This is a genomic window from Demequina sp. NBRC 110054 (assembly GCF_002090115.1).
Lineage (GTDB): Bacteria > Actinomycetota > Actinomycetes > Actinomycetales > Demequinaceae > Demequina.
On the sequence record NZ_BBRK01000004.1, the window covers coordinates 623,717 to 854,402 of the forward strand.

Below are 230,686 nucleotides of genomic sequence, written 5' to 3' on the forward strand. Positions count from 1 at the left end.
CGGCGCGCCCGTCCCGTGCGCTCGCCCCTTGCGCGTCGCTCACCCGTCCGCGCGCGCCTCCGCTACCGCCTTGATCTCGTCGAGATCGGTCTGCATCGCCTTGCGGGTCGCCGAGGCGCCGAGCGGCGCCGTGACCTTGGCCATGAATCGCGAGAAGCCAGACGCGTCGTCGCTCGGGCTGCCGGTGAACCGCATCGTCAGGCGGGTGCCGCCGGGCAGCTCCTCCACCGTGAAGCCGGAGACATAATCCGCACCGTGGCTGTGCGCCACCACCGTCGTCTCGCGAGGAGCCACGACCGACGCGACCTCCATGTCCTCGGTGGCCTCCTTGCCGAACATCTTGCGGGTCTCGCGCCAGCGCGTCCCCACCTCGTACCCGTCCGGACCGCCGAGCCGCTCGATCGCCAGGATCCCCGTCATGACGTCGGGCGCACCGTCGAGATCGGTGAGGATCTCCCACACGGTCGCGACCGGCGCCTTGATGTCGACCGAGACGTCGACGCTCCACTCGTCCTTGGCCATGATCCACTCCCCACGGGCCGCCCGGGGTGCGGCCCTCCTTCGGAACGTAGCAAAGTCGCCAGGCGGACGCGCGTCGGCGACGAGCGCACCGGGTGCCGCTAGGGTGTGCGCATGGCGAGGGGGGCTCGACTGAAGATCGCCGTGGCGGTGGCCGCGGGCGCCGTGGTGCTCGGCGTGGGCGCGAGCTGGGCGTACGGAGCCGTCGCCTCGGCCCTCGACGACGGCCCGCTTCCGCGCGCATGGGAGGACAACCGGGTGCTCGCGCTCGCCCCGGACGGGACGCTGCTCGTCGCCTTCTACGAGGTCACTCCAGACGAGGACGACTACTACGCGGGACAGGCCCCGGGGGTCGCGCTCCTCAGCACCTCCGGCAAGGTCACCGAGGTGCTCGCCCCCCAGGACGCTCCCTCGAGCTGCGTGGTCGAGGCGTCCGGCGCGCTCGACGGCGAGAGGATCGCGGTCGCGTTCACCTCGGGAAGCAAGGGGGACGACGAGTGCCGCACCTACGGCCTGTGGACCGGCACCGACGCCGGCCTAGCCAAGGTCGGCGAGATCGTTCGCGACGGGGAGGCGCTCGACGTCGGCTGGGGCTCCCTCTGGTTCGTCGACGGGGGGCTCACCGCCGTGGGCCGCATGCCCAACGCCTCGGGCCTCGAGGGCACCTCCCTGGGGATCGTCGACCCCGCCACCGGGGCCTTCACCACGTGGCGGTCCGACTCGCACCTCGGCTTCTTCCCCGATGCCTGCGGCGAGTACGGCGCCGACTTCTCGGTGGGCGTGCACGGCCTCGACGAAGACCAGGTCCTGCAACCGCTGTCGTTCACGGTCCGCGGAGGATCGCGCACCCGGACCGAGGTGCTCCCGACGCCCGCGGGCTACGACACCCTCGTTCCCGTGACCTCGTGCGGCGACGACGTGGCGGGGTCCCCGACGGGCTCCGGGAGCACTGACACGGTGGTGTGGCAGAACGACGGAGCGACCCAGACTGGCGTCGTGTCGGGGATCGTCGGCGACGTGTACCTGGGGACTGAGGTCGTCGCCGCACGAGTGCTCGAGGATCTCGACGCTGACGGGTCCGTCGTCATCTGGGACCGGGCCTCGGGACAGCAGCTGGTGTCCGTCACGTCGTGCAGCCGGCTGCTCTTCATCGGGGAGTGGCTTGCGCTTGGCACACGCGAGGATGGGCGGTGCGTGCCGACTGCCACCACGCTGGACGCGCTGCTCTCCGAGCAGGCCAACTGAGCGGTCCGCAATAGGCTGGCGGTATGACTCACGATCCGTATGTGGCCGACGCTGCCCGCTACGACACCATAAACTACCGCCGATGCGGACGCTGGGGCCTGCGGCTCCCTGGCGTGAGCCTCGGACTGTGGCAGAACTTCGGCGACACCAAGCCGTACGAGACGATGCGCGACATCGTCCTCGCCGCCTTCGACGCCGGCGTGACCCACATGGACCTCGCAAACAACTACGGACCTCCTCCCGGAAGCGCGGAGACCAACTTCGGGCGGATCCTCGCCGAGGACCTGCGCCCCTACAGGGACGAGCTCGTCATCAGCACCAAGGCCGGCTATCACATGTGGCCCGGCCCGTACGGCGAGTGGGGCTCGCGCAAGTACCTGCTGTCGAGCCTCGACCAGTCCCTGACCCGCATGGGCCTCGACTACGTCGACATCTTCTATCACCACCGACCCGACCCTGACACGCCCATCGAGGAGTCGATGATGGCGCTCGACCAGGCGGTGCGCTCGGGCAAGGCGCTGTACGCAGGCATCTCCAACTACGACGCGGCAGGCACCCGCGAGGCGGCGCGCATCCTGCGCGAGCTCGGCACGCCGCTGCTGATCCACCAGCCCCGCTACAACATGTTCGACCGCCGCGTGGAGCAGGGCGGCCTGCTCGATGCGCTCGGCGACGTCGGCGCGGGCGCGATCGTCTTCTCGCCGCTCGCGCAGGGGCTGCTGACCGACCGCTACCTGGGCGGGATCCCCGCGGGCTCGCGCGTCACCCACTCCGCGTTCCTGTCCGAGAAGAACATCACGGACCTCTACCTTGAGCGCGCGCAGGCGCTCAACGAGATCGCAGTCGCGCGCGGGCAGTCGCTCGCGCAGCTCGCGCTCACATGGGTGCTGCGCGACGACCGCGTCACCTCGGCACTGATCGGCGCGTCCTCGGTGGAGCAGCTCCACGCGAACCTCGCCGCCCTCGACGCGGACCCGCTGAGCGCAGAGGAGCTCGAGGCGATCGAGCCGCACGCGGTCCACGGGACCGAGTGGCTCTAGGCCGCGCCTGGACGATGCGGTAGCCACGGACGATGCGGTCGACCGGCGGATAGCGCAGGCCGCCCGGGCTTGGGCTCGGCTACAGCGAGTAGGTGCCGCGCGCCTCGTCGACCAGCCGGACCAGGCCGTCGTCGACGAGTGACTCGAGGCACGAGTCGAGCTGGCCCGGCTCGACGTCCTCGAGCAGCGCGTGCCCCGTCACGGTGAGGGGTGCATGGGTCGCGCGCAGCAGCGCCATGATCCGCCCTCGCACCTGACGATCCGTGCCGTGCCACGGCTGCACGCGACGGGGCGCGGCCTCGAGCCCCTGCGCACCGTCGGCGAGCCACGCGCAGTCGGACGCGAGCGGGCACTCGTCGCACCGGGGCACCCGAGCGGTGCACACGAGCGCGCCGAGCTCCATCGAGCCGGCAGCCCACGCGACAGCCCGCGCCGCTTCGTCCGGCACCAGGGACGAGGCACGCGCGCGCTCCCCCACCGTCTGGTGGAGGGTGGGAAGGGGGCGGCCCTCCCACGCCCTCCCGATGACTCGCCGCACGTTGGTGTCCAGGACGACCGACCGCTGACCGAAAGCGAACGCCGCGACGGCGGCCGCGGTGTACGCGCCGACACCGGGCAGCGCCAGGAGCTCCTCCTCGTCGGAGGGCACCTCGCCGCCATGCCGCTCGACGATCGCGACGGCGCACTCCCATAGCCGCTTGGCCCGGCGGGGGTAGCCGAGCCGGCCCCAGGCCCGCACGGCTTCGGATTGGGCCTCACCCGCGAGCTCACCCGGGGTCGGCCACCGGCGCATCCACTCGTGCCACACGGGCTCCACGCGCACCACCGGGGTCTGCTGGAGCATCACCTCGCTCACGAGCACACCCCACGGCGAGCAGTCCGACCTCCGCCACGGGAGATCGCGCGCCTCGCGCGAGAACCAGCCGATGACCTCCTCGACCATCCGGGCGTCGTGAACTGCTTGCGGGGTGGTCGGCATGGCTTCATTGTTCCAGCGCTCCGCGTGACTACCGTGAAGTGACGTACGGGAAGGAAGGAGCGGCCATGGACGGTCTGCGTCACCCGGTGGGCCAGCAGCCCGCACGGGTCTACTGGATGCGACGCCTGCTGCTCCTCGCGGTCGCTGCGCTCGTCGTCGTGGTCGTGTGGTTCCTCATCTTCTCTCCGGACGGAGACGGCACCGACGCCGGAACCGACGAGCCCGCCGCCACCACGAGCGTGAGCGCGGATGCCACGGACTCCACAGCCGCCGACGCGAGCCGCGCGTGCGGCGTCGACGACGTCGAGGTCACCGTGAACCCGGTCGACTTCACCAATGCGCTCGGCACCGCACCCGTCTTCAAGGTCAAGGTTGCGCACGTGGGCTCGTCCGCGTGCCTCCTCGCGACCGGCGGCGCGGACAGCACCCTCCTCATCACGACGGGAGACGTGGAGGTCTACTCGACAGCGGACTGCGTCGAGGAGTCCCCCATCAAGGAGCGCGCCCTCCTGCTCTCCGACGGTGCGACGGAGTCCTTCAAGGTCACCTGGAGCGGCAACTGGTCCGCGCCCGAGTGTGGAGAGCCGTCGCAGGAGACCAAGGCCGGCTTCTACTGGGCGACCCTCACGCTCCAGGGCATCGAGGCCGAGCCGACGCAGTTCGAGCTCGCCGCATAGGCGCGACATCCGGCTCCTCCGCCCAGCCCCGCCGCACGGCCACGACGCGCAGATCGGCTGCGCGCACCTCCGTGGGACCTGCCTAGAACGGCGCGGCCTCGCGGTCCTCTGCGGGAAGAGCGACGTGGACCGCCTCCGCGAGCGTCGAGACCGCGTGCAGCCTCACCCCGCTCGGAGCCTTGACATTCTTGGCCGCCGCAGGGACGACCACATCGCGGAAGCCGAGCCTTCCCGCCTCGGCGACCCGCTGCGACAGCGCGCTCACGGGACGGATCGCACCCGACAGCGCGACCTCACCGACCGCGGCGAAGCCCGCTCTCACCGGTCGGTCGAGTCGTGCGGATGCGAGCGCGAGCGCGAGCGCGACGTCGGCGGCGGGCTCGGTGACCCTCGCGCCTCCGATCGTCGAGACGTAGACGTCGTCGGCGGCCACGGCGAGCCCCGCGCGTCTGTGCAGGACGGCAAGGATCATCGACACGCGCGCGCCGTCGATGCCCGAGGTCGCGCGGCGCGGATTGCTCAGCGCGGACGGCGCGACGAGCGCCTGGATCTCGGACGGCAGCGGACGCTTGCCGTCGAGGGTGATGGTCGCGCACGTGCCGGGCACGTGCGCGCCGTCGTGGGACAGGAACAGGCCCGACGGGTCCGAGACCGACTCGATGCCGTCGTCCACGAGCTGGAAGCAGCCGACCTCATCCACCGAGCCGAAGCGGTTCTTGATCGCCCGCAGGAGGCGCAGCGCCGAGTGCTGCTCGCCCTCGAACTGGCACACCACGTCCACGAGGTGCTCGACGAGCCGAGGCCCGGCGACCGAGCCGTCCTTCGTCACGTGCCCCACGAGCACCGTGGGGATCCCTCGCGTCTTCGCCGCCTGGATCAGCGACTGCGCGACCTCGCGCACCTGGCCGACGCCGCCCGCGGTGCCCTCGATCTCCGCGGAGGCGAGAGTCTGGATCGAGTCGACCATCATGAGCGCCGGCTCAGCGGAATCGATGTGGGACAGCACCGCACCCAGGTCGGTCTCGGCGGCGAGCAGCACGCCGCGCTCGAGCGCGCCGATCCTCTCGGCGCGCAGCCGCACCTGGCCCGCGGACTCCTCACCCGTCACGTAGAGCACCCGCTCGCCGGACCTCGCGGCCCGGGCGGCGACATCGAGCAGCAGCGTGGACTTGCCGACCCCCGGCTCACCGGCCAGCAGGATCACCGCACCCGGCACCAGGCCGCCACCCAGCACGCGGTCGAACTCGCCTACCCCGGTGGGACGTCGCGTCGAGGACTCGGCCGAGACGTCCGGGATCGGGGTGGCCTTCTGCGTGGGCGCGGTCGCCTTGGTCGCCGGACCCGCGGCCGACGCCCCCGCCTCGACGACCGTCCCCCAGGCCTGGCACTCGCCGCATCGTCCCACCCACTTGACCGCGGTCCACCCGCAATCCGTGCAGCGGTACGCAGGGGCGCTTCGACGGTTCGTTGCCATGGAGGACACGGTAGCCGGGCGGTCCGACATGCCGCGCGCCTCGGCCCGCTGTCGGAACCACGCCCTAGGCTGGGGCCATGTCGGACACTCGCGGCGCGTCACAGCCGACGCCTGAGGAGGCGGCGGACGGCGAAGCACGTCGCGTGAGCCTCCCCGTCCCCGCCGGATCGATGGCTCCCGAGCCCATCGAGGGGGACGAGGGCGAGGTCATCCCCGCAGTCACTCCCCCTGGCGACGACGAGATCCTGCCGACGACGGGCAGCATCCCGTTCGCACCGGTGGCGGGCCGCCCGGTCTCGCCCTATGAGTCGCGTGGCAACGGCGACGATGCCACCACGGACGACGTGCAGCTGCTCGGCTCGACCGCGGTGACGAACGCCTCGCGCGAGGCCTCCGGGGCTCCCACGGCGAGCCTCCCCGCGGGATGGCTGCGGCCCGCAGGCTCCGGCCCCGCGCCCGCGTCGCCTCCGGCACCGGCCTTCGGCGACGACGAGATCCCGTTCACACCCCGCTTCGAGCCACGCACGATCTTCGCGCCGGTCGCGCTCTCGGATGCGCCCGACGAGGCGGACGACGACCGCGCGCCCGAGGCCGCTGAAGGACCCGCGGATGCCACGGCTGCCTCGGCGGGCCCGCGCACGGCGGATCTGCCCATGATGGCGGCCTTCGCTGGAGCGGATCCCCTCGAGGAGCCCGGAGAGCGAAGAGATGCGGACGGGCCCACCGTGACCGAGGTGCCCACGGACGACGCCTCCCCCACCGAGCCGAGCTCCGACGAGCACGGCCCCGCCTCGTCCGACGGCGACAGTCCCACCCGGCCCCGCGCCTCGATCGTCGTCATCATCCTGCTCGTGCTCGCGGGCCTCGTGGTCTGGGCGGGCGCCGCGTACGGCGCGGTCGCAGCCCTCTCCCCAGATCCGGTCGTCGTCGACGGCGAGATCCGCGTGGCGGGCCCGGACGGCCCGACGATCTCACCGATCGAGCTCACGGACACGACCGACTTCCTCGCGGCGATCCCGCTCACCGCAGGGGTCTTCGCACTCACCAACGCGGAGACGCTGGACCCCGAGGAGTCCGACCTCCCCCAGGAGGCGGCAGAGGCCTACGACCTCCAGTACAGCGACGGCACGGACATCATCGACGTCCTCGCGATCCAGCACTACAAGGCCGGCAAGGCGAAGAAGGCCTACAACACCTTGTCCAAGGGTGGCGAGGACCTCGGCGGCGTCGAGGACTCGACAGGAGAGGTCGTCGGCGCCGCGGCCGTGATCGACGACGGCGACGCTTCGACCGTGGTGTGGCGCAACGGGACCGCGGTGTTCGTGGCGACGGGCGACCACGACCAGCTGCTGGAGCTGTACCGCCTGTACGGGCTGTGACCCCCGCGCCGAGGGGCCCCCGGGGCGCGGGATCGGACACCCGCGCCGAGATCTTGTCCGCAGCGGCGAACGTCTTCGTGCGCGACGGCTACTCGGCCTCCATGCGCGCAGTGGCACGCGCGGCAGGCGTGGACCCCGCCATGGTCAGGCACTGGTTCGGCTCCAAGGTCGAGCTGTTCGTCACCGCGCTGCGCCCCGCCGAGCGCGACGACCCTCGCCTGGCCAGGCTCATCGAGGTGCCCGAGGAGGAGCTCGGCGCAGCGATGGTCGATCAGTTCCTGAAGCTCTGGGACGACCCGGTCGACGGGGTGAAGATGCGCACGATCCTGCGCACCGCGATCGCCTTCGACGAGGTCGCGGACTCGATGCGCGGAGTCATGCTGAACGACGTCATGCTCCAGGTGCTGCTCGCCCGCGGCTACGACGAGGACGAGGCACTTCTGCGCGCCTCGCTGGTCGGCTCGCAGATGATCGGGCTCGCCGTCGCGCGACATCTGCTCGGATTCTCCAGACTGGAGGAGGCGCCCAGGGCGCAGCTGGTGGAGATCTACGGGCCCACGCTCCAGAGATATCTCACCCAGGACCTTTGAGGGGGTTGCGCTCACGCGCAGAAGGAGGATAATTCCTCACATGGAGAATAATGCGATCGAGATCGAAGGTCTCAGGGTCGTCCGGGGAAGCAAGGAAGTCCTCCACGACCTCTCGTTGACCGTGCCGCGCGGCGCGGTCGTCGGACTGCTCGGCCCCTCGGGCGGCGGCAAGTCCACCCTCATGCGCTCGATCGTGGGCGCGCAGATCGTCGCGGGCGGAAGCGTCAAGGTGTTCGGCATCGATGCCGGGAGCCCGCCGCTGCGCCACCGCGTCGGCTATGTGACCCAGGCGCCGTCGGTCTACGGCGACCTCACGGTCCGCCAGAACCTCAGCTACTTCGGCACCCTCGTGGGGGCCGACGCCGACAATGTCACCCACACGATCGCGAGCGTCGGGCTCGAGGAGCAGACCGACCAGGTCGTCGGCACCCTCTCGGGCGGTCAGCTGTCGCGAGTCTCCCTCGCCGCGGCGATCCTCGGGCACCCGGACCTCCTCGTGCTCGACGAGCCCACCGTCGGCCTCGACCCCGCCCTGCGCGACGACCTGTGGAAGCTGTTCCGTCACTTCGCGGAGGGCGGCACCACGATCCTCGTGTCGAGCCACGTCATGGACGAGGCGACACGATGCGATCGGCTGCTGTTCCTGCGCGAGGGACGCATCCTCGCCGACGGCACGCTCGACGAGATCACGACCGAGACGGGCACGACGGACGCCGAGTCCGCGTTCCTGGCCCTCGCCCGCGGGAAGGAGGCGGCATGAACGCCAAGCTGACGGTCGCGACCGCGAAGCGCGTGCTGCTGCAGCTCCGCTCGGACAAGCGCACGATCGCGATGATGCTCGTCCTTCCGCTCGTCCTGCTCACGCTCCTGTGGTGGCTCTTCAAGGACACGGTCGACCCGACCACCCAGATGTCGACGTTCGACCCGCTCGGCGCACGCCTCATGGGCCTGTTCCCGATGCTGCTGATGTTCATCATCACGTCGGTCGCCACGCTCCGGGAGCGCACCTCGGGGACGATGGAGCGCCTCATGGCCTCCCCGATGCGCCGCGGCGACGTGGTGCTCGGCTACGCCATGGCGTTCGGCCTCGTCGCGATCGTCCAGGGCACGGTGCTCGTCCTGTACTCGGTGTACGTCCTGAGCCTCGACGTGGCGGGACCGGTGTGGGCGCTCGTCCTCATCATCGTGCTCGACGCCCTGCTCGGCACCGCGCTCGGCCTCGCCGCATCGTCCCTCGCGCGCACCGAGTTCCAGGCCGTGCAGATGATGCCCGTGGTGCTGCTGCCTCAGCTGCTGATCGCGGGCCTGTTCATGGACCGCGAGGACATGCCCGACGTCCTCTACTGGGTGTCCACGGTGCTGCCGCTCAGCTACGCGATCGACGCGATCAACGACATCCTCGCGGATGACGTCGCGGGGATCTGGCCCGAGGTCGCGATCCTGCTCGGCTTCATCGTCGGCTCGCTCGTGCTCGGAGTCACGACGCTGCGCCGCCGCACCGCCTGATCCCGAGCCGCGAAGCCCGCCCCGCGCCCGCGCGGGGCGGGCTTCGTCGTACCCGGGACGGCGATGTCGCACCCGGCCGATAGCCTGGACCGCATGACTGAGACGAACTTCCCGCGCGTCGCCGTCCTCGGCGGCGGAGGCACCATCGGCACGACAGTGATCGGAGCGATGCGGGGCGCGGGCTGGCCCGCGGACCGGATCGTCGCGGCCGGCCGCAGCGAGGAGCGGCTCGCGCCGCTCGCCGCGGAGTACGGCATCGGGACGACGACGGACGCGGCCTCGGCCGTCGAGGGCGCCGACGTCGTGGTCACCTCGGTCAAGCCGCAGGACATGCGCGCACTGCTCGCGCAGATCGCGCCGTCCGTCTCCCCCGACGCCCTCGTGCTGACCGTCGCGGCCGCGCTCCCGTCGTCCTTCTACGAGGAGCTGCTCGCCGACGGCACCGCGGTCGTGCGATCGATGCCGAACACACCTGCGCGCCTGGGCAAGGGCGCCACGTCCATCTCCGCCGGCGCGCACGCGACCGAGGAGCACATGGCGCTCGCGGAGCGGATCCTCGAGGGCACGGGACTCGTCGTGAGGGTCCCCGAGGACCTCATCGCAGGCGTGTCCGTGGTGTCGGGCTCAGGGCCCGCGTTCTTCTACGCGGTCGCGGAGGCGATGGCCGCCGCGGGCATCGCGAACGGGCTCGACCGCGAGATGGCGGAGGCGCTCGCCGCGCAGACGCTCATCGGCGCGGGCGCGCTGCTCGAGGAGTCCGGCGAGACCCCGGCCGAGCTGCGCGCCAAGGTCAGCTCGAAGGGCGGCACGACCCTGGCCGCGCTCGCGGCGATGGAGTCCGCGGGCCTCCAGGGCGTCTTCTCTGCGGGCGCCAACGCTGCGATCGCGCGCGCGAAGGAGCTCGGCGAGGAGCTTCAGCAGGGCTGACCGAGGCCCCGAGCGGGGCCTGGAGCCCGGGACGGATCACCAGGGCGAGGGGCGATCCTCGTCCCGGATCGCATCGTCCGGGAGGCGCGGGAGCGCGCCGCCGTCGCCGCGGATGCACAGCCAGCGCAGCTCCGTCGCACTGTCGGGCAGGCAGCGCCAGGTCCGCATCACACCCTGGCCCACGCGGATGCACGTGCCGGCCTGGACGTCGACCACCTCGTCGTCGAGACCCATCTGCCCCTGACCCGCGAGGAAGACGTACAGCTCCTCGTCCGAGTCGTGGCTGTGCCAGTAGCCCGCCTCCTCGCCCGGCACCAGGGCGTTCGCGGTCATCCCGATGAACTGCATGGGCAGCTCGTGGTCCACGACCCGGCGCCCCTCGCGAGAACGGTCGGGCACGAAGCCGCCGTAGTGTGTGCGCCACTCGTCGAGGGCTCCGAGCTCGGTCACCTGGTAGTCGCTCATGGCGACAGTCTGTCAGCGCCCGCGAACGTCCGACAGCATCAGGCGTCGAACTCCGCGAGGAAGTCGGTGAGGCGCTCGTACATGTCGTGCGAGGCTGCGTCGTCGTACTCGTGCCAGCCCTCGAACCCGAACAGGTGCGCGTCGCCGGGATAGAGGAACTCCTCGCATGCGTCGCCCGCGAGCGCGAGGAAGGCCGCGCGCTCGTCGGGGTCGACCCACGGGTCGTCCTCCGAGTGGTGAAGCTGCACGCGCAGGCCCTCGGGCCACGCCTCGACGCCGAAGCGCGAGGGGGCCACCGCATCGTGCATCGCGATCAGCCCCCTCGCTTCCGGGTCGGTCAGCGCGAGCGCCGTCGCGAGCGTGGCCCCGAGCGAGAAGCCCGCGTAGATGCGAGGCCCCTTGAGCCCGGAGGTCATCTCGCGGGCGCGCGGAATCCAGTGATCCGGGCCCCTCGCGTCGATGTGGGCGACGGCGGTCTCCACGTCATCGAAGGTGCGACCGTCGAACATGTCGAGCGCGAGGACGTCGTGGCCGTCCTGCTCGAGGATCTCGGCCCACTGTCGCACGTGGGACGTGAGCCCGAGCGCCGAGTGGACAAGGACCACAGTCGCCATGCTGACCTCCGGGGTGGGGTGTGATCCCACGCTACGTGGACGATGCGACCGGGGTGATTCGAGCATCGTCCCATGGTTCCAGTTGACACGACTTAACGGTGTTAAGCACACTGGAGGCATGACCGCCACACAGCCCGCGACACGCGACGTCCGCTCGGCGATCCTCGCCGCAGCGACCGCGCTGTTCGAGCAGCACGGCCCCGACGGGCTGTCCATGCGCCAGATCGCGCGCGAGATCGGCTACTCGGCGACCACCATCTACCTGCACTTCCGCGACAAGGACGACCTGATGCAGGCAGTGTGCACGTCTGGTTTCGCGGAGTTCGGGGCACAGATGGAGGCGGCCGGGCAGGGTCCTGAACCATTCGCCGAGCGGCTACGCGCCGTCGGCCTCGCCTACGTGGACTTCGCGTTCGCGCGCCCGATGCACTACGACGTCATGTTCGTCCGGCCCAAGGAGTGGACGCTTCCCGACGGCGGCGAGGATCCCAGCTTCCTCGGCATGGTCGCCATGATGGAGGCCGCCCAGGCGTCGGGAGAGATCCGCCCTGGCAGTGCGCGTGAGCAGGCGGCTGGTGTCTGGTCCGCCCTGCACGGCGTCGTCTCGCTTGCGCTCGCCATGCACGGCTCCGTCGACATCCTCGAACCCCAGGCGGTGCGCGCTCGCGCCGCCCACGCCGTCGAGCTGCACCTTGCGGATCTCACGGCACCACCCCTGACCTGACGCCCCGGCGAGGAGTGTTCCGACCGCTTCACATCCATCGATTAACACCGTTAACCAAGGAGAGATCATGACCACCCACGTCGTCCTCGGCACCGGCACGATCGGCGCCCCACTCATCCGCGAACTCACCGCACGCGGCCAGCGTGTCCTCGCGGTCAACCGCTCCGGCTCACGCGCCGGCATACCCGCCGGCACGGAACTGCTGGTCGGAGACCTCTCCGACCCCGACTTCGCCCGTCGCGCCTTGCGAGACGCGGACGTGGCATACCAGCTCACCATGCCGCCCTACCACCGGTGGCAGCAGGCGTTCCCGACCCTTGCCACGTCAGTGCTCGAGGCCGCGAGCGCCACCGCGACCCGCCTGGTCCTCGGCGACAATCTGTACTCCTACGGGCCCCCAGACGGTCCGCTGAGCAACGCCAACCCCGAGCGGCCCACGACGGTCAAGGGACGCGTCCGCCAGTCGATCGCGCACGAGGCCCTCGAGGCCCACCGTGCCGGGCGGGTCGTGGTCGCGCTCACCCGGCCCTCGAACTTCTTCGGCGCCGACTACGCGCTCACCCGTGACCTCCTGGTCGGCCCCGCGCTGCGCGGCGCCCGCATGTCGGTGCTCGGGCGGCTCGACCAGCCCCACGCGTTCGGCTACCCGCCGGACATCGCCCGCGCCATGGCGGACATCGGCGACTCGGACGATGCCTGGGGCCGCTCGTGGGTGGTCCCCGCGCTCGAGCCCCTCACGCAAGGGGACCTGTGCGCGCGGATCTGGCGCCGCGCAGGGCAGCATGGACGGCCCAAGGTCGCCGCGCTGCGAGGGCTGCCGCTGCGGATGGTGGGGCTCTTCTCCGCCCAGCTCCGCGCGAGCGCCGAGATGGTCTACGAGTTCGACCGCCCCTTCCTGGTGGACGCGCACGAGTTCGAGGCGCGCTTCGGCTGGTCGGCGACGCCCGTGGACGAGGCGATCGACGCGACCGTCACTGGCATCAAGAGGGGCCTCGCCTCAGCATCGTCCGTCTGACTCTGTGGCGGGATCGCTCCGACCCCGATAGCCTCGATACCCACTGGGGTACCCCGGTGAGCACGCCGATGTGCGAGGAGGCTGACATGACCGCGTGGCGGATCCGCGACGCCCATCCCGAGGACCTCGAGGAGGTCGTGCGCCTCTGGGAGCGTTCGCGCGCTGCCGGCGTCGAGCCGGTCTACGCGCTCGCCGAGGTGCTCCACTCGGCGCAGCAGGACGATGCGGTGGTCGCGACGGTCGGCGACGAGGTCGTGGGCGCCGCGGTCGGGCGACGCGCGCACAACCAGGCCTGGGTGGTCTTCCACGCGGTCGACGAGGAGTGGCACGGGCGCGGGATCGGCGCAGGACTTCTCGGCGCGCTCGAGTCCAGGGTCGCAGAGGACGGCGTCACCACCGTCTCCGCCCTGGTCCCCGCCGAGCAGGACTACCTCGACGCGTACCGCGACGCGGGCTTCGCGGAGAAGAAGGCCGTGCGCTACCTCGAGCGCCGGCTGCCCGTGCAGCGCGAGGAGCGCGGGCCGCTCGCGGAGCTGGGAGGCCGGGTGCTTCCGCGCGGGCTGTGGGACGCGGTCGGGGGCATGAGCCACGAGAAGGCGCTGCTCGAGAAGCGCCTCGTGCTGCCATTGGCCCAGCCGGACCTGGCCGACCGCTTCGGCGTCGCCCCGCCCCGCGCGGTCGTCCTGTTCGGGCCCCCCGGCACCGGCAAGACGACCTTCGCGAAGGCCGTCGCGTCGCGGCTCGAGTGGTCGTTCGTCGAGGTCTTCCCGTCACGCCTGGCGGCCGACCCCAAGGGACTCGCGGGGGCGCTCCGCGAGACGTTCACGCAGATCGACGAGCTCGAGCACGCCGTGGTCCTGATCGACGAGGTCGAGGAGATCGCGTCCCATCGCCGCGGGGACCCGCCCTCGCCGCTGCAGGGCGTGACGAACGAGCTGCTCAAGATCATCCCGGCCTTCCGCGAGCGCCCCGACCGACTGCTGGTGTGCGCCACCAACTTCATCCGATCGCTCGACTCGGCGTTCCTCAGGCATGGGCGCTTCGACTACGTCATCCCGATCGGGCTGCCCGACGCCGAGGCGCGCACCGCGATCTGGGAGCGGTTCATCCCGCCGGCCGCTGGCGAGGTCGACCTCGCACAGCTCGTCGCCGCGTCGGAGGGCTTCACCCCCGCGGACATCGAGTTCGCCGCGAGGCGCGCCTCCCAGTCGGCGCTCGAGAAGGCCGTGGTCGATGCCGCGGCGGCGGACGGTCCGACCACCTCCGACTACCTCGAGGCGATCGGAGCGACGCGCGCGACCGTCGCACCCGAGGTGGTCGCGGAGTTCGAGGAGGACATCGAGTCCGTCGCGCGACTGTAGCCACACCTCGCCGGAGCTCACGCTCGCCTTCCCCACCGGCACCGTTCTCCGCGTCCCGTGCGACCCAGACCCGGGACCTCACCTCAGGGACCACCCCGACTCAAGGTCCCTCCCAGGTGGGCCCGCGCACCCACGCGCGGGCGATGTGGACACCCCGACCCCGGACCTACGTTCGTGGAGGACGCCCTCGCGGCGCCCGCGCAGCCGGCAAGGCGCCGACGCTCGACGAGGGGGACCCATGACCACCACCACGACCACGCGGATACGCACACTCGACAGCCGCGACCTGCCCGACGACGAGCAGTACCCCCTGTGGAAGATCCTCGCGATCTGGGCAGCGACGGCGCTGCCCATGGGGGTCGGCCTGTGGTGGGTCATGCCCACCTTCATCGCTCCGCGGATGGACGTGCCAGCGCTCGGCTGGCTGCTGCTCGCGACTGTCGGACTCGTGTGGCAGGCCGTGCTCGCCTTCCTGATCCTGCGCCGCGAGGTGCGCCCCTTCACGTGGGAGAACCTCAAGCGCCGCCTGTGGCTCGGCAAGCCGCGCAGCCCGCGCACGGGACGCACGAGTTGGCGATTCCTGTGGTGGGCCGTCGGAGCGGCCGCGGTCTGGGCCGGCATCGGCGCGCTCGGCCTGGTCGACCCGCTCAACGACGCGCTCGTCCACTCCTTCCCCGCCATCGCACCTCCCGACTACGCACTGATCGAGAACCTCGCGGTGCCCGAGGTCGTGGGCCAGTGGTGGATCATGGGCGTGCTGCTCGTGCTGATCGCCGCCAACTACCTGGTCGGCGAGGAGCTGATCTTCCGGGGCATCCTGCTGCCGAAGATGCGCGGTGTGTTCGGCCGCTGGGACGTGCTCGCGAACGGGCTCCTGTTCTCCTGGTACCACCTCCACCTGATCTGGGAGGTGCCCGGCATGATGCTCACCGACTGGATCTACGCGTACCTCGCCAAGCGGTACCGCTCGTACTGGATGAGCGCGCTGTTCCATGGCATCGACGGGGTGTTCCTGCTGATCGTGTTCCCGCTCGCGATCGCGGGGGTCATCCAGTCCTAGCACCAGGGATCCTCCCCCACCCCGCGACCGGACAGTTGTGCACGCACTCGTGACCCGCGCGACTCGAGGTGCGGGAGGGAATCCCCTCCCGCACCTTCCGTCACAGCATCCACAGGTGCGTGCAGAACTGCACGGGGCCGTGGGCTGCGCGCGGGCAGCGCCGGGGCGTGTGCTGCGCGCACGACGGAGCGCGGGCGAGCCGGGATCGGCGCGGTGCGCAGGCTAGAGCTCGGCCAGGAACTCGATCACCCGGTCGTGCATCAGGGCACCCTGGTACTTGTCGTACACGGGCAGGCCCGCGAACGCGAACAGATGCGTCGAGCCGTCGTACTTGAACTCCTCGAGCGCACCCTCGGGGGCGAAGCGCACGAAGGCCTGCAGCTCCTGCGCCTCGCACCACGGATCGTCGATCGCGTAGTGCAGCTGGCCCGTGAGGCTGTCGCCCCACGAGGCGGCATCGATCCACTGCGGCGACATCGCGCCGTGCATGAGGATCACGCCGCGCGCATCCGGGTCGGTCAGCGCGAGCACCTCGGCGACCGCGGCTCCCAGGGAGAAGCCCGCGTAGACGGGGTTCTGGCCGAGACCGCCGTGATCCGCGATCGCGTCGCGCACCGCGGCGACGTGCTCGCTCAGCGGCACGGCATCAGCGCGCTCGACGCCCGCGTCGAGGTCCTCGTAGGTGTCGCCTCCGTAGAGGTCGGGGACGATCACGTCATGCCCTTCGGCACGAAGATCGTCGGCCCACGCGAGGACAGTGGGCGTGAGGCCGAGCGCGGAATGGATGAGGACGACGGTGGCCATGAGGACTCCCTTCCGCCCCTCACGCTACGCGGGTGAGGCGTCGCGCGCCGCCTCGACAGGCGCGACGAGCATCCATCGGATGCCGAACCTGTCCTGCACGGTCGCGAAGTGCTGCCCCCACGGCATCGGCGCCGGGTTGGAGGCCTCGAGCGCGGCCTCGGAGAGCCCGAAAAACAGGTGGTTGAGCTGCGCCAAGTCATCGCACTCGAGATTGATCGACATCGCGTTGCCGAGCCTCAGCATGTGGCCCATGCTCGGCGAGATGTCTGTACCCATGATCTCGTGGCCGCCGAGCAAAGGCAGCGCGACGTGGAGCACCCCGGCGGCCTCCTCCGGCGGGACGGCCGGCAGACCGTCGCCCGAGGGGAGGGATGACTTCCGCGTCAATGGAGCGGAGTACTGCGTCCCGAAGACCTCCTTGTAGAACGCGAAGGCCTCCTCGCAGGTGCCGTCGAAGTTGAGATACGTGCTGACCTTGGCCATGGAAGCCTCTCCATTCGCGGCGCGCGACGATGCGTGCCCTCCCTCAGGCTAGGACCAGCGCCTATGCCGACGCCAGAGGCACCCGCGGCCGCGTCGTCGAGGCGCGGCGGGTGCGTCGGCACACGCGAGGCCGCCGGGCCCGTGGGGGCGGGTCCGGCGGCCTCGCGTGCGGTCTATGCGGGTCAGGATGCGGTCAGAGTGCCGAGCTCCTCGCCGCCGGAGAGCGTGCCGCCGATCGTCAGCGGTCCGACCTCCTCGCCACCGGAGACCTCGCCGTCGGCGTACACGGTGTAGGTCTCCCCCGACTCGAGCTCGGCGGAGGACAGGATGAGCGAGGCGGACAGCTTCTCGGTCGTGAACGACATCACGAGCTCGCCGTCCGAGTCGACCACCGAGATCACGGTGCCCTCCGTGACGCTGGAGCCGAAGGTCATGCCGAGCACCGCCTGGTCGCCGCCGTCGGGCGCCTCGGCCATGCCGGACGAGCCCGACGCGGCGATCGTGCCGCCGTCGATGTCGAACGTGCCGTTGTAGTCGATCGCGCCGTTGCCGCTGTCCTCGGGTCCGGAGATGACGACGGTGCCGCCGGTCATCGTGATGGTCCCGTTCGAGTCGAGCCCATCGCCGTCGGCGTCGATGAGGTACGTGCCGCCTGAGATGTAGACCTCGACGCTGACCGTCGTCGAGTCATCGGCGACCGTCTCGGTCTCGGTGGTGTCGGTGGCGGTCGAGTAGTCGGCGGTCTCCGCGGTCGTCGAGTCGTCCGAGCCGGAGGTGTCGGAAGCGCCGTGGCTGCCGGGTCCGCCGCCCATGCCGCCCCCGCCGCCGCCCATGCCGCCCATCTCGGACGAGCCGGAGCCGTCGGAGCCGTTGATGCCGTCATCGCTCGAGACGATGCTGACGGCGCCCGAGTCGAGGTAGATCACGGCGGCCTCGAGGCCCTCATACGAGTTGAGGATGTCGATCTCGGCGTCGCCGATGCGCAGATAGACCTCGGAGTGGATGCCGTCGTCGCCGGCGTCGACCGTCATGTCGCCGCCCTCGATCGTGACCTGGTTGGCCGCGTCGATCCCGTCGGTGCCGGCGGTCAGGTCGATCGTGCCGCCAGCGATCCAGACGATGCCGACGTAGCGGTCGGGCTCGTCCTCGTCGGCCTCGTTGTCGGACTTCAGCGCGTCGCCGGTCGCGTCGACCGTGACGGTGCCGTCGAGGATGATCAGGTGGTCCTTGCCACGGATGCCGTCGTCGGCCGCGCTCACCTCGTACGTGCCGGAGGCGATGACGAGCGAGTCCTTGGACGTGATGCCGTCGTTGCGCCCGGCGTCGACCACGAGGGTGCCCTCGCCCGCGAGGAACAGGTCCGCGGTCGAGTAGATCGCGGCGCCGCCCGTGTCCTCGTCGGTGTCGTCGTACGTGCCGGTGTCGGAGACGTAGTTGGTGCTGCCCGACGCCGTGTAGAGGATGAGGTTGTCCGCGTCGTCGACCGTGATCGCCGGCGCGCCGTCGCTCGTGATGTCGACGCCGTCGAGGATCAGGGTGACGTCGCCGTCGGCGACGTCGACGACGATCTGGCCGTCGGAGAGCTCGCCGGACAGCACGTACGTGCCAGCCGCGGTGATCGTGATGGTGTCGCCGTCGACGGAGACGCCGTCCCCGCCCGAGGAGGCGCCGTCGGCGAGGGTGATCTCGGTCGCCGAGGACGCGTCGGGGGACAGGTCGACGTCGGGGAGGTCGATGTCGTCGTAGGTCGCCTCACCCTCGGCGACCGCGCTCGACACGGTCTCCGTCGACGAGTCCGAGGACTCGGAGGTCGTCGTGTCGGAGCCGCTCGCCGAGTCCGACGAGTCGGTCGTGTCCGAGGTGCAGCCGGCGAGCAGAAGCGCGCTCGTCGCGGCGAGGGAGGCGAAGGCCAGCGCGGGCCTGCGGGGGAACTTCATGGCGATGCCTTTCGGGGGTGTCAGCTCGCGAGCGCGGCCGCACCGTCGACGTGACGGCGCAGGGTTCGGGCCCAGCGGTTGGCGGGGAGGTCGGGCCGCAGCGCGGCCATGGACGTGCAGTACTTGCTCACGCGCTCGGGGCGGATGCCGCGCGCCCACAGGGCACGGTCCACCTCGCCCGCGTGACGGGTCACCTTGGTCTCGACGATGAGGCGCTCGTCGTACGCGACGGAGTTGCCAGCCGGGTCATGCGCGGCCACGTCGGTATCGACGGTGACGCGACCGTCGGGGGTGACGAGCGTCGTCCGCAGGTACGTGGTCGTGAGCGACGGCCGGAGGACTCCGGCGACGGACGCGAGGCGGGGGAACTCCTCGACGAAGTCGAGCGCCTCGGAGGTGAGCCCGCCCGAGAGGTCGGGCAGCTCGTCGAGCATGCGACGCGACTTCACGGTCGCACCGGAGGCCTCGCGCTGCTTGACCTCGATGGCGGAGATCCCAGTGTCGAGGTACCGGCGGGTGCGGACCTTCGTGCGGCGGGGACGACGGTGGGCGGCCTCGCGGTACATCCGCAGATCGTCGGTGTCGTAGTAGACGGACTCGTAGCGGAAGGCGCGGCGCCCGTCGATCTCGAGCACCCGGACCGAGTCGTGCAGCGAGCTCACGACCTCAGCCCACACGCCCGGCTCGATCAGGTACTTGCGGTCGACCCGGGTGAGCATCGCGGCCGTCTCCTCGAGCTCGTCGAGCCCGATGCTGTCCAGAGTCGCGATCTGCGACTCCCACGCGGCGGTCGTCATCGCAGCACCGTGGGGGTCGGCTCGGTGCGGACGTCACCCGTCGCGGCGACGCCGTCCAGCGCGTCGTCCGGGTCGATCAGCGTGTAGCGGACCTCGCAGGCCGTCGTCTCCGCCACGTAGTCGACCTTGCGGATCGAGATGCGGTGGACGTTCGCGCCGAGCATCGCGGACGCGAGAGCGGTCGCCTCCTTCTCGTCGGCGACAGCGCGGTCGAGCACGAGCTGCGTGAGGCGGGTCTTGGCGAACAGCTGCGGGTGGTCGCCGATGAAGATGACGCCCAGGAGCACGGCCATGAGCGTGAAGCTGATCGCCGCGTTGCCCGAGGGGAAGCCTCCGAGCAGACCGAGCGCGATCGCGGTGAAGTAGTACGCGATCTCGTTGTGCTCCATCTCGGTGGAGCGCAGGCGGATGATCGACAGCACGGCGAAGATGCCCATGCCGAAGCCGAGCGTCAGGTCGGCCGTCGCCATGGCGTAGGTGACGCCCATCACGCCGACGTTGATCGCGAGGAAGGACACGATGAGGTCCTTGCGGCGGTGACGCGGGAAGTAGAGCCCGAACACGAGCAGGGCGACCGCGACCAGGTCGGCCGCGATGTAGATGAAGACTGACATGGCGTGGCTCCTCACGAGGCGAATACGGTTCCTGAAGGCTGTTCACCTTTCGTTCATCTAGTACACCGAACGAACCTGGGAACGGGCTCAGAACCAGGACAGAAGGGTGCGGGAGCCTCCCACGTGCACGCATGTATAAGGCCAAGCCGCCCGTTTCCGCACGATTCGCCGGGAACCTCCCGGCCAGTCTGAGCGTTCTGAACACTTCCTCTTGGCGAACCTGGAGGCGACTTTGCGAGACTGGGGTCATGTCACAGCGCCGAATCCTGGTTGTCGACGACGAGGACAACCTCCGCACCATGCTCGTTGCCGCCCTCAAGTACGAGGGTTACGACGTCTCGTTCGCACCTGATGGGCAGACCGCCCTCAAGATGGTGCGCGAGTCCGCCCCCGATCTGATCGTCCTCGACGTGATGATGCCCGACCTCGACGGCTTCGCCGTGTGCAAGCGCCTGCGCGATGCCGGCAACCGCACGCCGGTCGTGTTCCTCACGGCGCGCGACTCGTCGTCCGACAAGGTTCAGGGGCTCCAGATCGGAGGCGACGACTATCTCTCGAAGCCGTTCGCGCTCGAGGAGCTCGTCGCGCGCGTCGAGGCCGTGCTGCGACGCGTCGACTCGTCGCCCGACTCGGCCGAGACCTGGACTCTCGCGGATCTCGTCATGGACGACGTCGCCCACCGCGTGACCCGCGCCGGTGAGGAGGTGCACCTGTCCCCCACCGAGTACAACCTCGTGAAGTTCCTGCTCCAGAACACCGGCCGCGTGCTCTCGCGCGGCCAGCTGCTGCAGAACGTGTGGGGCTACGCACCCGATGACGACCCGTCGGTCGTCGAGACCTACGTGGGCTACATCCGCCGCAAGGTGGACGCCTACGAGCCCAAGCTCATCCACACCGTCCGCGGCGTGGGCTACACGATGCGAGTGCAGCAGGCGTGACGAACGTACGGGCGGGGATGTCCCTGCGGGCACGCCTGCTCATCGGGTTGGCGATCGTCGCCGCGATCGCCATCGGCGTCGCCGTGACCGTCACCGTCACGACCCACAGCTATCTGGTGCAGCAGCTCGAGGAGCGGCTCGAGTCGTATTCGGACCCGATCGACTCCTTCCTCGGTCGCCGCGGCGGCGGCTCGCAGGACCTCGCGCCCGTGAGCCCTCCCGACGCCCTCACCGAGGACGAGGAGGAGATGGGTGAGCGCCCCTCGGACGCCTACACCGGCCTTCTCGATCAGGACGGCAACTGGGCCTTCCTCCTCGAGTCGAACACCGGCGACGGCGATTCAGTCCCGGACATCGACTCGATCGACACCTCGAAGCTGTCGACGACGGACGACGTCTACTTCACGGTGGGGGCGCAGGAAGGGGCGGACAGCGAGTATCTGGTCCTGGTCCGCTACTCGGACACTTTCGACGCGTGGTCCTTCACGGCGGTGTCGCTGGACAGCGTGCACGACGCGACGACCCAGCTCATCGTGATCGAGACCCTCGGCATCATCGCGCTGCTCGCAGGCCTGAGCCTCGTCGCGCTGTGGGTGATCCGGCTCGGCATCACGCCGATGCGACAGATGGTCGACGCGTCGAAGCAGATCGCGGAGGGAGACATGTCGGTGCGCCTCGAGGGCGCCTCCGCCGGCTCCGAGAGCCACGACCTCGCGATCGCGCTGAACTCGATGATCGGCCGCCTGACCGCCTCCCTTACTGAGCGCGAGCGCTCCGAGAAGAAGCTCAGGGAGTTCGTCGCCGACGCCTCGCACGAGCTGCGCACCCCGCTCACGACCGTGCTCGGCTACGCCCAGCTCTACCGCAAGGGGGCGCTCGCCGAGAAGTCCGACGTGGACGACGCGTGGAACCGCACCGAGGCCGAGGCCAGCCGCATGAAGCGTCTGGTCGAGGAGATGCTCGAGCTCGCGAAGTTCGACGCCCTCCCCGAGCTGCAGCGCGTGGACATCGACATCACGGCGCTCGCCGCCGAGATCGTCGGCGACTCCGCCGCGGCGCACGCCGAGACCGAGTTCGCGCTCGACGCGGACGGGCCCGCCGTCGCCGCGATCGACCCCGACAAGGTGCGCCAGGCGGTGTTGAACCTCGTCCGCAACGCCGCGATCCACGGCGGCGATCACGTCAACGTCCGCGTGACCGCTACCGACGGCGCTGTGCGCATCGCGGTCGAGGACGACGGACCCGGCATGACGCCCGAGATCGCCGCCCGAGCGACCGAACGCTTCGTGCGCGGCGACTCGTCGCGCTCGCGCGCCAAGGGCGGGGGCTCGGGGCTGGGGCTCGCCATCACCGCGGCGATCGTCGACGCCCATGGAGGCACGCTGTCGGTCGCGAGCACCGTCGGTCACGGCACCACGGTGACGCTCACGATCCCGCGCGCGCCGCTCACCACGGGCGCGGTGCCCGTGCTGACGCAGGACTGATCGGACCCGGCCCGGGCGGGCCACCGCCCGGGCCACCCCCGCATCGTCCTGGCCCGCATGACCCCCGAGCCTCGCTCTGTCAGTCGTCCTGAAGCATCCGCTCCAGTCGCGCGTAGCTGGTCTCCATGCCACCGACCATCCCGGTGCCGAGGATCATGTCCTTGGTGGCCGCGTCGGGGTACTGGATCACGAGCGTGATCAGGGTGCCGCCGTCGTCCTCGATCATCATGAGGTCGTTGGTGTTCTGAGGCTCCGGCACCCCGATCATGCGCTCGGTGGTGACGGCGCGACGGGGAGCGTCGACGAGCAGCACCTCGCCCTCGAAGCCGAAGGGCTCCCCCTCGGTGCCCGGCTCGGGCGCCCATGCCGTCCGATGCGTGCCGCCCGGCTCAAGGTTCAGCTCGCACTCCGTCATGCGCCAGCCGTCGGGGCCGAGCAGCCACTGCCTCTGCAGCTCCGGGGTGACGTAGGCATGCCAGACGGTGTCGCGATCCGCCTCGATCCACCGGCTGATGCGCACGTGGACCTCAGAGAGCTCCTCGAGCAGCGTGCCCTTGCCCGCGGCGAACTCCCGCAGCCCCTCGAGCACCCGGTCCATCTGCCCCATCGCCATGACCATGCCCTGCTCCATGCCCATCTCGAGCAGCTGCTGGAGCTCCTCGAGGGAGGTGAACCACGTCGTCGAGCGCAGGCGGCAGCCGTCGTCGGTCGACTCGAAGGCCATGGAGAGCCTCATGGTGGGCATCGCCGCGTTGGGGGCCCCTGAATCGTCGGCGAAACCGTCGATGACCTCGATCAGCTCTCCGGGGACGATGCGCGTGAACTCCCAGTAGCCGGCGGACGTGGTGCCGTCGGGCCCGGTCATGGAGTACAGGGAGGTGCCGCCGACCGTCATGTCGTGGCGGGTGAAGCGTGCCGGCCATCCTGGCGGACCCCAGAACAGCTCGAGCTGGCGCGGATCGGCGTACGCCTCCCACAGTCGTGCGACCGGCACCGGGAAGTCCGCGATGACGGTCAGCGTGAGTGCGTCGAGATTCTTCGTGACGTCGGTGATGGGCATGGTGTTCCTTCCGGGGCGGAACGTTCAGGGGGTTGCGGTGGGGGTGGACAGCACAGAGTCGAGCGCGTCGATGCGGTGACGCCAGACCCGCTCGAAGGCGTCGAGCAGGCGCTGCGCCTGTGCGAGCCGCTCGGGGTCGGCGCGGACGAGGCGCCGGCGGCCGTCGGGTCGTCTGGTCACAAGACCCGCCTCCTCGAGCACCGCGACGTGCTTGCTGACCGCCGCGAAGGACATGGAGTACTCGGCGGCGAGCGCGGTCACGGACTCGTCGCCGACCAGGGTGCGCCGCACGATGTCGCGTCGCGTCGCATCGGCCAAGGCGTGGAAGAGTCGGTCCACCTCGGCGTCGGAGAGATCAGCTTGTACAACCATATGGTTGAACGATAAGCCCGGCGCGGCAAGGTCGCCACTCGAATGCCCCCGCGTCAGCTCCCAAGGAGGAGGCGGCGCCACCTACCGGTAGACGGCCTCGACGATCGCGCGGTGCGTCGGCGACTCCGCACCGGGGTGCGCGGTGTTGGTCATGATGACGCACGTGATCCCAGCAGACGGGTCCACGAACCAGTGATGGCCGTACGCGCCGCCCCACATGTAGGTGCCCTCGGAGTGCGGCACGCCCGCGGCGACCGGATCGGCGAGCACTGCCCCACCGAGCCCGAAGCCCCAGCCCGCGCCGCCAGCCTCTGCCTCGGGACCGACCTGGAGCGACATCATCTCGCGCACCGACTCGGGCGACAGGATCCCCTCGCCGTGGAGACGCAGCGCCTCGAGCAGGCGCATCACCTCGTCGGCGGTGGCCACCATGCCGGACCCTCCCGACGGGTACACGTGGGGGTCGAGCGCGCGCCCGGGCGAGAACACCGTCGAGGTGCCGTCCCCGTTGTCGAGCGAGAACGGATCGGACATGAGCACCGGCGACGACGCGCTCGCCGCGTAGGCCGCAGCAAGCCTGGAGGGGTCCTTGGCGAGGAATCCCGCATCGTGCATGCCGAGCGGCTCGAACACCGCGTGGCGCAGGATCTCCGCGAGGGGCACTCCCGCGGAGGCCTCGAGCAGGTGGCCGGCGACGTCGAGCCCGAGACCGTACTCCCAGCGCTCGCCGGGCGCGAAGTGGAGCGGCGCCTTCGCGAGACGGTCAAGGTTGTCGTGCATGCTCGGCACGGAGGCATCGAGCCCATCGGAGATGCCGAGCGCGTGGTACGGATGCCCCGGCTTCTGCGCGAAGCCGTAGCCCAGCCCGGACGTATGCGCGAGCAGGTGGCGCAGCGTCATGTCGGGCTCGGTGCCGTCCGCGAGCAGCGGGTGGAAGCGGGTCAGCCACAGCGAGGTCGGCTCGTCGAGCCCGACCACGCCCTCCTCCACGAGCCGCATCGCCCCGACCGTCACGAAGGTCTTGGTGACGGAGGCGAGGCGGAAGACCGCATCGCGCTGCATCGAGGCGCCGGCCTCGCGGTCGCGCATCCCGAAGGCCCTGGAGTACGCGAGCTCTCCATCCACGGAGACCAGCACGACTCCGCCGACGACCCTGTCCGCCGCACGCGCGGTGTCGAGGGTGGCATCGAGGCGGGAGGAGAGAGTCGTCACGTGCTCATCGTGGCACGGAAAGGTTCACTGTGGAGACATCGAGTGGCGGAAATAAGAAGGCAAAGGCTTCTTCAGGGAAACCCCAAAGGATGACCTTGGGACGTTCTGCCCGGATTCTGGTCGACGAGCTGACGTGTCCGCGCGCGGCGCCAGACGCTCTCGGCGAGGTTCGGACAGGCCACGCCGCGCCACGACAGGGAAGCAGTCACGCCAGCTCGCGCCGCATGACCCTTCTGCGCAGTGTGGGGGTCGACACCATGCGCAGGCCGGCAGCCTCGAATGCCCCCACCGTGCCGACGAAGAGGGCGCCCTCAGGAGTGTCCCCGGCGGGGTCGACAACGCGAGGGTAGCCCTCGACGGCGGCGGCACCTCTCGCGCGCGCATGGTCGACCGCCGCCACCGCGAGCGCGGCCATGAGCCCGCGTCCGCGGAAGTCGCGCCTGACCACGAAGCACGTGACGGCCCAGACGCGGTCGTCGTCCTTGTCCTCGTCGCGCCCGAGCCATGGGTAACGCGCGGCGCGCAGACGCAGGTAGGCCGCACGCGGCTCGACGGCCACCCAGCCGGCCGGCACGCCGTCGACGAAGGCGAGCAGCCCCGAGGTCTGCTCGCGGTGCGTCCCGCAGCCCGCCTGCTCGCGCAGCGCCTCCGCACGGGCGTCGCGCGACATGGCGCTGAAGTCGGCCCGAGGCAGCCTGACCCACTGGCAGCGGCACGCGCGCTGGTCTCCCGGCGCATCGAACACCGCCTCCAGATCCGCCGGATCGGCCTGAGACGCCGGGACGATGCGCACGTCGGTCGGGCGTGACGGATCAGACGAAGTCGCGGGACTGGAGGACGATGCTGGCTGAGATGGCGGCGCTGGGCGAGACGACGATGCGGCCATGGCGACAGTGTCGCGCCTAGGTCCGACATCCGCACCAGGTGCCAGCATCGTCCGCGTGGCCCGCCCCTCCTTCCCTAGGCTGGCCCCGAAAGAACGGAGCCACATGCACGCCCGCCTTACGCCTCGCGACACGCTGCTGGCCGTGCTCGTGACGATCGCATGGGGCGCGAACTTCGCGGTGATCCGCCTCGGCGTCGCGGACATGCCTCCGCTCCTACTCGCCTCCCTGCGCTTCGTCGTCGTGTTCGCGCTCGCCGCGCCGTTCGTCCCGCGCCGAGGGATCCCCTGGCGACGGCTGATCCCGATCGGCCTCGCGATGGGCGTGGGCCAGTTCGGCTTCCTGTTCGTCGCGATCGCGCTGGGGATGCCCTCTGGCCTCGCCGCCACGGTGCTGCAGGTCCAGGTGGTGTTCACGACGCTGTTCGCCGTCGCGTTCCTCGGGGAGAGGCTCACCGGCCGTCGCATCGCCGGCCTCGTCATCGCGGTCGCCGGGATCGTCCTCATCGGGCTTGACGCGGGCGCGTCGGCGACCGTCGTCGGCTTCGCGCTCACGGTGGCGGCCGCCGCCTGCTGGGCGACCTCCAACGTCCTCACGCGCCGCCTCGGCGCGGTCGGCGGGCTGTCCGTCGTCGTATGGTCGGCCGCGGTGCCGCCGATCCCCCTGTTCGCGCTCTCGCTGATGTTCGAGGGCCCGACCGAGATCGCCACGGCGCTCACGCATCCCACCTGGGGCGCGGCGTTCTCGCTGGGCTACCTCGCGCTGCTCGCCACGCTGTTCGGCTACGGAGTCTGGAACACCCTGCTGGGGAGGTACCCCGCCTCGACCGTCGCCCCCTTCTCGCTCCTCGTCCCGCCCGTCGGCCTGCTGACCGGCTGGCTCGCGTTCGACGAGGTGCCCGACGTCCCGTCCCTCCTCGGCGCGGGGCTCGTCATCGCCGGCATCGCCGTCGCGAACATCGTGGTCGCGCGCCGCAGGCCGCGGAGCGTCTCACGCACGCCGGCGGCTGAGGACCCGGAGCCCGAGGAGCCCGTCAGGGTGCTCTCGTGATCCGCAGCGCGCCGACACCTCGACTCCCCCAGCGGGTCGCTCACGCCGTCGCGCGCACCTCGGCCCGTACGTTCGCGTCGGGATCGCCGACGATCCCGCGGTAGACCTCGAGCTTGAAGTCCAGGAAGTCGAGCCGCTCGCGGTCGGCCGCCATCCGCTCGAGCAGCTCCTCGCGATAGCGCACCAGCACCTCGATCCGCTCGGGCACCGTGTGGTCGCCCGACCGGCTGAGCTCGACGAAGTCCTTGATCTCGCGGATCGGCATGCCCGTGCCGCGCAGCAGCTGGATCGTGCGCACCCACCCCAGGTCCTCGTCGGAGTAGCGGCGGTGCCCGTTGGGCGCCTTGCCGACCGGCGCGAGCAGACCCTCGCGCTCGTAGTAGCGCAGGGTGTGCTTGGAGATCCCCATGCGCGCGGCGGCCTCGTCGATCGTGCACCCGTCCATGTCCCCACCGTAGGCCGGGCGCGCCCGCCCGTCACGGGGAAGGGACGATGCGGCGGGCGCCCCAGATCGAGGTGTTGACTTCGAGCGCGCTCGAACTTCTAGCGTCGCAGACATGGACACACAGGGAACCCGCACCGCCCGGGAGATCGGCGGCACCTGGATCGCACCGCTCGGCGTCGGCGCCATGCTCATGGGGACCAGCACCCCGGAGAGCGAGGCCCGGCGCATCCTCGACCACTTCGTCGGCGAGGTCGCCCCTCGCTTCACCGCGCCGGACGGCTCACCCGCACGAGCGATGGTCGACACCGCCGACTGCTACTGCTGGTGGGAGGCGCCCGGCACCGACGGAGGCCAGTCGGAGGCGCTGCTCGGACGCTGGCTCGCCGACACCGGCGCCCGCGAACGGGTCATGCTCGCCACGAAGGGCACCGCGCGCGTCGTCGACCCCGCGGCGGCGTTCTCACCCGACGGCTCGGTGGACTGGGAGGCCGCCTATGACCACTTCGTGGGCGCGTCGCGCGAGGTGGTGCGGGAGTCCATCGCTGCCTCCCTCGACCGGCTCGGCGCGGAGAGTGTCGACCTCTACTACGTGCACGTCGACGACCGCCGAGCACCGCTCGAGGAGACTGTCGGGGCTCTCGCCGGACTCGCGGAGGAGGGGAGGATCGGCGCATATGCGTGGTCCAACGCCCCCGCATGGAGGATCGCGCTCGTGCAGGAGATCGCGCGTGCGCACGGCTGGCCCTCGCCCGCGACCGTGCAGCTCCAGCACAGCTACCTGCGACCGCGCGCAGGGCTGAGCGACTTCCGCGTCGTCGGCCACGAGCATCTGGACCTCGCACGCACGACGGGCATGCCGCTCGTCGCGTACTCGCCCGTCCTGAAGGGCCTCTACTCCGCGAAGGAGCGTCGCGATCCATCGTTCTGGGCGATGCCCAACTACGTGGGACCCGACGCTGATGCTCGCTTCGCCGCGCTCGACGCGGTCGCGGCGGAGACGGGCGCTACCGGGAACCAGGTGGCGCTCGCGTGGCTCATGGCGCAGGAGCAGCCAACCGTGGTGCCGCTGATCGGCGCCCGCACCTGGGATCAGTACCTCGAGTGCGCGGAGGCGGTCGACGTGGAGCTCACGCCCGCGCAGGTCGCGATGCTCGACACCGCGAGCGCGTGACGCGCCGCGCCTCGGGGCGGCGCCGATCGCGTGCCCTTGGCGCCGACGGATCCGCGTGCCGGCTCACAGCCCCTTCGCGTACCAGCGGTCGGCGTGGGGCTCGCCGTTGAAGTCCGGCACCTGGGCGTAGCCGCGCGCCTCGTACATCCTGCAGGCCGGGCCGAGCGCGGAGTTCGTGTCGAGGCGCACCACATCGGCGCCGGAGAGGCGGGCACGCTCCTCGAGCGCGTCGAGCAGCGTCGCGCCGACAGCCAGCCCACGCGCCGAGGGGGCGACCCACATCCTCTTGAGGAACGCGGGCTCGCCCGCGGGCAGGGTGACGCCACCGCATCCCACGGGCTGCCCGTGGAGCATGACGAGCAGGAACGCGCCACGGGGCTCGGTGAGCTCCGCTGCGCCGACCGCGACCGCCTTGGTCGGGTCGTAGCCGGCATCGAAGGACGCCTGCAGCTCGGCGTAGTACTGCGCCACGCACCATCGCGCGGTGGGCGAGGCGGGATCGACCACCTCGACGGTGAGGTGCGGGCGCGTGAGCAGCCGGGTCACGGTGCGGGCGGCCGAGTCGAGCGCGCGCTGCTCGTCCTCGTCGAGCTCCGACAGCAGCGCGCTGGTGACGTCGTCGCTCAGGGAGTCGAGCGTGCGTGCCTCCTCCGCACCGGCGGCGGTGCGCCGGACCACCCGGGCGCGCGCATCGTCCCGGCTGGGCGCGACCTCGACCAGACCCTCGGTCTCGAGCGAGCGCAGCAGCCGCGACACGTAGCCGGAATCGAGCCCGAGCCGCGAGCGCAGTGCCGCGATCTCGACGCCGGTCTCCCCGATCTCCCACAGGAGGCGCGACGCGGCGAACGGCCGGCCGCGCACGAGGAAGTCGGCCTGGAGCGCACCGACGTCGCGCGTCACGACGCGCTGGAACTGCCTGAAGGACTGGATGAGCCGGGGATCCACATGCCTGACTTTAGTCAGACATCGCCGGGCGCCACAAGCGGTACCGGACGCGGGGCGGGTCAGGCGAGCTGCGCGATGAGGTCGAGCTCGGCCTCGCGGGACAGCCCCGCCTTCCGCGGGCGGTCGAGACCTAGACCCCTCTCCCACGCAAGGACGTCGCGCATCGTCTCCTCGAGAGGACGCCAGGAGCCGCCCGTCGCCAGGTAGCGATCCGACGAGTGGGCGCCGATCGGCGGGAACTTGCCCGCCGGCACCCACATCGGCAGCGAGGAGGGCCCAGCCCAGCTGCCGACTCGCCGCATGGCCAGCCACGGCGTCGTCGCATTGTGCTCTTCGCCCGAGTGGCCCGCGACGGTACGCGCGGTCTCGATCATCTGCGCGAAAGGCACCTGCTCGCCGACCGCGTTGACCGGACCCACCACGCCGGACTGGCCGGCGTCGAGCATCCATGCGACGAGGTCTCGCACGTCGATGGCCTGGGTGGGCGCACCCGCCGCCGGCACCAGGATCGGCCCGTCGGCCGCGAGCGCGGCGCGCGCGGGCCAGTAGCCGAACCTGTCCGTCGGGTCGCCAGGACCGGCGACGAGGCCCGGCCGGGCGAGCAGGGCATCGTCCTCTCGAGCCTTCGTGGTCAGGTCCTCGCACGCGACCTTCGCCTGCGCGTAGTGCTCGTGGGTGGCGTCGACCTCATGGTGCAGCGCCTCCATGCGGGGTGACGCCTCGCAGTTCGGCGCGCGATCGGCACTGTAGACGGACACGGACGACACATAGGTCCAGTGGTCCACGGCGTCGCCGAGGGCCGCGAGCGCCTCCTGCACGAACCGAGGCTGCCAGCTCACCTCGATCGCCGCGTCGAACCTCCTGCCGACGAGGGCGTCGTACGCGCCCGCGTGGGCGCGGTCACCCTCGACGAGCGAGGCCCCAGCCGGGACCACTCCGGACCGACCTCGTGCGAGGCATGTCACCTCCCAGCCACGCGCCACGGCCTGGCGGGCCACCTCGCTCCCCAGCCACGCGGTTCCACCCAGGATCAGCAGCGATCGAGTCATGTCACCAGCCTAACGAGGGCAGGCCGCCGGCAGGCCCGCCATGCGCCCGAGCGATACGCTGGACGGCGGCCCAGGAATGGCCCGCGGCCGCTTCGCGTTGAGAACCTAGGAATGAATCGCACCTTCAGCTCTCTCGGCATCTACAACTACCGCCTGTGGTTCGCAGGCGCGATCGTGTCGAACATCGGCACCTGGATGCAGCGCATCGCGCAGGACTGGGTGGTGCTGACCGACCTCACCGACGACTCCGGATTCGCCGTCGGCATCACCACGGCGCTGCAGTTCCTGCCGTTCCTCCTGATAGGCCCGTGGACCGGCGTGGTCGCCGACCGGGTCGATCACCGCAAGCTCCTCCTCGTGACCCAATCGGCGGGCGCCGCGCTCGGTGTGGGCCTGGGCGTCATCGTGCTCACCGGCAACGCCCAGCTGTGGCAGGTGTACGCGTTCGCGCTCGGCCTCGGAGTCGTGACCGCCTTCGACAACCCCGCGCGCATGGCCTTCGTGTCGGACCTGGTCCCACAGTCAGGACTGCCGAACGCGATCGCGCTCAACTCGGCGTCCTTCAACGCCGCACGCCTCATCGGCCCCGGCCTCGCGGGCCTGTTGATCGCATGGGTCGGCTCCGGCTGGGTATTCGTCCTCAACGGGCTCACCTTCCTCGCGACGATCATCGCGCTGCTGCTGATGCGCGGCTCGGAGCTCGAGCATCAGCGCCGCGCCCCGCGGCAGCCTGGCCAGGTGCTCGAGGGCGTCAGGTACGTGCGGAGCAGGCCTGACATCGTCGCGATCCTCGTGGTCGTGGGCGTGGTCGGAGCGTTCGGCCTCAACTTCCAGATGACCTCGGCGATGATGGCGCGGGTCGCGTTCGACAGAGGACCGGAGGACTACGGCATCCTCGGCTCGATCCTCGCAATCGGCTCGCTCGGCGGGGCGCTGCTCGCCGCGAGGCGCAAGCGCCCCACACTCAAGCTCGTGGTGCTCGCCGCCTTCGGCTTCGGCGTCTCGAACGCGCTGCTCGCGGTCATGCCGACCTACTGGGCGTTCGCGATCGCCGGCATCCCCGTGGGCTTCGCCGCCCTCACGATGATCACGGCCGCCAACACGACGGTCCAGCTCACGACCGATCAGTCGATGCGCGGACGGGTGATGGCGCTGTACATGATGATCTTCATCGGGACCACGCCGATCGGCTCCCCGATCGTCGGGTGGATCGGCGAGGCGTACGGACCCCGCTGGGCGATCGGCATCGGAGCCATCGCGGCGCTCGCGGTGTCCGCGGCCGTGGGGCTGTGGGCCGCGCGGCACTGGAACGTCGTGCTCGAGTTCCAGGCGCGCAGGCCGTTCGTCAGGCTCGGACGCGGTGCCCCGAGGGAGATCGAGCCGATCCAGGACGTCGAGACGACGAACGCCTAGCCGAGGAAGCACCGAGGCCCGACCGCTCGTCCGCGTGCTCGTCCCGGCACGGCGATCGCACCTTCCGAGCTGCGGCGCCCGCGTCCCGGCGCAAGCGCCGCATCGTCCGAAGTGCGTCGCCCCAAGCCCGACGCCAGCGCCGCATCGTCCCACTCGCGAAGTCCCGCCCCCCGGACACGACAACGGGGTCCGCGTGTCTCTCGACAGGCGAACCCCGTGACGAGGGTGGGGAGGGTCAGCGCTCCACGGTGCTGTGGCGCACCTCGCGGTTGTCGTCGCGGACCGCGTGCTCGTCGCGGATCTCGCGGTGCGTGGTGTTCGAACGCTGCGCGTTGACGATCAGCGAGATCGCGATCGACGCGACTCCCGCGATCATGCAGATCCAGCCGACGGCGCCCAGGTTCACCGCGTCGACGGAGGCGTTCAGAGCGAAGGTGAAGATCGCGCCGAGGACGATGAGGAAGATTCCGGTACCGATGGCCATGATGTGCTCCTTGCTCCCCGTGATCTGGGGTTCCAGGACGGCCTCAGGACCTCGTGAGCCGAGTGCCGCCAACCGCCCGTGCGGTCACCAATGCCAACCCGGGAGGAGTTCCCAAACATTCCGAGATTCGTCCCGAAAGGCGGTCTAGCAGGCACTTCACAGGCAATGATCGCCGGTCAGTCGATCAGCACCGAGCCCGTGACCGGCGCATCCGCGTCGACGACGGCGCATGCCCACGCGCGGTCTCCCTGATCCCAGCTGGCCGCGCTCGGGAAGTAGACCTGGACGTCCATCTCGTAGGCTGCCTCGTCGAGGGCGTCGAGGTGCTGCGAAGCGGTGCACTTGTCGATGACAGCGTCGCGAGCGGACTGCGCGCCCGGGTAGTCACCCAGGGAGCTGCCCTCGTCGCCGAACGCGCCGACGGCGTAGTACTGCCCGTCGTGCGCGACCGCGCAGTCGACGGGAACCACTCCGGCCAGCTCCGCATATCCACCGGGATCCGCGGCGTCGTCAGGGAGATCGAAGCAGGCTCCGCTCGTCGCGTCGACCGTCGCGGCCGGCGCCTCCTGCGCGTTCACGACCCACGCGGACACCAGCGGCCAGGCGACCAGGCCCCAGACGACGACCGCGACGACACCCAGGCCTGCGACAGCGGCGCGGCGCTGCGGCACCGGAGGCGCGGCAGTGTCGAGGTCGTCCACGGCGGCTCCCTTCAAGACATGCGTGCACGCACCTTAGCGCCACTGGGGCCCTCCCCCCGCATCCGGGTCTACCTGGTGTGATGAACCCGGCGCGCGAAGTGGGGCACTCGGGAGGAATCGGACTCGCCGTGGGTACCAGGTCGCGGGGAGACCCGCCGATCCTCCCCCACAATGGGGGCATGACCGCGATGCTCATCCTCGACAACGGCACCTGGCGAGTCGGGCTGCTGCCCGACCTCGGCGGCTCGATCGCGTACGGTCAGGTGCGGCTTGGCGAGACGTGGGTGGACGCGATGAGACCCACGCCGGACAACCCCGGCCGGGCGGGGGACGCGGCCTCGTTCCCCCTCGTGCCCTGGTCCAATCGCATCAGCGGGCCGTCCCTGATCTGGGACGGCATCGAGCACCCGCTTCAGGTGACGAGCGCCGGCAGCACCGCGAGCCACGGCGTCGGCCGCTACGTGCCGTGGGAGGTCGTCGAGGCCGACGCCGCTCACGTGACGCTCGCGCTGGACTCGCGGACCATCCCCGACGCGAACTTCCCGTGGGACTTCACGTCGCGCTTCACCTACACGCTCGAGGGCGACCGCTTCCGAGTGACGATGGCAATGACGAACGTCTCCGACGAGACCTTCCCGGCCGGTCTGGGCCACCACCCCTACTTCGTGCGCAGCCTGGGCACGTCCGAGCAGCCGCGGGGAGGCGAGGTCGAGCTCCAGGTCCGCTGCGACGCGGCCTACGAGCTCGTCGACTCGCTGCCGACGGGCCCCGCGGGCGACCTGCCCGCGCGCGCGGACTTCCGCGCCCGGCACGCGCTCGGCTCGACCGTCGTGGACGACTGCCTCACAGACCGCACCGACCCGACGGTCGCGACGATCACGTGGCCTCGCGCGCTCCAGCTCGACATGGAGGCCGACGAGTCGCTCAGCCACCTCATCTTCTTCGCGCCCGAGGGAAAGCCGTTCTTCGCCGTCGAGCCGGTGAGCCACGTGAACGACTCGCTGCGGCTCGCTGCCCAGGGCAAGGGCGAGCCGGAGGCGCTCGGGGTGCATCCGCTCGCGCCCGGCGAGACGTTCACGAGCGAGTGGTCGCTCGTCGCAACGGTGCTCTGACCCTGCGAGAAACGTGCGGGCCGGACTGCCACGCGGCCCGGTTCCGCATCGTCGAAACCTCCAACGCGAGGCGTGCGGACCGGCGCGGGTGGTGCGCTCCGACTGTCGAACCCACTAATATGGGGTGACCTACACGGCGCTGCGGGTGTAGTTCAATGGTAGAACTTCAGCTTCCCAAGCTGATAGCGCGGGTTCGATTCCCGTCACCCGCTCCAATCATCATCGCAGGTAGATAGCGAGATTCACACTCTCAGTACACCTCCTGCTTCTCCCTTGTTCGGGCCTTCGTGGAACAACGTGGAAGAAGGCCCGCGATGGACGCCCGACCCCCCTCTCCTTTTCTCTCGACCGCCTCTCCCGTTCGGATTGTGCGATGAGCCGCGCCAAGAGCGTGACTCGGCGCGGCTTCGGCGCAGTCGAGCAGCTGCCCTCGAAGCGGTGGCGCGCCCGCTACACCGGCCCGGACGGCAGGTCGCGATCCGGCCCGTCGACGTTCGCCACCAAGGGCGAGGCAGACCGGTGGCTGACATTGATGCATGCCGAGCTGCTGCGCGGGACCTGGACGGCTCCCGAGGCCGCAGACATCACGCTTGCTGACTACACCGCCGCGTGGCTGCGCCAACGTGCCCCGCACCTGCGTCCGCGAACGCTCGATCTGTACCGGCGTCTGGCCGAGCGGTGGATCCTCGCTCCCGTCGGTCAGGGTCGGGACGCAGTCGATCTGTCGGCGCTGTCGCTCAGGGCGATCAGCCCGATCATCGTGCGCGAATGGTTCGCCGCCGTGACCGCCAGTGCGCACGCGTCCGCGGCGGCGCGTGGAACGCTGGGCACGAGGGGTGGGCATCCCGCGCGAGCGTGGGCTCGCGGCGCGGGGCTGACGGTCGCACCTACGGGGCGGCTGTCCCCTGCAGTCGTCGCGGCCTGGCAGCAGGCCGGCTCTCCTCAGCCGCGCCCTGTCCGTCCGGCTCGACCGGATGCGGGGCGCACCGTCACCGCACAGGCCTATCGGCTCCTTCATGCGATCCTCACCACCGCCGTTGACGATGAGCTGCTCACCAGCAATCCCGCCCGCATCCCTGGAGCCGGGCACGTCTTTCACGCGGAGCGCATGCCGCTGACGGCCTCAGAGGTCGCCGATCTCGCTGACGCGATGCCCGAGCACCTGCGGGTAGCCGTGCTCGTGGCCGCATGGTCGGGGCTGAGGCCCGGCGAGGTCTTCGCTCTCACCCGAGACGACATCGACATCGATGCCGGTCAGCTCACTGTGCGACGAACGATGATCGAGATCCCCGACCAGCCTGTCACCTTCGGGCCACCCAAGACCGCTGCCGGCCGACGGAAGGTCGCCCTGCCGGGCCTCGTGACAGAGGCCCTCGCCGAACACCTCACCACGCACCCTTCCCGACCTGACGCGCTTGTGTTCACCACCTCGACCGGAAACCCGGTGAGGTCGGGAGCCCGTTCGGTAGCGATGCGAACCGCCCGCAATGCGATCGGCCGGCCCGACATCACGTGGCACCACCTGCGCCACACAGGCGCGACCCTGGCAGCGCAAGCAGGCGCTACCCAAGCCGAGTTGATGCACCGCATCGGCCACACCAGCACCCGCGCAGCGAGTCTCTATCAGCACGCGAGCCAAGCCCGAGACGCGTATCTCGCAGCCGCGCTCGACACCATCGCCCGAGGCTGAGAAGTAGCGATACGACATCCGTGTCGTATCGCATGCATTTCTGAGCACGGTTTGAACGCACGGTACGACACATGTGTCGTACCGTGCGGATCTATAGGATGCGAGCGTGGACATCTCTCAGATGCAGGAACGCATTGCGCGGTTCGCTGACGAGCGCGACTGGGACCAGTTCCATACGCCTCGCAACCTCCTGCTGGCGCTCATGGGCGAGCTCGGCGAGCTGGCAGAACTGCTCCAGTGGAAGACAGACGAGCAGGTGCGCGAGGCACTGCAGGAATCCGCTGGCCGGGAGGCGATCGAGGAGGAGGTCGCCGACGTCGCGATCTATCTGCTTCGCCTTGCCCAGGTGATGGACATCGACATCCCCACGGCGGTCGAGGCCAAGATCGCTCTCAATGAGAGCAAGTACCCCGCCGACCGGGTCCGTGGGTCGGCGAAGAAGTACGACGAGTACTAGGCGACCATGACCAACCTTGTGATCCAGCCAGCCAGCAGCGAGACGTCCAAGGCGCACTTCGTGCACACGGTCGATCCACGGCACAGAGACCTGTACCCCAAGAACACACCCTTCCCACCGGGCGCAGCGACGATGACGCCCGGAATGCGGCTGAGCGATCCGCATGTCAGGAACGAGTTGACGATCCAGGATCTTCAGGTCCTGCGGGCGGTGCATGGCATGGACGGCAACGTGGCCTTCTGGGGCGTCACCGACAAGGTCGGCGGCGACAACCTCCGCAACTGGACCAAGATCAACGCCGGAGACCGCGTAATCTTCACCGGCAAGGTCACAGACCTGCGGACAGGCAAGCCGTCCAAGACGGGATACGCATACGCCACGGGAGTCGTCACCCACAAGTTCCGCAACCACGCCCTCGCCGAACGCCTCTGGGGCGTCGATGACAACGGGCATGCGTGGGAGCTCATGTACGCGATCGCGGACGTCACGCGAATCAGCATCGACTACGCGACGCTCAACGCCGCGACCCTCAAGAAGGACGGGACTCCGTACAACCCGAGAAATGTTCCCCAAGGCTTCGACGTCCTGCCGCCCGAGCAGGTAGAAGCAGTATTCAAGCTCCCGAGTCTCGCCGATCTTGAACCACGCCGTGCAGACCTCGAAGCACAAACCATCGAGGAGGAGCTGCGGCCCTTCGTCGGCGAGACCGACGCGGAGCAGACAGCGCAGCGCCGCCTAGAGCAAGGCGCGCTCCGCAAGCACCTCCTGCCAGGGTCGACGGGGGTGTGCGATCTGTGCGGAAGGACGTTCTCCGAGCGATTCCTGGTTGCGGCTCACATCAAGCCACGGTCGCAGTGCACCGGCGCCGAGCGAGTGGACTTCGACAACGTCGCCATGCTCAACTGCGTGTTCGGATGTGACGCACTGTTCGACAAGGGCTACATCGCCGTTCAACCCGATGGAAGGATCAAGGCAAGTCGCCTGCTCTCCCGCACGGAGATGTCCTACGTCACCGCGAACCTGGTCACGCGCCCGGTGTCAGCAAGGAGCTCCGGACGTGCGCTCTATTTCGATTGGCACGAGCGAAACAAGTTCAAGCCCTAGAGCACGATTCCCCTCAAACCTAAAGTGCAGAAGGAAGGCAGGGATCTCTGGCCCGCTAGTGTGCATCCGTGACTGAGAAAGCACCGAAGCGGAAAAGCAGATTCGCCTCCCTGGACGAACTCGACAAAATGCTCCAAGAGAGCACATTTCTTGACCTCTCTCCCGATAGGGATTTCGAGAACATCGCACCTGGCGATCTCCGCCCACAGCGAGCGCTGCACTCGGCCGACCTCCTTGCGGCACTCGCAAGGCTCCAGGGCAACACACAGGACGTGGTCATCCGAGGCGCTTGGATCGTCGGCCTAGTGGACCTTCGGGCCGCCAAACTTGATTTCGGGATAAGCCTCCTACATTGCCGTCTTGACACGCTGGATATACGCGACTCAACTATCCCGGTACTCCGTTCCATCGAATGCGAGATGGCCGCTCTCTACTGCCAAGGTGCACATCTCGGTGGGCTCGTAGTCACCGGCACCGACATCGGCCACTGCGACCAGTCCAACTGTGCATGCCAGGGCTCCCACACGAACTTCCTTGACCTAAGCAGCACCCAGATCGACGGTGACCTGAAAGTCGACGGTCGAGTCGCAGGCGAACTTGTTGCACGACACCTCCAGGTGGGCGGCGAAATCTGGATCAGACTCACATACGCGCTCGCCGTGAACGACCACTGCGAGCGATTTGGAAAAGGAAGCGGTTGGCCCTGCGGGTGGGATCGATGGATTGATCTTCAACATGTACGTGCGGGAGGCGATGTCACGATTCACGCCGGCGCCACATCGCTCAAGATGAACCAATCACAGATTGGAGGCGAACTATGGGTCACGAACGGAGGAGGTGTGCGTCCGCGCGCGTCGCACGTCGTTCTTGCTCGAGCACAGGTTGGCACCAAACTCACTGTGCGACATTGCCGAACCGGCCAACTCGATCTCACAGGAGCAACTGTCGGATCCGACCTGTCAATCGACGACTGCAACTTTGACCTCGGGATTCATGCCAAGGGAGCCGAAATCGGCGGGAATCTCTACTTCTACTACACAACGTCTCCCGCATTCAGACTCAATGGTCTCTCGCTCAAGGGATCGATTCTTACCGAGAACCCCGACCTCAATCGGCAGCTCTCGTTCGGCCCAAGACTCGCGCCATACGCCATCAGCCTGCTGGACCTCAAGGATGCCCACATTCACGGCGATGTCGACTTCGGCCCTCACACGCTATTGGCGCCGGGTCCCGATGCAGAAGCGGAATGGTGGGGCATAGACACTGGTTCCGAGACCACGCTCGGTGGCATCTGGATGGACGGACTCACCGTAGACCGGTCCTTCAACTTCGGGAGATTTGCCGCAGCCGGCGGCGACGTGCTTGCGTCAGCCCAAGATGCACAGATCGGCGAACTCGTTCTCGTCGACACCGCGCCGGAGCCAGAGCCGGAGCCAGAACCTGCGCAACCAGCGGAGCCAGAGGTCCCGTTGTGGAAACGCCTCGTTCGACGCCGGCCGACAGTACAGCGAGCGGCCGCACCGATGATCAAGCTCGACCTCACGGGCGCTGAGATCGACCTGCTGAGGATTGATGCGAGGTTGCATGCGCCTGACGTGCAGAAGGTGACGATCGCCCCCACCACGGACATGACGCTCGCCAAGATCTCTGGGTACCTCGTCGACGATGTCAAACTGCTCATCTCGTGGCTTGAGCACGGTGGGCCCCTTCCCGAACCCTTCCCTGTGACGACATGGGTCGCGGTCGCCAACGCGCTCGAACGGAGCGGAAGAGAGGAACAGGCCCGCCGTCTCCGCTATCGCGCCACTGACCACTTCCTCTGGAACACCGGATCCGTTTGGCTCAAGATTTGGGCCGGCATCAAGAAGGTGACGATCGGACACGGGTACTACCCGTCACGTGCGTTGACAGGAATCCTCGTGCTCTTGGCTCTTGCCTTCGCGACAGTCTGGACAAACGCGGAGTACTTCGTTCCTACGGCGCTGGCGGTTGCGGACGACGGGACGGTCACCGTCGCATCTGGCGTCTCCTCGAACGGCTATCCAGGCTTCTGGTCTTTCCTCTACGCGTTCGACGTCGTGCTGTCGCCTGTCGCTTCAGGGCAGACGGAAGCGTGGCGGGTCGCGGGGAATCAAGCGCTCGCGCTCTGGATCGCCGGCCTCAAGCTGGGAGCATATGCACTCCTTGGCCTCTTCGTCACGGGAATCACCGGCGTGGTCTCACGACGGTAGATCAGCGGTCGCCGCTGGTGGTCCTCTTGTGAGACCACCAGCGGCGACATGCTGCCCTACCTGCAAGCCAGGACACGGTCACGACCTCTCTGAGCGTGCTACCGCCTCAGGCGTTCGGCATCCCACTCCAAACGGCTTCGTTCGAGGATCTCCCGAGCCCGACTGTGACGCGGACGCTACGCTGCGGCCCGACCGTCGTATACGCCTGCACTTAGAACAACATCGATGACGTCCTTCTCGTCTGAGGAAACGTCGCTGAGCGACAATGCGAACCTCAGACGGTCGATCACAAGCCCAGTCTTGTTCGATACGAGACGCGTAAGGTGTTCTGCGCTCACCTGATGGGGCACTGCGAGGAATACTTGCGGCTCGAAGGGCTGCAGCAGTCGTTGCGCCCAGTGGTCTGTGTCAGGTTCGCGTATCTTTCTCTCCCACGTTTGGCTCTGGCCGACGGTCGCTTGTCCCACGAAGACCCACTGCCCTGCTCTTCGGCGGTCGCTGGGCCAACCGACGAGTGCGAGCGTGTCGACGCCTTCGTCCTTGGCTCTGAGGCTGTGGGTCACGGCGTTCACGTTGCTCGGGAGTCCAAGGTGCTTGGCTGCGCCTTCCACCGCGTTCTCGAAGTCGCCTCGCTCATCGACGGCGGTTCCCACCTGTGCCGCAACAATCCCCATAGCTCTGAGCGCTCGTACGACGGTCGACTCGAGGATGACTTCAGGGTCCACCTTCGTTGAGAGTCCCCAGGCATGTGCGACGGTGAGGCACAGTAGCGCGACGTAAGGGACGTCCAAGGACGCACCCTCGCGCTTGACTACCTGCCACGAGTCTTGAATCTCGAACGGCCACAAATGGTCCAGGGTCTCGTTTCGCCGGTCAAGGACCTTCTTCACTGCATCGACGTGGTTCTCTGGAGTCATCTCCGACTCGAGGCCTTCTGGGACTCTGAACTGCCTCGGCTGCTTTCTGGACCAGGAGTTGTCCGATATGAGATCGCCAAGCTGTGCACTGTTGATTGGCCGATCGGCGATTGCTGCCAGTTCCAGCCAGTCAGCCAGCGCCTCGGCGCGATTGCGATGGCCGTAGGCATCAATGTCCGGGGTGATCGGCGCGGGGCGAGGCACGGTAGGGCGTTCAGTCATCGGACTCGACTCGGTCCTTCACCACGGCTCGAATCGAACGCGCCGTTTCGAAGACATCTTGCGCTGCGTCAAGCGTGCTCTCGTCAACGTCGAGTCGGCGAGCATCTGTCGCGAGGGCTTCAAGTTCGCGAGCCTGTGTTTGGAGCCGCTCAGTGAGCGCTCCTCGCTCAAGGGTTGACGCTGCCAGTTCAAGATCTCCGTACTTGCGGAGTAGTTGCGATGCGCGCTCGTCGGAGATGACGTCGACGTAGGTGCCAACGTCGCGGCTATCGGACAGTACCGGCCGCCGGCCGTCTACTGGGCTGAGATCGCGGACGATCTCAACTACCTTGTCCATGTCGATGGACTCGAAGGCGGCCTCTACGTCAGCGAACTCGCTCACGCGGCGATCAATCCCGATATATCCCTTCAGGCGATCGCTTCCCGCCAATAGGCCCCAAACACTGAACCGCTCTCCCTCAACGTACGAAGTTTCCGCGCCGCCCTCAGTCCGCGCTTCACGGAGTAGACGCCAAGCCAAGTAGCGGTTTCGCACCCCCAGGGAGTTGCTGCCGAGCATCCTGCCGACGTCATAGAAAGGGCGCTGCGACCCTGCCGCTGCCTGCTCATTCACATTCTGGTAGATCCACCTTGCCTTCGCCTCGGCAGACCACGGCAGGATTCCACCAATGTGCCTGTACCCGAGATAGCTCTTGAGTTCGTCTCGGTCTTCCACCTCGACAGCGGGGATCACGCTGAAACTGGAGAGTTGCTCTTCTGTTGGCGTGGGAGCCAGGTCGAATTCAAGCCCCGCCGCCGAAGCGGTTGGTGCGCCCGCAAGAATCATCAAGGTCGCCGCCCGGCGATTGCCCTCTACAACGATCCTCATGCCTTCGTCGTTCGGCGGCAAGACAAGAACGGGCTCGTTGGGGAAGTAATCATTCGCAACGAATGACGCGGCAAGTTCATCCAAGACGTCGTTCTTGTACAAGTACGTGAGCAGGTCAGCTTGGCTCGTGTTCTGCACCGCGTCAGGTAGGCGCGGGTTCTCGGGATCGAGCGCAAGCGAGGCTAGTTCGACACCGTCAGGGAGGGCTTTCACACTGGCATCCAATCGATCTTGGAACGCACGAAGTCAATTCGGCAGAACTGCATCCACGCTCACCCACGTCATGGTATCGATCAAGAGGCCTGATAAGCCCAGTGAATTGCCTCGACCGTCAGGCCGGACCGGCGGCGGACGTCAGCCGGCAAGTTCCTGATCACTCCTCCGTCAACCCCATCCTGAAACGGTGCCCTACAGCCTTACACGGAAGCTCTGGACGGCCTTCTCGGCTCCAACGATGCGCTCTCGCCCGAGCACGTGGAGCTTGCGCGTCCGCGCAGACAAAACGCCCGTGGCGGCGACGAGCAACCAGTCCGGGTCGGTCTCTGCACGCCAGAGTTCCTTCGGTGTGAGGTTGAAGACCAACTGGCTACCCTGGATCCCCTTCACTTCCACCTTGAGCACGCGGCCTCCTCGCTCGAACTCGAGGTCGTACCCGATACCGTCGCGCTGGCGGTCTGCGGACATCACCCACCCTTGCCTTTCGAAGGCCCGCGTGACCAAGTCCACAGCGAGCAGTTCCGCTTCCTTGTCACGGGCGCGGTTCTGCGTGCGCTTGGGAGCGAGAACCTTGTCTTCTGGGTCAGCACTCGTCTCAGTTTCTCGATAGGAGATGACCTTGGCAGGGCCAGAAAGCAGCACTCCCTGAGTCAAGTGCTCTGGAACTTCGATATCGAGATCGCTCTCGTCCTCTCGGAGTGCCTGTCTGACACGCGCGATGAAGTCGCTTCCGTCTTCATCTCCCACAGCCGACTGAGACTCGATCGCGCCCAACTCCACATCACCGGCGACGATTCCTCCAGCTCGCATGAGCGCCGAGTAGGTATCGAACGAAATCTCGGTGATCGCGTGTTGCCAGTTCGCGCCGGGAAGATCAAGGTCAGCCCACGGCACCCCTACTGGGAACTCGGTGTACCCGTTGAGCCGTGCTGTCCACGGTCCGTCCCAATCGCCCTCGATGCCGTGCACGTGGGCGGCTGCGATGAACTGCTGCTTATTGGCCCGAGACCGACCGGTCGAGTAGTAGATAACGCGGCTTCCGGGGCCAGCCGATAGCAGTGGGACTCTCCCCGTAACGTGGTCGTCGAATCTGTAGGTTGACTCGTGGTCGGTCTCCCACGCTGCTCCGCGCTCGGAGTCTGTGACGTTCAGGATGAAGCAGCGGGGTGTGCCAGAAATCGCGGTGAGCAAGCGCGAAAGCGCTCGAGCCTCAAGCCGAGGCCGCCGTTCACGTTCCCTCCCCTCATTCGTATCCCACCCTGGTTGGTAGGTGAGATCCGCCGACTCGAGAGCAGCCGCTGCGATGGTGAAGAGGTCATCGTCGTCAGCGCGCTCGTCTGTGAGAGCCAGGTATACGTCGCGAAGATACGCGGTCGCGATCCTCTGCCCCCGCGACACTTCCCGCGGTTGGATTCCAAGCACAGATGCCAGTTCGTAGGCAAGACGATTCGAGTCCCGCCCCGCAAGCTTCACACCCTGGATCTTCGCCATCTACGCAACCCCCAAACCCCGCGTTCCAAAACCTCTGCCGGGGCACCATATACGTGGGGCAGTCACCGTGGACAGGGACTGACGACCGGAGCCGGCTTCCCCGGTCCGCGTCCACGCTGCAATGTCAGTCGACCCAACGCGTCTTTGCCGTCAACTGGACCTCAATTCGGCCAGCAGCGTACCCGTCTGCGAGCGTTGCGAAGACTCGCGTGTGCGGCATACCGCGGTCTTTCGCCTTCGCCTTGAAGGCGTCCCACAAATCCTGGCGCACCCGTGCCGAGTGCGAGGGTGCGTCCGGGCTGTCGATCACGAAATCCACTTCGAGTTCACCGTTCGCATATCCGGCGGCAAGGAGAGCCATCACGTACGAGGACGATAGTTCTTCGACCGCTGCCCGCTCCTTGAACTGCCTCCAGCGGTCGGCTTCCAGCCGAAAGGACCTGGCCTCGTTACCTTGGCGCGCTACTCCACGACTGGCGTCTCGCGGCCCCTCAGGACGCCGGTTCACCTCTGAGCCTCCCGCACCGCTCGCCACCTCTTCGCTTGCTCACCATTGATCGCCCAGTGGATCTCTTGAGATCCGGGCTTACTCTTCGCAAGCAGCGGCCAAACCTTGTGTCCGTCCTTGTCAACGGGCACGTTGGGATAATTGGCCCGAAGGTGCCGCGTGATCTTTCTGGGCGCGTCACGCCACTCGTTGATTGTCATCCCGGTTCGTTCTGCCACTTCAGAGGTTGAAAGCCAGTGGTGACCACTGTTGACCGCTTCCGTGCACGCGTCCATTGCTCTTGCCCACCGCTCAGCGGTCTTGCTCGCACCTTCAGCCAGCGTCGCGAGGTCGCCCACGGACCACGGAACCCAGTGCTCCAACAGCACATCATCCGGGTCTCGCGGCGCACCATCAACCTCAACGGCAACGTCGCGGACCTCAACCGGCCGCTCACCTCGATGAGCTTCGCGCGCAGCCACTAGGTCGGCCAACTCGGCGTAATCCTCCAGCGGGACCAAGAGTGGCACCCAAGTCGTCATGTCCAGTTCACCTCACAACCGTAGATACAGTCCGAAATCCCTTGGGACAACCTTACTCACTGCAGCCCCACTGTCAATGGGAAAGTGACAACCGCCTCGGGACTGACCCACTCCGCGGGGCACTCCGGCCAGGCCCCGCTCCGTAGGCCCAAGCAGACTCAACCGAAAACGCCCGCGCGCTAGCAGCTTTTCAACGGGCCCCGAGCGGGAGCGCCTGGCGCCTGTCAGCGTTCGGGTGTATGAATGACAATCATGAAGTTCGAGGCGGTAGCAGGGACCGGTACGCTGACGGCGCACGATCCTGTCCGTTTCCCGAGCATGGCGCGCATAGCCGCCAACCTCGGCACGCTAAACGCCTTGATGAAGCCCCTCGCGACCAAGGTGAACTTGATCGGCGCCGAAATCAGGAAGCAGTTGAGCGAACCGGGGGTCCGGGAACGAACCATCGCCCTGTCGGCAATGAACCGCCCGAAGCGCCTCGCCGACCAGCGCCTGCGCGGCCTCGTAATGGCCGGGGTCGCCGATTCGTCGGTGCGCAGCGGCGCGACATCGAGCGACCACTTCTGGACCTCACAGGGCGTTGAGGCTCGCGTTCACCGCCCCGTGCGCTCCCTTCTCGATACTCGAATCGAAAGCCTGCACCGTAGCGCGATCTCACGCGTCTGGCGTGGACAAGAGACTCGCCGCGAGCAAACACCTCCTCGACTCGTGGTCCGCATAGCCACGACCGTCATCCGCGCCACCGCACCCCCGTCGCTCACCTTTGGGCAGGGACGCGTGGGCACGGCTTCGTAAGCAACCGCAGAGAGGGCCGCCCGTACCAATACGCGGCCCTCTAGTGTTCCCGCATCTGTTGGCGCCTACGCGCGCCCCTGCGCGCATCAGCCGCGCGTTCGCGGCTCTCTCGACATTGCTTTCGAGAGGAACACCACCATGCCTAGCAAGGCACTTTCGAACCTGTCCGCGCCTGACCTGCTCACCCGCGCCGAGGCCGCCGCATACGTCCGCGTGCACGTCGCCACCCTCGACAAGTGGATCGTCGCCGGCACACTTCCAGCGACCAAAATTGGCCGCCGCGTCCTGATCCGCCGCCACACGCTCGACGCCCTGATTGAGCGAGCGACCGGCACCGCCACCAGCGGCCCTCTGGCCGGGTTCAAGGCGTAGAGGTCAGCCATGACCACGGCAAGAGCCCTCGCAACCGCCGAGCCTTCGCGCCACTCGCACACCTTCGCCAATGGCATGACCGTCCCGTTCGGCGTTGTGCCCGTGAGCACCCCGCACCCGCTCACTCCGGTTCGCCACGTCGATCGGCGCGACTGGGTGATCGCGTCGTGCCCGCTCGGCAAGGAGCACATCCGTGGCAAAGATGGGAGGTGGCTCTTTCACGTCCACTGGCTCGACTGCATCCATTGGCAGCCTGCCAAGTGGCAAGAGTGCGAGGACGGCAGCCTGCTGCTTTCATGCGCCGAATGCCGCAGACAGGGTTGCATCACGCTCGCGGAGCTCGACCTCGCGGAGCCCGCGAAGGAACAGGCAGTGCGAGCCGAGTGGCTCGCAAATCATCCCGCATGGTCGCTCTGATGGGGCATCGACTCGTGGGCGCAGCGTTCGACAACTGGGCTCCGTACCTTACGAACGCCCAGGCCCGCGTGCAGGTCTTCATGGCGCATCGGGCGCTCGACACCACGGGAGACCGTGGCGAGCCCGCGCGCATCTACTTCGGAGGGCACGCCGCCATCGCGAAGGCCTGCGGCTACACCAAGCCAAACGTGGAGCCCACACCTCAGAGCCTGAGGAGTGTGGGCAAGGTGATCGGCGAGCTCATCGCCCGGGGCGCCATCGAGCGCATTCGGGATTCGCGGTACGGCAACAACGCGGTCTACCGATTGCGCGCCGACCCGTGGGATTCGGGCTGATGGCGCCCTGGTGCAGGGGCTACGTGGCGTAGCACCTGGGCCATCGCCGTAGGGCGGCCACAGGGTCTACGTGGCGTAGCACCTCTGCACGCCCGCCACGTAGACCCTCTGCCCACCACTGACGTAGCCCCATATGAGAAAGACATGACTATTGATGAAAGAACCACTTACTGTCACCTATCGCGCGAGGCAGGTTCCGCGCCAGTACGGCAGCCCGTCCTACGCCAACGGAGCGCAGCGTGCCCGGTGGTCACCGAACTACGGGCCGAGACGACAGTCCGCGCGACCCGAGTGCGCGCACCCGTCGCCGAAGCGCAATTCACAGAAAGACAGGAACCACGGGTGAGCGACAACGAGCGCGACCCCACGCGCATCACTCCCGAGTACCTCACGGAGCTACTGCGAAGCATCGACCCCTCAGCCCCGAAGATCACGGACCCCGTGACGGACAGGAACAAACTATGACCTCCGACGACCTCACCGAGCTCGTCCACCTGATCGACCTCACCGCCGACGGCTGGACAAGCCTGGACAACGTAACCGCTGTTGCCACGGTGTACACAGACCCGCTGCGTATGGCGGTGGGCTCGATGCTCGACCGCCTCGACGGCCTCACGTTCGGCAGCGCGTGGGCTGAGTGGGCAGCCGCCAACCCTGCCCAAGCCGTGGCCATGCTCGACGCCCTGGTGCGGCTGGCCTCGACCCTGGGCGAGTCCAGCCTGCTGGCGCGTGCGTCATGAGCAGACGCGAGACTCACACCGGTTTTCTGACGCACCCCTGGCGGCCCCGCCCCCTCCTGCCTTCCGTACGAAAGGGTGTGAAATATCCAACAACTGTTGGATTACTCGAGGTCGCAGCGGGAACGAGCGCAGGGCGGCGCGACGAGCGCCGCCCTGCGGCGGCATCCGCGAGGTTCGCATCGTGAGCGCGACACAGCGGCGCGCGCGCCGCCGGTCATTCGGGTCTGTCGAGCGCCTGGCCTCTGGCCGATTCCGTGCTCGCTATACGGGTCCGGACGGGCGGTCGCGTTCGGCCCCGAGCACCTTCGCAACCAAGAGTGAGGCCGACCGATGGCTGACGCTGATCCGCGCCGAGCTGCTGCGGGGCTCGTGGACCGCACCCGAGGCCGCGAACATCACACTGGCCGACTACACGACCGCGTGGCTGCGCCAACGTACCCCGCAACTGCGCCCGCGGACCCTCGACCTCTACCGACGCCTAGTCGACCGATGGCTACTCGCGCCGGTCGGCGAGGGCCGCCATGCAGTCAGCCTCGGCCCTCTGCCGCTGCGCGCCCTCACCCCGGCCCTGGTGCGCGAGTGGCACGCGGCCGTGAGCGAAGCCGCTCACGCCTCCGCATCAGCTCGAGGCGTCACCGAGACCCGACGCACTCACCCGGCACGAGCGTGGGCACACGCCGCAGGCCTGACCGTCGCCCGAACCGGACGCCTCTCGCCCGCGATCGTCGACGCCTGGCACCAGGCGGGCGCACCCCGCCCCGCCAAGCCGACTCGCGAGCGCCCCAACGCGGGCTGCACCATTGCCGCGCAGGCCTACCGCCTCCTGCACGCGATCCTGACCACGGCCACCGACGACGAGCTGCTGACCGCCAACCCCGCCCGCATCGCCGGAGCCGGTCACGTCGCCCACCCCGAACGCCTGCCACTGACACCCCAAGAGGTCACTCGCCTGGCCGCAGCGATGCCCGAGCACTACCACGCCGCCGTGCTCGTCGCCGCCTGGTCAGGGCTTCGCCCGGGCGAAGTGTTCGCCCTCAGACGCCGAGACCTCGACCTCGCCAGGGGCCGCCTGAGCGTGCGTCAAACCCTAGTGGAGGTCGCAGGCCACCCGGTCGCGTACGGACCGCCCAAGACCGCCGCAGGACGACGCACCGTGGCCTTGCCCGTCATCGTCACCAACGCCCTCACCGAGCACCTGGAACGCCATACCAACCCCGGCACCGACGCGCTCGTGTTCACCACCACCACAGGCCTGCCCGTGACCTCCGCGACCCGCTCCCACGCCATGCGAACCGCCCGAACCGCCATCGGACGTCCCGACATCACCTGGCACCACCTACGCCACACCGGAGCCACCCTTGCCGCCCAAGCCGGGGCCACGCCTGCCGAACTCATGGCCCGCATCGGCCACACCAGCACTCGCGCCGCCCACATTTACCAACACGCCACCCTCGACCGCGATGCTCACATCGCGGTAGCGCTCGATGCGCTCGCGCGTAGATAGTTCGGCAACTACGAAAGCCAAGTGAGTGCGCAGCACCGCGCCTTTGTCTCACCAGAGCCGCAGGGGCAAGGCTGATCGGCTGGCACTGCGGCCCAAAGCGCGGGAAGTTCGAGATCGATCGCAGGCTGTGCGCCGAGGTATCCGCCCACGAGCGGGTCGTCCCAGAAGTGCCCTGCCAGGAGCTTCCAACCTCTCTTCGTGAAGAACCCATCGGGCCCGTCACGGAAGTGGATCGAGTTCGGAATGTGCCAGGCGATTCCGCCGAGGATCAACTCGGAGAGTTGGCGGCTCACGCCCGTCGGCGGAATTGCCTTGGGGTTGGGTGGGGTTGTGTGGCCGGTAGGCGCGATGAACGAGTAGAGCCGCACACCGAACGGCGGCAGAATGCGCGAGTAGTCGTCCCGGTTCACGCGGTCAGCAAGGTCGAGTTCGTTCTTCTGGGTCAAGCGGCCCCTCATGGACGGCGCGTGATGAATCCGGACGAGAGTTCCGAGGAGCGCGCGCTGAATTGGCACCAGCGCATCTCCTGACAGGTGCCAACCGAAGGCGTCGAAGCGTTGAATCTCGATGCCGGCCTGTCGCACCTGATCTGGGCCGCTATTGGCGAGCATCTCCAGAAGTCGCTCACCTTGCGACATGCGTTTCTCGCAGTCCTCGCAGAGCAGGTAGTGCTTTGGCAAGTCCTGGTCTGCGCCCGTGACCGCGTCACCTGGCTTGCCGCGGTAGAAGGCGCCCTTTGGCTTCATCCCTAGGTTCTGCATGCTTCTCTGCTCGGCCTTGGCGTGCTTTCCCGCGAACCGAGGCACGACGTGTGAGTGGAGAAGCAGGACGTGGTGTCTCCGACAGATACAGCATCGTCCCTCGACTTCTTGCGTTCGACGGTCCGAGCCCAACATTGGCGCGCTGCCGGTCCCGGGAATTGGGGGCAACTTGTTGCGTTTCGGCTTCTCGTAGGGGCCAACCGCGGCGTCACGGCGACTCGCTTTGGCTTTGCTCCCGCTCACGGTGTCCCCTGACGCCTAGCGCTCAGATTGAGCTGTCGCACCACAACGTGACCATGAATTCGAAGATCCGCTGCGTTTGGCGTCAAGAACATAGCTCCGGCTACTCGCAGGCAATGCCGTCGCCGTCGCGATCCAACTTGCTTGAGTAGCCAGGATCACCGCGGTGAATCGGCGCTGCGCCTGCTTCCCGTACAGCGGTGCAGTTGGCGTAACTCACTTCTGCGTCAAACTGATCTTCCTCTTGTGGCGCGTCGGCACCCGAAGCGCCCTCGACGGCTTCTCGATACCCCTCCGCAAACGGATGATCTGGGCACAGCGCAAGCATTCCATTGACCTCGGCAGTCTGTCCGGCAGACAGTTCCGCGCCAGAAAGGTAGTAGTCGCTAGCGTCGACCGTCGCACAAATTTGATACAGCACGTCGATGTCGTTGTCGTCGTACCCAGAAAGGGCATACGCGGCGAGCTCAACATCGGACGTCGGGACCACGTCGTCCTCGGTGGTCGCGTCGCAGTACTCGAACTCATGAGCCCACGCCGCAGAGAAGTCCACGTCGTCGCGTCGCTCAATCACGACCTTCACGGACGGCCCGCTCGATTCGTCGCACGCAAGACCGACGGTGCCGTAGAAGGGCCCCTCCGGCGTCTCAACTGCGACGGCTTCAACGCTCGGCGTCTCGCTCGGTGTCTCGCTCGGCGACACCGAGGCGATCTCAGTCGGTTCCTCTGTTGTCGACACCTCGCCCGATTCACTTTGGGCCACTTCGGTGGCGTCGCCAGAGCCCGCAGAGCAGCCAGCAGCAAGGACCGCGACAGCCGCTGCTCCCACGATGAACCTACGCATCATCTTTCCCCCAGCAATCAAGGACGAGGCATCGTTGTTTCGTCCGATGCGAACCTATCGCAGAGCGCCTCCCTCACAGCAAACACGATGGCGTGGCGGCCGAAGGAGGCGCGCGCCAAAGACGGAGCGAATGCGCCGGTGGGCGTATCGACTTCGTGGAACAACATGGAATAGCGGACGCCGATTCATGCGGATTCGCGCGGACTCACACGGACAACGCTGCTACCATTACCGCAGGTAATCAGTGGATGGCCCCTGGTAGCCGGGATGTGCGGATAGGGCCCAAGGATGATTCCCAAGCTGATAGCGCGGGTTCGATTCCCGTCACCCGCTCCAATGGAAAGGCCCCTCATACGAGGGGCCTTTCGCGTCTGTCGCAGGCGCGTCGGCTCAGGCGCTCGCGTCCTGCTCGGGGGCGAGGGTGCCGACAGCGTCGAACACGAACCTCGCAGCGACCAAGGGATCGATCCTCCCGGTCGGCTCAACCTTCGCAGCGGAGGCAGCGTCGCTCGAGTACGCCACACCCCTCTCGGCGAGCGCGGCAACGAAGGCACGGTCGATCGCGCTCATCCTGGTCGCCACCTCCTCGGGGACAGCCATCGCGCCGCCCTCCTCGGCGTCAGGAGTCGCGTTCGCGACCGTCGCGAGAAGCGACTGCGTCACGCCTCCAGCAAGGCACTCGTCGACCATGGCCGCGCGCAGCGCCCAGTGAGGCGCGTCGGCACAGGACGGCGCGCTGGCCGCGTCGCCTTCCTGGCCCACCGCTCGTCCGACGACGAGAGATGCCGGCGAGCGGCTGCCGAGCCACTTGTCGACCGCGACAAGCCGCGGATCTGCCTCATGGCCACCGCTCACCGAGTCCACCCACTCACCGACGAAGTCTGCCCACGAGCGACCGCGCCCCGCACACACCTGCGCCCACCACTCCGCGGCCGCCGTAGCGGCCGCCGGGCCCACATCGAGCACGGCCGTCAGCCGTGTCCCGCGACCTGCGTCCACGGCGAGGTCGAACGGCTTGGGTGCACCGCCCAGGAGGCCTCGACGCGCTCGAGCCGGCAGCGTGGGCGCGCCGCGCGCCACCAGATGGACGGCCTTGCCGTGCCGCGTGCCAGTGACGGGCGCAGGAACCTCGGCGACGGTGGAGCGCTCGAGAGCGCTCCACGACGCGAGACCGACCAGGGGCGCGACAGCGAGCGCGATCGGCACCTCCGCGGGACGCTCGGGCGGGCGCGCGACCGAGCGGCGCGGCGGCTCGGCCAGCTGAGAGAGGTCGCCGCACACGCGCACTCCGGAGCGCTCGACGGAGGCCACGAGGGCGTCCGCGAACTCACCCACGGGCTCGATCGCCCACGTCGGCAGCCCGATCTTCTCCTCGCCCCAGGTTCCCGCGCGGCGTGCGACTCCCATCGAGAGAGCGTCCCGTGCGAGCGCACTCGCCTCGAGGTCGTCGCGGCGCGCAGTGCCGACCTCATAGAGCGCCCGCAGGTACTCGGTCTCGAGCACCGTGAGGCTCAGATTCTGGTCAGGCGCGGACAGGAAGGCCGGGTCCACCCCGAGCAGAGTGCCGAACGCCCTCGACAGGTGCTGCCTGTCGGTGCGATCGAGCACGATCACGGTCACGTTCTCGGGGCCCACGATGCGCGCCCACCTCTCGGGCAGCGGGAGCCCGTCCTTCCACGACCGGTACGCGTGCAGCGCGCCGAGTGTCGCGCTTGAGGGATCCGCGAGGCACTCGCGCAGGAAATCGTCGAGCGAGGCGGGCCGCGCGCCCTTGACGCGCTGCTGCCAGTACGACGGAAGCATGTCGGCGAAGTTCCGCAGAGTCAGCACGACGTGCACGGGTCCGTTCGCCACACGGTCGAGCATCACGCGCACGCGGGCGGGGGAGGTCCCGGAGAGGTTCTCATCCGAGAGGAAGGTGAGCCGCCTCTCACCGCGAAGGCGGCCGACGAAATCGGCGATCTCGGCCTCCTGAGCCGCGGTCGGCTCCGCACGGTTGAGTGTGAGGCTCAGCGCGTGGTCGTCCGCCCGCAGATGCGGGTAGAGGACTCCCGCGGCGCGCAGCTCGGCGGAGTGCGCGACGCAGCCTGCCTGCAGGGACGTGGTGCCGGTCTTGGGAGCCCCGACGTGCAGCAGCGTGGTGCCGTCGGCGAGGGTGCTGAGATCCCCCACGGAGAGGCTCATCGCGTGCGATCCCAGTCGATGGCATCCATCACCCGGCGCAGGTCCCCGTCGACGACGAGGCCGGCTGACTCGCGGGCGTTCCGCTCATACTTCCAATGCGTCGAGATCCCCCTGAAGTGCCGCATGAGCACCGCGTCCGTGTTCGGCTGGTTGGCCATGGGATGCACGCCGTGCGTGCCCCACACCGCCTCGTCGGACAGACGTCGCGGGTCCAGGCACCACTTCGGGTAGGCGTCGGCTCCCTCGGGGTCGAAGCGTCCGAAGTCGCGGAATGCAGGCGCATCGGCGGAGTACCCGCCTTCCGGCACGTCGTTCTCGATCCATCGCCCGCCGAACAGCACCACGGCCTCGGGGGACCTCTCGGCGTGGGAGAACACCGAGTCCCCGTCCGAGGTGAGGACGAGCTCGTCGATGTCGGAGTTGAGCACGCCCTGCGCGCGAGCGAGGAACCGCCCTCGTGCGTGCACCATCGTGTTGCGCTGCAGGTAGAAGGACTCCCAGAGCCCGTTGTCGAATCCCTGCGGTCCGTACGGGTGGTCCCAGTCGACGACGACGACTGTGTCGAGGCCGGGCACGCTGCCGAGGGTCAGCCGGAGGTCCTCGGTCGTGTACTCGGTCGAGCCGTTGTCGTACAGCAGCACGGCATCGGCTCCGTGCTGCTGCACGTAGAAGTTCGCCCACTGCCTGATCCAGGCCAGATCGTTGTTCTTGGACAGGGTGAAGACCACGCGTCGGTTTGCGAACAGGTCCAGGTGGGACGGCTGGATCGTGAGCTCGACATCGCCCAGCCCGCCCTCGATGCGCAGCGTCGAGGGGGCCGACACCTGCGGCGGGACGGGCGCGTACGACTCCATCGCCTTGCGACGCGCGAAGATCGTCGGGTCGACCTCGACGCCGTCGATCGTCCAGCGCGAGTCACGGAGGTGACGCTTGAGGTTGCGCGGCGGGGGGCCTACGAGGACGACGCGGTCGTCGTCGAGGAACGCGTCGTACAGAACCGTCCGCGAGTCGAAACGGTCCATGTAGCCGGGCTCGCGGAGCTCGATCGGACGCGGCGGGTTGCGCACGACGGGTGCGTCCTCCGGCAGCGCCCACAGCGATGTGCGCACGTGGGCCACAGGATCTTTCTCCACCAGCGAGACTCCTCGGGATTGCGGCGAGAGACCGGTGCCGCCCGCTCGAGACTACAGAGGAATCTACCCCCGAAGGACCTCGCGCACAGGCGCGCGTCGGAGGAAGAGACGGACGGTACCGAGGGGCCTCGGCTATCGCGCCTCGAGCACGTCGACAGCGAACACGAGCGTCGAGCCGGCGGGGATCGGGCCCATGGGCTCGAAGCCGTAGCCGGACTCCGGCGGCACGACGAGCAGCAGCTGCGAACCCACGGGCTGGCCGACGATGCCATCGACCCAGCCGTCGATGAGCGCGCCGTAGGCGATGGGGAACGAGATGGACTCGCCGCGGTCCCACGAGGAGTCGAACTTCGCGCCGTCCCACAGCCAGCCGCTGTAGTGCACGGTGATGTACTGGCGCTCGGCCACGGCGGGACCGTCGCCCTTCTTCAGCACGTCGACCACGAGCTCCTGGGGCATCTCGGCGCCGGCGAAGTCGACGGACGGCGCACCGCTCGCGTCACGGGTGATGGTGGGAAGGCTCATGAGGGTCTCCTTGGGATTGCGCGTACCGCTTCAGCCTAGGTGGATCGCGCCCTCGGCGCGCACGCCGGACATCCGACATGATGAGGGCATGTCGGCCGCTGCTCGCCCCGAGAGGAACCGTCGTCCCTGGACCGTGACGGTTCTCACCGTGCTGGTCGGCCTGAGCGCGATGCTGGATCTCCTGCTCGGCGTCGCGGTGGCCGTCGCTCTCACCGAGGGCAGCGATGCGATCGACCTCGCGACCACGATCGCGCTGCTCGGCGTGGGGCTCGGGATGCTCGGCGTCGCGATCGCGTTCTGGCGCGGGTCCAACGGCGCGCGGGTGATCCTCACGGTGCTGCTCGCGATCCGGCTGGTCACGGCGCTCCACGAGGCCACGACGGGCGGGGAGGTCGGCACCGCCACGCTGTCCGGCGTCGGCTCGGTCGCGATGCTCGCGCTGTCGTGGGCTCCCGCATCGTCCCGCTGGTTCCAGAGCGACCGCGAGCGCGAGCTGGCGCGGGCGCTCGGCTCCGAGCGGCGGACCGTCCGCCGCCGCATCCTGCGCGGGATCGAGCTCGCGGTCAGCGTCCTGGTGGTCTCGTGGACCATCACGCTCACGCCGGGCGTCACGTCCGACTCGTGGATCGCGACGATCGCTGCGGCACTGCTGATCGCGGTCGTGTCGTGGGCGCTGCAGCCCGCGTGGCTGTCGATCGCGAGCCGCTTCGGCTGGGCGGGCGCGCTCGCCGCGGCGCTGTTCGGCAATGCGTCGATGGTCGGGCTCGCACTGTTCATCGCCCCTGGCGTGGACGTCTCGGGCCCGGGCTGGGCGCTGCTCGCGTCCTGGGTCTTCTCCTTCCTCATGACCGCGGTGTCGTGGCTCTTCACCGCGAGCTCCTACGACTACCTGCTCGTGCACGCGACCCGCATGAGCCTCAAGGGCGTCTCGCCAGCGGACGACGGCCAGGAGGGCGTGCTCTTCATCCAGCTGGACGGTGTCTCCGCCCCGCTGCTCGAGCAGGAGATCCGCGCGGGCAACCTCCCCACGATCTCCCGCTGGATACGCGGCGGCACCCACACCTGGACCGAATGGACCACGGGGATCCCGTCCACGACCCCGGCAAGCCAGTCGGGCATCCTGCACGGCACGAACGAGGGGATCCCCACCTTCCGCTGGTGGGATCGCGAGCTCGGACGGCTCCTCACGGCCAACAAGCCGGACGACGCGGGACTCATCGAGGAACGCATGAGCGACGGTCGGGGTCTTCTCGCGGACGACGGGGTCTCGCTGTCCAACCTGTTCTCGGGTGACGCTCCTCGCTCGTACCTCACCATGAGCGGGCTGCGGGCGGGCGACCGCGACCTCGGTGCCTCGCACTCGTATGCGGCCTTCTTCACGCACCCCGCGGGGCTCGCCCGAGCACTCCCCCGCACGGTCGGCGAGATGGCCAAGGAGGTGTGGCAGGGCCGTCGCCAGGTGTGGCGCGACATCGAGCCGCGCGTCCCACGCACCGCCGAGTACGTCGCGCTGCGCGGCATCACGAATGCACTGCTGCGCGACCTCAACGTCGCGCTCGCAATCGAGTCGATGATGGCCGGCGCCAAGTCGATCTACATGGACTTCGTCGACTACGACGAGATCGCGCACCACGCCGGCGTGACCCGCCCAGAGTCGCTCGCCTCGCTGTACGGCCTCGACCAGGTGCTCCACACCTTCGAGCGATTCGTGGGACTGGGCATCGCTCCCCGCGACTACCGCATCGTCCTCGTGTCCGACCACGGCCAGAGCCAGGGGCCCACGTTCGCGCAGCGGTACGGCTGCTCGCTCGAGGACCTGGTCCGCGAGCACACGGGCGGCCGCGCCGTCGCCGTGCCCAGTCACGATGCGGAGGACGGCGGCCCCGCGCGCCTCCTGGCCCATCAGCTCGCGCAGCAGGAGTCCCTCTCCGGTCGGGTGGCGAAGGCGGCGCTCAAGCGCCGCGACGCCGGTCCCTTGGACGATGCGCCGGTCGCCTCCGGTGAGGGCCCCGCGCTCGCGGTGGTCGGGTCGGGCAACCTGGGCGGCGTGTGGTTCACGGGCTCTTCGGAGCGCCTCACGCTCGCCGACCTGGAGTCGCAGCATCCCGGGTTGATCGAGGCGCTCGCGACGCATCCTGGCGTGGGCTTCCTCGTGGTCCAGGCGGGCACCGGTCCTGTGGCGATCGGAGCGACGGGACTGCACCGGCTCGCCTCGGGCGAGGTCGAGGGGGACGACCCGCTCGCGGGATTCGGTCCCGACGCGCGCGCGGACCTGCTGCGCGCAGCGACGTTCGCCACGGCCCCCGATATCTACCTGAACTCAGCCCACGATCCGACGCTCGACGAGGTGTACGCCTTCGAGGGCCTGGTGGGCTGCCACGGAGGGCTCGGCGGATGGCAGACCCGCGCGATGCTGCTCTACCCCTCGAACTGGGAGATCGACGCCGACCTCACCGACGACCGAGGCCTGCTGCACGGCGCGGAGACGCTCCACCGGCAGCTCGTGCGGTGGCTCGAGGACCTTGGGCATCGGCGGGGGCTGCCGGCGCGCGCCGCCGGGCCAGGGAATGCGGCGGGCCTCTAGGGCACGATGCCCCGCTAGGTCTCGATGCTCGGCGCGGCCACAGGCGCAACCGCCCGCACGAAGGACGAGTTCATGAGCCTGCCGTCGATCTCCCGCCCGACCATGTCCTCGAAGCCCGCCTCAGAGACCAGTCGCTCGAGCGTCGTCTGCGAGATGTCGTGCTGCCCCTTGCGCCAGGTCTTGAGCCCCTCGGGTCGGCGCAGGGTCCGCCCCACGCTCTCGAGCACGCGCGCGAACGACAGCCCGGTCACGGTCGCATCGGCGATCACCACCGCACCGCCCGGGCGAACGAGGCGACGCATTTCCCTCAGCACGCCCTCGGGGTCCGGCACGATGTGCAGCAGGTTCACCGCGACGACGCCGTCCGCGAACCCGTCGGGCAGGCCGGTCGCGTAGGCGTCCGACTGGCGGATCTCGACGTGCTCGAGGTGCGCGAGCTCGGCGCGCGCCTTCTCGACCATCGCGGCCGACGCGTCGAGCGCGAGCACGCGCTCGCACCTGCGCGCGATCCCTCGGGTGTAGATCCCGGTGCCACAGCCGAGCTCGACCACCAGGCCGGGCGGGACCGCGTCGGCGACGGCTGCGGACACCGCTCCGACAAGGTCGGCTCCGGCCATGTAGCTGTGCCACTCGTCGTAGTGATCGGCGAGCGGGTCCCATACGTCCTTCGGCATCTCAGCGCTCCGTTCACGCCGGCCGTCGGACAGCGCGAATGCTGCTCGACTCCGTCTACCTTCGACCCTACGCCCGTTCCGATGCGGGGATGTCATCGCTGCTCCGGGCAGACCATGGGCCCGGACGATGCGTCAGGCAGGACTGCCGGACGTGTCGCCGGGGGCCTCGGCAGAGTCGGCCTCGGCCGACTCCTCGGGCGCGCCCGCCGATCGGCCGATACGGCGGGAGCCGCTCCATGCGACGACGGCAACCCCGACGACGAGCAGCACGTCGCCCACCGAGAACGTGTTGGCGAGAGGCAGCGGCTCGGGCCAAGCGAACACGTCGCCGAGCCACGGCAGCACCGGGTCGTCGAGCACACCCGAGTTCACAGCGCCGTCGGCGGGGACGAGGCCGGCCGCTTCCTGCGCCGCCGCGCTCGCGGGCAGCACTCCCCCGTTGAGCGCGATGGTGACGCCGTTGGACAGCGCGCCGAGAGCGACGATCACGGCGCCTCGCAGGGCCCGGTTCATCCACAGGAACACGATCGCAGCCGCGTAGGTGAGGATGTGCAGCACTGGAGCGATGGACTCGGCGAAGCCGAAGGAGAACAGCGCGATCTGCAGGACCAGCGAGCCCCAGACCAGCCACGCGCCGCGCCAGCGGTGCAGGACCACCTCCGCGGGCCACCTGCCGGCCACGAGCGGGGACGCCACAGCCAGGATCGAGAAGACGAGAACGACCACGTCAGCCTTCGCGGGAGGTCCAGGTCGAGCGCTCGGACTCGCGCGCGAGGTGCCGCGCGATCTCGTGCGGGGGAAGCGGTCGGCCCAGGTGGTGTCCTTGACCGATGACGTCGCCCATCTCGCGCAGGAGCTCAGCGGTCCGCTCGTCCTCGATGCCCTCGGCCACCACGCGGAGCCCCAGGTCCAGCGCGAGCTCGACGGTGTAGGCGACGATCGCATGGTCGTGACGGTCGGAGTGGATGTTGCCGACGAACGAGCGGTCGACCTTGAGCTCGTCGACCTCGAGGGTCTTGAGGTAGTTGAGCGAGGCGTTGCCCGTGCCGTAGTCGTCGATCGCGACCTCGACGCCGATCGCGCGGATCGCGCTGATCACGACGTCGGCGCGCACGGCGTCGGAGAGGATCCCGGTCTCGGTGATCTCGAGCACAAGCGCCGAGGCGGGAAGGCCGTGCTTGTCGAGGGCGTTGTGGATCTGCTGCGGAAGCGACAGGTCCGACAGGTGCCGCGCGGACAGGTTGACGGAGATCCTCAGGTCGGGCCGCATCTTGCGCCACTGGGCGATCTGCGCGAGCGCGGTGTCGAGCACGAAGGCCGTGATCGGGAAGATCAGGCCGGAGTTCTCGGCGAGCGGGATGAACTTGTCGGGTCCGACCTTGGCGCGGGCGGGGTGGTCCCAGCGCACGAGCGCCTCGACGGCGACGGTCCTGCCCGTCCGGAGATTGACCTGGGGCTGGTAGACGAGCCGGAGCTGGTTCTGATCGAGCGCGGTGCGCAGCTCCGCCAGGAGCTGAAGGGTCTCGACCGAGTTCACGTCGTAGCGGTAGTCGAAGACGCTGATGCCGTCGCGCTCGCGCTTCGCGCGGTACAAGGCGATGTCGGCGTGCTTCATGAGCAGCTCGGAGGTCAGCCCGTGCTCGGGCGCGACCGCGATGCCGGCGCTCGCGCGCACGAGGATCTCGAGCCCCTCGACCAGGACCGGCTCGTCGAGGGAGGCGAGCAGCCCGTTGGCCGCGCGCTGCGCGGCACGCAGATCGCCCTCGACGACGATCGCGAACTCGTCGCCGCCGAGCCGGTGCACCTGGGACTCGGGCGCCGCGTCGACCAGTCGGCTCGCGACCTCCTGCAGGATCGTGTCGCCGACGTTGTGCCCGAGAGTGTCGTTGACGTCCTTGAAGTGGTCCAGGTCGATGAGCACGAGTCCCGGGCCGGGATTCTCCTGCTCACGCGAAGCCCTGAGGGTCTGTCTGACAAGGCTTTCCATGGCACCGCGGTTGCCCAAGCCCGTGAGGACGTCGTGGGTCGCGGCATGCGCATGCTTCGCAGAAGCGGCGGCGAACAGGTGTGCCGCCACGACCGGCGCGGCGACAAGGGTGAGCGCGAGCACGCCATCGTCCGCGACAAGGGCCGCGATTCCGCCAAGGGGAAGAAGCACGGCGTTCGTCGTCATGATGTTCTGCGCATCCGCGCGCATGACCGCGCTGAGCGGCTGATGGAGCGCGATCGACATGACCATGCCCACGAGAAGCCAATTGACGGTGACCATGGCGATGCCTGCGCCGAGCAGAGGCACGATCTGCTCCGTGCCGATGAACTCCGGAACGCCGAACAACGGGACGTCTGCAAGCGCACCGTAGACGATGCTCGCGACTGTCACGCTGATCGCGTACTGCGCCGAATTGAAGACCGCCTTCTTGAAGTCGCGGCGGTTGACCACATCGTCGGTCATGCTCGCCGCGACCTGCGCGAGCACCGCAAGGCTCCCGCCCCCCACCGCGATCAGAGCAACGACGAACGGGGTCGACATCGACAGTGTCTGCGCCTCACCGCTCGCCACAGGGGTATGGATCGGCTTGACCTCGCCGAAGATTGCCGCGGCGAAGAGCAGGACCGTGGGCCACAGGATGGCCTCGTCCACGCCGATCGTCCACGGGACATGCGAGAGCGCGAAAACTAGAGCGGCAAGCCCGGCGGCCCCCACCACCGCCAGGTAGACGCCAAGCAGCGAGGGTGACGGCGAAGCTGAGATTTCGCCGTCACCCTCTCTGCGTGAAGAGATCAGGCCCACTTGAGACCGGCGCCGGCAATGACGGCGACGGCGACAAGGGTGGTGGTGCTCGCTGCCACGCGCGCCACCGTGCTGTTCTGGAGGATGCTCCACTTGTTCATCGAACTCTCCTTTGTCTGGAGTCGACGACAAGACCCCCGGAATCCCGGCGTGAGGGTCACGCCCTTGCTCCGAAGCTCCGGAGCAGTTGCCATCGACCCCGGTTGGTGCGGTCACCGGACTGCGACCGCGCTCACATACTCGCGCATTCCCGTCACTGAGACCAGCACAAGAGGGGACAAATTTACCTGGAGGTCACACAAAGTGGCACATCCCACACGAGAAGTGGCCAATCACACACGATTCAGGCGCACGCGGCGTCGCGAAAGCCTGCCGTGCCGACGTACGAGACGGTTGAAAGATCGCCGCTCTCGTATCCCAGCTCGACGCACCAGTCGGTGCGCGAGGTGCCCGTGAGCTCAAGCGTCCGCTCACCGTCGAGCAGCGCCTCGAGCTCGGTGTCGCCGACGGTGTACGAGCCGTCCGCGACCGCGACCTCGGGAAGCGTCGCGTCGGACTCGAGCGCGACGGCGACCGCGTTGCCGACAGCGGTCACATCCGCCTGCGCGTGCGCATCCGCGCTCGCTCGATCCAGCTCGGGGCCGAGCGTGGTCGTGTAGGCGACGACGGCGCCGACGGTCACGAGAAGCCCCAGGTAGCCGAGGATCGTGCCGGCGATCGCGAGGGTCCGTGACTGAGCCGGGCGGCGCTTCGCACGGCGCAGCGCGAGGTGCCCGAGCACGATCGCCACGGGGGACAGCAACAGGATCCCGGTGACGACCGCGCCTAGTCCCAGGCCGTCGACGCTCGAGCGCTCGCCCGAGCCCGGCCCCTCACCCGGGGTCGGGACCTCAGCGGACTGGGCCTCCTCCGGGCGCGGCTCAGCCTCGGCGAGCGGCCATCCGCTCGTGGGCTGCTCGCCGCTCGTCGACTTCCCGGTCTCCATCGGTCCTCCCGCGCCTTGAATGCCCTCAGGCTAGTGCCCTGCGCGCGCCAAGGACCGGGGGTCCGCGGCGTGTCTGCGAGGGGTGGGCGGAGGCGCACCGTAGCGTGTTCGCAGGTCGCCTTTCGGGACGGCCGACGCAAGGCGAAGGCCCCCCGAAATTGGCGTTCGGGGGGCCTTGCCATGGCGTCGAGTTCTCGACGGCCCGGACTCGCCGGACAGCCGACGGCCGTGATTGACGATGCGGCTTCACCCCCCTTTCCCGAGGGTGACCTCTCAGCCGATGCCAGGGGGTCCGCGTCTCCCTACGCCGTCACCCGCAGTACTCGGCAGACCTGCACGTCCGCAGGCCCTTCCTCATGGTGGCGACACGTTGTCCCAAGGCATCCGATCCAGGGCCCACCCGCCGATCCCGCGTGCTGTGCGTCCGTCCCGGCCGCGCAGCATCCTCCGGCCATCGCGATGCGCCGCGGCGCCCCGGGAGAACCGGTGACCCGACCATCGCGCACGATTCCTCGCACCGCGCCGACCAGGTCTCGGCGGACCCGCAGAAGCGGATCCCTGACCGGGAAGGAGCCGGGTCGGCGCCGGACGAAACCGACTGCCGTGGCCCCCTCGCCGACCAGATCGAGCGGGTGGAACCCCTTCTCGATGGGATCAGTCGTACTCCGGTCCGAGGACCCACGCAAGGTGAATCGTGCGTCGTTTTTCATCCACCGCGATCCCACAGAGTTATCCACACGTGGGTGTGGGAGTTCGCCGTCTGTTCACAGTCCTGTGGAGGAAATCTGTGGATGACGCTCTCGGCATCACGCGTCTCTGTCGGACCTCGCGATCCTCTCCAGCATCGCGTTGTACGCCTTGAGCTCTGCGTCGTCCGTGCGCTCCTCCTGACGGTCGCGCCGGCGCCCCTCCTTGACGTCCGACCGTCGCCAGGCGACCGCGACGCCGATCGCGAGCGCGAGCACGGGGAGCTCGCCGATCCCCCACGCGATCTCGCCGCCCCACTGCTGGTCCGTGATCGCGTCGGGGCCCCACGTGCGGCCCATGAGCCCGAACCACTCAGGCACGAGCAGCACCTCGGACGTCGCGATGGCGACCCCGAAGAAGGCGTGGAACGCCATGGTCGCGAACAGCAGCACAAGCCTCATCGGATAGCCGGGACGCTTGGGGCCGGGATCGATCCCGACCAGGGCGTTCGCGAAGAAGTAGCCCGCGAGCGTGAAGTGGAGCACCATCCACAGGTGACCCACGTGGTTGGACAGGGCGAACTCGAACAGCGGTGAGTAGTAGAAGACGACGAGCGATCCCGCGAAGTTGACGGCCGCGACGACCGGGTTCGCGAAGAAGCCCACCCACCGCGACTCGACGATCGCGCGGATCCACTCGCGCGGCCCGCGCGAGCCGTCCGAGCGGGAGGGCAGAGCGCGCAGCGCGAGCGTCACGGGGGCCGCGAGCGTCAGCGGGATCGGTGCCACCATGACGAGCAGCATGTGCTGGACCATGTGGCCCGAGAACGTGACCATGCCGTAGATCGCGGGACCGCTCTGGGTGATCCACAGCATCGTGATGATCCCCACGATCCACGCGGCGTCGCGATACCAGGGCCACGCGTCGCCGCGGCGACGCAACCGCATCGTCCACCTGAGATAGACGAAGCCCATGGCCACGAGCACCGCCGCAGACAGCACCTCGAGCCTCCAGGTGCCGAACCAGGTCGCGAAGGACGGCGCGGGCGGGAGCTCGTAGCCGGTCAGGAGGAACGCGGGGGTGGGATCCGAGACGACGACGCTCGGCACGGGCGGCGCTGAGGCGGCCAGGACGGCCGCGAGCCCGGTGACGACGAGCAGCGCGGCGGCGTCGACGATCATCACCCGCGCGAACAGACGACGGGTCCGGGCCTCCTTGAGGCGGGGCAGCGTCGTCCTGCGGTGCCACGCGGCGAGCCCCATGGCGACCCCCATGACGGCGAGCTTCGCGAGCAGCACCCGGCCGTAGGTCGTCGTCACGAGGTCGCCGACGCCGGTCATCCGCAGCGCCGCGTTCACGACTCCGGACAGGACCACCGCCGCGGCGGCCCACGCGGCGATCCGCGACATGCGCCGAGCGACGTCGGCAGCCTCGGGCCCGAGCACGGGACCCAGCCACGCGACCGCGATGACCACGCCGAGCCACAGAGAGGCACCCACGAGGTGCAGCGCGAGCGCGGACACAGCCAGGTGATGGTCGGTCGCGCCGGCCGCGTGCCCGGTGACCGCCTGCCAACCGATCCCCCAGGCCACCGGCGCCATCGCCCACGCCGCATGCGTGGGGATGCGCACGATCGCCGCAGCCATCGAGGCGAGCACCGCCGCGATCGCCATCTGCAGATACGCCTGACCCAGATCGATGCGGGTGATGAACTGGCCGAGCGTGGCGCCGTAGGCCTCATCGGTGAGAGGCACGAGCGTGATCACTGACGCCTGCACGAGCAGGTAGCCCACCGCAAGCACAGCCCACGCGATCGAGGCGTAGCGAGCGAGCGCCGCGGCGCGCTCCATCGCCTTCGACCCAGGGACCGCGACAGCCATGACGACGACGAGCGACCCGACGGTGACCGACAGAGCGACATCTCGAGATGCCGCGAGCACGGTCACGAGAGAGTCTGGGGGCATGGAGAAAGGGTACGCGCGGGCGAGACGCGCACATCCCAGCAATTCGCTATTTTCCTACTAACCAGGTAGACAGGAACCATGACCTCACACACCGATGAGTACGCCGCGCTCGCGGCGAGCATCGCCAAGCGCGCAGGCCAGGTCCTCCTGGACGTGCGCGCCAAGGCCGTCGCCGACGGCATCACCGGTCGCGACCTGAAGGACCTCGGCGACGCGAAGGCCCAGGAGGCCATCGCCGGCTGGCTCGCCGAGGAGGCCCCAGGCGACGCGGTGCTGAGCGAGGAGGCCAAGGACTCGGCCGCCCGCCTCGACGCCGACCGCGTCTGGATCATCGACCCGCTCGACGGCACCCGCGAGTACTCCGAGGGACGCGACGACTGGGCGGTCCACGTCGCGGTGTGGGAGAAGGGCGACCTCATCGCAGGCGCCGTCGCGATCCCGGGAGAGGACCTTGTCCTCGACTCGGCCACGATCGCCCCCGCCGCCGAGGGCAGCGAGGAGCGCCTGCGCCTCGCCGTGAGCCGCTCGCGTCCGCCGGCCATCACCGAGCCGGTCCGCGAGGCTCTCGACGCCGAGCTGCTGCCCATGGGCTCCGCGGGCGTCAAGATCGCCGCGGTGATCCGCGGACAGGTCGACGCCTACGTCCACGCGGGCGGTCAGTACGAATGGGACTCCGCGGCGCCGATCGCGGTCGCACGCGCCGCCGGACTCCACACCAGCAGGGTGGATGGCACCCCGCTCGCGTACAATCGACCCGATCCTTACCTACCGGATCTCGTGGTGTGCCGTCCGGCACTCGCCACCCAGATCCTCGAGACCATCGCCACAGCATCTTCGTCTGGAGACGATTCGTGACCAATCCCACCTACCACCTCAGTGAGCTGGACGCTCTTGAGGCGGAGGCGATCCACATCACGCGCGAGGTCGTCGCGCAGATGGAGCGCCCCGCTCTCCTGTTCTCTGGAGGCAAGGACTCGATCGTGCTGCTGCACATCGCGATCCGTGCCTTCGCTCCTGGCCCGGTGCCCTTCCCCGTCGTGCACATCGACACGGGACACAACTTCCCCGAGGTGATCGAGTTCCGCGACCGCATGGTCGAGGAGTACGGCCTCCAGCTCGTGGTGGGCTCCGTGCAGGAGGCCATCGACAAGGGCACGGTCCGCGAGGAGCCCAACGGCTCGCGCAACCGCATCCAGACCCCGGTGCTGCTCGACACGATCGAGAAGAACCGTTTCGACGCGTGCATGGGCGGCGCCCGCCGCGACGAGGAGAAGGCCCGCGCCAAGGAGCGCGTCTTCTCCTTCCGCGACGAGTTCGGGCAGTGGGACCCCCGCAACCAGCGTCCCGAGCTGTGGGCGCTGTACAACGGCAAGGTCCACGCCGGCGAGTCGATCCGCGTCTTCCCGCTGTCCAACTGGACCGAGCTGGACATCTGGAGCTACATCGAGTCGCGCGGCGTCGACGTGCCCTCGATCTACTTCGCGCATGAGCGCGAGGTCTTCGACCGCAATGGCATGTGGATGGCGGCGAACGAGTTCGCCGTACCGCGTGAGGGCGACGAGGTCGTCACCAAGATGGTGCGCTACCGCACCGTCGGCGACGCGACGCTGACCGCCGCGGTCGAGTCGGACGCCGACACCCTTGAAAAGATCATCGAGGAGACCGCGGCCACGCGACTCACCGAGCGAGGCGCGACGCGCGGCGACGACCGCGTGTCCGAGGCGGCCATGGAAGACCGCAAGAAGGAGGGCTACTTCTAATGGATCTGCTCCGTTTCGCCACCGCCGGATCGGTCGACGACGGCAAGTCCACCCTCATCGGACGCCTGCTGTTCGACTCCAAGTCGATCTTCGAGGACCAGCTCGACGCGGTCGAGTCCGCCTCGCAGGCCCGCGGCAACGAGTACACCGACCTCGCTCTCCTGACCGACGGCCTGCGCGCCGAGCGCGAGCAGGGCATCACGATCGACGTCGCGTACCGCTACTTCGCCACCCCGAAGCGCAAGTTCATCATCGCTGACACCCCCGGCCACGCCCAGTACACCCGCAACATGGTGACCGGCGCCTCGACCGCGGACCTCGCGATCATCCTGGTCGACGCCCGCAAGGGCCTGACCGAGCAGTCGCGTCGCCACGCGACCATCGCGACGCTGCTGCGCGTGCCGCACCTGGTGCTCGCGGTCAACAAGATGGACCTGGTCGACTACTCCGAAGAGGTGTTCAACAACATCTACAAGGAGTTCTCGGACTTCGCGTCGAAGCTCGACGTGTCCGACCTGACCGCGATCCCGATCTCCGCGCTCGCGGGTGACAACGTGGTCGAGCGCTCGGACAAGACCCCGTGGTACCAGGGCACGTCCCTGCTGCACCACCTGGAGCACGTCCACATCGCGTCGGACCGCAACCTCCAGGACGTGCGCTTCCCCGTCCAGTACGTGATCCGCCCGCAGCACTCCAAGGCGCGCGACTACCGCGGCTTCGCGGGCACCGTCGCGTCGGGCGTGATCAAGGTCGGCGACGACATCCTCGCGCTGCCCTCGGGCCTGACGTCGAAGGTCAAGGCCATCGACGGGCCCAACGGCGAGGTCGACGCCGCGTACCCGCCGATGTCGGTCTCGATCCGCCTCGAGGACGAGCTCGACATCTCGCGCGGCGACGTGCTGTGCCGTCCGCAGAACCACGCGACTCCCACGCAGGACCTCGACCTCACGGTGTGCTGGATGGATGACCACCCGCTCACGGTGGGCCAGAAGATCGGCCTGCTGCACACCACCCGGTCGGCGCGTGCGATCGTCAAGGAGATCTCCTACGAGCTCGACGTCAACACGCTCCACCGCGAGCAGGGCGTCCACCAGCTCGGCCTCAACAGCATCGGCCGCGTCAAGCTGCGCGTCACGACTCCGCTGATGGTCGACGACTACGACGACAACCGCACGACCGGCGCGATGATCCTGATCGACGAGGCCACCAACGGCACCGTCGGCGCGGGAGTCGTACGGACGGCGGGCTGAGCGTGCGCGCCGGTCACACGGCGCGCCTCCTCACCTCTCCCCAGGGAGGACGCCGCTGATGGAGATGTTCTTCGCGGCCCTCGTGGTCGGCGTGGTCGTCGGACTCACCGGCATGGGCGGCGGGGCCCTGATGACCCCGATGCTCGTGCTGGGGTTCGGCGTCCCGCCGCTCACCGCCGTCTCGAGCGACATCGTCGCCTCCACCGTGATGAAGCCGGTCGGCTCGATCGTCCACATCCGCCGCGGCACCGTGAACTGGCAGCTCGTGAAGCTGCTGGTGATCGGCTCCGTGCCGTCCGCCTTCCTGGGCGTGCTGCTCGTGCAGATGTTCGGCGAGGACGAGCAGATCCAGCACTTCATCAAGCAGGCGCTCGGCGTCGCGCTGATCCTTGCCGCGGCGGGGCTCGGCGTGCGCGCCTACATGCGTCTGCGTGAGCGGGCCCAGGCGCGCGACGGCTCGGCAGAGCCGCTCCCCACGGAGCGTCCCGATCCCGAGCCGCGGGTGCTCGCGACGATCCTCGTCGGCGTCTTCGGCGGCCTCATCGTCGGACTGACCTCGGTGGGCTCCGGCTCGCTGATGATCATCGCGATGATGGCGCTGTACCCGACGCTGCGCGCGTCGCAGCTGGTCGGCACCGACCTGGTTCAGGCCGTACCGCTGGTCTTCGCGGCCGCCGCGGGACACCTGCTGTTCGGTGACGTGGACTGGGCCGTGGCTCTGCCGGTGATCGCCGGCTCCGTGCCGGGTGCCTTCATCGGCGCGCAGATCTCCTCGCGCGTCGGCGGTGCACCCGTGCGCCGCGCGCTGGCCTTCGTGCTGCTGTTCTCCGGCCTCGCGATGCTCGGCCTCGGCACCTACGCGTCCGTGGCCATCGTCGTCGCGGCCGCAGCGCTCACGCCCGTCGTGTGGATCCTGCTGCGCCGCCAGCAGGGCTTCACGCCGTACTGGTGGCACGAGCGACTCGTCGACCATGAGGCGGCGGCCGACAAGGCCGCTCAGGAACGGCGAGCGAAGGCCAAGGAGCTCGACGAGCTCGACAGGGAGGACTCGTGACCGAGCACCGGCTCACCGAACTCGAGCACCACGACCTCGAGCTCATGGTCGCCGGCGTCGCGCCGCTTCACTTCTCCCTCCCCGGGGACGATGCGACCGCGCCGACGCTGCATCTTCCCGAGGACCCCGGAGCCGAGGTCACGCTCCTCGACCGCGAGGCGACCCCGGTCGCCCGCGTGACCGTCGACGCGGCGAACCACGACTCCCGAGGGTGGTGGACGGCCGGCGCCGTCGAGCTCATGCGTCCGCTGCATGCCTTCGCCTTCGCCCACCTCCGTCCCGGCGACGGCAGCGCCCTGGACGAGCCGGCCACGCTGTACGCCGGCGACGTCACCCCCCTGCCCGCGCCCGACCGCGCCGTGATCGTCATCGACTCCGGTGACGCCCGTGCGCTCGCCAGGGCCGTCTCCGCCGCGGAGCAGGCTGGCCACACCGTGCGGGTGCTGCCCGAGCCCTCGGCTCCGCATCTCACCGGCGACGGACGCCTGAGTCTGCTCGCCGGGCTCGCGCGCGAGGCCTTCGGGATCGACGACCTCGAGGTGGTCGACTCGGAGCGCTCCGTCGGCGACGGCAAGGTCATCCTGCTCACCGGCCTGTCCGGCTCGGGCAAGTCCACGATCGCCAAGGAGCTCGCCGAGCGCCTCCGCGTCCGCTCGGAGCAGCACGTGACGCTGCTCGACGGCGACGAGGTCCGCGCGATGCTCTCCAAGGGCCTCGGCTTCAACCGCGAGGACCGCCTGCTCAACGTCCAGCGCATCGGCTGGGTCTGCGCCCTCGTCGCCGAGCACGGCGGCATCGCGATCGCCGCCCCGATCGCTCCCTACGCCGAGATGCGCACCGAGATGCGCGAGCGCGTCGAGAAGGTCGGACAGTTCATCCTGATCCACGTCGCGACGCCGCTCGAGGTCTGCGAGGCCCGCGATCGCAAGGGCCTCTACGCGAAGGCACGCGCGGGCGAGATCAAGGAGTTCACGGGCATCTCAGACCCGTACGACGAGCCCACCGACGCCGACCTCGTCCTCACGCACGACCTCTCCCCCGCCCAGGCCGCTGACGCGATCATCGCCGTCCTCACCCGCTGACCGGTGCCTTCCGCGCCGCGAATCGGACATGGCCCTCGCAACTAGAATCGCCCCATGACCGGCTACGACGACCTCCTCCTGGAACAGGGCACCACGCTGCTCCACATCGGAGCGCCCAAGACGGGAAGCACTGCCCTCCAGCATGCGGCCGCCGCCTTGCGCAGCGAGCTCCTCGACCGCGGCGTCCTGTACCCCGGGAACGAGCTCAACCACCAGAAGGGCACGAGCCACCTCATCGGTCGCCGCGCCGAGGCGTGGCAGGGCGAGCTCGCGAAGCCCGAATGGTGGGACGAGCTCGATGCCGAGCTGCGCGCCTCGGACGCCTCGCGCAAGCTCGTGAGCTTCGAGGTCGTGGCGCAGGCAGACCTCGACGGCGTGGAGCGGGTGCGCGAGGCCATGGAGGGCCCCGTGCACGTGGTGATGGTGCTGCGCAACTTCGGCCAGCTCCTTCCCTCGATGTGGCAGCAGAAGCTCAAGGCTGGCTTCCGCAAGCCGCTCGATCGCTGGCTCGGTGAGGCCCTTGAGGACGAGACGGCCCCGCACATCTACGGGTCGGACGCGTTCCACAGGAGGGACGGCCTCTCCCTCCCCGAGCGCTGGGCGAAGATCTTCGGCGCGGAGAACGTCACCGCCGTGATGCTCCAGAAGAGCCGTCCCGAGCAGCTGTTCGGCTCGTTCGAGGGAATGCTCGGGCTGCCCCACGGCATCCTCGACTCGGCGCCCCTCACCGGCTACAGCGCGAACCGGGGGATGTCCGCGCTCGAGGCGTCGTTCGCTCTGCACTTCAACCAGACCAGCCACGCTGCGGGCGTCACGCGCAGGGAGCACCGACACCACATCTGGATGGGCGCCTACGACCGCATGCTCGCGCAGCGCACCCCGGGTCCCGAGGAGGGTCGCGTCGGCCTTCCCTCGTGGGCCGTAGACAAGTGCGCGGCCGCCGGTGAGTTCCTCGCCTCCGAGATCGAGCGCAGTGGCATCCGTGTGGTCGGCGACCTCACCGAGCTCACCGCGCCGGTCAAGCCGATGCCGGAGGGGTCCCTGGTCCTTCCCGACGCGCTTCCCACGGACCTCACGCAAGAGCTCATGCTGGGCGCGGTCTCGGCCGGACTGGGTCGCGGACCCGACTTCGGCTCGCCCAGGGTGCTGCCGACGTGGCCGACCCCCGCGACTCCGGCCCCCTCCGCAGCGCCGACGGCGCCGACGACGGACGTAGCGAAGCAGGGCGATACGCCTGCGGGGCGCCCGCTCGCCAAGGTGCCGGCAGCGCAGCTCCGTGATGAGCTGCTGCGCCGCGTGCGCACAAGGCTGCTCGGGCGAGGCTAGCGGCAGACCTACGCCGGAGGCTCGTTCCGGACGCGATCGAGCGCTCTCGAGGTGACGGCGGCGGCAAGGTCCAGATACGGACGCGGATCCGCGATGATCTCCTCCTCGAGAGCGAGATCGGTCCCGATATCGACGGCGTCGGCAAGGTCTCCCACCACCTCGACGTCGAGGCCGTGCAGGCTCTCCGTGAGATCCCCGTCGATGCGATCGAGGATCGCGGTGAGCTCCTCCGGCAGACGCATGTCCGCGACCAGCCGGCGGGCGGCCCGCGCCGGGACCAGCGAGTCGAGACCGTCGTAGACGGCAGAGGACTCGAAGTCGGAGTCTCCGCGCGTGCGGCGCCAGGCGTTCGCACGGCGCACCGACTCGATGAGCACCGGATGCGGGGCGGCCGCCGCGGGCGCGAGCTGCGCCGCTCGGGCCCCGCGCCTGAGCATCCCGATGACTCCCTGTCCACGCCGTCCACGGCCCACGAGCGTGGCCGGTTCGAGCAGGACGGTGACCGGTCGCGGCGCGAACGCCGCGGTCCACGCCTCGAGCATGTCCGCCTCGCGGCCGAACGCGTGCCCGTAGGCCCCATCCTTCGCGACCGCCTCCACGAGGACCTCGTCCGCGAACTGCGACCAGGTGGCCGCGCCGCCGCGCAGCACGCGGGAGCACCATAGCCGGAACAGACGCGTGCGGGCGCTGTCGATCATGAGGGCGGCTCGCTCGACGCCTGGCTCCTCGTCGAGACGGGCGGTGATCCCGGCCGCGTCGAGCCGCCAGAGATCGCGTGCGAAGACGAAGCGCGGCGGCGCCGCGCCGAACCGTCGGCCGAGCACGCCTCGCGGCGGGACCTCCGTCGACTCCATGAGCGCTTCCCCGAGCTCGCGTCCATAGGTTCCCGGCTGCGCGACGATCATGACGACGGGCGTCTCCGGCGCGTCGTCCTCCTCGCCGGGACCGCCGGACCGCTGCTCGCCGGCGAATGCCGCATCCGACTCGTCCTCAGACTCGACGGCAAAGGCGTCGAACGGATGCGCAGCCGCGCGCGCGACGCAGCCACCGACCGCCGCGACGGCCGTGGCGACGGGTACGGTGCGCAGCTGCGGGGACTCATAGGGCGCCACCTTCGAGGGGGCCTTCGACAACGCGTCGAGGTCGCCGACCACGGCGATGCCCGCCGCGCGCACCGCTCCCGCGAGGCGCTCGCCTGCGCGGCAGGCGGCTTCGACATGGCTCTCGGGGAACTGCAGGCGGTCCTGCCAGCCGGGAGTGTCGGCCATGCCGTGGACGAAGCCTGACTTGACGACGTTCTGAAGCCGGTAGGGATCGACGTCGGGCCCGGAGAAGCGCTCACCGAGCATGCGGGTGAACTCCGCGGCCTGACGGCTGAGGCTCTCGTTGAGGCTGCCCGGATCCTCGAGCGTGCCGGGCTCGAGGCCCAGGAACGCATCGAAGAACTCGTAGACCAGCGTCGGACGCGCGCGATCCACGACGACGACCGTCATGTTCTCCGCGCCGACCAGGCTCACCCACCGGGTGATGAGGTCGAAGCCGTCGTCCATGCGGTACTCGCGGATGGGGCTGAAGTCGAGCGAGTCACCGTGGCCGAGCACCTCGTCGAGCCACCGGTCGATCGAGCGGCCGGTGCCGTGCTTGACCTCCTGCTGCCAACGCGACAGGAGCAGGTCAGGGAATGCCCGCAGCGTCAGCACGACGTGGATCGGGGAGGGCAGCGCCGCGATCAGGCGGGCCGCCTCGTCATGCTGCAGCGTCGACGCGTACTCGGAGCTCACGACCACGGTGCGCCCCTGGGCGTGCTCGAGCTCACCGAGGAGCTCGTGTGCCTCCTCGACACGCTCGGGAATCTGTCCGGGCGAGATGAGCGCGCGGAAGACATCGTTGTGGTCCGCGCGTATGCCCGGGTAGATCACGCCTCGGTCCTCAAGGGCAGGCTTCGCGCGGCTGAGGGCCTGCTGGACGCTCGTCGTACCAGTCTTCAGGGGACCGATGTGGAGGACCGTGGTGCCCGAGGGTACCGGGGTCATGGCCATCGTCTCCCCTTTCCGTGAATCGACGATTCGCTGGCGAGCAGTGCGTCACCCACCACGCGCTCCGCGCGTCGACCACGCGAGCACGAGGAACAGGCACCAAGAGTACGCGGTCGATCGCTGACCTCCGCACGACCCTCGGCACGGCGCCGCACAGGACCCACCCTCCGCCGAGACGCGAGGTGGCGGGCTCCGCCGACACCCCGACGCCGGGCACGCCTGTCCGTCACTCGTGCGAAGGCGGCCTGTCGTCCACGCGCGGCTCGCCTTGGTCCGGCAGGCAGGCCTCGATGATCCTGCGAGACATCGCGACGACCGGCTCGAGCGCCACCTCGGCTCCGAGCGCCGTCGGTCCGGCCAAGTCTCCACGCAGCACTGCAGGATCGCCGTCGAGACGCGCGCCGACGGCGTCGACCGCCTCGAGCAGCTCGCTGTCCCACCTCGCGCACGCTTCGGCCGCGGCGGCTGACAGGGGCGCGGGGAGAGCGTCCTCCGTCGGCGCGCCCGCTCCGCCCATGAGCGCGATGGCGGCGGAGGCCACGCGTGCGGACGCGACGTCATCCTTCTCGACGGCCTTGATCGCATGCTGCGCGGCGAGCGCCACGAGCGGCGGCACATCGTCCTCGGCGGCCGCAGCGACCTTCACCACCACTCCGGACGGCTCCACGAGCGCGCCCCAGCGGCGCACCGTCGCGGCGGCGTCTCCGAGACCCGCGCCGCCGGAGGCGACGACGCGATCGGCGAAAGCCTCCCAGGACTCCGTCGAGCCTCCGGAGACCTCGGCGCACCACAGCCTGTAGAGGCGCGTCGCGGCGGGAGCCGCGACGATCTCCATCCTGGCCACGGCGCCCAGCTTCTTGCGGATCCTGGCCGCGCGAGCGTCATCGAACCCCTCGAGCGAGGAATGGCCGAGGGTGCCGATCAGGGCGCCCAGGCCGAGGCCGCGGAGACCTCGACGATGGCCCTCGGGGTCCACCAGACGGGCGCCACGACGGGGCTGTCCCGGGCGGGCACCCGTGAGCCCTCCGACAAGCGCCGCGGAGCGGGGTCCGAGGACCTCGATCTCGAGCGCGGCGCCGGGTTCTCCCGTGACGACCCCGTCGGACTCGTCGGACGGCCCATCGAACGGCTTGCGGTACGAGCGCGCGAGCGTCTCCGCGAGACCCGCGGCTGCGCGTGACGTCGCGACCGACGTCGCCGGCTCGCTGTCGTGCGCCTTCACGCCCCGGGGCTCGCGCGCGAGGTCGTCGACGGAGCCCATGACCGTGACTCCCGCCTCCACGAGCGCGGCGCCGATCGCGCGCCCCGCCTCGCGCGCGGGCTCGACCAGCGCGGCAGGCAGCATCGGCTTGGTGCCCGGCTCAGGGTTGCGGATCAGCCCGCGGGAGAAGCCCTCGCGAACCAGGAGCTGGACCCGATAGCCGCTCGCGCGGTCCGTCCGCAGATCGCTCGAGCCCTCGCCCACGCGATAGACGATGTCGAGGTCCTCCTGCGTCATGCTGAGGTTGCGGTCCCCCGTCGCGGCCAGCGAGCCGTCGGGAAGGTCGAGATACTGCTCGAAGGAGCGGAAGACCGCGCCGCGGTCCTTCGGGTCGAGGATCACGGCCGTGACGTTGTCGGCTCCGGCGACCTCGCACCAGCGGCTGACCATCGTGTGGCCGTCCGCGGTGCTGTACTCCATGATCGGGCGGAAGTCGAGCTTCTCGGGATGCTTGAGCGCCTTCCCGAGCCAGTCCTCAGCCCGGTTCGGCAGCCCGCTCTTGACCGCCTGCTGCCATCGCGAGATGAGCAGATCGGGGAGGTTGCGCCATGTCATGAGCACGCGGACGGGCTGCGGAAGCTGCTCCACCAGAGCCCTCGCGAGCTCGATATCCAGGGTCGAGGCGTACTCGCAGCTGACGAGGACCGTCTTCCCGGCGGCGGACGCTGCCGCGGACTCGGCGAGGAAGCGTTCCGCGGTCGGCTGCGCGTCAGGCACGACGTGCGGACGCGTGAGGTAGCGCGCGATCTTGTTGTGATCGACCACCCCGCCCGGGTACACCAGTCCGTGCTCGCCGAGCAGCTCGCGGCTCGACGCCAGCGACTGCTGGATCGTGCTGGTCGCGGTCTTCAGCGGGCCCATGTGGAGGATGGTCCCCCCGTGCTGCGTGGAGGTCATGACGCCTTTCCTACGCGGTGCCGCCGAAGCGCGGGACGATGCGCTCGCTCACCATCGTGAGCGCGGAGGCGATCGCCATGTGCATATCGAGGTACTGGTAGGTGCCGAGACGGCCACCGAACCACACGTCCTTCTCGCCCGCCATGAGCTCGCGGTACGTGGCGAGCCGCTCGCGGTCCTCGGAGGTGTTGACCGGGTAGTACGGCTCGTCGTCGCCCTCGGCGAAGCGCGAGAACTCGCGCATGATGACGGTCTTGCCCGCCGGGTAGTCGCGCTCGGGGTGGAAGTGCTTGAACTCGTGGATGCGGGTGTACGGGAACTCCGCGTCCGGGTAGTTCATCACCGTCGTGCCCTGGAAGTCGTCGAGGTCCAGGTTCTCGCGCTCGAAGTCGAGCGTGCGCCACGACAGGTGGCCGGCCGAGTAGTCGAAGTAGCGGTCGACCGCGCCCGTGTAGACGATCGGGATCGAGCCCACGGCGGCCTTCGAGGCCTCCTGCGTCGTGTCGAAGAAGTCGGTCTCGAGCCGCACCTCGATGTTCGGGTGGTCGGCCATCCGCTCGAGCCACGCGGTGTAGCCGTCGACCGGCAGGCCCTCGTAGGTGTCGTTGAAGTAGCGGTTGTTGTACGTGTAGCGCACGGGCAGGCGCGAGATGATGCCAGGAGGCAGCTCGGTGAGCGGCGTCTGCCACTGCTTCGCCGTGTAGTCGCGGATGAAGGCCTCGTACAGCGGGCGACCGATCAGGGAGATCGCCTTCTCCTCGAGGTTCTCCGGCTCCTTGTCGCCGAGCTCGGCGGCATCGCTCGCGACGCGCTCGCGCGCCTCGCCAGGCGTCATCGCACTGCGGAAGAACTGGTTGATGGTCCCGAGGTTGATCGGCATCGGGAAGACCTCGCCGGCGTGCGTCGTGTAGACGCGGTGCTGGTAGTCCGTGAAGGAGGTGAACCTGTTGACGTACTCCCACACACGCTCGTTCGACGTGTGGAACAGGTGAGCGCCGTAGCGGTGGATCTCGATCCCGGTCTCGGGGTCGGCCTCGCTGTAGGCGTTGCCTCCCAGGTGATCCCTGCGGTCGATCATGAGCACGCGCAGGCCGAGCTCCTCGGCGGCGCGCTCCGCGACGGTGAGGCCGAACAGGCCGGTCCCGACGACAAGCAGATCTGCATCCATGGTGGCTCCTAGCCCTTCAGTCGACGCTTGGCGGCACGCGCGGCACGAGCCGCGAACCTGCGGCCCTTCGCGAAGTCGCGCCGGACGGTCCGGCGCACGCCGGCGAAGGAGCCCTTGCGGAGATCCACGATCTCCTCCTCCTTCTCGGCGACCTTGCGCGCGAGCTCGTCGGCCTCGTCGGTCATCGTGTAAATGCGAGTGGAGTCGTCGTCGGGCCGCTCGCGCAGGTCGAACGCCCGTCCCGAGCTGAGGCTCCACCAGTGGAGGTCCCAGATGCTGGCGATCGCCTTGTCCATCTCGGAGGGGTCGTCCACGTAGTGGGCGGCCCGGGCCGCTGCGGGCCCGAAGGTCACCGTGATCGGCGCCTCGACGCCGTGGCCGTCGACGGTGAAGTAGTGGCGCCCGATCGACGGCTGGTGGATCCGACCCATCATCGTCCGGACGGCGCGAGAGTCGAGCCCGACGGTGATGGGCACGTCCATGCGATACGGCGACGGGAAGAACGGCTGCTCCTCCTCGAGCATGCGGACCCGACCCTCGGCGCGGTACCACTCCTGGACCAGGTAGAGCTCGTTGTTCGGGTCCTTGAGCACGCTCCGGCGCGGGTTGGTCAGCTCGGACCAGGGACCGATGAGGTCGACCTGGAGGTCGGTCTCGGTCTGCGCGAGAAGCCGGTCGACGCACGCGCGCGCGTAGATCGCGGTGTCGTAGTCCACGTGGACGACCGCGCGGATGTAGGGCACATCCCACTGGCGGTTCGTCGCAGTGCGGCGACCGCGCGGGATCGGCATGCGGTTGGCGAAGTACGGCTTGTTCTGGTGGGCGACGGCCTTGCCGTGGCTCGTCACGGTCGCGCGCCCCAGGTGCCAAGCGTAGCCCTCGTGCACGGGGATGAACACCGCGCCCCCCTGCCACGCCTGGTACGCGATCTCGGTGTCCTCGCCTGCGCGCAGGCGGCCGTCGGTGCGGTTGGTGCGGTCGTACACGAGCCGGGTGACCGACGCGGTCGCACCCATGTGGGTCGAGTAGTTGTGGCCGGCCGAGTCGTTCAGGTCGTCGGTCTGGTCGTAGATGTCGAGCGACCAGTGGCGGTGGAGGCCCTCGCGCGAGAACAGCTCGCGCACGCTGTCGTCCTTGACCGCCTCGAAGACCTGCTCGGGGGTGAGGTCCCACTCCTCGATGAAGCCCTTGTCGCCGATCGTCGCGGCCTCGGGGATGAAGTGCGCCCACTTCGCGTGGCTCCGGATGTTGTCGGAGAACAGCACCATGTCGGAGTCGACCCAGTAGATGATGTCGCCCGTCGACTCGTCGATGGCCTTCATGGTGCCGTTGGCGCGGCCCCAGCCGTCGCCCTCGGCGATGCGCATCACGCGGGTGTTCTTGTGGACGTGCTCACCGAGCTCGACGGGCGGCTCGCTGCCGTCGTCGATGACGATGACCTCGACGAGGTCCTCGGGGTAGTCCTGCGCCGCGAGCGACGCGAGAGTGAGGTCGAGCGTGGGGCTGTTGAACGCGGGGACGATGACGGACACCGACATGGTCGGCTCCCAGTCGGCCGGCACGGTGCCGTCGAAGGTGTCCCGCCAGCGGTTCTTGTAGACGATGCCGTCGAAACGCGGATCGCTGCTTGATCGTGTAGTCGTCACTGCTCTTCTCAGTCTTCGGGGGAAAGGTCCTTGGCGGTCCCGTCAGGGACGCGTCGCTTGCCGACCAGGATAGATGTCCGTGGGCAGGCCCGCCCACTGCTCGAAGGCGTTCTGGATCAGGGATCCCATGTCCACGTGCCAGGTGTGACCGTCGTCGTGGCGGATGTAGACGTACCCGAGGCTCGACGTGCGGTAGCCGATCATCCCCTCGCGGAAGAAGCGCAGCTGCACGCTGCGGTCCGTCGAGTTGGTCGTCGGACGCCATCCGCCGGAGGCCTCGAGGTCGCCTCGCGACATGAGCATCGCGCCGCCAGCGACCTGCCGGCTGTAGCGCTCCGCCGCGAACTTGCGGTGGAAGGTCTGCCCGATGCCCTCCACGTGCATGTACTCGGTCGTCTTGCCGACGATGTTCGCCGAGGAGTAGAGGTAGGCGAGGACGATGTCCCACACGAACTCCGCCCCGTAGAGGTCGTCGTCGTCGACCTTCATCACGAGGTCGCCGCTCGACCTGCGCGCGCCGGTCGCGAGCGCGGTGCCGAAGGGGACGTCGGAAGGCACCTCGACGAAGTGCACGGGGTGGGAGAACTCCTGCGCGCGAAGCTCGGCGGGGATCGGCCTGCCGTGACCGACAAGCACGATCTCGAGGTTCGGATAGGTCTGCGCGTCGAGGTCGCGGAGGGTCTTCAGGACTCGGTCGGGCCGCATGCTCGACATCACGAGCGACACCGACGGGACAGCCAGCGCCCGATGCGCGCCGCCCTGTTCGGCTGCGAGCAGCAGCGGCGAGTGGCTGCGGAGAGCCTGCCTCCGCTGGGCGACGGACCTACGGTCGCGCGTGAGGCCGAGAGCGGGCGTGTACGGCTGCTGCCACATCTCCACGAGCGCGGAATCCGCGCCGACGACGCCATCGGCCACCTGGGCGGGCAGCGAGTGCAGGATGACTCCCGACGCCGACAGCTCCACGAGTCGCTCGCCGAGGTCGAAGGCCTCACGGGAGCCCTGCGGTGCAGGGACGCCGTCGAGCGAGATCTCCTCGAGCAGGTGGAGGCGGTCGATGTGTCGGGCCGTGAGGGGCTCGCCCATCGGGAGCTCGATCTCGAAGGGCTCGAGGTCGCCGCGGTCGACCGTGAGGGTGCTCACCTCGCCGAGGTTCCAGCGGATGTCATCGACCCGCTGCCTGGGCGCCTCGAAGTTCAGGAGCCAACCCGTCGGGCGGTGCACGTGGAGGTCGACCCGAGCGCGAGGCTCCGCGGTGGAGACCTCGATCAGCTCGACCTCGGCGGTCTTGATGCGCGTGGGGTCCGCGAGGGTCGCGGTGAGCGACGCCGCCACCGCGGGGTCGTCGGTCACGGCGACATCGGCGCGCGGGAGGCGCACCCCCTCGAGCAGGTGCGGCTCCTTCGTGTCCAGCAGGGACAGGGGGTTGGGGGACTCGAAGAGCCCGAGCGCACGCGGAGACAGGCCGTCGACGGTCACGATCTCCGGCATGCCCGCGCCGTGTCCCGACCGGCTCGGCGCGAGCGCGGCGTACGCGGCGCGCGCGAACACCGCGAGGCTGCGGCCGCCGCGCGTCTCGATCACCACGCGCGCCGTTCCCCGCCGGGCGGGCAGCGTCACCTCGGTGTGGCTGGTCCCTGCGATGAAGCCGACCTTGCCGTTCCAGTCGATGAGCGGCCTGGTCCAGCCGGGCACCTCGAAGGTGACGCGCTGGAACTTCGTTCCCTCAACCGTCGGGATGGCGAGCCGACGCAGGACGTCGACGTGCTCGCACTCGATCTCCGCCGCGCGCGCCTTGGTGGCCGCGAGCCGATGAAGCACCTCGGGCAGATCGGTGTAGGTCGCCTCAACCTTCAGCGTTCTCGCCATCTGCCTGTCAGGCCCCCTTCTCGGTCATGGCCGTTGCGGGGCTGCCCGCGCGGTATCCGCGAGGCGCCACCGGTGCGCGTCGAAGCCACGACGCGGCGTGTCGTCGCATCAAGTCTAGACGACCGATACGCACCGAACGTGTGCAATCCCACAGCGTGGGAGGGGCACAAAGGGGCATGAACGGGCGATACTGAGGACCCGACGGGATCCTGAGGAGAGGAGTCGCGCGTGCGCGCCTGGGTGCTTGGCGTCCTGATCGCCGTGGCCGGAATCGCGGCCGTGGCAGGCGTCTACCTCGTGCTGTCCGGCGACGACCCCGCGGTCTCGCCGAGCCCTTCCGCGACGGCTTCGGTCTCGGCCACGCCCTCGCCCTCGGCATCCGTCACCGACGCCGCGACCGCGAGCCCTGCGGCAGCCTCGCCCTCGCCGTCGGCGACGCCGTCCACCGAGGAGCCCGAGGACCCGACACGCACCGGCGTGGGGGTCTCCCTCACGCGCTACGGAGTGTCCGACGGCGTGCTCACCGCCGCGGCCATCGTCTCGGACGTCGTCGAGGAGGGAGGCACGTGCTCCCTCGTCCTGAGCGGCAGCACCGAGGAGCTGTCGGTTGACGGCCCCGGCACCCCGTCCGCGACCACGACGGACTGCGCCGAGGGTCTCTCTCTCGACGTCTCCGACCTCAGCGGCTCATGGATCCTGTGGATCACCTACGACTCACCCGACTCCTACGGGACGTCCGACAGCGCGGAGATCGATCTCTCTTGACCTTCCCAGGCCAGTGCAAGACCTACCCGGCGACCCGGCTCCTCGCCGCCCTCCTCGCCACCCTTCTCAGCGCCACCCTCGTCGTCGGCGTCGGGGCGCAGGAGGCCGAGGCCGCATCGTCCTTCGACGCGGGCAACATCATCGACGACTCGGTCTTCTTCGACTCGGACTCGATGACCGTGACGCAGATCCAGGCCTTCCTCGACAAGAAGGGCGGCGACCTCGCCGACTACGTGACGAGCACCCGCTACAAGGCCGACGACGACTACTGCGATGGCTACTCCGCGAAGTCCGGTCAGACCGCCGCCCAGATCATCAAGGGCGTGTCGAACAGCTGCGACATCAGCCCCCGCGTGCTGCTAGTGACGCTCCAGAAGGAGACCAGCCTCGTCACCCGCACCAACACGAGTGCCTGGTACTACAAGCGCGCGATGGGCTACGGCTGCCCCGACAGCAACCTCAGCACCTCCGTGGACGCGAACCAGGACGGCTGCTACGACTGGGCCGAGGGCTTCTTCCAGCAGGTCTATCACATGGCCAAGCAGTTCCAGCTGTACGCGAAGAAGCCGAACAGCTACTCCTACAAGGCCGGCGAGAGCAACAAGATCAAGTACAACCCGTACTGCAGCGGCTACTCGTGGGTGTACATCGAGAACCAGGCGACCGCCGGGCTGTACAACTACACCCCGTACCAGCCCAACGACGCCGTGCTCAACGGCACCTCGGGCAGCTGCAAGGCCTACGGCAACTACAACTTCTACACGCTCTTCACCAGCTGGTTCGGGTCGACCCACGGCAAGTCCATCGACGCCAACCTGCTGGACGAGTGGCGCGATCGCGGGGGCCTCGACGGTCCGGGCCTGCCGACCGCGAAGGCCGTCACCACATCGCTCGGGACCTACCAGAAGTTCCAGAAGATGTACCTCTTCGTCGACAACGACGGCAACGGCTTCCGCATGAACCGCAACGGCACGCTGACCGACGCCTACTTCGCGTCGGGCGGGCCCAAGGGCGACTGGGGCTTCCCCGCACGCGACCCGGTGAAGAACGACGGCAACTTCCGCATCGAGTTCACGAACCTCAACGCCTACTCCTACGACGGCATGGTGCTGACCAGCACGCGCGTCGTGAACTGGGACATCGTCCCGGCGTGGGCGGCCGTGGGCGGCACCGAGGCGACCGGCAGCTCGGTCGACGGAGCGGTCGGCAGCGGCACGACGCGCTACCAGCAGTTCGAGAACGGCACCGTGTACCGCAAGGGCGACGACTCGGCGCTGCTCAACGAGTCGGGACCGATCACGGTCGCGTTCCTCGCGGCGGGCGGCGTCGACGGCGACTGGGGATGGCCGCTCGAGAGCCCGCGGAACCGCAAGGGGATCTGGTCAGCCAAGTTCGACAACCTCATCGCGTACAACGATGACGGCACCGTCGACACCGCGTCGCGCTACATGAACGGCCGGATCGCGCCCGCCTGGTTCGCCCTGGGCGGCAGCGCGGTCGTCGGCAGCCCCGAGCGCAACCCCGTCACGCATGACGGCACGATGCAGCAGAAGTTCGACGAGGGCGACATCTACGTCTACGACGACGGCACCTACTCGTACCTCGCAGACGACTCCGCGCTCGGCGTGAAGTACGCCCAGAAGGGCGGGACCACTTCGTGGTGGGGCTGGCCCATTCGCGCGAGCATCACCAAGGACGACATGGCCCGCCAGGTGTTCGAAGACGCGAACGTGTACCTCTATGAGGACGCGGTGCTGTGGAGCAAGCGCGTCGTGACTTGGAAGATCGTGCCGGCCTGGGCGAGCGTGGGCGGCTACTCCGTCACGGGAGGCTCGGTCGACGCAGCCGTGACCACGTCGGAGGGCACGTACCAGGAGTTCAGAGAGGGCTATGTCTTCGTCGACGACGAGGGCGATGCCGCGTTCCTCCCCACGGGCGGGCCCCTCACGAAGGCCTACGAGAAGCAGGGCTGGGTGGATGGCGAATGGGGTTGGCCGATCAGCGGATCCACGAAGATCGATGGCGTGTTCACCGTCGAGTTCACGAACGCGACGGTCTACAACGACTCCGGCGTCATCACGGTGGAGTGGAAGTGACTGCTCCTCGCGCCTCAGGATCCCACGGTCGCCCCGGTGCCGCACGTGGCCGCTGACACGACCCAGATCCTGGCCCTCGCCACCTGGCGGCTGAGCGAGGATGCCTCCGTGCTCCGCGAGCCCCCTCGCCCACCGGAGGCTCGTGAGCCTGGATTCGAGGATCGCTTCGACTTCCGCACGGTGTTCTACGACGTGTTCGAGCTCGACGGCGAGATCGTCCTCCTCGGCCCGCCGCTGCTCAACCTGAGAGACGGGCTCGAGTCCGCGCGCTGGCGCCTCGACGGCGTCCCTGTGCGAGTCGATCTGGGCGTCGACAGGCTCGGGAAGATCTCCTTCAGCCGCATCGCGGAGGACCAGGTGCCCCGACGCGCGTGGCTGCGCCGCTCACGCCCCCGGCGCCTCGAGATCGAGTCGGTGCTCGGGAGCGCGACGGTCGAGGTCAGCCCGTCAGCCGCCGACCTGTTCGCGGGCCGTCGTGTCCTCTCCACCATGCAGAAGGAGAACTCTCTGGGCTGGATGCGCGACTGGGTCTCCTTCCACGTGCAGGAGCACGGCGTCGATGCGGTGCTGATCTACGACAACGGCTCCGCGTCGTACACGCCCTCCGAGGTGCTCGACGTCGTCGCATCCGTCCCTGGCGTCGCGTCGGCCGTCGTGGTCCCGTGGCGCTTCCCGTACGGTCCCGTGACGTCGGGCGACCCGGCCGCCCACGACTATGAGGAGCGCACCCGCGGCCACGACTCGGCCTTCTGTCAGCTGGGCGGTCTCAACCACGCGCGGCTGCGCGTGCTGGCGCGCGCGGAGGGAGTGATCAACGCCGACATCGACGAGCTCGTGATCGCGGGCGACCGCCGCTCGGTGTTCGCGCACGCGCACGAATCCGCGTCGGGCGTCGCGCGCTATCGGGGTCGTTGGATCGAGGGAGTGGCGGACGATCCGCGACCCGCGGGCGGGACCACCGACGACGATGCCCCCGTCCGGCACCGTGACTTCGTCCGCTTCGATCCCGATGCCACCCCGGCCCTTCCCAAATGGACGGTCGTGGACAAGGGCGAGGGCCTGGGCTCCTTCTGGCGCCCGCACGTGATCGCGGGCCGCTCCGAGTTCACGGAAGCGGTGAGCTACCGGCACTTCCGTGCGATCTCGACCCATTGGAAGTACGCGCGCGATCTCGCGCCTCAGCACGAGCTCGAGGTCGACGGCGCTCTGCGCGAGGTTCTCGACGAGCGGTTCCCGCCGGCCGGCGACTGACCACCTCCGCCGTCGTCGCTGTTAGCCTTGTCGCGTTCGACGGCGCGTGAGGAAGGGCGGACATCAGCCGAATGGCCTCGTACCTGCTCGACGTCCTGATCCCCGCGTACAACGCGGAGCGCTTCCTGCCCACGTGCCTCGCGTCCGTCCGGCGCGCGCATCGCGACGGCTACCGGTTCCTCTTCATCGACGACCACTCGACCGACGCGACCCCCGAGATCCTCGAGGCGGCGGCAGAGGAGTCGCCGTTCATCGAGTTCGTGCGCAACGAGCGGAACCTGGGCGTCGCCGCGAGCCGCAACGTCCTGCACGGTCAGGTCGACGCCCGGTACCTCACGTACCTCGACGTCGACGACTGGTACGGCGAGGACCATCTCGAGTCGATGGTCGGCGCGATCGGCGACCTCGAAGTCGACTTCGTGCGCACCGACCACGTGATCGTCGACGGGCCGCAGCGCACGATCGCGCGCACGCCCGAGACTCAGCGAGGCATCCGGCTCGATCCGGCGAACGCCTTCGGCGTGCCGGGACCGCGATCCCCGCTCAACTACCTCTACATCTGGGCAGGCATCTACGACCTCGAGCGCATGGACCTCGCGGACTACGCCTTCCACGAGCACCTCAGGACCGCGAGCGACAGGCCGTGGATCTGGAAGCTCTACCTGGACCAGCGATCGACCGCCGCGATCGACCTCAGCACCTACTTCTACCGCAAGAGCACGAACGCGACGGCGCTCACGCAGCGCGGCGACTCGGCGACGCTCGACTTCCTGGTCGCGAGCGAGATCATTCTTGGTATGGCCACGGAGGCCGGCAACGCCCGCGCGGTCGACAAGGCCGTGCACAGCCTCCTGTTCCTGATCGACTACCACCTCGAGAGGGCCGGGCGCCTGACCCCCGCGCTGCGCGACGAGCTCGTCGCCCGGTCGTCGGCGCTCCTCACGGCGTGCACCGACGACAGCATCGCGGCCTCACTGCCCGTGTTCTCCAAGAGGTCGCTCGCACGGCTGCGTCCCGTGCTCGACGCGCGGGGGGCGGTGGCATGAGGCTCGTCGTCGTCCGCAGCCTCACGGGCCTTGCGCTGTACACCGCGGCCATCGACTCCGGTGCGCTGCCGCGAGCGCGCACCGCGTTCGCGATCGCGAACCTCGCCGACATCCCCGAGGTCACCCCTGGCCCGCACCTCTCGCCCAGCGGGGCGGGCATGGTCGGCCGGGACGATGCGGTCGTGGACCTGGGAGCGGCGATGCACCCGTATCACCCGGCCGTCCATGAGCCCCCGCGCCGCGATCGCTACGCGCTCACCGCGCACCTGGTCCAGGGCGCCGGTGGCGAGGAGGTCGACGAGCTCGTCGTACCGGATGCGACGAGCCGTCCGATGCGCACCGTGCTCGACCTGTTCCCACACGTTCCGACGACGGTGATCCCCGACTCGCTCGAGCACTACGCGAGCACGTCGCGGCCCACCGCCGCGGACCTCGGACGGATCGCCGCCGTGCTGCACGGGCTCGCGGGCGCTCCCGTCGCGAAGGGCTTCGCTGACGTGCCGTCGGAGCCGCTCGACGCGGACGCGGTCCGGACGGTGCTCGCGACACACGCAGACGAGTTCGAGGCGCACCTCGACTCGACCGTGATCCTCGAGACGCCGCAGACGCGGGGACCAGGCGACGTCGCGGCGCGGATGCTCGAGGCGTGCGGAGAGGCGGCGCTGGACGCGATCGCCGCGTCCCCGAGCACCGACCCCCGCGTGGTCCTCGCGCTCGATCCCGACGCGGCGCCCCGGCATGTCCCCTCAGTCCTCGCGCCGCTCGCCGAGGTCGCGACGGGGGCGTCGCTGTCCGGCCACACTCTCCCCCGGGCGGCGCTCGCAGTCGCCGCGCGCGGCTGGGTCGTGGGCGGGCCCTCACTGGAGCTCGCTCTCGGCGCCTCGCTCGGCTCGGGGAAGTTCGGCGTCGTCGGTCCGGCCGGCGACCCCAGCGACCTGCGGGGGGATGCGGCTCACGACATGCCTCTGCTGGTCCGCACGTGGGACGAGACCCGCCGCGCCATGGCCCCGTCCTTGCCGGGACCCATGAGCCGCCGCGGGCTGCGTCGCCTCGCCACCGCCGCGATCCGGCGCGCGCGCAAGGCGCTGGGCTGACGCGCGCGGGGCGGCGCTGACCGTCCGGGCTGCGCTGACCGTCCGGGCAGCCGAGCTCGACCGCCCTCGCACCTGGCCCTCGCGGTCAGGGAACGTCGAGCCAGCGCCCATGCGCGTGCGCGGTCGCCCTCACTGTGGCGGTCGCCCGCGTGAGCCCCGTGCGGATCGCGGTGTGCGTCGGCGCCCCCGCGGGCTCCATCGCCACCCGCGCGACGCGACGGCTCTTGGCCAGGGCGGTCACCGCCGCGTCAAGGTCGAGCTGCTGCGAGTGCGTCAGCTGATACGCCATGACCGTGTGCATCACGACGACCGGCCCAGGAGGGAGCGTGTCGTGGAGCGTCGGCAGCAGCGCGATCGCGTCGCCCGCGATCAGGTCGACCGGAGTCTCGGCGCGGATCGCGAGCGCGGCGCGCAGGCGCTCGAGGCGGTCGACGTGCTCGGGCCACACGAGCGCCTCGAGCCACGCGGCCTGCGCAGGATCGGTCGCGTCGACGGGGTTGAGGTCCAGCCCGATCCGGCTCGCGATCGGCGGCGTGGCGGCGGGCAGGTCGAACCGTCCCCTGTTCTCGCAGTGCAGTGTGAGCGGGGTCGACGCGGGCAGGCCCGCGGGGACGATGCCGTCGCCGTAGTCGTGGTCGTACCGGTCCAGGCATAGGTTCAGTCCCGCCGAGGTGCCGACGTCGACCAGGTGGACCGGCTCGCCGAAGCGCTCCGCGGCCTCGACGATCCACGGCAGCACGGCAGCGCTCCGGCCCGCCTCGTTGGTCTGGGTGCGGTGCGAGGCCGCGATCTCGAGCAGCGCGTCCTCGCGGTCGAGGACGTGCGCGCGGAAGATGTCCCACAGCTCGTCGTCCGGGAGCCGCGCCCCCTGCCCCACGAGCACGGGATACCAGGCCGCGAGCGCATCGTCCGCGGTGAGGCCCATCCGGACGCCGCCGAACAGGAGGTTGAGGGGTGGCGTGCGCTCGATCTGCGCGACGATGCGAAGCATGCGCTCGTCGGCCGCGATCCGCGTGGCGAGGTACTCGTACATCGGCGAGTCGACGGCGGACTCCGACCATCGCAGGACGGCCGACGCGACGTCGACGAGATCGGTTCGCGACCGCGGTTCCCAGCGCCTGTTCTCCACGGCGCGAATTTACCATTCTTTGACCTTGGAACGCCTGAGATGTCCACAGAGCAGCCGACGCGACCGCTCCCCCAAGGCCCCAGGGCAGGTAAGGGGCGGGTGAACGTCCACCGAGCCTGTCGCGTCGTCCGTCGGAAGTCTCTAGGCTCGGAGCCATGAGCGATGCAGCAGGCCTCACGGCCGCCCAGACCAAGATGAAGGAGGCCGGCGTCAGCCAGGCCGCGATCGACGTGTTCACGCACTACTACGGGGAGCTCGAGGCCGGCGCGACCGGGCTCATCCTCGAGGACACGATCGAACCTCTGCTGGACCCGGCGAAGCTCGACGACGTCGACATCTCCGAGGAGGCGGCGAACGAGGCGCTCGCCAAGACCGCGATCATCAAGCTCAACGGCGGCCTCGGCACCTCGATGGGCATGGACCGCGCGAAGTCGCTCCTGCCCGTCCGCGACGGCAAGAGCTTCCTCGACCTGATCGCGGAGCAGATCACCAAGGCCCGCGGCGCCTCGGGCGCACGCCTGCCGCTGCTGCTCATGAACAGCTTCCGCACGACCGAGGACTCGCTCGCCGAGCTCGCGTCCCACGAGGATCTGGCCCTCGAGGGCCTGCCGCTCGACTTCCTCCAGAACAAGGAGCCGAAGCTGCTCGTGGACGGGCTCACCCCCGCCGAGTGGCCCCAGGACCCCGAGCTCGAGTGGTGCCCCCCTGGCCACGGTGACATCTACACCGCCATCCTTGCGTCCGGCGCGCTCGACGCCCTGCTCGACGCGGGCTTCCGCTACGCGTGCGTGTCCAACTCCGACAACCTGGGCGCGGTCCCGAGCGCGAAGCTCGCGGGCTGGTTCGCCGCCTCGGGCGCGCCGTACGCCGCAGAGCTGTGCCCCCGCACCGCGATGGACCGCAAGGGCGGCCACCTCGCGATCCGCAAGTCCGATGGCCAGCTGATCCTGCGCGACACCGCGCAGACGGCCGAGGACGAGATGCACTTCTTCACCGACGAGTTCCACCACCCGTTCTTCCACACGAACAACCTGTGGTGGGACCTCGAGAAGCTCAAGGCGGCGCTCACCGAGCGCGGCGCGGTTCTCGGTCTCCCCCTGATCCGTAACAAGAAGACGGTGGACCCGACCGACAAGGAGTCGCCCGAGGTCTTCCAGATCGAGACCGCGATGGGCGCCGCGATCGAGGTGTTCGAGGGCGCGACCGCGATCGTCGTGGGCCGCGACCGCTTCCTGCCGGTCAAGACGACGAACGAGCTGCTCCTCCTGCGCTCGGACGCCTACACGCTCGACGAGGACGGCGCGCTGCGCCTCGCAGTCCGCAAGGCGCCGATGATCGACCTCGACTCGGACTACTACAAGACCGTCGAGGACTTCGACCGGCACTTCCCCTACGGCGTGCCCTCACTCAAGGAGGCCTCGTCCCTGACGATCTACGGCGACTGGACGTTCGGCAAGAACGTGACCGTCGTCGGCACCGTGGTGCTCGAGGACGACAACGGCGAGCCGAACTTCGTGAACGACAACACGGTGCTCGAGGGCGGCATCATCGAGGGCTGAGCCCAGGACCCACGTCGCCGCGCGGACGGGCGGTGACTCGCCGCGCGGGCGGGCGGTGACTCGCCGCGCGGACGGCGTCGGTTCGCTCCGCCCACGCGGCGGGACTGCGGTCGGAGCGACCAGGACTGCGGCCGTTCAGGCCCGCTTCGTGATGTCTCCGCGCCAGCGCTGGAGTCGCCGCACGGTCGCGTCTCCGGCGGCCCTCACACGATCGTCGCGCGCCCTGAGGATCGCGGCCGTCACGATGTCGGCGGCCTCCTCGATCGGGACGGGCGGACGGTCGCTCTCGCTCGGGGCGGGGTGGCCCACCGCGCGCCGCCACCGCCCGCCGCCGGGCTTCGCCGTCTTGACGCAGCGGACCGCGTCGTCGACGAGGTTGGCGGGCACGTGCGTCACAGGCGGCACCGGGGCGGCATCGGGCTTGGGCATCACGGCGTAGCTGCTCAGGTCCCCGATCACGTTCACGCCCAGGTCGCGGATCTTCCTGATCTGGCGCTTGGCGACCGCCTCGATCCTCGTCGCCCTCTGGGGCGGCAGCCTCAGGCGACCCTCCTCGGGAGTCGGCACGCGCGTGTTCTGGAGGCCATCGACCAGCGCGAACCGCACGAGCGAGCGGTACTCCGTCGCGTCGAGCACGGGGTCCTTCACCCGCTGGTTCACGAGACGGACGAGCTCGACCTCCTCGTAGGACAGGCCGCGGTTGGCGCGGTCGTCCTTGAGGTTCGACGAGAGCAGTCCATCGGGCAGCCCGAGCAGCGACTCGAAGGACTCGAACGCGAGCTCGGGACGAGTCTTGTCGAGCATCACGACCGTGACCCGCTCGGGGCCGAGGCGGTCGACCCAGGGACGGGCGGCCTGGACCATGCCGTACTTGGCCCACACGCGCTTCGCGAGCTTGCCCTCACGCTCGACGACCACGCGCTTGAGCCACTTGCGATAGCCGACCTCGGTGCGCTGCTTGACGTACTGCTGCCACGCGGAGGGCAGGAGCTGGGCGAGCGGGCGCACGGTGAGCACGACGTGGAGCTCGGGCCCGAACTGCGCGATGAGACGGTCGACCGCCTCCTCGTTCGTGCCGGCGATGAGCTCGGAGCTGAGGAAGAGGCGATCCTTCGGGTTCTGGTCACGCTCGGCCACGAGCCGGTCCCACTTCACATCGTGGCGCTCCGAGTCGTAGCGCACGCCACCGGGGCCAAGGATGGACGACAGCGCCTCGCTGTGATTGAGCCCGATGCCCGGGTAGCGCACGCCATGCTTGAGAAGATCCGAGCGATGCTGCGAGGCGGCACCCTGGATCGACGTGGTCGCCGTCTTCATCATGCCGATATGGAGCACGCAGCCGCCCGGGCCGACCACCGCCTGCCTCGTCGCATCGCTCATGACATCACCTTCCTGGGTCCGCACACGATCCTCGTCCGTGCGTCGGTCGGTGGAATGTGCCTCACCAGCCTACGGCTCCGCGGTCGCGGGCGAGGACGCTCACGCATGGCAGGTCGCGGAGGGCAGGGTGCCCGGACTACGTGGCGGCGGTCTCAAGGATCTCGGCGACCGCCACGTACTGGAGGAACCATCCGACGACCGTCGCGAGCGCACCGGCGACGGCCAGCAGGATCCCGACGCGCCCGACCCACGGGTTGGTCGCGTAGCCCCGCACCGCGGCATTGTGCGAGCGCACCCCGTAGACGAACCCCCACCCCGCCATGAGGATCGCGACGCCGAGCGGCATGAGCATCGCGCCGAGGAAGAGCCCGACCGCGGTGACGACCGCAGCCGCGACCCCCAGACCAACGGAGTACCAGCCCAGATGGTTGAGCTCGTTCGAGACGGAGCGCACGGGCTCGAGCGCCGGCAGCACGCCGGGATAGCCGGGCGCCGAGGACGGATCCGGGATGCCCGCCGTCCCGGGATGACCGGCTGCCCCCGATGAGTCGGGAGCGCTGGACACGACGAAAGACGTGAGAGCCGCCCCTCCCTGGTCCCAGCCGTCGTCCCAGCCGGAACCGCCCGCGGGAGGCTTCGTGGGTCCCTCCCACGGCACGTACGGCTTCCCATCGAGGCCGATCTCCATGCGCGGAGACTTCTGGTCGTCAGGCTGCACGTTTCCCCCGTCCCTCACCGGCCCCCGCCGGTCGATGCCGGCGGCTGGCCGACCCGAGCCGGCCCCCGCCGGCGTCGTGGAGCCGACGTTACCGTTGCGGCGGCGGGACCGCTACGCCCAGACGAGTCCCTGCGACGGATCCTGCATGACCCGACCCACGTCGGCGAGGACGCGCGCGCCGAGCTCGCCGTCCACGAGGCGGTGGTCGACGCTCAGCGCGAGCTGCGTGACCCAGCGGATCTTGATCTCGCCCTCGTGCACCCACGGCTGCTCGCGGATCGCGCCGAACGCGAGGATCGCGGCCTCGCCGGGGTTGAGGATCGGCGTGCCGGTGTCGATGCCGAGCGGGCCGACGTTCGTGATCGTGATCGTGCCGTCCCTGAGCGCCGACGGCGGGGTCTTCGACTCGCGCGCGAGCCCGGTGAGCTCCTGGATCTCGTCCGCGAGGGCGTGCAGCGGGAGGCGGTGCGCGTCCTTGATGTTGGGCACGAGCAGGCCGCGCGGCGTGGAGGCCGCGATGCCGAGGTTCACGTAGTGCTTGTAGACGATCTCCTGGGCGGACTCGTCCCAGCTCGCGTTGATCTCGGGGTGGCGACGCGCGGCGAGCAGCAGTGCCTTCGCGACGATGAGCAGCGGCGTGACGCGCACGTCCGCGAACTCGCGGTCCTTCTTGAGGCGCGCGACGAGGTTCATGGTCTCGGTGACGTCGACCGTGAGGAACACCGTGACGTGGGGAGCGGTGAACGCCGACGACACCATCGCCTCGGCGGTGCGCTTGCGGACCGAGCGCACGGGGACCCGTGTCGCGCGCCCGTCCTTGGTCATCGTCCCGGACTCAAGCCACGGCTGGTCGTCGCCGGGGTAGGTCGCGAGCACCTGAGGGCTGAACGACTTGGCCGCGGACTCGACGTCCTCGCGCGTCACGAGGCCGCCGATCCCGGACGGGGTGATGGTCGTGAGGTCGATGCCGAGCTCCTTGGCGAGCTTGCGCACCGGGGGCTTCGCGAGCACGGGGTACTCGCTGTCGCCCTCGCCGCCGATCGGCTCGAGCGCGTCGTCGCGTCGGGGACGGCGCTTCGCCGACCCGGCGCGCACGCCGTAGCCCACGAGCACGGCGCCCGCAGGCTCGTCCACAATCTCCGCCGCGCCCGAGGGAGCGGGAGCCGTGGCCGGGGACGATGCGACGGCTGCGGGGGCAGCCTGGGACGCGGACGATGCGGCAGCCGCCTGGGGGGCAGCGATCGCCTCGGACGACGCAGCGGACACGGACGATGCGGCGGCACCCTGGGAGGCAGCGGTCGCCTCCGGCGCGGGCGCCGGGGCGGCCTCGCCGCCCGGGTCGACGTCGAACGTCGCGATCACGGCGCCGACGTCCACGGTGTCGCCGACCTCGGCGAGCAGCTCGGTGACGACCCCGTCGACGGGGCACGGGAGCTCGACCAGCGACTTCGCGGTCTCGACCTCGAGGAGAGGCTGGTTCACCTCGACGGTGTCGCCGACCTTGACGTGCCAGGTGACGACGTCGGCCTCGGTGAGGCCCTCACCCGCATCGGGCATGCGGAACGACTCGAACGTGGGCATCGCGGGTCTCCTAGTGAGCCATCAGGCGGTCGACGGCATCGAGGACGCGGTCGAGGTTGGGCAGGAACTCGTGCTCGAACTTCGACGGCGGGTACGGCATGTGGAAGCCTCCGACGCGCATCACGGGGGCCTTGAGGTGGAAGAAGGCCTCCTCGCCCACGCGGGCGGCGATCTCCGCGCCGACGCCGTGGGCGGTCGGGGCCTCATGGACCACGACGACGCGACCCGTGCGCTTCGCGGAGCGCACGACGGTGGGGATGTCGAGCGGCGAGATCGACCGCAGGTCGACGACCTCGACGCTCGTGCCCTCGTCGGCGGCGACGTCGGCGACCTGGAGCGCGGTGCGCACCGTCGGGCCGTAGGCGACGAGAGTGACGTCCGTGCCGGGACGCGCGATCCGGGCCCGCCCGATGTCGGCGGTGGCGGCCGCATCGTCCAGGCGCGTGCGCACGGCGTCCGTGTCGACGTCGCCCTTGTCCCAGTAGCGGGCCTTGGGCTCGAGGAAGAGGACGGGGTCGGGCGCGAAGATCGACTGCTGAACCATGTCGAAGGCGTCCTGCGGCGTGGCAGGCGAGCAGATCCTCAGACCCGCGGTGTGCGCGAAGAGCGCCTCGATCGACTCGCTGTGGTGCTCGATCGCGCCGATGTCGCCCGCGAAGGGCACACGGATGACGACGGGCAGCTGGATCGCGCCGTGCGAGCGGTAGTGCATCTTGGCGAGCTGCGTCGTGATCTGGTTGAAGGCCGGGAAGATGAAGCCGTCGAACTGGATCTCGATCACGGGGCGGTAGCCGCGCATCGCCATGCCGATGGAGGTGCCGACGATCCCGGACTCGGCGAGCGGGGTGTCGATCACGCGGTCGCCGCCGAAGTCCTTGTGGAGGCCGTCGGTGACGCGGAAGACGCCGCCGAGCTGGCCGATGTCCTCGCCGAGCAGGAGCACCTTGTCGTCGCGCTCCATGGCGGCGCGCAGGCCCGCGTTGATCGCGCCCGCCATGGTCATGGTCTTCACGGCGGACTCGCGCTCGACCGCGGTCGAGCCTGAGGTCGTGTCGGTCATGCGTGGCTCCCCTCGTCGATGAAGGACTGCTGATAGCGGTCGAACCAGGCGCGCTCGGCCTCGACCTGGGCGTGCGGCTCGGCGTACACGTGGTCGAACATCGTGAGCAGCGGCGGGCGCTCCCACGACTTCACGGTCTCACGGGTCCGCTTGCCGAGCGCCTTGGCCTCGGCCGCGACCTCGTCGCGGTACTCCTGGGAGAGCTCGCCGAGCGAGTCGAGGTGCTTCTCGAGGCGCGCGATCGGGTCGCGCTGGCGCCACTTCTCCTCGTCGGCGTGGCTGCGGTAGCGCGTCGGGTCGTCCGACGTGGTGTGCGCCGCCATGCGGTAGGTGAACGCCTCGATCAGCACGGGGCCCTGGCCGGCGCGCGCATGGCGCAGCGCCCACTGGGTGACCGCGTGGACGGCGATCACGTCGTTGCCGTCGACGCGCACGCGCGGGATGCCGAAGCCGTCGGCGCGCTGAGCGAGCGTGACGCGCGACTGCCGCGTGGTGGGCTCGGAGATCGCGAACTGGTTGTTCTGGATGAAGAAGACGATCGGCGCGTTGTTGACCGACGCGAAGACGAACGCCTCGTTGACGTCGCCCTGGCTGGTCGCTCCGTCGCCGAAGTAGCAGACGACGGCGCCGTCCTTGTCGGGCTGGCCGGACGCGACGAGGCCGTCGCGATCCATCGCCATCGCGTAGCCGGTCGCGTGCAGCGTGTGCGCGCCGATGACCAGCGTGTAGAGGTGGAACGAGTGCTGCGCGGGGTCCCACGACCCGTGCTCGAGGCCGCGGAACAGGGTGAGCATCTGCGGCAGGTCGACGCTGCGGGTGAGCGCCACGCCGTGCTCGCGGTAGCTGGGGAACACGTAGTCAGGCTCGCGGATCGCGGTGCCCGAGCCGATCTGGGCAGCCTCCTGGCCCAGGCACGACACCCACAGTCCGAGCTCGCCCTGGCGCTGGAGGCTCGTGGCCTCGGCGTCGAAGGCGCGGGTGAGCGTCATGAGGCGCCATGAGAGGCGGAGGGCCTCGGGCGTGAGGTGCGAGGCGTACGGCTCCCAGTCGGGGTCGCCGACGCGGGTGCCGTCGGCGTCCAGCAGCTGGACGAGCCCTTCGTCGCTGAGCGGTCCCATTGCTTCCACAGTGAACTCCCCTGCAGATCGAGGGCGCGCAGGGTCGCGCGCTAACCTACGCAAGCGTAGGCTACGGTTCCGTAGGTTGCAAACGTCACGCGGCGCTACCGCGTGTGATCAGGGACGATGCGGTCGCGCAGGCCTCACAGGACGGCTCGGGAGGTCCGGATCAGGCGGGCCTCACAGACGCCGTCACGCGTCTCCGGCGCAGTCCCACCGTTCCGGCTCAGTCGCGCCGCGAGGTCGGGCTCGCGGGCAGCGCGGGCCCGTACTGCTGCTCCTTGAGACGCTCGAGCGCCTGCTCGTGCAGGGTGCGGTTGGTCTTGAGCAGATCTGACAGCACCCCGAGAGCGAGCGACAGGAACGCTCCCATCACGAACACCGCGCCGAGCAGCAGTGACTGGAAGTGGTTGCCCTGGTCGCCCGTCGCCACGAGCACCAGGTAGCGGACGTACGGGAACACTCCGATGAGACCGAACAACGCTCCGAGCGACATGAAGATCGTCCACGGCCTGAACATGATGTAGGACCGCAGGATCGCCTGCGCCGACTTCATCATGTGCTCGAGGCTGCTGCTGAAGAGCCGCGACTCGCGGGTCTTCGGGTTGGTGTCGACCGCGACCGACGCGATGGCGAGCCGCTTGTTGCCGGCCTGGATGATCGTCTCCATGCAGTAGCTGAACTGCGTGATGACGTTGAGGCGATAGATCGCGAACTTCGAGTACGCGCGGAAGCCCGAGGCCGCATCGGGCAGGTCCGTGCCGGCGGCCTTGTTGACGACCCACGAGCCGAACCGCTGCATCGCCTTCTTGAAGGGCGAGAAATGGGCGATCTTGTGCGTCTGCCGATCGCCGATAACGATGTCGGCCTCACCCCGCAGGATGGGCGCCACGAGGTCGCCGATCCGGTCCTGCGGGTACTGGTTGTCGCCGTCCGTGTTCACGACGATGTCGGCGCCGTGCGCGAGAGCGTAGTCGAGCCCGTCGCGGAACGACGTCGCGAGCCCCATCGTCCGGTCGTGCCGAAGCACGTGCGCGCCGAACTCGCGAGCGATCTCCCCGGTGCGGTCGGTCGAGCCGTCATCGATGACGAGCAGCTCGACCTCGTCGACGCCGTCGATCTGGCGGGGCACCGACCCCAGCACGGTGGCGAGGGTCGCCTCCTCGTTGAGGCACGGTACCTGGACGAAGACCTTCACCCCGCGATCGTAGCCCCGCGAGGGACCCGCACGATCCGGCACGCTCGGCGACCCGCGCATCGTCCCTGAACAAGCGGCCCGAGGCGACTGGATCGGGCGCTCCACGGCCTCCGATCGCGGCACCCGTCGCGGTCGCCAGCGACGCCCGGACCCAGACACAACGAAGGCGCCCGTCCTCACGAGGAGGACGGGCGCCTTCGGAACGCGTCTGCGGGGATCAGGCTCCGACGCGGCGCAGCTTGCTCAGCGGAGCCAGCTCGCCCGGGAAGACCTTCTTCACGCCGTCACCGAGAGCGGTCTCGATGATGCGGATGTCGCGCACGAGGTGGTTGAGGCCACCCGGCTCGAGCGACGCGGCGTGGTCAGAGCCCCACATGGTGCGGTCAAGGGTGATGTGACGCTCGACCGTGACGGCGCCGAGGGCGACCGCGGCGAGCGAGATCTGCAGGCCAGGCTCGTGGCCCGAGTAGCCCGTGGGGACGCCGTAGCGCTCCTTCAGGGTGTCGATCATGCGCAGGTTCGCCTCCTCGGGGGGAAGCGGGTACGTCGAGGTCGCGTGCATGATGACCAGGTTGTCCTTGCCGAGGGTCTCGACAGCCTTGTCGATCTGCTCGATCGTCGACATGCCGGTCGACAGGATGACGGGCTTGCCGGTCTCCTTGATCTTGGCGAGCATGCCCAGGTCGGTGACCGAGGCGGACGCGATCTTGTACGCGCACACGTCCATCGACTCGAGGAAGTCGACCGAAGGCTCGTCCCACGGCGACGCGAACCAGTCGAGGCCCTTCTCGTCGCAGTACTTCGAGATCTCGGTGTACTCGTCCTTCTCGAACTCCACCTTGTAGCGGTACTCGAGGTACGTCATGGTGCCCCACGGCGTCTCGCGCGGGGTCTTCTTCATGTGCTCCGGAGTCGCGATCTCCGGGGTGCGCTTCTGGAACTTCACCGCCTGGCAGCCGGCCTCGGCGGCCACGTCGATCAGCTGCTTCGCGAGCTCGACCGAACCGTTGTGGTTGAGGCCGATCTCCGCGATCACGTAGACCGGGGCGTCGCCGCCGATCTCGTGCTTGCCAATACGTACCGAATTCGTCACGCGTATTCCTTTCGCCGAAGCTGCCGCTCCTGGCGCCTGCTGAAACTTGTCGTAGGCGTCACGCGTGGCCCAAGCCGCCGCGTCGCCATCGTTGGGCGTTCCCAGTCTACGTGCGCAGACGCATTTCGCCGCATCGAGGGTCAGGGACGGGACTGCCGCAGCCGGTTGATCCTCCAGCTCACGCCCCGCAGCACCTTGGTGGCCGCCGCGAGCGCCACGGCCTGGGGCGAGCCCGGCTCGAAGGCCCCGGCCGCGGAGCGCGCACGCAGGCGCCGCCGCCAGCCGAGCTCGTCGCGCACGATTGAACGCGGAGGACGCAGCCGGTCCTCGCGACGCGCGCGTACGAGCTCCGTGAGGCGCGGCACCACGTCGTCATCGGTGTCGGGGTGGAAGTAGTTATGCGCGAGCCAGTCCTGGGCGGGCATGCGGAAGGTGCCCGCGCGCAGGTCATCGAGCGTGCCGATCGTCTCGGAGCCGAGGAAGACCGTGTTGATCATGCGGTCGCTCACGCCGAAGTCACCGAGGATCAGGACGGGCACCTCGGCGGCGATCGCCTCGATCGCCGCCGTCGAGCTGACCGTCACCACGCCGACCGCCCGCTCGAGGTGCTCCCTCATCGAGGCCCCGGACACCTTGAGGTTGGGAGGCGCCTCGAGCCCCTGCGCCACGAGCCCGTCAAGCAGGTCGGGGAACGCGAACTCCTCGGCGTGTGTCTGGGCCTCACCCGCGATGGCGCGCACCTTGACGATCACGTCGAGCTCGGGCCGCGTCGTGGCGAGATCCACGAGAGCGCGCAGGATCGACTCGCGCTCCTCCTTCTCGTACGGGACCAGAGCCTGCGCGGCGAAGAGCACCTCGTTCGGCTGCTCCGCGCGCTCGCCCAGCCCCGCGAACGGCAGGGTTGCGAGCGCGAAGGTCCCGTGAAGAGGGTCATCGCCCACGAGATCCTCGTAGGCCTCGACCTCGCGCGAGCTGTGCAGGATGAAGAGATCGGCCCCCGAGCGGTACACGGTCCCGAGGCGCTGGGCAGGGATCGAGATGCCAGGCAGCCCCGTCACGACGACGGGACGATGCGCCATGGGCGTCACGACGTTCTCGATCACGAGCCACGCGGCGGGACCGCGGGTGGCGAGGAGCAGCACGTCGGCCTGCTCGCGCTCGAGAAGGCCGCCGAGCTCCTTCAGCCCGACCGGCAGGCATCGCTCGGGATCGAAGGAGCTGCCGTCGAGCAGCGCGACCGTCTGGGCGGGCGAGGGCGTCGCCGATCCGACGAGCGAGTGGATCGACACGTCCCACTCCTCCGGCAGCCGGTCGAGCGTGTAGGCCAGCCATTTGAGGTACGAGTCGGAGTCGGCGATGCCCACCACCCGGATGGGGCGGGAGGGCATGGCGCTGTCGTCCGTCACGAGGCGTCGTCCTCCCACGCGGCGAGGACGCGCTCCGCGATCTCGCGCACCGCGCCGCGGCCGCCGGGCTTCGCGCATGTGACGCGCGCGACCGCGATGGCCTCGGGGCGCGCGTCGGCCGGCGCCGTCGGCCAGCCGACGAGCCTCATCGACTCGACGTCGTTGATGTCGTTGCCCATGTACACGACGTCCGCGAGGTCGACGCCGACCTCGGCGCACCACGCGGCGAGCGCGGTCGGCTTGTCGTCGATCCCCTGACGCACATCGACGCGCAGCTTCTCGGCGCGCGCGGAGACGACGGGGTTGCGCTCCTTGGAAAGGATCAGGAACGGCACACCGGCGGCGCGCAGGCGCGCGACGCCCATGCCATCGGAGCGGCTCACGGTCACGGACTCGACGCCGTCCTGCGTCACCGTGGCGGTGTCGTCCGTGTGGACGCCGTCGAAGTCGGTCACGACGGCCTTCGCAGGGATCGGGGTGGAGCCGGCCTCGGACTCCGCGAGCCTCCGAGCGAGCTCGAGCTCGTGCAGGTCGTCGATCTCGATCGCGGTCGACGGGTCCACCTCGATGACCTCGACGCGGCCGAAGAAGCGGTGGTTCGCGGCCAGGAAGCCCTCGAGGTCCATCACGTAGAAGGCACCGGTCTCCTGGTAGTGCGGCTCGCGGTCCTGACGGCGCGGTCGGTACGACTTGTCGTGGTTGACGCCCTCGGCGCCGTCCTCGGTGCGCCGCCACAGGAACGCGTACGTCTCCACCGCGGAGAAGGCGGAGTCCGCGCGGCCCTCGGCCACGACCGCGACCGCGCGACCGAGCGCGGGGACGTCGATGAACGGCGAGGTCGCCTGCAGGAACGCGATCCGCTGAGGGTCGGCGCCCTGAGCGCGCAGCGTCTCGATCGCATGCACGAGCGCGGACTCGGAGGTCGCCTGGTCGCCGGCCAGCTCGGCCGGGCGGTCCACCACCGTCGCCCCGTGGCTGCGGGCCTCCGCCGCGATCGCCGCATCGTCCGTGGACACCGCCACCAGGTCGATGCCGTCCACCTGAGCCGCCGCCTGGATCGCGCGGCCCACGAGCGAGACCCCGCCGACCTCCTTGAGGTTCTTGCCGGGCACCCCCTTGGATCCCCCGCGCGCGGGGATGATCGCCACGGTGCCGGTCACACCGGTCATCGACATGGTCATCGGCTCTCCTCGATTCGCCGCACCATCGTGCGGAAGTCTGCGGCCGCGCTCTCGGTCCACCAGGCGTCGGGCACCGGTGCCAGCTCGAGCGCGACGGTCTCGGGCAGGATATGCGTGAGCGTCGCGAGCACGCTCGACGGGAGCGTCACGACCCTGGACAGACGGGGCTGCTGGGCGAGCACGAGCTCGAGCGCGATGCCCGGACGGTAGACGCGCAGGCCCGGGATCGTGGCGTAGTCCGCGACGTCCTTCGCACGCTCGCGACGATGCGGCAGATACGTGACCTCTCCCGCGGCGGCGAGGCCGACGAGCCAGTCCCGGTAGCGCTCGGGCCGCACGAGCGAGTCGGCCACCATCGCGGAGCCGACGACGACCGTGCCCTCGAGGTGCTTCGACAGGCGGCCAGCGGACGTCCGCGTCCAGGCGTAGTCGTTGCGCAGGATCGTGGCGCCCAGATCGGCGAGCGCCTTCACCTCGTCCGCATCGTCGTACGCCGTCCGCACCGTCACCCTGCCCTGCTCCATGAGCGACCGCACACGACGGGACGCGACACCACCGAGGAACCGCATCACGCTCCCCTCGGCGTTCGCGGGCCGCGTCACCGGCGCGCTCGACGCGAGCTGCTCGGCGAGCGACAGCATGACGGCGCCGTCGTCGACGATCACGAGCTCGTTGACCGGGCCCGCGGCGAGCACGGCCCGCAGCTGCCCCGAGTAGACGTCGCCCGCGAGAAGGCTGCGTGCGCGCCCCGCACGGGAGGTGACAGCCGAGCCCACGCCCCGCTCGAGCATCGTCCCTTCGGGAAGCGCCGGCTCGATCGCGTCGGCGACGTCGTCGAGGGTCTCGACCCCGGGCCTCACGAGGATGCGCGTCGGCGCTTGCGAGGCGTGCGCGTGCTCAACCGCGTTCACCAGTTGGAGCGGTGACTCTACCCAGGCGACGAGTGACACTGGACTGCCCGGTGACGCTACTTCTTGGAAGCCTTGTAGGCGGCGATGACCTCGTCGGTGGGACCGTCCATCTTGAGCGTGCCGTGGTCGATCCACAGGACGCGGTTGCACGTCTCGCGGATGGAGCTCATCGAGTGCGAGACGAGGAACACGCACCCGGCCTGGTCGCGCAGCTCGCGGATGCGCTGCTGGCTGCGCTCACGGAAGCCCTGGTCGCCGACGGCGAGGGCCTCGTCGATCAGCAGGATCTGGTGGTCGCGCGCGACGTTGATCGCGAAGCGCAGGCGCGCGCTCATGCCCGAGGAATAGGTCTTCATCGGCAGGTCGATGAACTCCTCGATCTCCGCGAAGTCCACGATCTCCTGGTACTTCGCCTCGATCTCCGCGGGCGTGAAGCCGAGCGCGAGTCCACCGAGCATGATGTTCTTGGAGCCCGACAGGTCCTGGATCAGGGCCGCGTTGACGCCCAGCAGCGACGGGCGCTCCGAGGCCCACACACGGCCCTCTGTCGCCGGGGTGAAGCCAGCGATCGCTCGCATGAGCGTGGACTTGCCGGAGCCGTTGTGGCCGATCACGCCGATGCTCTCGCCCCGGTGCGCGACGAAGGACACGCCCTTGAGCGCGTGGACGACGCGGATCCCGCGTCGCCGCGTCATGAGCGAGCGCTTGCCCTTGGCGCGCTTGCCGCCCGCGAAGGACTTGTACTTCACGTGAACGCCGTCGACGACGACCACCGGCGTGCCGGGACCCTCGGTCTGCTCGTTCAGGATGGGATCAGTCGCGGCCATACTCACCCTCCGCACGCCAGAAGAACACGACACCGAAGACCAGCAGGGCGACGGACGCCACGATGACCACGTACCAGACGATCGGCGGCGACGGAGTGGTCTCGATCATCGCGTCGCGCACGAGCGCGATGAAGTCGCCGATGGGGTTGAAGTAGCTCGCGTACAGCAGTCGAGGCTGATCGGCGAGCGTCTTCTCGAGCGAGTAGAACACGCCCGACGTGTAGAAGAGGATGCGCGTGATGAGCGGGATGAACTGCGTCAGGTCGCGCACGTGCACCGTGAGGCGCGCCGAGATCAGCGCGACGCCCATGTTGAACATGGTCATCAGCGCGAGGACCGGGACGACCATGAGCCATGACCAGGAGGGCACCTCGCCGAAGGCCGTCACGATGATCGCGAGGACGAAGATCATCGGGATCAGCTCAAGCAGGTTCTCGATCACCGCGGCGATCGGCAGCAGCATGCGCGGGAAGTTGAGCGAGCGGACCATCTGCGCGTTGCCTGTGATCGATCGCGCCCCGGCAGCCCACGAACGGCTGAAGTAGCCGAAGATGAACACACCCACGACGAGGTACGGGATGAAGTTGTCGGGACGGGTGTTGGAACCCATGAGGACGCCGAAGACGAGGCCGTACATGGCGGCGCGCAGGATGGGCTGAAGCACGACCCAGAACACGCCGAGCCGATGCTGGGAGAAGCCCGCCTGCACCCGGTACTTGGCGAGCGTGATCGCGAAGGCGCGGCACCTCCACAGGTCCTTCAGATACTCGCCCAATGGCACGCGGTCGCCCACGGGCTGGAGGCCGGCCTGATGGGCCGTCGCCTCGTAGTCTGTCGTACTCATTCCGCTCCTCTATCGCCCCACGTAGGCGTTCTCACGCCGGACGGGGAACAGCAGTCCCATGAGGGATCCCCAACCCCAACTTAGGTGCATCAGGGGAAGAACACCGCACACGCGCACGGCGGTCGCGGCTCCCATATCCCGAGCCTTCACCGCTGCAGTCGCCACGAAGACCCCGTAGACGACGGGGCTCACCAGGCCCAGTGTCAGCAGCACCGCTCCGGTGCCGCCCGCCAGAATTGGCGCCAGCAAGAGTAGCACCACGCTCGCAGCGAGTGCCGCGACGAGCGTCATCGGGATGAAGTACCGGATGCTTCCCAGGGTCGGGTGGCGGCGGATGATCTCACCACGCCAACGACCGGAGGCGTGGAACTGCTTCACGACGGCGCGCACGGTATGGCGCGGCCGGTAGATCACGTCGACGCGCGGCTCGAACCACACGGTGTGCCCCGCGGCGATGAGGCGCTGGTTCATCTCCCAGTCCTCGCCGCGCTGCAGGGTCTCATCGAAGCCGCCGACGCCGACGACGGCGTCGCGGAGGAAGACCCCCAGGTAGGCGGACTCGGCAGGGCCGGCCTCGCCACCCACGTGGTAGATCGCGCCGCCGAGCCCGAACGGGGAGTTGTAGGCCCACGCGACCGCGCGCTGCATGGGGTCGAGGCCCTCGGCGTGCATCTTGCCGCCGACGTTCGCGGCGCCGTTGTCGAGCAGCGCCGCGACCGTGACCGCGGCGTAGTCGACGGGCAGGACGGCGTGCGCGTCGACACGGATCACGACCTCGTTGCGGGCCTCGGCGAGCGCAATGTTGATGGACCGCGAGATCCCATCCCGCTCGTTGCGCAGCAGCCGCACCCTGGAGTCCGCGTCCGCGAGCTCGCCCGCGATCTCGTCTGTGCGGTCGGTCGAGTTGCCGAGCACGAGCAGCACCTCGTCGACCATGGCGCCCTGCTGACCGAGGATCGACTCGACGGCCTCGCGCAGATACGCCTCCTCATTGAGGGCGGGCATCACGAAGGACACGGGGGGCGGGGGGTTCAACGTTCCGGTTCACCTCTCGCGCGTCTTGGGTCCGAACGCGCCACACGATTCTACGCGGTGCGACCGCCACGCACCGGTGGCGGGCAGCAACGCCCCAGGTGCGCGGCGCACGGTGAGCGCGGGCACCGGAGCGAGATCCTTCGCGCCCGTGCGGACAGCCGGTCCGGTCAGGCCTTCTCGGGATACTCGGCGAGCGCCTCGATCAGGGCGTCGTTCTCCTCGGCGGAGCCGATCGTGATGCGCACGCCGTGGCCCGCGAACGGGCGGACGAGCAGCGGGCGGGCGGCCTGCGCCATCGACGCAGCGAGCGCGTCGGTGCCCTCGCGGACGCCGAGCCACACGAAGTTGCCCTGCGCGTCGGGGACGGTCCAGCCCTGCTCGCGGAGGGCGTCGGCCACGCGGTGACGCTCGGCGACGATCGCGGCGACGCGCTCGAGCAGCTCCCCCTTGGCCTCGAGCGAGGCGATGCCGGCGGCCTGGGCGACGCCGCTCACGGAGAACGGGGTCACGCACGTACGGATGTTCGCGGCGAGCTCGTCCGAGGCGACGGCGTAGCCGAGGCGCAGGCCGGCGAGGCCATAGGCCTTCGAGAAGGTGCGCAGCAGCACCAGGTTGGGGTGACGCTCGAGCACCTCGGTGCCGTTGACGGTGTCGTTGTCGCGCACGAACTCGCCGTAGGCCTCGTCGAGCACCACGAGGACGGTCTGCGGGACCGCCGCCATGAACTTCTCGAACTCCTCGGTGTGGATCGTGGGGCCCGTGGGGTTGTTGGGCGAGCACAGCAGGACGACCTTGGTGCGCTCGTTCACGGCCGCGGCCATCGCCGGGAGGTCGTGGCGGGACTCGGCGTCGAGCGGCACGGTCACGGGGGTCGCACCGACGAGCTGCGTGAGGATGGGGTACGCCTCGAAGCTGCGCCAGGCGAACATCACCTCGTCGCCGAGGCCCGTGTACGCCTGGAGGATGTGGCTCAGCACGGCGACGGAGCCGCCGCCGGTGACCACCTGGGCGGGCCGCACGCCGACGTGCTTGGCGATCGCCTCGGTGATGTCGGTCGCCATCATGTCGGGGTAGCGGTGCATCTGCTCGCTGGCCTGCTCGACGATCGACACGATGCTCGGCAGGGGGCCGTACGGCATCTCGTTGGACGACAGCTTGATGGGCTCCGGGCCGTCCTCCGCTCCTCGCGCACCGGGGACATAGCGGGGCAGGGAGGCGATCACGGGACGGGGTGCGGGAGTGGTCATGGTCTCCAGGATGCCAGGTTGCGCGATCGCCGCGCTAGCGACGATGCGCCCGGTTCGCCCGGGCGTCGACGCTCGCGGGATGCGCCGCAGAGCCCGCCACCCGTCGCCGGGAAGCGTCGCGACACCCACCTCAGCGTGCCGAGATGCACACGCCGACCCGCGACGCGGTCATCTCCCCGTCACACGTGCGTGCCAGAATTCGGCCCATGAAGTTCCTCCTCGAAGTCGCCATCACCGCCGTCGCCGTCTGGGTCGTCACCCTGCTCCCCCTCGACGTGACCGTGATCGGTGGTGAGGGAGACGAGTGGTGGCACCGCGCGCTGGTGTTCGCCTTCGTCGGCCTGGTGCTGACCGTGCTCAACCAGTTCGTGAAGCCGATCCTGGACGTGCTCGGCCTGCCCATCAAGATCCTCACGCTCGGCCTGTTCGGCCTGGTGATCAGCTGGTTCATCCTGTGGCTCACCTCGTGGATCACGGAGCAGGTGTCGTTCGCGACGCTCGAGATCGGCGACTTCTGGATGAGCCTCCTGGCCGCGATCGTCATCGCGATCACGACGGCGATCCTCTCGGCCGTCGTCCCGGGGGCCGACAAGCGCTGACGCACGGGACCAGGCACGGGACGACCCAGGGCGTCCACCCGGGTCGTGCACACTGGGACGATGCGGGGTTGACCCACAGCGTCGTCCACGCACACCGTGGAACAATGACGGCGTGAACGACTGGACCCGCCTCGCCGACATCACTCCCCCCATCGCCCTCGGGCCGCTCGATGGCCGCTACCGCGGCGCGGTCGCGGACCTGGTGGACCACCTCTCGGAGCCCGCCCTCAACCGGATGCGCCTCCACGTCGAGGTCGAGTGGTTCATTCACCTGTGCGCGAAGAACGCCGTGCCGGGCGTGCGCCCCCTCACGGACGACGAGATCGCGCTGCTTCGCTCGATCCCCGCGGACTTCGACGCGGCGGGCATCGCGGAGCACGGCGAGATCGAGCGCGTCACGATCCACGACGTCAAGGCGGTCGAGTACTACATCAAGCGCCGCATCGAGGGCACGTCGCTCGCGCCGCTGAGCGAGCTCGTCCACTTCGCGTGCACGTCGGAGGACATCAACAACCTCTCGTACGCCCTCATGGTCAAGGGCGCGGTCGAGCAGGTGTGGCTGCCCGCGGCCACCGCGCTGGTCGGCGATGTCGCCGCGCTCGCGCGCTCCGCCAAGGGCACGCCGATGCTGTCGCGCACGCACGGCCAGACCGCGACGCCGACGACGCTCGGCAAGGAGTTCGCGGTGCTCGCCCACCGCCTGGGCCGCCAGCTCGACCGCATCGGCGGCCAGGAGTACCTGGGCAAGATCAACGGCGCGACCGGCACGTTCGGCGCCCACACGGCAGCGGTGCCTGGCACGGACTGGATCGAGGTCTCGCGCACCTTCGTCGAGCACCTGGCACTGACCTGGAACCCGCTCACGACGCAGATCGAGAGCCACGACTGGCAGGCCGAGCTGTACGCCGATGTCGCGCGCTTCGGGCGGATCCTGCACAACCTCGCGACCGACGTGTGGACGTACGTGTCGCTCGGCTATTTCGCGCAGGCCGCCGCCAAGGGCTCGATCGGCTCGTCGGCGATGCCGCACAAGATCAACCCGATCCGCTTCGAGAACGCCGAGGCGAACCTCGAGATCTCGGCGGCACTGCTCGACACCCTGGGCGCCACCCTCGTCACGAGCCGCATGCAGCGCGACCTCACGGACTCGTCGTCGCAGCGCAACATCGGTCCGGCCTTCGGCCACTCGATGCTCGCGATCGACAACGTGCGCCGCGGCCTCAAGACCCTCACCGTCAACGAGGCGCAGCTGGCCGCCGACCTCGATGCCTCGTGGGAGGTGCTGGCGGAGCCGATCCAGTCGGCGATGCGCGCCGCCTCGATCGCGGGCGTGCCTGGCATGGAGAACCCGTACGAGCGCCTCAAGGAGCTGACGCGCGGTCAGCAGATCGACGCGCAGTCGATCCGCACCTTCGTGGACGGCCTGGAGCTTCCCACGGAGACCAAGGAGCGTCTCGCGGCGCTCACCCCGGGCGGCTACGTCGGCGTGGCCGAGACGCTCGTGGATCGTTTCCTGCGCTGAAGCGCTAGCTCACCGGAGCGCGACACACAGGGCGCTACAGCCGTAGCGGGCGCCGGAGTGTCCTCGCGCAGGGCGGCCTGGGGCGGACTGGGGCGGCCGTGTGTAGAGGTAGAGACAGAGCTCTCCCAGCGACGTGGACCTAGGCAGCGGCGGCTGCGTCGAGCTCCAGGGCGGCGACGCCGCCGAGCACGGGAGTCCGGATGGGGTCCTGCGACGCAGGCGGGACGAAGTACACCCGCGAGCCACGGACCTCGATGCCCCATCCCTGCGTGTGGGTGTCGTGATGGCATCTCGTGCAGAGCATGACGCCGTTCGACAGGTCGGTGCGGCCGCCGTGCTCCCACCAATCGATGTGGTGCGCCTCGCAGTGCTCGATCGGGGCATGGCATCTGGCGCACCCGCCGTCGCGTTCGGCCAGTGCGACGCGTTGGCTGCGTGAGAACAGGCGCTGCTGACGTCCGAGGTTCAGCACGGCACCGTCGCGGCCGAGGACCTCGGGGATGACGCCGGCATCGCCCGCGAGGCGCCGCAGCTGAGTGATCGAGACCGGCTGATCGACGCCGTCGATGCTCCCCAGCCCCACCCCGGACCGCAGGTCCTCGAGGTTCATGCGGATCACCATCGTGGTCCGCACGCCAGAGGTCGCAGTGTGGGCGCAGCCCAAGGCGTGACGCGCGAGCGCGAACAGAGCGTCGGCGCGCATCTGGCCCTTGCTGCGGGGGTCGACCTGCGCCGACGCAGCGCGCGCTCCGGCACTGCCCGCACTGGCGCTCCCGGCACCCTCGCCCGTCGCACCACTCGCGCCCTCCACGCCACCGACCGCTGCCTCACCGGGCCGGGCCTGATTGCGGACGTCACGGGTGGTCATCTGCTCGAGCACCGCGATGATCGGTGCGGCGGTGGCCGCGTCCAGCCTGCCGTGGATCACGGTCATGCCGTCGCTCTCCTGCTTCCACCACAGGTAGCGCTCGCCATGGTTCTTCTTCTCGCGCTCCTCGTGCGCGGCCTGATCGGCGCGGGCCACGGCGCGAGAGACCATCTTCGCCACCTCATGAGAGCTCTTGCCCGCCGCACGAGCCACCAGGCGCTCCTCGAGTCGCCGCAACGCGACACCATCGACCTTGCCGGTCAGCGAGTTCAGGCCCCGCACGATGATTCCCGCCGCATCCGTCGACAGGCTCCCGTCGAGCTGAGCGGCAGCAACGTACGGGTACTTGTGCCGCTTCGGCTTGGGCTTGGGTTCCGGCTCGGGCTCCGGGTCGGGAGCACCGTCGGGCTCGGGCGAACCCGAGCCGCCCGTGGGGCCGGAATCTCCTGGTGTCACGCCAGCACCCTCATCCTCGGGCTCGCCGTCCTCCTCAGACTCAGCGAACGCCTCCCCTGCGGCCATCGAGTTCTGCGCGCTCCTGAACGAGCCCCCGCGCACCTTGGACAGCAGGCCCCCCGCATTGCCGAACCCCTGCTCGCGCGCGAACCCACCACCGGGCTGATCCGGGTCCGACAACCGCATGATCTCGCCCGCCACACGCGAGCCCAGAGCACCGACAAGCCGCTCCAGGCGGGCGATCGCCACCGTCAGATCCAGCAGCTCATTCTCGGGCAATCCGACGCAGTCATGCTGGGCGAGTGCATGCACCTGCGCACTCACCCGCTCGACCTCTGCCGTTCCGATTGCCATGGGTACAGTCCATCACTGGGGTCTGACATTCGGGACAATTCAGACTCCCTGGGGGACGAGCGGCACGACCCCAAGACCGGCGGACGACGCGTCGTCCCCTCCCCTGCGCGGCCGAAGGCCCGCTCGAGGCGCCGCCCGACCAGCGGGGCCGCGCCGTGGGGCTGTTCGGCATGGCGGGCCAGGGCTCGCGCACCTTCGGCGGCATCACGTTCGGCGCGCTCGGCACCGCGCTCGGCGTCCACGCGGCCGTCACGCTCAACGCCGCGGCCCTCGCGGTGAGCTGCCTCGTCATGCTCGGCTTCGCGGCGCGTCAGCGACGTCGGTAGAGCCTTCTGACGAGCGCGAGCGATGCGACCCCACCCACGACACGTCCCTCGACTCGCGACCGACATCAGCGGCTCGCGACGAAGCCTCAGCCGCTCCGGGGCCATGTCCTCGACGATGGGGAATATTCCTCTTGTGACGGAAAATCCGAATTGCTAGTTTCCGATTGAGCGCGCTGGCAGCACGGTTGGGACGTGACGCGGCCGAGGCGAAGCCATGAGGGTGCAGTCTTCCCGTCCGCGGGGCTCTAAACCGAGTCAGGGGGACTCATGTTCACATCGCGTCCAATCGAACCTGCCTTCAGGGCGGTCGTTGCAGCGGCACTGGCCATTGCACTCGCGGTCGGCACCTTGATCGCCACCTCCGGCGACGCCTCGGCGTCGACGAAGGCCACGACCAGTGTCACCATCAGCAGTTTCAAGCACCCCGATTCGAGCCGATTCGTCAGCGGCACGAGCGCGGTGATCAAGGGCACCACCTCCGCGAACCTCAAGGGCAAGCGCGTCGTGCTCCAGCTCAAGAAGGGCAAGAAGTGGGTCTCGACCGGCTACAGCGCCAAGGTGACGTCGACGAAGACGTACACCTTGAAGTTCAAGCCTCGAGGCATCGGAAGCCAGACCTATCGCGTCAAGTACCTGGGCAACGCGAACCTCAAGCCTTCGCTCGCCAAGAAGAGCATCACGCTCTGGAAGTGGATCGGCCTCGCACCACGTGAGGTCAGCGGCGATCTGTACAAGGACGACGTGAACATGGCCGGCCGCTACTTCTCCAACGCCATCGTCGACTACATGAGCTACTACAGCGACAACGGCTCGTACTCCGACTACAACCTCTCCTACAAGTGCGTGAAGATCAAGGCTCGGGTCGGGCTCGACGACGGGTCGGACTCTGGGCTGAAGGTGAGGTTCAAGGTCGCTCTCGACGGCAACACCGTCTACACGTCCAACTCGATCGGCGTCGGGTCGAGCGCATCGTTCACCAAGAACACCACGGGCGTCTTCCGGGTGCGCCTCACGATGACCTCGATGGACGACTCCTACAGAGGCTACGCGGCCTTCGCGGCGCCACAGATCCTCTGCAAGGGATACCCGGCGACCTGACGGTAGACGCCACGGCATGAAGGGCCGCTCACCGCTCCGGTGGGCGGCCCTTCATGCCGCCACGAGCGTCCAGTGAGCCGGCGGGCCTGCCTCCTCAGTCCATGGACGATGCGGCAGTCGCCGACGGCGACGGCGTCGCCCACGCGGGCAGGCAGTACTCAGGCCCGGCCAGCTCGGCATCGACGTCGGCCCAGACCTCCTCGCCCATGTGCACGGTCGGCGTCGAGGACTCGTAGAGCACCTGCACGGTCGTCACGCCGACCCACTCGAAGGTCGCGAAGCCGTCGTCGCCTGCGTCGAACTCCTCCACAGCGCCGTCGACGAAGGTCACCGTCACCGAGTCGTCCGCGTCGACTCTCAGGGTCAGCGCCTCGGCACTCGCCGCTTGGTCCCACCAGATCCACGTGCGGCTGCCGTCGTCCTGCTCTCGCCCCGCGTAGGAGACGTAGCGCCGCAGCGGATCGGTCAGGTCGAACTGCGTGAACTCGTCCAGATTCGCGGGACCGGTCCCGAAGGTCGCCTCCTCGTCCGATCCGTCGAGGGCGTACGTCATCTCGATGAGATCGTCGGTCCAGGTGAGCGAGACGTCGATCGTGGTGCCCGAGTCGAACTCGAGGTGCAGCGTCTCGCCGCTCTCCGTCGTCCCCTCGAGCAGGTGATCGTGGAGCGGCACGATGAGCGGCTCGGAACCGGTTCCGTTCTCCGCCACTCTGAGGCGCTCCTCGCTGAGCCGCAGCGTGACGCGCTGGCCCGCACCCGTCAGGAAGTCGCCGTCCGCGGTGCCGTTGGTCCACCACTCGGGGTCCTCGTCGGGGGCCGGCACGCATGCCGGCGCCACGGCTGGATGGAGAGCAGAATCCACCGACGGATAGGCCACCGCCCCGACCCCGAGCACCACCGCGAGCCCGAGACCGACCGACCCCGCGGCCCGCACCCGCCGACGCCGCCGCACGCGCCCTGCCACGGCCCCACCCCGCACCGAGGCGAACTCGGACGACGAGAACCGCGACGCATCGTCCTCGAACTCGTCGTGCAGCATCGTCCGGATGTCCATCACCGACCTCCCTTCCTGGCCCGCGCCACGACGGCCACGGTGGAGGACTCGCCCTTCCACTCGACCTCCTCGCCGAGCAGCCCCGCGAGCCGGGACGATGCATCGGACAGGTAGCGCTTGACGCTCCCCTCGGCGAGGTGGAGACGATGCGCGATCTGCGGGACGGTGAGGTCGTCGTAGAACCTCAGCACGATGCAGGCGCGCTCGCGCGGGGGCAGCTCGGCCAGGGCGGCGCGCACGTCCAGGACGACGGCGTGGTCCCGCTCTTCACCAGAGGCAGGAGCGCGACCCGCGAGCCTTTCATATGCCGCGGCAAGAGAACGTTGGGACCGGTAGCGGTCGATGAACACGCTCGGGATGGCCTGACGGACGTAGCCCTCGGCGCGATCGACGTCCGGGAACGACCGGCCCCGCGAGAACGCCCTCACCAAGGCGTCCTGAAGGACGTCCTCGGCCTCCGCATCGTCCCTGGTGAGCAGGCGCGCGTAGGCGAGCAGGCGAGGCGCGCGCTCGCGCATCACCTCGTCGAGCATCGGCTCCCAGCGCGCCATCGATGTCCCTCCCCACGGGCCGGGCCGTCACACCCCGCCTGATCCCAGCATCCTCACCCCGTCAACGGAGCGACATACGCGAAACGTTGGGTCGGCAGGGCGAGCGGGCGTCAGCCGACCGAGACCGCGTCCCCCACGGTGAGCGTCCCGGGCGTCGCCACGTCGCAGTACACGGCGGCCCTGAGGTCGCGCTCGGCGCCGAGGCCCTTGAGCCATCGCGTCCGCTCGAGCACGCCGTCCTGGGCGAGGTCGATCGTCCGGCACCGCTCGATCCGCTCGACCGGCGCGAGCACGGCGGAGCCGACCACGATGCGCTGCCCGAACCAGGTCTCCTCGACGAACGGCTCGTCCGTCTCGACCACGAGGTTCACGCGCAGCCGACGAGGGTCCGCGTCGACGTCGAGCTCGCGCGCACACCAGTCGAGGGTCGCGGTGCCGATGAGCGACACCGCACCGTCGTCGAAGTGGGGCACGTCGGTCTCGGGCGCCATCGCGACGTCGTCGTCCATCGCGTCGCAGAGCGCGGCGTCGAGGTCGAGCGCACCGGCGGTCCACTCCGAGGTCCCGTCGCTCACGAGCACCGCGCCCTCCCAGGTGCGGGCAGCGAAGCTGAAGACCGCGTCGCGACGCACCATCCGCTTGGTGTTCTTGCCCGAGGCGAGGCGCGAGTCCGCGTCGCGCACGGCCCACGCGCGGTCCCCGACGAGCCCGCGCGCGTCCAGCGGCACGGAGTGGAGGTCCTCCCCGGCCATCGACTTCACGGGGTACCGGCGGATCGACACGACTCGCATGCGGCCACTGTATGCGGCGAGTCGTCGTCCTCTCGTCGCGACGTGACGGAGACGGCACAGGATTCCCGGCAACCTCCCAGCAACCGTCACTACAGTGAGCGTGATGACCGACAGCCCGGCAGCCGCCGTCGCCCCCACCGACGCAGGCCCGTCCCCCCGCCGCCTCAAGTGGGAGATCGCGATCGTGCTCGGCCTGTCGCTGGGCCAGTCCGCGGCGTACGCGATCACGCAGTTCATCGAGTACTACGTCAAGGAGGTCGACCTCTCCACGACCTCCTCGACGCTCAACACCTCGACGTCCTCGGTCGCCTGGATCGACCTCGTCCAGCAGCTCATGGTGATCGGCTTCCGCCTGATGCCCGTGCTGCTGGTCTTCTACCTCTTCTCGGATCGCGGCCGGTCCGCGTGGCGCACCCTCGGCCTGACCGGCCCGTGGTCGGCGGTCCGCGGGGACGTGGGCTGGACGTTCGGCATCGCGGCGATCATCGGCCTCCCCGGCATCGCGCTCTACACCGTGAGCCGCGCGCTCGGCGAGACGATCACCATCAACACCTCTGGCCTCCCGGACGAGTGGTGGTCGGCCACGATCCTGCTGCTGTCGGCCGCGAGCGTCGGGATCCTCGAGGAGGTCGTCGCCGTCGGCTACCTCGTCACCCGGCTGCGCGACCTCCGATGGGGCATCCCGGCCGCGATCCTCGCCTCGGCCCTGCTGCGCGGCGCGTACCACCTCTATCAGGGCTGGCCCATGGCGCTCGGAAACGTCGTCATGGGCGTCGTCTTCGCCTACGTCTACGTCCGTCGCGGCCGCCTCGGCCCGCTCATCGCGGCGCATCTGCTCATGGACGCGGTCGCGTTCATCGGCCCCGAGGTCGCGCCCGAGTCGTGGCTCGTGTGGCTCGGTCTCCAGTAGGCGCCGCGCCCGCCACGGGACACGGACGACGGACGACGCGCCCGCACCTTTCCTGACACCGAGGCCCCTGGTTCCGGGGCTCCCCTCTAGACTCGCTCCATGGCCGCCGACGCACTTGTGGACCAGCCGGAGAAGCCGGCCGCTCGTGCGCAGGTACGCATCGTCGACACCCCCGAGGAGCGCGTCCACCGCTTCACCGACCTGCTGTCGCTCATCGCGACGCTGCTCGGGATCGTCCTAGTCCTGCTGATCGGCGCGTACGCCACCGGCACCACGCAGGGCATCACGTCGGACGTCAGCGGATTCGCCCGCGTGCTCCAGCGCCTGCTCGTCGCCCCGGTGAACATCTTCTCCGGCATCGTCACGCTCGTGATCCCGACCATCGTGATCATCGACATGGCGGTCCGCCGTGAGCCCCGCCGCATCCTCGAGATGATGGGCGCCTCGCTGCTCGCGTTCCTCGCGACCGTCATCGCCGCGGTCACGACCATCTACTTCGGCGCCGAGGAGCTCGTCAACTCGCTGTCGATCCCGAACGACGAGGGCGAGCTCGTCGTCTCGCTCCCCGCCTACATCGCAGCGGTCGCGGCGATGCTGACCGCCGCCGGCATGCGCTCGAGCCGCCGCATCCTGTCGTGGTCGTGGAACCTCGTGTGGGCCGCGATCGCCGTGGCCGTTATCTCCTCGATCGTGACGCTGCCCGCCGCGCTGGTCACGGTCCTCATCGGCCGGGCCACGGGACTCCTGCTGCGCTGGTCGATCGGCTCGACGGCCGACCGCGCGTACGGCGAGGCGCTCGTCGAGGGGGTCAGACGTGCGGGCTTCGAGCCCAAGGCGCTCGTGCGGGCGGATGTCCGCGACGAGTTCGCGGCCGTGGACCTCGACGAGGTGTCCGCCGCGATGGGCCGCACCCGCCAGGGCCGCGTCTACTCGCTGACCACCAAGGAGAACCACCACCTCCTCGTCGTCGCGCTCGACGGCGACCGTCACGCGGCGGGCTTCCTGGCGAAGTTCTGGAACACCCTGCGGCTGCGCGGGATCGACACTCGCGCGGACGTGTCCCTCAGGCACAGCGCAGAGGCGACTGCCCTGGTCTCTCATGCCGCGCGCAATGCGGGCGTCCGGACGGCACGCGTGCTGGGCATGAGCCATGTGCGCGACACGATGCTCCTGGTCTACCAGCGCCCGACGGGCGTGCGACCGCTGTCCGAGGTGCCCGCGGAGGAGATCACCGACACTCTGCTCGACGCGATCTGGCAGCAGATCGGCCACGCGCACGACGCAGGCATCTCACACCGCGCGATGTCGGCGGACACGGTGCTGGTCAGCACGGACGATGCGTCGGATCCCGTCGTCTGGCTCACCAGCTGGGAGCTCGGCGAGGTCGCGACCTCGACGCTCGCGAGGCGCATCGACCTGGCGCAGACCCTCGGGCTCATCGCGCCCCTGGTCGGCCCCGAGCGCGCCGTCGACTCGGCCTTCAGGGCGATGAGCGACGCCGACATGGAGCAGGTCGCGCCGCTGCTGCAGATGATCGTCCTGCCCCGTTCGACGAGGCATGCGCTGCGCGCCGCGCACACCCACGCGCTGCAGGGTGTCCGCTCCGAGATCATCGAGCGCCTGCCCGGCGTGGAGATCGAGCCCGAGAACATCCAGCGCTTCGGCTGGCGCACCGTGCTCACGCTGTTCCTCGGCGTCGTCGCCGCGGCGATCGTGCTCGCCTCCTTCAACACGCAGTCCGTGGTCGCCGCCCTCGCCGAGGCGAACCTGTGGTGGCTGCTCGCCTCGTTCGGGTGGGCACTCCTCACGTTCGTGGGCGCCGGACTCGCGCTCATCGCGTTCAGCCCGGTCAAGCTGCCGTGGGGCAGGGCGATCCTCGTGCAGGTCGCGGCTGCGTACCTCGCGATCGCGGTGCCCGCCGGTGTCGGACCCGCTGCCCTGAACATGCGCATGCTCACCAAGCGCAAGGTGCCGTCGCCGCTCGCCGTCGCGACCGTGGCGCTCGTCCAGGTCTCCGGCGTGGTCGTGACGGTCGTCGGACTCGTGGCGCTGTCCCTCGTGACCGGCTCTGAGGGCACCCTCGCCCAGCTGCCGAGCACCTCGGTGCTCATCGGCGTGGCCGTCGTCGCTGGCGTCATCGCCCTCGCGCTTACCGTCCCGAAAGTGCGGTCCCTGGCCGCGGCCCGTGTGATGCCGATGCTGCGGCAGACGTGGCCCCGGCTGAGCCAGGTGCTCGGACAGCCCTGGAGGCTGGCCCTTGGCCTCGGCGGCAACCTGCTGCTCACCGTCGGCTACGTCGGCGCCTTCTGGTCCGCGCTCGAGGCGTTCGGGTGGAACCTCGCCGTGGTCGACGTCGCCGTGCTGTTCTTCCTCGGGAACGCGGTCGGCGCGCTGGTCCCCACGCCCGGCGGACTCGGCGCCGTCGAGATCGCGCTCACCGGTGGTCTCACCGGTGCGGGCGTGCCGCTCGCGGTCGCGTCGTCCGTCGTCGTGATCTACAGGCTCATCACCTACTGGCTGCGCATCCCGCTGGGCTACCTCGCGATGAACTATCTGCAGAAGAAGGGCGAGGTGTAGCGCGGTCGATCAGGGCGCCACGACCCAGACCGGACCGCCTCTCCGTCCGCCGCTCCTGTGGCGTTTGCCACAGAATGTCGGGTTGGCGTCACCTTCTGGACCGCGCGAGCGGTGACGGGGACATGAAGCCCTCACGCACCGCCCCCACGCCCGAGTCCTCCACGAAGCCCGCGGGCCTGTCCACGATGCGCCGGCGCGCGCTCACCGCGGTGAGCATCGCCGGCCTGGCCGCGCTCGCCGTGGGCGGTGCCGCCGCGGCCGACGACGCGAAGCCAGGCGAGGCGCTGTATGAGGTCGACCTCGCGCTCGAGGACCTCGGCATCAACGACGGCGGGTGCGAGGAGCGCCTGGAGGAGACCGAAGAGCTCGTGGACGACGGCGAGATCGACCTCGCGCTCGAGACGGCCGACGACGCCCTCGAGGACATGGAGGACCTCGATGAGGGGGACGCCGAGGAGCTCACCGGCCTGCTGAAGGCCGCCGAGTCGGTGCTCGAGAACGGCTCGGAGCAGTCGCTCGAGCGCCGCACGCAGGTAGCGGAGATGCTCACCTTCATGGCGACCACCGAGCTGACCGGCAAGGAGTTCGGCCACGCCGTGTCGCAGCACGCACGCGGCATCTGGGTCGACGAGGCGACGGAGGACGCAGCCGAGGACGGCGCTGAGGATGGCACGGACGACGTGGAGGTCGCGGACCTCGAGGTGACTGACGAGGAGGCCGCCGACGAGGAGCTCGCCGCGGCCGACGAGGCCGACGTCGACGACGAGGCCGACGACGCGACCAAGCAGGCCGAGAAGGCCGCCGCCAAGGCTGAGAAGGCGGAGGCCAAGGCCGCCAAGACGATGGAGAAGGCCGAGCAGAAGGCCATCAAGACCATGGAGAAGGCGGAGCAGAAGGCTGCGAAGGCCGCACAGAAGGCCGCGAAGGCCTCCGCGAAGGCCGCCAAGTAGCCCCACACAGGCCCGCGCCCCCGTCCCTGGCCATTCTCCCCCGGGACGGGGGCGCCGCTCTTTCTGGGACCGGCGCCGCCTACCCTTGATGACTACCGCCGGCTCAGCACGCATTCCGACGCGCCCGGCGCACGCGAAAGGAGACGGGATGACCGGGGAGCAGCCCACGACGGAGGCGGTTCACGCGGACGCCGTGATCTTCGACATGGATGGCACGATCGTCGACTCGACCGAGGTCGTGGAGCACGTGTGGGGCCGCGTCGCCGAGCGTCACGACCTGTCGCTCGACGAGGTGCTCGCCTACTCGCACGGGCGACGCAGCCGCGACACCTTCACGCACTTCCTGCCCGAGGGCGCGGACATCGACGCGGCGGTCGCCGAGCTCGAGGAGACCGAGCTGCGGATCACCGAGGGCACCAAGGAGATCCCGGGCGCCCGCGCGCTGATCGACTCGCTCGGGGAGGCGCCCTGGGGCGTCGTCACCTCGGCGCCTCGCGCGCTCGCCCTCGCGCGCATCGCCGCCGCGGGCCTTCCCGAGCCGCGCGTGCTCGTCGCGGCCGAGGACACGCCCGTGGGCAAGCCGGACCCTTCCGGCTACCTCCTCGGAGCCGAGCGGCTGGGCGTCGAGCCCGGACGATGCGTCGTGTTCGAGGACGCCGACGCGGGGGTCAGGGCCGCGGTCGCATCGGGAGCGACGACGGTGGTCGTCGGTGCCTACCGTTCCGCGCTCACCGAGGGGCTACGGGCCGTCCCCGATCTTCGAGGCGTGGCGGTCTCCGCGGCATCTGGCGCGAGCGCCTTCGTGATCCGTATGTGAAGCCGAAGACCTCGACGGCCGACCACCGTCACATGTTGAACCTGCACCAGCGAATTTCTAGACTCTCTAAGGTTATTTGAGCGCACATTGGTGCGCGCATCATCCTCTCTGCTTCAACTCACAGTTGAATTTATTGCTAGGATTAGATTTTCGGGATACTCTCGACCTACCCCGGACACCCAGTGTCCCCTCAAGGCGAGGCCGTGCGCGCGGCCTTACAGGCAAGGAAGCCTCATGACTATCTCCGACGAAGCAGCAGTCACCACGGAGTCGACGCACGACTCCACCAGCACCACCGCCGAGTTCGGCACGCCACGCAGGACCATCGGACTCGTGCTGATCGCCGCGCTCGGCATGTACATCATGGCGATGAGCATGTCGACCGCCCTGTCGCTTCGCATCGCGAGCATCGCCCCCGACACCAAGGATGTGCTCTACAGCCGCACGGTCTCCGTCAGCGCGCTGCTCATGCTCGTGGTCATCCCCGTCGTCGGCGCCCTCTCCGACAGGACCACCAGCAGGTACGGCCGGCGCCGCCCGTGGATCGTCGGCGGCCTCGTCGTCGCGGTCGTCGCCGCCGCGATCGCGGGCCTCTCCGCCAACCCGATCATCATCGGCGCCGCGTACGTGATCCTCGTGACCGCGATGCAGTCCGCCTTCAACGCCTACGCCGTCATCCCCGTCGAGGCGGTTCCCGACGCGATGCGTGCGAGGGTCATGGGGATCATGGGCCTGTTCGGAGCCCTCGCCTACTCGGGCGGTTCCTACCTCACCGGTGCTCTCGTCGAGCAGCCCCTCCTGCTCATGACGGCGCCGATCCTGCTCGCCGTCCTCACGGTCCTTCCGCTGCTCGCCCTCTACCGCGACCCCGCCAAGGCGAAGTCCGAGGTGCCCGCACTCGACGTGAAGGAGCTGTTCGGCGGACTCCTCGTGAACCCGCGCAAGCACCCCAACTTCGGATGGACCTGGCTCGCACGCCTGCTCGCCGGCATCGCGATGGCATCGCTGCTGACCTACTTCGTCTACTACATGCTGGACGTGCTCGAGGTGCCGCTGACCGAGGTCGGCGCGAAGGCCGGCCTGCTGACGCTGATCTCCGCCCCGATCTCGATCGTGTTCTTCACCGGCTCGGGTTGGCTGTCGGACAAGGTCGGCAGCCGCAAGCCCTTCGTGGCCGCGGCCGCGGGCCTCATGGCGCTCGGCCTCGTCCTCGGAGCCATGGCCGACAGCTTCGTGAGCTTCGCCGTCGCGTGGAGCATCTTCGCGATGGGTCAGGCGATCTACCTCACTGTCGACCTCGCACTGTGCGCCGCCGTGCTGCCGGACGCGAGGGACGCAGGCAAGGACATGGCGGTGTTCGGCCTCGCGCTCAGCATCCCCAACATCATCGTGCCGGCAGTCGGCCCGACCATCCTCTCGATCGGCGGGGGCGCGAACTACGCGCTGCTGTGGATCGGTGCCGCCGTCCTGTGCCTCGTGGGAGCGGCCCTCATGCCGCTGATCCGCGGGGTGCGCTGACAGACCGAGCTCGAGCGTACGAAGGGCCCTCGGCGTCGCCGGGGGCCCTTCGGCGTGCCAGGCTCCTGCGAATCAGGCTCCGCCGGCTCGCTTCAGCGGCCGTGCGGCCGGCACCACGAGGATCGCGAGGAGCGAGACGGCGCCGACGGTGAGCATCGCATCGAGCACGCCCACCCTGTCGCCCAGGAACCCGATCAGAGGCGGTCCCATGAGGAACGCCCCGTAGCCGATCGTGGAGACGACGCTCAGGCGCAGCGCGGCACGCGCCGGGTCGTCCGACGCCGCCGACATGCCGACGGGGAATCCCAGGCTCGCGCCGACGCCCCAGATCGCGACCCCGATGAAGGCGAGCCACGAAGGACCGAACACCACGAGCAGGCATCCCACCACGGCCGTCACGAACAGCGTGCGCAGCACCACGACGCGTCCGTACCGGTCGAGCAGTCCCGTGCCGAGGATGCGCCCTGCGGTCATGAACGCGAGGAAGACCGCGAGCGCGACGACCCCCATCGCATTGGAGGTGTCGTGCCCGTCGACGAACGCGACGGCCATCCAGTCGTTCGCGGTCCCCTCGGCGAATGCGGCCGCCAGCACGATCAGTCCGATCAGGAGCGTGCGGGGCTCGAGCCACGGCGATCGCGTCGCGCCGGTGACGTCGACCGCCTCGGTGGCGCCTTCGTCGTAAGCCGGCAGGAAGTCGCGGGTGAACCACCACATGACCGCGAGGCCCAGCACCGCCGCCGCCCCGATGTGCAGCCCGACGGGGACCGCGAGCCACGTGATGAGGGCGCCAAGCAGCGCTCCGATGACGGTGCCGCCCGAGAAGCCCGCGTGGAACCAGGGCATGATCGCTCGCCTCAGGCTCTGCTCGACGATGGATCCCTCGAGGTTCTGAGCGACATCCCAGGTGCCGAAGCCGAGCCCGACCATGAACAGCGGGACCATCACGAGAGGAATCGACGCGTGGGCCTCCACGGCGATCCCGGCCAGGAGGACTCCCGGCATGGACACGGCACCGCCGAGCCTCACGGTGTTGGCGGCGCCGATGCGGCGCGCGATCCGGCCCGCCACTGGCAGGCCGACCAGCGATCCGATCGAGAGGGCGAGCAGGAGCAGGGAGAGCTGGCCCGGGGTGAGGTCCAGCATGTCCTTCACGTCCGGGACGCGCGACATCCAGGAGGCGAAGGCGAAGCCGTTCACGGTGAACACCGCGAGCGTGGCGTTGCGCGCGGCGGTCACTGCGCCGGGGCTGCGGGTCAGGTCCGCTGGCTGAGAGGTCACGGCGTCAACTCTCCTCGGTGCCGAGGATCCACGCGAGCAGAGCGTCGGGATCGGCGTGGTCCATGCCGCCACGCACCACGAGATCGGCCGTCTCGAAGCGCGCATCCCATGGGTCCGTGACGTACGGAATCGCGAGCACGCGAGCGCCCGCCTGCTTGCCCGCGAGGACCCCGGGGACCGCGTCCTCGACCACGACGCATCGTCCGGGGGCGACCCCCAGACGCGAGGCGGCCTCCAGGAAGACGTCTGGCTCCGGCTTGCCATGCGCGACCTCGAGCACGGAGACGCGGGTGGCGAGCGCATCGTCCAGGCCGACGGCCCGCAGGGCCGTATCGATCATCTCGGGGCTCGAGCCAGACGCGACGGCCATGGGCACGCCTCGTGCGGCGAGCAGGCGGACGAGCGCGGTCGTGGGCGCGAAACCGGGAACGGATCCGAGCAGCCTGACGACGTGCGCGAGCTTCGCCCGACCCAGCTCGGCCGGGTCCGCGTCGACGCCGAAGGCCTCGGCCATGCGCGCCATGACCTCGTGCCCACCGAGGCCGATGAAGGGCTTCTTGTCCTCCATCGTCAAGGCGACGCCGTGCTCCGCGAACGCGAGCCGCTCCGCCTCGAACAGCAGCGGCTCGGAGTCGATCAGGACACCGTCCATGTCCCACAGGACGGCGAACCCGGAGTCAGCGGCAACCATGCCCCACCCACCTTCGCAAAAAACAGACAACGCTGTCGGTATTTGATATCGTGACAAGCATGCCACAGGAGCCGGGAGCCCGCCACGACAAGGAGGCGGGCACGTACGCGAAGGGCGATCTCCGCAGGGCCCACATCGTCTCCACGGCGCTGCACCTGTTCGCGGACGCCGGCTACGAGCGCACGAGCATGGTCCAGGCCGCCGCGGCCGCGGGCATCTCCCGCGCAGGACTCCTCCACCACTTCCCCACGAAGGACGACCTGCTCGCGGCTGTTCTCGAGGAGCGCGATCGCCTGGACGACGCGCGGCACTTCGATCACCTGGACCCGGCCGACCCCCTCGGCTGGCTCGCCAACCTGATCCGCCTCACGGAGTTCAACGCGACCCAGCCGCGGCTGGTGCGCCTCTTCGCGGTGCTGTCGGCCGAGTCGTCGTCGCCCGACCATCCCGCGCACGAGTACTTCGCGCGCCGCTACGCAGCCACCCGGAGCGAGTACGCGCGCGTCATCGCGGAGCTCGTCAGGCAGGACCTCCTCGCCCCCGGCGTCGAAGCCGAGGGGCTCGAGGTCGAGCTGATCGCCTTCACCGACGGCGTCCAGGTGCAGTGGCTGCTCGACCCCAGCATCGACATGGCGCGCCTCCTGAGGCGCAGGCTCCAGCAGCTGGTCACCGCGCCGCTGCCCGACCCGACGCCGGAGACGACGCTGCGCTCATGACCGCCTCTCGGCGACCATGAGCGCAGCGCGCACCGGGATCGGAGTTCCGGCTACCTTCCGCTAGGCCCCCAAGCGGAGGGATTCGGGCAGCCCATCGGCGTGGGCCTCGAGGAGCTCGTCCGTCATGTCGCGGATCTGCTCGAGCGTGAGGTGCGCACCGGTCAGCGGGTCGAGCGCGACCGCCTGGTACACGTGCTCCTTGTTGCCGGTGCGGGCCGCCTCGAGCGCGAGGAGCTGCACGTTGATGTTGGTCCGGTTGACCGCCGCGAGCGCGGGGGGAAGCTCGCCGAGCGCGACCGGCTGGATGCCGTTGCGGTCCACGAGGCACGCGACCTCGACGGTGGCGTCCGCGGGCAGGTTGAGGATCAGCCCGTCGTTCGGGACGTTGCCGTAGATGACCGCGGGCACGCCCGTGACGGCGGCGTTGACGATCGTCGCGCCGTACTCGATCGAGGGCTCGAGGCTGTCGGTCAGGTTCGCGAGCTGCTCGTCGACGTCGCCCTGCTCATCGTGGTTCACGCAGATGTCGTAGTAGTCCCAGCGCTCGGGGATGTACCGCAGCACCGTCTCCGGGTCCTTGCGGAAGTACGGGAGGTACTCCGACGCGTGGTGGCTCGACTCGGTCTGGAAGCAGCCGAAGGTCTCCATGATGGCGTTGCGGACCTGCTCGTTGCCGCCCTCGTAGTTCGAGTCCCCCTCGGCGATGCCGGTGTGGTCGCCGTCATCCTCGGCGATGTCCTCCGCGCCCCGGCCCAGTGAGTGCTTGCGGTGCATGATCTCCTTGAGGCGCGGGTAGAGGTCCTCCCCGTCACGCTCGAGCTTGAGCAGCCACGCCTGGTGGTTGATGCCGGCCGAGACGTAGGACATCTCCTCGTAGGGGATGCCGAGCGTGCGGGCGAGCATGCGGGTCGTGCCCTGCACGCTGTGGCACAGACCGACGGTGGAGATCCCCTGCGCGTTGAGATAGCCGGTGGCCATGGCCATCGGGTTCGCATAGTTGATCAGCAGCGCGTCGGGGCACAGGCGGAGCATGTCGTCGGCGATCGCCTTGTAGGCCTGGATCGAGCGCAGGAAGCGGAACACGCCGCCCGGGCCGACGGTGTCGCCCACGGTCTGGTCGACGCCGTACTTGCGCGGGATCTCGACGTCCCACTTGTAGGCCTCGACGCCGCCGACCTGGAAGGTGATGAACACGAAGTCGGCGCCGGTGAGCGCCTCCTCGCGCGAGGTCGTCTCGATCACGCTTGCTTGAAGCGAGTGGTGCTCCGCGAGCGCACGGGCGGCGTCGGCCGTGCGCTTCACGCGATCCGCGTCGATGTCCATAAGGACGTACTCGGCGGACTGGAGGGCGGTGTGGCTCATGAGGTCACCGATGAGGCGGAACGGGAACACGAATCCGCCGGCGCCGATGATCACGATTCTGGGAGTGGTGGTCATGGGACCGACTGTACGTTCGTCATTCACGCAGTTCCTCCGCCCTGCGTGGCGAATCTTCCGGAATCCTCGCCTCGTCGCGTAGCGTGGGGCCATGTCCGCCTCCGACGTCGTGGTCAACGCCCCTGGGTTCTGGGTGCATCGGGGCGGCGCGCTGCCGATGACGAGCGCGCACCGTCACGACGACCTGGAGCTGAACCTCGTCACGCGCGGGAGCCTCGAGTACCTCTTCGGCGGCAGGTCCCTCTCGGTGCCGGCCGGATCGATCGCGATGTTCTGGGCCGCCACCCCGCACCGGCTCGTCGACTCGGGGGACGATGCGGAGGCGCCCGAGGGCTGCTGGCTGCACGTTCCGCTCGCCACGGTGCGGGGATGGGGACTGCCCCAGGACTCGCTAGCCCGCCTCCTGCGAGACCGCCCGCTGATCGTCGACGCGGCCGGCCTCGGCGACCTCTCGGCCGCCTTCGACCGGTGGGCGACCGATCTCACCACCCCCGAGACGACCACGATCGCGCTCATGGAGGTCCAGGCGCTCGCGATGCGGATCCTGCGCGCCGCAAGGGACGGCAGCGCCGGCGGCCCGGGCGGGCGGCGCGGCTCCTCGCAGATGCCCGACGCGGTGGCCGCGATGGCGGGGTTCATCGCCCTCAACTTCCGGGATCCGGTGCGCGTGGCGGACGTGGCCGCCGCCGTGCCGCTGCATCCCAGCACGGCGATGCAGGTGTTCCGAGCGTCGCTGGGCATCACGATCGGCGAGTACCTCACGCGCTGCCGCGTCGCCGAGGCCCAGCGACTGCTCATCACGACCTCGAGGCCGGCGGGCGACATCGGGATCGCCGCGGGCTTCGGCACCGTGAGCGCGTTCTACGAGGCGTTCCGGCGTGCGACCGGCGGCCCGCCCGCCGCGTATCGGCGCGGCCTCGCGGCGCACGAGCCGCCGCGGAGCTGAACCGACCTCAGCAGCGCCTGCGGGTCACTCGGCCAGAAGGTCCGCGAGCAGGCCCTTCGCCCACTCGTAGGGACCGTCGTCCGGATACTGCCGGTAGTGGGTCTCGATCGTCATGAGCAGCACCAGGTAGATGCTGTAGAGCCACCGTCGCCGCGCCATCTCGGGCGTCACGAACTCGAGCCCGTATCCCTCGATGAACGGCGTGGGGTCGCCGAAGTCGGGCAGGTCCATGCCGTTGAAGCCGGCCTCGATGAGCGGGTCTCCCCACAGCGCGCGCTCATGGTCGATCAGCGCGACGATGCGGCCGTCCCTCACGAGCACGTTGCCCGGCCACAGGTCCCATTCGACCAGCCGCGGCTCGGTGACCTCGTCGAGCGCGTCCAGGTGGCCATCGACCACCGCGCGGACGACGTCATACTCGACCCCCAGGTCCAGCCCCGCGCGCTCACCGTCTCCGAGGATGTCCTCCATCATCGCGGCGAAGCACTCGCGCCACGTCGCGAAGCCGTCCCCGAGAAGCGGTCCGAAGCGCACGCCGACGGCCTCGTTGATCCCTCGGTTGAGCACGCCGAGGTCCCGCCGCAGCCCGGCCGTCACCGCGACCGGCACGTCCTCGGACTCCTCGAGGGCGGAGAGGCTGTCCCCCTCGATGAGCGGCATGACGAACCAATCGGCGTCGACGAGCTCATGCGTGGTGTCCGCGAAGTCGACCTCGGGCACCGGCGCCGACGTCCGCGAACGCAGCAGCTCGAGGGCCGCGAGCTCGGTGCGCATCGCACCGCGTTCGCAGGTCATCACCTCGACCTCCCGCGGAGGTGCGATCTTCAGCACCACCTGCCGTCCGGAGCGCAGGACGAGGCGGTAGGCGACGTTGAAGTAGCCCTCACCCAGCTCGGTCGCGAAGTCCTCGCCCTCGGGCACCTCGGCCTCGCCGTACGCCCGCGCGACGATGCGGCGCAGCACCTCGACGGGCTGGCGGTTCTTGGTGATGCTCTCCATCAGCCCTCCAGCAGCGCGCGAAGCCCGGCGCGCAGCGCCTCGCGCTGCTCGGCCGAGAGCCCCTCGGTGAGCCTGCGGTTCGCCTCCTCGACGAGCGGCTTGAGCCGCGCGCGCTCCGCGAGCCCGTGCTCGGTGAGCGTCACCGTGTTGCGGCGGGCGTCGTCGACGTCGCGCGCCCGCGCCACGAGACCGCGGCGCTCCATGCGCCTCACGAGATCCGCGACCGTCGAACGGTCGAGGTCGACGCGATCGCAGAGCTCGCGCTGGCTCGCCTGACCGCACTGATCGAGGATCACAAGGATCGAGTACTGGACGCTCGTGATCTCGGTGGAGACCACCCGAGACCACATCGCCAGATGCGCCTGCTGGGCGCGGCGGATCAGGTACCCGGTGTAGCGCTGCGGCTCCTGATCGTCGATCTCCACGGCCCGATCATCCCAGGGCGGCGGCCTCCCTTTCCAGCAGGATCGCGGAGAAGAAGTCGGTCAGCTCCACCCGAGCGGCGAGCGGCAGCACGTGCGCGACGTACTGGTCAGGACGGACGATGACGAGCGCGCCGTCGTCGGCGATCCCACGGGCGGAGAAGATGTCGTCGTCGGGATCGACGGCCCACGCCTTCTCCCAGTCCTGCAGCCCGAGAGGGCCCGAGCGTGGCAGCAGGATCCCGGGCACCGAGGAGATGTCCACCTCGTGGTGCCCCGCGCGGAAGATGCCGTGCACATCGAAGGCCGCGTCGAGGTCGGCGCCAGCAAGCCGGAATCGCTGCACGGGCGAGTCCAGCGACTCCGTGAGCCACTCCGCGAGCTCGCGCAGCGCCACGCCCGTCGTGTCGCCGAAGGCATAGAGCCTCCACCGGCCGTCGGCCACGTGCGCGTGGCCGAGGTGCATCGGGCGCGCGTCGGCAACGCGAATGACCGGCGAGGAGTGGAAGCGCGTGCCGATCTCGAAGCCGGTCGCGAGTCCCTGGTGCTCGCCGGTGCCGGTGAGCGTCGAGGGCCGGTAGCGGGTCGCGAGGCCTGCGGTGTACCTGCCCTGGCGCGCGAACTCGGCCTGCATCGCCTCGGCCGTCACGCCGCCATTCTCGGGGTGGTCGGGGTCGAGCGTCGGCTGCGCGATGAAGGCCGACCAGAAGCGGTCGAAGTCGATCAGGTCCTGCGCGACCGACTGCCGCTCCTCCGAGTAGGTCGCGAGCAGTCCCTCGGGCGCCCGCCCCTCGAGCACCGCGACGAGCTTCCAGCCGAGGTTGAACGCATCCTGCATCGACACGTTCATGCCCTGGCCCGCCTTGGCGGAGTGCGTGTGGCACGCGTCGCCCGCGATGAACACGTGGGGCTCGCGCTCGCCCACCAACTCCGCGGGGACGTCGTCGAAGCGATCGGTGAGTCGCTGTCCCACCTCGTACACCGACGACCACGCAACGGAGCGCACGTCGATCGAGTAGGGATGCAGGATCGCGTTCGCGACGTCCGCGAGCTGCGCCGCGGTCGTCCCGCGGATCGCCGAGTCGCCCGCCTTCACCTCGCCCAGGTCGACGTAGAGCCGCACCATGCTGCCGCCCTCGCGCGGGATCATGAGCAGGCTTCCCTTCCCCGCGGACTGGATGACGTTCTTGGTGCGCCAGTCGGGGAAGTCGGTGGTCGCGAGCACGTCCATGACGCCCCACGCATGATTGGCGGCGTCGCCCTTGAGCTCACGCCCGATCGCGGTGCGCACCGCGCTGCGCGCGCCGTCGCAGCCGACGACGTAGCGCGCCCGGACGGTGCGCACCTCGCCCTCGCGCTCGCCGCCCGCCTGACGCAGGGTCACCGTCACGGGGTAGCCCCCCTCCCCCACGGTCAGATCGACGAGCTCGACGCCGTAGTCCACCGTGAGCCGGCTGGGCTGCTTGGCCGCGTAGTCCAGCAGGTACTCCTGCATGCGGGCCTGGTTGACGATCACGTGCGGGAACTCGCTGAGCCCGGGCGGGGTGTCCTGGACCCAGCCGGTGCGCTCGATCCTGTCGCGGTCCGCGGACGACGGTCCCCAGAATCGCACCTCGTTGACCCAGTACGCCTCGCGCACGAGGGCGTCGGCGAGGCCGAAGGCCTGGAACATCTCGACAGTGCGGCACGCGACGCCGTCGGCGTGGCCGAGCTCGAGCGGGGTCGCGCGGCGCTCGATCACGCGCGTACTGATGCCGGGGAACGCGGCGAGCTGCGCGGCGAGCACCGCGCCCGCCGGTCCGGTGCCGACGATGAGCACGTCGAGCTGCTCGGGGATCTCGGCGGAGCGGGCGAGCGCCTGGGGCGCCGCGGGCCTGAGGTCGGGGTCGCCGGGGCGGTAGCCGTCGCGGTAGAACTGCATGCTGATCTCCTTTGATCAGTGATGCGTGCCGGGGTGGGATCAGAATAAGTCAGTACCCCAACGATTTCAAGGACGCGTCAACAGATGGGGCCGTCACCCCCGGCAGATCACGTTTCCTTGGCGAGGAGGACCGGTGCTTCGCTGACCGGCCCCGTCGCGCGGTACAACTGAGGCCATGGCGAAGGCGACCGACCCCACCGAGCCCGTGATCGGCGAGCTGCGACTCGACGACCTGGCCGAGGGCTTCCCCGGCGACCTCGGCCCGCACGAGCGCTGCGACGGCCTGCGATTCATCGACCTGGACCTCGGCGACCGCGACCTCACCGGCGCGACCCTGAGCGAGTGCGAGCTCCTCGGCTGCGACCTGCACGAGACCAGGCTGAACCTCGCCCGCGTGGTCGAGACCCGCATCGTCCGGGCGAACGCACCCGTGCTCAAGGCGCCCCGCTCCGCGTGGCACGACGTCCGCCTCGACTCCTCAAGGCTCGGCGCGGTCGAGCTCTACGAGGCTGAGGTCGACACGGTCGCCGTGACCGGCTCCAAGCTGTCCTTCGTGAACCTGCGCGGGGCGAAGCTCAAGGACGTGCTGTTCGAGGACGTGGTCATCGACGAGCTCGACCTGAGCCAGGCGACCGCCGAGCGCGTCGCCTTCCGCGACTGCCGCATCGACACGCTCCTGCTGCACGGCGCGCGCCTCACACACCTGGACCTGCGGGGCACGGAGCTGCACACGTTCGGCGGCCTCGAGTCCGCGCGCGGCGCGATCGTCTCCCCCGAGCAGCTCCTCGACCTCGCGCCCGTGATGGCGGCGCACCTGGGGATCGACGTCACCGGGTGACACCCGAACGATAGGGTGGACCGAGCGCCGCGGGGGCGGCGCGGACACGGGGGACACGGTGGGTTTCAGGAACGGGACGATGCGATTCGCAGCGCTGGCGACGGGGCTAGGACTCGCGGGGACGATGCTGTCCGGGTGCAGCAGCACGCCGGACTGCTCGCAGGGGCTCGGCATGCCCGACGAGGCGATCGAGGCCTTCACCGACGCGCTCGAGAGCGGCGACGCGTCCGAGGTCGAGGAGGCGCTCTCGGCGGGCCCCTACGGGACCTCGACGGACATCGCCGCGCTCGCCGAGGAGCTCGGCCCCACCTCGGACTACGCGATCGGTCTAGTCGACAGCCAGATCCCCGGCACGTACTACGTCAATGTCGGGGACGCGAGGGGCGGCAACTGGGCGACCTTCGAGATCTACGAGCTCGAGGACGGCGAGGACAACCCCCAGACCCCCTCCGCGTGCTACGACGCGGCGTGGGGCCACGCGACCGTCGACCCGAGCGCCACGCCGAGCGTGGCCGACTGAGCCCGGACCGCACGCCTCGCACACCCAGCCTGCGGCGCCTAGCGTAGAGCGCGTCCGCACGACGGGAGCAGCAATGTCAGACAAGGTCGACCCGAAGAGGACCCTCGACTCGTACGCCGCCCGCAAGGGCGAGTTCCGCATCGTCCGCGTGCCTCCGATGAGGTACCTCGCCGTCGACGGCCACGGCGACCCCAACACCTCCCCGGCGTTCGAGCGCGCGATCGGCGCGCTCTACCCTGTGGCCTACGCCCTCAAGTTCGCCTCCAAGGCCCGCGGCCACGACTACGTGGTGCCGCCGCTCGAGGGCCTGTGGTGGTCCGAGGACATGGACTCCTTCGCGGTCAACCTCGACAAGTCCCAGTGGAGCTGGACGCTCCTGCTGCTGATCCCCGATACGGCACTTCCGGAACCCCTGGACGATGCGATGGTCGCGACGGCCACGGAGGCCGCCGCCGCGAAGGCTCCCGATGCGGGGGTCGAGGGCGTGAGGGTCGAGACGATCGACGAGGGCGAGTGCGTGCAGACGCTCCACGTCGGACCTTTCGACGACGAGGCTCCGGTGATCGCTCGGATGCATGAGGAGTTCATGCCGGCGCACGGGCTGCGCCCCTCGGCCCACCATCACGAGATCTACCTGAGCGACTTCCGCCGCGCCGCGCCCGAGAAGTTGCGCACGATCCTGCGGCAGCCCGTCGCTCGCGTCTGAGGCCACGCGCCGCGCGGCTGGCACCGGGGCGCGAATCGTGACCGCACGGTGATGCGGCGCACGCCCGGAACTCGCCGGCGTGGGTTACCGTCTATGCAAGGCCGCATCGCATCCGGGGGGACGCATGGGCGGCCGAGGGGGTGTCATGAGCATCGAAGAGGTCGGCGTGCCCGCGCGAGCGAGGCCGCAGTGGCCGATCATGGTGGCCGCGGGAGTGGTCGCCGCGTTCGCGATCGCGCTCGTGGCGGCTTTTCCGCTGGTGGAAACCTCGAACGACGCCGATCCGCAGACGCTCACGACCGAGCAGATTGCGTCGCGCGGCTACGACGTCGCCGCCGCGGAGCTGCTCGCCGGGGTGTGGGACTCGAGCTACGGGCCGACGGTCGTCACGGTCGACGACGTTGTCTCGCTCGCGCCCGGGAGCACCGATGGCGACGTGACGCTCGTGGCCGACCACTCGGGCATCGACGTCGACGCGCGCACGGAGCGGACCGCGACGGCAGCAGAGCGCAGTGACGTGATCGCCGACGCGATCCCGATGACGGCGACCGGGCGCGCGGCGGTGACCTCGCTCATCTCCGAGCTGCGAGCCGTCGAGGAGGAGGCGACCGCCGCATCGTCCAGTGCCGACATGGTCGCCATCACCGTCGAACCGACCGCGGTCGAGGGCCATCTCACCGACACCGTCGGCGACTACTGGGTGCAGGTCAGCCTGTATGTGACCGAGGAGTACCGCGACGGAGTCGTGTCGGAGGGCGTCGAGACGGCCATCGTGGTGTTCGATCCGGACACACACGCGGTCGTCGACGCGGTGCTGCTGACGCAGGAGGACGCCGCTCCGTAGGCTGGCGGTATGACGTCGATCGGCAAGGTGCACGTGGGCTGGCTGCTGCTGGCCGTGCTCGCAGACATCGTGGCGATCCTCTTGTGGAACCTCACCATCACCACCTGCACCGAGGCCGTCGAGGGCGTCGGCGCGTGCGACACCTCACCCGTGCCCCGGATCGGCGCCGTGCTCGTCGCGCTGCTGTCGGTGGGCTTCGTGCTCAAGGCGCTCACCGCGATCCCGCGGGACGAGGTCTAGCAGCCCGCTCGCCGAGCGCGCGGCTGCACCGTCGACCTCCCTGGCGTGCGAGCCGCTGCTCACCGCCCGACGCGTGTGTTTCCGGGCTACCGTCGAGTCATGGTCACGTCCCCGGTCGAGATCACCTCTGGCGGTATCGCGCTCGTCGGCACGCTCGACGTGCCGGAGCTCGAGCCGGGCCAGCGGGTGCCTCTCGTCGTGATCATGCACCGACTCTTCGGCGACCAGGAGGAGGCCGTGCTGGTCGCCACCTCGCGCGCGCTGGTCGCGCGGGGGATCGCCACGCTGCGATTCGACTTCATCGGCCAAGGCCGCAGCGGCGGTCGCTTCATCGACATGACCGTGCCGATCGAGCTCGCGGAGGCCGCGGACGTGGTGGCGTTCGCGCGGGCCTTGCCGTTCGTCTCGACACTTGGGCTGGTCGGGCATTCGCAGGGCGGGGTCGTCGCGTCGATGCTTGCGGGACGGATGGGCTCCGACGTGGGTGCGATCGTGCTGCTCGCGCCCGCCGTCATCATCCGCGACGACACCCGCGCGGGCACCATCCTTGGCGCATCGTTCGATCCCGACGATCTCCCCGAGCAGATCGAGATGTGGGGATACCCGCTGGGTCGGGAGTTCCTCAGGACGGGGCAGGAGCTCCCGATTCTCGACGACTCCTCCCCGTACGAGGGACCGATGCTGGTGCTCGCCGCGGGTGCTGATGAGCATGTACCGCTCTCGCCCATCGAAGCCTTCGCCTCGCGCATGACTGACGCGCGCATCGTGGTGCTCGACGGCAAGGACCACTTCTTCGAGCCCGACGTGCAGCGCGCTGCGACGCTCGCCGCGGACTTCCTCCGCGAGCACCTGGTCTGAGGAAGAGGTCAGGCCGCGGTCGGCTCCCGGGACCATCCCGCATCGTCCGGGTTCACCCAAGTCTCCTCGGTGTCCCCATACGCGCGCACCCCGGCGAACCAGTACGTCGTGTCCGGGTCCCAACCTGCCAGGACGGACGATGCGCCATCGCCTACGGGGATCGCGCGGCCAGCGGTCTCGAGGTAGCCAGCGACGGTGAGATGGGCGCCGTCGTAGTACTCGGCGACGCGGGACCAGTCGGGAAGGACCCACGGCCCGGGCTCCCCCGTCGTCCGGTACCAGTCATGACGGCGCGACGCGGTGACGTCGATCGGGAAGCGGCGGCACAGGTCGGCCCACGCGTCGGGGCCGTCGATCTCGTAGACGTTCGCGTCGCTCGGGACAGCAGCACGGCGGACCAGCGCCCGCTCCGGCCCATGGCTGTCCTCGATCAGCCACAGCCCCGCAGGACCGCTGTCTCCAAGCGAGCGCGTGGTGCGCGTCAAGGCGTGCGGCGGCTTGGACCACCACGGTCCCGAGATGGCCTCCTGAGGGCGCTTGCGGTAGCTGCGGTGAAAGCGGTACTCCTCCTCGACGATCGCCTCGCGCCAGTTCGCCAGCACGGTGGCGGGCTCGCCCGCGTGCTCGAAACCTGCCGGGTGATCGTGAAGATCGAACTCGACCACCCATTGACTCGCAAGGTCCACCGGCGCACCCCACCAGGACGGTGCCTCGCTCGCCTCGATCGCGGCGGCCACCTCGACCAGCGGCCCTCGCATCTCGTCCGTCGCGGCGAGCACGTCCTCACCGTCGGGCGCCTGCCAGTACATCGCCGCGTCGACGGAGGCGACGAGCGCGGACATGAGCGTGTGCGCGTCGAGGCGCCCGCGCGGGGCGTCCGCCCACAGCCGGGCTACGTCCGCCGTGGTACGAATCGGGATTTCTGGGGGCCCGGACCCCTCAAGGGCGAGCATGCTGAGGGCCGGGGTCCCCCGGCGAGGATCGAGATCGTGCGAGGCGTAGAAGACCGCGGTGACGAACTCCTGGCCCGCGTCGTCCTCCGCGTGACTCGCCCACTCGAGCATCGTCGCGAGGCACAGTCTCCGCCCGCGCGGTCCCGCCATCAGATCCATCTGCACACCCCCGACTGTCACCCTAGGGCCGTGCGCTCCCGGTCGCGCTAGGTTCGATCCATGGACCTCACCGTCGACGCCGCGTCGAAGACGCCACCGTTCGCGCAGGTGCGCGACCAGATCGCCGCGCAGATCCTCGCCGGCGACCTTGCGGACCAGGCGAGGCTTCCGGCAATCCGGGCCCTCGCATCGTCCCTGTCCGTGGCGCCCGGCACCGTCGCGCGCGCCTACGGCGAGCTCGAGGAGGCCGGGCTCGTCGTCACGGCGGGCCGCAACGGGACGTGCGTCATCGGCCAGGCGGTCGATGTGGAGCTCGCCTCTGCGGCCGACGGCTTCCTCGCGCTAGGACGCATGAAGGGGCTCGAGCCGGAGGCGCTCATCGCACTCCTGCGGTCCCGCCCACGGGTCTAGGCACGCACGCGGCCGGCGCCACCGCGGACTGCCTAGCCGCGGCCTGCGGCAGCCGACGCGACCAGGTTGCTCTTCGGCAGGGACTCACCGGCCTCGACCGCCGCGAGCCACGTCGCGGCGTCAGCCACGGCTGCCCAGTTCGAGTGCAGCAGCGCCATGAGGGTCTCGTGGACCTGCCTCGCAGGAGCGGTACCTGCGTCATTGACCAGGTCGATCGCGCCCGTCGCATCGGCCAGCACCTCGACGGCGAGGCCCTTCGTGGCGGCGTCGACCGACGTGCCGAGCACGCAGTTGTTCGTCATGTACCCGGTCAGCGCGAGGGTGTCGACGCCCTGAGCACGGAGCCACTCCTCGAGTCCGGTCTCCGCAAGCACTGACGCGTGGTGCTTGACGACGCGTTCCCACGCGGGCGTCTCGCGCGCCGCGAGCGAGGGGTGGACCTCGTACCCGGGCGTCCCGGGTGCGAACACAGGGGCCCCGGCGCCCGAATCGTGCTGCACCACGACGATCGGGATACCTCGCGCCTCCGCCTCGTCGACCGCCTCGAGGATCCGCGCGAGCGACTCCTCTCGCGGCGGGTGCTGGATCGGCAGCCTTCCGGTGAAGTACTCGTTCTGGACATCGATCAGGACGAGCGCGCGGCGCGGCGTGGTCATCGTTCCTCCCGGGTGTCGGCCGCTGTCCACGCTACTCGCGCTCGGCACGCGTGGGCGCTGGAATCGCACCACGGTGGGGATCGGGCCGCCAGAGCGGCCGTCATGCGATTCCAGGACGCATCTGGGAGGGCTATGACGCGACCGACAGCTCCCGCGTCGGCCCCGCGACGCGCCACTCGCGCGGGGTCACCCCGTGCTGACGCCGGAACGCGCGTGTGAAGGTCGTCGCATCGTCGAAGCCCGCGCTCGCCGCGATCTCGGCGATCGGCACGTCGGCGAACTCGGGATCCGTGAGGCGCGCCGCCGCGAGCGCGAGCCGCCGGCCGCGCAGATAGTCGCTCGGCGTCGTGCCCACGTCCTCGAACACGTGATAGACCGTCCGCCGCGACAGGAAGAACTCCGCGGCGATGTCGTCGACGCGCACCCGCGGAAGGTTCACCGCCACGAAGTCCTGGATCGCGCGCAGCAGCCCGCCGCGGGTCCGCGGCAGCACACGCGTGCCCTCGGCCGAGGCACGGATCATCGTCGCCGCCAGGTCTCGCGCCACCTCGGACGCCTCGGCCGCCTGGGTCCCCGGAGGGGGACCGCCCTGCTTGTGCAGGTCGAGCGCATAGGTGAAGAACACCCGGGTCGCGTCCGTGGCGGGCAGGCTCAGCTGACCCAGCCCTCCCCTCACGGCTTCGGACGGCGCGTCGAGCGAGGCCTGCGAGACCTGCACGATGAGCTGCTGCTGCCCCGGTTCCGAGTAGTCGAGGTAGTAGGGGGAGTCGGTGGCGTACATGGACGCGCTGCCGGGACGCACCGACACCATGCGCCTGCCCTGCCGCACCGTGCCTCGCGAGGCCACCTGGAGGGACAGGTGCAGATCATCCACCTCGGACCTGGCCGCAAGTCGCTCGGACCGGTCCACCGTGTGACCGTCGGTCGCGACGCACGAGATCGAGATGCTGTCGTCGAGCTCGAGGTGATCCATCCTGGCCGTGAATCCGGGCTCGAACGAGTCGAAGCTGATCGGGATGAAGCAACGGCTGACGACGTCCTTCCATTCGTCCGCGCTGCCTGCCGCGTGAACAACCATCACCGCCTCCTTGCGCTGATTCTCAGAACGTAAAACCGCCCTTGGGAATTGTCAACAATCTGGCCGACAATGTTGAGGTTCCGTGATCTACACCGATCCCGAAGGATCCGCGAGGCTCGATCGGCATCGTTTACGCGACACCGTGCGGGCGGATTAGAACGGGTAGGTGGCGATCTCGCCCTGGATGGTCACCCACTGCGTCTCGGTGAACGCCTCGATGTTGGCCTCGTGGCCGCCGAAGCGCACGCCGGTGCCCGAGTCGCCGACCCCGCCGAACGGCGCCTGCGCCTCGTCGTCCACGGTCTGGTCGTTGATGTGGATGATGCCGCTGTGGAGACGATCGGAGAGCTCGAAGGCGGCGTACGGGTCTCCCGTGAGCAGTCCGATCGAGAGCCCGAAGGGCGACGCGTTCACGAGCTGGACGAGCTCGTCCGTCGTCGAGAACGAGGACACCGAGGCCACAGGCCCGAAGATCTCCTCCTCGAAGGCCGCCTGCCCAGGCGTCACGTCAGCGAGCACCGACGGCTCGTAGAAGAGGTCCTCGAAGGCGCCGCCCACCGTGAGCCTCGCCCCGGCCTCGACGCTGCGCGTGACGATCGAGTGCACCTTGTCGCGCTGGCCGCCGTCGATGATCGGCCCTAGCGGCGCGCCGGTCGCGGGCGCACCAGCATGGAGCCGCGCCGCCTTCTCGGTCAGCAGCTCGACGTAGCGGTCGTACAGGCTCTCGTGCACCAGGTGGCGGCCCGTCGTCATGCAGATCTGGCCCTGGTGCAGGAACGATCCCCATGCGCCGGCCGAGGCCGCCGCCTCGACGTCGGCGTCGGCGAGGACCAGGAGCGCGTTGTTGCCGCCGAGCTCAAGGTGGACGCGCTTGAGCAGCTGACCCGCCCTCGCCGCGATCGCGCGCCCGGCGGGAGTCGAGCCGGTGAAGGAGATCATCGGCACGCGCGGCTCGTCGACGAGCGCCTGCCCCACGTCCGCACGGCCGGGAACCACGTTCAGCACGCCCGGCGGGAGCCCCGCCTCCTCGAGGATCGCCGCGAGGAACAGCGCGCCCGCGATCGTCGTGCGCGGGTCCGGCTTGAGCACCACCGAGTTGCCGAGCGCGAGCGCGGGTGCGAGCGACCTCGCCGCCAGGATCGCGGGGAAGTTGAAGGGCGCGACCACGCCCACGACCCCCACCGGGAGCCGGCGGGCGATGCTCGTGCGCGGCCGCCCCGTGCGCAGCAGCTGGCCGTAGGGCATCATCGCCGTCGCCGCGGCGAGGTGGAACTCCGACGCGACGAGCCCGGCCTCGAAGGCCGCCTTGCCCGGCGCCGACCCCGCCTCGTCCGCGAGCCACGCGGCGAGCACGTCGGAGTGCTGCTCGATCAGCGCGGCCGCGCGGCGCATCACCGCGGCCTTCTCCTCGGGCGAGGTGCTCGCCCACGTGCGCTGCGCGCTCACCGCGAGGTCCACGGCCGTCTGCACGTCGTCGACGTCCGCCATCGCGTAGGACGCGATCCGCTCGCCCGTCGAAGGCGAGACCGCATCGGCGGTCGACTTCAGCGTCGTCCATCCGCCCAGGTAGGTGCGCCCCTCCCAGGTGCCCTTGTCGAAGAACCCCATGGTGGCCTCCTTCTTCCCGGCCGCTTCGGCCGCATCCGTCGTCATCTGATCGAGCATGATTCAGTCCGTTACCGTCATGACCGCGTCCGGGTGACGCGATGCGTGTCTGCGCTCCCCGTGGTCGGCGACCGCGACGACGCGGTGCCCGATGGGGAAGATGCTGAGGTTGAATCGCGACGCGAGAGCTCCCCAGACGCCCTGGGGAAGGAACAGCGTCACGACGATGGCCAGCACGCCGAGCACCGCGAGGTACCACAGGCCCATCTGGCTGAAGTAGAGGTCCATCACGTAGTAGATGACCGCCCCGACGATCGGCCCCTCGATCGTGCCGATGCCACCGATCAGCACCATGAAGACCATGAAGGCGGAGAAGCTCACGGAGAAGATCTGGGCGGGCGACTGCACGCCGATCGCCTGCAGGCAGATCACCGAGCCCGCGAGGCCCGCGCCGACGCCCGCGATCACGAAGACGATGCGCTTGGTGCGCCCCACGTGGATGCCGAGGGCGCGCGCGGCGACCTCGTTGTCGCGGATGCTCTGCAGCGCGATGCCCATGCGGCTGCGCAGCAGGAACAGCGTCGCGATGAGCGTCGCCGCGAGGATCGCGAGCGCGAGCCAGTACGTGAAGAGGTTCCGCATCACGGGGTCCTCGGTGTAGTTCGCGATCGACCGCCCGCGCCCCGCGCCGAGCGAGTCGAACTTCACGACGACCTGCCTCACGGCCTCGGCGATCACCCACGTGCCGATCGCGAAGTAGCCGCCGCGCAGCCTGAAGGCGACGAACGACAGCCCGAACGCGATCACCCCGATCGCGACCGACGCGACCAGTGCGCTCGCATACGGGTTGAGGCCCAGGTCGTTGAACACGAAGATCCCGTACGCGCCGAGGCCGATGTAGGCCTGCTGGCCGACCGACACCATGCCCGCGTAGCCCGCGAGGAGGTTCCATACGGTCGCGAGGGTGATCAGGTAGAACAGCTTGATCCACTGGCTCGTGACCGCGGGCACGAACAGGTAGGGCGCGAGCGCGAGCAGGACGATGACCGCGGCGCCGACGATCTGCGTCGTGATCATGCGCCGGCGCAGCCGGTCGACGCGCACGTGTCCGGGGACGAGCTCGGCCATCAGACTGCCACCTTGCTTCGGACGATGCCCGTGGGCCTGAACATGAGGACGGCGAGGAAGACGAGGTTGCCGACGAGCAGCGGGAGCTCGGGGCTGACCACTCCCGCCAGGGTCTGAGCGACGCCGAGGACCACGCCGCCCGCGAGAGTGCCCCACAGCGACCCGAGCCCGCCGATGATGACGGCCTCGAACGCGAACAGCACCGCGAGCTGGCCGTCGAACGGGGTGACGCCTCCCTGGCGCATCCCGAAGAACACGCCCGCGAGCGCGGCGATCCCGAAGGCCATCGCCATGGCGAGCGCATACACGCGGCGGTGGTCCACGCCCATGAGGCGCAGCGTCTCCCAGTCGTCCGCCGCGGCCCGCATGTAGCGGCCGTTGCGCGTCCTCGACAGATACAGCTGCGTGGCCGCGATGAGAGCCACCGCGACCACCATCGTGAGCAGCGGCAGGACACCGATGCTCACGCCCTCGACGACGGTGATGCTGCTCACGGCGAGGCTGCCGGTGGGGATCGCCTGCTTGTTCGTGGTGAACAGCTCGATCAGCACGTTCGGGATGATGATCGCTATCCCGAACGTCACGAGCAGGGGCGCGAGCTCTCCGATCCTGAGCGCCCGCTGCAGCATCGCCCGCTGCACCCAGTAGCCGAGAAATCCGAGCAGCGGCACGGCGACGAGCAGGCTCACCCACACGTTCACCCCGAGCCGGGACAGCGCGATCGCCGCGATGTAGGCGCCCACCGTCATGATCTCGCCGTGCGCGAGGTTCACCACGCGCAGGACGCCGAAGGCGATCGACAGGCCGAGCGCGGCCATCGCGAAGACTCCGCCCAGGAGGATGCCCTGCACCAGGGCGTTGACGACTACCATCCCGCTCCCCCGTTCCCGGCCGCCGCATCGTCCCCAGCCCCTCCGGCGGGCGCGGTGACGTGGCCGAAGTACGCGTCGGTAATGGCCTCGCGGCTCAGGCTGTCGGGGGTTCCCTCGAGCACGGCCTCGCCCTCGAGCATGCAGACGATGCGGTCGGCGACCGCGAGCGTCCGGTCCAGGTCCTGCTCGACAAGGACGACGCCGAGACCTCCATCGCGCACCGCGGCTAGCGACTCGTACAGCTCGTCGATGATGATCGGCGCGAGCCCGAGCGAGACCTCGTCGAGGAGGAGCACCTCGGGGTTCGACATGAGCGCCCGCCCGATCGCGACGGCCTGCTGCTGACCGCCGGACAGCTGCGAGGCGTTGCGGTCGAGCAGCGGCGCGAGCATCGGCAGCGCGTCCGTCACCGTGCCGACGTTCCACCGCCCCGCGCGTCGCGAGCCGCCTCCGACCAGGAGGTTCTCCCGCACCGTGAGGCTCGCGAACAGCCGTCGGCCCTCGGGCACGAGCGCGATCCCGCGCCGCGCCCGCTCGAAGTCGCGCAGTCCCGTGACGTCGTCTCCCTTGAATCCGACGGTGCCAGAGAAGGGACGATGCGCCCCGGCCAGCACGCGCAGGAGCGTGGACTTCCCGGCGCCGTTGGCGCCGACGAGGGCGAGCAGCTCGCCCTCGGCGAGGGCGAGCGACACGTCGGTGACCGCGCGCACGTCGCCGTAGCGCGCATCGATCTCATGTGCGGCGAGCAGCGCCATCACATCCCTCCGCCCAGGTAGACCTTCTGCACCTCAGGACTGCGCATCACCTCGTCGGGAGGCCCGTCGGCGACGACCACGCCCGTGGCGAGGCACACGAGGCGCTCGACCACGGCCGTGAGCGCCTTGACCACGTGCTCGATCCAGATAATCGTGATGCCCTCGCCGTGGAGCTGCCGTATCGTCGCGATGAGGCTGTCGCACTCGGCCTCGGTGAGGCCGCCCGCGATCTCGTCGAGCAGCAGCAGGCGCGGCTCGGTCGCGAGAGCCCTGGCCAGCTCGAGCCGCTTGCGGCCGAGCAGCGGCAGCGATCCGGCGGGGGTGTTCGCGACGTCGAGCATGTCCGCCATCTCGAGCGCCTCAAGGGCCCTCAGATCTGCGGCGTGGCCGTGGAGACCCGCCCCATACGCGGCGCCCGCAAGCGCGTTCTCGAACACCGTGAGGTGCGTGAACGGCCTGGGGATCTGGAAGGTCCGGCCGATGCCGGCGCGAGCCCGGTCCGCGGGGCTGACGCCTGTGACGTCGCGCCCCGCGAACCGAACTGCCCCCCCGGTTGCGTGCTCGGTGCCGTTGATGACGCTCAGGAGCGTCGACTTCCCCGCGCCGTTGGGTCCCACGATGCCCAGGGCCTGCCCGGTGGGGACCTTGAGGTCCACTCCCGTCAGCACGTCGAGAGCGCCGTACGACTTGGCCACCGAGTCGACCTCGAGCAGGACCTCCGCAGTCGCTGCCCGGGCCGCCATCACCACTCCAGGATCGCGAGCGGGCGCTCGACCTCGAGACCGGGCACGTCGCCAGCGTCGACGACCACCCACTCCCACTCGCCCTCATCGGTCAGCTCCCACTGGCCCATGGCCGTCGGGATCGTCGCGATGCCGGGGAACGGTCCGCTCGTGAAGTCGATCTGCCCGCCGAGCGTCATCATGTTGATGTCGTCGAACGCGGCGACCAGCGCCTCCTTGTCGAACGGATCGCCCGAGGCCTCGAGGCCGACCTTGGCGACCTCGAACAGCGCGCCGTTCAGCGGCGTCGCCTGGTTCCAGACCAGGCCCTCGCCCTCGGGGCTCGCCGAGTAGGCGTCGATCCACTCCTGAGGCGTCGTGCCGTCGAAGCTCGACTCGTACGGGAACGTCGGTCCCCACCAGGTCGCGAACGCGAGGCCCTCACCCAGGTTGTCCGGGATCGACGGCACGGTGGTCGGGAAGAACAGCGCCTTGCCGACCGTCGCGATCTTGGGCTCGAAGCCCTGCTGCGCGGCCTGCGTCCAGAACGTCACGAAGTCGGGCGGGATCGGGATGCCCGCGATGATCTCGACGTCCTCGTCCTTGAACGTCTGGATGATCGACGTGAAGTCCTGCGTGCCGTTCTCGTAGGCGCCCGGGTCGACGATCGTGTAGCCCGCGGCCTCGGCGTACGGCGTGTATCCCGTGTCGGGGTCGCGGAAGGCGCCGCCGTCCGAGTCGTTCGGCCACAGCACGCCGACCTTCTTGTTGGTGTCGATCTGGTCCCACGCGAGCGGGTCGACGTCGCCGAAGCCCTCGATGCCGAAGAAGAAGTGGTGCGACCACTCCATCGGGTTGTCGGGCCCGAAGCCGGCGCCGAAGATCACGGCCTGCCACGGAGCGTTCGCGGTGAGACACGGCACGGCGTTGGCCTCGCACTGGGCGATCACCGGGTTGACGGTCTCGGGAGTCGACGTCGCCATGAGCAGGTCGACGCCCTCCTGAGTGATGAGCTCCTGGGCGAGCTCGCCCGCCTTCGAGGCGTCGGAGGCGGCGTCACGGTCGATGATCTCCACCGGGTAGGTGACGCCGTCGATCGTGATGCCGTCGGCGAACTGCTCGCGGACCACGCTGAGCATGTAGGGGTCGCCGTCGGTGAATCCGGCGAGCGAGCCTGTGACGGGCGCGATGTAGCCGATCTTGATGGTCTCGCCCATCTCGTCTCCGGCGGCCATCTCCGAGGACTCGGGCTCCGCCGAGTCCGAGGCGCTGTCGGTGCCTGCAGGCGAGCAGGCGGCGATGGTGAGGACCGCTGCTGCGGGAAGCGCAGCGAACATGAGGTGGCGAGCGCGGCCTGGCCGCTTCACGGCCGATGCAAGGTAGGTCATGGGGACTTGTCCAATCCTTGGGTGCCCACTCCGTTGTGGGCGCGTTCAGGCTAAGGACGCGTCAACCAGTCGCGGGGGGATTTCGCGGGACCATGCACAGAACGCCGATTGCTGCGGCGGTCGACGCGCTGGCGTCGCATGAGTGCCGCGATCCGCACCGCCAGCGGCACTGGTGCGATGCCAGGGCGCTAGCCGTTGCAGTCGCGCTCGACGACCCGCGCGAGGGCGTCGATGTCTCCCTCTCTGAGCGGCTCGAGCAGCTGCTCGTCCTTCGCCTCCCCGAGCTCGGGGTTGTAGGTCGCGATCGCGCGCAACGCGCTGAACCCCTCGAGCGCGTCCTGCGCTTCGGAGACCCGCTGAGCGTCGTCCGCCTGCGCGCCCCACAGGTACTCGCGCAACCACGCGCACTGCCAGTCCATGGCCGCGTAGACCGCCGCATTCCCCTTGACGACGCTGAACTCACCCGGCTGCGCCTCGTCGGACAAGTAGCGCGCGACCGTGTCGTTCTCCCACAGCAGGGTCGCACCGTCCACCCGCGGCCACAGGTCCGCGAGGGTCGGCTCGGTCGCGCCCGCGGGGTACGGCTCCTCGACCTTGTAGAAGTCAGGGTCCTCGAGTTGCGCGGCCGCAGGGTCGACGCCGGTACCCTCCACCGCGTCGTCGAACTGCGGGAAATCCGCGAGCAGCCTCTCGTAGAGGATCTCTCCGGTCGCCACGTCGATCACGATGACGCTCTTCGCGGGCCACTCCGGGTCCGGGTCGGGCACGACAAAGTCAGGGCCCAGGTCGGCGTAGTCCCCGAGCGCCGCCATGCTGGTGCGGTAGGACGCCTCGATCATCGTGCCGTCGGTCGTGTTGATCGTGGCGGTCTCGGGGTGGCTGAGAATCACCTGATCCCAGTCCTCACACGCGCGCACCGGCGTCGAGTTCCAGTAGCCCTCGACGCCACCGACGCCTCCTGCGGCCTTGCCCGCGATCACCGTCGCGGGCCGGCAAGCCGCCGCATCGGCACCCGATCCCTCCATGACCGCGGGGCCGTGCGAAGCCGCGGTCGACGGAGTCGCCTCCGTCGCCGGCCCCACCTCGGCAGGCGCGGGCCGCAGCGTCGTCCCGAACAGCAGTGCACCCACGACCGCGAGCCCACCCACCGAGAGGAGCACCGTGCGTCCGGCCCTGTATCGCGCGACCCGCACCTCGACCGGTCCGGGATTCGCGCGCAGGTCGGTCGTGTCGAACACGCGGCCTGCAACGTCGTGCAGGTCGCTGAACGCTTCTCTCGCGGAGCTCATCGCACGCCTCCGTCCCTGGTCACGACGGGGACCGTGTCCCCGTCACCGAACTCAAGCCCCGGCATCGTCCGTCTCAACGTGGCGACCGCGTCGGACAGGTATCGCTTCACCGTGCCCTGTGCGAGGCCGAGCGTGTCCGCGACTCCCGCGACCGTCATGTCGTCCATGTACCTCAGCACCACGCACGCGCGCTCCCTGGGTGCGAGGATGAGCAGCGCGGACTGGAGGTCCAGCACGGCATCGACACGCGACCCGTGGTCGGGGGCGAGCGGTGCGCGGCTCACCCAGTCTGTGAGATCACCTGCGCTGACGGGCCGGGACGACGCACGTCTCGCCGCGTCGATGAACGCGGTCGTGATCGCGCGCTTCGCATACGCGTGCGCCGCATCGACGGATGAGCATCGTCGGCCGCTCCGGAACGCACGCACGAGGGCGTCCTGGAGCAGGTCCTCCGCGGCGTCGCGATCGCCCGTGAGGACGTACGCGTAGCCGAACAGCGCGCGTCCTCGCTCGCGCACCACGGCGTCGAGCATCCCCCGCCAGTCGTTCACCGGCCATTTCCCCCGCTCATGCCAGCAACAACGCAACCCTAGGCCAGAACGTTGGGGTCGGGCAGGTACTCATCCGGTCCCGCCACCGAGGTCCCCTCGCCACGTGCCCGTGGCCTCATCGACCGCGGCGCCGACAGTCGGCAGGAACCGGTCCGAGGTGAACCGCTCCGCGGTCCCGTACCGGCGCAGCACGTCCTTGACCGGCCCCTTCACCTCCGCGAACACGAGGCGGATGCCGCGGGCGCCGAGGTAGTCGTCGAGCTCGAGCAGCTCATCGAATGCGGTGGTGTCGATGCTCGTGATCGGCTCGGCGGCGAGGATCACCGTGTGGACGTCGGGTCCTGCCGCGTCGACGGTGGCCCTCGCCCAGTCGTCGAAGATCGAGCCGTTCGCGAAGAACAGCGGCGCGTCGAAACGCAGGATCACCACCCCGGGGATCGCCTCGCCATGCTTCGTGTGACGGGACAGGTCGTGATAGCCGCGCCGCCCAGGGATCCGCCCGAGCTGCGCGCGATACGGGCGCCACGACCGGTTCACGAAGGTCAGCAGCGACAGCACGATCGCGACGACGATGCCCTCGAGGACCCCGAACACGAGCACGCCGAGCATCGCGATCACGGACAGCGCCGCATCGACCCTGTTCATCCGCCACAGCGAGGCCACCGCCGGAGCGTCGATCAGGGTCAGCGCGGCCGCGATGACCACGGCGGCGAGCGCCGCCTGCGGCAGGTACCGGGTGAGGTCGGGAAGCGCGAGCATGAACAGCAGCACGCACGCGGCCGACACGACGCCGGTGAGCTGCGTGCGCGAGCCGGCCGCCTGGGCGACCGGGGTGCGCGACGAGGAGGCCGACACCGGAAAGCCGCCAAGCAGTCCCGTCGCGACATTGGCCGCGCCGATACCGCCCAGCTCGGCGGTGCCGCTCACGGTCTCGCCGCGGCGCGCGGCGAGGGTGCGGGACAGCACCGCGCTGTCGGTGAACGCGACGAGCGCGATGCCGGCCGCGGGCGCGACGAGCTCGCCGATGTCCCCCCAGGTGAGGCCCGCGAGCGCGGGTGCGGGAAGGCCCTGGGGCAGGCCGCCCACGACGGGAAGGTCGTCCGCGAGCCCCGCGATCCACAGCGCGAGCATCGAGGCGACCACCGCGACCATGACCCCCGGAACAGGTGATCTCAAGCGCCGCAGGATCAGGATCACGGCGAGCGAGCCGACGCCGATGACAGCAGCGACCGGCACGACGTCTCCTGTCGCGACGCCGTCCCAGGTCGCGAGCGCACCGGACCACGGCCCGTCCGCGTCGGTGGAGAAGCCGAGGAGCTTGGGGAGCTGCGACACGATGACGATGAGGGCGATCGCATTGAGATATCCGACGCGCACGGGCTTGGAGAGCAGATCCGTGACGAAGCCGAGTCGGAAGGCGGCGGCCGCGAGCATGAATAGGCCCACGAGCACCGCGAGGGCACCGGCGAGCGCGATCGCCCTATCGCCGTCGCCGAGCGCGAGCGGCAGGATCGCCGCGGCGATCACGGGGGCGAGCGCCGAGTCGGGCGCGAGGATGAGGATCCGGCTCGGGCCGAACACGGCGTACGCGAGCAGCGGGACGATCGACGCGTACAGCCCCGCGACCGGCGGGAGGCCGGCGACGGTCGCGTAGCCCATGCCCGCGGGGATCATCAACGCGGTCACCACGAGGCCCGCGCGCACGTCGGGCCACAGCCACGCGCGCTCGTACTCCCGGACGATGCGCACGCCCGGCACCCATCGCGCGATCCCAGTCGCCGCCATCGGAGACCTCCTCCTCCCATCCTTCCGCGTGTCAGGACGATGCGGGTGACGGGCGGGCAGGAGGGATTCCGCCCTAGGCGAGACGGGACCGCGACACGGAATGCCGCTCCTCGCGCATCCGTTGACGCTCACCATGCGCACTGTCATGCACGCCGAGTTCGGCGATCCTTCACACGTCCTCTCCGTCACCGAGACCGAGATGCCCGAGCCCGGCCCGGGCGAGGTCCGCGTCCGCCTCCTCCTGTCCCCCATCCACAATCACGATCTGTGGACCATCCGCGGCACGTACGGCTTCAAGCCCGAGCTGCCCGCGAGGGCCGGCACCGAGGCGGTCGGCATCGTCGACGCGCTCGGCGAGGGTGTTGAGGGCCTGACCGTCGGCCAGCGCGTCGCGACGGGCGGCACCTTCGGCGTATGGACCGAGTACTTCACCGCCAAGGCCGCGGCCCTCCTGCCCGTCCCCGAGGGGGTGCCCGACGAGGTCGCCGCGCAGCTCGTCGCGATGCCGTTCTCCGCGATCAGCCTGCTCGAGTCCCTCGGCCTGTCCGAGGGCGACTGGCTGATCCAGAACGCCGCGAACGGCGCCGTCGGTCGCCTGGTCGCGCAGCTCGCGCCCGCGCGCGGCATCCACGTGATCGGGCTCGTCCGTCGCGCCGAGGGGGTGGCCGAGCTGGCCGCCGCCGGGATCGAGCGCGTGGTCGCGACCGATGCCGAGGACTGGAAGGACCAGGTCCGTGCGATCGCGGGCGACGCCCCCATCAAGGCGGGCGTCGACTCCGTCGGCGGCGAGGCCTCGGGCGAGGTGCTGTCGATGCTCGGCGAGGGCGGCACGCTCGTGTCGTTCGGGGCCATGGCCTCCCCCACCATGAGCATCTCCTCGGGCGACGTGATCTTCAAGCAGGCCACCGTCAGGGGGTTCTGGGGCTCCAAGGTCAGCGCGACGATGCCCGCCGAGGACCGCCGCCGTCTCATGGGCGAGCTGTTCTCCCGGCTCGGCGACGGTACGTTGAGGCTCCCGGTCGAGGCGATCATGTCCTTCGACGAGGTCCGCGAGGCCGCGGCCGCCAACTTCACGCCGGGGCGCGAGGGCAAGATCCTTCTCAAGCCGTAGCGCGCATCCGGCCGACGAGGCGCCCGCCCCTTCTCGGGGCGGGCGCCTCGTCGCATCTGAGCCACCGGCCCGGGGCTAGGCTCGCTCGGGTGACCACGAGCGCGCCCGCCACCACCGCATCGTCCCGGCGCGGTCGCATCGTCGCGATCCTCTCCCTGCTCGGCGCGACGCTGTTCTGGGCCGGCAACTACATCGTCGGCGCCGAGGTCGTCCACGACGTGGACCCACTTTCGCTCGTGCTGCTGCGCTGGTCGATCGCCGTGGTCCCGCTGCTGCTGCTCGCACACGCGACGGAGCGGCCCGACTGGCGCGCCGCGATCCGTTCATGGCCGTGGCTGGTCGCGCTGTGCGCGACCGGCCTCGCGGGCTACAACCTGCTCCTGTACAGCGCGCTTCAGTTCATCGGCGCATTCGACGCAGGCCTCATCAACGCGTTCAACCCGGCACTGATCGTGCTGGCGGCCGCGGTCCTGCTCCACCAGCCGCTCACGCGCCGCTCCGTCGGCGGAGTGCTCGTCGCGCTCGTCGGCGTGCTCGTGGTGCTCACCGACGGCGCGCCCTGGCTCGTGCTGACGAACGGCTTCGGCACGGGGCAGCTGCTCATGATCGGCGCGATCACCGCCTGGACGGCCTACACGATCCTCGGTCGGCTGGCTCCGCCCATCCCGCCGATCGCCTCGACGTCGCTGCAGGCGCTGATCGCTGTCATCGGCCTCGCCCCGCTCGTGCTCCTCACCGGTGGGCCCTCGCTGCCGTCGACGGGCACCGGGTGGTGGGCGCTGCTCTTCATCGCGGTGTTCCCGTCCGTGCTGTCGTACCCGCTGTGGAACCGGGCCCTGACGGCGCTGCCCGCGGGCAGCGCCGGGGTGTTCCTCAACCTCATCACCGTGTTCACGACGGCCTTCACGATCGCCGCAGGCCACCCCTGGACCTACGCCGAGCTGCTCGGCGGCGTCGCGGTGATCGGCGGCGTCACGCTCGCGAACCTCAGGCCGCGACGCTTGTCCACACCCGCCGAAGCGTGACCGACACCGAGTGCTACATTCAGCTCATGACCGGCAAGCACCTCACCCAGATGGCGAACATCTACACCACCTACCTGTTCCTCTACGTCGTCGGGATCGTCGCCGGGTTCCTCATCGGCGGCGCGGGAATCCACGTCATGACGGACGAGAACGGCATGTACGCGTCGTGGGACTTCCTGGGCGGGGTCATCGGAGCCGTCGCGGCCGCGGTCTCCGCGCTCCCGATGCTGCTCGTCTTCCTGGCGTTCAAGGTCGTCGTGGACCAGCGCGAGCTGCAGCACGGCGACACCCTGTGGAGGCTGGACCAGCAGACCGCCGCGCTGACCGAGGCGCTCGCCGCGCTGCAGCCGGCGAGCGCCGAGGGCTCCGGGGATGCGATCGCGGCCGACGAGGAGGGCACCGCGGGGACGCTGCTCGGCCGCACCGACTCGCTCGTCGACACGCTTCTCGCGGACCCTGAGATCGCCGCGCAGGCGCGCGACATCCGCAAGCTCTACGGCAAGGGCGTGTGCGCGTCGTTCCTCACCCGCAAGGCCGTCGAGAGGGGCCTCGAGGGCGAGCCCGTCACGGAGAGCGACATCCCCGACACCTTCTGACGCGGGGCGCCCACCACCTGCCTCGGATCTTCCGGAGCCGGCGCGCCGGACCGATCCGCCGTGGTCCCGGCTCCGAACCCTCACCGGACCAGCGAATACCGTTCGGAAGGTGAGGAACCTCAGGTGATCGACCCCACGGCCACCGCCTACGCACTGCTGCTCGGCGCGGTCGCGGCGTTCAACCCCTGCGGCTTCGCGCTGCTGCCCGCCTACCTCACGGTGATCGTCACCGGCACCGCGGACGAACGGATCGGCCGTGCCGTCGCGCTGCGGCGCGCGATCGGCTTCGGGTCCGCGATGACCCTCGCCTTCACCGGGGTGTTCACGGCCTTCGGCCTGCTCTTCGGAGCCGTCAACGCGGGGCTGCAGGGATCGATCCTCCCCTACGTCTCCTACGTCACCGTGGTGCTCGGTGCGGGCCTCATCGTGCTCGGCTTCGTGCTCGCGTGGCGCGGCGAGCTGCGCGGACCGGGGCTCTCGATGCGGGGCTCCGCGCCGGGTCGCACGTTCGCATCGCAGCTCGCCTACGGCGCGGCCTTCGCCGTCGCGTCGCTCAGCTGCACGATCGGGCTGTTCCTCGGCGTGGTCACGCAGTCGCTCGCGGCGCCGGGCCCGCTCGCGGCGATGGCCCCCTTCGTGGCGTACGGCATCGGCATGGGCGCGAGCGTCCTCACACTGTCGATGATCGCGGCACTCGCCGGATCCTCCGCGGCCGCGGCGCTCCGCTCGCGCACCCCGCTGCTCATGCGCGCCGGCGGCGTGCTCATGGTCGCCGCAGGAGCATACGTTTTGGTGTTCGGGCTGGCCGAGGTGCTCCCGCACTACGGCATCCGCACGCTGGACCCGGTGCTGCTCACGACCGCGAGCTGGCAGTCGACCGTGTCGGCATGGATCACCTCCTGGGGAACCGCCACGCTTCTCGCTCTCGTCGGCACCGTCGCCGTCGTGGTCGTCGCGGTGCTCGTGGCGGCCCGCCGTCAGGAGCGCGCGAGCGCCGCCGCATCCGGGATGCCTGACGACGCCGAGGCCGTCACGACCGCCGCGGGAACCGGCGGCTCCACCGGCCCCGCGAACGCCGGACCGTCGGAGTCCGCGCGCACCGCTGACCCGTCCACGCTCGCTGCGATCCGCGACGCCGTGAGCCGCCCGCAGCGCTGACCACGTCCCCCGAGATACCGCCCGGGTTGGGGCACGACCGCCTGGCCGGACTCGGCCGCCAGGTATGACTCGGCAGCCCGGCCCCACTTGGCTGCCCACGCTGACTCGGCGGCCCCATCGGCGGACTGGTCCGACGCGACCGGCATCCTCGGCGGCTTCGACGTGCGCCGCGTGAGGATCCTCGCCGGCCACGCGGACATCTGCTGACACCACGCGGCCTCTCGGCACGGCATGTCCGTCGAGACCCACCGATCCTTGAGGTGGTGCCGTGTCAGCGAGCGCCCGGCGCCGGGCAACACAGCGACGCCCGCCTCACCCCTGGGGCAAGGCGGGCGTGGCGGCGGGATGGCTACGACGCCGCGAGCTTCTCCGCGGCGGCGACGATGCCGTCGGCGTCGGTCGCACCGGCGAGCACCTCGACGCTGCCGTCGTCGTCGATCATGACGAGCGCGGGCTGGTACGAGACCCCGAAGTTGGCCCACAGCGACCCGTCCTCGTCGAACAGGTGCGGGAATGCCCCGAGCTCGTACGTCTCGACGAACTCCTCCGCGTCCACGAGAGCCGACTTGCCCGGCAGGCCGTACAGCGCCACGCCCTCGGGCAGGCGCGGGGCCGCGTCCGCGACCGCGGGCGCCTCGGCCTGGCACGTGGGGCACCACGACGCCCACACCCAGATCAGGGTGTCCTGACCCGCGAGGCTCGCACCGTCGAACTCCTCTCCGTCGGCGAGGGTCGTCGCCGTGAACCGGAGCTGCTCGGGCACCTCGACGTCCTCGCCGGACGCCATGGCCTCGCCGGTCTCGTCGGACATCGCGTCATCTGCATCGTCCGACTCCATGGAGTCCTCCGAGTCCATGGAGTCGTGACTGCCGGAGGAGGATTCCATCGCCGTCTCCTCGGAGGACCCGGCCTCCGTGGTGGCGGGGGCACAGGCCGCGAGCGCGAGCAGGGCGGCACCGAGGACGGGGACAGGGAGGGCGCGCAGAGTCTTCATGCGTGCAGTTCGGAGCCGACGCGCGAGCGGATGGGTGGCCTTGTCGCGCGAATCCGAAGACCCGCCGCCGCCTGGCTTCCGCGCGCGGAGGCCAGGCGGACACGCACAGGGGCCGGGACGGCGGTCGCCGTCCCGGCCCCTGTGAAGGTGCGCGTCATACGCACGCATCGTCGCAACGTCGATACGTGGCTACCGCAGCACCCCCTGGAAGCCGAAGGTGAACGTGAGCTCACCCTCGGGCACCCGGTACTCGGGGTGCGTCATGGCGCCCCATGAGTCGTCGCCTGCCGCGCCGCGTCGCATGAGCGCGGGACGCAGAATCGTCCGGTGGATCGGCGGCAGCTCGTTCGGATGACGCGCGTTCTGCACCTCGAACGGCGTCCACGGCAGCGCCGACAGCTCCATGCCCGTCGGGCAGTCGAGCCTCACGCCGAATCCCTTGGCGTCGAGCACCTCTGCCCACCGCACGCCGGTGTGGTTGCCCGACTCCTGGGGACGCATGTACGGCGTGAGCTGGTCGCGCACGTCGGCGCTGTAGATGCCGAGCCGCGCGCCGCCCCTGCGATCGACATAGCTCTCCGCGGGCCCCTCGCCGTACCAGGTGAGACGACGCAGGTCCGCATCGACGGTCATGAGCACGCCGAACTCCGGCACGTCCGGCAGGCCCTCGCCCGGCCGCACCGTCGTCGTCACGGACACATGCCCGTCCCCGTCGACCGTGTAGGACAGGTCGACCTCGCTCGGTGGCACGGTCGGCAGCTCGTAGCCGAACTGCACCTCGACGGCCGACTCGTGCCGGACGACCTTGGGCTTCTCGAAGCCCTTGCGCGACTTGCGGTTGCGGCTCGCGAGCTCCCACTGGCCGTCGCGGAACGGCATGCCCCAGCCGCGCTCATTGGAGGTGGGCGCATGCCAGAAGCTCGGATACGGCACGTCGCGCAGCAGCTCGCGGCCCCCGTCAATGGTCCGCCCGTAGCGGTAGGACACGAGGTACCCGTAGAGCCGCGAGAACGTGATCGAGAAGTGCGAGCCATGGACCCCGATGTTGTGAGTGCTCTCGACGACCCGAGGGGCGGGCGCCGGGGACGATGCGGGGGCGGCCGTCGGTTCGACCGTCACCACCTCCTGCTCCCAGCCGACCTCATAGCCCGCGGGCGCCCAGTCCGTCGCCGCCTTGAGGCGGTACGACACGTCGATCGTGTACTCGCCGGCGCGCTCGGGGACGACGAACGGCACCGGGTAGGTGCGCTGCTCGCCCGCCGGGACGTCGACGTCGAGCACGACCTCGCGCAGCACCTTGCCCACGCGCGTGAGGGTCACGACGACGTCGAGGTCGCTCAGGTCGGTGAAGAGCCGCCTGTTGTCGATCTCGATCGTCCCCTCGGAGATGCGCGTCCGGAACGGCTGGTAGAGGTAGCGCACCTCCTGATACGCCGGGGTCGGCGTGCGGTCCGAGAACACGATGCCGTTGGCGCTGAACTCGGCGTCGTGCGGCGCCTCGAGGCAGTCGCCTCCATAGCCCTTGAACGGCACGTCGTACCTGTCGGTCAGCGGCAGGGTCTGGTCCACGAAGTCCCAGATGAAGCCGCCCTGGAACAGGGGCTCCCTGTCCGCGAGGTCGAGGTACTTGTCGACGGCGCCGAACGAGTTGCCCATCGAGTGGGCGTACTCGCATAGCAGGAACGGCTTGTCGCGGTGCTCCTTCAGGTGCGCCTCGATGGTCGCCGCGGGCGTGTACATCTGGCTCGTGATGTCGGTGGTCTCCGGGTATCGGGGATCCCAGTGCACGCCCTCGTAGTGGACGGGCCTCGTGGGGTCCGTCGACCGGAACCAGTCGCTGAGGTCGCGCAGCACCGAGCCGCCGTACGACTCGTTGCCGAGCGACCAGATGATCACGCTTGGGTGGTTCTTGTCCCGCTCGAGCATGCTCGTGGCGCGATCGAGCAGCGCGGCGCGCCACTCGTCGCGGTCGCCGGGAAGCGCCTGCTCGACCGTGAGCTCGCCCGCCACGACCTTGTCCCACATCGCGTGGGTCTCGAGGTTCATCTCATCGATCACGTACAGGCCGTAGCGGTCGCACAGCTCGTAGAAGACCGACTGGTTCGGGTAGTGGCTCGTGCGGACCGCATTGATGCCGGCCCGCTTGATGATCCGGATGTCCTCCTCGATCTCGGCGGCGGTCATCGCGCGCCCGCGCGCTCCGAACTCGTGGCGGTTGGTGCCGTGGAAGACGATGCGCTTGCCGTTGACCCGGATGATCGCGTCGGCGATCTCGACCCGGCGCAGCCCGATGAGCTGTGGCACCACCTCGGCCACCTCGCCATCGCCGTCGAGCACCTCGATGAGCACCTCGTAGCGGTGCGGGTCCTCGCCGCTCCACAGGCGAGGAGAGTCCACGTGCGCGACGAGGCGCCCCTGACCCGCATCGTCCATCGGTCCGACGCCCACGAGCGTCGCGCGCACGCTGCCCTCGCCGACCAGCGCGACGTCGACGGTGATCTCCGCGCTCAAGAAGTCCTCGGCGAGCTCGGTCGACACCTTGACATCCTCCGCGTGGACCGCGGGGCGACGGTTCAGGACCACATCGCGGAAGAGGCCGTGAAAGCGGTAGAAGTCCTGGTCCTCGAGCCACGATGCGGCGGTCCACCGGAACACCTGCGCGGCGAGCCGGTTCACGCCGTCGCGCACATGCGGCGTCAGATCGAACTCGGACGGCGTGAAGGTGTCCGTCGCCCAGCCGACGTACGCGCCGTTGAGCCAGACCGCGATGCCGCTCTCCGCGCCGTGGAAGGTGACGGAGAGGTTCTCTCCCTGCGCGAGCGGCGAGTCGAGCGTGAAGTCCTTCACGTAGCTCGCTACGGGATTCCAGTCCTTCGGCACCTGGCCAGGCTCGAGGTCCTCGAGACCGTCCCACGGGTACTGCACGTTGGCGTACTGCGGTCGGTCGTATCCGTGCATCTGCACGTGCGCGGGCACGGGGATGTCGTCCCACCCGTCGACATCCGCTTCGGGGCTCTGGAACCCCGCGAGCGTCATCGACGGGTTCTTGGCGTGATGGAACTTCCACAGCCCGTTGAGGCACTGCGTGAACGAGCTCTCGCCCGTCGCTGCCTCGTCCGCCGTGGCGTACCAGTGATGATCCGAGTGCGCCGCGAGGCGGTGCTCGGACACGTACTCCGGATCGGTGATCCGGGAGATGTCGAAGGTCACTTGACCACTCCTGTGAATCCGGCCACGAAGGACCGCTGAAGGACGAAGAAGATCACGATCGTCGGCAGCGAGGCGATGAGCACCGCGAGCATGAGCGCTCCATAGTCGATCACGTAGCCGCCCGTGAAGTTCGAGATGAGCATGGGCATGGTCTGGTAATCGCTGTTGACCAGGATCACCTTGGGCCACAGGAAGTTGTTCCACGCCGCCATGAAGGTGATGACCGCAGCCGCCGCGTACGTGGGCTTCATGGTCGGGATGAACATCGTCACGAAGATCCTCAGCTCGCCCAGCCCGTCGATGCGCGCCGCCTCGATGATCTCGTGGGGGAAGCTGCGCGCCGACTGTCTGAACAGCAGGATGAGCAGGGGGGTCGCGATCACCGGGAGCACGACGGCCCACGCGGAGTTCACCATGCCGAAGTCAGCGAACAGCTGGAACAGCGGGATCATCGTGGCCGCGAAGGGGATCATCATCGCGAGCATGAGGACCCACATGAGGCGGTCCTTGTTCGGCGAGTGATAGACCTCGAAGCCGTAGCCGGCGATCGAGCTCACCACGAGCGCGAGCACCGTCGTGAGGACCGCGTTGACCGTCGAGTGGTACATCGCAGCGCCCACGTCCTGGAACTCGACCAGCGCCTTCCAGTTCTCGATCAGGTTGGTCCCGGGGAGCATGGTCGAGGCGAGCACATCCTGGCTCGTGTTCGTCGCCGACACCACCATGAAGTACAGCGGACCGATCGACAGCAGGGCCACGATCGTCAGGAAGACGTACTTGGGCGTCTCGCGGAGCGCCACCTTCGCCTTAGTCACGCTTGTCACCGACCTTCATCTGGATGGCAGCGAGGATCGCGACCATGATGAGGATCACGTAGGACAGCGCCGCGCCGTAGCCGAAGTTGGGGTTGTTCACGAACGACACCTCGTACAGGTAGTGAGACATCGTCATCGACGTGTTCGCGGGTCCGCCCCTGGTCAGGTTGAAGGACTCATCGAAGAGCTGCAGGGTGCCGTTGGTGGACATGATCACCGTGAGCAGGATCATGGGCTTGAGCTGGGGCACCGTGACGGAGAAGAAGGTCCTAATCGTGCCGGCTCCATCCATCTTGGCCGCCTCGATCGTGGTCGGGTCGATGTTCTGGAGACCCGCGAGGTAGAAGATCATGTTGTAGCCGGTCCACCGCCACAGCAGGCCCAGGATGATGACCATCCGTGCCGTGGTCGGGTCGCCCAGCCAGTTCACCGGGGAGTCGATGAAGCCAAGCGCGAGCAGCCAGTCGTTCACAAGACCGTCGTTCGAGAAGATCGTGCGGAACACGAGCGAGTACGACACGAGCGAGATCGCGGCGGGCAGGAAGATCGCAGTCCTCCAGAATCCCTTGAACTTGAGCCTCGGGTTGTTGAGGATGTTCGCGAGGACCAGGGCCGTGACCAGCATGATCGGCACCTGGATGGCCAGGTAGAGCAGCGTGTTCTGCATGGTGAGCTTGAAGATCTCGTCCTCAAGCATGCGGCTGTAGTTGAAGTACAGCGGGTCGGCGAAGTCGAGCGCGGAGCCGCGTCCGGTCTTGAACGACAGGATGAGCGCCTGGAACATCGGCCAGAACATCATCACGCCGATGAGCACCGCGGCTGGCAGCAGGAACATCCAACCCGTGAGGCTCCTGCGGCGGGCAGCGGGCGAGAGCTTGCGCTTCTCGACGCGCTTCTTGGACTTCGACTTCTTCTCAGGGCGGTCCGGGGCAACCACCGGGGTCATCATCGACACAGATCTCTCCCTTGTCGGTACGGGAGGGGGCCGGACAGCCGGCCCCCTCCCTTCTCCGAGGTGATGAGGGCTGGGGTCAGCTCATCGCGAACTCGACGGTGGACTGCGCCTCGCCGAGCGCCGTCGCGGCGTCGGTGCCGCCCATGATCTGCGTGATCGCGACGCCGACGGCGTCACGGGCCTCGTAGTAGTAGGCGCCGGTGTTGTTGGTCGGAACGCCTGCTCCGAACTCGATCACATCGGCGTAGATGGCCTGGCCGCCGTAGAAGTCCTGCGGCTCCTGGTAGACGTCGGAGTCACCCGCGGGGATCCAGTTCGCGACCGCACCCGCACTCGGGAGGATCGTGTCGTAGAGCTCGGTCGAGCCCGCGAAGGTCGACGCGAGGAAGTCCGCGGCGAGCTCGTAGTCGGCGTTCGAGCTGATCGCCCACGAGGATCCGCCGTTCGCGGAGTAGTGGGTGGCACCGTCGACCCCGTCGACGCTCGGCAGGTTCGTGACGCCCCACAGGCCGGCCTGGTCCTCAGCGGTCTGCAGCGAGCCGGAGATCCACACACCGTTGATGGTGCTGGCGACCTGACCATTCACGAGGGTCGCGATGTACTCGTCCCACGAGTTCACCTCGAGGTAGATGCCCTTCTCCACCATCTCCGAGTAGAGGTCGATCGAGGTCTCGAGCGCCGCGTTGTCGGTGATGGTCGGGTTGCCCTCGTCGTCGAAGAGGCTCTGGCCCGCGGACTGGAGCATCATGAGGATCGTGTCGGGCTCGCCCGCGATGCCGGACAGCATCGGGTAGCCGGTCTTGTCGAGGATGTCCTCGCCCATGGTGATGTACTCGTCCCACGTGACGTCCGTGAAGTCGTCCAGCGTGTAGCCGGCCTCCTCGAGGATGTCGGTGCGCATCGCGTTGATCGCGGTGCCCGCGTCGAACGGCACACCGTAGTTGGCCCCGTCGACCGTCGAGTAGCCGGTGACGCCCTCGGGGAAGTCACTGAAGCTCACGCCCGAGTCGGTGAGGTCGGAGAAGAGGTCCGGGTAGTTGATGACGTTCTTCTGGAACGCGTTGTTCTGCATCAGGAAGATGTCAGGGAGCTGGTCGAACTCCTGCGACTGCGCGAGGGTCGTGAGCTTGGTCTGAAGGTCCTCCCACGTGACCTCCTGGATGTCGAGGACGAAGTCCGGGTTCTCCTCCTGGTAGACCTTCTCGGCCTCCTCCATCGAGTAGATGTTGAACGCCGGGTCCCACGCCCACACGGTCAGCGTGTTGCCGCCGCTGCTGCCCGAGTCGCCGCTCGCGTCGCCGCTCGCGTCACCGTCGTCTCCGCCGCTCGAGCACGCGGCCAGTCCGATCGCCAAGACCGCGCCTGCCGCGGTCGCTGCACCTGCACGAAGCACTCTCATGTTCGTCCGCCTTCTCCATTGAAGTCGTTCAGTTCCCGGTACTGCGAGCGAACCCCTTTGAACGCCCTCCGGATCCCATCCCGTCGCCGTCGCACCGAGCCGACACCGTGATCGACCTTTCCCTTCGACCTCGTCGTCGATCGGCACCCCTGCGGCGGAATGTTAAGGTCAACATAACCGAGATCTGTCCGACACCCAAGGTCAACGTCGGTCACATTTCGGTAAAGGTCCCCTTTCCAGGCGGGCGAAGGGGCGAGTCGATGGCAACGTCAACATTGCGAGCGGTGAAGGGGTTATTGTGAGCAGCGTGGCGGTCAACGGAGAACGCAACGGACGCAAGAAGGGCCCGTCCCTTCTCGATGTCGCGCGCCTCGCAGGCGTGTCAGGACAGACCGTGTCGCGCGTCTCCAACCAGCCTGAAGCCGTCAAGCCCGAGACCCGCGAGCGCGTCCTGCGCGCCATGGACCAGCTCGGCTACGCGCCCAACCGCGCCGCCCGCGCACTGCGCCACGGCAGCTATGGCAGCATCGGACTGCTCGCGCGCCAGTTCGACCGCACGGGAGAGAGCGCCATCACCGACGCGGTGCTGCGCGCCGCAGCGCTGCGCGACCTGAGCGTGACGCTCATGAGCCTCCACGCGGTGCCTCACGACGACTGGGAGGCCGCCGCGCGTCGCATGCGCCACCAGACGGTGGACGGCCTCATCCTGCTGCGCTCGGAGGGCTACTCGACCGCGCGGCTCGCCCTCCCGCCCGGCCTGCCCATGGTCGCGAGCGACTCGCGCGTCCGGGGACTGCACCCGTGCGTGGTGAGCGATGAGGTGGATGGTGTGCGGAAGGCGGTCGACCACCTGCTCGCACTTGGCCACCGCACCGTGCACCACCTCGCGGGGCCGGAGGCCTCGCAGCCCGCCCGGCTACGCCTGCATGGCTGGCGCACGCGGCTCGAGGAGGCGGGCATCACGCCGGTCGAGCCCCACCACGGCGACTGGACTCCCGAGTCGGGATACCGGATCGGCCGGATCCTCGCGGCGCAGGACGACGTGACCGCCGTGCTGTGCGGCAACGACGAGATGGCTTTCGGGCTCATGAAGGCGCTGCGCGAGGCCGGGAAGGACGTACCCGGCGACGTCTCCGTGATCGGCTTCGACGGCATCGCGCTCGGGGAGTTCGCCGCGCCGGCGCTCACGACCATCCGTCAGGACTTCGCGCGGCTGGGGACGGAGCTGCTCAACGCCCTGCTCGCGCTCATCGAGGACGCCAGGCACCCCGGTGCGACCAACCTCCTCGTCCCCACCGAGCTGGTCCTCCGCGGCTCGACCGCGCCGCCGCGCGCCTAGCTCTCGATCCGCTCCGCCACGGCGAGGATCGCCTGCTCGGGCCACAGGTTCGGCGGCTGCAGCCCCACGGTCGCGAGCGCCGCTCCCGTCGTGATCGCTCCCTCGTCGTACCAGCGCGGTCCGCGCGCCTGGACCGTGCGAGCGCCGCCGAACTCCTGTGCGCGCACGCGGTAGCGCGCCTCGGGATCCAGGCCGGGGAGCCGGAAGGACGCGGGCCGCGTGCTGCCCGAGGTCGCGAGCTGCACGTACGCGAAGACCGCCGTACCGCGGTCCTGCGCGACGACACCGTGCACCAGCGCCCCGGGGTCGGGGTGCTCGACTCTGACGACGCGACCCGCGTGCAGCACCCCGCGGTGACGCCGGTAGAAGGCGGTCCAGGCAGCGAGCGCCTCGACCTCCTCCTCGCTCGCCTCGAGCAGGTTCCACTCGATGCCGGCGTGGCCGAACAGCGCGGTGATCGCCCGCAGCTGCAGACTGTGGACGCGCCCCGTCCCGTGGGAGGGGCTCGGGCCGATGTGGGTGCCGAGCATCTCGGGAGGGATCACGAGCCCGGTCCAGCGCTGGATGCCCTGGCGTTCGAGCGCGTCGTTCTGGTCCGAGGTCCAGAACCGATCGGCATGGAACGCCATGCCGAGATCGACGCGACCGCCGCCCGACGCGCACGACTCGATCTCGAGCCGCGGGCTGCGGCGGCGCAGCTCGTCGAACAGCGCGTAGATCGCGTGGGTCTGGGCGCGGACGGCGGGATGGCCTTCATGCGCGGGATCCGTGAGGAAGCGGTTGTGATCCCACTTGATGTAGTCGACCTCGTACTCGGCGACGATCGCATGCACGCGCTCGAGGATGTGTGCGAACGCGTCCGGGTGGGTGAGGTCGAGAACCCACTGGTTCCGGGCGAGCGGCGGCATGCGGCCGGGCACGTGAAGCACCCAGTCGGGGTGCGCACGGAAGAGCTCGGAGTCCTCGTTGAGCATCTCGCCCTCGAACCACAGACCGAACTGCATGCCGCGCGATCGGACCGCATCGACCAGGGGTCCGAGCCCATCAGGCCACGCGTCCTCCGAGACGACCCAGTCTCCGAGGCCCGAGGTGTCATCCCTGCGTGAGCCGAACCACCCGTCGTCCAGGACGAAGCGCTCGACGCCCACCACCGCCGCGCGCTCGGCGAGGCGCGTGAGCGTGTCGAGCGAGTGGTCGAAGTACACGGCCTCCCACACGTTGAGCGTCACGGGACGATCGCTGCCCCGGTGCCCCGGCCGCGCACGCAGCCACGCGTGCGAACGCGCCCCCATGCCGTCGAGGCCGTCGGCGGCGTACAGCGCGGCGATCGTCGGGGCGCGGTAGCTCTCGCCCGGTGCGAGCTCGACCTCACCCGGCTCGAGGAGCTCGCCCGCACCGAGCGCGCCCCTCCCGGCGGTGTCCCGCTCGGCGAGGTAGGCCGTGCCGCCGCTCCACAGCGGCGCGAGGGCCCACACCTCACCGGTCTCGGTCGTGGTGGTCGGGGTGAGGGCGCACTGGACGATGCTCGCGTCGTGGCCGGTTCGCCCCTCGCGCCCCTCGCGCACGCGCAGTCCTGGGGCGAAGGGCAGGCGGTTCGGCTGGCGCTCGAGCAGCCACCGCCCGGAGAAGTCGAGCAGCTCGGTGGCGCGGTCCGGCACCGGGAGCCACGTGGCGAGGCCGTCGAGGCTGTAGGAGCCATCGCCCGTGTTGGAGAGCTCAGATCCGAGCAGGAGGACTCCCTGCGGCGTCATGGTGACGGTCATGCTCAGCGCGAGTCCCGCGGACTCGTCGGCGAGCCGGATCGTCGCGCTGTCGCCGTCGACCTCACATGACTGCACCGCGAAGAGCGGCGAGAAGTCTCGGCCGGAGCGGTGTCCGCGCAGTGCCGGACGGCCGCGGAAGCCCCGAGCGGACTCGCGCAGCATCCCCGGCTCGACGGGCTCGTTCAGGTCGCAGTGAGGGCGGCTCGCGTCGGCGAGCACCCGGAGCTCGTCCGTGCTGCAGCCGCCGAGCGGGGCGCCCCAGTGGAGCACCACGGGGTAGCCGTCGGCGAGGTCGAGGCACAGCTCCACTCCCGCCGCCTGCATGCGCAGGCAGCCGTGCGCGTCCACAACAGTGGTGCGGACTCCATCGTCCATGGGTTCCTCCTCGAGGCGACCTTCTCCAGGCGGCCTTCTCTACTCGACCCGGCCGAATGTCTCCGGGTCGGGACCGAAGCGCTCGCCGCGGTCCAGGGCGGCAATAGCGGCCATGTCCTCGATGTCGAGCGCGAAGTCGAAGACATCGATGTTGGAGACGATGCGGGCAGGCGTCACCGACTTCGGGATGACGACGTTGCCGAGCTGCACGTGCCAGCGGATCACGACCTGCGCGGCAGTCTTCCCGTGCTTAGCGGCTATCGCCTCGATCGCGGGGTCGGTGAGGACTCGGCTCTGACCGAGGGGGCTCCACGCCTCGGTGAGCGCACCGTGCGCCGCATTGACGCCGCGCATGGCCTCCTGCTGCAGGTAGGGATGCACCTCGATCTGATTGAGCACGGGCGCCTCGCCTGTCTCCTCGATCAGGCGCTCGAGAGTCGCGGGGGTGAAGTTCGAGACGCCGATCGCGCGCACGAGACCCTCCTCGCGCAGCTCGATCATGGCCTTCCAGGTGTCCACGTAGCGGTCGGCCTTGGCGACGGGCCAGTGGATGAGCAGCAGGTCCACGTAGTCGAGGCCGAGGCGCTCGAGGCTCGTCCGCGCGGCCTCCTTCGTGGACGCGAAGCCCTGGGCACGGTTCCAGACCTTGGTCGTCACGAACACGTCCTCGCGCGGCAGGCCGGCGTCGCGCAGACCCGCCCCGACGCCCTCCTCGTTCTCGTAGATCGCGGCGGTGTCGATGTGACGGTAGCCGGCGGCGAGCGCCTCACGGACCGCCGTCGTCGCCTCCTCCTGGCTCGCCTTCCACACGCCGAGGCCGACCTGAGGGATCGTGCCTCCGTCGTGGAACGAGACGGTGGGGCTGAGGGCGGTCATGCGGGCTCCCTTCGACCGACGCGGCGCCGGTGCTTCGCGACAAGTCAACCACGCGCGCGCGGGGGGGACGAAAAGGGCCGGGGACGGCTCTCGCCACCCCCGGCCCTGTGTCGTCAACCGCGTGGTTCCAGCCGTATGGCTGAGTGGTCGGATCAGCCGGTGACGCCGGCGATCTCGTTCATCTCGACGCCGACCTCGACGGACTTCCACAGCTCGCCCTCGACGTAGTCGACGATGTGGACCTCGCCGGTCGCGGGCTCGGTCACGTACGCCATGCCTGCGAGCACCTCGACGGCCGGGTGAGCAGTCTGCCACTCGACCGGCACCTCCCACTCGTCGACGACGGGGATCGCGGATACGACGTCGCCGGTCGCCTCGTCGAGGACGCGCAGCGTGCCATCCGTGCCGAGCACGAGGATCTCGCCGTCGTCGCCGCGGCGGATGTCGCGCCACGTGTACTCCGCGTCGGCGCCGTCGAACGGGTCGACGACGGTGCGCGTCTCATTGGCGGTGTCGAGGAGGACGATCTCGCTCAGGTTGATGCCGCCCTCGGGGTCGGTCTTGAGGTCGCCGACCACGATGTTCGAGCCCTCCGAGGAGTACAGGTTGCCGGTGCGGGCGTAGTCCTCGCCCGCGGTGAAGTAGTGGACGTGGTCGCCGTGGAACACGACCGCGCCGTTCTCGCAGCCGACCATGAGCAGGTCCTCGCCCTCCGCGTTCGTGAAGGCGGTCTCGCCGTGCACGCCCGGGCACTGGTCGGTCGACGCGATGACCTCGTCGTCCTCATCGAGCAGCATCGCGCCCGTGCGACCGTCCTCGTTGCCGATGGTGACGAGCAGCTCGCCCTCCTCGGTCAGCACGGCCACGCCGTGGTGCGCCTCCTCGGCGTCGTACTCGCGGACCACGTCGAGGTGCCCCTCCTCGACCATGTGGGTCCAGTCCGAGGTGTAGAACGCCGACACGTGGCCCGTGCCGTCGTCGAACAGGATGCTGTAGCCGTCGTGCACGACCACGTGACCCGGCGTCTCGGCCTCGACCATGAGGTCGGTGAGGCTGATCTCGCCCGTGTAGTAGTGGTAGTGGTCCCCGTGGGCCTGCGACCACGTGCCTGCATCGAGAATCTGGAAGCCGCCGGTCGTGGAGACCGCGACGTGGCGACCGTCGCCGAGCGAGTTGAGGCGATTGAAACCGTCGAGCGCGATGTCGGCCTCGACCTCGAGAGAGTTCGCGTCCACGACGACGATGCCGCCGTCGTAGGTCATGACGAGGCGCGGGGTCGCAGACGCCTGCTCGGTCGAGCCGGACTCCGACTCCTCCTCGTCGTGGTCATGACCGTCCTCGTCGTGCTCCTCGGCGGAGGCCGTGGCCGACGCCTCGGGCTCCGCGTCTGCGGTCGCGCAGGCGGTGAGGCCGAGCGCGAGCACTGCGCCGAGGGCGGCGTACCGGGCTGGGCGGGACAGGGTGCGTGACATGGGAGTTCCTCGCCCCTGCGCGCAGGGGCTTGCCTTTCACTTCGGTGGGTTCCTTGCGCCGACGGACCGGCGCGTCATCCGCGGGCGCGTCGTCGGGCTGCCTGATGAACTGCGACGAGCCTAACCTAGTTGGGAATGATTTTCAAAACCATTTGCAACTAGCGTGCGGAACCCCCGAGGGAAAGGCGCTACTCGACCGGCACCGCCGGCTGCTGCTGGGTGATGCAGTGGATCCCGCCGCCGCGCGCGAACAGCGGCCGCGCGTCGACCAGCACGATCTCCCGCCCGGGGTACTCGGCGGCCAGGATCTCCTTCGCGACCGCATCGTGCGGATCGTCGAACGCACACAGGATGACCGCACCGTTGACCACGAAGTGGTTGATATACGAGTAGTCGACCCAGCCTTCGTCATCCCGCAGCACCGTCGGCGCAGGCATCGACACGACCTCAAGCGGCCGACCCGCCGCATCGGTCGCGGCCTCGAGCGTCTCGCGGATGAGCCTGCTCACCTCGAAGTCCGGGTGCTCCGGATCCTGCTGATCGTGCAGCAGCACCCTTCCCGGCCTCGTGAAGCACGCGACGATGTCCACGTGTCCGCGCGTGCCGAAGCGCTCCGCGTCGCGCGTGAGCCCGCGAGGCAGCCAGATCACCTTCCGGGCGCCGACGGTCTGGGCCAGCTCCTCCTCGACCTCCGCCTCGGTGAGACCCGGATTGCGTCCCGGGTCGAGCTGCACCGTGCGGGTGACAAGGAACGTGCCCTCGCCGTCCGTGTGGATGCCCCCGCCCTCGTTGACCAGGGGCGAGTCGATCAGGGTCGCGCCGGACGCCGAGGTCGCGATCAGGCTTGCGTGCGCGTCGTTGTCCCACGTCGCCCAGTCCTGCGCGCCCCACCCGTTGAAATCCCAGTTCACGGCGCCGAGCGCATCCTCCTGTCCCCACACGAACGTGGGCCCGATGTCGCGGTACCAGCCGTCGTCCAGGTCCCCCTCGACCACGTCGACCTCGGGCGCGAGATACTCGGCGGCGACGTCCTTGAGATGCGCGGGCACGATCATCGTGACGGGCTCGAAGCGCACGATCGCGTTCGCGACCGCCGCCCAGGTGGCCCATGCCTCGTCCGATCTCTCCCCGAGCGTGTACTCCGCCGACGGCCACGCCATCCAGGCACGCTCGTGCGGCTCCCACTCGGCCGGCATCGTCCAGGTCATGCGTTCCCTCCCAGGTACGTAGGCGCGGCGCGCGGCGGCAGCACACGCTCGACCGCGCCCGCGAGGCTCAGCAGGCGCGCGTCGTCCCACGCGCGGCCCGCGATCGTGAGACCCACGGGCATGTGTGTGTCCTCCATGACCCCCATCGGCACGGTGACCGTGGGGATGCCGAGGTGACGGATCGCGAGGTTGCCGTTGGCCACCCACACGCCGTTGCGCCACGCCGCGGTCGCGGACACGGGGTCGACGTCCGCGTCGGCAGGGCCGACGTCGGCCATGGCGGGGAACACGACGGCATCCAGACGATGCTCATCCATCCAGTCCTCGAGGAGGACCTGGCGCGCGCGCTCGAGGCCCCGAAGCCCCTCCTCGAGGAAGGGCACGTCTCGCCACGGGGTCACGCCCTCGCGCGCGCGTCGCACGTAGTCGCCCAGGTCGAATGCGTCGTCCGCGTAGCGTGCGGGCAGGGTCAGCGAGCCGTAGCGGTCCGGCAGCGCACCCTCGGGCGCGGGGAAGATCTGATCCGGGTCGGCGTCGGCCAGAGCGTCGAGTCCCGGCTGGCCGTTCGCCGCGAGGAAGTCGTCCCACGCGGCGATCGACAGGTCCCACAGCTCGCGCTCGAAGAACTCCACGGGAACCCAGCCCTCCTCCACGAGTGCGCCCGCCTCATAGCGCTCGACCGCCGGGAAGTCCGTCTCGACCACCTCGGCGCCCGCCGCCTCGAGCATCGTCCTGGCGCGCTCCCACAGCGCGGTCACCGAGTCCCGGGTGCGGATCGGGTGCTCCTGCTCGGGGGCGCCGTTGACGTACATGCGGGGCACCGCGATCCGCACACCCTCGAGGCTCGCGTTCGGCACCATGCTGTCCTCGCTCGCCTTGAGCTCCTCGGGTGAGGGCATCGGCACCCACGGCTGCATGCGCCACAGGTCCCCCCTGGAGTCCGGGTCGTACGCGATGAGGAGCTGCACGAGCTCGTGCATGTCGGCGACCGTGCGGGTGTGGGGCACGACGACGTCCATGGTCGGCACGAGCGGCCAGTTGCCGCGTACCGAGATGATCCCGCGCGAGGGCGTGTACGCGACGAGCGCGTTGCACGAGGCGGGAGCCCTGCCGCTCGACCAGGTCTCCTCCCCCAGCCCGAACGTCGCCATGCTCGCCGCGGTCGCAGTGCCCGAGCCGTTCGACGAGCCTGACCCGAACGCCGAGGTGAGGTACTCGCGGTTGTAGGGGCTCTCGGCGCGCCCGTAGAGGCCGCGCTGCATCCCGCCGTTGGCCATCGGCGGCATGGTCGTCTTGCCCAGGTGGATCGCCCCGGCCTGACGCAGGCGCTCGATCGTGAAGGCGTCGCGCGTCGCGACGAGGTCCCTGAACGCGGGCGAGCCTGAGGCGCACGTGAGTCCCGCGACCGCGTACGAGTCCTTCGCGGTGAAGCAGATCCCGTCGAGGGGCCCGAGGGCGCCCCCGAGCGCGCGGCGGTCATCCGACGCGCGCGCCTGGTCGAGCGCCGTCGGATCGGGCACACAGATCGCGTGCAGGCCGTCGGGTCCGGCGTCGAGGCGAGCGATGCGCTCGAGGTAGGCCTCGACGAGCTCGACCGCCGTGACCTCGCCCGACTCGAGTGCGGCGCGCACGTCGGCGATGGATGCCTCCACGACGTCGAAAGCCATCTGTCACGACCTCTCACTGCGCCCACGACGGGGCATGGTTGCGGGGGTGAGCACCTACCGGAGTGAGCACAGGCTAGCCGGTCGGGACCGCGCCCACGTGTTCGACCCGGTTCGTGGCGTGACCCGGGCTCGTGGCCCCCGGCCGGGTCGGGGACGGGGGCGCTTGCTCCGCCAGCGGCAGCACGGGCTCCTGCGGCGCCTCGACCTGAGCGAGGAACGGGTTGCGGGTCGCCTGCCAGGCGTATCCCGCGCTGTCGCGCACGCACTCGGGGCACCAGTGCCCCGCGGTGAGGATCAGCCGCGGGCTCGCCTCGAAGTCGTGCCCGAACGCGCACCGCCACTGGAGTCGAGCCGTTGGGGTGCCGACGCGCACCAGCGGCGTCATGAGCTCGCCTCCGCGGAAGCGAGCGGCGCCCGCGAGGTCGTCCCGCGTCCACTCCCTGGGGTGCTTCGACTCGTCGTAGCCGTGGTCGAGCGACGTCGGCGTGCGCGAGGGCGTCGGCGGCACGAAGGCGTCCCAGCCGCCGATGTGCAGCCACTCGTCGAGCGACCCGAAGTGCGCCTCCACCTCCGCCATCCGCCGGTGGGTGATCGCGTGCATCGTGCCGCGCCTCTCGTGCGCGATCCGCTGCATCACGTAGCGCTTGACGATCCAGGGCGGGACGCTCCCCGCGCGCCGGATCCGGGCCGGCGCATCCCCCACCGCGTCGCGCAGCCGGTCGTCGAAGACGTCTCGCCGGAAGGGGATCAGGTCGTGCAGCGCGTCGCTGTCGGTGAACCAGTGCCCGTGGAAGTTACGCGTCGCGAACCAGTGCCGCTCGTACCAGGCGCGCACGTCGCGCACGCCCATCGCCTCCGCGAGCGCCGTCTGGAACTGCCAGTTCGTGAGCCGCCACGCCTCCCCTCCTCCGACGTTGAACACGCGACCCCACACTTCAGAGGGGACGTCGCGCGCGGCGAGCCCCACGAGCAGTCGCGCCGCGTCGTCATCCGACACCCACTCCATGACCTCGTGCAGAGGGACATGCGTGAGGATCGGATCGCGCACGCCGAGGAGGCCCTCGTGGAAGATGCCGGTCTGCCTCAGCCACACCCAGCGTGGCAGGCCGGACTCGATCAGCAGCCGCTCGGCCTCGACCTTCGTCTGGCCGTAGGCATCGAGCTGGGACACCCGGACCGGATCCCCGATACGCCCCCAGTGGTGCGGGGGCTGCCTGTCGCCGGTCTCCGCCACCGAGCCTACGCCGACGATGGCGACCGCCGACGGATCCGGGAGCGCCTGCACCGCCGCGATGAGGTGGCGCATGCTGCCGACGTTGACGCGGTGCGCGCGAGCGGGGTGCTCATCCGCGACCGGGGAGACGACGCCACCGACGTGCAGGATCACGTCCACGCCGTCGATCGCACGGGAGACGTCGGCGAGCCGCGTGAGGTCGCCCTTGTAGATCTCGAGATGAGGGAGGTCCGCGAACTCCTCGAGCACCACGTGCTCCTCGGCGCCGGTCAGGGCGAGCACGCGGACGTACAGGTCGTCGGCGTCGCGCAGCGCCCGCAACGTCGCGCGACCCCAGTTGCCCGTCGCGCCCGTGAGCAGGACACGACGCGTGGCCGCCGTCATGGCTCGCCTCCCGTCTCAGGTGGACGAGGCGTCCTCCACTTCCACGGTAGACCCGGAGCGGCCCGGTGGCGACCTACATCTGCGGGGCCATGTCCGCGAAGTGCGCGTAGTCCTTCTTGAACGCCACGGCGATCGTGTCGGTGGGTCCCGCACGGTGCTTGGCGACGATGAAGTCGGCCTCGCCTGGGCGGTTGTCGCGGTCGTACGCGTCCTCACGGTGCAGCAGGATCACGATGTCCGCGTCCTGCTCGATCGCGCCCGACTCACGCATGTCCGACAGCATGGGCTTCTTGTCTCCGCGCTGCTCGGAGCCACGGTTCAGCTGCGAGATCGCAATGACGGGGACCTCGATCTCCTTCGCGAGCAGCTTGAGCGCACGGGAGAACTCGGAGACCTCCTGCTGACGCGACTCGACCTTGCGCCCCGAGCTCATCAGCTGGAGGTAGTCGAGCACCACGAGTCCGAGGTTGTGCTGCTGCTTGAGGCGGCGGCACTTCGCGCGGATCTCCATGAGGGTCATGTTGGGCGAGTCGTCGATGAACAGCGGTGCGGAGGACACGCGCGCCGAGGCGCGGGCCAGCCGGTCCCAGTCGCTCGGCCCGAGCGGACCCTTGTTGAGCTGCGTCAGCTTGACCTTGCCCTCGGTGGAGAGCATGCGCTTCGTGATCTCCTCCTTGCTCATCTCGAGCGAGAAGATGACGGAGGCGATGTTGTGGTGGATCGACGCGGAGCGGGCGATGTCGAGGCCGAGCGTGGACTTTCCGATCGCGGGTCGCGCGGCGATGACGACCATCTGGCCCGCCTGCAGGCCGCCGGTGAGCTCATCGAGGTCACGGAAGCCGGTGGGGACCCCGCGCATCGAGCCGTCGTGGTTCGACGACTGCTCGATCTGGCCGAGCGTCGACTCGAGGATGTCGCCGATCGGCAGGTAGTCGTCGGAGTTCCTGCGCTCGGTGACGGCGAAGATCTCGGCCTGCGCGCCGTCGACGACGAGGTCGACCTCGCCACCGTCGCCGTCGTAGCCCATGTTGGCGATGCGCGTGCCCGCCTCGACGAGGCGCCGGAGGATCGACTGCTCGCGGACGAGGCGCGCGTAGTAGCCGGCCGAGGCTGCCGACGGCACCGTCGCGATGAGGGTGTGGAGGTACTCCGCTCCCCCGATCCGCGAGAGCTGCTGGGTGCGCTGGAGCTCCGCGCCGACGGTGAGCGCGTCGACCGGGTCGCCGCCGTTGTAGAGCTTGGTCGCGATGTCGAAGATGAGCTCGTGCGCAGGCTTGTAGAAGTCGTCCGAGCGCACCATCTCGATGACGTCGGCCATCGCGTCCTTGGACAGCAGCATCGCTCCGAGCACCGACTGCTCGGCCTCGAGGTTCTGCGGTGGCAGACGCTCGAACGAGGTAGGCCTCTCGTACGACGACTCCAGCTCGTCGATCGACACCTGGCACCTTCCTCTCACGATGTGACGGTCCCGCGGCGCCTCCCCCGCGGGCGCCACGACTCCACTGTCTCGCGGAGGTCTGACAACGGACGTTAGGCGGCTCGCGCGCCGGTATCAAACTCGGGATCCGCGCGTCGACACGGAAACGTGGACAACTCGTCAATGGTCTGGGGATTGCCTGGGGACTACTCGGGTAGGTCCGTGTTGAAGACTGCGGGGACAACTGTGGATAGCGCTGTGAGTTTCGTCAACACTGGGGTGAATTCCCTATGTCTACCAGGGATATCGCGAATTCCACCACTGTGGAGAAGTCAGGGGAGGAACTTCTCGGCGTGTCGCGCCTCGGCGTGTCGCCACACCTGACGATCAGATATGAGAATGTCCTGGAACCCGTCCGTTTCATCCTTTTCTCACTCTTGACTTGGACACCCGAGGTTCGATAAGACCGACCGGCCGCGCCCCTGACGAGCAAGCCCGAGGACGACACCGGCCAGAACGCCCGTCCCTTCCCCACGCACGCGCCCCTCCCAGGACGCACGAAGGCCCGGCCCCCATGAGGGGACCGGGCCCGCGTGGATGGACCCGAGGGTCCGAGCGTTACTTCGCGGCGACGACCTTCACGGCGACGGTCGCGGAGACCTCGTCGTGAAGCGACACCGTGGCGGTGTACTCGCCGAGCGCCTTGATCGGCTGCGCGAGGTGGATGCGACGCTTGTCGACCTTCGCGCGGTCGCCGATGGCGGACGCGATGTCTCCGGGCGTCACGGCGCCGAAGAGGCGACCGGACTCGCCGGCCTTCGCCTCGACGACGACCTCGGCGGACTGCAGGGCGTCGCGGGCCGCCTGGGCGCCCTCGATGCTCTGGATCTCCTTGGCGCGGCGCGCCTTGCGGAGGCCCTCGATCTGCTTCTCAGCACCGGCCGACCACGGGGTGGCCAGCTTGCGGGGCATGAGGAAGTTGCGAGCGTAGCCGTCCTTGACGTCGACGACGTCGCCGGCGATGCCGAGACCGTGCACCTCGTGGGTGAGGATGACCTTAGCCATGTCTACCCCCGATCAGCGGCCGGAGCCGGCGTAGGGAAGGAGCGCCATCTCGCGCGCGACCTTGACGGCACGGGCGATCTCACGCTGCTCCTGGACGGTGACACCGGTCACGCGACGCGAGCGGATCTTGCCGCGGTCGGAGATGAACTTGCGCAGCAGCGCGGTGTCCTTGTAGTCGATCTTCTGAACCTTGGCCGCCTTGAGGGGGTTGACCTTCTTGCGCGGCTTGCGGATGTCGTTCTTAGCCATTTCTTGATTCCTGGGTGTTTAGAAGGGGGGCTCGTCCGACGCCGGGGCCGTGGCCCACGGGTCGTTGTTGGAACCACCGGCCGGAGCCTGCGAGTAGCCGCCACCGCCGCCGGAGAATCCTCCGCCGCCGTTGCCGCCGCCGCCACGCGCGTTGCGCGTGACCTTGGCCGACGCGTAACGGAGCGAGGGGCCGACCTCGTCGACCTGGATCTCGTTGACGGTGCGCTTCTCGCCGTTGGCCTCCCACGAGCGCGACACCAGGCGGCCCGTCACGATGACGCGCATGCCCTTGGTCAGCGACTCGGCCACGTTCTCCGCGGCCTCGCGCCACAGGGAGCAGCGCATGAACAGGGTCTCCCCGTCCTTCCACTCGTTCGACTGACGGTCGAACTGACGCGGGGTGGACGCCACCGTGAAGTTCACCACCGCGGCGCCGGACTGGATGAATCGCAGCTCGGGGTCGCCGGTGAGGTTTCCTACGACGGTGATCTGGGTGTCGCCTGCCATGAATAGCTCCCTAGGGGTCGCTTGCTGTGGGTGAGGGTTCCTACGAAGCCCGGGTGCCTTACTTGGCGTCCGGGCGGAGCAGCTTCAGGCGAAGGACGGTCTCGTTGAGGCCGAGCTGACGCTCGAGCTCCTTGGCCGTCGCGGACTCCGCGGTGAAGTCGATCACCGCGTAGATGCCGTCGCTCTTCTTCTTGATCGGGTACGCAAGGCGGCGGCGGCCCCACACGTCGAGCTTGTCGATCGTGCCGTTGTCGCTCGTGATCACGCCGAGGTACTTCTCGAGCGACGGGGTGACCGTGCGCTCATCCACCTCAGGGTCGAGGATGACCATCATCTCGTAATGACGCATCGAAATACCCACCTCCTCTGGACTGTACGGCCACGGACGTTCCGTGGCAGGAGGGTCTGATGCTTCGCGGCGCGCACCGTCGGGTGACGGAGCGCAACCACGGGGATCTAGGTTACGGCATCGGACCGACACTTGCCAGGCGCGCTGGGGACAGGGACGATGCGCGACCCGCCCCGCGCCCGCATCGTCCCTTCTCCCCAGGGTCCGGGGCCGGCGGGCGTCCCACCGCATCGTCCGCGTTCTCGCCGTTACGCTGGGTCCGTGAACACCTCAGCTGACGCCCTCAGCGTCGCCCAGGTCCCCGACGATCGCTTCCTCGAGCTGGCGCGCGGCGCCGCCCACCCCGTCCCGATCGAGCAGTCCCCCGCATGGGATCCGTACGATGCGGCGGTCCCCGGTCGCGCGCCCTGGCGTCGCCTCGTGGTCGCCTCGGGGGACACGCCCGTCGCGCTGATCGCCTTCAGCGCCTTCGAGGGTCGCGGCTTCCGCTACCTGTGGGCCAAGCACGGCCCGATCTGGCTCGCCGAGCAGACCCCCGAGAGTGAGCGCGCCGTGCGCGAGGCGCTGGTCGCGTACGTGAGGAGCGAGGCCCCGTGGGCCGTCTTCCTGCGCCTCCACGCGAAGCATCGCGCCGCCGACCTGAGCGAGCTGCTCCAGACCGTGACCTACGACCACACCGTGATCGTCGACCTCACGCGCGAGGAGGACGTCATCATGCAGTCCTTCTCCAAGCGCGGCCGCTACAAGACGCGCCGCACGCTCAAGGACGAGGCCATGACCGTCACCGAGGAGACGGGGCTCACCGACGAGGAGTTCGGCGAGCTCTACGAGATCTATCGGGAGACGGCCTCGCGGGACGGCTTCGGGATCTTCGGCCCGGACGTCTACCTGACGATGCTGCGCTCGCTCGGCGAGCACGTGCGGCTGTGGGTCGCGCGACGTCACGACACGGGACCGGAGGGCGACCTCACCCCGGGTCGCGCGGTGTCGTGGGTCATCTCCACCGTCTATGACAACGCGGGCGTGGACGTGTACGCCGCGGGCAGCGCGGAGGCGCGCAAGACCGAGGCGGCCCTGCGGATCAAGTGGCACATCCTCACGACGCTCAAGTCCGAGGGCGTCACGCAGTACGACCTCATGGGCGTCGGCTCGGACCGCGCGCCGCAGCTCATGGGCGTGCGCGAGTTCAAGCAGCAGCTCGGCGATGTGGTCGAGGTCGACGGCGGCTGGGACGTGCCGGTGAAGCGGCTGCGCTACGCCGCGCTTACGCAGGCGCTGCGCCTCAAGCACGCGCTCGGTCGCTGACGCCGCGGCGCGCGCAGCACCACGCTCACGGCGCCCGCCACGTACGACGAAGCGCCGGTCCCGCGTTCTGCGGAGCCGGCGCTTCTCGTGTGCGGGCCGCTCCCGGCCCGACCTCCTAGGGAAGCTTGACGTCCTCGGCGGATGGCGCGACGCTCGGGTCCGGATCGGAGGTCGTCGTGGTCTCCGACGGCTCCGGCTCGGGCTCGGTCGTCGTCTCCTCCGGCTTCGACGTCGTCTCCTCCGGCTCCGAGGTGGTCTCCTCCGGCTCCGACGTCGTCGTGGTCTCCGACGGCTCCGGCTCGGGCTCCTCGGACGCGGTGGTCTCCTCGACGTGGGTCGCGGTGCCGACGTTCGCCCGGTCGGGGAACTCCTCGACCGGGTAGTCCTCGAGGATCGTGCCCATCATGTCGGTCCAGATGTCGGTCGGCACCGTGGAGCCGGTGATCTGGCTGTAGCCGCCGAAGGGCGTGATCGACTCCGCGGAGCCGTCCTCGCCGATCTGGTAGAGCGCGACGACGCCGACGATCTGCGGGGTGAAGGCCGCGAACAGCGCCGACTTGTTGGAGTTCGAGGTTCCGGTCTTGCCCGCGATGTCGCGGCCGAGCGAGTTCGCGGTGCGGCCCGAGCCGTAGAGCACGACCTGCTGCATCGCGTACGTGGTGTCCGCGATCACGTCCTCGTCGAAGACCCTGCGCGACGTGGTGTCGTGCTCGTAGGCGGTGTCGCCGTCGGCGTCCAGGATCGTCTGCACCATGTAGGTGTCGTTGTGGACGCCGCCCGACGCGATGGTCGCGTACGCCTCGGCGATGTCGATCGGGTGCGGTGCTGCGGGGCCGAGCACGTTGGACGGGTTGTCGTTGAGGTCCGTCGTGTCCTCGGGGATTCCCGCGTCGATCGCGGTCTGCATGACGTTGTCGTTGCCGACATCCAGCCCCAGCCCGACGAAGGCGGTATTGATCGACTTCTGCGTCGCCTCGATCAAGTCGACCCAGCCGTAGCTCACGCCCGCGAAGTTGCCGACGGGACCGTAGTCGCCGAACATCATGTCGTTGTTGGCGAGGTACTGAGTCTCAAGCCCGATGCCCTGCTCGAGGCCCGTGATCAGCGCGAATGGCTTGAAGGTCGATCCCGCCTGGACGATGTCTTGGGTCACGCCGTTGCGCTGCCGTTCCAGATAGTCGGAGCCGCCGTACATCGACGTGATCGCACCCGTCTCGGAGTCCACGGTGACGGCCGCGGCCTGAAGCCCCTCATCCGCGTCGTCGGGCATGTTCTTGACCGCCGCGACGGCCGCCTTCTGGTGCGACTTCTCGATCGTCGTGACGATGTCGAGGCCGAGGGTCTCGATGTCCTCCTCGGAGTAGTCGGTGCTCGCGACGACCTCCTCGATCGCGGCGCGGATCAGGTAGCCCGTCGTCCCGCCGAAGGTATTCTCGCGCGTGTACTCGATCGTCTCGGGGAACTCCTGCGCGTCGCGCTCCTCCTGAGTGATGAAGCCCGCGTCGACCATGCCGTCGAGCACGTAGTTCCAGCGGTACTCCGCCTGCGCCTCGTCGATGCGCGGATCCCACGCCGAGGGCGCGGGGATGACGCCGGCGATGAGCGCGGCCTCGGACAGCGTGAGCTCCGACGCATCCTTGTCGAAGTACTCCTCGGCCGCCTTCTGGATCCCGTAGGCACCGCGGCCCAGATAGATCGTGTTCATGTAGTTGAGCAGGATCTCGTCCTTCTCCTGCTCCGTGTTGATCTTGAGCGCGAGCAGCGCCTCGTTGATCTTGCCCGGGATGTCGGTGACGGTCTCGCCCGAGTAGTAGCGCTCGACGTACTGCTGGCTGATGGTCGAGCCGCCCTGTCGGTCGCCGAGGATGACGGTCTTGTACAGCGCGCGCGCGGTGCCGAGCAGGTCGACGCCGGGGTTGGTCCAGAACGAGCGGTCCTCGGCCGCGACGATCGCATTGCCGACGTAGTCGGGCAGCTCGTCGTACTGCTCCTCGGTGAGGATCTCTCGCTCTGCCTCGCCGAGCGTGCCCATCACGGACTTGCCGTCGGCGTAGTAGACGGTCGACTGCTCGTACAGCGCGAACTCCGAGGGCTCGGGGGTCTCGAGGCGCTCGTACATGATGAAGAGGGCCACGAGCACCGCCGTCACCGCGAGCAGTCCCGCGACGAGCAGGCCGATGGCGATGCGCTTGGTCCAGACCTTCCACTTCGCCTTGGGCGGCTTGGCGTCCTTGGAGGCCTTGCCGTTGCCGTTCTTTGCAGGCGTCTTGGCCGCGGTCGTCGCCGCGCCGGCGCGCTGGGCTCCCGTGGTTGGTCGGGCACCGCCGGAGGCCCCGCCCTGGCCGCTCGCGGAAGGGCGGAGGGACTGACGGCGGGGGGTGTCTCGTTGGTCGCTCACGAAGTCAGTCTACGAACGGGATAGTTCCGACGTTCCAGGCGCGGCCTGTCGGGGAGTCTCCCGCGCGGCCCGACAGCGACATGCACTCAGCACGGATTCCGTGCCGACACGCCAGCGTGTCTCCTCGGATGCGGGAGTGTCGCCCGGGGTGTCGAATCCACATCCGCGCGCAGTGCATGGTGATGTCGGGCGTCGCGACGCCCCGGCGCGCCAGTTTTGCGAGCGATGTATCGATGCGATACAACTTGATGCTACATATCGCACCGATACATCGCGACGACCTCCCCGGATCGCGCATGATCTCGACCGGCTGGAGCAAGGAGGCGACGCATGGCGAAGACCGACGTGCTGACCCTCGGCATCCTCGGCATGCTCGCCGAGCAGCCGCTCCACGGCTATCAGATCCGCAAGCGTCTCGGCACCGAGCTCGGTCCGTTCCGCGCCCTCAGCTACGGCTCGCTCTACCCCGCGCTCAAGCGCATGGTGGCCGCCGGCCTGATCGCCGCGGTCGGCGAGGAGAGCCCCGAAACGACGGGCGTCCCGTCGTCGCGTCGATCCAGGATCGCCTACGCGCTCACGGACGACGGCAGGGGTCGTCTTGAGCAGGAGCTCGCGACGGCGGGTGCGCACTCGTACGACGACGACTCCTTCGACGTGCGGTTCTCGCTGTTCGGCCAGACCGACTCCGAGACCCGCCTGCGCATCCTCGAGGGCCGCCGCCTGCGGCTGTCCGAGAGGATCGACGAGCTCCAGGAGACCAGGCGAAGGCAGCGCGAGCGAGCCGACGCCTACACCGCCGAGCTCCACCGCCACGGCCTCGAGCGCGTCGAGCGCGAGGTCGAATGGCTCGACCGTCTCATCGAGAACGAACGTTCCGCACACCGCGGAGAAAACAACGGCTCCGGCGCATCGGCGACGGACGACTGAAAGGGAACACTCCAATGGCGAAGCTTCGCGTAGCGATCGTGGGCGTGGGCAACTGCGCGACGTCGCTGATCCAGGGCGTCGAGTTCTACAAGAACACCCCGGCCGACGAGAAGGTGCCGGGCCTCATGCACGTCCAGCTCGGCGACTACCACGTCTCGGACATCGAGTTCGTGGCCGCCTTCGACGTCGACTCGCTCAAGGTCGGCAAGGAGCTCGTCGAGGCCACCAACGCCTCCGAGAACAACACCATCAAGATCTGCGAGGTCCCCAAGACCGACGTGCAGGTGTCGCGCGGCGTGACCCTCGACGGCCTCGGCAAGTACTACCGCGAGACCATCGTCGAGTCGGACGACGCCCCCGTCGACGTGGTCCAGACCCTCAAGGACACCGAGGCCGACGTCCTCGTGTGCTACCTCCCCGTGGGCTCGGAGCAGGCCGCCAAGTACTACGCGCAGTGCGCGATCGACGCGAACGTCGCATTCGTCAACGCCCTGCCCGTCTTCATCGCCTCGGACCCCGAGTGGGCCCAGAAGTTCACCGACGCGGGCGTCCCGATCGTCGGCGACGACATCAAGTCGCAGGTCGGCGCGACCATCACGCACCGCGTGATCGCGAAGCTGTTCGAGGACCGCGGCGTGCGCCTCGACCGCACGTACCAGCTCAACGTCGGCGGCAACATGGACTTCAAGAACATGCTTGAGCGCGACCGCCTCGAGTCCAAGAAGGTCTCGAAGACCCAGGCCGTGACCTCGAACCTCAACGACGGCCCGCTGGCCGGCGTCAAGGACGACCGCAACGTCCACATCGGCCCGTCGGACTACGTCGCGTGGCTCGACGACCGCAAGTGGGCCTACGTCCGCCTCGAGGGCTCGGCCTTCGGCGAGGTGCCCCTCAACCTCGAGTACAAGCTCGAGGTCTGGGACTCCCCGAACTCGGCCGGCATCATCATCGACGCCGTCCGCTGCGCCAAGATCGCCAAGGACCGCGGCATCGGCGGCCCGATCCTGTCGGCCGCGACCTACTTCATGAAGTCGCCGCCCGTCCAGACCGAGGACACCCTCGGCCGCCAGCACCTCGAGGCGTTCATCGCCGGCGAGCGTGAGCGGTAAGCAGTTTCCCGGGCCCATCCCCGGGTAGCGCGAAGGCCGGGATCCCTCACGGGGTCCCGGCCTTCGTCGTGTCCGGTCCTGTTCGTGCCGGGACGATGCGTCACACGGCCGCTGCCACCGCATCCCCGATCGCGATCTCGCCGGAGACGAGCTCCCACTGCTTCCCGACGGTCGCCGGGTCGCGCAGGCACGCGAAGATCGTCGCGGCCACGTCGGCGCGAGGGATCGAGCCGTAGCCGACCTCCTCACCGAGCGCGATGTGACCGCTCGGCTCGTCGTCGGTGAGGCGTCCCGGGCGCAGGATGGTCCAGCGCAGCCCGCTCGCCCGCAGCGCGACGTCGGCATCCCGCTTCGCGTGGACATACGCGACCCACGCCTCGCCGCGGCTCTCGTCCGGCGGGGAGTCCACGCCGATCGCCGAGACCTGCACGAAGCGGTGGATGTGGAGCGAGCGCGCCGCCTCGATCGCGTTGGTCGAACCCTCCAGGTCCACGGTGCGCTTGCGCTCGACGTTGCCGTCCGCGCCTCCCCCGGCGGAGAACACCACGGCGTCGCATCCCCGCAGCGCCTCGACCCACTCGTCGGCGCTCGCGCTCTCGATGTCGAGCAGGCGCGGGCTCACGCCGATGGACTCGAGCTCGGTCGCCTGCTCCTGGCGTCGCACGAGCGGGACGACGTCGATCCCGCGCGCGACGAGCAGCGGGATCAGCCGCCTCGCGACCTTGCCCGCGCCGCCGACGATGGCGACCTTGTCGGGGAGGGACACGTGCATGGATTCCTGTGACTGGCTCATATCTGTGCGACGCGCGGCGGCGCGCTGGTATTCCCACGCCGCGCCGCCGCGCGGGCGGCACGTGGGCCCGGTCGACACCCCCGTCGGCCGTCGCTCTACTCCGTGACCTGGTACTGCGCGTGCACCACCTCGGTCGACTCGTCGGTGGCCAGGAACCGCGCGAACGGCACGCTCAGCGATCCGTCGGCGTCGCGTGCGGCCGCGGTCGCGGCGTAGCCCTCCGAGGAGTGGGGCCGGAGCCCGTCGGCGACGGTGTCCGTGACGGTGACCCGTAACGGCCCGTCCCCCTCCGGCGCGAGGTCGAGCGCCGGCACGGCGTCGCCCTCGTGGACGAGCGACAGCACCGGCACCCCCGGAGGATCGTCGGCGGTGTCGATGGGCGCGCCGGCGACCACCACGCCCTCGACCGACACGTCGCCGAGCCCCGTGCGCGCGAGGTCCGCCGCGAGCATCCCTCCGAGCGAGAAGCCCACCATCAGCACGGGCGCGCCTGCGGGGATGCCCGCCCGCCGCACCGCCTCCTCGACCCCCTTACGGAAGGCCGAAGCCCGCCCCGGGAGCAGTGCGAGCACCGCGATCGCGTCCAGGTCGTTGGGCGCGGGGGTGTCGCCGTCGAACACCACCCAGTCCTTCGTCGAGGGCAGGGTGATCACCCAGCTCTCCTCCCCTGCGGCGGTGGTGACCTTGGCGATGTCGACCACGGCCTTGTCCTGGCCGCCCATCGTGTCGACCAGCTCGCAGTCGGCGATGAGCTCGGCGACCGAGGCGGGTCGCGAGGCGTCAAGCGTCTCCTTGGCCTCCGCCGCCTCCGCCGCCTCCTCGCCCTCCTCGCCATGGTCTGCCGAGTACGGACCTGCCTGTGGCTCGGTGATGAAGGCGTCGATGCAGGCCCGCCAGTACGCGTAGAGGCCGGCCGGGGGCGCGAGCAGGGAGAGAGCCGCGCCGATTCCCGGGAGAGTGAGGCTCCGTTCGATGTCGAGCACCTCGGGCCGGGTGAGCGCCTCGATCTCGCTCGCGATGGCGTCGAGCCGCGCGTTCCTCTCCGGCACGCGCGGACCCCACCACGCGGTCCGCTCCCCCTGGGCGGTCCCGAATCCGGGCGGGCACCCGAGAACGCGCTCCGCCGCCACCCCGCCTGTGTCCTCGATCGCGACCGCGGCGCGGACCAGCAGGTCAGCGCCCTCGCGGCGCAGCTCGACGAGGTCGCCGACCGCTGCGCCGAGGCTCGCCTGCGCCTCCATGGTCGCACCCGCGATCCAGCCCAGGCCCGTGTCGAGATTCAGCGCAGACGCCCTCTGCTCGAAGGCGTCGGCCTCACGCCGCATGGTCGCCGCGCACGAGCGAAGGTCGTCCGCGGCCTCACTCATCGCGCGCGTCCCTCGCATCGACCGCGGCCCCGTGGGCGGGGCTGCCTCCCAGTTCCTGATCCACCGCAAGAATCTCCGCGACGCAGTCCTGCGCGACCCTCGCGAGGCTCATCGCCTCGGCGCAGATCGCGGCGGCGGCCCGCCGATGCTCAGCGTCCATGCACGCGACCGCTGCGAGCAGGCTCGCGTGCCCCGCCATCTCCGCGGCGTCCGCGGGGCGCGCGGTGAGCGCCTCGGCTCCGAGCGCCCGCAGCGCCAGTACCGTACGCGCGGCCCGGTCCTCATCGATCATGAGATTCGCCATGACCCCCCTTCCGTCGCCGGCAGGCTAGGCGCCGGCCACCCTGGCGCGCGCGCTCGTCAGGCTCCGCTGGGGAGAAGGCAGTCAGGTCAAGGGCCTGTGGCCGAGGCGCGGTCGCGTCACAGCGTCCACGGGCAAGGCGTCAGGGGTGAAGGCAGATCAGGGCTGGAAGGGGTCGCTCGAGGTCGGCGGCATGGGCTGGCCGGGCGCCGGCGGCGGCGTCATCGGGATGTGGCCCCACTCGGCGCCCTTCGGGTTGGGGCCGTACGCATTCGTCCCCGGCTCGGAGTCGAGAATCGTGAACACGAAGATCACGATCGATCCGCCGGGGATGAGGCCCAGGAGGATCCACCAGCCGGAACGACCCGTGTCGTGCAGGCGGCGAATCACCACGGCGAGGGACGGCAGGAACAGCGCGATGGCGACCGCGAGCAGCAGGATGCTGCCGATCACGAGCGGAGTCACGTTGAAATCGTCGAAGGCCGACTCCGGGATCGTGCCGTCGGCCTCGGCCTGCGAGAACACGGGCGCGAACGCCATCGCGTAGAGGATCCAGAAGACGATCTGGAACGGGATCTCGATGAGGAAGATGAAGAGCTGGAACCACCAGTACTCGGAGCGCCGCGCGCGTCCCGAGAAGTCCGCGTACTTGCTGAAGCAGACCTTGATCGCCTCGCCGAATCCCATGATGTTCCCCCTGGTGCTATGCCGTTCCATCGCGATGATGGCGCGGATCCACCCTAGCCGGGGAACACGTCTCGCGACAGCGGTCGCGAAGGTTCAGGGCCCAGGGACGATGCGGCAGCAGGGACGACGCCGGGTGCCGACGATGCGGGGGTCGGGACGATGCGGTTCACGCCGCGCGTCGCGACACCAGGAGAACGACGCCGAGCGTCGCCATCAGTCCCCCGCCCGCGGCGCGCATCCTCGCGAGCCTGCGCGGCGATCCCGCGAACCAGTCACGCGCCCACGCCGCGAGCAGCGCGTACAGGCCGTCACTGACGATCGCGATCACCGAGAACACCACGCCGAGCACGAGGATCTGCGCCCACGCGGGTCCCGCGGCCGGCTCGACGAACTGCGGCAGCACGGCGGCGACGAAGACGAGGGTCTTGGGGTTCGTCACCCCGACCACGAACGACTCGGCGAGGACCTTCCAGACCGAGGTCTCCTCGGCGACCACCGCATCGTCCTGGTCCCAGCCCCGGATGCCGTCGTGACGGTGACGGATCGCCTGGATGCCCAGGTAGATCAGATAGAGGCCGCCGACGATCTTGAGGATCACGAAGGCCGCCTCGGACGCGGCGATGAGCGCGCCGACGCCCGTCGCGACCAGCACGGCGTGGACGATGAAGCCGCCGGCGTTGCCCACGACCGACAGCAGCGCGCGGCCCCGCCCGTGCTGGAGCGCGCGGCCGACGATGAACAGGACGCTCGGCCCCGGGATCGCGATGACGACGAAGGCGAGCGCCGCGAAGGCGAGCAGCGTGTGCGGCGCGATCACGGCGCACCCCCGCCGGCCTGGCCCGCCTCGGTGCCCGCGACCCGCGCCTGGCGGGCCTCCTTGATCGCGTCGAGCGCATCGACCGCGTCGAGCGCGAGCGGCGCGAGCGGCTTGATCCGCGCCGCGCGGATGAGCCGCGACAGCGTCGGCGCGAGGCGCCCCACGATCTTGCGCGACACCCGACCGCCCTCGGAGAGGTCCTGCACCCAGCCGAGCGTGACGATCATCTGCACGAGCCACAGCAGCTCGGGCAACGCGGCGCGCAGACGGGCGTCGGTCTTGAGGTCCGAGCCCTCGATGACGTCCTCGTACAGCGCGATGAAGGTCTCGCGCGCGGGCTTGGACTCGGCGCTGAACGGGCTGAGGGGGCTCGTCGGCACGACGGCCATGCTCACGAGCGACTCCGCGACGGCCCGGTAGCGCGACGAGACCTCGAGATAGGTGTCGAGAGCCGTGCCGAGTCGCTTCTTGAACGACCGCTCCCCCTCGATCCTTGTCCGGGTGAGGTCCGCGTGCTCGCGCGCGATGCTCTCGTAGAAGCCCTGGACCAGGTCCTCCTTGCCGGAGAAGTAGTAGTAGGTGCTGCCCAGCGAGACGTCCGCGCGGTCGGCGATCGCACGCATCGTCGTCCCGTCGTACCCGTTCTCCAGGATCAGATCGGTCGCCGCCTGGACGATGCGGTCGCGGGTGGTGGAGTCGAGGGTGGGCAAGGAGACCTCCTGAACGCGTTCAACTCCGCTCAGGGTAAGCCCGGACCGTCCTGAACCACACCGCGAGCTCGGCTGCACCATACGAGAGGGCGACGAGCGCGAGCGCCACCTGCTCGGTGATCGGGATCCCGACAAGGTGGCCCACGTAGAGGTCGCCGGCACCGCGGAAGCCGGTGACGGCGAATCCGAGCAGGCCGACGATTCCGAGCACCACCGACGCCGCGGCGAGCACGGCCCTGCCCCTGGACGGGCCCGCAGGTGGAGCGGGCTTCGGCGGCCGCTCGGCGAACCGGAAGACGATCACGAGGAGGAGGACCAGCGCCAGGAACGGCACGAGCATGGCGAGCTTGACCCACCAGAACGATGCGGTCGACGGGTCGCCGCTCAGGTCCGTCCCGAAGGCCCACAGCACGAGGTGCACGCCGATGAGAGCCGTGAAATGCCACAGGAACGCGGTCATCGCGACCGAGCCGGCGACGATGACCGTCGCCCAGACCCGCCGCCGCGCGAGCCAGCGCGTCGCTGGGCCGCGCAGCAGCAGGAGCGCTCCTGCCTGCGCGACCGCGAAGACCAGCAGGGCGACCGTGGGCGGCGCGAGATTGGACAGCTCCTCGCCCGCGTACGACACCATCGTCGTCGAGTACGGACCCAGCCACGCGAGCAGGGCGAGGACGGCCGCGCCCCCGCCCAGCATCGTCCCTCCCAGGCGCCTCGCGCCCACCCTGTCGGCCACGCCGTCGGCGTAGAAGAAGCCGAGCTGGTGCACGGCGAGCCACACGAACGCGAAGTTGAGCCACTTCACGCCGTCGATCCCGACCGCGAGACGCAGCACGTCGACGAGCACCACCGCGCCGGCGAGCGCCGCGAGCACCCGCCATCCCCAGCGGTCGTGCGCGGTGAGCAGCGCGGGCGCGAAGCCGACCGCGATCAGGTAGATCCCGAGGAACCACAGCAGCTGCCCCGCGACCTGGAGCACCGGGCCCGTCAGCGCATCATCCGCCGTGCTCGCCTCGACGAAGAATCCCACGAGATTCCCGATGGCTACGAAGACCAGCGTCGGCCTCATCAGCCGGACGATGCGGGAGCGGATGAAGTCCGCGTACCCGCCTCCCCTGCGGCGCACTGTCCGCCAAGCCGTCGCGTGCGCGAAGCCGCCGACCACGAAGAAGATCGGCATCACCTGGAAGATCAGGGTGAGCGGGCGCGCCCAGGGCTGGGTGTCGAGAACGTTCGCGACGGCGATCGTGCCCGCGGCGTGGTCCATCGCGACAGCGGCCATGAAGAAGTGGCCCAGGATCACCCCCGCGAGTGAGCCGACGCGCAGCAGATCCGCGTACCGGTCGCGCGACGCGGGCGTCGCATCGACCATCTCCCCGAGCCTCACCCGTGACCCCGCTTCCGTCGCCCCTGCCGCGATGCTAGCGGGCGGCCAGGCACCCCGTGTCTCTCCGCATGCCCGCGCAGCCTCTACCCTGAGCCGCATGTCCCTGCGCGCCGACCTCCGTGTGCTGTGGAGGTCTCCCGGCTTCCGCCGCCTCACCTGGACGCGGCTGCTGTCCCAGGGCGGCGACGGCATGTTCCAGGTCGGCATCGCGACGGCGTTCTTCTTCGATCCGACGACCGCGACCTCGCCCGAGCAGATCGCCGTCGGCTTCGCGGTGCTGCTCGCGCCCTTCACGCTCGTCGGGCCGTTCGTCGGGCCGCTGATCGACCGATGGCAGCGCCAGCGGATCCTGCTCGTCGGCAACCTCGTACGGCTCGTGCTCGCCGCCGGCATCATCACGCTCGTGCTCGCGGACGCGCCCGTGTGGTCCCTCTACGCGACGGCGCTGCTGACCCTGTCGGTGAACCGCTTCCTGCTCGCGGCGATGACCGCGGGCCTTCCGCAGGTCGTGCCCGCACATCAGCTGCTCGCGGCGAACGCCGTGCTCCCCACTCTCGGCACGATCGCCGCCTCGGTGGGCGGCGCGATCGGCGGGATCGCGACGTTCGTCGTTCCCTCGGTGAGCGACAACTCGCTCGCTGTCACCGCGCTGATCTGCGCGGGACTCGCCTTCGGCGCCTCGTCGATCGCCGCGACCCGCATCTCGCGCAAGGAGCTCGGCCCCACGCACCCGCTCGAGAAGCTCGACGTCGGTGCGCAGCTGCGCGCGCTCACCGCCGAGCTGCTGGAGGGCGAGCGCTACCTCCGCGCGCGCCGCACGCCCTGGCACGCGCTCGGCGTGATGTCGGCGCAGCGGCTGCTCTACGGACTGGTCTTCGTGGCATCGATCCTCGCGTCGCGCAGCATCCTCGCCGACCCGGACGACGCGGAGGCGGCCCTGGGCGCGTTCTCGATCGTCCTCGGGTTCGCGGCGGTCGGGTTCGGTCTCGCGGCGGTGATCACGCCGATGCTCGGCGACCGCGTCTCGCGCGAGCGGTGGATCCTCATCTGCCTCGGCATCGGCGCGGTCGGGCAGATCGTGCTCGCGACCGCGCCGACCGCGTGGGCGCTGCTCACCGCCGCGATCATCGTGAGCTTCGCGGTCCAGGGAGGGAAGATCGCGGTCGACACGATCGTCCAGCGCGACACCGAGGACCATGTCCGCGGCCGGGCCTTCACGCTCTACGACATGGCCTACAACGTCGCCTTCATGTCCTCGGCCGTGGTCGGCGGGCTGATCCTCCCCGACAGCGGCTGGTCGCGCCCGATCATGCTCGGCATCGCGGTGGTCTACGTGCTGGTCGCGATCGTGTTCGCGCGCACCCCGCACGAGGTGCGACCCGTTCCCCCGCGACCCGTCGCGAACTGAACTCGCACACCCGACCACTGACGCATCGTCCCTGTCTCCCCTGCCGCGGGGAACCCCGCGCCCGCCGCTCAGACGCATCGTCCCTAAGGGAGCCTCCTACTCGAAGGGCTTGCGCATCGCCTGAATGCCGCCCGTCGTGCCGTGGTGCTCGGCGCCGATGAGGTGCTCGAACACGATGTTGGTCTCGGTCGACGCGACCACGGGATCCATCGAGATGTAGCTCGCGACGAAGTCGCGCAGCTGACCCGTGGACGTGCACACGACGTGGATGAGGAAGTCGACCTGCCCTCCGACGAAGAACACCGACATCACGTTCGGCAGACGCACGACCTTGCGGGCGTAGGTCTTGATCTGCGGGCGTGCCTGCGCCTGGAGCTTGACCGAGATGAGTCCCTGCACCGGCAGCCCGAGCGCCTCGAAGTCCATCTCGATGTGGGAGGACTTGATGACTCCGGCGTCGCGAAGCGACTTCACGCGCGCGTGAGTGGTCGACGGGGAGACGTGCACCTTCGCCGCGAGCGCGGTGTTGGACAGGCGCGCGTCCCGCGACAGCTCCCACAGGATGTGCTCGTCGAGCTCGTCGAGCCGAAGATTCGACGGCCGGGAGGCCCCTTCCACGCGTTCTGACATAGATCCTCCGAGATTCACCGCCGTTTCGGCGATTGTATTCATGATTCGTTGCGCTTGCCGGAGGATCTTCGACAATTGAAGAAGGTCAGCGAAGTGACCGCGACAGGAGACCTGAATCCCCAGGCCTCCTGCCGCATCGGAGCGAAGGCGAAGGAGAGGGACCATGCACGTCGGCATCCCCGCAGAGATCAAGAACAACGAGAAGCGCGTGGCGATCACGCCTGCCGGTGTGCACGAGTTCGTGAAGCACGGCCACACCGTCACGATCGAGGCCGGCGCCGGTCTCGGCAGCGCCTTCACCGACGAGGAGTACGTCGCCGCGGGTGCGACTCTCGGCACGGTCGAGGAGGCCTGGGCCCAGCCGATGGTCCTCAAGGTCAAGGAGCCCATCGCCTCCGAGTACAAGTACCTCCGCGACGACCTCCTGCTCTTCACCTACCTGCACCTCGCCGCCGACGAGGCGCTCACCCAGGCGCTCGTCGCCGCGGGCACGACCGCGATCGCGTACGAGACCGTCGAGCTGCCGGACGGCTCGCTGCCGCTGCTCGCCCCGATGTCCGAGGTCGCGGGCCGCATGGCGACGATGGTCGGCGCGTTCAACCTCCAGTCCTCGGCCGGCGGCCGCGGCGTGCTGCTCGGCGGCGTCCCGGGCGTCCGTCCGGCGAAGGTCACCGTGCTCGGCGCCGGCATGTCCGGCCAGAACGCGATCTCGCAGGCCGTCGGCCTGGGTGCCGAGGTCACGGTGCTCGACCTGTCGATCCCGCGCCTGCGCCAGCTCGACGCGCTGTACGCCGGTCGCGTCAAGACCGTCGTCTCCTCGGCCTACGAGGTCGAGCAGGCGTGCCTCGAGGCCGACCTGGTCGTCGGAGCGGTGCTCGTCGCGGGCGACAAGGCGCCGAAGCTCGTCTCCCACGACCTCGTGTCGCGCATGAAGCCGGGCTCGGTGCTCGTCGACATCGCTATCGACCAGGGCGGCTGCTTCGAGGACTCGCACGCCACGACCCACGCCGAGCCGACCTTCCAGGTCGAGGGCTCGATCTTCTACTGCGTCGCCAACATGCCGGGCGCGGTCGGCAACACCTCGACCCTCGCGCTGACCAACGCGACCCTGCCCTACGCGGTGCGCCTCGCGAACGACGGCTGGGAGGTCGCCACGGCCAAGGACCCGTCGCTCGCACGCGGCCTTGCCACCGTCGGCGGCAAGATCGTCCACGGCCCCGTGGCGGAGATCTTCCCGGAGCTCCCTGCGGCGGTCTGATCCGCGGGTCGGTCCACCGGTCTGATCCAGCACCAGGTCCGCCGGTCCGACCACCTGGCCCTCTCCATCGGTCCCCACCTACCGTTGGTCCCCACTGTGCGGCGCCTTGCGCGCCGCGCCCGCACGAGGCCGACGCACCAGGCATCTTCTCCCGCCTGGGGCGTCGGCCTCATCGCGTTCAGACGGCTGCTCGCACCCTCGCGCGCTGCGCCTCGCCCGCTGCGCAGCGCGCGATGTCTCCTGTAGGAACGTCATGTCCCATTTCGGCGACCTGTGGTCTCGTGGGGGAACGCTATGTCCCCTTGAGCCGCGAGCGAATCGTCGCCTCAGCACGCGCTCGACATACGTCCGGGTGGTCCCGCACGGCGGCATACCCGAACCGCACGGTCTGAATGCCGATCGTCCCGAGCAGGCCGTCCCTGTCGCGGTCATTCGCCACCTGCGTCGGTGCTGTGTGGAACGCCTCTCCGTCGAACTCGAGCGCCGTGGCCGACTCCGCGTGGAAGGCGTCGATCCGGAACCGTCGGCCCTCAACTCGTACATCGTGCTGCCGGACGCACCGCTCGAGCAAAGGTCCACGCAGCACGCGTCGCGCCGCGTCCATCTCCAGGAAGCTCTCGGAACCTTCCTCCGCGGCGCGCAGGCATCTCATCAGCAGCCTGCGATCCGGGACTCGCGAGACCCGTTGCGCCGCCGCGAGGATCCCCTCCGGCCTTGCGCCGCGACGGCATGCACCGAAGATCTTCTCTGGTCTCGTTCTTGAATCGGCCCACGCAAACGCTTCGACAACCGCTCGATCCGGCACCATCACGCGCCTACCCATCGCGTGCCAACAGTTGAAGGAATCCCCCGTGGCACGCACACGGATCCAGCCGGGTCCGCGCCTCTGACGACCCGGGGACACGACGACATCGATGCGGAACGGCGGATCCCCGAGACCCGCCCAGGCTAGAGCGGCGTCTCCTGCGATCACGCCGCGGGACCAGTCGGCGGCAGCAAGGGAGCGGACACTCCACGACTCGGCGTGCACGCTCGAGACATACAGGTTCGGCACCAGCCTGACGATCTCGCCTCGGTCGATCGCGCCATTGATCCCGTTCCGTGACGCGTGCGCCCGGAGCTCAGCGAGGGTGAAGGGACCCATGCGAGTAAGCAGGAGGTGTCTGAGATCGGCCATCGACATAGATCGAGCGTCGTGGACGAGGGGCACTCCCGTACTCGACGCGTGCCACCCTGGGGAGAGGTCCAGTCAGGCGGCGGGTTGGGGACGAGGGGTCATCACGTTCCTTCGGGAGACATCGCACGCTCCTCAGGGGACATGGCGTTCCTCCGGGAGACTCTGCCGCCCACCGACACCACCTAGCTACGAAGAGCGCTCCGCCCACCACGCGCGCAGCTCGGCCTCCGCGCGCTCCGCGCCGAGCGGACCGTGCTCCATGCGCAAATCGAGCAGGTGCTTGTACGCCTGACCGACCTCGCGCCCGGGCCTGATCCCGAGGATCTCCATGATCTGCGTGCCGTCGAGGTCGGGGCGGATCGCGTCGATCTCCTCCTGCTCGCGCAGCTCGGCGATCCGGTGCTCGAGGTCGTCGTACGCGAAGGACAGGCGGTCGGCCTTGCGTCGGTTGCCGGTCGTGACGTCGGCGCGCGTGAGCCGGTGGAGGCGCTCGAGCTGGTCGCCCGCGTCCGTCACGTAGCGACGCACCGCCGAGTCCGACCAACGGGCGTCGGCATAGCCGTGGAATCGCAGGTGCAGCGACACGAGGAGGTTGACCGCCTTGGTGGTCTCCTTGTCGAAGCGCAGCGCCTTGAGCCGCTTGGTCGACATCTTCGCGCCCACGATCTCGTGGTGGTGGAAGGTGACGACCCCTCCTGCCTCCAGGCGCTTCGTGGGCGGCTTGCCGATATCGTGCAGAAGCGCGGCGAGGCGCAGGGTCAGGTCCGGACCAGGGACGGGCCCGTCCGCATCCGTCTCGAGGTCGATCGCCTGGTCGACCACCGTGAGGGTGTGCTCGTAGACGTCCTTGTGGTGATGGCTCGCGTCGACGGCCAGCCGCAGCGCGGGGAGCTCGGGCAGGATCACGTCGGCGATGCCGGAGTCGACCAGCGCGGTGAGGCCCGCGCGGACGTCGCCGCCGAGCAGCAGCTTGGTGAGCTCGTCTCGCACGCGCTCGGCGCTCACGATCTCGATGCGGCCGGACATCTCGTGCATCGCGGAGAAGGTCGCGGGCTCGATCTCGAAGCCGAGCTGCGAGGCGAAACGCGCGGCGCGCATCATCCGCAGCGGATCGTCGCCAAAGGACACCGTCGGCTCGATCGGGGTCCGCAGCAGCCCTCCCGCGAGGTCCTCGAGGCCGCCGAACGGATCGATGAACTCGAGCGACGGCAGCGCCACCGCCATGGAGTTCACAGTGAAGTCACGGCGCGCGAGGTCGCCCTCGAGGCTGTCGCCGAAGGAGACTGTGGGCTTGCGGGTCGCGCCGTCGTACTCATCAGCGCGGTATGTCGTGATCTCGGCCACGACGTCGCCACGACGCCCACCGATGGTGCCGAAGTCGCGCCCCATGTCCCATGTCGCCGACGTCCAGCGCTTGAGGAGACGCTCGGTCTCCTCGGGACGCGCGCTCGTCGCGAAGTCCAGATCGGCCGACGAGCGCCCGAGGAACGCGTCGCGGACGGGACCGCCGACGAGCGCGAGCTCGTGGCCCGCGTCGGCGAACAGCGTGCCGAGCTCCGCGACCTCGGGGGGCAGCGCCGCCCACAGCCCCTCCGCACGACTCCTCAGCACGTCGAGGGGCACGCGGTCAGGCACGGTGGATCGACGGGTCATGGGGTCAAGCATCCCAGATGTGGCGCTTCGTCCCCGTGCGGGACGGAGGGACGATGCGGGCCGCGCCTCGTGCGAGACGACGGGACGATGCGGGTCGCGCCTCGTGCGGGGAGACAGGACGATACGGGTCGCACCCCGTGCGGGAGATATGTCCACGCAACACTCCCCGGATAGGATTTCGGCATGCCCGTCCCGTCCAGCCCTCGACCCCGCCCGGCGCCGATGCCGCCGGCGGCGAGCTCGGTGCGGCGCAGACGCGACGGCTCGCAGAGGGCGGCGCACCTGCCTGTGAGCAACGAGGTGTCCGCCGGTGGAGTGGCCATCAAGGTCGAGGACGGCATCGCGTACGCCGCCTGCATCGGGCGCCGCAATCGCGCCGGACGCCTCGAGTGGTGCCTGCCCAAGGGTCACATCGAGCAGGGCGAGACGCCTGAGATCGCGGCGGTGCGCGAGGTTGCCGAGGAGACGGGCATCACCTCGGAGATCATCCAGCCGATCGGGGTCATCGACTACTGGTTCACCGGGGACGACCGGCGCGTGCACAAGACCGTGCACCACTATCTGCTCGAGGCGCGCGGCGGATTCATCACCACGGACAACGACCCGGACCACGAGGCAGAGGTGGCCGAGTGGATCCCGTTGTCCAACCTGGTGCAGCGGCTCGCGTTCCCGAACGAGCGGAAGATGGCCCAGATCGCCGTGACCCTGCTGGCTCCCACGTGATCCGTCGGCTTCGCCCGCTGCTCACGCTGGTGGTGGCGGGTGCGATCGCGGGCGCACCCCTGACCGCGCTCGGCGCTTCGGCGCCGGCGGCCGTCGACGAGGAGACCTCCACCGAGATCACCGGCGTCATCTCGGACGCGAGTCCCACCGTCGTCGAGAGCGACTCGACGCTCAGCATCACGACCACGCTCGACGCTGACTCGTCGGCCGCCTACGCGGGCCGTCAGGTCCACCTGCGGATCACCGACAAGGCGCTGCGCTCGCACGCGAAGATCGCGGAGTTCCTCGACTCCCCCGAGAGCTTCGGTCGCCACACGGTCGCGGAGGAGATGCTCGCTGACCACACCTCCACAGATGCGGAGGAGGGCACGTCGGTGACGCTGTCCGCCGAGGCTGCTGACCTAGGGCTCCCCAAGCGCCGCGCCGGCGTGTACGGCGTCACCGTGACGGTCATCGGCGCCGACGGCGCGGTCACGGTGGACTCGATGGTGATCACGTGGGCCCCCGTCGACCTTCCGGATCTTCAGATCGCGACCGTCGCGACCGTGACGGGAAGCGCCACGCGCGCGGCCGCGCTCATGGAGGCGGCCGACACGACGGGCGTGACGCTGCTCGTCGACCCCGCGCTCGAGACGAACGTGCCGACCTCGGCGGCCGAGCTCTTCCGCATGCCGGCGGGCAACGCCGACCTGACCTCGCTCGCGCGGGCGGGCGACTCCTCCCTGATCGAGTACGCCGTCGGGGACGCCAACAGCGACGCCTCAGCCGTGCTGCGGTACTCGTCCCTCCTCGCTCCGGTCGCGGTCGCTGACCGCCCCACGCTGCGCGCGGCGATGGCAGCTGGGGTCGAGGCCGTCATCCTCGAGCCACGCTTCGACGCCGACGGCGTCCGGGGCGGCGGTGACGCGGCCGTCGTCGACGTCACGCTGGGCGACGACAGCATCACCGTGGTCCGCCCTGACGAGGAGCTCAGCGAGATCCTGCGCGCGGGTTCCATGGACGTCGTGTCGGGGGCGTCGCGCATGGTCGCCGAGACGGCCGTGACCGCCCTGTACGGCGACGAGGACCTCGTCGTCGTCTCCCCCGGTCAATCCTGGACGCTGGGCGACGGCACCGAGTCCGCCCTCGACGCGATGCTCGAGGCGCCGTGGGTCGAGGCCGTGCCGCTGTCCACCGCCCTCGACGCCGAGGACCTGCCCACGGGCAAGCCCGCCTCGAAGAAGACGGACACGGGGGACGATCTCGACACCGAGTCCGTCTCCGAGCTCGCGGCGGCACTCGAGGGTGTCCAGGTGATCGCGTCGACCGCGACCGACCCGACCGCTACCTTGCAGTACTACGCACTCGACCTGCTGCGGGCCGTCTCCCTGCCGTCTCGAGCCGGTCTCGGTACCCGCGCCGCTCTGGTCTCGGGGGCGCTCACTACTGCAGAGGAAGCGATCGGCGGCGTCTCCGTCGCGACCTCCTCTGACATCAACTTCATCGCCGCCGAAGGTGAGCTCCCGGTGACGGTCCGCAACACCACCGCACAGGAGCTGACCGTCATCGTCGCCGCAGCCTCGAACTCGCCCGAGCTGCAGATCACGGGAAGGCCGGAGGTCACGATCCCCGCGGGTTCGGACGCGGTGGTGCAGATCCCGGTCAGCGCGGTCTCCTCTGCGAACGTCGTGGTCTACGTGACGATCCGCACCGTCGAGGGCGACATCATCTCGGAGCCCCAGAACCTCACCGTGCGCGTGCGCGCGGACTGGGGAAACGCGGCGACGGCGGTCTTCTCAGTGCTGCTCGTGCTGCTCCTCATCGCGGGCGTGATCCGCACCATCCGACGTGGACGCCGGGACACCCGAGTGAAGCCCTCCGACCTCGACGCTCCTGTGGATGAGACGCCTTCCGACACCGAGACGCGCGACAATACCTGACGTGACCGCACCCGAGCAGGAGTCAGCGCCAGAGCCAGAGGCAGGCGGGACGGGCCAGCGCATGAGCGGCCGCCGGCTCGGGCGGTCGACGGCGATCATGGCTTCGGGCACGTTCGTCTCGCGAGCCACGGGCTGGCTCCGCAACTGGATGTTGCTGGCGGCGGTCGGTGCGACCACGGGCGCCGCGAACGCCTACGACGTCGCGAACAAGATCCCCAACTCGCTCTACGCGCTGCTCGCCGCTGGCGTCCTCAACGCTGCCCTGGTGCCCCAGATCATCAAGGCCTTCCAGCAGCCCGACGGCAAGCGGATCGTCGATCGCATCCTCACGGTCGGCACTGTGATCTCGATCGCCGCAGGCCTCGTGTTCACTCTCGCCGCGCCGCTGATGGTGCGGCTCCTCGCGTCGGGATGGAAGGAGGACCAGCTCGCGGTCGCCACGGGGCTCGCCTACTGGATCATCCCCCAAGTGACGTTCTACGGGATCTACACGCTGCTGGGGCAGGTGCTCAACGCCCGCGAGCAGTTCGGGCCCTTCATGTGGGCCCCCGTCCTCAACAACATCGTCTCGATCGCGGGTCTTGCGGCCTACCTGGGCATCTACGGACGCATCGCCGTCGACGAGAGGGCAATCGATGCGTCCGAGTGGACCCCCGAGCGGATCGCGCTCCTGGGCGGGACCGCGACTCTCGGCATTGCCGCGCAGGCGCTCATCCTGCTGATCCCGCTGATCCGCGGGGGCTACGGCCTGCGATGGCGTTGGTCCGGCGAGCCCGGCGAGATGGGCTCGCTCAAGCAGGTCGTGACCTGGGCGCTCGCCGCTGTCGCCGTGGAGCAGGTGGGCGGGTTGGCGGCGCTCCGCGTGGCGACGGCCGTCAACACCGACCAGGCGGAGGCGATCGCGGGAAACGCCGCCTACTTCCAGGCGATGACGATCTACATCGTCCCTCATTCGCTCGTCACGGTGTCGCTGCTGACCGCCCTGTTCACGTCGATGTCGCGCTTCCATACGTCCGGCAACACGCGGGGCCTCGTGGGCGAGATCTCCCGAGGCGCCCGCGTGATCGCCGTGTTCGGCGTGTGGGCATCCGCGACGATGATCGTGGCGGCAGGTCCGATCACTCGCGTGATGATGGCGCCGAGCCCCCCGGACGATGTTGCCGTCACCATCCCCGTCCTGCAGGCCCTCTCCCTGGGCCTCGTGCCGCTCGGCCTCATGGTCCTCGTGAAGCGCGTGCTGTTCGTCCTGGAGGACGCGCGGTCGATCTTCTACATCCAGATCCCGATGACGATCGTGTGGGTCGCTGTCGCCTACGGCGTGCAGGCGGTCGCTCCCGCCCGGTGGTGGACCGTCGGCGTCGCGCTCGGCCTGGTCGCCTCGAACGTCATCGCGGTCATCCTGCGCACCCTCACGCTGCGCAAGCGCTTCGGCTGGCTGGACGGCTCCCGCATCGTCCCCGTCTATGCGAAGTCCGTGCTCGCGATCATCCCTGCCGTGGGTGCGGGCGGCCTGATCGTGTGGTGGGCACCGGAGGCGGCCACGCTGACCGGGGTGGACGGCGTCCTGACCGCCGGCGCGCTCGGCGTCGCGATCGCGGTCACGATGTTCCTGGTATACGGGATCATTCTGAAGCTGTTGGGCGTTGAGGAACTGGGGCAGATGCTGTCACCGGTGACTCGCCGTCTCCGCCGCGTACGATAATCAGACATCAGGGCACGAGTGGCCCAGAAGTTCTTTTTGGGGGTCAACAAGGTGCAGTCTGGTGTGACGTTGGCGCACCGCTTCACGCTCGCGTCCGAGGAGGCCTTCGACCTCGACGGCGCCGCGCGCTGGCGGGCGAGGGACGACCGCCTGCGTCGGGACGTCAACGTGTACGTGCTCGCGAGCGAGCACGGCACCGAGGTCACCGCCGCGGTCGCGCGGACCTCCACGGTGCGCGACCCGCGGCTCGCACGGGTCATCGCGAGCGGCACGGATACCAGCACGGAGCCCGCGGTGCACTACGTCGTCGTTGATCGGCCACGCGGCACGGACCTCGGTGACGCTCTCAGCCGCCGCAGCCTTCCCCCTCGGCTCGCGGGGTCCATCGTGGGCTCGATCGCTCGGGCACTCGTGCCGCTGTCCGCGCGCGGCATCCACCACGGTGCGATCCGCAGCAGTGCGGTGACCGTCTCCGAGGCTGGCGTGCCGGTGCTCTCCGGCCTGGGCATCGACGGGCATCTCCGCGGCGACCTCGCCTCCTCGACCGACGCGAGGTCTCGAGACGCGATCGACCTGGTCCACCTGTACATCGAGTGCGTCACCGGTCTGCGGGCCCCGGATACCGCCGTGTCGGATCTTCCCGACGAGATTCCCGCAGGGGCGAGAGCGCTCTGCGTCTCGGTCCTCGAGCAGTCCTCGGAGGCCGGCCTCAGCGACGTCGTCGATGCCTTCCCGCCCGACCATGGTGCGCTGCGCGGATTCGCGGGCGCGGTCAGGAGCCTTCCGCTCCGCGCAGAGGTCGCGCAGGCGGAGATGCACGAGACTTTCGGCAGGCCCGCCGCGGACATCGTCTCGGCGGACGTGCTCTCCGAGGCGAGCCGGATCGTGGCCGTCTCCGCCGCCGCCTCGCACGCCGCCCCGGACCTGCGCTCGGACGTCGCGTCGGAGCGGCTCGAGGCCGTCGCCGCGGCCCTCCCCGTGGAGGAGCCCGAGGAGGAGCCGGTCGTGGAGGAGCCGGAGGTGGAGCCGCCTGCGCCGGCCCCCATCGCCGAGGTGCCGACCGACGAGCGCGACATGTTCGATGACCTGGCCGCGTTCGACGCGATGTCGGACGAGCAGAATTCCGGACCGTCCCGCTCCGTATGGGAGGCGATGGTCGAGCCGTTCCACCGCCGGTGGCCCCGCTCAGAGGTGTTCGCGCGCGTCTACGAGTCGGCGCACGCCCGTGCGGGCCGTCCGGGGCCCATCCGGACGCGCCTGCTGCTCCTGCTCGTCGGTGCTGCCGCCGTCGTGGCCGCGTGGATGTTCGCTCTCGACCTGCTCGAGCAACCCTTCACGACGGACATGGACCGGCACAACCCGCCGCCTAACTCCTACCCCGCCTACACCTACGGCCCGACCGCCTCGGCCGACGACGGCTGAGCCCTCTGCCCGCTGAGGGAACATGCGGCGACTACGATCTGTTCTGGAAATTGGAACAGGTCTCTCCCCGAACGCAATGCGAGGACTCCCATGAGTGACATCCGCAACCTGATCATCGTCGGCTCCGGCCCCGCCGGGTACACCGCCGCCATCTACGCCGCGCGCGCGGGCTTCCAGCCCCTCGTGATCGCCGGCTCCATCACCGCCGGCGGCGCGCTGATGAACACGACGGAGGTCGAGAACTTCCCCGGCTTCGTCGAGGGCGTGCAGGGCCCGGAGCTCATGGAGACGCTCCAGGCCCAGGCAGAGCGCTTCGGCGCCGAGGTGATCTTCGACGACGCGACCGAGCTCTCGCTCGAGGGTCCCGTCAAGACCGTGACGACCGGCATGGGCACCACATACGAGTCCAAGGCGATCATCCTCGCGACCGGCTCCGCCTACCGCGAGCTGGGCCTCGACGACGAGAAGCGCCTGTCGGGCAAGGGTGTGTCGTGGTGCGCGACGTGCGATGGCTTCTTCTTCCGCGACCAGGACGTCGTCGTGGTCGGCGGCGGCGACTCCGCCGTCGAGGAGGCGACGTTCCTCACGCGCTTCGCCCGCAAGGTGTACCTGGTTCACCGCCGTGACGAGCTGCGTGCGTCCAAGATCATGGCAGACCGCGCCAAGAACGACCCGAAGATCGAGTTCGTGTGGGACTCGCAGGTCGTGGGCCTCGACGGCGGCGACAAGCTCGCCGGCGTGCGAGTGCAGAACGTGAAGACCGGCGAGGAGTCCACCTTGGATGCCACCGGCCTCTTCGTGGCGATCGGACATGTCCCGCGCTCGGAGCTCGTCAAGGGCGTCGTCGACACGGACGACGCGGGATACGTCCTGGTAGAGGGCCGCACGACGGCGACGAACGTCGACGGCGTGTTCGCGTGTGGCGACCTGGTCGACAGCCGCTACCGCCAGGCGATCACCGCCGCCGGCATGGGCTGCTCGGCCGCGCTCGACGCCCAGCACTGGCTCGATGCGCACGGCGACGATGCGGCGGTCGCCGACGCTCCTGTGGCCGACGAGGACGAGGCGCCGGTGCACGACGCCCCGGTGGCTGCGACGGTGGACTCGTTCCAGGCTGAGGTCCTCGAGTCGAAGATCCCCGTCGTCGTGGACTTCTGGGCGACGTGGTGCGGTCCGTGCCGCGCGGTCGCTCCGATCCTCGACGAGCTCGCGCAGGACTACGCGGGCCGCATCAAGGTCGTGAAGGTCGACACCGACGCGAACGGCTCTCTTGCAGCGAGCTACGGCATCACCTCGATCCCGACGATGATGTTCTTCTCCGGCGGTCAGGCGGTGAAGTCCGTCATCGGCGCCAAGCCCAAGCCTGCGCTGATCGAGCTGTTCGACGAGGTGCTCGAGGAGACGTCCGCGAACGCCTGACAGGCACCTCTACGCTTCCGAAGGCCCGGCTCTCCCGCAGGAGGGTCGGGCCTTCGTCGTTCGTCCGGGGGCGTGAGTGCACCGACGCTCGTCCGAACATGCGAGACTGGCGCGCATGAGCACCTCGGAGAATGGCGGCACGCGGCTCGACCCCTGGTATGGGTCGTACGCCGCACGCGCCCACGAGATGCGAGCCTCGGAGATCCGCGCGCTGTTCGCGGTCGCGAGCCGGCCCGAGGTGGTCTCCCTCGCGGGTGGGATGCCCTACATCGGCGGCCTGCCTCTCGAGGAGCTCGGCGAGATGATGAAGCGGCTCATCGTGGAGCAGGGCGAGATCGCGCTCCAGTACGGCTCGGGCCAGGGTGACGAGGGCCTCAGGGAGCGCATCCTCGACGTCATGGCCCTCGAGGGGATCTCGGCCCACGCGGACGATGTCGTGGTCACCACGGGCTCGCAGCAGGCGCTGGACCTGGTCACCAACATCTTCATCGATCCGGGCGACGTCATCGTCGCCGAGGCCCCGTCGTACGTGGGTGCGCTGGGCGTGTTCCGCGCGCGCGAGGCGGACGTCGTCCACGTGCCGATGGATGCGGACGGATTGATCCCCGAGCTGCTGGATGAGACGCTCACGCGGCTCAAGGCCGAGGGCCGTCGCGTGAAGTTCCTCTACACGGTGCCGAACTATCACAACCCCGCGGGCGTCACCCTGTCGCTCGAGCGTCGCCCCCGCGTGCTCGAGATCTGCCAGCGCCACGGGGTCCTGATCCTTGAGGACAACCCCTACGGCCTGCTCGGCTTCGATCGGGATCCGTATCCCGCGCTGCGGTCGATGGACCCCGATGGTGTCATCTACCTGGGGTCTTTCTCGAAGACCTTTGCCCCCGGGTTCCGCGTGGGCTGGGCCGTGGCTCCGCACGCGGTGCGCGAGAAGCTCGTGCTCGCGTCGGAGGCAGCGATCCTCTCCCCCTCGAACGCGAGCCAGCTCGCGATCCGCAGCTACCTGGACCACCAGGACTGGCAGGGGCAGATCAAGAGCTTCCGCGAGCAGTACCGGGAGCGCCGCGACGCCACGATCTCCGCGCTCCAGGAGCACATCCCGGAGGCCTCGTGGAACGTGCCCGACGGCGGCTTCTACGTCTGGGTCAAGCTTCCCGAGGGCCTCGACGCCAAGTCGATGCTCCCCCGCGCCATCACCGCACGCGTCGCCTACGTCGCCGGCTCCGCGTTCTTCATCGACGGCTCGGGCACCGAGCACCTCAGGCTCTCCTACTGCTACCCGACTCCTGATCGCATCCGTGAGGGCGTGCGCAGGCTCGCGACCGTCGTGGACGCGGAGCTTGAGACGGTGCGGATCTTCGGCACCTCAGGGTCCGGGCTCTCCGAGTCCGTGGACTTCCCTTCCCCCGACCTGAACTGATCCCCTACCCACCCGTGACGCCCTGGCTCGTCAGAGAGGACCCACCCCATGCACGCGATGATCCTTGCCGGCGGACTGAGTCACGAGCGGGATGTGTCGATCCGCTCGGGGCGGCGCGTCCAGGAGGAGCTCCGCGACGCTGGTGTCGAGGTGACCCTGCACGACGTCGACGCGGATCTGATCCCCGCACTGTCGGAAGGCTCTATCGACGTCGTGTGGCCGCTCCTGCACGGCTCGTCCGGTGAGGACGGCTCGCTCCAGGCCCTGCTCGAGGTCCTCGGCGTCCCCTACGTCGGCACGACGTCGCCCGCGGCCCGCGTCGCCTGGAACAAGTCGGTGGCGAAGGCGGTGCTCGGCCGGCACGGGATCCACACACCCGAGGCCGTCACCATGCCTCAGTCTCTCTTCCGCGAGGTCGGCGCAGAGCAGATGCTGGACGCGATCGCGGGCAAGCTCGGCTTCCCGCTCGTCGTGAAGCCGGTGCGCGGAGGCTCCGCGCTCGGCCTTTCCATCGTGAATACCAGGGATGACCTTGCCAAAGCGATGGTCCACTGCTTCGCCTATGGGGACATGGCGCTCATCGAGCGTTTCATAGAGGGCATCGAGGTCGCCATGAGCGTCATCGGCACCGGCGACGAGGCGCGTGCGCTTCCCGCGGTCGAGGTCTCCCCCGCCGACGGCAGCTACGACTACGACGCTCGATACAACCCCGGCCGCATCGAGTACTTCGCGCCCGCGCGACTGAGCGACGAGCAGGCTCAGCTCGTGCAGCAGACCGCGGTCGACGTGCACCGCAGCATGGATCTCAGGGACCTGTCCCGCGTCGACGTGATCCTGGACCGCGAGGGAGTCCCGCAGGTGATCGACATCAACATCTCGCCGGGGATGACCGAGACGTCGCTCATGCCCCAGGCGATCGGAGCGGCGGGCGTGCCGCTCCAGGATCTCTACTACGCGATCATCGCCTCAGCCGCGGCGCGAGGAGTCTGAGCCAGCCGCAGCGAGACCAGGAAGGGCCCCCGCCGATGGCGGGGGCCCTTCCTGTATGTCGTGTCTGTCGTACCGGGGCTACTTGCCCATGACGCCAGGATCCTCCGGGTCGAGGATCGCGATGATGCGGTTGAGGTCGTCGACCGTCGCGAAGTCGATCGTCACCTTGCCGCGGCTGCGACCGAGCTGGACCTTCACGCGCGTGTCCAGGCGGTCTCCAAGCCTTGAGGCCAGGTTGTCGAGCGCCTCGGTACGCCCGCCGGCGCGGACCCCACCCCGCTTGGCGGGCGCAGGCGCCTCGAGGCCAAGCGTGACGATCTCCTCGGTCGCGCGGACGGAGAGCCCCTCCGCCACGATGCGCTGTGCGAGGTGCTCCATGGCGGCAGGGTCGTCCAACCCGAGAAGGGCCCGCGCGTGTCCGGCACTCAGGACGCCGGCGGCGACCCTGCGCTGCACGAGCGGGGGCAGTCGCAGCAGGCGCAGCGTGTTCGAGATCTGGGGCCTCGAGCGGCTGATCTTGGTCGCGAGCTGATCATGCGTGATGCCGAAGTCGTCGAGAAGCTGCTGATACGCGGCCGCCTCTTCGAGCGGATTCAGCTGGCTGCGGTGGAGGTTCTCGACGAGGGCATCGCGAAGCAGGTCCACGTCCTCGGTCGATCGGATGATCGCAGGGACCGCGTCGAGACCGGCCTCCTTCGAGGCGCGCAGGCGACGCTCACCCATGATGAGCTCGTAGCCCTCCCCCGCCGGGTTAGGTCGCACGACGATGGGCTGGAGGACGCCGAGCTCCTTGATCGAGCCGACGAGCTCGGCCATCGCATCCTCGTCGAAGACCGCTCGCGGCTGCCTGGGGTTCGGCACGACGCTCTGAGGATCGATGTGAGCGAAGCGGGCGCCCGGCACGGGTAGGAGTCCGTCGTCGTCGGCCGCGTCGTCCATCCTCGCAGCGACCTGCTCTGCCTGTACCTGCGGGATCGCTCCCGTGCCGAAGAAGACATCCGACGGCCGCTCGGCAGGAGGGGTCGAGGTCTCCTCGGTCGGGATCAGTGCGCCGAGACCTCGTCCCAGTCCTCGCTTGGGCTTGCTCACTGCTGTCCTCCGGTCTCGGCCACGGCCGCTCCAGTCGCGCCACGCATGGCGATCTCGCGCGCGATCGCGAGGTACGCGACCGCTCCAGACGAGGTGGGGTCATAGGTCATCACGGTCTGGCCGAAGCTCGGCGCCTCGGACACACGCACCGAACGCGGAACGGTCTGCTCGAGCGTCTGGTGCGGGAAGTGTCCACGCACCTCCGCCGCGACCTCTCTCGCCAGATTCGTGCGACCGTCGAACATCGTGAGCACGATGGTCGACACATGGATCGCCGGGTTCAGGTGCTTCTTGACCATCTCCACGGTTTTCATCAGCTGAGTGAGCCCCTCAAGCGCGTAGTACTCGCACTGGATGGGGATGAGGACCTCGCTCGCCACGACCATCGCATTCAGGGTCAGCAGCCCTAGGCTCGGGGGGCAGTCGACGATGACGTAGTCGAGCTCCTTCCCCGGTCCCGCGAGCAGCTCGTTGATCGCGTCATGGAGTCGGAACTCGCGTCGCACCATCGAGACCAGCTCGATGTCGGCACCCGCGAGATCGATGGTCGCGGGCACGCACCACAGCGTAGGGATGTCAGGGCACTGCTGGACCACCTTCGCAAGGGGGGTCTCCTCGAGCAGCACCTCGTAGATCGACGGGGTTCCCGAGCGGTGCTCGACGCCCACGGCGGTCGAGGCGTTCCCCTGCGGGTCGGCATCGATGACGAGCACGTTGGCACCTCGCGAGGCCAGGGCCGCCGCAAGGTTCACCGAGGTCGTGGTCTTGCCCACGCCGCCCTTCTGATTCGACACGGTGATGACGCGGGTGCGCGGCGGACGCGGGAACTCCGAGTCCTCCAGACGCCGGCGCAGCTGCTCGGTCTCCCACAGCTCACGCCCCACAGGACTATCGTCGCCGGGCGCGAACTCGTCTACGTCGCTCGTTTCACGTGAAACATCGCCACCCTCGCGGGGAGCCTCCGACTCCTGGCGAGAGAACCACGTGGGAAGCGTCGGCTCGCCGTCGGTCGTGCCGTCGTCGATGTTCTGCGTTCCGTCGTTCGAGTTCGTCTCTCGAGCGTCCGTCACGTGCACTCCCCTTACTCCGCGCCGCTACAGCGAGGCGACCTGACTACCTCACGGGCTGACGCGTTGCGCGCCGCCATCTACGTTCTCATCGGGGCCGGACACTCGCGCGATGTTTCACGTGAAACCTGGCGAGCTCACTACCCCGGAGAAGTCAGACTACCCGCGCGGCGTGAGGGTTTCATCCTTAGATATGGCCGACTTCTGTGGACAACCGGGCGGCCGAAGCGCGTTCCCCGCACAAAGAACTGTGGACAGTCGGTGTGGAGAACTTTCTTGACTCGAGTGAACGGCATGCGCCCACCGCACCGGCGACCCGTGGCATGCACGGACACGGGCACACTGCCGCACCTGTCGAGACAACGGGATGGCACGTGAAACGGTCACTCGTGCGGCGCACGAGACGACACGAGAAGGGGACTCCTGACGATCACCGGTCCCAACCAGTCCGGTCCCAACCAGCCCCGTGCAAAGCCAGCCCCTACCCAGCCCGGCCTCCGTCATCCGTACGACCGCCACCCGCTCGAGCGGCCGCGTTCGCGTCGACGCCGAGAACGTCGCATGCCCCGCGGATCCCAGACGCCGCGCACCCACGGTGGGCGTGGCGAGATCCTCAGCGACTCCCCTGCCGAGTGAGCCGCACGACGCGGGTCGGCTCGAGCCCGTCAAGGGTGCCGGCCTCGAGCACCTCTCCGGCCAAGCGATGCTTGCGCAGCGCGTACTTGGCGCGGTCGAGTTCGTCCTGGGCCGACCTTCCCTTCAGCAGCACCATCTGGCCCGTCGGGCTCAGGAGCGGCATGCACCACTTCACCAGCTTGTCGATGCTCGCCACGGCGCGCGCCGTGATGATGTCAGCCTCGACGCTCTCGACGACCTCCTCGGCCCGGCCGCGCACCACGGTGACGTTCTCGATGCCAGCGGCCCGCGACGCCTCGAGCAGCCACTGGACTCGCCGCTCCATCGGTTCCACGAGGACGATCCTGCGCTCGGGCTGCATCGCCGCGACGACCATGCCCGGCAGGCCCGCACCCGATCCGACATCCACGAGGACGCCCTCGCCCAGGAAGGGGACGACCGCCGCCGAGTTGAGGATGTGGCGTTCCCACACCCGCTCGAGCTCGCGCGGGCCGATCAGCCCGCGCAGCACTCCCTGGTCGGCGAGGAGCTCCGCGAATGCGCGCACCGTCGCATAACGGTCGCCGAAGAACTCCTCGACCGCCGGCGCACCCTCGAGGGGGTCATCCTGCAGTCCACGGGGAACGTCATCCGCGGCATGCTGCGGAGTCACGTCAGTCATCTGTCTCCCTTGGTTTCACGTGAAACACTAGCGCGCCGCCACGCTCCCCTGCGGGGCATGGCGGCGCGCGACGAGTGTCGGATCAGGAGGCGGGAAGCACCACCACGTAGCGGTTCGGGTCCTCACCCTCGGACTCCGACCCGAGACCGGCCTCGAGCACGACGTCGTGGACGACCTTGCGCTCGAAGGCGTTCATCGCCGGCAGCGAGACGCGCGCACCGGACTCGCGCACCTTGGCGACAGCCTCCCTTGCCTGCTCGGCGAGACGCTCACGACGACCCGCGCGGAAGTCCGCGATGTCGAGCATGAGCCGGCTGATCTCACCGGTGTCCGCCTGCACGGCGAGACGGGCGAGGTCCTGCAGCGCGTCGAGCACCTCGCCGTCCGGTCCGACCAGACGCTTGAGGTCCTGGCTCGGGCCCTCGGCGACGACAGCCACCTTGGCGCGGCCGGCCTCCACCGAGATGTCGATGTCGCCGTCCATGTCGAGGATGTCGAGCAGCTCCTCGAGGAAGTCCGCAGCGGCGTCGCCCTCGGCCTCAAGCCGAGAGGTGTCCTTGGAGTCAGTCATCATTCCTGCCGTTTCTGTGGGAACGCGCGAGGCGTCCGGATGGTCTTGTCAGCGCTTCTTGCGGTTCTTGCGCTTGGGCTGCTGGCGCTGCCCGCTAGGGCGCTCGATGGTCGTGTCACCTGCGTCGGTCACGTCCACACCGTCGCCGTCGACGGTGATGCCCTTGCGCTTGGCCTTCTCCGCCTGGCGCTCGAGCATGATGCGGTGCGCCTCCGAGCCAGGCGTCGGGTTCCTGCGGATCACGTAGAATTGCTGGCCCATGGTCCACAGGTTCGTCGTGGTCCAGTAGATGAGGACACCGACCGGGAAGTTGGGGCCCGACAGCACGAAGATGAACGGCAGCACGTACAGCAGGATCTTCTGCTGCTGCGCCATCGGACCCTCGAGGGCCGAGGCCGGCATGTTCTTCTGCGTGAGCTGGCGCTGGGTGAGGAACGTCGTCGCGACCATCGTGACGATGAGGACCGCGGAGAGGATCTTCGCCTCGAGGCTTGCTCCCTGCAGGAACGTCTCCGAGAGCTGCGCGCCGAAGAGGGTGGCGGAGGAGGCCTGGTCGATCAGCTCCTGGCTGAGCAGTCCGATCGTGTGGTCCAGGCCATCGGAAGCCTCGAGCCGACCGTTGAGGACACGGAAGAGCGCGAAGAAGACAGGCATCTGGATCAGGATCGGCAGGCACGAGGCGAAGGGGTTCGTCTTGTGCTTGGCGTACAGCTCCATGGTCTCGCGGCTCATCGCCTCACGAGACGCCTGGTCCTTCTTGCCCTTGTACTTGTCTTGCACCGCACGCAGCTCGGGAGCGATCACCTGCATGGCTCGTGACGCGTTGATCTGCTTGACGAACAGCGGAATGAGCGCGACGCGGATCGTGACCACGAGGCCCACGATCGACAGCGCCCACGTGATGCCCGCGGCGGGATCCATGCCGATGAACTCGAGGATCTGGTGCCAGATCACCATGATGTTGGCGACAAGCCACTCGAGTGGCCACAGGATCGTGTTCAGGAAGTCCATGAAGGGGTGCCTATTCGTTCAGTTCGACTGGCGTCGAGGGTACAGCCTCAGCGGGTGCCCCCGACGAGGAAAGATCTCGCTTGCGGAACAGGGGCTCACCGACAGCAGGCACGTCGTCCACTCCCCCGTAGCTCCAGGGGTTGCACCGGAGCACGCGCCAGGTCGCGAGGGCGGTGCCCTTGATCGCGCCGTGACGTCGGAGCGCCTCGAGTCCATAGTGGGAGCACGAGGGGTAGTACTTGCAGCGCGGCCCGAGCAGCGGGGACACGATCAGTTGGTAAAGCCGGACCAGGCCCATGAGGAGCACACGGGGGACGGCAGCGATACCGGTGCCGACCTGAGCCCACGTCACAGCGAAGCCTTTCGCACCGCGGCGGCGGTCGCGTCTCTCAGATCCCGGCGAAGGGTCTCGAAGGGAGCAGCCGCAGAGGCCGGCAGTGCGCGCACCACCAGGCGTGTACCAGGGGGAAGGGTGGGAAGCAGCTCGGCCGCGATCGCGCGCAGGCGCCGCTTCACTCGGTTCCGCACCACTGCGATCCCCACCGCCCTAGAAACGGCGAAACCGGCCATGCTCGAGGCATCGCCGGTCCGCTCCACATAGACCACCATGGTCTTGCGACCGCTCCGGGAGCCTCGGCGCATGGCGGACCGGAAGTCCGCCGATGCCCGGAGCCGGGAGTCGGCCTTCAGCACTTAGGCCGAGAGGTTGCCACGACCCTTGCGGCGACGCGACGCGAGGATCGATCGGCCCGCACGGGTGCGCATACGCAGGCGGAAGCCGTGCGTCTTGGCGCGCTTGCGGTTGTTCGGCTGGAAGGTCCGCTTGCTCACGGTCATGCTCCAAAGATTCAGGGGGACGAGGTCACATCAGCGCACCAACGTTACGCGCTCGCGCGTGCACGGTCAAATCACGCGGGTCTCTGAGCACACGACACCCGAAACGTATAGAGTCCATCATCGCAGGATGCTTGTCCGGCAGCGACACGCCGCTTCTCAAGTAACGACCATATGACGTAGTCTCAACGGCCTGTGCACAACTCTGTGGATGGCTGACGAAAAGGGGGTCGGGTGAGCGAGCAGACGAGCGCCGCGGACATCGAGGATGTGTGGCGCAAGGCGCTGGATCACCTGGTCCACCACCACGGCATCGGGACGCAGCAGCGTTCCTTCCTCCGACTCGTCAAGCCGCTCGCCGTCGTCGAGGACAACGTCTTCCTCGCCGTGGCCGAGGACTTCACCAAGACCTTCATCGAGTCGACGATGCGCGGCGACGTGACGAGCTCGCTGTCGCAGGTGCTCGGTCGCGAGGTCCGCATCGCCGTCACGGTCGATGCCTCGGTGACCCCGTCGGAGATCGACGTGCCGGAGCCGCAGGCCGACGTGGCTCCCGAGCCCCGTCCCGTGATGCCGTCCGCACCGACGCCCACGGTGGCCGAGACAGTGCCCGACCCGCACCTCAACCCTCGGTACACCTTCGACACGTTCGTCATCGGCTCGTCCAACCGATTCGCCCACGCCGCCGCCCTCGCCGTCGCCGAGTCGCCAGGCAAGACGTACAACCCGCTGTTCATCTACGGCGGTTCTGGGCTGGGAAAGACGCACCTCCTCCACGCGATCGGTCACTACACACGGCAGATCAAGCCCCAGACCCGCGTGCGGTACGTGAACTCCGAGGAGTTCACCAACGACTTCATCAACTCGATCCGCGACGACCGTTCGCTCACCTTCAAGCGCACGTACCGCGAGGTCGACGTGCTGCTCATCGACGACATCCAGTTCCTGCAGGGCAAGGAGCAGACGCTCGAGGAGTTCTTCCACACGTTCAACGCGCTGCACAACGCAGGCAAGCACGTCGTGATCACCTCCGATGTCAGCCCTCGCCACCTCGACGGGATCGAGGAGCGCATGAGGACCCGCTTCGAGTGGGGGCTCATGACGGACGTGCAGCCGCCGGACCTCGAGACCCGCATCGCGATCCTTCGCAAGAAGGCCCAGGCGGACGACGTCGCCGCGCCGGGTGACGTGCTCGAGTACATCGCCTCCAACATCACGAGCAACATCCGCGAGCTCGAGGGCGCGCTCATCCGCGTCACCGCGTTCGCCGCGCTCAACAAGCAGAACGTGGATCTGTCGCTCGCGCAGGTGGTCCTCAAGGACCTCATCAGCGACAACGACTCCGAGATCACGGCCTCCTCGATCATCGGCACGACCGCCGACTACTTCGGCATCACGATGGACGAGCTCACGGGAACCTCACGCTCCCGGGTCTTCGTGACCGCGCGCCAGATCGCGATGTACCTGTGCCGCGAGCTCACCGACCTGTCCCTGCCGAAGATCGGCGAGCACTTCGGCGGCAAGGACCACACCACGGTCATGTACTCGGTCAAGAAGGTCGAGGACCAGATCGCGCAGCGCCGGCAGATGTACAACCAGGTCAACGAGATCCACGCGCGCGTCAAGCAGCAGACGCGCGACTGACCTCAGCTCATCGCCGCCTCACGCTGACGTTCTGTCAGCGCTCGATCCGCATACACGAGCCTCACCGCGTCCCGATCCGGGTTGCCCGCATCGCCTCCCCTGGCGACGAGCGTCAGCCCGACCGCGCGCGCGACCCCCACGGATGCGTGATTGTGCTCGAGCATCACGGCCACGCTCGGGAGCGTCGGACGCACCTCGCTTGCCCGGGCGATCGCGGCTGCTGCGGCCTCGACCGCGAAACCCTGTCCCTGCGCGCTCGGCGACAACCGATGTCCCAGGTTCCAGAGCGCATCGTCCCTGACCGAGCAGCCGACGTAGCCCAGCATCTCAGCGGAGCCGCGCCTGCGGACCACGCTCACTCCGAGGCCGTACGTGTCCCACCCCAGCAGCCATGCGCACACGAGCTGCTCGGTCTGAGCGCGATCCCCGTGACGTCCCGACGGCAGGTGGGTCCACCCCGACGGGTCGCACATCAGGGCGTGAACCTGGTCGACGTCGGTCCACGAGGGTCGCGACAGGGTCAGTCGCTCGGTTCGCACCACGTTCTCGTTCAGCACCTCGGCAAGCATGGCGACGAAGGTAGCGAAGGGCTCTGACATCACAGGATCCGCTCGCCCAGTAGCACACATCAGTCCGGTCTGCACACCTGGGGAAAATCCTGTGAGTTCATGTGAATGACATGTACGAGCGTCTGGGGACGATCTGTGAACGACACGAAAGTCGCTGTGAGTCTGTGATTCGTCTCCACCGGCTCACACGAGTACTCCGCATCGACGTCCACGGATCGTCCACATCCGAGAACTTGTGATTACCAGCCAGAATCACAGGTTTCCCCAGAATCCACGTCCCCTATGACTACTTCCCCATCCTTCTTGTCATTCATCCCCACCCGACCTTCATGACGCTCCGCGCCGTGCCGCGCCGACTCCCCTCGACTCGGGCCTCATCTGGCGTAGTCTGTGCCGCAGACCGAAGGAGAAGACCTCATGAAGTTTTCCGTCGATCGCGACGTTCTCACCGACGCCGTCGCGTGGACGTCGCGCGCCGTGCCCGCGCGCCCGCCCGTGCCCGTGCTCGCGGGAGTGCACCTGGTCGCCGACGCCTCCGGCGTCGTCACGCTGTCGAGCTTCGACTACGAGGTCTCCGCGCGTGGCGAGTTCCCGGCCGACGTCGAGACCGCCGGTGAGGTGCTCGTCTCGGGTCGACTCCTCCGCGACATCGCCAACGCGCTGCCGCACAAGCCCGTGCAGTTCGAGCTCGACGGCACCAAGGTCTCCGTCACCTGCGGCGCGTCGCGCTTCACGCTCGCGACGATGCCTGTCGACCAGTACCCCGACCTTCCGCAGCTGCCCGAGCAGTCCGGCACCATCGACGGTTCCGAGTTCCAGCAGGCGGTCGCGCAGGTGAGCGTCGCGGCCTCGCGCGACGAGACCCTTCCGATCCTCACGGGCATCCGCATCGAGATCGAGGGCAGCGACGTGTCGCTGCTCGCGACAGACCGCTACCGTCTCGCGCTGCGCGAGCTGTCGTGGAAGCCCTCCTCCTCCGACGCGTCGGCCGTGTCTCTCGTGCGCGCGAAGACCCTCACCGATACCGCCAAGGCGCTCGGCGCAGGCGACGTCACCGTGTCGCTGAGCTCGGGTCAGGGCGTCGACCTCGTCGGCTTCTCTGCCGGTGGCCTCGTCACCACCTCCCTGCTGATGGACGGCGACTACCCGCAGGTGCGTCGTCTCTTCCCAGAGGAGAGCCCCATCACCGCGGTCGTCCGCACCCAGGATCTGATCGACGCGACGCGACGCGTCTCGCTCGTCGCCGAGCGCAACTCGTCGGTGCGGCTCGCGTTCTCCGAGGGTGAGGTCACGCTCGACGCTGGTCAGAGCGAGGATGCGCAGGCGTCCGAAGCGCTCGAGGCGACCGTCGACGGCGGCGCCATCACCGTGGCGTTCAACCCCCAGTACCTTCTGGACGGCCTCGGCGCGCTCGGCACCGACTACGTGCGCTTCGGCTTCACGCAGGACTCCAAGCCCGTCGAGTTCGTGGGGCTCACCGAGCCCGGCGGTGACCTCAAGTCCGACTTCCGCTACCTGCTCGTCCCCATCCGCATCGCCTCCTGACCCTTCGGATGCGCGTCACCCATCTTCAGCTGTCTGACTTCCGCTCCTACGGAAGTCTGGACCTGGAGCTCGGCCCGGGCGTCACGACCTTCGTCGGCCGCAACGGCCAGGGAAAGACCAACCTGGTCGAGGCGGTCAGATACTTGTCGACGCTCTCGTCTCATCGCGTCGCGTCGGACGCGCCTCTGCTCCGCTTCGGGGCCGAACGTGCCGTCATCGGCGCACGGCTTGAGAAGAACGGCCGCGCGCTGTCGCTCGAGGTCACGCTGCAGCAGGGCCGGCAGAACACGGCCCGCCTCAACCGTGGTCAGGCGCGGCCGCGGGACCTGGTCGGCATCCTCCGCACGGTCGTGTTCGCGCCCGAGGACCTCGCCCTCGTCAAGGGTGACCCGGCCGGACGGCGTCAGCTCATGGATGAGCTTGTCGTCGCGCTGCACCCCGCTCTCGCGGGAGACCTGAGCGACTACGACCGCGTGCTCAGGCAGCGCGGATCCATGCTGAAGACCGCGCGCAACGCTCGCGGCGATATGACCATGCTCGACATCTGGGACGAGAAGCTGGCCCACCTGGGCGGGCGGATCGTTGCCGCAAGAAGGCAGGCGGTCGCAGCCCTCGCCCCGTACGTCCTCGAGGCGTATGCGGACGTGGCGCCCGAAGGAGGCAGCTGCGTGCTGTCGTATTCCACAGCCTTGGATAAGCCTGTGAACAGGGACGATGCGGAGGTCGAGCCGCTTTCTCCACAGGCCGCTCCGGACGAGATCGAGAACCGCCTGCTGGAGCGCCTGCGCGCTCTCAGGAGCCAGGAGATCGACCGCGGGGTCAATTTGGCGGGTCCGCATAGGGACGACCTCGACATCACGCTCGGAGACATGCCGGCGAAGGGCTATGCGAGCCACGGCGAGAGCTGGTCATGCGCGCTCGCGCTGCGGCTCGGTGCATACGCCCTGCTCACCGCGGAGGGCGGGCCCGACGGTGATCCGGATGGGGAGCCCGTGCTGATCCTGGACGATGTGTTCGCCGAGCTCGACTCGGGTCGGAGGGCGGCGCTGGCGCGCCGCCTCACGTCGGCACGCCAGGTGCTGATCACCGCGGCCGTCGGCGAGGACGTCCCCGAGGAGCTCGCCGCCCATCCCGCGGGTTCGGCCACGGTGAAGGTGCGGCGCGACGACGACCGGCTGACGCTGGCGGTGCGCGATGCATGAGGACCACGGGACGCCTGAGCACTCCCCCGAGGAGGCCGAGGGAGGGGCGACAGCGTCCGGCGTTCCAGTGAAGTCCGCTCAGGACATCGCTCGGGAGGCGATGGAACGCGCACGGCAGTCGGCCCGCCAGCGCGGTGCGCGGGTCAGCGGTCCCCGCTCGGCCCGCGCGGACAGGCAGCGCAAGCAGGAGCGCACCGATCGTGAGGCCCTTCCGTACGGCTCGGGACGTGACCCCGTGCTCATGTCCGACACCGTCGCGGCCCTCATGCGACGCATGGGCTGGACCGAGCAGATCGAGGTCACGTCGGTCACGGCACGTTGGCGCGAGGTCGTAGGCGACCAGATCGCCGATCGCTGCAAGCCGCTCGGGTTCGAGGACGGGATCCTCACCGTCAAGGCGAGCACGACCGCGTGGGCCACCCAGCTCACTCTCATGAAGGGCCAGCTCACGCACAAGCTCAACGAGGAGCTCGGGCGCGACATCGTCAAGGAGCTGCGCGTGCTCGGACCCACGGCAAGGTCGTGGACGAAGGGCCCGCGAACGGTGAAGGGTCGCGGTCCTCGCGACACGTATGGGTAGTCGCACGGCGTCGCCTGAGGCGCCTCCCACAGGGGTGCTCGCGGGCGCTTGACAGCGCTCTCAGGATGTGTCCTCGGCGAAAGCCTTTCGATAGCGGGGTGCGGAACTCCCCAATGCGGCCTGTATCGGCCCGAAACGGGCCGCTGAGCCACTAGAATGATCCAAGATGTGTCGCGTGCCGTCTCGGGCCGCGACAGGGGCTTGAAAGGCGATCCACGTGACCGAAGACGACGTCAAGTCGGGTGCGTCCGACTACGGCGCGAGCAACATCACCGTCCTGGAGGGCCTCGAGGCCGTTCGCAAGCGTCCGGGAATGTACATCGGATCCACCGGTGAGCGCGGTCTCCACCACCTCGTGTACGAGGTCGTGGACAACTCGGTCGACGAGGCGCTCGCCGGCTACTGCGACACCATCACCGTCACGCTGCTCGCCGATGGCGGCGTGCGCGTGCAGGACAACGGGCGCGGCATCCCCGTCGACATCCACCCCACCGAGGGAAAGCCGACGCTCGAGGTCGTCATGACGATCCTGCACGCCGGCGGAAAGTTCGGTGGTGGCGGCTACGCGGTCTCCGGCGGTCTGCACGGCGTCGGCATCTCCGTCGTCAACGCGCTGTCGTACAAGGTCGAGAGCGAGGTGCGTCGCCAGGGGCACGTCTGGCGTCAGAGCTTCGCGGACGGCGGCAAGCCGCAGGGCACGCTCATCAAGGGCGAGGAAACCGAAGAGACGGGAACCACCCAGACCTTCTGGGCCGACCCCGAGATCTTCGAGACCACCGACTACGACTACGAGACGCTCCGCGCGCGCTTCCAGCAGATGGCCTTCCTCAACAAGGGCCTCACGATCATCCTGATCGATGAGCGCCCCGAGCACGTCGTCGTCGAGGACGACGAGGCGGCCGAGAGCGATGAGGAGCCGACCTCTCGGACGGTCACCTACCGCTACGACGGCGGACTGGTCGACTACGTCGCCCACCTCAACGCGGCCAAGAAGGCCGAGGAGGTGCACCCCGAGATCATCAGCCTCGAGGCCGAGGACACCGATAAGAAGATCTCGCTCGAGATGGCGATGCAGTGGACCACCGCGTACTCCGAGTCGGTGTTCACGTACGCGAACACCATCTCGACCACCGAGGGCGGCACCCACGAGGAGGGCTTCCGCGCCGCGCTGACCACCCTGGTCAACCGCTACGCGCGCGACAAGAACCTGCTCAAGGAGAAGGACGACAACCTCACGGGCGACGACGTCCGCGAGGGCCTCACCGCGGTCATCTCGGTCAAGCTCGGGGAGCCGCAGTTCGAGGGCCAGACGAAGACCAAGCTCGGCAACACCGAGGCGAAGACCTTCGTCCAGCGCGTGGTCGGCGAGCAGCTCACCGACTGGCTCGACTCGCACCCGAACGAGGCCAGGGAGATCGTCCGCAAGTCGATTCAGGCCTCGGCGGCGCGAATGGCCGCGCGGAAGGCGCGCGAGGCGACCCGTCGCAAGGGGCTCCTCGAGTCGGGCGGCATGCCCGGCAAGCTGCGCGACTGCTCGTCGAAGGACCCGTCGATCTCCGAGATCTTCCTCGTCGAGGGTGACTCCGCAGGCGGCTCGGCCGTCCGCGGCCGCAACCCTGCGACGCAGGCGATCCTGCCGCTGCGCGGCAAGGTGCTGAACGTCGAGCGCGCGCGCCTCGACAAGGCCCTCGCGAACGCCGAGATCCAGGCGCTGTTCACGGCCTTCGGCTCGGGCATCGGCGACGAGTTCGACATCGAGAAGGCGCGCTATCACAAGATCGTGCTGATGGCGGATGCCGACGTCGACGGCAAGCACATCCAGACCCTCCTCCTCACGGTGCTCTTCCGCTACATGCGGCCGCTCATCGAGGCGGGCTATGTCTATCTCGCCCAGCCGCCGCTGTACCGCGTGAAGTGGTCGAACGCCGAGCACGACTACGCGTTCAGCGACCGCGAGCGTGACGCCTTCGTCAAGGAGGGGCTCGAGAAGGGCCGCAAGCTTCCCAAGGAGAACGGCATCCAGCGCTACAAGGGTCTGGGTGAGATGGACTACTCGGAACTGTGGGAGACCACGATGGACCCCGAGACCCGCACTCTTCTCCAGGTCAGCATGGACGATGCGGCGCTCGCCGACGAGACGTTCTCGATCCTCATGGGCGAGGACGTCGAGGCGCGCCGCAGCTTCATCCAGCGCAACGCGAAGGACGTGAGGTTCCTTGACATCTGAGGTTCACAACCACGGCAGGATCGACCGTGTCGATCTCAACGTGGAGATGCAGCAGTCCTACCTGGACTACGCGATGTCGGTCATCGTCGGACGCGCCCTGCCGGACGTCCGCGACGGCATGAAGCCCGTCCACCGTCGCGTCGTCTACGCGATGTTCGACGGTGGCTACCGGCCCGACCGCGCGTTCTCCAAGTGCACGCGCATCATCGGCGAGGTGATGGGTAACTATCACCCGCACGGTGACTCCGCGGTGTACGACACCCTCGTGCGCATGGTGCAGGACTGGTCACTGCGCTACCCCCTCGCCTCCGGTCAGGGCAACTTCGGCTCCCCCGGCAACGACCCGGCCGCGGCCCACCGATACACCGAGGCTCGCATGGCGCCCATCGCCATGGAGATGGTCCGGGACATCGACAAGGACACGGTCGACTTCCAGGACAACTACGACGGCCGCACTCAGGAGCCCGTCGTCCTGCCCTCGCGCTTCCCCAACCTGCTCGTCAACGGCTCGGCCGGCATCGCGGTCGGCATGGCGACCAACATCCCGCCGCACAACCTGCGCGAGGTCGCGGAGGGCGTGCAGTGGTACCTCGACCACCCGACCGCGACGCGTGAGGAGCTCCAGGACGCGCTCATCGCCCGCATCCAGGGCCCCGACTTCCCGACGGCCGCGCTGATCCTCGGCCGCAAGGGCATCGAGGAGGCGTACCGGACCGGCCGCGGCTCGATCACGATGCGCGCCGTCGTCAACGTCGAGGAGATCCAGGGCCGCCAGTGCCTCGTGGTCACCGAGCTGCCGTACCAGGTGAACCCGGACAACCTCGCGCTCAAGATCGCGGAGCTCGTCAAGGACGGCAAGCTCTCGGGCATCGCCGATATCCGCGACGAGACCTCGGGCCGCACGGGCCAGCGACTCGTCATCGTGCTCAAGCGTGACGCTGTCGCCAAGGTCGTGCTCAACAACCTGTACAAGCACACCCAGCTGCAGGACACCTTCGGCGCCAACATGGTCGCGCTCGTCGAGGGTGTGCCGCGCACGCTCAGCATCGACCAGTTCGTCAAGCACTGGACGGTCCACCAGATCGAGGTCATCCAGCGCCGCACCGCGTACCGCCTCCGCGAGGCGGAGCGCGAGGCCCACATCCAGCGTGGGTACGTTAAGGCGCTCGACAAGCTCGACGAGGTCATCGCGCTGATCCGTCGCTCCCCGTCAGCCGACGAGGCGCGCCAGGGCCTGATCGACCTGCTCGACGTGGACGAGGTCCAGGCCGACGCGATCCTCAACCTGCAGCTGCGCCGCCTCGCGGCGCTCGAGCGCCAGGCGATCGAGGAGCGCTACGCGAAGCTCATGGAGGAGATCAAGGACCTCCAGCAGATCCTCGGTTCCGAGGAGCGCCAGCGCACGATCATCTCGGACGAGCTCGCGGAGATCGTCCGCAAGTTCGGAGACGACCGTCGCACCGAGATCTCGCCGTTCGACGGCTCGGTCGACATCGAGGACCTCATCGCCGAGGAGGAGATGGTCGTCACCATCACCCGCGGCGGCTACGTCAAGCGCACCCGCTCGGATCAGTACCGGGCGCAGAAGCGCGGCGGCAAGGGCGTGCGCGGAGCCTCGCTCCGCTCGGACGACACGGTCGATCACTTCTTCGTCACGACCACCCACCACTGGCTGCTGTTCTTCACGAACCTCGGCCGCGTGTATCGCGCCAAGGCGTACGAGCTCCCCGAGGGTGGCCGCGACGCGAAGGGCCAGCACGTCGCCAACCTGCTCGCCTTCCAGCCGGGCGAGGAGATCGCCCAGGTGATGGAGCTCAGGTCCTACGAGGACAAGCCCTACCTGGTGCTCGCCACCAAGCGGGGCCTGGTGAAGAAGACCGACCTGTCCGCGTACGACTCGAACCGCTCCGGCGGCCTCATCGCGATCAACCTGCGAGAGGTCGAGGGCGAAGACGGTGAGACCCGTCCCGACGAGCTCATCTCCGCGCGGCTCGCGGGTCCCGAGGACGACCTCATGCTGGTCAGCCGCAAGGGCCAGTCGCTGCGCTTCCATGCGTCGGACGACGAGCTGCGCTCGATGGGGCGCGCGACGTCGGGCGTCAAGGGCATGTCCTTCAGGGACGACGACGAGCTGCTCGCCATGGACGTCATCCTCGCCGGCACTGCCGAGGCGGCGGACGACGCCGACTCGGAGACCGAGGACGATGCGACGGCCGGGGACGGCCCGTACTCGTTCGTCGTCACGGCGGCCGGCTACGCCAAGCGCACGTCCGCATCGGCATGGGCCCCCAAGCATCGCGGTGGTCTCGGCGTGAAGGTCGCGACCCTCACCGAGGAGCGCGGCGACCTGGTGGGAGCGATGCTCGTCGAGGACACCGACGAGGTGCTCGTCATCATGGGCTCGGGCAAGGTCATGCGCTCCCCCGTGTCGGAGGTCCCCATCAAGGGCAAGAACACGATGGGCGTCATCTTCGCCAAGCCGGGCAAGAACGACTCCATCATCGGCATCGCCCGCAACGTCGAGCGCAACCTCGGCGACGAGGATGAGGCCGAGGCGGAGGCGACCGAGGTCGCCGCGGCCGAGACCGACGGTGCGGCCCCGGCAGTCGACAGCGCCGAGAGCGCCGAGTAGATCCGAGGGCGCCAGCGCCTCACGAGAGCCCGAGCAGCGCCGACTCGACCCCCGTGGTCGTCGGCCGCTCGGGCTCTTGCCTTCTTGGCACGGGTGGATCGGAGACGCGGGTGCTACCGAGCACCTGCAACCCCGGATAGGGTGAGGCGAGACCGGAGGACTGTGAATGAACGAGCGCGCTGAGAAGGACGAGCCGCGCCACGTCCTGCCCCCGGAGGAGCGCACCGCGCCGCCCCGCGCGGCGAAGGCGGCGATCTCGGCCAAGGCATCTGCCCTCGCTGCGGCCGCTCAGGCGGCCGCCACCCGCAAGGGCCGCAAGGAGAGGTGAGCTGGGACCTTCCCTGATTGCTCGATCGCGGCGACGGGTGAGTTCCCACGCACTGCTCTGGACGCCGGCGTCGGACCGGACGCGAGACGGAGCTGCTGTGGTCCCCGGATCTCGTCACGTGAGCGGTGCCGTCGCACCCCCCCTCGTGACACGATGGACGCGCCATTCGTTGTAACGTTTCGATCGACAGTTGTAAAGCGGGTTCGCTCGTCCTCGGGGCGTGCCGCACCGTGACGAAGGAGTAGAGATGACGGACATCAGCCAGCTGACCCTCGAGGAGAAGGCGCGGCTCGTCTTCGGCGCGGACTTCTGGACCACGGTCGGGATCGAGGACAAGGGAATCCCGTCCGCGATGCTGACCGACGGTCCGCACGGGCTTCGCAAGCAGGTCGGCGGTTCCGATCACCTTGGCATCAACGCGTCGGTGCCCGCGACGGCCTTCCCCACCGCAGCCGCGACAGGGTCGACCTGGAACCCCGCGATCCTCGCAAGGATGGGAGCCGCCCTCGCGGTCGAGTGCCGCGTCGAGGACGTGGACGTCCTCCTGGGCCCTGGCGTCAACATGAAGCGATCCCCCCTCGGCGGGCGCAACTTCGAGTACTTCTCCGAGGACCCGCTTCTCGCGGGCGAGCTCGGTGCGGCCTGGATCAACGGTCTCCAGGCTCTGGGCGTGGGCGCCTCGGTCAAGCACTTCGCCGCGAACAACCAGGAGACCGACCGCATGCGCGTGAGCGCCGAGGTCGACGAGCGCACGCTGCGCGAGATCTACCTCCCGGCATTCGAGCGCGTCGTCACGAAGTCGCAGCCCGCCACCGTCATGTGCTCCTACAACCGGATCAACGGGGTGCGTGCCTCGGAGAACCACTGGCTGCTCACCGAGGTCCTCCGCGACGAGTGGGGCTACGAGGGCTACGTGGTCTCCGACTGGGGTGCCACCTGGGATCCCGCCACGGCGATCGCGGCAGGGCTCGACCTCACGATGCCCAGCACCGGTGAGGCGGGCCCCGCCTCCGTGGTCGAGGCGGTCAAGGAGGGAAGGCTCGACGAGGCCGACCTCGACAAGGCGGTCGCACGTATCCTCACGGTTCACGACCGACTGCGCGCGGACCGCACCGCGGACGTCGAGTTCGACGTCGAGGCCCACCACGCCCTGGCGCGCGAGGTCGCGACCGAGTCCGCCGTCCTGCTCGCCAACGAGGGCGGGCTTCTCCCGCTCTCGCCCGAGGGCGGCACGGTCGCCGTGCTCGGACCCTTCGCCACCGCTCCCCGCTATCAGGGCGCCGGTTCCTCGCACGTCGTTCCCACCCGGCTCGACGAGCCTCTCGCCGCGATCGCGGACGCGACGGGACGCGACGTCGTCCACGCCCCTGCCTTCCGCCTCGATGGCGAGCCGGATGCCGACCTGCTCGGCGTCGCGGTCGACGCCGCGGCGCAGGCGGAGGTCGTGGTCCTCATGCTGGGGCTGCCCGACGCCGTGGAGTCCGAGGGCTGGGACCGCGAGCACATGGACCTTCCGCAGGTGCAGCTCGACGCGCTCGCCGCGGTGCACGCAGCTAACCCGCGCGTCGTGGTCGTGCTGTCCCACGGCTCGGTCGTGTCCCTCGAGGAGGTCGTCGGCAAGGCGCCCGCGATCCTCGACATGTGGCTCGCCGGCCAGGCGGGAGGCTCCGCGCTTGCGCAGATCCTGTTCGGTCAGGCCGAGCCCGGTGGCCGTCTCGCGGAGACGGTGCCGTGGAGGCTTGCGCACACCCCGGCCTTCGTGAACTGGCCCGGCGGCGACAAGATCGTTCGCCACGGCGAGCGCATCTACATCGGATACCGCTGGTACGACGCGACCGACCGCGACGTGGCCTTCCCGTTCGGGCATGGCCTGTCGTACACGACGTTCGCGCACGAGCTGCTCGGTGTCGAGGTGCCCGACGCGAGCGTCGCCGCTGCGACCGTGCGGGTGAGGGTGACCAACACCGGCGACCGCGCCGGGTCCGACGTGGTCCAGGTCTACGTGGGCGACCCCGAGTCGACTGTCGACCGGCCGGTGCGCGAGCTCAAGGCGTTCCAGAAGGTGAGCCTCGCGGCAGGCGAGTCGACGGTGGTCGAGCTCGCGCTCGACGACAGGGCGTTCGCGTATTGGGGCACCCAGGGGTGGACCGTCGAGCCGGGCGACTTCGTCGTCGAGTTGGGCCGCTCGTCGCGCGACATCGTCGCGTCCCAGACCCTCGAGCTCGAGGTGCCGCCGGTGGTCGTGCCTCTCGACATCGACTCCAACTTCGAGGACTGGCTGCACCACCCCGTCGGCTCGAAGGTCCTCGAGAGGTTCACCGAGGCGGGCGCGGGGACCGGGGGCACGGACCTGTTCGCCGACGAGGAGATGGCGGGCATGATGCTCCAGATGCCGATGGTGAAGATCGCCGACTTCACGGCACCCGGCACGGGCGTGGAGACGGTCGAGGGCATGCTCGCCGAGCTCGAGCAGTAGGGCTGACGCGGGCAAGGCGAACTCGGGAGGAAGTGGGCGTCACGCCCCGCATCTGACAGACGACGAGGGCCCCGGGGATCACCCCGGGGCCCTCGCCTCGTCTCGCCCCTACGCACTCCGCACGGATCCACCTCCGACACCCCGGCGACACGCCGTGGTAGGGCGCGACACGCTCGCGCGTCGCGCCGAGATCCGTGCGGAGCGCATGGAAGGGGGTCAGATGAACAGCGTCGTGCCCGACTCCTGGGCCTCGCCCAGGAAGGTGGCCACACCGGCGAGCTCGACGCCCTCGATGAGGTCCGACTGCGCCATGCCGAGCAGGTCCATCGTCATCGTGCAGCCGAGCAGGCGGGCGCCGCCGGCCTGCGCGTTCTTGATGAGCTCCGGAAGCGACTGGACGTCGTGCTGCTTCATGACGTTCTTGATCATCGCGGTGCCGGCGCCGGCCATGTGCATCTGCGAGAGCGTCAGCTTCTCGGCGCCCTTGGGCATCATCATCCCGAACATCTTGTCCATGGTGCTCTTCTCGCGGGCCGGCGGATCCGTCCGGCGCAGCGCGTTGAGTCCCCAGAACGTGAAGAACAGCGACACCTCCTGGCCCATGGCCAGGGCGCCGTTGGCGATGATGAACGCCGCGAGCTGCTTGTCGAGGTCGCCAGAGAAGACGACCATCGACAGCTTGTTGCCGCCCGCGCCGCCGCCGGTCTGCACCGGCGCCACGCCGCCCTTGCGGAACGTCGCGACGAAGCCGGGACCCTTGGGGTCCATCGACACGAGGGTGTGGCCGTTCTTCGAGGCCCACGCGGGACCGTCGAGCGCGAAGCCCGGGTCGGAGACGGTCACGCGGATCTCGTCGCCCGCGTTCGCCTTCTTCATGGCGTCGGACAGGCGCATGATCGGGCCGGGGCACGCGAGACCGGTGCAGTCGAGGTCGCTGACCTGGCCGGTGGCCGCCGCGACGGCCGACGCGACCGACACCTTCTCCGCGTAGTTCTCCATGGGCGGCTGAGCGTTGTACTCCTCGGCCGGGTTGTCGTGCACGTGGCCGTAGGTGGTCGATCCGCCCGAGAGCGTCTTCACGTCGGTGAAGCCGTTCTGGATGAGGATGCGGTGCGCGAGGTAGGAGCGGAAGCCGACCGCGCAGTAGACGCGGATCGGCTGGTCCTTGTCGGTCCAGCCCTTGACGGCCTCGCGGAAGTCGGCGAGCGGCACGTTCTCCGCTCCCGGCAGGTGGTGGATCCCGTACTCCTCGGGAGTGCGGACGTCGATGAGCCGCGTGCCGTCGGCGAGCGGCCACTCCTCGGCGTACCAGAGGGCGAAGTCTCCGCGGATGGTGTTCGCGGCGACGAAGCCGGCCATGTTCACGGGGTCCTTCGCCGAGCCGAACGGCGGGGCGTAGGCGAGCTCCTGCTCCTCGAGGTCGAAGACCGTGAGGCCCGCGCGGATCGCCATCGCGAACACGTCGATGCGCTTGTCGACGCCGTCGAAGCCGCACACCTGGGCGCCGTAGATCGTCCCGTCCTTCGGCGAGAAGAGCAGCTTGATGTGCATCATCGCGGTGCCGGGGTAGTAGCCGGCGTGGCCCGACGGGTGCACGTGGACGACGCGGTAGTCGAGTCCCGCGGCCTCGAGCTGGCGCTTGGTCGCGCCGGTGCCGCCCGCGACCATGTCGAACACCTTGACGATCGAGGTGCCCTGCGTGGACTTGTACTCGGTGTCGCGGCCGCAGATGTTCTCGGCGGCGACGCGGGCCTGGCGGTTCGCCGGGCCGGCGAGCGGCGCGAGGTACGCGCCCGGCAGCACGGGGTGAGGGGTCTCGACGGCGTCGCCCGCGGCATAGACGTCGGGGTCGGACGTCTGCATGTGCGTGTCGACCTTGATGCCGCCACGCTCGCCGAGCTCGATGCCAGCGTCCTTCACGAGCTGGACGGCGGGCTTCACGCCGGCCGCGAGGATCACGAGGTCGGCCTTGAGGGTCGTGCCCGAGTTGAGCTCGACGCTCACGCGGTCCGAGCCGTCCGAGTCGGACAGCGACTGGAACGCCGCCGCGGCGGTGGACAGGTGCACGTTGATGCCGCGCATGCGCAGGTGGCGCTCGACCGGCGCGGCGATGTCCGCGTCGACCGGGGGCAGGATCTGCGGGGCGAGCTCGACGACGTCGACCTTCACGCCGCGGTGGTGGAGGTTCTCGGCCATCTCGAGGCCGATGTAGCCGGCGCCGACGACGACCGCGGACACGGTGCCCCGCTTGCCGGCCTTCTGCGCGGCGATTGCGGCGTCGAGGCGGGTCTTGATCTTGTCCATATCGCCGATGCGGCGCAGGACCTCGACCGCGGGGTGGTCGATCCCGGGCAGCGGCGGGCGCACGGCGTCGGCGCCCATGCAGAGCGCGAGCTTGTCGTACGACTCGGTGTACTCCTTGCCGGTGTCGACCTCCTTCACGGAGACCGTCTTGGCCTCGCGGTCGATCGACACGACCTCCGTCGCGATGCGGACATCGATGTTGAGCGACTCGCGCAGGCTCTCGGGCGTCTGCAGCAGCAGCCTCGAGCGCTCCTGGATGACCTCGCCCACGTGGTACGGCAGGCCGCAGTTCGCGAACGAGACGTGGTGACCGCGCTCGAAGACGACGATCTCGGCCTCTTCATCGAGCCTGCGGGCCCTGGCTGCGGTGGATGCTCCGGCGGCGACTCCGCCGACGACGACCAGCTTCATGATGTTCATACCTCCCGGGGTATTTGTCCTGCTGCAAGGCTAGGCCATGCCCCCTGGGGCATTCGTAGGCCCTTGGTCACCGCATCGTGCCGGGGTCTGAGCGCGTTCTTCCAGCATGCCGCGACGAGCCCGGCTCTGCACGGCGAGTGGAGGCGGCTGGCGCCTCGTCCCTATCCTTAATTGATCAATTCAAATAAACCCTGTAGCCTGTCCTGCATGATGACCGACGCGCGAACTATGCTGGCTGACGCCGGCTTGCGCATCACGGCTCCCCGTGTGGCGGTCATCGATGTGCTGTCCGAGAACCCGCACGCCGCCGCGGACGCGGTCTTCGCCAAGGTCGCCGAGACCCTGCCCCGCACGTCTCTCCAGGCCGTCTACAACGTCCTGGGAGACCTCACCGCGCAAGGACTTGCGCGACGCATCGAACCTGCAGGCTCTCCCGCTCGTTATGAACTGCGAGTGGGTGACAACCACCACCACGTCGTGTGCACCGCATGCGGCAAGGTCGAGGACATCGACTGCGTGGTCGGACACGCTCCCTGCCTCGTCCCCGACGATGACCACGGCTTCGCGATCGCGGAGGCCGAGGTCACGTTCTGGGGCATCTGCACCGACTGCCGCGAGGCAGCCGTCGACGCTCCCGCTCTTTGACGCTGCCCCGGCAGCAGTTCCCTCGTCAGGTCCCCACGATCCCCGAAGGAGGTCCGCCCACCATGACGGACAAGTTCACGACCACCAACTCCGGCGCCCCCGTCGCGTCGGACGCGCACTCGCTCACGATCGGCGCCGACGGTCCCACGTCGCTCACCGACCACTACCTTGTGGAGAAGCTCGCGCAGTTCAACCGTGAGCGCGTGCCTGAGCGCGTGGTCCACGCCAAGGGCGGAGGCGCGTACGGCACCTTCACGACCACGAACCCCGAGATCGCGAAGTACACCCGCGCGGCGCTCTTCCAGCCGGGTGTCGAGACCGAGATGCTCGCCCGCTTCTCGACCGTCGCCGGCGAGTCCGGCTCGCCCGACACGTGGCGCGACCCGCGCGGCTTCGCGCTGAAGTTCTACACGACCGAGGGCAACTACGACCTGGTCGGCAACAACACCCCCACGTTCTTCATCCGCGACGGCATCAAGTTCCCCGACTTCATCCGCTCGCAGAAGCGCCTGCCCGGCTCGCACCTGCGCGACAACGACATGCAGTGGGACTTCTGGACTCTGTCCCCCGAGTCGGCCCACCAGGTCACCTGGCTCATGGGCGAGCGCGGCATCCCGAACTCGTGGCGCGAGATGAACGGCTACGGCTCGCACACCTACCAGTGGATGAACGCCGAGGGTGAGCGCTTCTGGGTGAAGTACCACTTCATCTCCGAGCAGGGCGTGCACACCATGAGCGCCGAGAAGGCCGATGAGCTCGCTGGCACGGACGCCGACGTGCACATCCGCGACCTCTACACGCACATCGAGGACGGCGACTTCCCGCGCTGGACCCTCAAGGTGCAGGTCATGCCGTACGAGGACGCGAAGACCTACCGCTTCAACCCGTTCGACCTCACGAAGATCTGGCCGCACGCCGACTACCCGCTCATCGAGGTCGGCACCATGGAGCTCAACCGCAACCCCGCGAACTACTTCGCGGAGATCGAGCAGGCCACGTTCGCGCCGTCGAACTTCGTGCCCGGCATCGGCACCTCACCCGACAAGATGCTGATGGCCCGCATCTTCTCCTACGCGGACGCCCACCGCTACCGCGTCGGCACCAACCACGCCGACCTGCCGGTGAACCAGCCCAAGAACGCCTCCGCCGACGGCCACTCCTACTCCAAGGACGGCTCGATGCGCTACTCGTTCTCTGCGCCCGAGACCCCGGTCTACGCGCCCAACAGCAAGGGTGGCGCCCACGCCGACCCCGAGCGCGCGGGCGAGACCGGCAACTGGGAGTCGGACGGCGCGATGGTGCGCGCCGCCGCGACGCTGCACCCCGAGGACGACGACTTCGGCCAGGCCGGCACCCTCTACCGCGAGGTGTTCTCGGACGAGCAGAAGGCGACCTTCCTGAACGTGATCTCCGGTCACGTCGGCGCCGTGAAGAGCGATGACATCCGTGAGCGCGCGATCCAGTACTGGACCAACGTGGACGCCGAGCTCGGCGCCGCGCTGCGCGCCAACCTCGCGCCGGTGGCCGTCTAAGAAGTCCGCTCGGGAGCATCGTCCCTCGGTTCTCCCCCGGCACGAAGGCCGGACCTCCAGTCCCCAGGAGGTCCGGCCTTCGTCATGCCCGGGCAAAGAACTCCTCCTGCGGATGCCATGGCACCTTGCTACGGTGAAACCCATGTCGCAGCAGGACCACCATGTGGAACCGTCGACAGAGACGGTGACCGAGCCAGGCACGACCCCACCGACCCGCAGCATCACCCCCTGGGTGTTCTTCCCCTCCGCCGTCATCATCGTCGGCTTCGCGGCCTTCGCGATCGGTTGGCCAGACACCGCGAGCCAGGTGTTCAGCGACATCAACGGCTCGATCGTGGGAGCCCTGGGCTGGTACTACATCCTCGCCGTCGCGATCTTCGTCGCGTTCTCCTTCTACATGGGGCTGAGCCGCTTCGGCCGCATCCGCCTGGGCAAGGAGTCCGACAGACCTGAGTTCTCGACCGGGTCCTGGTTCTCGATGCTGTTCGCGGCGGGAATGGGCATCGGCCTGGTGTTCTGGGGCGTGGCCGAGCCTCTCAACCACTTCGCCAACCCGCGACCCTCCGTGGCGGGCGGCTCGACCGAGGACATCGCGGAGCTCGCGATCAACCAGTCGTACATGCACTGGGGCATCCATGCGTGGGCGATCTACGCGGTCATCGGCGCCGCGATCGCGTACACGGTCCATCGGCTGGGCAAGCCGATGTCGATCCGCTGGTCCCTGCAGCCCGTGCTGGGCAATCGCGTGAAGGGTGGCCTCGGGCACGCGATCGACGTCGCCGCGGTGGTTGGCACCCTCTTCGGTGTCGCGACCTCGCTGGGGCTGGGCGTCAGCCAGATCGCGTCGGGCCTCGAGGCCGTCGAGCTGCTGTCGAGCCCCGGCAACGTCGCCAAGGTCGTGCTGATCGGCCTCATCACCGCGGTCTCCGTGATGTCGCTCCTGTCGGGGGTCGGCAAGGGCATCAAGTGGCTGTCCAACGCGAACCTCGTGCTCGCGGGCGCGCTGCTCGTGTTCGTGCTCATCGCGGGACCGACCCTGTTCCTCGCGCGCGAGTTCGTGCAGTCCCTGGGCACGTACATGCAGAACTTCATCGGGCTCACCTTCGACGTCTCCGCGTATCAGGGCGAGGCCGGGCAGACGTGGCAGGCCGGTTGGACCACCTTCTACTGGGGGTGGTGGATCGCGTGGGCCCCGTTCGTCGGGATCTTCATCGCGCGCATCTCCAAGGGCCGCACGGTCGCCGAGTTCGTGGCCGGCGTGCTCGCCGTGCCTACGGTCATCACGTTCCTGTGGTTCTCGATCATGGGCGGGACCGCGCTCTATCAGGAGATGAACGGCGACGGCGGGCTCATCGCCGCCGACGGCTCGGTGGACTCGACGATGTCGCTGTTCACGCTGCTCGCCGATCTCCCCGGCGGCTACCTGGTGTCCATCGGCGCGATCATCCTCATCGCGCTGTTCTTCATCACGTCGTCCGACTCGGGCTCGCTCGTGGTGTCCATGCTCACCGCGGACGGCACCGATGATCCGCCGACCTGGGTGCGCCTGTTCTGGGGCATCACCGAGGGCGTGCTCGCCGCCGCGCTGCTTCTCGCGGGTGGCCTCGGCGCGCTCCAGACGGCGTCGATCATCGCGGCGCTGCCCTTCTCGATCGTGATGCTCCTCATGGTCGTGTCGCTGTGGAAGATGTTCCATGCGGAGCACATGAGGTACGAGTTCGAGGACCGACAGGAGCTGCTGTCGGAGATCGGCGACCACTACGGCCTCGAGCCCTCTCCCCCTGCCGTGCAGTCCGCGACGCGCTCCCCCCTGTCGAGGCTCCGCGGCCTCCGGCTGAAGCAGAGGCCCGCGAAGGCGGAGCCGAGCACGCCGGAACCGACCACGCCCGAGGAGTGACCGCGCTGCCCGAGCAGCGGTGCGGGGCGCGGACGTCCCCATGGACGATGCGGCATGGGCCAGGGACGGGGCGAGCGCGCCCTGGCGCCCGGACGATGTGGCGTGCGGCACGCTCCAGGGGGCCCGCCGGGCGCATCGGGTAGCCTGGACGACGGCCATCGCAGGCCTCCCCTCTCGATGACGCGCTCAGGCGCGCGTTCGCGCCTGCCCGACTGACGCATCGTCCCTGTCCCCGTTGGAGACCTCATGAGCACTCCCGCCGCCAGCCCGCGCACGTCCACCGGCGTACCCGAGGTGACGAACCGCTTCGGCACCCCCTGGGACCCACGTTCGTGGCGCCGTCCCGAGTGGCTGAGCCCCAAGGTGATGCGCACCGAGCTGCTCGCCGGCCTCGTCGTCGCGCTCGCGCTGATCCCCGAGGCGATCTCGTTCTCGATCATCGCGGGAGTCGACCCGCGCGTGGGTCTGTTCGCGTCGTTCACGATGGCGGTCGCGATCGCCTTCCTCGGCGGCCGCCCCGCGATGATCTCGGCCGCCACCGCCGCGGTCGCCCTCGTGGTGGCGCCGCTCGCGCGCGACTACGGGCTCGACTACCTCATCGCGGCCGTCATCCTCGGCGGCATCTTCCAGGTGGTGCTCGCGCTGCTCGGCGTCGCGAAGCTCATGCGCTTCATCCCGCGCTCGGTCATGATCGGCTTCGTCAACTCGCTCGCGATCCTCATCTTCATGGCGCAGCTGCCGCACCTCACCGACGTGTCGTGGGTCGTGTACGTGCTCGTCGCCGTGGGACTCGCGATCATCGCGCTGCTCCCCCGGCTCACGACCGTCGTGCCCGCGCCGCTTGTCGCGATCGTCCTGCTCACCATCGTGACCGTCGCGTTCAGCATGGCTGTGCCGACCGTCGGCGACGAGGGCGCGCTGCCCGAGGGCCTGCCCACGCTGTTCTTCCCGAACGTGCCGTTCAGCCTCGAGACGCTTGAGATCGTCGCGCCCTACGCGCTCGGCATCGCTCTCGTCGGCCTGCTCGAGTCGCTCATGACCGCGAAGCTCGTCGACGACGTCACGGACACCCACTCCGACAAGACGCGCGAGGCCTGGGGCCAGGGCGCTGCGAACATCATCACCGGCTTCTTCGGCGGCATGGGCGGCTGCGCGATGATCGGCCAGACCATGATCAACGTCAAGGTCGGCCGTGCGCGCACGCGCCTCTCGACGTTCGCCGCGGGAATCTTCCTGCTGATCCTCATCCTCGCGCTCGGCGACCTGGTCGCGATGATCCCGATGGCCGCGCTCGTCGCGGTGATGATCTTCGTGTCGTGGGCCACGTTCGACTGGCACTCGATCCGCCCGTCGACGCTGCGTCGCATGCCTCGCTCGGAGACCTCGGTCATGCTCGTGACCGTCGCGATCGTGGTCGCGACCCACAACCTGGCGTACGGCGTCGTCGCTGGCGTCGTGCTGGCCTCCGTGCTGTTCGCGCGCAGGGTCGCGCACATCGCCGAGGTCGAGGGGGGCGAGGTCGTGGACGGCGTGCGCCGGTACACGGTGTCCGGCGAGCTGTTCTTCGCGTCGTCCAACGATCTCTACAGCCAGTTCGACTACGCGGGCGACCCCGACAAGGTGATCATCGACATGACGCACTCGCACGTGTGGGACGCCTCGACGGTCGCCGCGCTCGACTCGATCGAGTACAAGTACGAGAATCATGGGAAGAGCGTCGAGATCGTGGGTCTCAACGACGCGTCGCAGGAGTTCCACGGCCGGATCTCGGGCCACCTGGGAAGCGGCCACTAGTCCACACGCGCGCGTGGGGCTTGTGCCCCTCAAGTACCCTTGGACGAAGGCATCGGCGCGCTGTGCGCCACCAGGAGGAGAGTTCATGAACGCGGAAGATCGCGGCACGAAGCCCGTCACCGGTGAGAACGCGTGGGCGCCTGCGTCCGCGACGAAGCCGCCGTCGGTGACGCCCGCCTCGGGCAGCAACCCGCAGCGCACCTCGCTGCGCTCGGGACAGATCCCCACGCGCCCCGTCACCGGTGAGACGCCGACGCGTCCGACCACGGGTCAGAGCCCGATGCGCCCGACGACCGGTCAGAGCGCGACCCGTCCCGTCTCCGGACAGGCCCCGACTGCTCCCCGCAGCGCGACCAACGTCTTCGCCCCCGGTGCGGCGACCGCTCCCGTGCGTCCCGCGGGCAGCCAGACCCAGTCCGTGAGCACCGCGCCCGCGCAGCCGGCGAGCCCCGCGGCGCCGAAGCCCGCGACCAAGGCGCCCGCGTCCGACGAGACCGAGACGGCCTTCGGCAAGATCAAGGCCTCCGCGACCCGCGCCAAGAACGAGGTCCGCTCGGCCGACCCGATCGCGGCGTCCGCGCACAAGGGCGGACCGCGCAAGGTCCGCGTCCTGGTGTCGCGCGTCGACCCGTGGTCGGCCCTCAAGATCGGCTTCCTGCTGTCGATCGCAGTGGGCATCATGCTCGTCGTCGCGGTCTACGTGCTGTGGAACGTGCTCAACACCATGGGCATCTTCACGACGATCAACGACTGGATCCTCACGCTGTTCCCGGAGGACAGCGAGCTGGACCTCATGCAGTTCTTCGATCTCAACAAGATCATGGCGGCGACCACGCTGATCGCCGTGGTCGACGTGGTCCTGCTCACCGCGCTCGCGACGATCTCCGCGTTCCTCTACAACGTGATCTCCGCGGTCGTGGGCGGCTTCTACGTCACCCTCACCGACGACTGATCCTCGTCACCGACCGTCCCGATGCCGGGGCCGGGGGCCGATTTGGTTCCCGCCCCGCGCGTTTGGTATGGTTTATCGCCGCGGCCAAGCCGCGGTGAACGGGCCCATAGCTCAGGCGGTTAGAGCGCTTCGCTGATAACGAAGAGGTCGGAGGTTCAAGTCCTCCTGGGCCCACGGAAGACGACCGGACGGTCGTGCCGGACTTCAGGTCGATGCGGCGCAGCCGCTCCCTACCGGTCCTCCAGATCCCGTGGGAGACTGGAATCTCCCACACGGGGCCTTGGCGCAATTGGTAGCGCACCTGCTTTGCAAGCAGGGGGTTAGGGGTTCGAGTCCCCTAGGCTCCACGAGAAATGCCCGATGCGGATCGCATCGGGCATTCGTCGTGTGTGGCGGGCTGGGGCCCGTCACACACCCGTGCCGCCGAAAGCGCGGTGCGCGTTGTCGAACCTCACGCGCGCGTTCGGGTCGTCGACCACGAAAGGCGTGTCGCCTCCGCCGCACAGCTGGCAATCGCGAGGCATGCGGCCGGTCCTCCCCCGAGGTGAGTCCTGCCACGAGTGGCCGCACGTCTCAGACGACCACCACACCCTGCGGAACGACCTCGCGGACACGTCCGCGGCGGTGAGCGGAGCGTTGCGCTCCACGTCGAACTCCTTGGCCAGCTCGGGCCAGCGCTCCGCGAGTGAGCGCGTTCCCGGGATCTTCATGCTTCCCCCATGTGTGATCTTCCCCTTTCTGAGCGTACAGGCACCGAGGGACGTACAGTCATGAGGAGACATCCGTTCGGCTGAGGGGGTCGCGATGAGCACCACGCCCGACTGGCACGAGGATCCGACGGCGCCAGGATCCGGCAGGCAGCGCTACTGGGATGGCGCGCAGTGGACCGACTGGGTCATGGACCCGGGCGCGACCGAGGCGAGGGCCCTCCCCGTCGCCGACGCGCAGGCCGAGGCGGCCGCGGCGCCGACGCAGCAGATGCCTGCCGCTGAGCCGAGCCCCACGACGACTTCGATGCCGACCTCCGACGCGAGAGAATCTGCCGGAGCGGCGCCTCAGTCCGGCGCGCAGTACGCCGCGGCGCCAGGCCAGGCGCCCGTGGGTCAGCAGCCCGCCGAGAAGAGCAAGGCCCCGATGATCATCGGCATCGTGGTCGGCGTGATCCTGCTGATCGGCGTCGGTGGCGTGATCCTCGCGGGACTGCTGCTGAACAAGGCGAGCGACACCGTCTCCGACGCGCTCGATGATCTGGCCGCGTCCGCATCGTCCGGGCTCGACGACTGGGAGTCCTGGGCGGCCGAGATCACCGAGGACGCTGAGGATCTCGAGGAGGCCTTCGGCGACCTGACCGCCGACCCGTCGGTCACGGCGTCGTGGGACGCGTGGCCCGACGGCGACGATCCCGAGGAGACCTACCTGTGGGTGCTCGACCTGTGGGACACGGGGCTGGACGAGGACACTCAGCTCGAGGCCGGCTACTGGGTGTGCGAGCAGTTCGAGGGCGGTGCGACCGACTCGTACGAGGACATCAGCCAGCTGCTCACGGACACCTCCGACCGGTACGGCGTCGACGAGTGGGTCGCCGCCGGCGTGATGAGCGCGGCCATCGAGCTGTGCCCGGACTGGACGGACGCGCTCAACGAGGCGTGGGGCTGAGCCTCCTGCGGACCGCGCTCCGGCGCCTCGCGGACGGCCTTCCGTCCGGCGGGTAGGTGACTTTCCCAACCTTTCACGATCCGGCTACGTTCTCTGTGTGAGTCTGGTCGCACGCGAACCAAGCTGTGCGCGCTCCGAAGGGGAAGGTAGTGCCGTGATCGAGAGAATGGTCGCTGAGGGTCCGTCGTCATCGCGCATGCGCGCGGGTGTGGTGGGTGCGCTCCTAGGTCTGGTGGTGATGGCCGCGTCGGTGCTGGTGAGCGTGCCGGCGTCCGCAGACGAGAGCCTGGAGTTCTCGTCGACGCCGCAGGGCACGATCACGGGGGTGGCGAAGAAGGATCGGGTGCTGACGGCCGAGGTGGGCGAGTGGGTGCCGACTCCGGATTCGTACGCGTTCCAGTGGTATCGGGACGGTGTCGCGATCGAGGGTGCGACGGAGCAGACGTACACCGTGACCAAGGAGGACCGGGGCACCTATCTGACGGTCGACGTGACGGCCTCGAAGTCGGGCTACGCGGACGCGACGGTGCTCAGCCAGGAGCGCCGCGTCAAGAACATCTTCACGAAGGCCGGTACGCCTCGGGTCCCGTGGGTGACCAAGGTGGGACGGACGCTCAGGGCGAGCACCGGCTACTGGTACCCCACGCCGAAGTCGCTCACCTACCAGTGGCTGCGTGATGGCGAGCCGATCGAGGGCGCGACCAATGAGACCTACACGACCACCAAGGCCGACCGTGGCCACTACCTCAAGGTCACCGTCACCGCGAAGCGCCCGGGCTTCAACACGGCGTCGCGCACGAGCGAGGCGAAGTACGTGCAGAAGGCGTTCCACTATGCGCCCGATGCGAGGATCGTGGGAACGCCGGAGGTCGGCGAGACCCTGACCGCGATTCACGGTCAGTGGGAGCCCCAGCCCGACAGCTTCACCTTCTACTGGAAGCGCAACGGCAAGAAGATCGAGGGTGCGACAGGCAAGACGTACACGTTGACCGAGGCCGACCGCGGCACCAACATCAAGGTGAAGATCGTCGGGCACAAGGCCCGCTACTTCTCCAAGGACAAGATCAGCGACATCGTCACCGTCCAGTAGCGACGGGATGCGGGAGAGGGTCGCCCCAACCTTTCGTGTGCGGGCCTCGTCCTGACTGTGACATCAACGGTGCGATGGTCGCCCGGGTGAGCCCGCGCGACCATCGTGACCAGAAGCAGGGGGAACCAACGTGACTGAATCGCATGGGCTGATGGAGCCAAGGACGACGCGTATCCGCGCGGGTGTGGTGGGTGCGCTCCTCGGTCTGGTGGTGATGGCCGCGTCGGTGCTGGTGAGCGTGCCGGCGTCCGCAGACGAGAGCCTGGAGTTCTCGTCGACGCCGCAGGGCACGATCACGGGGGTGGCGAAGAAGGATCGGGTGCTGACGGCCGAGGTGGGCGAGTGGGTGCCGACTCCGGATTCGTACGCGTTCCAGTGGTATCGGGACGGCGTGGCGATCGAGGGTGCGACGGAGCAGACGTACACGGTGACCAAGGAGGACCGGGGCACCTATCTGACGGTCGACGTCACGGCCTCGAAGTCGGGCTACGCGGACGCGACGGTGCTCAGCCAGGAGCGCCGCGTCAAGAACATCTTCACGACGGCCTCCACACCGTGGGTCCCGTGGGTGACCAAGGTGGGACGGACCCTCAAGGCGGGCACCGGCTACTGGTACCCGATTCCGAAGTCGCTCACCTACCAGTGGCTGCGCGACGGCGAGCCGATCGAGGGCGCGACGAATGAGACCTACACGGTGGCCAAGGCCGACCGTGGCCACCACCTCAAGGTCACCGTCACCGCGAAGCGCCCCGGTTTCAACACGGCGTCGCGCACGAGCGAGGCGAAGTACGTGAAGAAGGGCTTCCACTATGCGCCCGATGCGAGGATCGTGGGAACGCCGGAGGTCGGCGAGACCCTGACCGCGATTCACGGTCAGTGGGACCCCCAGCCCGACACCTACTCCATCTACTGGAGGCGCAACGGCGCGGTGATCGACGGCGCGACGGGCAGGTACTACACGCTGACCGAGGCCGACCGCGGCAAGGAGATCAAGGCCGTGATCGTCGGTTACAAGGCCGGCTACTTCTCCAAGAAGAAGGTCAGCGACACAGTCACGGTCGAGTAGCGACGGACTCCGCTGCTTCCTTCCCGGAGGTAGAGGGCTCGCGGCGAGTCATCATCCAGCGCAGCCCGAGCCCGACCAGCAGCGCCCAGAAGGCCGACCCGATGCCCGCGAGGGCGACTCCTGACGCGCCGAGAAGCAGGGTGATCGCTGCGGGGATCCGGTCGTCGGGGACGGCGAACGCGCCCGAGACCGAGGAGGCGAAGGTGCCGAGCAGCGCGAGGCCCGCCACGGCCTCGAGCAGCCCTGCCGGGGCGGCCTCGACGAGCGCGGTGAGCGTTGCCGCGATCGCGGCGATGCCCAGGTAGGCCCAGCCCGCCGTCGCGGTCGCGATCCAGCGACGCCGCGGGTCAGGATGAGACTCGGGGGAGGCGGGAAGGGCCGCGGTGATCGCCGCGAGGTTGATCGCGTGGCCGCCGAATCCTGCCCCGGCGATCGTGCCGACACCCGTGACGACCATCGTCTCCTTCCAGGGGGCCTCGTAGCCGGCCGCCTTGAGCACGGCGGCGCCGGGGACGTTCTGGGATGCCATCGTCACGACGTACAGCGGGAGCGCGATGCCGAGGATCGCCCCCCAGGTGAGCGAGGGGCTGGTCCACGTCAGCACGGGTGCCGCGACCGGCACGCCCCCGTCGGTCGCCGTGGAGGTGATCATGATCGCCACCGCGAGGCCGAACGCGAGCGGTGTGGCCCAGCGCGGCGCGAACCGCTGCATGACCACCCATACGACGATGAGCGCGCCCACGAGCCATGGCTGCCCGGTGAGCGCGGTGAAGGGTGCGAGGCACAGCGGGAGCAGGATGCCGGCGAGCATCGCCTGAGCGATCGAGGTGGGGATGCGCCCGATGAGGCGGCCGAGCGGGCGGATGAGCCCAGTGGCGACGATGAGCGCGCCGACGAGGAGGAAAGCGCCGATCGCGGCGGGCCAGCCGCCATCGGCCGCGCCCTGGCTCGCGAGCAGGGCCGCACCCGGAGTGGACCACGCGAGCGTGAGGGGGGTGCGATGCCGCCAGGTGAGCCACAGCATCCCGAGCGCCTGGACGATGCAGAGGGCGGCCAGTCCCGACGCGGCCTGGTCCGGGGTCGCGCCCGCATTGCGCAGACCCGCGAGGACGACCGCGAACGAGCTGGCGAAGCCGACGAGGGCCGTCACGAGCCCCATCGCGATGGTGTGCCGACGCGCGTGTTCCATAAACAGAACGGTACCCCTACTGTTCTGAGTATGGAACGGTTCGGTAGC

The 230,686-nt window shown here is 69.3% G+C and carries 209 protein-coding genes and 3 tRNA genes; 96 read left to right on the plus strand and 116 right to left on the minus strand.

All coding sequences use genetic code 11. From position 1 onward, the window contains the following. Positions 1–39: 39 nt before the first annotated feature. Positions 40–522: an SRPBCC family protein gene (locus B7K23_RS02855; protein WP_084124900.1), complete on the minus strand. Its 483-nt coding sequence runs from the start codon at positions 520–522 to the stop codon at positions 40–42. Positions 523–633: 111 nt separating this feature from the next. Between B7K23_RS02855 and B7K23_RS02860 the strand changes: the two genes are divergently transcribed. Further along, positions 634–1,764, plus strand: coding sequence for a hypothetical protein (locus B7K23_RS02860; protein ID WP_084124901.1), 1,131 nt, complete (start codon positions 634–636; stop codon positions 1,762–1,764). A gap of 23 nt (positions 1,765–1,787) precedes the next feature. After that, positions 1,788–2,804 (plus strand): aldo/keto reductase, encoded by a 1,017-nt coding sequence (locus tag B7K23_RS02865; protein WP_084124902.1) that lies wholly within the window; start codon positions 1,788–1,790, stop codon positions 2,802–2,804. A 79-nt stretch (positions 2,805–2,883) separates the two neighbouring features. On the opposite strand, the gene B7K23_RS02870 is transcribed toward B7K23_RS02865, so the two are convergent. Next, positions 2,884–3,783, minus strand: coding sequence for an adenine glycosylase (locus B7K23_RS02870; protein ID WP_084124903.1), 900 nt, complete (start codon positions 3,781–3,783; stop codon positions 2,884–2,886). Positions 3,784–3,848: 65 nt separating this feature from the next. Between B7K23_RS02870 and B7K23_RS02875 the strand changes: the two genes are divergently transcribed. Then, a complete protein-coding gene (locus B7K23_RS02875) occupies positions 3,849–4,460 on the plus strand; it encodes a hypothetical protein (protein WP_084124904.1) in 612 nt (203 codons plus the stop codon). 82 nt (positions 4,461–4,542) lie between these two features. On the opposite strand, the gene radA is transcribed toward B7K23_RS02875, so the two are convergent. Next, on the minus strand, positions 4,543–5,934 hold the full coding sequence (gene radA / locus B7K23_RS02880; RefSeq protein ID WP_234996397.1) for a DNA repair protein RadA: 1,392 nt from the start codon (positions 5,932–5,934) through the stop codon (positions 4,543–4,545). A 77-nt stretch (positions 5,935–6,011) separates the two neighbouring features. On the opposite strand from radA, the gene B7K23_RS15610 reads away from it, so the two are divergent. The 5 genes from B7K23_RS15610 to proC all read left to right on the plus strand — a co-directional run bounded on the left by B7K23_RS15610 (position 6,012) and on the right by proC (position 10,336). Continuing rightward, positions 6,012–7,313 carry a hypothetical protein gene (locus B7K23_RS15610; protein WP_159451284.1) on the plus strand — a complete coding sequence of 434 codons (1,302 nt, stop codon included), beginning with the start codon at positions 6,012–6,014 and terminating at the stop codon, positions 7,311–7,313. A gap of 53 nt (positions 7,314–7,366) precedes the next feature. Then, positions 7,367–7,903, plus strand: a complete 537-nt coding sequence (locus B7K23_RS15615; RefSeq protein ID WP_159451285.1) for a TetR family transcriptional regulator — start codon at positions 7,367–7,369, stop codon at positions 7,901–7,903. 40 nt (positions 7,904–7,943) lie between these two features. Next, positions 7,944–8,663 (plus strand): ABC transporter ATP-binding protein, encoded by a 720-nt coding sequence (locus B7K23_RS02890; RefSeq protein WP_084124907.1) that lies wholly within the window; start codon positions 7,944–7,946, stop codon positions 8,661–8,663. Further along, positions 8,660–9,409 (plus strand): ABC transporter permease, encoded by a 750-nt coding sequence (locus tag B7K23_RS02895; RefSeq protein ID WP_084124908.1) that lies wholly within the window; start codon positions 8,660–8,662, stop codon positions 9,407–9,409. The genes B7K23_RS02890 and B7K23_RS02895 overlap by 4 nt, the downstream gene beginning before the upstream one ends. A 93-nt stretch (positions 9,410–9,502) precedes the next feature. Further along, positions 9,503–10,336, plus strand: a complete 834-nt coding sequence (gene proC, locus B7K23_RS02900; RefSeq protein ID WP_143338052.1) for a pyrroline-5-carboxylate reductase — start codon at positions 9,503–9,505, stop codon at positions 10,334–10,336. Positions 10,337–10,372: 36 nt separating this feature from the next. On the opposite strand, the gene B7K23_RS02905 is transcribed toward proC, so the two are convergent. Together B7K23_RS02905 and B7K23_RS02910 are read right to left on the minus strand one after the other, a co-directional pair. Then, a complete protein-coding gene (locus tag B7K23_RS02905; RefSeq protein ID WP_084124910.1) occupies positions 10,373–10,801 on the minus strand; it encodes a cupin domain-containing protein in 429 nt (142 codons plus the stop codon). 38 nt (positions 10,802–10,839) lie between these two features. Then, on the minus strand, positions 10,840–11,415 hold the full coding sequence (locus tag B7K23_RS02910) for a dienelactone hydrolase family protein (protein ID WP_159451286.1): 576 nt from the start codon (positions 11,413–11,415) through the stop codon (positions 10,840–10,842). A 118-nt stretch (positions 11,416–11,533) separates the two neighbouring features. Between B7K23_RS02910 and B7K23_RS15365 the strand changes: the two genes are divergently transcribed. The 4 genes from B7K23_RS15365 (at position 11,534) to B7K23_RS02935 (ending at position 15,575) form a co-directional block, all read left to right on the plus strand. Continuing rightward, positions 11,534–12,139 (plus strand): TetR/AcrR family transcriptional regulator, encoded by a 606-nt coding sequence (locus B7K23_RS15365; RefSeq protein WP_159451287.1) that lies wholly within the window; start codon positions 11,534–11,536, stop codon positions 12,137–12,139. 67 nt (positions 12,140–12,206) lie between these two features. Continuing rightward, positions 12,207–13,154 (plus strand): NAD-dependent epimerase/dehydratase family protein, encoded by a 948-nt coding sequence (locus B7K23_RS02925; protein ID WP_084124913.1) that lies wholly within the window; start codon positions 12,207–12,209, stop codon positions 13,152–13,154. An 86-nt stretch (positions 13,155–13,240) separates the two neighbouring features. Further along, complete coding sequence (locus B7K23_RS02930) at positions 13,241–14,515, plus strand: ATP-binding protein (RefSeq protein ID WP_084124914.1); 1,275 nt, start codon at positions 13,241–13,243, stop codon at positions 14,513–14,515. 238 nt (positions 14,516–14,753) lie between these two features. Then, entirely contained in the window at positions 14,754–15,575 is an 822-nt protein-coding gene (locus B7K23_RS02935) for a CPBP family intramembrane glutamic endopeptidase (protein ID WP_084124915.1), read from the plus strand. A 222-nt stretch (positions 15,576–15,797) separates the two neighbouring features. On the opposite strand, the gene B7K23_RS02940 is transcribed toward B7K23_RS02935, so the two are convergent. The 5 genes from B7K23_RS02940 to B7K23_RS02960 all read right to left on the minus strand — a co-directional run bounded on the left by B7K23_RS02940 (position 15,798) and on the right by B7K23_RS02960 (position 20,210). After that, a complete protein-coding gene (locus B7K23_RS02940) occupies positions 15,798–16,379 on the minus strand; it encodes a dienelactone hydrolase family protein (protein WP_084124916.1) in 582 nt (193 codons plus the stop codon). A gap of 24 nt (positions 16,380–16,403) precedes the next feature. Then, on the minus strand, positions 16,404–16,862 hold the full coding sequence (locus tag B7K23_RS02945) for a VOC family protein (RefSeq protein WP_084124917.1): 459 nt from the start codon (positions 16,860–16,862) through the stop codon (positions 16,404–16,406). A 182-nt stretch (positions 16,863–17,044) separates the two neighbouring features. Continuing rightward, a complete protein-coding gene (locus tag B7K23_RS02950; protein WP_084124918.1) occupies positions 17,045–18,799 on the minus strand; it encodes a carbohydrate-binding domain-containing protein in 1,755 nt (584 codons plus the stop codon). Between the two features lie 20 nt (positions 18,800–18,819). Then, positions 18,820–19,596: a VTC domain-containing protein gene (locus B7K23_RS02955; protein WP_084124919.1), complete on the minus strand. Its 777-nt coding sequence runs from the start codon at positions 19,594–19,596 to the stop codon at positions 18,820–18,822. Beyond that, positions 19,593–20,210 (minus strand): DUF4956 domain-containing protein, encoded by a 618-nt coding sequence (locus B7K23_RS02960; RefSeq protein WP_084124920.1) that lies wholly within the window; start codon positions 20,208–20,210, stop codon positions 19,593–19,595. Before B7K23_RS02960 ends, B7K23_RS02955 begins: the two co-directional genes overlap by 4 nt. Positions 20,211–20,458: 248 nt before the next feature. Between B7K23_RS02960 and B7K23_RS02965 the strand changes: the two genes are divergently transcribed. Together B7K23_RS02965 and B7K23_RS02970 are read left to right on the plus strand one after the other, a co-directional pair. Beyond that, a complete protein-coding gene (locus B7K23_RS02965; RefSeq protein WP_084124921.1) occupies positions 20,459–21,148 on the plus strand; it encodes a response regulator transcription factor in 690 nt (229 codons plus the stop codon). Between the two features lie 17 nt (positions 21,149–21,165). Next, positions 21,166–22,632 carry a cell wall metabolism sensor histidine kinase WalK gene (locus B7K23_RS02970; protein WP_084124922.1) on the plus strand — a complete coding sequence of 489 codons (1,467 nt, stop codon included), beginning with the start codon at positions 21,166–21,168 and terminating at the stop codon, positions 22,630–22,632. A gap of 79 nt (positions 22,633–22,711) precedes the next feature. Here B7K23_RS02970 and B7K23_RS02975 read toward each other — a convergent pair whose 3' ends face one another. The 4 genes from B7K23_RS02975 to B7K23_RS02990 form a co-directional block, all read right to left on the minus strand. Further along, positions 22,712–23,692: an SRPBCC family protein gene (locus B7K23_RS02975; protein WP_084124923.1), complete on the minus strand. Its 981-nt coding sequence runs from the start codon at positions 23,690–23,692 to the stop codon at positions 22,712–22,714. 24 nt (positions 23,693–23,716) lie between these two features. Further along, positions 23,717–24,064 carry a helix-turn-helix transcriptional regulator gene (locus tag B7K23_RS02980; protein WP_084124924.1) on the minus strand — a complete coding sequence of 116 codons (348 nt, stop codon included), beginning with the start codon at positions 24,062–24,064 and terminating at the stop codon, positions 23,717–23,719. 81 nt (positions 24,065–24,145) lie between these two features. Further along, positions 24,146–25,276 (minus strand): serine hydrolase, encoded by a 1,131-nt coding sequence (locus B7K23_RS02985; protein WP_084124925.1) that lies wholly within the window; start codon positions 25,274–25,276, stop codon positions 24,146–24,148. Between the two features lie 205 nt (positions 25,277–25,481). Next, the gene (locus tag B7K23_RS02990) at positions 25,482–26,069 is read right to left on the minus strand and encodes a GNAT family N-acetyltransferase (RefSeq protein ID WP_084124926.1); all 588 of its coding nucleotides are present in this window, start codon (positions 26,067–26,069) and stop codon (positions 25,482–25,484) included. 196 nt (positions 26,070–26,265) lie between these two features. Between B7K23_RS02990 and B7K23_RS02995 the strand changes: the two genes are divergently transcribed. After that, positions 26,266–27,210: an EamA family transporter gene (locus B7K23_RS02995; protein WP_084124927.1), complete on the plus strand. Its 945-nt coding sequence runs from the start codon at positions 26,266–26,268 to the stop codon at positions 27,208–27,210. A gap of 40 nt (positions 27,211–27,250) precedes the next feature. Here B7K23_RS02995 and B7K23_RS15620 read toward each other — a convergent pair whose 3' ends face one another. Beyond that, a complete protein-coding gene (locus B7K23_RS15620; protein WP_159451288.1) occupies positions 27,251–27,655 on the minus strand; it encodes a MerR family transcriptional regulator in 405 nt (134 codons plus the stop codon). A gap of 112 nt (positions 27,656–27,767) precedes the next feature. Between B7K23_RS15620 and B7K23_RS03005 the strand changes: the two genes are divergently transcribed. Next, positions 27,768–28,826 carry an aldo/keto reductase gene (locus tag B7K23_RS03005; RefSeq protein ID WP_084124929.1) on the plus strand — a complete coding sequence of 353 codons (1,059 nt, stop codon included), beginning with the start codon at positions 27,768–27,770 and terminating at the stop codon, positions 28,824–28,826. Between the two features lie 63 nt (positions 28,827–28,889). Here the strand turns inward: B7K23_RS03005 and B7K23_RS03010 are convergent, their stop codons facing one another. Next, complete coding sequence (locus B7K23_RS03010; RefSeq protein WP_084124930.1) at positions 28,890–29,771, minus strand: helix-turn-helix domain-containing GNAT family N-acetyltransferase; 882 nt, start codon at positions 29,769–29,771, stop codon at positions 28,890–28,892. A 59-nt stretch (positions 29,772–29,830) separates the two neighbouring features. Further along, positions 29,831–30,820 carry an NAD-dependent epimerase/dehydratase family protein gene (locus B7K23_RS03015; protein ID WP_084124931.1) on the minus strand — a complete coding sequence of 330 codons (990 nt, stop codon included), beginning with the start codon at positions 30,818–30,820 and terminating at the stop codon, positions 29,831–29,833. 111 nt (positions 30,821–30,931) lie between these two features. Between B7K23_RS03015 and B7K23_RS03020 the strand changes: the two genes are divergently transcribed. Next, on the plus strand, positions 30,932–32,233 hold the full coding sequence (locus tag B7K23_RS03020; RefSeq protein ID WP_084124932.1) for an MFS transporter: 1,302 nt from the start codon (positions 30,932–30,934) through the stop codon (positions 32,231–32,233). Between the two features lie 235 nt (positions 32,234–32,468). Here B7K23_RS03020 and B7K23_RS03025 read toward each other — a convergent pair whose 3' ends face one another. Beyond that, positions 32,469–32,717: a DUF6458 family protein gene (locus tag B7K23_RS03025; RefSeq protein ID WP_084124933.1), complete on the minus strand. Its 249-nt coding sequence runs from the start codon at positions 32,715–32,717 to the stop codon at positions 32,469–32,471. 176 nt (positions 32,718–32,893) lie between these two features. Beyond that, positions 32,894–33,418 (minus strand): septum formation family protein, encoded by a 525-nt coding sequence (locus tag B7K23_RS03030; RefSeq protein ID WP_084124934.1) that lies wholly within the window; start codon positions 33,416–33,418, stop codon positions 32,894–32,896. A gap of 179 nt (positions 33,419–33,597) precedes the next feature. Between B7K23_RS03030 and B7K23_RS03035 the strand changes: the two genes are divergently transcribed. The 6 genes from B7K23_RS03035 (at position 33,598) to B7K23_RS15370 (ending at position 40,012) form a co-directional block, all read left to right on the plus strand. Beyond that, positions 33,598–34,530 carry an aldose epimerase gene (locus B7K23_RS03035; RefSeq protein ID WP_159451289.1) on the plus strand — a complete coding sequence of 311 codons (933 nt, stop codon included), beginning with the start codon at positions 33,598–33,600 and terminating at the stop codon, positions 34,528–34,530. Positions 34,531–34,671: 141 nt separating this feature from the next. Beyond that, positions 34,672–34,745: transfer RNA gene (locus tag B7K23_RS03040), tRNA-Gly, on the plus strand. A 158-nt stretch (positions 34,746–34,903) separates the two neighbouring features. Next, complete coding sequence (locus B7K23_RS03045) at positions 34,904–36,220, plus strand: site-specific integrase (protein WP_084124936.1); 1,317 nt, start codon at positions 34,904–34,906, stop codon at positions 36,218–36,220. Between the two features lie 106 nt (positions 36,221–36,326). Then, on the plus strand, positions 36,327–36,677 hold the full coding sequence (locus B7K23_RS03050; protein WP_200809757.1) for a nucleotide pyrophosphohydrolase: 351 nt from the start codon (positions 36,327–36,329) through the stop codon (positions 36,675–36,677). A gap of 6 nt (positions 36,678–36,683) precedes the next feature. Beyond that, a complete protein-coding gene (locus tag B7K23_RS03055) occupies positions 36,684–37,781 on the plus strand; it encodes an HNH endonuclease signature motif containing protein (RefSeq protein ID WP_143338055.1) in 1,098 nt (365 codons plus the stop codon). 68 nt (positions 37,782–37,849) lie between these two features. Continuing rightward, positions 37,850–40,012 (plus strand): hypothetical protein, encoded by a 2,163-nt coding sequence (locus B7K23_RS15370; RefSeq protein ID WP_143338056.1) that lies wholly within the window; start codon positions 37,850–37,852, stop codon positions 40,010–40,012. Positions 40,013–40,188: 176 nt separating this feature from the next. On the opposite strand, the gene B7K23_RS03065 is transcribed toward B7K23_RS15370, so the two are convergent. The 5 genes from B7K23_RS03065 to B7K23_RS15375 form a co-directional block, all read right to left on the minus strand. Next, complete coding sequence (locus tag B7K23_RS03065) at positions 40,189–41,151, minus strand: hypothetical protein (RefSeq protein ID WP_143338057.1); 963 nt, start codon at positions 41,149–41,151, stop codon at positions 40,189–40,191. After that, positions 41,144–42,232 carry a hypothetical protein gene (locus B7K23_RS03070; RefSeq protein WP_084124940.1) on the minus strand — a complete coding sequence of 363 codons (1,089 nt, stop codon included), beginning with the start codon at positions 42,230–42,232 and terminating at the stop codon, positions 41,144–41,146. Before B7K23_RS03070 ends, B7K23_RS03065 begins: the two co-directional genes overlap by 8 nt. Positions 42,233–42,427: 195 nt before the next feature. Continuing rightward, the gene (locus tag B7K23_RS03075) at positions 42,428–43,726 is read right to left on the minus strand and encodes a protein NO VEIN domain-containing protein (RefSeq protein WP_084124941.1); all 1,299 of its coding nucleotides are present in this window, start codon (positions 43,724–43,726) and stop codon (positions 42,428–42,430) included. 124 nt (positions 43,727–43,850) lie between these two features. Next, positions 43,851–44,087: a hypothetical protein gene (locus B7K23_RS03080; protein ID WP_143338058.1), complete on the minus strand. Its 237-nt coding sequence runs from the start codon at positions 44,085–44,087 to the stop codon at positions 43,851–43,853. 143 nt (positions 44,088–44,230) lie between these two features. Next, the gene (locus B7K23_RS15375) at positions 44,231–44,755 is read right to left on the minus strand and encodes a hypothetical protein (protein WP_143338059.1); all 525 of its coding nucleotides are present in this window, start codon (positions 44,753–44,755) and stop codon (positions 44,231–44,233) included. A 243-nt stretch (positions 44,756–44,998) separates the two neighbouring features. Here B7K23_RS15375 and B7K23_RS03085 point away from each other — a divergent pair, with 243 nt between their 5' ends. The 7 genes from B7K23_RS03085 to B7K23_RS03110 all read left to right on the plus strand — a co-directional run bounded on the left by B7K23_RS03085 (position 44,999) and on the right by B7K23_RS03110 (position 48,918). Next, positions 44,999–45,550: a hypothetical protein gene (locus B7K23_RS03085; protein ID WP_143338060.1), complete on the plus strand. Its 552-nt coding sequence runs from the start codon at positions 44,999–45,001 to the stop codon at positions 45,548–45,550. A 138-nt stretch (positions 45,551–45,688) separates the two neighbouring features. Then, positions 45,689–45,922, plus strand: coding sequence for a helix-turn-helix domain-containing protein (locus B7K23_RS03090; RefSeq protein ID WP_084124944.1), 234 nt, complete (start codon positions 45,689–45,691; stop codon positions 45,920–45,922). A 9-nt stretch (positions 45,923–45,931) separates the two neighbouring features. Next, positions 45,932–46,339 (plus strand): hypothetical protein, encoded by a 408-nt coding sequence (locus B7K23_RS03095; protein ID WP_084124945.1) that lies wholly within the window; start codon positions 45,932–45,934, stop codon positions 46,337–46,339. Continuing rightward, positions 46,339–46,674: a hypothetical protein gene (locus B7K23_RS03100; RefSeq protein ID WP_084124946.1), complete on the plus strand. Its 336-nt coding sequence runs from the start codon at positions 46,339–46,341 to the stop codon at positions 46,672–46,674. The genes B7K23_RS03095 and B7K23_RS03100 overlap by 1 nt, the downstream gene beginning before the upstream one ends. Positions 46,675–47,016: 342 nt before the next feature. Then, a complete protein-coding gene (locus B7K23_RS16015; protein ID WP_255376283.1) occupies positions 47,017–47,139 on the plus strand; it encodes a hypothetical protein in 123 nt (40 codons plus the stop codon). Further along, positions 47,136–47,414, plus strand: a complete 279-nt coding sequence (locus B7K23_RS03105) for a hypothetical protein (RefSeq protein ID WP_084124947.1) — start codon at positions 47,136–47,138, stop codon at positions 47,412–47,414. The genes B7K23_RS16015 and B7K23_RS03105 overlap by 4 nt, the downstream gene beginning before the upstream one ends. 181 nt (positions 47,415–47,595) lie before the next feature. Further along, positions 47,596–48,918 (plus strand): site-specific integrase, encoded by a 1,323-nt coding sequence (locus B7K23_RS03110; RefSeq protein WP_084124948.1) that lies wholly within the window; start codon positions 47,596–47,598, stop codon positions 48,916–48,918. 8 nt (positions 48,919–48,926) lie between these two features. Here the strand turns inward: B7K23_RS03110 and B7K23_RS03115 are convergent, their stop codons facing one another. From B7K23_RS03115 to B7K23_RS03135, 5 genes are all read right to left on the minus strand, one after another. After that, positions 48,927–49,724: an SEC-C domain-containing protein gene (locus B7K23_RS03115; protein ID WP_143338061.1), complete on the minus strand. Its 798-nt coding sequence runs from the start codon at positions 49,722–49,724 to the stop codon at positions 48,927–48,929. A 298-nt stretch (positions 49,725–50,022) separates the two neighbouring features. After that, positions 50,023–50,763 carry an excalibur calcium-binding domain-containing protein gene (locus B7K23_RS15890; protein ID WP_234996398.1) on the minus strand — a complete coding sequence of 247 codons (741 nt, stop codon included), beginning with the start codon at positions 50,761–50,763 and terminating at the stop codon, positions 50,023–50,025. Between the two features lie 390 nt (positions 50,764–51,153). After that, positions 51,154–52,947 (minus strand): hypothetical protein, encoded by a 1,794-nt coding sequence (locus tag B7K23_RS03125; protein WP_084124950.1) that lies wholly within the window; start codon positions 52,945–52,947, stop codon positions 51,154–51,156. Then, positions 52,944–54,080, minus strand: coding sequence for a capsule biosynthesis protein CapZ (locus B7K23_RS03130; RefSeq protein ID WP_143338062.1), 1,137 nt, complete (start codon positions 54,078–54,080; stop codon positions 52,944–52,946). The genes B7K23_RS03125 and B7K23_RS03130 overlap by 4 nt, the downstream gene beginning before the upstream one ends. 132 nt (positions 54,081–54,212) lie before the next feature. Continuing rightward, positions 54,213–54,605 carry an FKBP-type peptidyl-prolyl cis-trans isomerase gene (locus B7K23_RS03135; RefSeq protein WP_084124952.1) on the minus strand — a complete coding sequence of 131 codons (393 nt, stop codon included), beginning with the start codon at positions 54,603–54,605 and terminating at the stop codon, positions 54,213–54,215. An 88-nt stretch (positions 54,606–54,693) separates the two neighbouring features. On the opposite strand from B7K23_RS03135, the gene B7K23_RS03140 reads away from it, so the two are divergent. Next, complete coding sequence (locus tag B7K23_RS03140; protein WP_159451291.1) at positions 54,694–57,189, plus strand: phage holin family protein; 2,496 nt, start codon at positions 54,694–54,696, stop codon at positions 57,187–57,189. Positions 57,190–57,203: 14 nt separating this feature from the next. On the opposite strand, the gene B7K23_RS03145 is transcribed toward B7K23_RS03140, so the two are convergent. The 5 genes from B7K23_RS03145 to B7K23_RS03165 form a co-directional block, all read right to left on the minus strand. Continuing rightward, complete coding sequence (locus B7K23_RS03145) at positions 57,204–57,863, minus strand: class I SAM-dependent methyltransferase (RefSeq protein WP_159451292.1); 660 nt, start codon at positions 57,861–57,863, stop codon at positions 57,204–57,206. Between the two features lie 132 nt (positions 57,864–57,995). Then, positions 57,996–58,589 (minus strand): DUF5317 family protein, encoded by a 594-nt coding sequence (locus tag B7K23_RS03150; RefSeq protein ID WP_084124955.1) that lies wholly within the window; start codon positions 58,587–58,589, stop codon positions 57,996–57,998. Between the two features lies 1 nt (position 58,590). Then, on the minus strand, positions 58,591–60,504 hold the full coding sequence (locus tag B7K23_RS03155; RefSeq protein ID WP_084124956.1) for a bifunctional diguanylate cyclase/phosphodiesterase: 1,914 nt from the start codon (positions 60,502–60,504) through the stop codon (positions 58,591–58,593). A 493-nt stretch (positions 60,505–60,997) separates the two neighbouring features. Continuing rightward, positions 60,998–61,639, minus strand: a complete 642-nt coding sequence (locus B7K23_RS03160) for a DUF4190 domain-containing protein (protein WP_084124957.1) — start codon at positions 61,637–61,639, stop codon at positions 60,998–61,000. Between the two features lie 806 nt (positions 61,640–62,445). Further along, positions 62,446–64,290, minus strand: a complete 1,845-nt coding sequence (locus B7K23_RS03165; RefSeq protein WP_084124958.1) for a cytochrome c oxidase assembly protein — start codon at positions 64,288–64,290, stop codon at positions 62,446–62,448. A 78-nt stretch (positions 64,291–64,368) separates the two neighbouring features. Here B7K23_RS03165 and B7K23_RS03170 point away from each other — a divergent pair, with 78 nt between their 5' ends. Genes B7K23_RS03170 through B7K23_RS03195 form a run of 6 tightly spaced genes read left to right on the plus strand, consistent with a single transcriptional unit; the run spans position 64,369 to position 70,762 of the window. Beyond that, positions 64,369–65,145 (plus strand): 3'(2'),5'-bisphosphate nucleotidase CysQ, encoded by a 777-nt coding sequence (locus B7K23_RS03170; RefSeq protein ID WP_084124959.1) that lies wholly within the window; start codon positions 64,369–64,371, stop codon positions 65,143–65,145. Next, positions 65,142–66,050 carry a sulfate adenylyltransferase subunit CysD gene (cysD, locus tag B7K23_RS03175; RefSeq protein ID WP_084124960.1) on the plus strand — a complete coding sequence of 303 codons (909 nt, stop codon included), beginning with the start codon at positions 65,142–65,144 and terminating at the stop codon, positions 66,048–66,050. Before B7K23_RS03170 ends, cysD begins: the two co-directional genes overlap by 4 nt. After that, the gene (gene cysN / locus B7K23_RS03180) at positions 66,050–67,300 is read left to right on the plus strand and encodes a sulfate adenylyltransferase subunit CysN (protein WP_084124961.1); all 1,251 of its coding nucleotides are present in this window, start codon (positions 66,050–66,052) and stop codon (positions 67,298–67,300) included. The genes cysD and cysN overlap by 1 nt, the downstream gene beginning before the upstream one ends. Positions 67,301–67,358: 58 nt before the next feature. Then, a complete protein-coding gene (locus B7K23_RS03185) occupies positions 67,359–68,354 on the plus strand; it encodes a sulfite exporter TauE/SafE family protein (protein ID WP_234996399.1) in 996 nt (331 codons plus the stop codon). After that, on the plus strand, positions 68,351–69,436 hold the full coding sequence (cysC, locus tag B7K23_RS03190; RefSeq protein ID WP_234996400.1) for an adenylyl-sulfate kinase: 1,086 nt from the start codon (positions 68,351–68,353) through the stop codon (positions 69,434–69,436). The genes B7K23_RS03185 and cysC overlap by 4 nt, the downstream gene beginning before the upstream one ends. Before the next feature lie 54 nt (positions 69,437–69,490). Further along, entirely contained in the window at positions 69,491–70,762 is a 1,272-nt protein-coding gene (locus tag B7K23_RS03195) for a hypothetical protein (protein WP_084124962.1), read from the plus strand. 8 nt (positions 70,763–70,770) lie between these two features. On the opposite strand, the gene B7K23_RS03200 is transcribed toward B7K23_RS03195, so the two are convergent. The 5 genes from B7K23_RS03200 to B7K23_RS03220 all read right to left on the minus strand — a co-directional run bounded on the left by B7K23_RS03200 (position 70,771) and on the right by B7K23_RS03220 (position 79,636). Next, positions 70,771–72,801 (minus strand): hypothetical protein, encoded by a 2,031-nt coding sequence (locus tag B7K23_RS03200; RefSeq protein ID WP_084124963.1) that lies wholly within the window; start codon positions 72,799–72,801, stop codon positions 70,771–70,773. Between the two features lie 223 nt (positions 72,802–73,024). Further along, the gene (locus tag B7K23_RS03205; protein ID WP_084124964.1) at positions 73,025–74,956 is read right to left on the minus strand and encodes a hypothetical protein; all 1,932 of its coding nucleotides are present in this window, start codon (positions 74,954–74,956) and stop codon (positions 73,025–73,027) included. 10 nt (positions 74,957–74,966) lie between these two features. Then, complete coding sequence (glf, locus tag B7K23_RS03210) at positions 74,967–76,124, minus strand: UDP-galactopyranose mutase (RefSeq protein WP_084124965.1); 1,158 nt, start codon at positions 76,122–76,124, stop codon at positions 74,967–74,969. Between the two features lie 8 nt (positions 76,125–76,132). Next, a complete protein-coding gene (locus B7K23_RS03215) occupies positions 76,133–77,770 on the minus strand; it encodes a glycosyltransferase family 2 protein (protein WP_084124966.1) in 1,638 nt (545 codons plus the stop codon). 42 nt (positions 77,771–77,812) lie between these two features. Next, on the minus strand, positions 77,813–79,636 hold the full coding sequence (locus tag B7K23_RS03220; RefSeq protein ID WP_084124967.1) for a glycosyltransferase family 2 protein: 1,824 nt from the start codon (positions 79,634–79,636) through the stop codon (positions 77,813–77,815). A gap of 228 nt (positions 79,637–79,864) precedes the next feature. Here B7K23_RS03220 and B7K23_RS03225 point away from each other — a divergent pair, with 228 nt between their 5' ends. From B7K23_RS03225 to B7K23_RS03245, 5 genes are all read left to right on the plus strand, one after another. Beyond that, positions 79,865–80,401, plus strand: a complete 537-nt coding sequence (locus B7K23_RS03225; RefSeq protein WP_084124968.1) for a hypothetical protein — start codon at positions 79,865–79,867, stop codon at positions 80,399–80,401. Beyond that, the gene (locus B7K23_RS03230) at positions 80,398–82,497 is read left to right on the plus strand and encodes an LGFP repeat-containing protein (RefSeq protein WP_084124969.1); all 2,100 of its coding nucleotides are present in this window, start codon (positions 80,398–80,400) and stop codon (positions 82,495–82,497) included. Before B7K23_RS03225 ends, B7K23_RS03230 begins: the two co-directional genes overlap by 4 nt. Before the next feature lie 45 nt (positions 82,498–82,542). After that, positions 82,543–83,748: a hypothetical protein gene (locus tag B7K23_RS03235; protein ID WP_084124970.1), complete on the plus strand. Its 1,206-nt coding sequence runs from the start codon at positions 82,543–82,545 to the stop codon at positions 83,746–83,748. A gap of 71 nt (positions 83,749–83,819) precedes the next feature. Beyond that, the gene (locus B7K23_RS03240) at positions 83,820–84,794 is read left to right on the plus strand and encodes a glycosyltransferase family 2 protein (RefSeq protein ID WP_084124971.1); all 975 of its coding nucleotides are present in this window, start codon (positions 83,820–83,822) and stop codon (positions 84,792–84,794) included. Continuing rightward, on the plus strand, positions 84,791–85,888 hold the full coding sequence (locus B7K23_RS03245) for a hypothetical protein (RefSeq protein WP_084124972.1): 1,098 nt from the start codon (positions 84,791–84,793) through the stop codon (positions 85,886–85,888). Before B7K23_RS03240 ends, B7K23_RS03245 begins: the two co-directional genes overlap by 4 nt. 85 nt (positions 85,889–85,973) lie before the next feature. On the opposite strand, the gene B7K23_RS03250 is transcribed toward B7K23_RS03245, so the two are convergent. Next, positions 85,974–87,017: a DUF2332 domain-containing protein gene (locus tag B7K23_RS03250; protein WP_084124973.1), complete on the minus strand. Its 1,044-nt coding sequence runs from the start codon at positions 87,015–87,017 to the stop codon at positions 85,974–85,976. Positions 87,018–87,172: 155 nt separating this feature from the next. On the opposite strand from B7K23_RS03250, the gene B7K23_RS03255 reads away from it, so the two are divergent. Further along, entirely contained in the window at positions 87,173–88,576 is a 1,404-nt protein-coding gene (locus B7K23_RS03255; RefSeq protein ID WP_084124974.1) for a UTP--glucose-1-phosphate uridylyltransferase, read from the plus strand. Positions 88,577–88,711: 135 nt separating this feature from the next. Here the strand turns inward: B7K23_RS03255 and B7K23_RS03260 are convergent, their stop codons facing one another. The 14 genes from B7K23_RS03260 to hisC form a co-directional block, all read right to left on the minus strand. Further along, on the minus strand, positions 88,712–89,956 hold the full coding sequence (locus tag B7K23_RS03260) for a hypothetical protein (RefSeq protein ID WP_084124975.1): 1,245 nt from the start codon (positions 89,954–89,956) through the stop codon (positions 88,712–88,714). A 136-nt stretch (positions 89,957–90,092) separates the two neighbouring features. Further along, positions 90,093–90,644: a hypothetical protein gene (locus B7K23_RS03265; RefSeq protein WP_084124976.1), complete on the minus strand. Its 552-nt coding sequence runs from the start codon at positions 90,642–90,644 to the stop codon at positions 90,093–90,095. A gap of 141 nt (positions 90,645–90,785) precedes the next feature. Then, complete coding sequence (locus B7K23_RS03270) at positions 90,786–92,255, minus strand: dihydrolipoamide acetyltransferase family protein (RefSeq protein WP_084124977.1); 1,470 nt, start codon at positions 92,253–92,255, stop codon at positions 90,786–90,788. Between the two features lie 10 nt (positions 92,256–92,265). Next, positions 92,266–93,315 (minus strand): alpha-ketoacid dehydrogenase subunit beta, encoded by a 1,050-nt coding sequence (locus B7K23_RS03275; RefSeq protein WP_084124978.1) that lies wholly within the window; start codon positions 93,313–93,315, stop codon positions 92,266–92,268. Continuing rightward, on the minus strand, positions 93,312–94,433 hold the full coding sequence (gene pdhA, locus B7K23_RS03280) for a pyruvate dehydrogenase (acetyl-transferring) E1 component subunit alpha (protein ID WP_084124979.1): 1,122 nt from the start codon (positions 94,431–94,433) through the stop codon (positions 93,312–93,314). Before pdhA ends, B7K23_RS03275 begins: the two co-directional genes overlap by 4 nt. 226 nt (positions 94,434–94,659) lie before the next feature. Next, the gene (locus B7K23_RS03285; RefSeq protein WP_084126097.1) at positions 94,660–95,631 is read right to left on the minus strand and encodes a glycosyltransferase family 2 protein; all 972 of its coding nucleotides are present in this window, start codon (positions 95,629–95,631) and stop codon (positions 94,660–94,662) included. A 217-nt stretch (positions 95,632–95,848) separates the two neighbouring features. Next, positions 95,849–96,724: an N-acetylneuraminate synthase family protein gene (locus B7K23_RS03290; protein WP_084124980.1), complete on the minus strand. Its 876-nt coding sequence runs from the start codon at positions 96,722–96,724 to the stop codon at positions 95,849–95,851. A gap of 140 nt (positions 96,725–96,864) precedes the next feature. After that, positions 96,865–98,130, minus strand: coding sequence for a DUF6716 putative glycosyltransferase (locus B7K23_RS03295; RefSeq protein WP_084124981.1), 1,266 nt, complete (start codon positions 98,128–98,130; stop codon positions 96,865–96,867). Continuing rightward, the gene (locus B7K23_RS03300; RefSeq protein WP_234996401.1) at positions 98,127–99,311 is read right to left on the minus strand and encodes an acylneuraminate cytidylyltransferase; all 1,185 of its coding nucleotides are present in this window, start codon (positions 99,309–99,311) and stop codon (positions 98,127–98,129) included. The genes B7K23_RS03295 and B7K23_RS03300 overlap by 4 nt, the downstream gene beginning before the upstream one ends. Next, positions 99,308–100,222 (minus strand): hypothetical protein, encoded by a 915-nt coding sequence (locus B7K23_RS03305; protein ID WP_084124982.1) that lies wholly within the window; start codon positions 100,220–100,222, stop codon positions 99,308–99,310. The genes B7K23_RS03300 and B7K23_RS03305 overlap by 4 nt, the downstream gene beginning before the upstream one ends. A 56-nt stretch (positions 100,223–100,278) precedes the next feature. After that, complete coding sequence (locus B7K23_RS03310) at positions 100,279–101,049, minus strand: ABC transporter ATP-binding protein (protein ID WP_084124983.1); 771 nt, start codon at positions 101,047–101,049, stop codon at positions 100,279–100,281. Further along, entirely contained in the window at positions 101,036–101,893 is an 858-nt protein-coding gene (locus B7K23_RS03315; protein WP_084124984.1) for an ABC transporter permease, read from the minus strand. The genes B7K23_RS03310 and B7K23_RS03315 overlap by 14 nt, the downstream gene beginning before the upstream one ends. Positions 101,894–101,902: 9 nt before the next feature. Continuing rightward, positions 101,903–102,928, minus strand: coding sequence for a glycosyltransferase family 2 protein (locus B7K23_RS03320; protein WP_234996402.1), 1,026 nt, complete (start codon positions 102,926–102,928; stop codon positions 101,903–101,905). Positions 102,929–103,095: 167 nt separating this feature from the next. Further along, positions 103,096–104,175 carry a histidinol-phosphate transaminase gene (hisC, locus tag B7K23_RS03325; protein WP_084124985.1) on the minus strand — a complete coding sequence of 360 codons (1,080 nt, stop codon included), beginning with the start codon at positions 104,173–104,175 and terminating at the stop codon, positions 103,096–103,098. Positions 104,176–104,381: 206 nt separating this feature from the next. Between hisC and B7K23_RS03330 the strand changes: the two genes are divergently transcribed. Both B7K23_RS03330 and purB read left to right on the plus strand, forming a co-directional pair. Further along, positions 104,382–104,774, plus strand: coding sequence for a phage holin family protein (locus tag B7K23_RS03330; RefSeq protein ID WP_159451293.1), 393 nt, complete (start codon positions 104,382–104,384; stop codon positions 104,772–104,774). Between the two features lie 112 nt (positions 104,775–104,886). Beyond that, on the plus strand, positions 104,887–106,296 hold the full coding sequence (gene purB / locus B7K23_RS03335; RefSeq protein WP_084124987.1) for an adenylosuccinate lyase: 1,410 nt from the start codon (positions 104,887–104,889) through the stop codon (positions 106,294–106,296). Between the two features lie 139 nt (positions 106,297–106,435). Here purB and B7K23_RS03340 read toward each other — a convergent pair whose 3' ends face one another. Beyond that, positions 106,436–107,974: an HNH endonuclease signature motif containing protein gene (locus B7K23_RS03340; RefSeq protein ID WP_084124988.1), complete on the minus strand. Its 1,539-nt coding sequence runs from the start codon at positions 107,972–107,974 to the stop codon at positions 106,436–106,438. 155 nt (positions 107,975–108,129) lie between these two features. Here B7K23_RS03340 and B7K23_RS15625 point away from each other — a divergent pair, with 155 nt between their 5' ends. Further along, positions 108,130–108,300, plus strand: a complete 171-nt coding sequence (locus tag B7K23_RS15625; RefSeq protein WP_159451294.1) for a hypothetical protein — start codon at positions 108,130–108,132, stop codon at positions 108,298–108,300. Between the two features lie 245 nt (positions 108,301–108,545). On the opposite strand, the gene B7K23_RS15630 is transcribed toward B7K23_RS15625, so the two are convergent. Next, complete coding sequence (locus B7K23_RS15630) at positions 108,546–108,767, minus strand: hypothetical protein (RefSeq protein WP_159451295.1); 222 nt, start codon at positions 108,765–108,767, stop codon at positions 108,546–108,548. On the opposite strand from B7K23_RS15630, the gene B7K23_RS03345 reads away from it, so the two are divergent. Then, positions 108,760–109,398, plus strand: a complete 639-nt coding sequence (locus tag B7K23_RS03345) for an NPCBM/NEW2 domain-containing protein (protein ID WP_159451296.1) — start codon at positions 108,760–108,762, stop codon at positions 109,396–109,398. The two genes, B7K23_RS15630 and B7K23_RS03345, sit on opposite strands and share 8 nt — an antisense overlap. Positions 109,399–109,492: 94 nt before the next feature. Here B7K23_RS03345 and B7K23_RS03350 read toward each other — a convergent pair whose 3' ends face one another. The 3 genes from B7K23_RS03350 to B7K23_RS03360 form a co-directional block, all read right to left on the minus strand. Continuing rightward, positions 109,493–110,452, minus strand: coding sequence for a hypothetical protein (locus B7K23_RS03350; RefSeq protein WP_084124990.1), 960 nt, complete (start codon positions 110,450–110,452; stop codon positions 109,493–109,495). After that, positions 110,452–111,003, minus strand: coding sequence for an RNA polymerase sigma factor (locus B7K23_RS03355; protein WP_084124991.1), 552 nt, complete (start codon positions 111,001–111,003; stop codon positions 110,452–110,454). Before B7K23_RS03355 ends, B7K23_RS03350 begins: the two co-directional genes overlap by 1 nt. Positions 111,004–111,113: 110 nt before the next feature. After that, positions 111,114–111,794, minus strand: a complete 681-nt coding sequence (locus tag B7K23_RS03360) for an MOSC domain-containing protein (protein WP_159451297.1) — start codon at positions 111,792–111,794, stop codon at positions 111,114–111,116. A 103-nt stretch (positions 111,795–111,897) separates the two neighbouring features. Here B7K23_RS03360 and B7K23_RS03365 point away from each other — a divergent pair, with 103 nt between their 5' ends. The 5 genes from B7K23_RS03365 to B7K23_RS03385 all read left to right on the plus strand — a co-directional run bounded on the left by B7K23_RS03365 (position 111,898) and on the right by B7K23_RS03385 (position 118,566). Continuing rightward, complete coding sequence (locus B7K23_RS03365) at positions 111,898–112,704, plus strand: CPBP family intramembrane glutamic endopeptidase (protein WP_084124993.1); 807 nt, start codon at positions 111,898–111,900, stop codon at positions 112,702–112,704. Between the two features lie 99 nt (positions 112,705–112,803). Beyond that, the gene (locus B7K23_RS03370; protein ID WP_084124994.1) at positions 112,804–115,281 is read left to right on the plus strand and encodes a lysylphosphatidylglycerol synthase transmembrane domain-containing protein; all 2,478 of its coding nucleotides are present in this window, start codon (positions 112,804–112,806) and stop codon (positions 115,279–115,281) included. Positions 115,282–115,403: 122 nt separating this feature from the next. After that, positions 115,404–116,231, plus strand: a complete 828-nt coding sequence (locus B7K23_RS03375) for a hypothetical protein (protein ID WP_084124995.1) — start codon at positions 115,404–115,406, stop codon at positions 116,229–116,231. A 148-nt stretch (positions 116,232–116,379) separates the two neighbouring features. Then, positions 116,380–117,048, plus strand: a complete 669-nt coding sequence (locus B7K23_RS03380; protein WP_084124996.1) for an HAD-IA family hydrolase — start codon at positions 116,380–116,382, stop codon at positions 117,046–117,048. Between the two features lie 234 nt (positions 117,049–117,282). Continuing rightward, on the plus strand, positions 117,283–118,566 hold the full coding sequence (locus B7K23_RS03385) for an MFS transporter (RefSeq protein ID WP_084124997.1): 1,284 nt from the start codon (positions 117,283–117,285) through the stop codon (positions 118,564–118,566). A 72-nt stretch (positions 118,567–118,638) separates the two neighbouring features. Here the strand turns inward: B7K23_RS03385 and B7K23_RS03390 are convergent, their stop codons facing one another. After that, entirely contained in the window at positions 118,639–119,847 is a 1,209-nt protein-coding gene (locus tag B7K23_RS03390; RefSeq protein ID WP_234996403.1) for an MFS transporter, read from the minus strand. A 4-nt stretch (positions 119,848–119,851) separates the two neighbouring features. Beyond that, on the minus strand, positions 119,852–120,538 hold the full coding sequence (locus tag B7K23_RS03395) for an HAD family phosphatase (protein ID WP_084124999.1): 687 nt from the start codon (positions 120,536–120,538) through the stop codon (positions 119,852–119,854). A gap of 59 nt (positions 120,539–120,597) precedes the next feature. On the opposite strand from B7K23_RS03395, the gene B7K23_RS03400 reads away from it, so the two are divergent. After that, positions 120,598–121,254 (plus strand): TetR/AcrR family transcriptional regulator, encoded by a 657-nt coding sequence (locus B7K23_RS03400; RefSeq protein WP_084125000.1) that lies wholly within the window; start codon positions 120,598–120,600, stop codon positions 121,252–121,254. Positions 121,255–121,314: 60 nt separating this feature from the next. On the opposite strand, the gene melA is transcribed toward B7K23_RS03400, so the two are convergent. After that, positions 121,315–122,691, minus strand: a complete 1,377-nt coding sequence (gene melA, locus B7K23_RS03405; protein WP_084125001.1) for an alpha-galactosidase — start codon at positions 122,689–122,691, stop codon at positions 121,315–121,317. A gap of 91 nt (positions 122,692–122,782) precedes the next feature. On the opposite strand from melA, the gene B7K23_RS03410 reads away from it, so the two are divergent. Next, positions 122,783–123,637 carry a helix-turn-helix domain-containing protein gene (locus B7K23_RS03410; RefSeq protein ID WP_084125002.1) on the plus strand — a complete coding sequence of 285 codons (855 nt, stop codon included), beginning with the start codon at positions 122,783–122,785 and terminating at the stop codon, positions 123,635–123,637. A 24-nt stretch (positions 123,638–123,661) separates the two neighbouring features. On the opposite strand, the gene B7K23_RS03415 is transcribed toward B7K23_RS03410, so the two are convergent. From B7K23_RS03415 to B7K23_RS03425, 3 genes are read right to left on the minus strand one after another with little or no spacing between them, the layout of a single operon-like run. Then, the gene (locus B7K23_RS03415; protein WP_084125003.1) at positions 123,662–124,636 is read right to left on the minus strand and encodes a phosphotransferase family protein; all 975 of its coding nucleotides are present in this window, start codon (positions 124,634–124,636) and stop codon (positions 123,662–123,664) included. Next, positions 124,636–125,061 carry a MarR family winged helix-turn-helix transcriptional regulator gene (locus B7K23_RS03420; protein WP_200809758.1) on the minus strand — a complete coding sequence of 142 codons (426 nt, stop codon included), beginning with the start codon at positions 125,059–125,061 and terminating at the stop codon, positions 124,636–124,638. Before B7K23_RS03420 ends, B7K23_RS03415 begins: the two co-directional genes overlap by 1 nt. Before the next feature lie 7 nt (positions 125,062–125,068). Further along, positions 125,069–126,979 carry an FAD-dependent monooxygenase gene (locus B7K23_RS03425; protein WP_084125004.1) on the minus strand — a complete coding sequence of 637 codons (1,911 nt, stop codon included), beginning with the start codon at positions 126,977–126,979 and terminating at the stop codon, positions 125,069–125,071. 175 nt (positions 126,980–127,154) lie between these two features. Between B7K23_RS03425 and B7K23_RS03430 the strand changes: the two genes are divergently transcribed. The 6 genes from B7K23_RS03430 (at position 127,155) to B7K23_RS03455 (ending at position 130,985) form a co-directional block, all read left to right on the plus strand. Further along, on the plus strand, positions 127,155–127,817 hold the full coding sequence (locus B7K23_RS03430) for a pentapeptide repeat-containing protein (protein ID WP_084125005.1): 663 nt from the start codon (positions 127,155–127,157) through the stop codon (positions 127,815–127,817). A gap of 79 nt (positions 127,818–127,896) precedes the next feature. Then, positions 127,897–128,337: a hypothetical protein gene (locus tag B7K23_RS03435; RefSeq protein ID WP_084125006.1), complete on the plus strand. Its 441-nt coding sequence runs from the start codon at positions 127,897–127,899 to the stop codon at positions 128,335–128,337. A 73-nt stretch (positions 128,338–128,410) separates the two neighbouring features. Then, complete coding sequence (locus B7K23_RS03440; protein ID WP_084125007.1) at positions 128,411–129,043, plus strand: GyrI-like domain-containing protein; 633 nt, start codon at positions 128,411–128,413, stop codon at positions 129,041–129,043. Positions 129,044–129,188: 145 nt separating this feature from the next. Continuing rightward, positions 129,189–129,887, plus strand: coding sequence for a hypothetical protein (locus B7K23_RS03445; protein ID WP_084125008.1), 699 nt, complete (start codon positions 129,189–129,191; stop codon positions 129,885–129,887). A gap of 9 nt (positions 129,888–129,896) precedes the next feature. Then, complete coding sequence (locus B7K23_RS03450) at positions 129,897–130,127, plus strand: hypothetical protein (RefSeq protein ID WP_084125009.1); 231 nt, start codon at positions 129,897–129,899, stop codon at positions 130,125–130,127. A gap of 99 nt (positions 130,128–130,226) precedes the next feature. Further along, complete coding sequence (locus B7K23_RS03455) at positions 130,227–130,985, plus strand: alpha/beta hydrolase (protein ID WP_084125010.1); 759 nt, start codon at positions 130,227–130,229, stop codon at positions 130,983–130,985. 8 nt (positions 130,986–130,993) lie between these two features. Here the strand turns inward: B7K23_RS03455 and B7K23_RS03460 are convergent, their stop codons facing one another. Beyond that, positions 130,994–132,088, minus strand: a complete 1,095-nt coding sequence (locus B7K23_RS03460; protein ID WP_084125011.1) for a hypothetical protein — start codon at positions 132,086–132,088, stop codon at positions 130,994–130,996. Between the two features lie 69 nt (positions 132,089–132,157). Here B7K23_RS03460 and B7K23_RS16020 point away from each other — a divergent pair, with 69 nt between their 5' ends. Continuing rightward, positions 132,158–132,508: a GntR family transcriptional regulator gene (locus B7K23_RS16020; protein WP_084125012.1), complete on the plus strand. Its 351-nt coding sequence runs from the start codon at positions 132,158–132,160 to the stop codon at positions 132,506–132,508. Between the two features lie 32 nt (positions 132,509–132,540). On the opposite strand, the gene B7K23_RS03470 is transcribed toward B7K23_RS16020, so the two are convergent. From B7K23_RS03470 to B7K23_RS03520, 11 genes are all read right to left on the minus strand, one after another. Then, complete coding sequence (locus B7K23_RS03470; protein WP_084125013.1) at positions 132,541–133,164, minus strand: cysteine hydrolase family protein; 624 nt, start codon at positions 133,162–133,164, stop codon at positions 132,541–132,543. Positions 133,165–133,294: 130 nt separating this feature from the next. Beyond that, positions 133,295–134,242, minus strand: coding sequence for an AraC family transcriptional regulator (locus B7K23_RS03475; protein WP_084125014.1), 948 nt, complete (start codon positions 134,240–134,242; stop codon positions 133,295–133,297). Between the two features lie 153 nt (positions 134,243–134,395). Continuing rightward, on the minus strand, positions 134,396–135,907 hold the full coding sequence (locus B7K23_RS03480; protein WP_234996404.1) for an aldehyde dehydrogenase family protein: 1,512 nt from the start codon (positions 135,905–135,907) through the stop codon (positions 134,396–134,398). A 3-nt stretch (positions 135,908–135,910) separates the two neighbouring features. Then, positions 135,911–136,975 carry a branched-chain amino acid ABC transporter permease gene (locus B7K23_RS03485; protein ID WP_084125015.1) on the minus strand — a complete coding sequence of 355 codons (1,065 nt, stop codon included), beginning with the start codon at positions 136,973–136,975 and terminating at the stop codon, positions 135,911–135,913. Beyond that, positions 136,975–137,847, minus strand: coding sequence for a branched-chain amino acid ABC transporter permease (locus B7K23_RS03490; RefSeq protein ID WP_084125016.1), 873 nt, complete (start codon positions 137,845–137,847; stop codon positions 136,975–136,977). The genes B7K23_RS03485 and B7K23_RS03490 overlap by 1 nt, the downstream gene beginning before the upstream one ends. Further along, positions 137,841–138,602, minus strand: a complete 762-nt coding sequence (locus tag B7K23_RS03495) for an ABC transporter ATP-binding protein (RefSeq protein ID WP_084125017.1) — start codon at positions 138,600–138,602, stop codon at positions 137,841–137,843. Before B7K23_RS03495 ends, B7K23_RS03490 begins: the two co-directional genes overlap by 7 nt. Then, complete coding sequence (locus B7K23_RS03500) at positions 138,602–139,345, minus strand: ABC transporter ATP-binding protein (protein WP_084125018.1); 744 nt, start codon at positions 139,343–139,345, stop codon at positions 138,602–138,604. The genes B7K23_RS03495 and B7K23_RS03500 overlap by 1 nt, the downstream gene beginning before the upstream one ends. After that, positions 139,345–140,712 carry an ABC transporter substrate-binding protein gene (locus B7K23_RS03505; RefSeq protein ID WP_084125019.1) on the minus strand — a complete coding sequence of 456 codons (1,368 nt, stop codon included), beginning with the start codon at positions 140,710–140,712 and terminating at the stop codon, positions 139,345–139,347. The genes B7K23_RS03500 and B7K23_RS03505 overlap by 1 nt, the downstream gene beginning before the upstream one ends. A gap of 188 nt (positions 140,713–140,900) precedes the next feature. After that, entirely contained in the window at positions 140,901–142,001 is a 1,101-nt protein-coding gene (locus tag B7K23_RS03510; RefSeq protein WP_084125020.1) for a hypothetical protein, read from the minus strand. Continuing rightward, positions 141,998–142,552, minus strand: coding sequence for a sigma-70 family RNA polymerase sigma factor (locus B7K23_RS03515; RefSeq protein WP_234996405.1), 555 nt, complete (start codon positions 142,550–142,552; stop codon positions 141,998–142,000). The genes B7K23_RS03510 and B7K23_RS03515 overlap by 4 nt, the downstream gene beginning before the upstream one ends. A gap of 69 nt (positions 142,553–142,621) precedes the next feature. Next, complete coding sequence (locus B7K23_RS03520) at positions 142,622–144,337, minus strand: SulP family inorganic anion transporter (protein WP_084125022.1); 1,716 nt, start codon at positions 144,335–144,337, stop codon at positions 142,622–142,624. A gap of 133 nt (positions 144,338–144,470) precedes the next feature. On the opposite strand from B7K23_RS03520, the gene B7K23_RS03525 reads away from it, so the two are divergent. The 4 genes from B7K23_RS03525 (at position 144,471) to B7K23_RS03540 (ending at position 148,227) form a co-directional block, all read left to right on the plus strand. Beyond that, positions 144,471–145,448 carry a zinc-binding dehydrogenase gene (locus B7K23_RS03525; protein WP_143338063.1) on the plus strand — a complete coding sequence of 326 codons (978 nt, stop codon included), beginning with the start codon at positions 144,471–144,473 and terminating at the stop codon, positions 145,446–145,448. A gap of 89 nt (positions 145,449–145,537) precedes the next feature. Then, entirely contained in the window at positions 145,538–146,473 is a 936-nt protein-coding gene (locus B7K23_RS03530) for a DMT family transporter (RefSeq protein ID WP_234996406.1), read from the plus strand. 26 nt (positions 146,474–146,499) lie between these two features. Beyond that, positions 146,500–147,069, plus strand: a complete 570-nt coding sequence (locus B7K23_RS03535) for a hypothetical protein (protein ID WP_143338064.1) — start codon at positions 146,500–146,502, stop codon at positions 147,067–147,069. A gap of 123 nt (positions 147,070–147,192) precedes the next feature. Continuing rightward, positions 147,193–148,227, plus strand: coding sequence for a cytochrome c biogenesis CcdA family protein (locus tag B7K23_RS03540; RefSeq protein WP_159451298.1), 1,035 nt, complete (start codon positions 147,193–147,195; stop codon positions 148,225–148,227). Between the two features lie 349 nt (positions 148,228–148,576). Here B7K23_RS03540 and B7K23_RS03545 read toward each other — a convergent pair whose 3' ends face one another. The 5 genes from B7K23_RS03545 to B7K23_RS03565 all read right to left on the minus strand — a co-directional run bounded on the left by B7K23_RS03545 (position 148,577) and on the right by B7K23_RS03565 (position 155,600). Further along, positions 148,577–149,221 carry a redoxin domain-containing protein gene (locus B7K23_RS03545; RefSeq protein WP_159451299.1) on the minus strand — a complete coding sequence of 215 codons (645 nt, stop codon included), beginning with the start codon at positions 149,219–149,221 and terminating at the stop codon, positions 148,577–148,579. Between the two features lie 189 nt (positions 149,222–149,410). Further along, entirely contained in the window at positions 149,411–152,431 is a 3,021-nt protein-coding gene (locus B7K23_RS03550; RefSeq protein WP_084125026.1) for a glycoside hydrolase family 2 TIM barrel-domain containing protein, read from the minus strand. Next, positions 152,428–153,246, minus strand: coding sequence for a carbohydrate ABC transporter permease (locus tag B7K23_RS03555; RefSeq protein WP_234996407.1), 819 nt, complete (start codon positions 153,244–153,246; stop codon positions 152,428–152,430). The genes B7K23_RS03550 and B7K23_RS03555 overlap by 4 nt, the downstream gene beginning before the upstream one ends. Next, positions 153,239–154,195, minus strand: coding sequence for a carbohydrate ABC transporter permease (locus tag B7K23_RS03560; protein WP_084126113.1), 957 nt, complete (start codon positions 154,193–154,195; stop codon positions 153,239–153,241). The genes B7K23_RS03555 and B7K23_RS03560 overlap by 8 nt, the downstream gene beginning before the upstream one ends. 82 nt (positions 154,196–154,277) lie before the next feature. Further along, positions 154,278–155,600, minus strand: coding sequence for an ABC transporter substrate-binding protein (locus B7K23_RS03565; RefSeq protein ID WP_084125027.1), 1,323 nt, complete (start codon positions 155,598–155,600; stop codon positions 154,278–154,280). Positions 155,601–155,907: 307 nt separating this feature from the next. Between B7K23_RS03565 and B7K23_RS03570 the strand changes: the two genes are divergently transcribed. Next, positions 155,908–156,939 carry a LacI family DNA-binding transcriptional regulator gene (locus B7K23_RS03570; protein ID WP_143338065.1) on the plus strand — a complete coding sequence of 344 codons (1,032 nt, stop codon included), beginning with the start codon at positions 155,908–155,910 and terminating at the stop codon, positions 156,937–156,939. Here B7K23_RS03570 and B7K23_RS03575 read toward each other — a convergent pair. From B7K23_RS03575 to rpsF, 11 genes are all read right to left on the minus strand, one after another. Further along, complete coding sequence (locus B7K23_RS03575; protein ID WP_084125029.1) at positions 156,936–159,077, minus strand: alpha-galactosidase; 2,142 nt, start codon at positions 159,075–159,077, stop codon at positions 156,936–156,938. The two genes, B7K23_RS03570 and B7K23_RS03575, sit on opposite strands and share 4 nt — an antisense overlap. 39 nt (positions 159,078–159,116) lie before the next feature. Beyond that, positions 159,117–159,953: an aldo/keto reductase gene (locus B7K23_RS03580; RefSeq protein ID WP_084125030.1), complete on the minus strand. Its 837-nt coding sequence runs from the start codon at positions 159,951–159,953 to the stop codon at positions 159,117–159,119. 152 nt (positions 159,954–160,105) lie between these two features. Next, positions 160,106–161,425, minus strand: coding sequence for a hypothetical protein (locus tag B7K23_RS03585; RefSeq protein ID WP_084125031.1), 1,320 nt, complete (start codon positions 161,423–161,425; stop codon positions 160,106–160,108). 188 nt (positions 161,426–161,613) lie between these two features. Further along, entirely contained in the window at positions 161,614–162,633 is a 1,020-nt protein-coding gene (locus B7K23_RS03590) for an agmatine/peptidylarginine deiminase (protein WP_084125032.1), read from the minus strand. Next, positions 162,630–164,300, minus strand: coding sequence for an amidase (locus B7K23_RS03595; protein ID WP_084125033.1), 1,671 nt, complete (start codon positions 164,298–164,300; stop codon positions 162,630–162,632). Before B7K23_RS03595 ends, B7K23_RS03590 begins: the two co-directional genes overlap by 4 nt. 73 nt (positions 164,301–164,373) lie before the next feature. After that, the gene (locus B7K23_RS03600) at positions 164,374–165,918 is read right to left on the minus strand and encodes an NAD(P)-dependent oxidoreductase (protein WP_084125034.1); all 1,545 of its coding nucleotides are present in this window, start codon (positions 165,916–165,918) and stop codon (positions 164,374–164,376) included. 73 nt (positions 165,919–165,991) lie between these two features. Then, positions 165,992–167,356, minus strand: coding sequence for a replicative DNA helicase (dnaB, locus tag B7K23_RS03605; protein WP_084125035.1), 1,365 nt, complete (start codon positions 167,354–167,356; stop codon positions 165,992–165,994). A gap of 597 nt (positions 167,357–167,953) precedes the next feature. Continuing rightward, complete coding sequence (gene rplI / locus B7K23_RS03610; RefSeq protein ID WP_084125036.1) at positions 167,954–168,400, minus strand: 50S ribosomal protein L9; 447 nt, start codon at positions 168,398–168,400, stop codon at positions 167,954–167,956. Between the two features lie 12 nt (positions 168,401–168,412). Then, the gene (gene rpsR / locus B7K23_RS03615; RefSeq protein ID WP_084125037.1) at positions 168,413–168,649 is read right to left on the minus strand and encodes a 30S ribosomal protein S18; all 237 of its coding nucleotides are present in this window, start codon (positions 168,647–168,649) and stop codon (positions 168,413–168,415) included. An 18-nt stretch (positions 168,650–168,667) separates the two neighbouring features. Further along, positions 168,668–169,156, minus strand: a complete 489-nt coding sequence (locus tag B7K23_RS03620; RefSeq protein ID WP_084125038.1) for a single-stranded DNA-binding protein — start codon at positions 169,154–169,156, stop codon at positions 168,668–168,670. Positions 169,157–169,214: 58 nt separating this feature from the next. Further along, positions 169,215–169,505, minus strand: a complete 291-nt coding sequence (gene rpsF / locus B7K23_RS03625) for a 30S ribosomal protein S6 (protein WP_084125039.1) — start codon at positions 169,503–169,505, stop codon at positions 169,215–169,217. 261 nt (positions 169,506–169,766) lie between these two features. Here rpsF and B7K23_RS03630 point away from each other — a divergent pair, with 261 nt between their 5' ends. Further along, positions 169,767–170,810, plus strand: coding sequence for a peptidoglycan bridge formation glycyltransferase FemA/FemB family protein (locus B7K23_RS03630; protein ID WP_143338066.1), 1,044 nt, complete (start codon positions 169,767–169,769; stop codon positions 170,808–170,810). A gap of 115 nt (positions 170,811–170,925) precedes the next feature. On the opposite strand, the gene B7K23_RS03635 is transcribed toward B7K23_RS03630, so the two are convergent. Next, positions 170,926–173,208, minus strand: coding sequence for a transglycosylase domain-containing protein (locus tag B7K23_RS03635; RefSeq protein WP_084125041.1), 2,283 nt, complete (start codon positions 173,206–173,208; stop codon positions 170,926–170,928). Positions 173,209–173,538: 330 nt separating this feature from the next. Here B7K23_RS03635 and B7K23_RS03640 point away from each other — a divergent pair, with 330 nt between their 5' ends. Together B7K23_RS03640 and B7K23_RS03645 are read left to right on the plus strand one after the other, a co-directional pair. Beyond that, positions 173,539–174,135: a PadR family transcriptional regulator gene (locus B7K23_RS03640; RefSeq protein ID WP_084125042.1), complete on the plus strand. Its 597-nt coding sequence runs from the start codon at positions 173,539–173,541 to the stop codon at positions 174,133–174,135. A gap of 14 nt (positions 174,136–174,149) precedes the next feature. After that, positions 174,150–175,244: an inositol-3-phosphate synthase gene (locus B7K23_RS03645; RefSeq protein WP_084125043.1), complete on the plus strand. Its 1,095-nt coding sequence runs from the start codon at positions 174,150–174,152 to the stop codon at positions 175,242–175,244. A 100-nt stretch (positions 175,245–175,344) separates the two neighbouring features. On the opposite strand, the gene B7K23_RS03650 is transcribed toward B7K23_RS03645, so the two are convergent. The 7 genes from B7K23_RS03650 to B7K23_RS03680 all read right to left on the minus strand — a co-directional run bounded on the left by B7K23_RS03650 (position 175,345) and on the right by B7K23_RS03680 (position 181,288). Beyond that, positions 175,345–176,016 (minus strand): SDR family oxidoreductase, encoded by a 672-nt coding sequence (locus tag B7K23_RS03650; RefSeq protein WP_084125044.1) that lies wholly within the window; start codon positions 176,014–176,016, stop codon positions 175,345–175,347. A gap of 116 nt (positions 176,017–176,132) precedes the next feature. After that, positions 176,133–177,404, minus strand: a complete 1,272-nt coding sequence (locus B7K23_RS03655) for a hypothetical protein (RefSeq protein ID WP_143338067.1) — start codon at positions 177,402–177,404, stop codon at positions 176,133–176,135. Beyond that, on the minus strand, positions 177,397–177,708 hold the full coding sequence (locus tag B7K23_RS03660) for a hypothetical protein (RefSeq protein WP_084125046.1): 312 nt from the start codon (positions 177,706–177,708) through the stop codon (positions 177,397–177,399). The genes B7K23_RS03655 and B7K23_RS03660 overlap by 8 nt, the downstream gene beginning before the upstream one ends. Positions 177,709–177,864: 156 nt before the next feature. Beyond that, entirely contained in the window at positions 177,865–178,392 is a 528-nt protein-coding gene (locus tag B7K23_RS03665) for a DUF805 domain-containing protein (RefSeq protein ID WP_084125047.1), read from the minus strand. Positions 178,393–178,558: 166 nt separating this feature from the next. Next, complete coding sequence (locus B7K23_RS03670; RefSeq protein WP_084125048.1) at positions 178,559–179,209, minus strand: LysE family translocator; 651 nt, start codon at positions 179,207–179,209, stop codon at positions 178,559–178,561. Next, positions 179,206–179,919 (minus strand): TetR family transcriptional regulator, encoded by a 714-nt coding sequence (locus tag B7K23_RS03675; protein ID WP_200809759.1) that lies wholly within the window; start codon positions 179,917–179,919, stop codon positions 179,206–179,208. Before B7K23_RS03675 ends, B7K23_RS03670 begins: the two co-directional genes overlap by 4 nt. Positions 179,920–179,938: 19 nt before the next feature. Then, positions 179,939–181,288 carry an acyltransferase gene (locus B7K23_RS03680; protein ID WP_200809760.1) on the minus strand — a complete coding sequence of 450 codons (1,350 nt, stop codon included), beginning with the start codon at positions 181,286–181,288 and terminating at the stop codon, positions 179,939–179,941. A gap of 112 nt (positions 181,289–181,400) precedes the next feature. On the opposite strand from B7K23_RS03680, the gene B7K23_RS03685 reads away from it, so the two are divergent. Continuing rightward, positions 181,401–182,711 carry an MFS transporter gene (locus tag B7K23_RS03685; RefSeq protein ID WP_084125051.1) on the plus strand — a complete coding sequence of 437 codons (1,311 nt, stop codon included), beginning with the start codon at positions 181,401–181,403 and terminating at the stop codon, positions 182,709–182,711. Between the two features lie 96 nt (positions 182,712–182,807). Here B7K23_RS03685 and B7K23_RS03690 read toward each other — a convergent pair whose 3' ends face one another. After that, positions 182,808–183,341 (minus strand): Lrp/AsnC family transcriptional regulator, encoded by a 534-nt coding sequence (locus B7K23_RS03690; RefSeq protein ID WP_084125052.1) that lies wholly within the window; start codon positions 183,339–183,341, stop codon positions 182,808–182,810. A 163-nt stretch (positions 183,342–183,504) separates the two neighbouring features. Here B7K23_RS03690 and ald point away from each other — a divergent pair, with 163 nt between their 5' ends. Continuing rightward, positions 183,505–184,599, plus strand: a complete 1,095-nt coding sequence (gene ald, locus B7K23_RS03695; RefSeq protein WP_084125053.1) for an alanine dehydrogenase — start codon at positions 183,505–183,507, stop codon at positions 184,597–184,599. 292 nt (positions 184,600–184,891) lie between these two features. Here ald and B7K23_RS15900 read toward each other — a convergent pair whose 3' ends face one another. Both B7K23_RS15900 and B7K23_RS03705 read right to left on the minus strand, forming a co-directional pair. Next, positions 184,892–185,251 (minus strand): hypothetical protein, encoded by a 360-nt coding sequence (locus B7K23_RS15900; RefSeq protein WP_234996408.1) that lies wholly within the window; start codon positions 185,249–185,251, stop codon positions 184,892–184,894. 711 nt (positions 185,252–185,962) lie between these two features. After that, entirely contained in the window at positions 185,963–187,429 is a 1,467-nt protein-coding gene (locus tag B7K23_RS03705; RefSeq protein WP_084126115.1) for a CCA tRNA nucleotidyltransferase, read from the minus strand. Positions 187,430–187,612: 183 nt separating this feature from the next. Between B7K23_RS03705 and B7K23_RS03710 the strand changes: the two genes are divergently transcribed. From B7K23_RS03710 to B7K23_RS03740, 7 genes are all read left to right on the plus strand, one after another. Then, positions 187,613–188,152 (plus strand): NUDIX hydrolase, encoded by a 540-nt coding sequence (locus B7K23_RS03710; protein WP_084125055.1) that lies wholly within the window; start codon positions 187,613–187,615, stop codon positions 188,150–188,152. Then, positions 188,149–190,071 (plus strand): DUF6049 family protein, encoded by a 1,923-nt coding sequence (locus tag B7K23_RS03715; RefSeq protein WP_084125056.1) that lies wholly within the window; start codon positions 188,149–188,151, stop codon positions 190,069–190,071. The genes B7K23_RS03710 and B7K23_RS03715 overlap by 4 nt, the downstream gene beginning before the upstream one ends. Before the next feature lies 1 nt (position 190,072). Next, on the plus strand, positions 190,073–191,773 hold the full coding sequence (gene murJ, locus B7K23_RS03720) for a murein biosynthesis integral membrane protein MurJ (RefSeq protein WP_159451300.1): 1,701 nt from the start codon (positions 190,073–190,075) through the stop codon (positions 191,771–191,773). 63 nt (positions 191,774–191,836) lie between these two features. Further along, positions 191,837–193,195 (plus strand): hypothetical protein, encoded by a 1,359-nt coding sequence (locus B7K23_RS03725; RefSeq protein WP_084125058.1) that lies wholly within the window; start codon positions 191,837–191,839, stop codon positions 193,193–193,195. A 90-nt stretch (positions 193,196–193,285) separates the two neighbouring features. Next, the gene (gene trxB, locus B7K23_RS03730) at positions 193,286–194,614 is read left to right on the plus strand and encodes a thioredoxin-disulfide reductase (protein ID WP_084125059.1); all 1,329 of its coding nucleotides are present in this window, start codon (positions 193,286–193,288) and stop codon (positions 194,612–194,614) included. Positions 194,615–194,729: 115 nt separating this feature from the next. Further along, a complete protein-coding gene (locus B7K23_RS03735; protein ID WP_084125060.1) occupies positions 194,730–196,031 on the plus strand; it encodes a PLP-dependent aminotransferase family protein in 1,302 nt (433 codons plus the stop codon). A gap of 48 nt (positions 196,032–196,079) precedes the next feature. Then, positions 196,080–197,021, plus strand: coding sequence for a D-alanine--D-alanine ligase (locus B7K23_RS03740; protein WP_084125061.1), 942 nt, complete (start codon positions 196,080–196,082; stop codon positions 197,019–197,021). A 78-nt stretch (positions 197,022–197,099) separates the two neighbouring features. Here the strand turns inward: B7K23_RS03740 and B7K23_RS03745 are convergent, their stop codons facing one another. The 8 genes from B7K23_RS03745 to rpmH all read right to left on the minus strand — a co-directional run bounded on the left by B7K23_RS03745 (position 197,100) and on the right by rpmH (position 202,887). Next, positions 197,100–198,110, minus strand: coding sequence for a ParB/RepB/Spo0J family partition protein (locus tag B7K23_RS03745; protein ID WP_084125062.1), 1,011 nt, complete (start codon positions 198,108–198,110; stop codon positions 197,100–197,102). Beyond that, the gene (locus B7K23_RS03750) at positions 198,107–199,180 is read right to left on the minus strand and encodes a ParA family protein (protein ID WP_304441554.1); all 1,074 of its coding nucleotides are present in this window, start codon (positions 199,178–199,180) and stop codon (positions 198,107–198,109) included. The genes B7K23_RS03745 and B7K23_RS03750 overlap by 4 nt, the downstream gene beginning before the upstream one ends. Positions 199,181–199,790: 610 nt before the next feature. After that, on the minus strand, positions 199,791–200,474 hold the full coding sequence (gene rsmG / locus B7K23_RS03755; RefSeq protein ID WP_084125064.1) for a 16S rRNA (guanine(527)-N(7))-methyltransferase RsmG: 684 nt from the start codon (positions 200,472–200,474) through the stop codon (positions 199,791–199,793). A gap of 82 nt (positions 200,475–200,556) precedes the next feature. Beyond that, on the minus strand, positions 200,557–201,048 hold the full coding sequence (locus B7K23_RS03760) for a R3H domain-containing nucleic acid-binding protein (protein ID WP_200809761.1): 492 nt from the start codon (positions 201,046–201,048) through the stop codon (positions 200,557–200,559). Between the two features lie 45 nt (positions 201,049–201,093). Beyond that, positions 201,094–202,056 carry a membrane protein insertase YidC gene (gene yidC, locus B7K23_RS03765; RefSeq protein ID WP_084125066.1) on the minus strand — a complete coding sequence of 321 codons (963 nt, stop codon included), beginning with the start codon at positions 202,054–202,056 and terminating at the stop codon, positions 201,094–201,096. A gap of 10 nt (positions 202,057–202,066) precedes the next feature. Further along, positions 202,067–202,408 (minus strand): membrane protein insertion efficiency factor YidD, encoded by a 342-nt coding sequence (yidD, locus tag B7K23_RS03770; protein WP_307175237.1) that lies wholly within the window; start codon positions 202,406–202,408, stop codon positions 202,067–202,069. Further along, positions 202,405–202,749 (minus strand): ribonuclease P protein component, encoded by a 345-nt coding sequence (rnpA, locus tag B7K23_RS03775; RefSeq protein ID WP_084125067.1) that lies wholly within the window; start codon positions 202,747–202,749, stop codon positions 202,405–202,407. The genes yidD and rnpA overlap by 4 nt, the downstream gene beginning before the upstream one ends. Next, the gene (gene rpmH, locus B7K23_RS03780) at positions 202,750–202,887 is read right to left on the minus strand and encodes a 50S ribosomal protein L34 (protein WP_062314279.1); all 138 of its coding nucleotides are present in this window, start codon (positions 202,885–202,887) and stop codon (positions 202,750–202,752) included. A 237-nt stretch (positions 202,888–203,124) separates the two neighbouring features. Here rpmH and dnaA point away from each other — a divergent pair, with 237 nt between their 5' ends. Then, positions 203,125–204,534: a chromosomal replication initiator protein DnaA gene (gene dnaA / locus B7K23_RS03785; protein WP_375730872.1), complete on the plus strand. Its 1,410-nt coding sequence runs from the start codon at positions 203,125–203,127 to the stop codon at positions 204,532–204,534. 2 nt (positions 204,535–204,536) lie between these two features. Here the strand turns inward: dnaA and B7K23_RS03790 are convergent, their stop codons facing one another. Then, positions 204,537–205,133 (minus strand): GNAT family N-acetyltransferase, encoded by a 597-nt coding sequence (locus B7K23_RS03790; protein WP_234996409.1) that lies wholly within the window; start codon positions 205,131–205,133, stop codon positions 204,537–204,539. A 387-nt stretch (positions 205,134–205,520) separates the two neighbouring features. Here B7K23_RS03790 and dnaN point away from each other — a divergent pair, with 387 nt between their 5' ends. The 7 genes from dnaN to B7K23_RS03820 all read left to right on the plus strand — a co-directional run bounded on the left by dnaN (position 205,521) and on the right by B7K23_RS03820 (position 216,093). Beyond that, positions 205,521–206,648, plus strand: a complete 1,128-nt coding sequence (dnaN, locus tag B7K23_RS03795) for a DNA polymerase III subunit beta (RefSeq protein WP_084125068.1) — start codon at positions 205,521–205,523, stop codon at positions 206,646–206,648. A gap of 8 nt (positions 206,649–206,656) precedes the next feature. After that, on the plus strand, positions 206,657–207,850 hold the full coding sequence (gene recF, locus B7K23_RS03800) for a DNA replication/repair protein RecF (protein WP_084125069.1): 1,194 nt from the start codon (positions 206,657–206,659) through the stop codon (positions 207,848–207,850). A 100-nt stretch (positions 207,851–207,950) separates the two neighbouring features. Next, a complete protein-coding gene (locus tag B7K23_RS03805) occupies positions 207,951–208,430 on the plus strand; it encodes a DUF721 domain-containing protein (RefSeq protein WP_234996410.1) in 480 nt (159 codons plus the stop codon). A gap of 217 nt (positions 208,431–208,647) precedes the next feature. Beyond that, positions 208,648–210,657: a DNA topoisomerase (ATP-hydrolyzing) subunit B gene (gyrB, locus tag B7K23_RS03810; protein WP_084125071.1), complete on the plus strand. Its 2,010-nt coding sequence runs from the start codon at positions 208,648–208,650 to the stop codon at positions 210,655–210,657. 46 nt (positions 210,658–210,703) lie between these two features. Next, the gene (gene gyrA, locus B7K23_RS03815) at positions 210,704–213,289 is read left to right on the plus strand and encodes a DNA gyrase subunit A (RefSeq protein ID WP_084126123.1); all 2,586 of its coding nucleotides are present in this window, start codon (positions 210,704–210,706) and stop codon (positions 213,287–213,289) included. A gap of 166 nt (positions 213,290–213,455) precedes the next feature. Then, positions 213,456–213,617 (plus strand): hypothetical protein, encoded by a 162-nt coding sequence (locus tag B7K23_RS15640; protein ID WP_159451301.1) that lies wholly within the window; start codon positions 213,456–213,458, stop codon positions 213,615–213,617. Positions 213,618–213,864: 247 nt separating this feature from the next. Further along, a complete protein-coding gene (locus tag B7K23_RS03820) occupies positions 213,865–216,093 on the plus strand; it encodes a beta-glucosidase (protein ID WP_084125072.1) in 2,229 nt (742 codons plus the stop codon). 216 nt (positions 216,094–216,309) lie between these two features. Here B7K23_RS03820 and B7K23_RS03825 read toward each other — a convergent pair whose 3' ends face one another. Then, entirely contained in the window at positions 216,310–218,817 is a 2,508-nt protein-coding gene (locus B7K23_RS03825) for an FAD-dependent oxidoreductase (RefSeq protein WP_234996411.1), read from the minus strand. 210 nt (positions 218,818–219,027) lie between these two features. Here B7K23_RS03825 and B7K23_RS03830 point away from each other — a divergent pair, with 210 nt between their 5' ends. The 7 genes from B7K23_RS03830 (at position 219,028) to B7K23_RS03860 (ending at position 225,984) form a co-directional block, all read left to right on the plus strand. Then, positions 219,028–219,462 carry a Fur family transcriptional regulator gene (locus tag B7K23_RS03830; protein ID WP_084126127.1) on the plus strand — a complete coding sequence of 145 codons (435 nt, stop codon included), beginning with the start codon at positions 219,028–219,030 and terminating at the stop codon, positions 219,460–219,462. 62 nt (positions 219,463–219,524) lie between these two features. After that, complete coding sequence (locus tag B7K23_RS03835) at positions 219,525–220,994, plus strand: catalase (protein ID WP_084125073.1); 1,470 nt, start codon at positions 219,525–219,527, stop codon at positions 220,992–220,994. Positions 220,995–221,136: 142 nt separating this feature from the next. After that, a complete protein-coding gene (locus tag B7K23_RS03840; protein WP_084125074.1) occupies positions 221,137–222,891 on the plus strand; it encodes a BCCT family transporter in 1,755 nt (584 codons plus the stop codon). 246 nt (positions 222,892–223,137) lie between these two features. Continuing rightward, positions 223,138–224,685, plus strand: a complete 1,548-nt coding sequence (locus B7K23_RS03845) for a SulP family inorganic anion transporter (protein ID WP_084125075.1) — start codon at positions 223,138–223,140, stop codon at positions 224,683–224,685. 85 nt (positions 224,686–224,770) lie between these two features. Then, positions 224,771–225,637: a DUF3566 domain-containing protein gene (locus B7K23_RS15810; RefSeq protein WP_234996412.1), complete on the plus strand. Its 867-nt coding sequence runs from the start codon at positions 224,771–224,773 to the stop codon at positions 225,635–225,637. A gap of 100 nt (positions 225,638–225,737) precedes the next feature. Then, positions 225,738–225,811: transfer RNA gene (locus tag B7K23_RS03855), tRNA-Ile, on the plus strand. Positions 225,812–225,911: 100 nt separating this feature from the next. Beyond that, positions 225,912–225,984 (plus strand) — tRNA-Ala (locus tag B7K23_RS03860). Positions 225,985–226,044: 60 nt separating this feature from the next. Here the strand turns inward: B7K23_RS03860 and B7K23_RS03865 are convergent. Continuing rightward, positions 226,045–226,347, minus strand: a complete 303-nt coding sequence (locus B7K23_RS03865; protein ID WP_159451302.1) for a zinc-ribbon domain-containing protein — start codon at positions 226,345–226,347, stop codon at positions 226,045–226,047. Positions 226,348–226,441: 94 nt separating this feature from the next. On the opposite strand from B7K23_RS03865, the gene B7K23_RS03870 reads away from it, so the two are divergent. The 3 genes from B7K23_RS03870 to B7K23_RS15645 all read left to right on the plus strand — a co-directional run bounded on the left by B7K23_RS03870 (position 226,442) and on the right by B7K23_RS15645 (position 229,449). Next, positions 226,442–227,293: a hypothetical protein gene (locus B7K23_RS03870; RefSeq protein WP_084125077.1), complete on the plus strand. Its 852-nt coding sequence runs from the start codon at positions 226,442–226,444 to the stop codon at positions 227,291–227,293. A gap of 154 nt (positions 227,294–227,447) precedes the next feature. Next, positions 227,448–228,383: a hypothetical protein gene (locus B7K23_RS03880; RefSeq protein ID WP_159451303.1), complete on the plus strand. Its 936-nt coding sequence runs from the start codon at positions 227,448–227,450 to the stop codon at positions 228,381–228,383. A 151-nt stretch (positions 228,384–228,534) separates the two neighbouring features. Continuing rightward, a complete protein-coding gene (locus B7K23_RS15645) occupies positions 228,535–229,449 on the plus strand; it encodes a hypothetical protein (protein ID WP_159451304.1) in 915 nt (304 codons plus the stop codon). On the opposite strand, the gene B7K23_RS03895 is transcribed toward B7K23_RS15645, so the two are convergent. Beyond that, the gene (locus B7K23_RS03895) at positions 229,436–230,638 is read right to left on the minus strand and encodes a benzoate/H(+) symporter BenE family transporter (RefSeq protein WP_084125080.1); all 1,203 of its coding nucleotides are present in this window, start codon (positions 230,636–230,638) and stop codon (positions 229,436–229,438) included. The two genes, B7K23_RS15645 and B7K23_RS03895, sit on opposite strands and share 14 nt — an antisense overlap. Between the last annotated feature and the right edge of the window lie 48 nt (positions 230,639–230,686).

Coding starts and splice junctions, on each gene's coding strand:
- B7K23_RS03205 (WP_084124964.1), bottom strand. CDS start 74,956: ATGACCTCCACGCAGCACGGGGGGACCATCCTCCACATGGGCCCGCTG.
- B7K23_RS03640 (WP_084125042.1), top strand. CDS start 173,539: ATGGCGAAGACCGACGTGCTGACCCTCGGCATCCTCGGCATGCTCGCC.
- B7K23_RS03170 (WP_084124959.1), top strand. CDS start 64,369: ATGACCTCACACACCGATGAGTACGCCGCGCTCGCGGCGAGCATCGCC.
- B7K23_RS03430 (WP_084125005.1), top strand. CDS start 127,155: ATGGCGAAGGCGACCGACCCCACCGAGCCCGTGATCGGCGAGCTGCGA.
- B7K23_RS02930 (WP_084124914.1), top strand. CDS start 13,241: ATGACCGCGTGGCGGATCCGCGACGCCCATCCCGAGGACCTCGAGGAG.
- B7K23_RS02905 (WP_084124910.1), bottom strand. CDS start 10,801: ATGAGCGACTACCAGGTGACCGAGCTCGGAGCCCTCGACGAGTGGCGC.
- B7K23_RS03300 (WP_234996401.1), bottom strand. CDS start 99,311: ATGACCATGTCGATGACCGGTGTGACCGGCACCGTGGCGATCATCCCC.
- B7K23_RS02910 (WP_159451286.1), bottom strand. CDS start 11,415: ATGGCGACTGTGGTCCTTGTCCACTCGGCGCTCGGGCTCACGTCCCAC.
- B7K23_RS03650 (WP_084125044.1), bottom strand. CDS start 176,016: ATGCACGTGTCCCTCCCCGACAAGGTCGCCATCGTCGGCGGCGCGGGC.
- pdhA (WP_084124979.1), bottom strand. CDS start 94,433: ATGGGACCGCTCAGCGACGAAGGGCTCGTCCAGCTGCTGGACGCCGAC.
- B7K23_RS03620 (WP_084125038.1), bottom strand. CDS start 169,156: ATGGCAGGCGACACCCAGATCACCGTCGTAGGAAACCTCACCGGCGAC.
- B7K23_RS03095 (WP_084124945.1), top strand. CDS start 45,932: ATGACCACGGCAAGAGCCCTCGCAACCGCCGAGCCTTCGCGCCACTCG.
- B7K23_RS03310 (WP_084124983.1), bottom strand. CDS start 101,049: ATGGCCGCGACTGATCCCATCCTGAACGAGCAGACCGAGGGTCCCGGC.
- trxB (WP_084125059.1), top strand. CDS start 193,286: ATGAGTGACATCCGCAACCTGATCATCGTCGGCTCCGGCCCCGCCGGG.
- B7K23_RS16020 (WP_084125012.1), top strand. CDS start 132,158: ATGGACCTCACCGTCGACGCCGCGTCGAAGACGCCACCGTTCGCGCAG.
- B7K23_RS03315 (WP_084124984.1), bottom strand. CDS start 101,893: ATGAGTACGACAGACTACGAGGCGACGGCCCATCAGGCCGGCCTCCAG.
- B7K23_RS03735 (WP_084125060.1), top strand. CDS start 194,730: ATGAGCACCTCGGAGAATGGCGGCACGCGGCTCGACCCCTGGTATGGG.
- B7K23_RS03195 (WP_084124962.1), top strand. CDS start 69,491: ATGACCGGCTACGACGACCTCCTCCTGGAACAGGGCACCACGCTGCTC.
- glf (WP_084124965.1), bottom strand. CDS start 76,124: ATGGATGCAGATCTGCTTGTCGTCGGGACCGGCCTGTTCGGCCTCACC.
- B7K23_RS02995 (WP_084124927.1), top strand. CDS start 26,266: ATGCACGCCCGCCTTACGCCTCGCGACACGCTGCTGGCCGTGCTCGTG.
- B7K23_RS03065 (WP_143338057.1), bottom strand. CDS start 41,151: ATGACTGAACGCCCTACCGTGCCTCGCCCCGCGCCGATCACCCCGGAC.
- B7K23_RS03100 (WP_084124946.1), top strand. CDS start 46,339: ATGGGGCATCGACTCGTGGGCGCAGCGTTCGACAACTGGGCTCCGTAC.
- B7K23_RS02935 (WP_084124915.1), top strand. CDS start 14,754: ATGACCACCACCACGACCACGCGGATACGCACACTCGACAGCCGCGAC.
- B7K23_RS03260 (WP_084124975.1), bottom strand. CDS start 89,956: ATGAGCGATGCGACGAGGCAGGCGGTGGTCGGCCCGGGCGGCTGCGTG.
- yidC (WP_084125066.1), bottom strand. CDS start 202,056: ATGGACTTCCTGAACACGATCCTGTGGCCACTCGAGTGGCTTGTCGCC.
- B7K23_RS03895 (WP_084125080.1), bottom strand. CDS start 230,638: ATGGAACACGCGCGTCGGCACACCATCGCGATGGGGCTCGTGACGGCC.
- B7K23_RS03075 (WP_084124941.1), bottom strand. CDS start 43,726: ATGGCGAAGATCCAGGGTGTGAAGCTTGCGGGGCGGGACTCGAATCGT.
- B7K23_RS03505 (WP_084125019.1), bottom strand. CDS start 140,712: ATGACCTACCTTGCATCGGCCGTGAAGCGGCCAGGCCGCGCTCGCCAC.
- B7K23_RS02860 (WP_084124901.1), top strand. CDS start 634: ATGGCGAGGGGGGCTCGACTGAAGATCGCCGTGGCGGTGGCCGCGGGC.
- B7K23_RS03425 (WP_084125004.1), bottom strand. CDS start 126,979: ATGCAGTTCTACCGCGACGGCTACCGCCCCGGCGACCCCGACCTCAGG.
- B7K23_RS03440 (WP_084125007.1), top strand. CDS start 128,411: ATGTCAGACAAGGTCGACCCGAAGAGGACCCTCGACTCGTACGCCGCC.
- B7K23_RS03385 (WP_084124997.1), top strand. CDS start 117,283: ATGACTATCTCCGACGAAGCAGCAGTCACCACGGAGTCGACGCACGAC.
- B7K23_RS03805 (WP_234996410.1), top strand. CDS start 207,951: ATGGAACGCGCACGGCAGTCGGCCCGCCAGCGCGGTGCGCGGGTCAGC.
- B7K23_RS02955 (WP_084124919.1), bottom strand. CDS start 19,596: ATGACGACCGCCGCGTGGGAGTCGCAGATCGCGACTCTGGACAGCATC.
- B7K23_RS03270 (WP_084124977.1), bottom strand. CDS start 92,255: ATGCCCACGTTCGAGTCGTTCCGCATGCCCGATGCGGGTGAGGGCCTC.
- B7K23_RS03595 (WP_084125033.1), bottom strand. CDS start 164,300: ATGGCTTTCGACGTCGTGGAGGCATCCATCGCCGACGTGCGCGCCGCA.
- B7K23_RS03590 (WP_084125032.1), bottom strand. CDS start 162,633: ATGACCTGGACGATGCCGGCCGAGTGGGAGCCGCACGAGCGTGCCTGG.
- B7K23_RS03380 (WP_084124996.1), top strand. CDS start 116,380: ATGACCGGGGAGCAGCCCACGACGGAGGCGGTTCACGCGGACGCCGTG.
- B7K23_RS03790 (WP_234996409.1), bottom strand. CDS start 205,133: ATGTCAGAGCCCTTCGCTACCTTCGTCGCCATGCTTGCCGAGGTGCTG.
- B7K23_RS03665 (WP_084125047.1), bottom strand. CDS start 178,392: ATGGGATTCGGCGAGGCGATCAAGGTCTGCTTCAGCAAGTACGCGGAC.
- B7K23_RS03845 (WP_084125075.1), top strand. CDS start 223,138: ATGAGCACTCCCGCCGCCAGCCCGCGCACGTCCACCGGCGTACCCGAG.
- B7K23_RS02980 (WP_084124924.1), bottom strand. CDS start 24,064: ATGGTTGTACAAGCTGATCTCTCCGACGCCGAGGTGGACCGACTCTTC.
- B7K23_RS15365 (WP_159451287.1), top strand. CDS start 11,534: ATGACCGCCACACAGCCCGCGACACGCGACGTCCGCTCGGCGATCCTC.
- B7K23_RS02865 (WP_084124902.1), top strand. CDS start 1,788: ATGACTCACGATCCGTATGTGGCCGACGCTGCCCGCTACGACACCATA.
- B7K23_RS02890 (WP_084124907.1), top strand. CDS start 7,944: ATGGAGAATAATGCGATCGAGATCGAAGGTCTCAGGGTCGTCCGGGGA.
- B7K23_RS03525 (WP_143338063.1), top strand. CDS start 144,471: ATGCGCACTGTCATGCACGCCGAGTTCGGCGATCCTTCACACGTCCTC.
- B7K23_RS03035 (WP_159451289.1), top strand. CDS start 33,598: ATGACCGCGATGCTCATCCTCGACAACGGCACCTGGCGAGTCGGGCTG.
- proC (WP_143338052.1), top strand. CDS start 9,503: ATGACTGAGACGAACTTCCCGCGCGTCGCCGTCCTCGGCGGCGGAGGC.
- B7K23_RS03820 (WP_084125072.1), top strand. CDS start 213,865: ATGACGGACATCAGCCAGCTGACCCTCGAGGAGAAGGCGCGGCTCGTC.
- B7K23_RS03340 (WP_084124988.1), bottom strand. CDS start 107,974: ATGGCAATCGGAACGGCAGAGGTCGAGCGGGTGAGTGCGCAGGTGCAT.
- B7K23_RS03450 (WP_084125009.1), top strand. CDS start 129,897: ATGACGTCGATCGGCAAGGTGCACGTGGGCTGGCTGCTGCTGGCCGTG.
- B7K23_RS03085 (WP_143338060.1), top strand. CDS start 44,999: ATGACAATCATGAAGTTCGAGGCGGTAGCAGGGACCGGTACGCTGACG.
- B7K23_RS03460 (WP_084125011.1), bottom strand. CDS start 132,088: ATGGCGGGACCGCGCGGGCGGAGACTGTGCCTCGCGACGATGCTCGAG.
- rpsF (WP_084125039.1), bottom strand. CDS start 169,505: ATGCGTCATTACGAGATGATGGTCATCCTCGACCCTGAGGTGGATGAG.
- B7K23_RS03825 (WP_234996411.1), bottom strand. CDS start 218,817: ATGAACATCATGAAGCTGGTCGTCGTCGGCGGAGTCGCCGCCGGAGCA.
- B7K23_RS03200 (WP_084124963.1), bottom strand. CDS start 72,801: ATGGCCATGACCCCGGTACCCTCGGGCACCACGGTCCTCCACATCGGT.
- B7K23_RS03090 (WP_084124944.1), top strand. CDS start 45,689: ATGCCTAGCAAGGCACTTTCGAACCTGTCCGCGCCTGACCTGCTCACC.
- B7K23_RS03125 (WP_084124950.1), bottom strand. CDS start 52,947: ATGAGCCTCTCCGTGGGGGATCTCAGCACCCTCGCCGACGGCACCACG.
- B7K23_RS03455 (WP_084125010.1), top strand. CDS start 130,227: ATGGTCACGTCCCCGGTCGAGATCACCTCTGGCGGTATCGCGCTCGTC.
- B7K23_RS03655 (WP_143338067.1), bottom strand. CDS start 177,404: ATGAGTGAGGCCGCGGACGACCTTCGCTCGTGCGCGGCGACCATGCGG.
- B7K23_RS03710 (WP_084125055.1), top strand. CDS start 187,613: ATGCCCGTCCCGTCCAGCCCTCGACCCCGCCCGGCGCCGATGCCGCCG.
- B7K23_RS15810 (WP_234996412.1), top strand. CDS start 224,771: ATGAACGCGGAAGATCGCGGCACGAAGCCCGTCACCGGTGAGAACGCG.
- B7K23_RS03870 (WP_084125077.1), top strand. CDS start 226,442: ATGAGCACCACGCCCGACTGGCACGAGGATCCGACGGCGCCAGGATCC.
- rpsR (WP_084125037.1), bottom strand. CDS start 168,649: ATGGCTAAGAACGACATCCGCAAGCCGCGCAAGAAGGTCAACCCCCTC.
- B7K23_RS03500 (WP_084125018.1), bottom strand. CDS start 139,345: ATGGCGGCCCGGGCAGCGACTGCGGAGGTCCTGCTCGAGGTCGACTCG.
- B7K23_RS15890 (WP_234996398.1), bottom strand. CDS start 50,763: ATGCGTAGGTTCATCGTGGGAGCAGCGGCTGTCGCGGTCCTTGCTGCT.
- B7K23_RS03020 (WP_084124932.1), top strand. CDS start 30,932: ATGAATCGCACCTTCAGCTCTCTCGGCATCTACAACTACCGCCTGTGG.
- B7K23_RS03475 (WP_084125014.1), bottom strand. CDS start 134,242: ATGGTTGTTCACGCGGCAGGCAGCGCGGACGAATGGAAGGACGTCGTC.
- B7K23_RS03685 (WP_084125051.1), top strand. CDS start 181,401: ATGTCCCTGCGCGCCGACCTCCGTGTGCTGTGGAGGTCTCCCGGCTTC.
- radA (WP_234996397.1), bottom strand. CDS start 5,934: ATGGCAACGAACCGTCGAAGCGCCCCTGCGTACCGCTGCACGGATTGC.
- recF (WP_084125069.1), top strand. CDS start 206,657: ATGCGCGTCACCCATCTTCAGCTGTCTGACTTCCGCTCCTACGGAAGT.
- B7K23_RS03080 (WP_143338058.1), bottom strand. CDS start 44,087: ATGGCTCTCCTTGCCGCCGGATATGCGAACGGTGAACTCGAAGTGGAT.
- B7K23_RS03245 (WP_084124972.1), top strand. CDS start 84,791: ATGAGGCTCGTCGTCGTCCGCAGCCTCACGGGCCTTGCGCTGTACACC.
- B7K23_RS02895 (WP_084124908.1), top strand. CDS start 8,660: ATGAACGCCAAGCTGACGGTCGCGACCGCGAAGCGCGTGCTGCTGCAG.
- B7K23_RS03585 (WP_084125031.1), bottom strand. CDS start 161,425: ATGTCACGCACCCTGTCCCGCCCAGCCCGGTACGCCGCCCTCGGCGCA.
- B7K23_RS03600 (WP_084125034.1), bottom strand. CDS start 165,918: ATGACGGCGGCCACGCGTCGTGTCCTGCTCACGGGCGCGACGGGCAAC.
- B7K23_RS02940 (WP_084124916.1), bottom strand. CDS start 16,379: ATGGCCACCGTCGTCCTCATCCATTCCGCGCTCGGCCTCACGCCCACT.
- B7K23_RS03015 (WP_084124931.1), bottom strand. CDS start 30,820: ATGACTCGATCGCTGCTGATCCTGGGTGGAACCGCGTGGCTGGGGAGC.
- B7K23_RS02950 (WP_084124918.1), bottom strand. CDS start 18,799: ATGAAGTTCCCCCGCAGGCCCGCGCTGGCCTTCGCCTCCCTCGCCGCG.
- B7K23_RS15375 (WP_143338059.1), bottom strand. CDS start 44,755: ATGACGACTTGGGTGCCACTCTTGGTCCCGCTGGAGGATTACGCCGAG.
- B7K23_RS02975 (WP_084124923.1), bottom strand. CDS start 23,692: ATGCCCATCACCGACGTCACGAAGAATCTCGACGCACTCACGCTGACC.
- B7K23_RS03375 (WP_084124995.1), top strand. CDS start 115,404: ATGAAGCCCTCACGCACCGCCCCCACGCCCGAGTCCTCCACGAAGCCC.
- B7K23_RS03275 (WP_084124978.1), bottom strand. CDS start 93,315: ATGACCGACACGACCTCAGGCTCGACCGCGGTCGAGCGCGAGTCCGCC.
- B7K23_RS02960 (WP_084124920.1), bottom strand. CDS start 20,210: ATGTCAGTCTTCATCTACATCGCGGCCGACCTGGTCGCGGTCGCCCTG.
- B7K23_RS03435 (WP_084125006.1), top strand. CDS start 127,897: ATGCGATTCGCAGCGCTGGCGACGGGGCTAGGACTCGCGGGGACGATG.
- B7K23_RS03835 (WP_084125073.1), top strand. CDS start 219,525: ATGACGGACAAGTTCACGACCACCAACTCCGGCGCCCCCGTCGCGTCG.
- B7K23_RS03495 (WP_084125017.1), bottom strand. CDS start 138,602: ATGGCGCTGCTCGCCGCACATGAGATCGATGCGCGCTACGGCGACGTG.
- B7K23_RS03490 (WP_084125016.1), bottom strand. CDS start 137,847: ATGGTAGTCGTCAACGCCCTGGTGCAGGGCATCCTCCTGGGCGGAGTC.
- B7K23_RS03690 (WP_084125052.1), bottom strand. CDS start 183,341: ATGTCAGAACGCGTGGAAGGGGCCTCCCGGCCGTCGAATCTTCGGCTC.
- B7K23_RS03240 (WP_084124971.1), top strand. CDS start 83,820: ATGGCCTCGTACCTGCTCGACGTCCTGATCCCCGCGTACAACGCGGAG.
- B7K23_RS03865 (WP_159451302.1), bottom strand. CDS start 226,347: ATGAAGATCCCGGGAACGCGCTCACTCGCGGAGCGCTGGCCCGAGCTG.
- B7K23_RS02970 (WP_084124922.1), top strand. CDS start 21,166: ATGTCCCTGCGGGCACGCCTGCTCATCGGGTTGGCGATCGTCGCCGCG.
- B7K23_RS03485 (WP_084125015.1), bottom strand. CDS start 136,975: ATGGCCGAGCTCGTCCCCGGACACGTGCGCGTCGACCGGCTGCGCCGG.
- B7K23_RS02875 (WP_084124904.1), top strand. CDS start 3,849: ATGGACGGTCTGCGTCACCCGGTGGGCCAGCAGCCCGCACGGGTCTAC.
- B7K23_RS15610 (WP_159451284.1), top strand. CDS start 6,012: ATGTCGGACACTCGCGGCGCGTCACAGCCGACGCCTGAGGAGGCGGCG.
- B7K23_RS03415 (WP_084125003.1), bottom strand. CDS start 124,636: ATGGAGAGCATCACCAAGAACCGCCAGCCCGTCGAGGTGCTGCGCCGC.
- B7K23_RS02855 (WP_084124900.1), bottom strand. CDS start 522: ATGGCCAAGGACGAGTGGAGCGTCGACGTCTCGGTCGACATCAAGGCG.
- B7K23_RS03740 (WP_084125061.1), top strand. CDS start 196,080: ATGCACGCGATGATCCTTGCCGGCGGACTGAGTCACGAGCGGGATGTG.
- B7K23_RS03705 (WP_084126115.1), bottom strand. CDS start 187,429: ATGACCCGTCGATCCACCGTGCCTGACCGCGTGCCCCTCGACGTGCTG.
- B7K23_RS03410 (WP_084125002.1), top strand. CDS start 122,783: ATGTCCGCCTCCGACGTCGTGGTCAACGCCCCTGGGTTCTGGGTGCAT.
- B7K23_RS03470 (WP_084125013.1), bottom strand. CDS start 133,164: ATGACCACGCCGCGCCGCGCGCTCGTCCTGATCGATGTCCAGAACGAG.
- B7K23_RS03255 (WP_084124974.1), top strand. CDS start 87,173: ATGAGCGATGCAGCAGGCCTCACGGCCGCCCAGACCAAGATGAAGGAG.
- B7K23_RS03265 (WP_084124976.1), bottom strand. CDS start 90,644: ATGGAGATCGGCCTCGATGGGAAGCCGTACGTGCCGTGGGAGGGACCC.
- B7K23_RS03545 (WP_159451299.1), bottom strand. CDS start 149,221: ATGAAGACTCTGCGCGCCCTCCCTGTCCCCGTCCTCGGTGCCGCCCTG.
- B7K23_RS03580 (WP_084125030.1), bottom strand. CDS start 159,953: ATGACCGCCCTCAGCCCCACCGTCTCGTTCCACGACGGAGGCACGATC.
- hisC (WP_084124985.1), bottom strand. CDS start 104,175: ATGACCACTCCCGCACCCCGTCCCGTGATCGCCTCCCTGCCCCGCTAT.
- B7K23_RS15645 (WP_159451304.1), top strand. CDS start 228,535: ATGGAGCCAAGGACGACGCGTATCCGCGCGGGTGTGGTGGGTGCGCTC.
- B7K23_RS03445 (WP_084125008.1), top strand. CDS start 129,189: ATGAGCATCGAAGAGGTCGGCGTGCCCGCGCGAGCGAGGCCGCAGTGG.
- gyrA (WP_084126123.1), top strand. CDS start 210,704: ATGCAGCAGTCCTACCTGGACTACGCGATGTCGGTCATCGTCGGACGC.
- B7K23_RS03220 (WP_084124967.1), bottom strand. CDS start 79,636: ATGGCGAGAACGCTGAAGGTTGAGGCGACCTACACCGATCTGCCCGAG.
- B7K23_RS03480 (WP_234996404.1), bottom strand. CDS start 135,907: ATGCTCGATCAGATGACGACGGATGCGGCCGAAGCGGCCGGGAAGAAG.
- cysN (WP_084124961.1), top strand. CDS start 66,050: ATGGATCTGCTCCGTTTCGCCACCGCCGGATCGGTCGACGACGGCAAG.
- B7K23_RS03535 (WP_143338064.1), top strand. CDS start 146,500: ATGACCGGCAAGCACCTCACCCAGATGGCGAACATCTACACCACCTAC.
- B7K23_RS03045 (WP_084124936.1), top strand. CDS start 34,904: ATGAGCCGCGCCAAGAGCGTGACTCGGCGCGGCTTCGGCGCAGTCGAG.
- B7K23_RS03160 (WP_084124957.1), bottom strand. CDS start 61,639: ATGGAGACCGGGAAGTCGACGAGCGGCGAGCAGCCCACGAGCGGATGG.
- B7K23_RS03055 (WP_143338055.1), top strand. CDS start 36,684: ATGACCAACCTTGTGATCCAGCCAGCCAGCAGCGAGACGTCCAAGGCG.
- B7K23_RS03350 (WP_084124990.1), bottom strand. CDS start 110,452: ATGGACATCCGGACGATGCTGCACGACGAGTTCGAGGACGATGCGTCG.
- dnaN (WP_084125068.1), top strand. CDS start 205,521: ATGAAGTTTTCCGTCGATCGCGACGTTCTCACCGACGCCGTCGCGTGG.
- B7K23_RS03830 (WP_084126127.1), top strand. CDS start 219,028: ATGACCGACGCGCGAACTATGCTGGCTGACGCCGGCTTGCGCATCACG.
- B7K23_RS03005 (WP_084124929.1), top strand. CDS start 27,768: ATGGACACACAGGGAACCCGCACCGCCCGGGAGATCGGCGGCACCTGG.
- B7K23_RS03025 (WP_084124933.1), bottom strand. CDS start 32,717: ATGGCCATCGGTACCGGAATCTTCCTCATCGTCCTCGGCGCGATCTTC.
- B7K23_RS02925 (WP_084124913.1), top strand. CDS start 12,207: ATGACCACCCACGTCGTCCTCGGCACCGGCACGATCGGCGCCCCACTC.
- B7K23_RS15620 (WP_159451288.1), bottom strand. CDS start 27,655: ATGGACGGGTGCACGATCGACGAGGCCGCCGCGCGCATGGGGATCTCC.
- B7K23_RS03135 (WP_084124952.1), bottom strand. CDS start 54,605: ATGAGCCTTCCCACCATCACCCGTGACGCGAGCGGTGCGCCGTCCGTC.
- B7K23_RS03185 (WP_234996399.1), top strand. CDS start 67,359: ATGGAGATGTTCTTCGCGGCCCTCGTGGTCGGCGTGGTCGTCGGACTC.
- B7K23_RS03400 (WP_084125000.1), top strand. CDS start 120,598: ATGCCACAGGAGCCGGGAGCCCGCCACGACAAGGAGGCGGGCACGTAC.
- B7K23_RS03510 (WP_084125020.1), bottom strand. CDS start 142,001: ATGAGCTCCGCGAGAGAAGCGTTCAGCGACCTGCACGACGTTGCAGGC.
- B7K23_RS03365 (WP_084124993.1), top strand. CDS start 111,898: ATGACCGACAGCCCGGCAGCCGCCGTCGCCCCCACCGACGCAGGCCCG.
- B7K23_RS02870 (WP_084124903.1), bottom strand. CDS start 3,783: ATGCCGACCACCCCGCAAGCAGTTCACGACGCCCGGATGGTCGAGGAG.
- B7K23_RS03840 (WP_084125074.1), top strand. CDS start 221,137: ATGTCGCAGCAGGACCACCATGTGGAACCGTCGACAGAGACGGTGACC.
- B7K23_RS02945 (WP_084124917.1), bottom strand. CDS start 16,862: ATGGCCAAGGTCAGCACGTATCTCAACTTCGACGGCACCTGCGAGGAG.
- B7K23_RS03760 (WP_200809761.1), bottom strand. CDS start 201,048: ATGATGACTGACTCCAAGGACACCTCTCGGCTTGAGGCCGAGGGCGAC.
- B7K23_RS03560 (WP_084126113.1), bottom strand. CDS start 154,195: ATGATGACCCCGGTGGTTGCCCCGGACCGCCCTGAGAAGAAGTCGAAG.
- B7K23_RS03680 (WP_200809760.1), bottom strand. CDS start 181,288: ATGGTCGATGCGACGCCCGCGTCGCGCGACCGGTACGCGGATCTGCTG.
- B7K23_RS03330 (WP_159451293.1), top strand. CDS start 104,382: ATGAAGTTCCTCCTCGAAGTCGCCATCACCGCCGTCGCCGTCTGGGTC.
- B7K23_RS03565 (WP_084125027.1), bottom strand. CDS start 155,600: ATGAGAGTGCTTCGTGCAGGTGCAGCGACCGCGGCAGGCGCGGTCTTG.
- B7K23_RS15900 (WP_234996408.1), bottom strand. CDS start 185,251: ATGAGATGCCTGCGCGCCGCGGAGGAAGGTTCCGAGAGCTTCCTGGAG.
- B7K23_RS03660 (WP_084125046.1), bottom strand. CDS start 177,708: ATGGCGAATCTCATGATCGATGAGGACCGGGCCGCGCGTACGGTACTG.
- B7K23_RS03645 (WP_084125043.1), top strand. CDS start 174,150: ATGGCGAAGCTTCGCGTAGCGATCGTGGGCGTGGGCAACTGCGCGACG.
- B7K23_RS03140 (WP_159451291.1), top strand. CDS start 54,694: ATGTCGGCCGCTGCTCGCCCCGAGAGGAACCGTCGTCCCTGGACCGTG.
- B7K23_RS03370 (WP_084124994.1), top strand. CDS start 112,804: ATGGCCGCCGACGCACTTGTGGACCAGCCGGAGAAGCCGGCCGCTCGT.
- rplI (WP_084125036.1), bottom strand. CDS start 168,400: ATGGCTAAGGTCATCCTCACCCACGAGGTGCACGGTCTCGGCATCGCC.
- B7K23_RS03575 (WP_084125029.1), bottom strand. CDS start 159,077: ATGGACGATGGAGTCCGCACCACTGTTGTGGACGCGCACGGCTGCCTG.
- B7K23_RS03105 (WP_084124947.1), top strand. CDS start 47,136: ATGACCTCCGACGACCTCACCGAGCTCGTCCACCTGATCGACCTCACC.
- B7K23_RS15640 (WP_159451301.1), top strand. CDS start 213,456: ATGAACGAGCGCGCTGAGAAGGACGAGCCGCGCCACGTCCTGCCCCCG.
- rsmG (WP_084125064.1), bottom strand. CDS start 200,474: ATGACTGACGTGACTCCGCAGCATGCCGCGGATGACGTTCCCCGTGGA.
- B7K23_RS03520 (WP_084125022.1), bottom strand. CDS start 144,337: ATGGCGGCGACTGGGATCGCGCGATGGGTGCCGGGCGTGCGCATCGTC.
- B7K23_RS03145 (WP_159451292.1), bottom strand. CDS start 57,863: ATGCCGAAGGACGTATGGGACCCGCTCGCCGATCACTACGACGAGTGG.
- ald (WP_084125053.1), top strand. CDS start 183,505: ATGCACGTCGGCATCCCCGCAGAGATCAAGAACAACGAGAAGCGCGTG.
- B7K23_RS03395 (WP_084124999.1), bottom strand. CDS start 120,538: ATGGTTGCCGCTGACTCCGGGTTCGCCGTCCTGTGGGACATGGACGGT.
- B7K23_RS02965 (WP_084124921.1), top strand. CDS start 20,459: ATGTCACAGCGCCGAATCCTGGTTGTCGACGACGAGGACAACCTCCGC.
- melA (WP_084125001.1), bottom strand. CDS start 122,691: ATGACCACCACTCCCAGAATCGTGATCATCGGCGCCGGCGGATTCGTG.
- B7K23_RS03165 (WP_084124958.1), bottom strand. CDS start 64,290: ATGCCCCCAGACTCTCTCGTGACCGTGCTCGCGGCATCTCGAGATGTC.
- B7K23_RS03360 (WP_159451297.1), bottom strand. CDS start 111,794: ATGCGAGTCGTGTCGATCCGCCGGTACCCCGTGAAGTCGATGGCCGGG.
- B7K23_RS03355 (WP_084124991.1), bottom strand. CDS start 111,003: ATGGCGCGCTGGGAGCCGATGCTCGACGAGGTGATGCGCGAGCGCGCG.